Source organism: Gammaproteobacteria bacterium, from assembly GCA_015709635.1.
Taxonomy (GTDB): Bacteria; Pseudomonadota; Gammaproteobacteria; order Burkholderiales; family Nitrosomonadaceae; genus Nitrosomonas.
In genome coordinates this window covers 1,845,485-2,076,170 of sequence record CP054180.1, presented here as the reverse complement: position 1 = coordinate 2,076,170, position 230,686 = coordinate 1,845,485, and the positions used below count along the sequence as shown (strand labels likewise).

The 230,686-nt window shown below is 49.0% G+C and carries 219 protein-coding genes, 5 tRNA genes, 1 other RNA gene, 11 pseudogenes and 1 riboswitch (2 of these 237 cut by a window edge); of the genes and pseudogenes, 107 read left to right on the top strand and 129 right to left on the bottom strand.

The window, feature by feature from the left end:
• Nucleotides 1-90, bottom strand: partial view of a DUF423 domain-containing protein gene (locus HRU78_09875; GenBank protein QOJ23915.1) — the beginning only. It extends 285 nt beyond the left edge of the window; only the first 90 of its 375 coding nucleotides appear in the window; it begins with the start codon at nucleotides 88-90; its stop codon lies off the left edge, out of view.
• Nucleotides 91-283: 193 nt separating this feature from the next.
• On the bottom strand, nucleotides 284-1,651 hold the full coding sequence (locus HRU78_09870) for an exodeoxyribonuclease VII large subunit (protein QOJ23914.1): 1,368 nt from the start codon (nucleotides 1,649-1,651) through the stop codon (nucleotides 284-286).
• Between the two features lie 358 nt (nucleotides 1,652-2,009).
• On the opposite strand from HRU78_09870, the gene HRU78_09865 reads away from it, so the two are divergent.
• The 4 genes from HRU78_09865 (at nucleotide 2,010) to HRU78_09850 (ending at nucleotide 6,621) form a co-directional block, all read left to right on the top strand.
• Complete coding sequence (locus tag HRU78_09865; protein ID QOJ23913.1) at nucleotides 2,010-2,618, top strand: MotA/TolQ/ExbB proton channel family protein; 609 nt, start codon at nucleotides 2,010-2,012, stop codon at nucleotides 2,616-2,618.
• A gap of 274 nt (nucleotides 2,619-2,892) precedes the next feature.
• On the top strand, nucleotides 2,893-3,714 hold the full coding sequence (locus tag HRU78_09860) for a VacJ family lipoprotein (GenBank protein QOJ23912.1): 822 nt from the start codon (nucleotides 2,893-2,895) through the stop codon (nucleotides 3,712-3,714).
• A gap of 139 nt (nucleotides 3,715-3,853) precedes the next feature.
• Nucleotides 3,854-5,851, top strand: a complete 1,998-nt coding sequence (gene shc / locus HRU78_09855; protein ID QOJ23911.1) for a squalene--hopene cyclase — start codon at nucleotides 3,854-3,856, stop codon at nucleotides 5,849-5,851.
• Nucleotides 5,848-6,621, top strand: a complete 774-nt coding sequence (locus HRU78_09850; protein QOJ23910.1) for a phosphorylase — start codon at nucleotides 5,848-5,850, stop codon at nucleotides 6,619-6,621. Before shc ends, HRU78_09850 begins: the two co-directional genes overlap by 4 nt.
• On the opposite strand, the gene HRU78_09845 is transcribed toward HRU78_09850, so the two are convergent.
• From HRU78_09845 to HRU78_09825, 5 genes are all read right to left on the bottom strand, one after another.
• The gene (locus HRU78_09845; protein ID QOJ23909.1) at nucleotides 6,604-8,376 is read right to left on the bottom strand and encodes an ATP-binding cassette domain-containing protein; all 1,773 of its coding nucleotides are present in this window, start codon (nucleotides 8,374-8,376) and stop codon (nucleotides 6,604-6,606) included. The genes HRU78_09850 and HRU78_09845 overlap by 18 nt on opposite strands.
• A 54-nt stretch (nucleotides 8,377-8,430) precedes the next feature.
• Nucleotides 8,431-8,886: a hypothetical protein gene (locus tag HRU78_09840; protein QOJ23908.1), complete on the bottom strand. Its 456-nt coding sequence runs from the start codon at nucleotides 8,884-8,886 to the stop codon at nucleotides 8,431-8,433.
• 13 nt (nucleotides 8,887-8,899) lie between these two features.
• A complete protein-coding gene (locus HRU78_09835) occupies nucleotides 8,900-9,259 on the bottom strand; it encodes a type II toxin-antitoxin system VapC family toxin (protein ID QOJ23907.1) in 360 nt (119 codons plus the stop codon).
• On the bottom strand, nucleotides 9,246-9,470 hold the full coding sequence (locus HRU78_09830) for a hypothetical protein (protein ID QOJ23906.1): 225 nt from the start codon (nucleotides 9,468-9,470) through the stop codon (nucleotides 9,246-9,248). Before HRU78_09830 ends, HRU78_09835 begins: the two co-directional genes overlap by 14 nt.
• 148 nt (nucleotides 9,471-9,618) lie before the next feature.
• The gene (locus HRU78_09825) at nucleotides 9,619-9,900 is read right to left on the bottom strand and encodes a peptidylprolyl isomerase (GenBank protein QOJ23905.1); all 282 of its coding nucleotides are present in this window, start codon (nucleotides 9,898-9,900) and stop codon (nucleotides 9,619-9,621) included.
• A gap of 135 nt (nucleotides 9,901-10,035) precedes the next feature.
• Between HRU78_09825 and HRU78_09820 the strand changes: the two genes are divergently transcribed.
• The 3 genes from HRU78_09820 to HRU78_09810 are packed head-to-tail and all read left to right on the top strand — an operon-like array spanning nucleotide 10,036 to nucleotide 14,338.
• Nucleotides 10,036-10,701 (top strand): ABC transporter ATP-binding protein, encoded by a 666-nt coding sequence (locus HRU78_09820; protein QOJ23904.1) that lies wholly within the window; start codon nucleotides 10,036-10,038, stop codon nucleotides 10,699-10,701.
• Nucleotides 10,698-13,238, top strand: coding sequence for an FtsX-like permease family protein (locus HRU78_09815; GenBank protein ID QOJ23903.1), 2,541 nt, complete (start codon nucleotides 10,698-10,700; stop codon nucleotides 13,236-13,238). Before HRU78_09820 ends, HRU78_09815 begins: the two co-directional genes overlap by 4 nt.
• Nucleotides 13,239-13,270: 32 nt before the next feature.
• Nucleotides 13,271-14,338 carry a carotenoid 1,2-hydratase gene (locus HRU78_09810; GenBank protein QOJ25006.1) on the top strand — a complete coding sequence of 356 codons (1,068 nt, stop codon included), beginning with the start codon at nucleotides 13,271-13,273 and terminating at the stop codon, nucleotides 14,336-14,338.
• 701 nt (nucleotides 14,339-15,039) lie between these two features.
• On the opposite strand, the gene HRU78_09805 is transcribed toward HRU78_09810, so the two are convergent.
• From HRU78_09805 to HRU78_09720, 18 genes are all read right to left on the bottom strand, one after another.
• Nucleotides 15,040-16,758, bottom strand: coding sequence for an EAL domain-containing protein (locus HRU78_09805; protein ID QOJ23902.1), 1,719 nt, complete (start codon nucleotides 16,756-16,758; stop codon nucleotides 15,040-15,042).
• Nucleotides 16,755-16,967, bottom strand: coding sequence for a hypothetical protein (locus HRU78_09800; protein ID QOJ23901.1), 213 nt, complete (start codon nucleotides 16,965-16,967; stop codon nucleotides 16,755-16,757). Before HRU78_09800 ends, HRU78_09805 begins: the two co-directional genes overlap by 4 nt.
• A 157-nt stretch (nucleotides 16,968-17,124) precedes the next feature.
• The gene (locus HRU78_09795; GenBank protein ID QOJ23900.1) at nucleotides 17,125-17,334 is read right to left on the bottom strand and encodes a heavy-metal-associated domain-containing protein; all 210 of its coding nucleotides are present in this window, start codon (nucleotides 17,332-17,334) and stop codon (nucleotides 17,125-17,127) included.
• Between the two features lie 32 nt (nucleotides 17,335-17,366).
• On the bottom strand, nucleotides 17,367-19,766 hold the full coding sequence (locus HRU78_09790) for a copper-translocating P-type ATPase (protein QOJ23899.1): 2,400 nt from the start codon (nucleotides 19,764-19,766) through the stop codon (nucleotides 17,367-17,369).
• A 35-nt stretch (nucleotides 19,767-19,801) separates the two neighbouring features.
• Complete coding sequence (locus tag HRU78_09785; protein QOJ23898.1) at nucleotides 19,802-20,422, bottom strand: hypothetical protein; 621 nt, start codon at nucleotides 20,420-20,422, stop codon at nucleotides 19,802-19,804.
• A 116-nt stretch (nucleotides 20,423-20,538) separates the two neighbouring features.
• Nucleotides 20,539-21,315 (bottom strand): twin-arginine translocase subunit TatC, encoded by a 777-nt coding sequence (gene tatC / locus HRU78_09780; GenBank protein ID QOJ23897.1) that lies wholly within the window; start codon nucleotides 21,313-21,315, stop codon nucleotides 20,539-20,541.
• Nucleotides 21,316-21,386: 71 nt separating this feature from the next.
• Nucleotides 21,387-21,773 carry a twin-arginine translocase subunit TatB gene (tatB, locus tag HRU78_09775; GenBank protein QOJ23896.1) on the bottom strand — a complete coding sequence of 129 codons (387 nt, stop codon included), beginning with the start codon at nucleotides 21,771-21,773 and terminating at the stop codon, nucleotides 21,387-21,389.
• 45 nt (nucleotides 21,774-21,818) lie between these two features.
• On the bottom strand, nucleotides 21,819-22,136 hold the full coding sequence (gene tatA / locus HRU78_09770) for a Sec-independent protein translocase subunit TatA (protein QOJ23895.1): 318 nt from the start codon (nucleotides 22,134-22,136) through the stop codon (nucleotides 21,819-21,821).
• Nucleotides 22,137-22,168: 32 nt separating this feature from the next.
• Nucleotides 22,169-22,519, bottom strand: a complete 351-nt coding sequence (locus HRU78_09765; GenBank protein QOJ23894.1) for a histidine triad nucleotide-binding protein — start codon at nucleotides 22,517-22,519, stop codon at nucleotides 22,169-22,171.
• Nucleotides 22,520-22,522: 3 nt separating this feature from the next.
• A complete protein-coding gene (locus HRU78_09760; protein ID QOJ23893.1) occupies nucleotides 22,523-22,849 on the bottom strand; it encodes a phosphoribosyl-ATP diphosphatase in 327 nt (108 codons plus the stop codon).
• Nucleotides 22,842-23,237, bottom strand: a complete 396-nt coding sequence (gene hisI, locus HRU78_09755) for a phosphoribosyl-AMP cyclohydrolase (GenBank protein QOJ23892.1) — start codon at nucleotides 23,235-23,237, stop codon at nucleotides 22,842-22,844. The genes HRU78_09760 and hisI overlap by 8 nt, the downstream gene beginning before the upstream one ends.
• Before the next feature lie 51 nt (nucleotides 23,238-23,288).
• Nucleotides 23,289-24,065 carry an imidazole glycerol phosphate synthase subunit HisF gene (hisF, locus tag HRU78_09750; GenBank protein ID QOJ23891.1) on the bottom strand — a complete coding sequence of 259 codons (777 nt, stop codon included), beginning with the start codon at nucleotides 24,063-24,065 and terminating at the stop codon, nucleotides 23,289-23,291.
• A 74-nt stretch (nucleotides 24,066-24,139) separates the two neighbouring features.
• Nucleotides 24,140-24,895 carry a 1-(5-phosphoribosyl)-5-[(5-phosphoribosylamino)methylideneamino]imidazole-4-carboxamide isomerase gene (hisA, locus tag HRU78_09745; protein ID QOJ23890.1) on the bottom strand — a complete coding sequence of 252 codons (756 nt, stop codon included), beginning with the start codon at nucleotides 24,893-24,895 and terminating at the stop codon, nucleotides 24,140-24,142.
• Between the two features lie 54 nt (nucleotides 24,896-24,949).
• Nucleotides 24,950-25,594, bottom strand: coding sequence for an imidazole glycerol phosphate synthase subunit HisH (hisH, locus tag HRU78_09740; GenBank protein ID QOJ23889.1), 645 nt, complete (start codon nucleotides 25,592-25,594; stop codon nucleotides 24,950-24,952).
• Between the two features lie 24 nt (nucleotides 25,595-25,618).
• Nucleotides 25,619-26,206 (bottom strand): imidazoleglycerol-phosphate dehydratase HisB, encoded by a 588-nt coding sequence (hisB, locus tag HRU78_09735; GenBank protein QOJ23888.1) that lies wholly within the window; start codon nucleotides 26,204-26,206, stop codon nucleotides 25,619-25,621.
• A gap of 46 nt (nucleotides 26,207-26,252) precedes the next feature.
• Nucleotides 26,253-27,338: a histidinol-phosphate transaminase gene (locus HRU78_09730; GenBank protein ID QOJ23887.1), complete on the bottom strand. Its 1,086-nt coding sequence runs from the start codon at nucleotides 27,336-27,338 to the stop codon at nucleotides 26,253-26,255.
• 98 nt (nucleotides 27,339-27,436) lie between these two features.
• Nucleotides 27,437-28,366, bottom strand: a complete 930-nt coding sequence (locus HRU78_09725) for an HDOD domain-containing protein (GenBank protein QOJ23886.1) — start codon at nucleotides 28,364-28,366, stop codon at nucleotides 27,437-27,439.
• A gap of 132 nt (nucleotides 28,367-28,498) precedes the next feature.
• Nucleotides 28,499-29,665: a class I SAM-dependent methyltransferase gene (locus tag HRU78_09720; protein ID QOJ23885.1), complete on the bottom strand. Its 1,167-nt coding sequence runs from the start codon at nucleotides 29,663-29,665 to the stop codon at nucleotides 28,499-28,501.
• Nucleotides 29,666-29,762: 97 nt separating this feature from the next.
• Here HRU78_09720 and HRU78_09715 point away from each other — a divergent pair, with 97 nt between their 5' ends.
• Complete coding sequence (locus HRU78_09715) at nucleotides 29,763-30,503, top strand: pteridine reductase (GenBank protein ID QOJ23884.1); 741 nt, start codon at nucleotides 29,763-29,765, stop codon at nucleotides 30,501-30,503.
• Nucleotides 30,504-30,527: 24 nt separating this feature from the next.
• Here the strand turns inward: HRU78_09715 and HRU78_09710 are convergent, their stop codons facing one another.
• Both HRU78_09710 and HRU78_09705 read right to left on the bottom strand, forming a co-directional pair.
• The gene (locus HRU78_09710) at nucleotides 30,528-30,866 is read right to left on the bottom strand and encodes a YraN family protein (GenBank protein ID QOJ23883.1); all 339 of its coding nucleotides are present in this window, start codon (nucleotides 30,864-30,866) and stop codon (nucleotides 30,528-30,530) included.
• Nucleotides 30,853-31,971 carry a penicillin-binding protein activator gene (locus HRU78_09705; GenBank protein QOJ23882.1) on the bottom strand — a complete coding sequence of 373 codons (1,119 nt, stop codon included), beginning with the start codon at nucleotides 31,969-31,971 and terminating at the stop codon, nucleotides 30,853-30,855. Before HRU78_09705 ends, HRU78_09710 begins: the two co-directional genes overlap by 14 nt.
• Before the next feature lie 9 nt (nucleotides 31,972-31,980).
• On the opposite strand from HRU78_09705, the gene rsmI reads away from it, so the two are divergent.
• Nucleotides 31,981-32,841, top strand: coding sequence for a 16S rRNA (cytidine(1402)-2'-O)-methyltransferase (rsmI, locus tag HRU78_09700; GenBank protein QOJ25005.1), 861 nt, complete (start codon nucleotides 31,981-31,983; stop codon nucleotides 32,839-32,841).
• Nucleotides 32,842-32,889: 48 nt separating this feature from the next.
• Entirely contained in the window at nucleotides 32,890-33,930 is a 1,041-nt protein-coding gene (gene pyrC / locus HRU78_09695) for a dihydroorotase (GenBank protein QOJ25004.1), read from the top strand.
• A gap of 31 nt (nucleotides 33,931-33,961) precedes the next feature.
• On the opposite strand, the gene HRU78_09690 is transcribed toward pyrC, so the two are convergent.
• From HRU78_09690 to HRU78_09680, 3 genes and pseudogenes are all read right to left on the bottom strand, one after another.
• Nucleotides 33,962-34,330, bottom strand: a complete 369-nt coding sequence (locus HRU78_09690) for a DUF393 domain-containing protein (GenBank protein ID QOJ23881.1) — start codon at nucleotides 34,328-34,330, stop codon at nucleotides 33,962-33,964.
• 92 nt (nucleotides 34,331-34,422) lie between these two features.
• On the bottom strand, nucleotides 34,423-34,770 hold the full coding sequence (locus HRU78_09685; protein QOJ23880.1) for a hypothetical protein: 348 nt from the start codon (nucleotides 34,768-34,770) through the stop codon (nucleotides 34,423-34,425).
• 780 nt (nucleotides 34,771-35,550) lie between these two features.
• Nucleotides 35,551-37,000, bottom strand: a pseudogene (locus HRU78_09680) (IS5 family transposase).
• A gap of 111 nt (nucleotides 37,001-37,111) precedes the next feature.
• On the opposite strand from HRU78_09680, the pseudogene tnpA reads away from it, so the two are divergent.
• Nucleotides 37,112-37,555 (top strand): annotated as a pseudogene (gene tnpA / locus HRU78_09675) (IS200/IS605 family transposase).
• Nucleotides 37,556-37,598: 43 nt separating this feature from the next.
• Here the strand turns inward: tnpA and HRU78_09670 are convergent.
• A pseudogene (locus tag HRU78_09670) lies at nucleotides 37,599-37,871 on the bottom strand (transposase).
• A 77-nt stretch (nucleotides 37,872-37,948) separates the two neighbouring features.
• A complete protein-coding gene (locus HRU78_09665) occupies nucleotides 37,949-38,248 on the bottom strand; it encodes a hypothetical protein (protein QOJ23879.1) in 300 nt (99 codons plus the stop codon).
• A gap of 432 nt (nucleotides 38,249-38,680) precedes the next feature.
• Between HRU78_09665 and HRU78_09660 the strand changes: the two genes are divergently transcribed.
• The gene (locus tag HRU78_09660) at nucleotides 38,681-38,932 is read left to right on the top strand and encodes a DUF1311 domain-containing protein (GenBank protein ID QOJ23878.1); all 252 of its coding nucleotides are present in this window, start codon (nucleotides 38,681-38,683) and stop codon (nucleotides 38,930-38,932) included.
• A 294-nt stretch (nucleotides 38,933-39,226) separates the two neighbouring features.
• Here the strand turns inward: HRU78_09660 and HRU78_09655 are convergent.
• The 10 genes and pseudogenes from HRU78_09655 to HRU78_09610 form a co-directional block, all read right to left on the bottom strand.
• A pseudogene (locus HRU78_09655) lies at nucleotides 39,227-39,983 on the bottom strand (IS5 family transposase).
• A gap of 60 nt (nucleotides 39,984-40,043) precedes the next feature.
• Nucleotides 40,044-41,480 (bottom strand): IS5 family transposase, encoded by a 1,437-nt coding sequence (locus HRU78_09650; protein ID QOJ23877.1) that lies wholly within the window; start codon nucleotides 41,478-41,480, stop codon nucleotides 40,044-40,046.
• A 139-nt stretch (nucleotides 41,481-41,619) separates the two neighbouring features.
• Entirely contained in the window at nucleotides 41,620-42,378 is a 759-nt protein-coding gene (locus tag HRU78_09645; GenBank protein QOJ25003.1) for an IS5 family transposase, read from the bottom strand.
• Nucleotides 42,379-42,481: 103 nt separating this feature from the next.
• Entirely contained in the window at nucleotides 42,482-44,842 is a 2,361-nt protein-coding gene (locus tag HRU78_09640; GenBank protein QOJ23876.1) for a DEAD/DEAH box helicase family protein, read from the bottom strand.
• Between the two features lie 6 nt (nucleotides 44,843-44,848).
• On the bottom strand, nucleotides 44,849-45,919 hold the full coding sequence (locus HRU78_09635) for a virulence RhuM family protein (GenBank protein QOJ23875.1): 1,071 nt from the start codon (nucleotides 45,917-45,919) through the stop codon (nucleotides 44,849-44,851).
• On the bottom strand, nucleotides 45,916-49,017 hold the full coding sequence (locus HRU78_09630; protein ID QOJ23874.1) for a type I restriction endonuclease subunit R: 3,102 nt from the start codon (nucleotides 49,015-49,017) through the stop codon (nucleotides 45,916-45,918). The genes HRU78_09635 and HRU78_09630 overlap by 4 nt, the downstream gene beginning before the upstream one ends.
• Complete coding sequence (locus HRU78_09625; protein ID QOJ23873.1) at nucleotides 49,010-50,131, bottom strand: anticodon nuclease; 1,122 nt, start codon at nucleotides 50,129-50,131, stop codon at nucleotides 49,010-49,012. The genes HRU78_09630 and HRU78_09625 overlap by 8 nt, the downstream gene beginning before the upstream one ends.
• Before the next feature lies 1 nt (nucleotide 50,132).
• A pseudogene (locus HRU78_09620) lies at nucleotides 50,133-51,138 on the bottom strand (restriction endonuclease subunit S).
• Between the two features lie 263 nt (nucleotides 51,139-51,401).
• Nucleotides 51,402-52,967 carry a type I restriction-modification system subunit M gene (locus HRU78_09615; protein QOJ23872.1) on the bottom strand — a complete coding sequence of 522 codons (1,566 nt, stop codon included), beginning with the start codon at nucleotides 52,965-52,967 and terminating at the stop codon, nucleotides 51,402-51,404.
• Nucleotides 52,964-53,176 (bottom strand): helix-turn-helix domain-containing protein, encoded by a 213-nt coding sequence (locus HRU78_09610; protein ID QOJ23871.1) that lies wholly within the window; start codon nucleotides 53,174-53,176, stop codon nucleotides 52,964-52,966. Before HRU78_09610 ends, HRU78_09615 begins: the two co-directional genes overlap by 4 nt.
• Nucleotides 53,177-53,394: 218 nt before the next feature.
• Between HRU78_09610 and HRU78_09605 the strand changes: the two genes are divergently transcribed.
• Together HRU78_09605 and HRU78_09600 are read left to right on the top strand one after the other, a co-directional pair.
• Nucleotides 53,395-53,598, top strand: coding sequence for a hypothetical protein (locus HRU78_09605; protein ID QOJ23870.1), 204 nt, complete (start codon nucleotides 53,395-53,397; stop codon nucleotides 53,596-53,598).
• A gap of 10 nt (nucleotides 53,599-53,608) precedes the next feature.
• Nucleotides 53,609-54,094: a DUF3489 domain-containing protein gene (locus tag HRU78_09600; GenBank protein ID QOJ23869.1), complete on the top strand. Its 486-nt coding sequence runs from the start codon at nucleotides 53,609-53,611 to the stop codon at nucleotides 54,092-54,094.
• 28 nt (nucleotides 54,095-54,122) lie between these two features.
• Here the strand turns inward: HRU78_09600 and HRU78_09595 are convergent, their stop codons facing one another.
• The 4 genes from HRU78_09595 to HRU78_09580 form a co-directional block, all read right to left on the bottom strand.
• A complete protein-coding gene (locus HRU78_09595; GenBank protein ID QOJ23868.1) occupies nucleotides 54,123-54,350 on the bottom strand; it encodes a hypothetical protein in 228 nt (75 codons plus the stop codon).
• Nucleotides 54,351-54,743: 393 nt separating this feature from the next.
• A complete protein-coding gene (locus HRU78_09590; GenBank protein ID QOJ23867.1) occupies nucleotides 54,744-56,891 on the bottom strand; it encodes an AAA family ATPase in 2,148 nt (715 codons plus the stop codon).
• On the bottom strand, nucleotides 56,888-57,133 hold the full coding sequence (locus HRU78_09585) for a hypothetical protein (protein QOJ23866.1): 246 nt from the start codon (nucleotides 57,131-57,133) through the stop codon (nucleotides 56,888-56,890). Before HRU78_09585 ends, HRU78_09590 begins: the two co-directional genes overlap by 4 nt.
• Nucleotides 57,130-57,354 (bottom strand): DNA-binding protein, encoded by a 225-nt coding sequence (locus HRU78_09580; GenBank protein ID QOJ23865.1) that lies wholly within the window; start codon nucleotides 57,352-57,354, stop codon nucleotides 57,130-57,132. The genes HRU78_09585 and HRU78_09580 overlap by 4 nt, the downstream gene beginning before the upstream one ends.
• Before the next feature lie 327 nt (nucleotides 57,355-57,681).
• On the opposite strand from HRU78_09580, the gene HRU78_09575 reads away from it, so the two are divergent.
• The 5 genes from HRU78_09575 to HRU78_09555 all read left to right on the top strand — a co-directional run bounded on the left by HRU78_09575 (nucleotide 57,682) and on the right by HRU78_09555 (nucleotide 61,290).
• Nucleotides 57,682-58,569: a hypothetical protein gene (locus tag HRU78_09575; GenBank protein QOJ23864.1), complete on the top strand. Its 888-nt coding sequence runs from the start codon at nucleotides 57,682-57,684 to the stop codon at nucleotides 58,567-58,569.
• Nucleotides 58,570-58,580: 11 nt separating this feature from the next.
• Nucleotides 58,581-58,955 (top strand): hypothetical protein, encoded by a 375-nt coding sequence (locus HRU78_09570; protein QOJ23863.1) that lies wholly within the window; start codon nucleotides 58,581-58,583, stop codon nucleotides 58,953-58,955.
• A gap of 87 nt (nucleotides 58,956-59,042) precedes the next feature.
• Nucleotides 59,043-59,504, top strand: coding sequence for a DUF2924 domain-containing protein (locus HRU78_09565; protein ID QOJ23862.1), 462 nt, complete (start codon nucleotides 59,043-59,045; stop codon nucleotides 59,502-59,504).
• Nucleotides 59,501-60,841, top strand: coding sequence for a recombinase family protein (locus tag HRU78_09560; protein ID QOJ23861.1), 1,341 nt, complete (start codon nucleotides 59,501-59,503; stop codon nucleotides 60,839-60,841). The genes HRU78_09565 and HRU78_09560 overlap by 4 nt, the downstream gene beginning before the upstream one ends.
• Nucleotides 60,838-61,290 (top strand): hypothetical protein, encoded by a 453-nt coding sequence (locus HRU78_09555; protein ID QOJ23860.1) that lies wholly within the window; start codon nucleotides 60,838-60,840, stop codon nucleotides 61,288-61,290. Before HRU78_09560 ends, HRU78_09555 begins: the two co-directional genes overlap by 4 nt.
• A gap of 233 nt (nucleotides 61,291-61,523) precedes the next feature.
• Here the strand turns inward: HRU78_09555 and ssrA are convergent.
• The 5 genes from ssrA to HRU78_09530 all read right to left on the bottom strand — a co-directional run bounded on the left by ssrA (nucleotide 61,524) and on the right by HRU78_09530 (nucleotide 65,480).
• Nucleotides 61,524-61,883, bottom strand: a transfer-messenger RNA (tmRNA) gene (ssrA, locus tag HRU78_09550).
• Nucleotides 61,884-61,977: 94 nt separating this feature from the next.
• Nucleotides 61,978-62,625: an HAD-IA family hydrolase gene (locus HRU78_09545; GenBank protein ID QOJ23859.1), complete on the bottom strand. Its 648-nt coding sequence runs from the start codon at nucleotides 62,623-62,625 to the stop codon at nucleotides 61,978-61,980.
• Between the two features lie 40 nt (nucleotides 62,626-62,665).
• The gene (ubiG, locus tag HRU78_09540; protein QOJ23858.1) at nucleotides 62,666-63,373 is read right to left on the bottom strand and encodes a bifunctional 2-polyprenyl-6-hydroxyphenol methylase/3-demethylubiquinol 3-O-methyltransferase UbiG; all 708 of its coding nucleotides are present in this window, start codon (nucleotides 63,371-63,373) and stop codon (nucleotides 62,666-62,668) included.
• Nucleotides 63,363-64,724, bottom strand: a complete 1,362-nt coding sequence (locus HRU78_09535) for a TRZ/ATZ family hydrolase (GenBank protein ID QOJ23857.1) — start codon at nucleotides 64,722-64,724, stop codon at nucleotides 63,363-63,365. Before HRU78_09535 ends, ubiG begins: the two co-directional genes overlap by 11 nt.
• A gap of 78 nt (nucleotides 64,725-64,802) precedes the next feature.
• Nucleotides 64,803-65,480 (bottom strand): OmpA family protein, encoded by a 678-nt coding sequence (locus HRU78_09530; protein QOJ23856.1) that lies wholly within the window; start codon nucleotides 65,478-65,480, stop codon nucleotides 64,803-64,805.
• A 430-nt stretch (nucleotides 65,481-65,910) separates the two neighbouring features.
• Here HRU78_09530 and HRU78_09525 point away from each other — a divergent pair, with 430 nt between their 5' ends.
• The 11 genes from HRU78_09525 (at nucleotide 65,911) to HRU78_09475 (ending at nucleotide 74,860) form a co-directional block, all read left to right on the top strand.
• Nucleotides 65,911-66,645, top strand: coding sequence for an ABC transporter ATP-binding protein (locus HRU78_09525; protein ID QOJ23855.1), 735 nt, complete (start codon nucleotides 65,911-65,913; stop codon nucleotides 66,643-66,645).
• A 25-nt stretch (nucleotides 66,646-66,670) separates the two neighbouring features.
• Nucleotides 66,671-67,414, top strand: coding sequence for an ABC transporter permease subunit (locus HRU78_09520; protein QOJ25002.1), 744 nt, complete (start codon nucleotides 66,671-66,673; stop codon nucleotides 67,412-67,414).
• A complete protein-coding gene (locus HRU78_09515) occupies nucleotides 67,407-68,765 on the top strand; it encodes a GldG family protein (protein ID QOJ23854.1) in 1,359 nt (452 codons plus the stop codon). Before HRU78_09520 ends, HRU78_09515 begins: the two co-directional genes overlap by 8 nt.
• A gap of 5 nt (nucleotides 68,766-68,770) precedes the next feature.
• Complete coding sequence (locus HRU78_09510) at nucleotides 68,771-69,637, top strand: DUF4340 domain-containing protein (protein ID QOJ25001.1); 867 nt, start codon at nucleotides 68,771-68,773, stop codon at nucleotides 69,635-69,637.
• Between the two features lie 3 nt (nucleotides 69,638-69,640).
• Complete coding sequence (gene mutM / locus HRU78_09505; GenBank protein QOJ23853.1) at nucleotides 69,641-70,471, top strand: bifunctional DNA-formamidopyrimidine glycosylase/DNA-(apurinic or apyrimidinic site) lyase; 831 nt, start codon at nucleotides 69,641-69,643, stop codon at nucleotides 70,469-70,471.
• A gap of 35 nt (nucleotides 70,472-70,506) precedes the next feature.
• The gene (locus HRU78_09500; GenBank protein QOJ23852.1) at nucleotides 70,507-71,319 is read left to right on the top strand and encodes a pyrroline-5-carboxylate reductase; all 813 of its coding nucleotides are present in this window, start codon (nucleotides 70,507-70,509) and stop codon (nucleotides 71,317-71,319) included.
• 166 nt (nucleotides 71,320-71,485) lie between these two features.
• Nucleotides 71,486-72,061, top strand: coding sequence for a YggT family protein (locus HRU78_09495; GenBank protein QOJ23851.1), 576 nt, complete (start codon nucleotides 71,486-71,488; stop codon nucleotides 72,059-72,061).
• A gap of 15 nt (nucleotides 72,062-72,076) precedes the next feature.
• Complete coding sequence (locus tag HRU78_09490) at nucleotides 72,077-72,373, top strand: YggU family protein (GenBank protein ID QOJ23850.1); 297 nt, start codon at nucleotides 72,077-72,079, stop codon at nucleotides 72,371-72,373.
• A 33-nt stretch (nucleotides 72,374-72,406) separates the two neighbouring features.
• Nucleotides 72,407-72,859 carry a phosphohistidine phosphatase SixA gene (gene sixA, locus HRU78_09485; protein QOJ23849.1) on the top strand — a complete coding sequence of 151 codons (453 nt, stop codon included), beginning with the start codon at nucleotides 72,407-72,409 and terminating at the stop codon, nucleotides 72,857-72,859.
• A gap of 25 nt (nucleotides 72,860-72,884) precedes the next feature.
• Nucleotides 72,885-73,430: an rRNA large subunit pseudouridine synthase E gene (locus tag HRU78_09480; protein ID QOJ23848.1), complete on the top strand. Its 546-nt coding sequence runs from the start codon at nucleotides 72,885-72,887 to the stop codon at nucleotides 73,428-73,430.
• Nucleotides 73,431-73,669: 239 nt separating this feature from the next.
• On the top strand, nucleotides 73,670-74,860 hold the full coding sequence (locus HRU78_09475; GenBank protein ID QOJ23847.1) for a fatty acid desaturase: 1,191 nt from the start codon (nucleotides 73,670-73,672) through the stop codon (nucleotides 74,858-74,860).
• Between the two features lie 66 nt (nucleotides 74,861-74,926).
• Here the strand turns inward: HRU78_09475 and rpmG are convergent, their stop codons facing one another.
• The 3 genes from rpmG to radC are packed head-to-tail and all read right to left on the bottom strand — an operon-like array spanning nucleotide 74,927 to nucleotide 76,087.
• Nucleotides 74,927-75,082, bottom strand: coding sequence for a 50S ribosomal protein L33 (gene rpmG, locus HRU78_09470; protein ID QOJ23846.1), 156 nt, complete (start codon nucleotides 75,080-75,082; stop codon nucleotides 74,927-74,929).
• A 35-nt stretch (nucleotides 75,083-75,117) separates the two neighbouring features.
• Nucleotides 75,118-75,354 carry a 50S ribosomal protein L28 gene (gene rpmB, locus HRU78_09465; GenBank protein ID QOJ23845.1) on the bottom strand — a complete coding sequence of 79 codons (237 nt, stop codon included), beginning with the start codon at nucleotides 75,352-75,354 and terminating at the stop codon, nucleotides 75,118-75,120.
• Nucleotides 75,355-75,412: 58 nt separating this feature from the next.
• Nucleotides 75,413-76,087: a DNA repair protein RadC gene (radC, locus tag HRU78_09460; protein ID QOJ23844.1), complete on the bottom strand. Its 675-nt coding sequence runs from the start codon at nucleotides 76,085-76,087 to the stop codon at nucleotides 75,413-75,415.
• Between the two features lie 185 nt (nucleotides 76,088-76,272).
• Here radC and coaBC point away from each other — a divergent pair, with 185 nt between their 5' ends.
• From coaBC to HRU78_09445, 3 genes are read left to right on the top strand one after another with little or no spacing between them, the layout of a single operon-like run.
• On the top strand, nucleotides 76,273-77,499 hold the full coding sequence (gene coaBC, locus HRU78_09455) for a bifunctional phosphopantothenoylcysteine decarboxylase/phosphopantothenate--cysteine ligase CoaBC (protein ID QOJ25000.1): 1,227 nt from the start codon (nucleotides 76,273-76,275) through the stop codon (nucleotides 77,497-77,499).
• Nucleotides 77,486-77,935 (top strand): dUTP diphosphatase, encoded by a 450-nt coding sequence (gene dut / locus HRU78_09450; protein QOJ23843.1) that lies wholly within the window; start codon nucleotides 77,486-77,488, stop codon nucleotides 77,933-77,935. Before coaBC ends, dut begins: the two co-directional genes overlap by 14 nt.
• Complete coding sequence (locus tag HRU78_09445) at nucleotides 77,935-78,375, top strand: DUF192 domain-containing protein (protein QOJ23842.1); 441 nt, start codon at nucleotides 77,935-77,937, stop codon at nucleotides 78,373-78,375. Before dut ends, HRU78_09445 begins: the two co-directional genes overlap by 1 nt.
• 151 nt (nucleotides 78,376-78,526) lie before the next feature.
• Here the strand turns inward: HRU78_09445 and ffh are convergent, their stop codons facing one another.
• The gene (gene ffh, locus HRU78_09440; protein ID QOJ23841.1) at nucleotides 78,527-79,876 is read right to left on the bottom strand and encodes a signal recognition particle protein; all 1,350 of its coding nucleotides are present in this window, start codon (nucleotides 79,874-79,876) and stop codon (nucleotides 78,527-78,529) included.
• Nucleotides 79,877-80,017: 141 nt separating this feature from the next.
• Here ffh and ccsA point away from each other — a divergent pair, with 141 nt between their 5' ends.
• On the top strand, nucleotides 80,018-80,860 hold the full coding sequence (ccsA, locus tag HRU78_09435) for a cytochrome c biogenesis protein CcsA (protein ID QOJ23840.1): 843 nt from the start codon (nucleotides 80,018-80,020) through the stop codon (nucleotides 80,858-80,860).
• Nucleotides 80,861-80,923: 63 nt separating this feature from the next.
• On the opposite strand, the gene HRU78_09430 is transcribed toward ccsA, so the two are convergent.
• The 9 genes from HRU78_09430 to rnr all read right to left on the bottom strand — a co-directional run bounded on the left by HRU78_09430 (nucleotide 80,924) and on the right by rnr (nucleotide 92,666).
• On the bottom strand, nucleotides 80,924-83,029 hold the full coding sequence (locus HRU78_09430; protein QOJ23839.1) for a bifunctional (p)ppGpp synthetase/guanosine-3',5'-bis(diphosphate) 3'-pyrophosphohydrolase: 2,106 nt from the start codon (nucleotides 83,027-83,029) through the stop codon (nucleotides 80,924-80,926).
• A 169-nt stretch (nucleotides 83,030-83,198) separates the two neighbouring features.
• Complete coding sequence (locus HRU78_09425) at nucleotides 83,199-83,405, bottom strand: DNA-directed RNA polymerase subunit omega (protein ID QOJ23838.1); 207 nt, start codon at nucleotides 83,403-83,405, stop codon at nucleotides 83,199-83,201.
• A gap of 82 nt (nucleotides 83,406-83,487) precedes the next feature.
• A complete protein-coding gene (gmk, locus tag HRU78_09420) occupies nucleotides 83,488-84,105 on the bottom strand; it encodes a guanylate kinase (GenBank protein QOJ23837.1) in 618 nt (205 codons plus the stop codon).
• 30 nt (nucleotides 84,106-84,135) lie between these two features.
• Nucleotides 84,136-85,752, bottom strand: coding sequence for an HDOD domain-containing protein (locus tag HRU78_09415; protein ID QOJ23836.1), 1,617 nt, complete (start codon nucleotides 85,750-85,752; stop codon nucleotides 84,136-84,138).
• 448 nt (nucleotides 85,753-86,200) lie between these two features.
• On the bottom strand, nucleotides 86,201-86,836 hold the full coding sequence (locus HRU78_09410; protein ID QOJ23835.1) for a thiol:disulfide interchange protein DsbA/DsbL: 636 nt from the start codon (nucleotides 86,834-86,836) through the stop codon (nucleotides 86,201-86,203).
• An 80-nt stretch (nucleotides 86,837-86,916) separates the two neighbouring features.
• Nucleotides 86,917-87,729, bottom strand: a complete 813-nt coding sequence (locus tag HRU78_09405; GenBank protein ID QOJ23834.1) for an SPOR domain-containing protein — start codon at nucleotides 87,727-87,729, stop codon at nucleotides 86,917-86,919.
• A 24-nt stretch (nucleotides 87,730-87,753) separates the two neighbouring features.
• Nucleotides 87,754-89,511, bottom strand: coding sequence for an arginine--tRNA ligase (locus tag HRU78_09400; GenBank protein ID QOJ23833.1), 1,758 nt, complete (start codon nucleotides 89,509-89,511; stop codon nucleotides 87,754-87,756).
• Nucleotides 89,512-89,610: 99 nt separating this feature from the next.
• Nucleotides 89,611-90,351, bottom strand: a complete 741-nt coding sequence (rlmB, locus tag HRU78_09395; protein QOJ23832.1) for a 23S rRNA (guanosine(2251)-2'-O)-methyltransferase RlmB — start codon at nucleotides 90,349-90,351, stop codon at nucleotides 89,611-89,613.
• Nucleotides 90,352-90,440: 89 nt separating this feature from the next.
• Nucleotides 90,441-92,666 (bottom strand): ribonuclease R, encoded by a 2,226-nt coding sequence (rnr, locus tag HRU78_09390; GenBank protein QOJ23831.1) that lies wholly within the window; start codon nucleotides 92,664-92,666, stop codon nucleotides 90,441-90,443.
• Between the two features lie 58 nt (nucleotides 92,667-92,724).
• Between rnr and HRU78_09385 the strand changes: the two genes are divergently transcribed.
• Both HRU78_09385 and HRU78_09380 read left to right on the top strand, forming a co-directional pair.
• Nucleotides 92,725-92,809 (top strand) — tRNA-Leu (locus HRU78_09385).
• A 308-nt stretch (nucleotides 92,810-93,117) separates the two neighbouring features.
• A pseudogene (locus HRU78_09380) lies at nucleotides 93,118-93,501 on the top strand (site-specific integrase).
• A 152-nt stretch (nucleotides 93,502-93,653) separates the two neighbouring features.
• On the opposite strand, the gene HRU78_09375 reads toward HRU78_09380, so the two are convergent.
• The 7 genes from HRU78_09375 to HRU78_09345 form a co-directional block, all read right to left on the bottom strand.
• A protein-coding gene (locus HRU78_09375) for an IS5 family transposase (GenBank protein ID QOJ24999.1) occupies nucleotides 93,654-94,417 on the bottom strand; the annotation gives its coding sequence in 2 pieces (ribosomal slippage) (nucleotides 93,654-94,076 and nucleotides 94,079-94,417; 762 coding nt in all).
• A gap of 331 nt (nucleotides 94,418-94,748) precedes the next feature.
• Nucleotides 94,749-94,994 (bottom strand): hypothetical protein, encoded by a 246-nt coding sequence (locus HRU78_09370; protein ID QOJ23830.1) that lies wholly within the window; start codon nucleotides 94,992-94,994, stop codon nucleotides 94,749-94,751.
• A gap of 159 nt (nucleotides 94,995-95,153) precedes the next feature.
• Complete coding sequence (locus HRU78_09365) at nucleotides 95,154-96,230, bottom strand: macro domain-containing protein (protein ID QOJ23829.1); 1,077 nt, start codon at nucleotides 96,228-96,230, stop codon at nucleotides 95,154-95,156.
• On the bottom strand, nucleotides 96,227-96,871 hold the full coding sequence (locus HRU78_09360) for a DUF4433 domain-containing protein (GenBank protein ID QOJ23828.1): 645 nt from the start codon (nucleotides 96,869-96,871) through the stop codon (nucleotides 96,227-96,229). The genes HRU78_09365 and HRU78_09360 overlap by 4 nt, the downstream gene beginning before the upstream one ends.
• Nucleotides 96,872-96,948: 77 nt before the next feature.
• Nucleotides 96,949-98,022 carry an ImmA/IrrE family metallo-endopeptidase gene (locus tag HRU78_09355; GenBank protein ID QOJ23827.1) on the bottom strand — a complete coding sequence of 358 codons (1,074 nt, stop codon included), beginning with the start codon at nucleotides 98,020-98,022 and terminating at the stop codon, nucleotides 96,949-96,951.
• A 6-nt stretch (nucleotides 98,023-98,028) separates the two neighbouring features.
• Entirely contained in the window at nucleotides 98,029-98,655 is a 627-nt protein-coding gene (locus HRU78_09350; protein QOJ23826.1) for a hypothetical protein, read from the bottom strand.
• A 410-nt stretch (nucleotides 98,656-99,065) separates the two neighbouring features.
• Nucleotides 99,066-100,298: a tyrosine-type recombinase/integrase gene (locus tag HRU78_09345; protein QOJ23825.1), complete on the bottom strand. Its 1,233-nt coding sequence runs from the start codon at nucleotides 100,296-100,298 to the stop codon at nucleotides 99,066-99,068.
• Nucleotides 100,299-100,611: 313 nt separating this feature from the next.
• On the opposite strand from HRU78_09345, the gene HRU78_09340 reads away from it, so the two are divergent.
• The 5 genes and pseudogenes from HRU78_09340 (at nucleotide 100,612) to HRU78_09320 (ending at nucleotide 104,075) form a co-directional block, all read left to right on the top strand.
• Nucleotides 100,612-101,862 carry a tyrosine-type recombinase/integrase gene (locus HRU78_09340; GenBank protein QOJ23824.1) on the top strand — a complete coding sequence of 417 codons (1,251 nt, stop codon included), beginning with the start codon at nucleotides 100,612-100,614 and terminating at the stop codon, nucleotides 101,860-101,862.
• 109 nt (nucleotides 101,863-101,971) lie between these two features.
• Nucleotides 101,972-102,838, top strand: coding sequence for a hypothetical protein (locus HRU78_09335; GenBank protein ID QOJ23823.1), 867 nt, complete (start codon nucleotides 101,972-101,974; stop codon nucleotides 102,836-102,838).
• An 82-nt stretch (nucleotides 102,839-102,920) separates the two neighbouring features.
• Nucleotides 102,921-103,175: a type II toxin-antitoxin system ParD family antitoxin gene (locus HRU78_09330; GenBank protein QOJ23822.1), complete on the top strand. Its 255-nt coding sequence runs from the start codon at nucleotides 102,921-102,923 to the stop codon at nucleotides 103,173-103,175.
• Nucleotides 103,168-103,473: a type II toxin-antitoxin system RelE/ParE family toxin gene (locus HRU78_09325; protein QOJ23821.1), complete on the top strand. Its 306-nt coding sequence runs from the start codon at nucleotides 103,168-103,170 to the stop codon at nucleotides 103,471-103,473. Before HRU78_09330 ends, HRU78_09325 begins: the two co-directional genes overlap by 8 nt.
• An 81-nt stretch (nucleotides 103,474-103,554) precedes the next feature.
• Nucleotides 103,555-104,075 (top strand): annotated as a pseudogene (locus HRU78_09320) (aspartate carbamoyltransferase).
• A 110-nt stretch (nucleotides 104,076-104,185) separates the two neighbouring features.
• Here HRU78_09320 and HRU78_09315 read toward each other — a convergent pair.
• The 7 genes from HRU78_09315 to HRU78_09285 form a co-directional block, all read right to left on the bottom strand.
• Nucleotides 104,186-104,434, bottom strand: coding sequence for a hypothetical protein (locus HRU78_09315; GenBank protein ID QOJ23820.1), 249 nt, complete (start codon nucleotides 104,432-104,434; stop codon nucleotides 104,186-104,188).
• A 3-nt stretch (nucleotides 104,435-104,437) separates the two neighbouring features.
• Entirely contained in the window at nucleotides 104,438-106,204 is a 1,767-nt protein-coding gene (arsA, locus tag HRU78_09310; GenBank protein QOJ23819.1) for an arsenical pump-driving ATPase, read from the bottom strand.
• Nucleotides 106,205-106,224: 20 nt separating this feature from the next.
• On the bottom strand, nucleotides 106,225-106,575 hold the full coding sequence (arsD, locus tag HRU78_09305; GenBank protein ID QOJ23818.1) for an arsenite efflux transporter metallochaperone ArsD: 351 nt from the start codon (nucleotides 106,573-106,575) through the stop codon (nucleotides 106,225-106,227).
• A gap of 81 nt (nucleotides 106,576-106,656) precedes the next feature.
• On the bottom strand, nucleotides 106,657-107,940 hold the full coding sequence (locus tag HRU78_09300; GenBank protein QOJ23817.1) for an arsenic transporter: 1,284 nt from the start codon (nucleotides 107,938-107,940) through the stop codon (nucleotides 106,657-106,659).
• 39 nt (nucleotides 107,941-107,979) lie between these two features.
• The gene (locus HRU78_09295; GenBank protein ID QOJ23816.1) at nucleotides 107,980-108,477 is read right to left on the bottom strand and encodes an arsenate reductase ArsC; all 498 of its coding nucleotides are present in this window, start codon (nucleotides 108,475-108,477) and stop codon (nucleotides 107,980-107,982) included.
• A 2-nt stretch (nucleotides 108,478-108,479) separates the two neighbouring features.
• On the bottom strand, nucleotides 108,480-108,899 hold the full coding sequence (locus HRU78_09290) for a glyoxalase/bleomycin resistance/dioxygenase family protein (GenBank protein QOJ24998.1): 420 nt from the start codon (nucleotides 108,897-108,899) through the stop codon (nucleotides 108,480-108,482).
• A 25-nt stretch (nucleotides 108,900-108,924) separates the two neighbouring features.
• Nucleotides 108,925-109,254: a winged helix-turn-helix transcriptional regulator gene (locus tag HRU78_09285; protein ID QOJ23815.1), complete on the bottom strand. Its 330-nt coding sequence runs from the start codon at nucleotides 109,252-109,254 to the stop codon at nucleotides 108,925-108,927.
• 370 nt (nucleotides 109,255-109,624) lie between these two features.
• Between HRU78_09285 and HRU78_09280 the strand changes: the two genes are divergently transcribed.
• The 6 genes and pseudogenes from HRU78_09280 (at nucleotide 109,625) to HRU78_09255 (ending at nucleotide 115,371) form a co-directional block, all read left to right on the top strand.
• Nucleotides 109,625-109,933: a hypothetical protein gene (locus HRU78_09280; GenBank protein QOJ23814.1), complete on the top strand. Its 309-nt coding sequence runs from the start codon at nucleotides 109,625-109,627 to the stop codon at nucleotides 109,931-109,933.
• A gap of 206 nt (nucleotides 109,934-110,139) precedes the next feature.
• The gene (locus tag HRU78_09275) at nucleotides 110,140-110,355 is read left to right on the top strand and encodes a hypothetical protein (protein ID QOJ23813.1); all 216 of its coding nucleotides are present in this window, start codon (nucleotides 110,140-110,142) and stop codon (nucleotides 110,353-110,355) included.
• 9 nt (nucleotides 110,356-110,364) lie between these two features.
• Nucleotides 110,365-111,285 (top strand): tyrosine-type recombinase/integrase, encoded by a 921-nt coding sequence (locus tag HRU78_09270; GenBank protein ID QOJ23812.1) that lies wholly within the window; start codon nucleotides 110,365-110,367, stop codon nucleotides 111,283-111,285.
• A 26-nt stretch (nucleotides 111,286-111,311) separates the two neighbouring features.
• Nucleotides 111,312-111,863, top strand: a complete 552-nt coding sequence (locus HRU78_09265; protein QOJ23811.1) for a hypothetical protein — start codon at nucleotides 111,312-111,314, stop codon at nucleotides 111,861-111,863.
• Between the two features lie 281 nt (nucleotides 111,864-112,144).
• Nucleotides 112,145-115,195, top strand: coding sequence for a DEAD/DEAH box helicase family protein (locus HRU78_09260; protein ID QOJ23810.1), 3,051 nt, complete (start codon nucleotides 112,145-112,147; stop codon nucleotides 115,193-115,195).
• 2 nt (nucleotides 115,196-115,197) lie between these two features.
• Nucleotides 115,198-115,371: pseudogene (locus HRU78_09255) on the top strand (DNA methylase).
• Nucleotides 115,372-115,384: 13 nt separating this feature from the next.
• Here HRU78_09255 and HRU78_09250 read toward each other — a convergent pair.
• A protein-coding gene (locus HRU78_09250; GenBank protein QOJ24997.1) for an IS5 family transposase occupies nucleotides 115,385-116,142 on the bottom strand; the annotation gives its coding sequence in 2 pieces (ribosomal slippage) (nucleotides 115,385-115,827 and nucleotides 115,827-116,142; 759 coding nt in all).
• Nucleotides 116,143-116,302: 160 nt separating this feature from the next.
• Here HRU78_09250 and HRU78_09245 point away from each other — a divergent pair.
• Nucleotides 116,303-117,391: a hypothetical protein gene (locus tag HRU78_09245; GenBank protein QOJ23809.1), complete on the top strand. Its 1,089-nt coding sequence runs from the start codon at nucleotides 116,303-116,305 to the stop codon at nucleotides 117,389-117,391.
• 257 nt (nucleotides 117,392-117,648) lie between these two features.
• Here HRU78_09245 and HRU78_09240 read toward each other — a convergent pair.
• Together HRU78_09240 and HRU78_09235 are read right to left on the bottom strand one after the other, a co-directional pair.
• Nucleotides 117,649-117,967, bottom strand: a pseudogene (locus HRU78_09240) (type II toxin-antitoxin system RelE/ParE family toxin).
• Nucleotides 117,967-118,227: a type II toxin-antitoxin system ParD family antitoxin gene (locus HRU78_09235; GenBank protein ID QOJ23808.1), complete on the bottom strand. Its 261-nt coding sequence runs from the start codon at nucleotides 118,225-118,227 to the stop codon at nucleotides 117,967-117,969. Before HRU78_09235 ends, HRU78_09240 begins: the two are co-directional and overlap by 1 nt.
• Before the next feature lie 201 nt (nucleotides 118,228-118,428).
• Here HRU78_09235 and umuD point away from each other — a divergent pair, with 201 nt between their 5' ends.
• The 5 genes from umuD (at nucleotide 118,429) to HRU78_09210 (ending at nucleotide 124,104) form a co-directional block, all read left to right on the top strand.
• On the top strand, nucleotides 118,429-119,046 hold the full coding sequence (gene umuD / locus HRU78_09230; GenBank protein QOJ23807.1) for a translesion error-prone DNA polymerase V autoproteolytic subunit: 618 nt from the start codon (nucleotides 118,429-118,431) through the stop codon (nucleotides 119,044-119,046).
• A complete protein-coding gene (locus tag HRU78_09225; protein ID QOJ23806.1) occupies nucleotides 119,043-120,434 on the top strand; it encodes a GIY-YIG nuclease family protein in 1,392 nt (463 codons plus the stop codon). Before umuD ends, HRU78_09225 begins: the two co-directional genes overlap by 4 nt.
• Before the next feature lie 255 nt (nucleotides 120,435-120,689).
• Nucleotides 120,690-120,995 carry a hypothetical protein gene (locus tag HRU78_09220; protein ID QOJ23805.1) on the top strand — a complete coding sequence of 102 codons (306 nt, stop codon included), beginning with the start codon at nucleotides 120,690-120,692 and terminating at the stop codon, nucleotides 120,993-120,995.
• 86 nt (nucleotides 120,996-121,081) lie between these two features.
• A complete protein-coding gene (ltrA, locus tag HRU78_09215; protein ID QOJ23804.1) occupies nucleotides 121,082-122,752 on the top strand; it encodes a group II intron reverse transcriptase/maturase in 1,671 nt (556 codons plus the stop codon).
• A 74-nt stretch (nucleotides 122,753-122,826) separates the two neighbouring features.
• On the top strand, nucleotides 122,827-124,104 hold the full coding sequence (locus HRU78_09210; GenBank protein ID QOJ24996.1) for a Y-family DNA polymerase: 1,278 nt from the start codon (nucleotides 122,827-122,829) through the stop codon (nucleotides 124,102-124,104).
• Nucleotides 124,105-124,176: 72 nt separating this feature from the next.
• Here the strand turns inward: HRU78_09210 and HRU78_09205 are convergent, their stop codons facing one another.
• Both HRU78_09205 and HRU78_09200 read right to left on the bottom strand, forming a co-directional pair.
• Nucleotides 124,177-125,106, bottom strand: a complete 930-nt coding sequence (locus tag HRU78_09205; GenBank protein ID QOJ24995.1) for an ABC transporter ATP-binding protein — start codon at nucleotides 125,104-125,106, stop codon at nucleotides 124,177-124,179.
• On the bottom strand, nucleotides 125,103-125,924 hold the full coding sequence (locus HRU78_09200) for an ABC transporter permease subunit (protein ID QOJ23803.1): 822 nt from the start codon (nucleotides 125,922-125,924) through the stop codon (nucleotides 125,103-125,105). The genes HRU78_09205 and HRU78_09200 overlap by 4 nt, the downstream gene beginning before the upstream one ends.
• Nucleotides 125,925-126,160: 236 nt before the next feature.
• Here HRU78_09200 and HRU78_09195 point away from each other — a divergent pair, with 236 nt between their 5' ends.
• Nucleotides 126,161-126,673: a DUF1993 domain-containing protein gene (locus tag HRU78_09195; GenBank protein QOJ23802.1), complete on the top strand. Its 513-nt coding sequence runs from the start codon at nucleotides 126,161-126,163 to the stop codon at nucleotides 126,671-126,673.
• A 107-nt stretch (nucleotides 126,674-126,780) separates the two neighbouring features.
• Here the strand turns inward: HRU78_09195 and HRU78_09190 are convergent.
• A tRNA-Ser gene (locus tag HRU78_09190) sits at nucleotides 126,781-126,870 on the bottom strand.
• 255 nt (nucleotides 126,871-127,125) lie between these two features.
• Here HRU78_09190 and HRU78_09185 point away from each other — a divergent pair.
• The 3 genes from HRU78_09185 (at nucleotide 127,126) to mnmA (ending at nucleotide 130,617) form a co-directional block, all read left to right on the top strand.
• On the top strand, nucleotides 127,126-128,943 hold the full coding sequence (locus HRU78_09185) for a response regulator (protein ID QOJ23801.1): 1,818 nt from the start codon (nucleotides 127,126-127,128) through the stop codon (nucleotides 128,941-128,943).
• 128 nt (nucleotides 128,944-129,071) lie between these two features.
• A complete protein-coding gene (locus HRU78_09180; GenBank protein QOJ23800.1) occupies nucleotides 129,072-129,530 on the top strand; it encodes an NUDIX hydrolase in 459 nt (152 codons plus the stop codon).
• Nucleotides 129,531-129,534: 4 nt separating this feature from the next.
• The gene (gene mnmA / locus HRU78_09175) at nucleotides 129,535-130,617 is read left to right on the top strand and encodes a tRNA 2-thiouridine(34) synthase MnmA (GenBank protein QOJ24994.1); all 1,083 of its coding nucleotides are present in this window, start codon (nucleotides 129,535-129,537) and stop codon (nucleotides 130,615-130,617) included.
• A gap of 112 nt (nucleotides 130,618-130,729) precedes the next feature.
• On the opposite strand, the pseudogene HRU78_09170 reads toward mnmA, so the two are convergent.
• Both HRU78_09170 and HRU78_09165 read right to left on the bottom strand, forming a co-directional pair.
• A pseudogene (locus tag HRU78_09170) lies at nucleotides 130,730-131,565 on the bottom strand (N-6 DNA methylase).
• Between the two features lie 43 nt (nucleotides 131,566-131,608).
• Nucleotides 131,609-132,713 (bottom strand): annotated as a pseudogene (locus tag HRU78_09165) (site-specific integrase).
• 142 nt (nucleotides 132,714-132,855) lie between these two features.
• Here HRU78_09165 and HRU78_09160 point away from each other — a divergent pair.
• Entirely contained in the window at nucleotides 132,856-133,920 is a 1,065-nt protein-coding gene (locus HRU78_09160) for a site-specific integrase (GenBank protein QOJ23799.1), read from the top strand.
• Between the two features lie 79 nt (nucleotides 133,921-133,999).
• Here the strand turns inward: HRU78_09160 and HRU78_09155 are convergent.
• The 4 genes from HRU78_09155 to HRU78_09140 form a co-directional block, all read right to left on the bottom strand.
• A tRNA-Phe gene (locus tag HRU78_09155) sits at nucleotides 134,000-134,075 on the bottom strand.
• 71 nt (nucleotides 134,076-134,146) lie between these two features.
• Nucleotides 134,147-134,223, bottom strand: a tRNA-Arg gene (locus HRU78_09150).
• A 237-nt stretch (nucleotides 134,224-134,460) separates the two neighbouring features.
• A complete protein-coding gene (gene aroC, locus HRU78_09145) occupies nucleotides 134,461-135,630 on the bottom strand; it encodes a chorismate synthase (GenBank protein ID QOJ23798.1) in 1,170 nt (389 codons plus the stop codon).
• A gap of 41 nt (nucleotides 135,631-135,671) precedes the next feature.
• Complete coding sequence (locus tag HRU78_09140; GenBank protein ID QOJ23797.1) at nucleotides 135,672-135,857, bottom strand: hypothetical protein; 186 nt, start codon at nucleotides 135,855-135,857, stop codon at nucleotides 135,672-135,674.
• Between HRU78_09140 and hemF the strand changes: the two genes are divergently transcribed.
• Both hemF and HRU78_09130 read left to right on the top strand, forming a co-directional pair.
• Nucleotides 135,856-136,752 (top strand): oxygen-dependent coproporphyrinogen oxidase, encoded by an 897-nt coding sequence (gene hemF / locus HRU78_09135; protein QOJ23796.1) that lies wholly within the window; start codon nucleotides 135,856-135,858, stop codon nucleotides 136,750-136,752. The two genes, HRU78_09140 and hemF, sit on opposite strands and share 2 nt — an antisense overlap.
• 7 nt (nucleotides 136,753-136,759) lie before the next feature.
• Nucleotides 136,760-137,995 carry a dicarboxylate/amino acid:cation symporter gene (locus HRU78_09130; GenBank protein QOJ23795.1) on the top strand — a complete coding sequence of 412 codons (1,236 nt, stop codon included), beginning with the start codon at nucleotides 136,760-136,762 and terminating at the stop codon, nucleotides 137,993-137,995.
• Nucleotides 137,996-138,172: 177 nt separating this feature from the next.
• Here the strand turns inward: HRU78_09130 and HRU78_09125 are convergent, their stop codons facing one another.
• Nucleotides 138,173-139,321: an HD domain-containing protein gene (locus HRU78_09125; GenBank protein QOJ23794.1), complete on the bottom strand. Its 1,149-nt coding sequence runs from the start codon at nucleotides 139,319-139,321 to the stop codon at nucleotides 138,173-138,175.
• 126 nt (nucleotides 139,322-139,447) lie between these two features.
• On the opposite strand from HRU78_09125, the gene HRU78_09120 reads away from it, so the two are divergent.
• The 3 genes from HRU78_09120 (at nucleotide 139,448) to HRU78_09110 (ending at nucleotide 140,695) form a co-directional block, all read left to right on the top strand.
• Nucleotides 139,448-139,666, top strand: coding sequence for a hypothetical protein (locus HRU78_09120; GenBank protein ID QOJ23793.1), 219 nt, complete (start codon nucleotides 139,448-139,450; stop codon nucleotides 139,664-139,666).
• Nucleotides 139,667-139,671: 5 nt separating this feature from the next.
• On the top strand, nucleotides 139,672-140,532 hold the full coding sequence (locus tag HRU78_09115) for a serine protein kinase RIO (protein QOJ23792.1): 861 nt from the start codon (nucleotides 139,672-139,674) through the stop codon (nucleotides 140,530-140,532).
• 89 nt (nucleotides 140,533-140,621) lie between these two features.
• Nucleotides 140,622-140,695 (top strand) — tRNA-Met (locus tag HRU78_09110).
• Here HRU78_09110 and HRU78_09105 read toward each other — a convergent pair.
• The 8 genes from HRU78_09105 to HRU78_09070 form a co-directional block, all read right to left on the bottom strand.
• The gene (locus HRU78_09105) at nucleotides 140,655-142,472 is read right to left on the bottom strand and encodes a recombinase family protein (GenBank protein QOJ24993.1); all 1,818 of its coding nucleotides are present in this window, start codon (nucleotides 142,470-142,472) and stop codon (nucleotides 140,655-140,657) included. The genes HRU78_09110 and HRU78_09105 overlap by 41 nt on opposite strands.
• Nucleotides 142,473-142,840: 368 nt before the next feature.
• Complete coding sequence (locus HRU78_09100) at nucleotides 142,841-143,107, bottom strand: hypothetical protein (protein QOJ23791.1); 267 nt, start codon at nucleotides 143,105-143,107, stop codon at nucleotides 142,841-142,843.
• Nucleotides 143,104-143,367, bottom strand: a complete 264-nt coding sequence (locus tag HRU78_09095) for a hypothetical protein (GenBank protein QOJ23790.1) — start codon at nucleotides 143,365-143,367, stop codon at nucleotides 143,104-143,106. The genes HRU78_09100 and HRU78_09095 overlap by 4 nt, the downstream gene beginning before the upstream one ends.
• Nucleotides 143,368-143,377: 10 nt before the next feature.
• On the bottom strand, nucleotides 143,378-144,001 hold the full coding sequence (locus tag HRU78_09090) for a hypothetical protein (protein QOJ23789.1): 624 nt from the start codon (nucleotides 143,999-144,001) through the stop codon (nucleotides 143,378-143,380).
• Complete coding sequence (locus HRU78_09085; GenBank protein ID QOJ23788.1) at nucleotides 143,998-144,954, bottom strand: hypothetical protein; 957 nt, start codon at nucleotides 144,952-144,954, stop codon at nucleotides 143,998-144,000. Before HRU78_09085 ends, HRU78_09090 begins: the two co-directional genes overlap by 4 nt.
• Nucleotides 144,947-145,234, bottom strand: coding sequence for a hypothetical protein (locus HRU78_09080; GenBank protein ID QOJ23787.1), 288 nt, complete (start codon nucleotides 145,232-145,234; stop codon nucleotides 144,947-144,949). The genes HRU78_09085 and HRU78_09080 overlap by 8 nt, the downstream gene beginning before the upstream one ends.
• Nucleotides 145,235-145,307: 73 nt before the next feature.
• Nucleotides 145,308-147,032 carry a type IV secretory system conjugative DNA transfer family protein gene (locus tag HRU78_09075; GenBank protein QOJ23786.1) on the bottom strand — a complete coding sequence of 575 codons (1,725 nt, stop codon included), beginning with the start codon at nucleotides 147,030-147,032 and terminating at the stop codon, nucleotides 145,308-145,310.
• Nucleotides 147,029-147,244 (bottom strand): hypothetical protein, encoded by a 216-nt coding sequence (locus tag HRU78_09070; protein ID QOJ23785.1) that lies wholly within the window; start codon nucleotides 147,242-147,244, stop codon nucleotides 147,029-147,031. Before HRU78_09070 ends, HRU78_09075 begins: the two co-directional genes overlap by 4 nt.
• A gap of 138 nt (nucleotides 147,245-147,382) precedes the next feature.
• Between HRU78_09070 and HRU78_09065 the strand changes: the two genes are divergently transcribed.
• Both HRU78_09065 and HRU78_09060 read left to right on the top strand, forming a co-directional pair.
• Nucleotides 147,383-148,273 (top strand): hypothetical protein, encoded by an 891-nt coding sequence (locus HRU78_09065; GenBank protein ID QOJ23784.1) that lies wholly within the window; start codon nucleotides 147,383-147,385, stop codon nucleotides 148,271-148,273.
• A 46-nt stretch (nucleotides 148,274-148,319) separates the two neighbouring features.
• A complete protein-coding gene (locus HRU78_09060) occupies nucleotides 148,320-149,012 on the top strand; it encodes a hypothetical protein (GenBank protein ID QOJ23783.1) in 693 nt (230 codons plus the stop codon).
• Nucleotides 149,013-149,100: 88 nt separating this feature from the next.
• On the opposite strand, the gene HRU78_09055 is transcribed toward HRU78_09060, so the two are convergent.
• Nucleotides 149,101-149,976, bottom strand: coding sequence for a hypothetical protein (locus HRU78_09055; GenBank protein ID QOJ23782.1), 876 nt, complete (start codon nucleotides 149,974-149,976; stop codon nucleotides 149,101-149,103).
• A 368-nt stretch (nucleotides 149,977-150,344) separates the two neighbouring features.
• On the opposite strand from HRU78_09055, the gene HRU78_09050 reads away from it, so the two are divergent.
• A complete protein-coding gene (locus HRU78_09050; GenBank protein ID QOJ23781.1) occupies nucleotides 150,345-150,872 on the top strand; it encodes a hypothetical protein in 528 nt (175 codons plus the stop codon).
• Here the strand turns inward: HRU78_09050 and HRU78_09045 are convergent.
• Complete coding sequence (locus tag HRU78_09045) at nucleotides 150,869-151,702, bottom strand: hypothetical protein (protein ID QOJ23780.1); 834 nt, start codon at nucleotides 151,700-151,702, stop codon at nucleotides 150,869-150,871. The genes HRU78_09050 and HRU78_09045 overlap by 4 nt on opposite strands.
• A 415-nt stretch (nucleotides 151,703-152,117) precedes the next feature.
• Here HRU78_09045 and HRU78_09040 point away from each other — a divergent pair, with 415 nt between their 5' ends.
• Complete coding sequence (locus tag HRU78_09040; protein ID QOJ23779.1) at nucleotides 152,118-152,753, top strand: hypothetical protein; 636 nt, start codon at nucleotides 152,118-152,120, stop codon at nucleotides 152,751-152,753.
• A 39-nt stretch (nucleotides 152,754-152,792) separates the two neighbouring features.
• Here the strand turns inward: HRU78_09040 and HRU78_09035 are convergent, their stop codons facing one another.
• The 6 genes from HRU78_09035 to HRU78_09010 all read right to left on the bottom strand — a co-directional run bounded on the left by HRU78_09035 (nucleotide 152,793) and on the right by HRU78_09010 (nucleotide 166,064).
• Nucleotides 152,793-153,965 carry a Fic family protein gene (locus HRU78_09035; GenBank protein QOJ23778.1) on the bottom strand — a complete coding sequence of 391 codons (1,173 nt, stop codon included), beginning with the start codon at nucleotides 153,963-153,965 and terminating at the stop codon, nucleotides 152,793-152,795.
• A gap of 730 nt (nucleotides 153,966-154,695) precedes the next feature.
• Nucleotides 154,696-157,083: an AAA family ATPase gene (locus tag HRU78_09030; GenBank protein QOJ23777.1), complete on the bottom strand. Its 2,388-nt coding sequence runs from the start codon at nucleotides 157,081-157,083 to the stop codon at nucleotides 154,696-154,698.
• A gap of 24 nt (nucleotides 157,084-157,107) precedes the next feature.
• Complete coding sequence (locus HRU78_09025; protein ID QOJ23776.1) at nucleotides 157,108-160,212, bottom strand: DEAD/DEAH box helicase family protein; 3,105 nt, start codon at nucleotides 160,210-160,212, stop codon at nucleotides 157,108-157,110.
• Nucleotides 160,213-160,223: 11 nt separating this feature from the next.
• A complete protein-coding gene (locus HRU78_09020) occupies nucleotides 160,224-162,107 on the bottom strand; it encodes a site-specific DNA-methyltransferase (GenBank protein QOJ23775.1) in 1,884 nt (627 codons plus the stop codon).
• Between the two features lie 19 nt (nucleotides 162,108-162,126).
• Nucleotides 162,127-162,792 (bottom strand): DUF4391 domain-containing protein, encoded by a 666-nt coding sequence (locus HRU78_09015; protein QOJ24992.1) that lies wholly within the window; start codon nucleotides 162,790-162,792, stop codon nucleotides 162,127-162,129.
• Nucleotides 162,792-166,064: a DEAD/DEAH box helicase family protein gene (locus HRU78_09010; protein QOJ23774.1), complete on the bottom strand. Its 3,273-nt coding sequence runs from the start codon at nucleotides 166,062-166,064 to the stop codon at nucleotides 162,792-162,794. Before HRU78_09010 ends, HRU78_09015 begins: the two co-directional genes overlap by 1 nt.
• Before the next feature lie 637 nt (nucleotides 166,065-166,701).
• Between HRU78_09010 and HRU78_09005 the strand changes: the two genes are divergently transcribed.
• Nucleotides 166,702-167,217 (top strand): antirestriction protein ArdA, encoded by a 516-nt coding sequence (locus HRU78_09005; GenBank protein ID QOJ23773.1) that lies wholly within the window; start codon nucleotides 166,702-166,704, stop codon nucleotides 167,215-167,217.
• A gap of 6 nt (nucleotides 167,218-167,223) precedes the next feature.
• Here the strand turns inward: HRU78_09005 and HRU78_09000 are convergent, their stop codons facing one another.
• Nucleotides 167,224-167,415 carry a hypothetical protein gene (locus HRU78_09000; protein ID QOJ23772.1) on the bottom strand — a complete coding sequence of 64 codons (192 nt, stop codon included), beginning with the start codon at nucleotides 167,413-167,415 and terminating at the stop codon, nucleotides 167,224-167,226.
• 167 nt (nucleotides 167,416-167,582) lie between these two features.
• On the opposite strand from HRU78_09000, the gene HRU78_08995 reads away from it, so the two are divergent.
• Both HRU78_08995 and HRU78_08990 read left to right on the top strand, forming a co-directional pair.
• Nucleotides 167,583-167,921, top strand: a complete 339-nt coding sequence (locus HRU78_08995) for a helix-turn-helix transcriptional regulator (protein ID QOJ24991.1) — start codon at nucleotides 167,583-167,585, stop codon at nucleotides 167,919-167,921.
• Nucleotides 167,908-169,167, top strand: a complete 1,260-nt coding sequence (locus HRU78_08990; GenBank protein QOJ23771.1) for a type II toxin-antitoxin system HipA family toxin — start codon at nucleotides 167,908-167,910, stop codon at nucleotides 169,165-169,167. Before HRU78_08995 ends, HRU78_08990 begins: the two co-directional genes overlap by 14 nt.
• A gap of 152 nt (nucleotides 169,168-169,319) precedes the next feature.
• Here the strand turns inward: HRU78_08990 and HRU78_08985 are convergent, their stop codons facing one another.
• Genes HRU78_08985 through mobC form a run of 3 tightly spaced genes read right to left on the bottom strand, consistent with a single transcriptional unit; the run spans nucleotide 169,320 to nucleotide 171,584 of the window.
• Entirely contained in the window at nucleotides 169,320-169,832 is a 513-nt protein-coding gene (locus HRU78_08985; protein ID QOJ23770.1) for a hypothetical protein, read from the bottom strand.
• A 50-nt stretch (nucleotides 169,833-169,882) separates the two neighbouring features.
• Entirely contained in the window at nucleotides 169,883-171,187 is a 1,305-nt protein-coding gene (locus HRU78_08980) for a relaxase (GenBank protein QOJ23769.1), read from the bottom strand.
• A gap of 7 nt (nucleotides 171,188-171,194) precedes the next feature.
• Nucleotides 171,195-171,584, bottom strand: coding sequence for a plasmid mobilization relaxosome protein MobC (gene mobC, locus HRU78_08975; protein ID QOJ23768.1), 390 nt, complete (start codon nucleotides 171,582-171,584; stop codon nucleotides 171,195-171,197).
• Between the two features lie 462 nt (nucleotides 171,585-172,046).
• Between mobC and HRU78_08970 the strand changes: the two genes are divergently transcribed.
• Both HRU78_08970 and HRU78_08965 read left to right on the top strand, forming a co-directional pair.
• The gene (locus HRU78_08970) at nucleotides 172,047-172,433 is read left to right on the top strand and encodes a hypothetical protein (protein QOJ23767.1); all 387 of its coding nucleotides are present in this window, start codon (nucleotides 172,047-172,049) and stop codon (nucleotides 172,431-172,433) included.
• A gap of 150 nt (nucleotides 172,434-172,583) precedes the next feature.
• Complete coding sequence (locus HRU78_08965; GenBank protein ID QOJ23766.1) at nucleotides 172,584-173,159, top strand: PEP-CTERM sorting domain-containing protein; 576 nt, start codon at nucleotides 172,584-172,586, stop codon at nucleotides 173,157-173,159.
• Between the two features lie 216 nt (nucleotides 173,160-173,375).
• On the opposite strand, the gene HRU78_08960 is transcribed toward HRU78_08965, so the two are convergent.
• The 4 genes from HRU78_08960 to HRU78_08945 form a co-directional block, all read right to left on the bottom strand.
• On the bottom strand, nucleotides 173,376-176,138 hold the full coding sequence (locus HRU78_08960; GenBank protein QOJ23765.1) for a valine--tRNA ligase: 2,763 nt from the start codon (nucleotides 176,136-176,138) through the stop codon (nucleotides 173,376-173,378).
• A gap of 84 nt (nucleotides 176,139-176,222) precedes the next feature.
• Nucleotides 176,223-176,570, bottom strand: a complete 348-nt coding sequence (locus tag HRU78_08955; GenBank protein ID QOJ23764.1) for a hypothetical protein — start codon at nucleotides 176,568-176,570, stop codon at nucleotides 176,223-176,225.
• A gap of 31 nt (nucleotides 176,571-176,601) precedes the next feature.
• Nucleotides 176,602-177,030: a DNA polymerase III subunit chi gene (locus tag HRU78_08950; protein QOJ24990.1), complete on the bottom strand. Its 429-nt coding sequence runs from the start codon at nucleotides 177,028-177,030 to the stop codon at nucleotides 176,602-176,604.
• 121 nt (nucleotides 177,031-177,151) lie between these two features.
• Nucleotides 177,152-178,648: a leucyl aminopeptidase gene (locus HRU78_08945; GenBank protein ID QOJ23763.1), complete on the bottom strand. Its 1,497-nt coding sequence runs from the start codon at nucleotides 178,646-178,648 to the stop codon at nucleotides 177,152-177,154.
• Nucleotides 178,649-178,969: 321 nt separating this feature from the next.
• Between HRU78_08945 and HRU78_08940 the strand changes: the two genes are divergently transcribed.
• Both HRU78_08940 and serB read left to right on the top strand, forming a co-directional pair.
• Nucleotides 178,970-180,436, top strand: a complete 1,467-nt coding sequence (locus HRU78_08940) for a GGDEF domain-containing protein (protein QOJ23762.1) — start codon at nucleotides 178,970-178,972, stop codon at nucleotides 180,434-180,436.
• 192 nt (nucleotides 180,437-180,628) lie between these two features.
• Complete coding sequence (serB, locus tag HRU78_08935; protein ID QOJ23761.1) at nucleotides 180,629-181,459, top strand: phosphoserine phosphatase SerB; 831 nt, start codon at nucleotides 180,629-180,631, stop codon at nucleotides 181,457-181,459.
• A 30-nt stretch (nucleotides 181,460-181,489) separates the two neighbouring features.
• Here serB and HRU78_08930 read toward each other — a convergent pair whose 3' ends face one another.
• Nucleotides 181,490-183,100 carry an NAD-dependent malic enzyme gene (locus HRU78_08930; protein ID QOJ23760.1) on the bottom strand — a complete coding sequence of 537 codons (1,611 nt, stop codon included), beginning with the start codon at nucleotides 183,098-183,100 and terminating at the stop codon, nucleotides 181,490-181,492.
• A gap of 220 nt (nucleotides 183,101-183,320) precedes the next feature.
• Between HRU78_08930 and HRU78_08925 the strand changes: the two genes are divergently transcribed.
• Nucleotides 183,321-183,746, top strand: coding sequence for a group III truncated hemoglobin (locus HRU78_08925; GenBank protein ID QOJ23759.1), 426 nt, complete (start codon nucleotides 183,321-183,323; stop codon nucleotides 183,744-183,746).
• Nucleotides 183,747-183,808: 62 nt separating this feature from the next.
• Nucleotides 183,809-185,446, top strand: coding sequence for a diguanylate cyclase (locus HRU78_08920; GenBank protein ID QOJ24989.1), 1,638 nt, complete (start codon nucleotides 183,809-183,811; stop codon nucleotides 185,444-185,446).
• Between the two features lie 176 nt (nucleotides 185,447-185,622).
• Here HRU78_08920 and HRU78_08915 read toward each other — a convergent pair whose 3' ends face one another.
• Nucleotides 185,623-186,450: an SH3 domain-containing protein gene (locus HRU78_08915; protein ID QOJ23758.1), complete on the bottom strand. Its 828-nt coding sequence runs from the start codon at nucleotides 186,448-186,450 to the stop codon at nucleotides 185,623-185,625.
• 483 nt (nucleotides 186,451-186,933) lie between these two features.
• On the opposite strand from HRU78_08915, the gene HRU78_08910 reads away from it, so the two are divergent.
• From HRU78_08910 to HRU78_08895, 4 genes are all read left to right on the top strand, one after another.
• Nucleotides 186,934-187,374, top strand: a complete 441-nt coding sequence (locus HRU78_08910; GenBank protein QOJ23757.1) for a universal stress protein — start codon at nucleotides 186,934-186,936, stop codon at nucleotides 187,372-187,374.
• 64 nt (nucleotides 187,375-187,438) lie between these two features.
• The gene (locus HRU78_08905) at nucleotides 187,439-188,212 is read left to right on the top strand and encodes a DUF4126 family protein (GenBank protein QOJ23756.1); all 774 of its coding nucleotides are present in this window, start codon (nucleotides 187,439-187,441) and stop codon (nucleotides 188,210-188,212) included.
• A 57-nt stretch (nucleotides 188,213-188,269) separates the two neighbouring features.
• Nucleotides 188,270-189,403 (top strand): elongation factor P maturation arginine rhamnosyltransferase EarP, encoded by a 1,134-nt coding sequence (earP, locus tag HRU78_08900; GenBank protein ID QOJ24988.1) that lies wholly within the window; start codon nucleotides 188,270-188,272, stop codon nucleotides 189,401-189,403.
• An 82-nt stretch (nucleotides 189,404-189,485) separates the two neighbouring features.
• Complete coding sequence (locus tag HRU78_08895) at nucleotides 189,486-190,049, top strand: elongation factor P (protein ID QOJ23755.1); 564 nt, start codon at nucleotides 189,486-189,488, stop codon at nucleotides 190,047-190,049.
• A 62-nt stretch (nucleotides 190,050-190,111) separates the two neighbouring features.
• Here HRU78_08895 and HRU78_08890 read toward each other — a convergent pair whose 3' ends face one another.
• From HRU78_08890 to iscR, 8 genes are all read right to left on the bottom strand, one after another.
• Nucleotides 190,112-190,672: a NifU family protein gene (locus HRU78_08890; protein QOJ23754.1), complete on the bottom strand. Its 561-nt coding sequence runs from the start codon at nucleotides 190,670-190,672 to the stop codon at nucleotides 190,112-190,114.
• 114 nt (nucleotides 190,673-190,786) lie between these two features.
• The gene (locus HRU78_08885; protein ID QOJ24987.1) at nucleotides 190,787-191,266 is read right to left on the bottom strand and encodes an SUF system NifU family Fe-S cluster assembly protein; all 480 of its coding nucleotides are present in this window, start codon (nucleotides 191,264-191,266) and stop codon (nucleotides 190,787-190,789) included.
• Nucleotides 191,266-192,525, bottom strand: coding sequence for a cysteine desulfurase (locus HRU78_08880; GenBank protein QOJ23753.1), 1,260 nt, complete (start codon nucleotides 192,523-192,525; stop codon nucleotides 191,266-191,268). The genes HRU78_08885 and HRU78_08880 overlap by 1 nt, the downstream gene beginning before the upstream one ends.
• Entirely contained in the window at nucleotides 192,522-193,826 is a 1,305-nt protein-coding gene (gene sufD, locus HRU78_08875; protein ID QOJ23752.1) for a Fe-S cluster assembly protein SufD, read from the bottom strand. Before sufD ends, HRU78_08880 begins: the two co-directional genes overlap by 4 nt.
• Nucleotides 193,823-194,620, bottom strand: a complete 798-nt coding sequence (gene sufC / locus HRU78_08870) for a Fe-S cluster assembly ATPase SufC (GenBank protein ID QOJ23751.1) — start codon at nucleotides 194,618-194,620, stop codon at nucleotides 193,823-193,825. Before sufC ends, sufD begins: the two co-directional genes overlap by 4 nt.
• On the bottom strand, nucleotides 194,617-196,053 hold the full coding sequence (gene sufB / locus HRU78_08865; GenBank protein ID QOJ23750.1) for a Fe-S cluster assembly protein SufB: 1,437 nt from the start codon (nucleotides 196,051-196,053) through the stop codon (nucleotides 194,617-194,619). The genes sufC and sufB overlap by 4 nt, the downstream gene beginning before the upstream one ends.
• A gap of 130 nt (nucleotides 196,054-196,183) precedes the next feature.
• A complete protein-coding gene (locus HRU78_08860; protein QOJ23749.1) occupies nucleotides 196,184-196,525 on the bottom strand; it encodes an iron-sulfur cluster assembly accessory protein in 342 nt (113 codons plus the stop codon).
• Between the two features lie 185 nt (nucleotides 196,526-196,710).
• The gene (gene iscR, locus HRU78_08855) at nucleotides 196,711-197,190 is read right to left on the bottom strand and encodes a Fe-S cluster assembly transcriptional regulator IscR (protein QOJ23748.1); all 480 of its coding nucleotides are present in this window, start codon (nucleotides 197,188-197,190) and stop codon (nucleotides 196,711-196,713) included.
• A gap of 377 nt (nucleotides 197,191-197,567) precedes the next feature.
• Between iscR and HRU78_08850 the strand changes: the two genes are divergently transcribed.
• Complete coding sequence (locus tag HRU78_08850; protein QOJ23747.1) at nucleotides 197,568-197,960, top strand: hypothetical protein; 393 nt, start codon at nucleotides 197,568-197,570, stop codon at nucleotides 197,958-197,960.
• A gap of 102 nt (nucleotides 197,961-198,062) precedes the next feature.
• Here the strand turns inward: HRU78_08850 and HRU78_08845 are convergent, their stop codons facing one another.
• Both HRU78_08845 and HRU78_08840 read right to left on the bottom strand, forming a co-directional pair.
• Nucleotides 198,063-199,508: an undecaprenyl-phosphate glucose phosphotransferase gene (locus HRU78_08845; GenBank protein QOJ23746.1), complete on the bottom strand. Its 1,446-nt coding sequence runs from the start codon at nucleotides 199,506-199,508 to the stop codon at nucleotides 198,063-198,065.
• The gene (locus HRU78_08840; GenBank protein QOJ23745.1) at nucleotides 199,505-200,806 is read right to left on the bottom strand and encodes a hypothetical protein; all 1,302 of its coding nucleotides are present in this window, start codon (nucleotides 200,804-200,806) and stop codon (nucleotides 199,505-199,507) included. The genes HRU78_08845 and HRU78_08840 overlap by 4 nt, the downstream gene beginning before the upstream one ends.
• Nucleotides 200,807-201,280: 474 nt before the next feature.
• On the opposite strand from HRU78_08840, the gene HRU78_08835 reads away from it, so the two are divergent.
• The 15 genes from HRU78_08835 to HRU78_08765 all read left to right on the top strand — a co-directional run bounded on the left by HRU78_08835 (nucleotide 201,281) and on the right by HRU78_08765 (nucleotide 218,002).
• On the top strand, nucleotides 201,281-202,444 hold the full coding sequence (locus HRU78_08835) for a methionine adenosyltransferase (protein ID QOJ23744.1): 1,164 nt from the start codon (nucleotides 201,281-201,283) through the stop codon (nucleotides 202,442-202,444).
• Nucleotides 202,445-202,492: 48 nt separating this feature from the next.
• A riboswitch (S-adenosyl-L-homocysteine riboswitch) is annotated at nucleotides 202,493-202,570 on the top strand.
• Nucleotides 202,571-202,584: 14 nt separating this feature from the next.
• Entirely contained in the window at nucleotides 202,585-204,009 is a 1,425-nt protein-coding gene (locus HRU78_08830; GenBank protein QOJ23743.1) for an adenosylhomocysteinase, read from the top strand.
• A gap of 134 nt (nucleotides 204,010-204,143) precedes the next feature.
• Nucleotides 204,144-205,004: a methylenetetrahydrofolate reductase [NAD(P)H] gene (gene metF, locus HRU78_08825; GenBank protein ID QOJ23742.1), complete on the top strand. Its 861-nt coding sequence runs from the start codon at nucleotides 204,144-204,146 to the stop codon at nucleotides 205,002-205,004.
• 181 nt (nucleotides 205,005-205,185) lie between these two features.
• On the top strand, nucleotides 205,186-205,875 hold the full coding sequence (locus HRU78_08820; protein QOJ23741.1) for a hypothetical protein: 690 nt from the start codon (nucleotides 205,186-205,188) through the stop codon (nucleotides 205,873-205,875).
• Nucleotides 205,876-205,961: 86 nt separating this feature from the next.
• Entirely contained in the window at nucleotides 205,962-206,822 is an 861-nt protein-coding gene (folD, locus tag HRU78_08815; protein ID QOJ23740.1) for a bifunctional methylenetetrahydrofolate dehydrogenase/methenyltetrahydrofolate cyclohydrolase FolD, read from the top strand.
• A gap of 32 nt (nucleotides 206,823-206,854) precedes the next feature.
• A complete protein-coding gene (gene aceE / locus HRU78_08810; GenBank protein QOJ24986.1) occupies nucleotides 206,855-209,515 on the top strand; it encodes a pyruvate dehydrogenase (acetyl-transferring), homodimeric type in 2,661 nt (886 codons plus the stop codon).
• Nucleotides 209,516-209,583: 68 nt separating this feature from the next.
• Entirely contained in the window at nucleotides 209,584-210,894 is a 1,311-nt protein-coding gene (gene aceF / locus HRU78_08805; GenBank protein QOJ23739.1) for a dihydrolipoyllysine-residue acetyltransferase, read from the top strand.
• Nucleotides 210,895-210,933: 39 nt separating this feature from the next.
• Nucleotides 210,934-211,602: a nicotinate-nucleotide adenylyltransferase gene (gene nadD / locus HRU78_08800; GenBank protein ID QOJ24985.1), complete on the top strand. Its 669-nt coding sequence runs from the start codon at nucleotides 210,934-210,936 to the stop codon at nucleotides 211,600-211,602.
• Nucleotides 211,599-211,925 carry a ribosome silencing factor gene (gene rsfS, locus HRU78_08795; protein ID QOJ23738.1) on the top strand — a complete coding sequence of 109 codons (327 nt, stop codon included), beginning with the start codon at nucleotides 211,599-211,601 and terminating at the stop codon, nucleotides 211,923-211,925. The genes nadD and rsfS overlap by 4 nt, the downstream gene beginning before the upstream one ends.
• A 34-nt stretch (nucleotides 211,926-211,959) precedes the next feature.
• Nucleotides 211,960-212,430 carry a 23S rRNA (pseudouridine(1915)-N(3))-methyltransferase RlmH gene (rlmH, locus tag HRU78_08790; GenBank protein ID QOJ23737.1) on the top strand — a complete coding sequence of 157 codons (471 nt, stop codon included), beginning with the start codon at nucleotides 211,960-211,962 and terminating at the stop codon, nucleotides 212,428-212,430.
• Nucleotides 212,431-212,530: 100 nt separating this feature from the next.
• Nucleotides 212,531-213,151, top strand: coding sequence for a septum formation inhibitor Maf (gene maf, locus HRU78_08785; GenBank protein ID QOJ24984.1), 621 nt, complete (start codon nucleotides 212,531-212,533; stop codon nucleotides 213,149-213,151).
• Between the two features lie 137 nt (nucleotides 213,152-213,288).
• A complete protein-coding gene (gene rng / locus HRU78_08780; protein ID QOJ23736.1) occupies nucleotides 213,289-214,743 on the top strand; it encodes a ribonuclease G in 1,455 nt (484 codons plus the stop codon).
• Between the two features lie 903 nt (nucleotides 214,744-215,646).
• A complete protein-coding gene (locus HRU78_08775) occupies nucleotides 215,647-216,984 on the top strand; it encodes a SulP family inorganic anion transporter (GenBank protein QOJ23735.1) in 1,338 nt (445 codons plus the stop codon).
• Nucleotides 216,985-217,278: 294 nt separating this feature from the next.
• Complete coding sequence (locus HRU78_08770; protein QOJ23734.1) at nucleotides 217,279-217,674, top strand: universal stress protein; 396 nt, start codon at nucleotides 217,279-217,281, stop codon at nucleotides 217,672-217,674.
• A gap of 106 nt (nucleotides 217,675-217,780) precedes the next feature.
• Complete coding sequence (locus HRU78_08765; protein QOJ23733.1) at nucleotides 217,781-218,002, top strand: hypothetical protein; 222 nt, start codon at nucleotides 217,781-217,783, stop codon at nucleotides 218,000-218,002.
• A gap of 629 nt (nucleotides 218,003-218,631) precedes the next feature.
• On the opposite strand, the gene HRU78_08760 is transcribed toward HRU78_08765, so the two are convergent.
• Complete coding sequence (locus tag HRU78_08760; GenBank protein QOJ23732.1) at nucleotides 218,632-219,288, bottom strand: response regulator transcription factor; 657 nt, start codon at nucleotides 219,286-219,288, stop codon at nucleotides 218,632-218,634.
• Nucleotides 219,251-221,116, bottom strand: coding sequence for a histidine kinase (locus HRU78_08755; GenBank protein QOJ24983.1), 1,866 nt, complete (start codon nucleotides 221,114-221,116; stop codon nucleotides 219,251-219,253). Before HRU78_08755 ends, HRU78_08760 begins: the two co-directional genes overlap by 38 nt.
• 784 nt (nucleotides 221,117-221,900) lie before the next feature.
• On the opposite strand from HRU78_08755, the gene ccmA reads away from it, so the two are divergent.
• The 11 genes from ccmA to HRU78_08700 all read left to right on the top strand — a co-directional run.
• Complete coding sequence (gene ccmA, locus HRU78_08750) at nucleotides 221,901-222,515, top strand: cytochrome c biogenesis heme-transporting ATPase CcmA (protein ID QOJ23731.1); 615 nt, start codon at nucleotides 221,901-221,903, stop codon at nucleotides 222,513-222,515.
• Nucleotides 222,516-222,522: 7 nt separating this feature from the next.
• Nucleotides 222,523-223,176 (top strand): heme exporter protein CcmB, encoded by a 654-nt coding sequence (gene ccmB, locus HRU78_08745; GenBank protein QOJ23730.1) that lies wholly within the window; start codon nucleotides 222,523-222,525, stop codon nucleotides 223,174-223,176.
• A gap of 120 nt (nucleotides 223,177-223,296) precedes the next feature.
• Nucleotides 223,297-224,040 carry a heme ABC transporter permease gene (locus HRU78_08740; GenBank protein ID QOJ23729.1) on the top strand — a complete coding sequence of 248 codons (744 nt, stop codon included), beginning with the start codon at nucleotides 223,297-223,299 and terminating at the stop codon, nucleotides 224,038-224,040.
• On the top strand, nucleotides 224,040-224,237 hold the full coding sequence (ccmD, locus tag HRU78_08735; protein ID QOJ23728.1) for a heme exporter protein CcmD: 198 nt from the start codon (nucleotides 224,040-224,042) through the stop codon (nucleotides 224,235-224,237). Before HRU78_08740 ends, ccmD begins: the two co-directional genes overlap by 1 nt.
• Nucleotides 224,221-224,670 carry a cytochrome c maturation protein CcmE gene (gene ccmE / locus HRU78_08730; protein QOJ23727.1) on the top strand — a complete coding sequence of 150 codons (450 nt, stop codon included), beginning with the start codon at nucleotides 224,221-224,223 and terminating at the stop codon, nucleotides 224,668-224,670. Before ccmD ends, ccmE begins: the two co-directional genes overlap by 17 nt.
• A gap of 73 nt (nucleotides 224,671-224,743) precedes the next feature.
• The gene (locus HRU78_08725) at nucleotides 224,744-226,798 is read left to right on the top strand and encodes a heme lyase CcmF/NrfE family subunit (GenBank protein QOJ23726.1); all 2,055 of its coding nucleotides are present in this window, start codon (nucleotides 224,744-224,746) and stop codon (nucleotides 226,796-226,798) included.
• A complete protein-coding gene (locus tag HRU78_08720) occupies nucleotides 226,795-227,325 on the top strand; it encodes a DsbE family thiol:disulfide interchange protein (protein QOJ23725.1) in 531 nt (176 codons plus the stop codon). The genes HRU78_08725 and HRU78_08720 overlap by 4 nt, the downstream gene beginning before the upstream one ends.
• Nucleotides 227,326-227,361: 36 nt before the next feature.
• The gene (locus tag HRU78_08715; protein QOJ23724.1) at nucleotides 227,362-227,862 is read left to right on the top strand and encodes a cytochrome c-type biogenesis protein CcmH; all 501 of its coding nucleotides are present in this window, start codon (nucleotides 227,362-227,364) and stop codon (nucleotides 227,860-227,862) included.
• On the top strand, nucleotides 227,859-229,187 hold the full coding sequence (gene ccmI / locus HRU78_08710; protein QOJ23723.1) for a c-type cytochrome biogenesis protein CcmI: 1,329 nt from the start codon (nucleotides 227,859-227,861) through the stop codon (nucleotides 229,185-229,187). Before HRU78_08715 ends, ccmI begins: the two co-directional genes overlap by 4 nt.
• A 4-nt stretch (nucleotides 229,188-229,191) precedes the next feature.
• Nucleotides 229,192-229,659 carry a peroxiredoxin gene (locus HRU78_08705; GenBank protein ID QOJ23722.1) on the top strand — a complete coding sequence of 156 codons (468 nt, stop codon included), beginning with the start codon at nucleotides 229,192-229,194 and terminating at the stop codon, nucleotides 229,657-229,659.
• Nucleotides 229,660-229,769: 110 nt separating this feature from the next.
• A protein-coding gene (locus HRU78_08700; GenBank protein QOJ23721.1) for a dihydroxyacetone kinase family protein crosses the window boundary here: on the top strand, nucleotides 229,770-230,686 show its 5' portion. 823 nt of this gene lie beyond the right edge of the window; the window shows 917 of its 1,740 coding nt (coding positions 1-917); it begins with the start codon at nucleotides 229,770-229,772; the stop codon falls past the right edge of the window.

The window sequence follows — 230,686 nt, the reverse complement described above, 5'->3', positions numbered from 1 at the left end:
TACCCGTTTCAGGCCGTGCGCGCCGAAAGCGCCCAATGCGATACATAAAACCGTATTCAGTGTACCTAAGATGAGAAAAGTTTTTGGCATCGGCGATCCAGTCCTTCTGGTTTTTGTGAAATAAAGTAAAGATTGCGTGAGTGTTTGTGCGTTAGGGAAACGTTGAATAATTGTCTGTGCAAGCGGTCTGCTGCGTTGGGTGGCGCCCGGAAACTCGACTATCTCTATGATATGCCTCATTTCCTGCGTTCCATCCGCTTTGCATCTGATCTTGCACGACGAATTATTCAGCGTTTTCTTGGGAGCTACTGATTTTTGTAACATCCGCTTCGCACATTCCGTGCGCGAATTTTACCTGAATTCGATCACCGCAATGAATTTGTTTGCTGTCATGGACGATGGTGTTCTGCAAGGTGTACGTGATGCTGTATCCGCGCTCCAGTACTGATTGCGGATTCAAATGGGATAACTGTGCTTGCATATGCTGAAGCTTGACTGACAAGATCTCGAAATGGCGGATATATGCAGAATGGAAACGAGCGGCCAATTCCTGTTGTTGTTCTCCGATTCTAGCGATATTGGGACTTGCCACTGCCAGACGTCGATTGAATTCGAATAATTTCCACTGCTTTCTTTCCATTTGATGAGTGTAAGTTTTGCTGAGCCGGTCATGCAGATGGTGCAAATGAAGGGATTGCTGTTTGATCCGATCGCCCGGATAAATGAGACGATGCGACAGAATATCGATCCGTTGCATGACATTCTCTACGCGATGCAACATGATGCGAGCCATGCGCTGCTGCAGTGCGTGCAGGCGTTGGCTTAATTCCTTACGATCCTTGCTTGCCATTTCAGCGGCTGCGGTTGGCGTTGGTGCGCGAACATCGGCGGCAAAATCCGCGATGGTAAAATCGGTTTCGTGACCGATACCGCTGATCACCGGAATGGCGCTGGCAGCGATGGCAAGGGCAACGATTTCCTCGTTGAATGCCCATAAATCTTCGATACTGCCGCCGCCACGGCATACGATCAGCACATCGCATTCCGCACGCTGACTGGCCGTTGTTATTGCCGCAGCGATCATACTGGCCGCGGTTTTTCCTTGTACCAAAGCAGGGTAGATGATAACCGGCAGGGATGGCATGCGGCGTTGCAATGTCGATAGAACATCGCGCAATGCCGCTGTATCGGGAGAGGTGACGATACCGATTTGTTTCGGGAATGCAGGCAGTGGTTGTTTCTTCACCGGATCAAACAATCCGGCTGTGTCCAGTTTTGCTTTAAGCTTCTCGAATGCCTCGAATAATTCTCCTAAACCGGCGCGCCGCATCGTTTCAACGTTGAGCTGAAAATCCCCGCGGGGTTCATAGAGAGTGACCAGTGCCAGCACTTCGACTTGCATGCCATCTTTAGGCTGCCAATCCAGGTATTGATGCTTGTGGCTGAACAGCACACAACGGATTTGCGCGCCGGCATCCTTGAGCGAGAAGTACCAGTGACCGGATTGATAGCACTTCAGATTCGAGACTTCACCTTTTACCCACAGCAACGGAATGTTTTGTTCCAGGAATTGCTTGGTGTTGTTATTCAACTCACTGACCGTGAGCACTTTGTGTGTAAGATTCGTTAGGGGAAAAGGAAAGAGGCTCATCGTGAAAATATGTCATTATCCGCATGATTCATCGTGGCAATCAGCATAATGCTGAAGTCCGGGAAAGTGCTATAATTCCATATAAGTTATTGTTTGTTAACCAATATTGTGTGAGATTAAAAAATAATCAAGGTAGAAAAAATGTTTGAATCTGGTCACTTAATTCTCCTATTGGTGACATACTCACATACTTATCCACAGAAATTGTGGATAGAAAACCGATCATTTTTTGCAGCAAATTTCGTATTGCGATACATTGCATGCCGCACCGGTTTCTTAGTTATAAAATATGCCAATCGGGTAATATAGTGGGACACAGAATGATACCCGGATCTAGAATGAGTGAGGAGACTATTACGTGTTATCGTTAATTCAGGCGGCCGGTTGGCCGATTTGGCCTATTATCATTGCTTCCGTCGTGGCCGTGGGAATTATTGGGGAGCGCATGTGGACACTGCGATTGAGCATTATTGCGCCGAAAGAATTACTGCCCAGAGTGCTGAATGAATATAAGCGCAATGGCGTGAATCCCGAAATGCTGACGCGCTTGCAGAAGCACTCTCCTTTGGGACAAATTCTTGCATCCGGACTTAAGAATGTTAAAAGTACGCGCGAAATCATGAAAGAGTCGATCGAAGAGTCCGGCCGTGTGATTGTGCATGATTTGAATCGCTATCTGACAACATTGGGAACGATTGCCGCATTGAGTCCTCTGATGGGGCTATTTGGTACTTTAGTCGGCATGATTGAGATTTTCGGATCGAATTCGCCCGCCGGTAGTAACCCGGTACAGCTTGCCTACGGAATTTCCGTGGCTTTGTATAATTCCGCCTTCGGGATTCTGGTCGCCATACCCAGTATGATTTTCTACCGCCACTTCCGTGCCAAAGTTGATGATATCGTTATAGAAATGGAATTGCAGGCATTGAAGTTGGTCGAAATAGTGCACGGAGAACGCGAAACCTAAGTTTAATTCAATCCCATCAATTTCAAATGAGAAAAAGTGGTTTTTCCGCAAGGCCGGGATGGTAAATGCGATAAAACATGGTCCAAAGTAGTAGTGTATACTTCGGTCTAATCAATTTTGACTGAAAATACATATAGGAACAGGCAGGTAGCTAAAGATGGTTCGCCGTTGCCGTTTGGTTGCGGAATCTGGGGATCACCAGGTCAAGCCGACTACAACGATGATCAATGGTTTTCTTGCTATGAAATTTGCAGGTCGATTGTTTTACACCTAAATGAACGAGAAAAATGGTATTTTGAGAAATACGAATCCGCTAATAAATCATAGTTATCTGATTGTTATTTTGTTGTTTATCTGTACCATTGCTGTACAAGGCTGTGCATCAGTACCGAAAAATGGTGATCCGGAAGTGGATCCGGTTGATCCGCACGAAAAGATTAATCGCGCTTCTTATGATTTTACCGACAAGGTGGATCGGACGGTGTTTGTGCCCATTGTCAACGCCTACATTGACTATGTTCCTAATGCCGCGCAGCGGTCGATCGGCAATTTCTATGATAACTTATCCTATCCCAATGTCATGCTGAATTCTTTTCTGCAGGGCAAAGTGAAGCAAGGTGCTTCCGATACGTTGCGTTTTTTTGTGAACTCAACGGTGGGAATGCTCGGGCTTTTTGATATGGCATCACATATGGGGTTGCAGAAGAATGATGAAGATTTTGGCCAAACGCTGGGTGTTTGGGGTGTGAATCCCGGGTCTTATTTGTTCATCCCCTTTATCGGTCCGAGTAGTGAGCGTGACGTAACCAATATTCCCGTGGGTATTTTTACTAATGTGTTGTTTTATACAGGTATTGTGGTAGGTTCCTATTTTGCGGCGCCCCTGACCATCCTGGGTGCTATTGATAAACGTGCTCGTTTGATGGGGCCGATGAAAATACGTGATGAAGCAGCGATAGATCCTTATTTATTCGTGCGCGAAGCTTCCATGCAGCAACGTGAATTTCTCGTGCACGATGGTAAACTGCCGTTGGATCTTTATTACGAGCCTTTTCAGGACAATCCTTTTGATCAAGACGGGAAAAAGAAAAAATGATGCGCACCGATCATCACGTCAGGTTCATTCCTATCGGCTATTGACAGAAAGGCTTTTGTATGTAGAAACAAAATGAAGTTGAAGGTGGCGGATGCTTTATCCATTGGGAATTTGTAACGTAATGAGTGCTTAGGAATATATGGACGGATTTCAAAGAATAGCGGATGTATCGCAGCAACGGGATGATTTTACTGTGAGCGGCGAAACACCTGAATTGCATACTGCCTCAACCCTGCATCAGGATGGAATCGACGCCGCCGAGCTGGAAACAAAATTTGCCCAAGCGCATGCGGCCATGCTGGCATTACAGAATGCGGACGGACATTGGTGTTTTCCGCTCGAGGCGGACTGCACCATCCCGGCCGAATATATTTTGATGATGCATTTCATGGACGAAATCGACGTCATTCTGGAAAACAAAATTGCCCGCTTTATCCGTGACAAACAAGATATGACGCATGGCGGCTGGCCACTATACTATGGTGGTGCGTTTGATATCAGCTGTACGATTAAATCGTATTATGCGTTGAAGCTGGCGGGTGATTCACCCGATGCGCCGCATATGGCGCGCGCGCGCGAAGCAATTCTGCATTATGGTGGGGCGGCTAAAGCGAATGTCTTTACCCGTTTGCTGCTGGCCATGTACGACCAAATTCCCTGGCACGGCGTGCCGGTGGTGCCGACGGAGCTGGTACTGTTGCCAAGCTGGTTTCCTTTTCATATCAGCAAGGTTTCGTATTGGTCACGCACCGTGATGATACCGCTGTCCATCCTGTGCACGCTGAAGGCGCGTGCGATCAATCCGCGTAAAGTGGATATCCGCGAGTTGTTCATCGTGCCGCCCGAAGAGGAAAAGAATTATTTTCCCAAGGCGGATACGCTGCTGAAGCGCGCTTTTATGCTGGTTGAGCGCGTCTTGTCACGCGTAGAGCCAAAGCTGCCGCAATCAATCCGGCAATACTCGATCCGTAAGGCGGAGCGCTGGACGCTCGAGCGCTTGAACGGTGAATGCGGTATCGGTGCTATTTTCCCAGCCATGGTCAACGCGCATGAAGCATTGACCTTGCTCGGCTATGGCTACGATCACCCGAATCGCGTGCAATGCCGTAACGCGTTGCGCGGATTGCTGGTCGATGAGGGGGAGCGCATGTGGTGTCAACCCTGCACATCGCCGGTCTGGGATACGGTGCTGACGAGCTTGGCATTGCAGGAAGATCCGACGACCGACCAGGAACCGGTGTTGAAAGCACTGGATTGGCTGGTTGAACAGCAAGTTCTGGAGGAACCGGGCGATTGGCGCGATAAGCGCCCCGATCTGCCGGGCGGCGGCTGGGCTTTCCAGTATGCCAATCCGCACTATCCGGATCTCGACGATACTGCTGCGGTGGCTTGGGCATTGGAGCAGGGCGCAGCGGAACGGCATCACAAATCGCTGGAGCGTGCAGCCAATTGGCTCGCGGGTATGCAATCACGCAATGGCGGTTTTGCGGCATTCGATATTGATAATGTCCATCACTATTTGAATGAAATTCCATTCGCCGATCATGGTGCGCTGATCGATCCACCCACCAGTGACGTAACGGCGCGTTGTGTCGGTTTACTGGGAAGATACGGCAAACATCAGCGCGAAGTTTGGCGCGGCATCAGTTTTTTGCTGCTGGAACAGGAAAAAGATGGCTCCTGGTTCGGACGTTGGGGGACGAATTATGTTTATGGCACCTGGTCGGTGCTGGAAGCTTTCCGGCTGGCCAAATTCGATATGCAGCATCATTCGGTGCGCCGTGCCGTGAAGTGGCTGGAATCGGTGCAAAGAGTGGATGGCGGCTGGGGGGAAACCAATGATTCCTATCTGGATACCCAGCTGGCAGGCCGGTTTCCCGAGACCAGTACGGCATTCCAAACGGCCTGGGCTGTGTTGGGTCTGATGGCGGCGGGTGAAGTTCATAGCGAATCGGTACGCAGAGGAATCCAGTATCTGCTGCATAATCAATCCAACGATCATTTGTGGGAAGAACCGTGGTTTACCGCACCGGGCTTTCCGCGGGTTTTCTATCTGCGCTATCACGGTTACTCAAAATTCTTCCCAATATGGGCGTTAGCGCGCTATCGTACTTTGACAAGGGAAATCACTAATTGAAAATTATTGGAGTTGTTTCAGCGCTGAAATCTGAAGCAAGCTGCTTAGTGGAGAAGCAGCGCTTTCCGCTTTATCAGGTAGTCGAGATCGGAGAGAGAACCTCGTTGTGTCTTAGCAGCATCGGAAGCAAGGCGGCACGTGGCGCAGCATTGAAATTGTGTGAACAGGATATCAATGCCCTGGTCAGTTTTGGTGTAGCGGCCGCAGTGAATAACGAGCTGATTCCCGGGGACCTGGTGTTGCCCGAAGCGGTTATGATGAACGGTGAGATCCTGCCGGTGGATTTGGAATGGCGTAACCGGCTGGCAGGTATAATGACAAAACATGTCACTGTCACTGTCGCTGGCGGGATTCTGGCATCTTGCGAAGAACCGCTGACCTCTTCTCAGGAAAAACTTGCACTGGGGGAAGCGACAGGTGCTTGCGCGGCGGATATGGAAACGGCAGCGATAGCAAAAGTGGCAGCCGATGCCGGTATCTCATTTCTCGCGATTCGCGCGATTGTCGATCCGGTCGAGTTTTCTCCGCCGGAAGCATTGATGAGCGCGGTCTATCCGGATGGCAGTGTGGATGCAATGCAGTTGATTAAATTGGTGCTGAACGGGTCCGTATCGATCAAAACACTGATTCATCTTGCGCTTGGCATGCATGTGGCGCGCTCCGCCTTGATCGAGGTCGTGCAAAAAACCGGACTGACTTTTGCCAGTGACTACATGCCTTCTTACCGTGATCTTCAGGAAAATCAGAGCCAGTCAATCAATAACGAGTGAGCGGAATTGCAATGCCGCCAGTTGTGCGTATAGCAGACTGGATTGCAGCAATTGCGCATGCGTTCCGATGGCATCCAGCCGTCCATGATCGAGCACGGCAATCCGGTCGGCGGATTGCACCGTAGCCAAGCGGTGCGCGATGACCAAGGTGGTGCGGTTGCGCATCAGTTGCTGCAATGCTTGCTGCACCCAATACTCGCTTTGCGCGTCCAGCGCACTGGTGGCTTCGTCCAGCAGCAGAATCGGCGCATTCGCCAGAATCGCCCGGGCAATCGCCAAGCGTTGTTTTTGTCCGCCCGATAAACCCAAACCGGCATCTCCCAAATGCGTTTGATAGCCTTGCGGTAATTGGCAGATAAACTCATGCGCGTAAGCAGCTTCAGCCGCCGCTTGCACATCCGCATCGCTGGCATCGGGGCGGGCGTAGCGCAGATTGTCACCGACGGTGCCGTAAAATAGCGCCGGGTTTTGCGATACCAGCGCAAAGCAGCGGCGCAAAGCAAACAGATCGAGATCCCGGATATCGATGCCTTCCAGCTTAATGGAGCCGGATTGGCTGTCAAAAAAGCGCAGCAGCAAATCAAACAACGTCGACTTGCCCGCGCCGGAAGGGCCGACCAGCGCTAGCGTTTCGCCTGCCCGGACCGTCAAGGTCAGATTGTCGATGGCTAGCACATCGGGACGGGAAGAGTAAGCGAAACACAGTTGATCGATGGCGATATTTCCCGATACATTGGGCAGGAGATGGGGATTTTGCGGCGACTGAATCAGATTCGGCGCTTGCAACAATTCCATTGTGCGCTCGGCGGCGCCTGCGGCGCGCTGCAATTCACCGATGACTTCCGAAATCGATGCAACGGCGGAACCGACGATCACGCTGTAGAAAACAAACGCCGCTAGCTCGCCTGCGCTGATCCGGCCTTCGATCACATCGATACCGCCGACCCACAGCATCAATCCGACAGCCCCCATCACCAGCAAAATCACCAGGGTGATCAACAATGAACGTTGCAGCGTGCGTTGCTTGGCGACGGCGAAAGCTTCCTCAACCTGCGTGTAAAAGGTGCGTTGATCGATGGATTGGTGATTGTAGGCCTGCACGGTTTTGATCTGCCCCAGCACTTCGCCGACATAGGCGCCGACCGCGGCAATTTTGTCCTGACTTTGGCGCGACAAATGCCGCACGCGGCGGCCATAAATCAAGATCGGCACTACCACCAGCGGCACGCAAATCGTCACCAGCGCGGTCAACTTGGCGTTGGTGATAAATAACCAGACGATACCGCCGATCATCATGATCAAATTGCGCAACGCGAACGATACCGATGAGCCGATCACGGTTTGCAGCAACGTCATATCGGCAGTCAAGCGCGACTGGATTTCGAGGCTGCGGTTTTCCTCGAAAAAGCCCGGATGCAGATGGATCAGATGGTTGAATACTTTGCTTCGGATATCGGCAATCACCCGCTCGCCCAGCCAGGTAACCCAGTAATAGCGCGTAAACGTGCCGATGGCCAAGGCGATCACCAGCAGTAAAAAGATCATCACATACTGGCTTAGCAATTCCTTGGATTGCGTGGCGAATCCCTGATCGATCATCAACCGGATACCTTGCCCGATCGACAACGTAATCGTGGCGGTAAATAATAGCGCCAGCAAACTATAGACGACCTGGCGCCGGTACGGCGCGATAAATTGCGCTGCTTTTTTGATGCTCTGCCAGCGGGTTTGTGTGTTCTTTGGGGAATCTGTCATGAATGAATCCCGCCGGATAGCGGGCGCTGCTGTAATTGCGATAAGCGGGATGGATTAATCGTGAGAATCGGGTTTTTGCACAAATCCGGCGATGAGCAGTATCCAAGCGACGATCAGCCCGATAATGGCCGGGATATGCGTCAGTTTGACAAACTGTTCCTGCCACACAGCGCCGCCGCTCGTACCGGCCTGCTGCGCGGCGATTGAGAGCGACTCCGCAGTACCCCACCAGGCATTGGCGACTTCGGAAATGACGGTAAGCCACGTCAAACAAACCGCAATCAGCATGACCAAAGCCGAGCGCGCGCTAACCCGATGCGGCAGTGTAAGAAGCAATACCGCCATCAAAATGAACAACATGCCGTTCAGTACAGCTTGAATATGCGCACTTAAAGCCAATCGTGGAAAAGGCGCATGCGGTATCACTAACCCCCAAATGATGCCGACCAACACCAATGCCAGACCGTGGATCAGGATTTGTCTTGCTCGGTTTTGTATATGCTGGTTCATACCATGAATACTTTTACTGTTTTCCCATTAATCTCTTATCCAGTGTCAGCAATTCAAGCTGATGGTGCTGAGCCGTTGCAGAAATGATTGAATCGGGTAATTTCATTTGTTGATTGCGCCTGATTTCGATTGCTCTGTTTTCAATGCCAATAATGATGGACAAGTTCGTCATTCGAGCCAGTAAAGATTCGATGGTTTTAATATCCGCAAGCGTTATCGCGGGATAGCTCAGTAACTCCATGCGGGTTATCGAGCTATAAGCACATTCGCCGATTTTAACTTGCTTGGACTTTAATAAATCCAGAACCATCGGATTGCGTTGATACAGTCCGATAATAATATTGGTGTCAAGCAGATACTTAATGCCACTCATCGCGCAATTGCATTTGCATGTCCAGCGGATTTTGATATTTGAAGCACGCTATTTCAGGCAGATCGTTAATGATATCAAGCAACAATCCAGATGCCTGTTTCCGTTGGATATACTCATCGACCAGCCGGGTAACAATTTCATCCGGCGAACTATGCTCCTGTTTAGCCAGTGTTTTTAATTTTTCTTCCAATTTTGGGTCTATCGTCAGCATAAAATACCTTTCACTTAATTTTTATCACCATCTGTCAATGTTTACGCAAGCTTATGCTCAAGCAAATGCGGAATCATGGGCCAGCGGTGAATATGGCGATAATAATATGGCACTTACGGCGCATTTCGATTCCAACTCGTTGGTATTTTCAATCGTTGCGCTTCGTCACTTCCACCAAATGATAACCAAACTGGGTTTTAACCGGGCCTTGCACTTCGCCGACCGGTGCGCTGAACACGACGGTATCGAATTCTTGCACCATTTGGCCACGGCCGAATTCGCCTAAGTCACCGCCTTGCTTGCCGGATGGGCACAGTGAATGTTGCTGTGCCAATTCGCTGAAACTGGCGCCATTGGCAATTTCGGCTTTCAGGTTGTTACATTGCTCTTCGGTTTTAACCAAAATATGACGTGCGCTGGCTCTGGCCATAGGATTCTCCTGTATTTATCAAAAATAATTTGTCGTACATGGTACATTTAAGCACAGATTGGCGTGCTGGTTGAAGCATTGTGCCATTTTTACGTTGCGAGGGTTGGATGAAAATTTTGTGTGGTGTCGGTGCGAATGCTTGAGTTAATCAATGTCAACAAAGCGTATGCCGGAGGGCGCAGGGTGCTGGTCGATTTGAGTTATACGCTGAATGCTGGTGAGTATGTCGCGATCATGGGCGAATCGGGGGTGGGCAAGTCGACGTTGTTGAATCTGATCGCCGGACTGGATACGCCGGATTCGGGCGAGATTCGCATTAATGGTGTGGCGATTTCATCGCTCGGCGACGATGCCGCGACGCAATTGCGGCGCGAGCAATTCGGCTTTGTTTTTCAGGCGTTTCATGTGCTGCCGCATTTGACGTTGGCACAGAATATTGCACTGCCGTTGCTGTTGAACGGCGCAAGTACGGAACGTGTGGAGCGGATGCTCGAGCAGGTCGGATTGCAGGGACGCAGCGATCATTTTCCGCGCCAATTGTCCGGCGGCGAGTTGCAGCGCGTGGCGATTGCGCGTGCGTTGATTCACCGGCCCAAGCTGGTGCTGGCGGACGAGCCGACCGGCAATCTCGATCCCGATACCGCGCATGAAATCCTGCAATTGATGCGCACCGAAATCAAAAGCAACGGCGCTACCGGCATTCTCGTGACGCATTCGCATACCGCCGCCGCGACAGCGGACCGGGTGCTGAATTTGACCAAGGATGGTTTGTGTCCGGCCAAACCCGGCGAGCACGTATGAACGTGGCTACGTTATCGCGCTGGCTATTGTTTGGTGAATGGCGCGCGCATCTGGTGCAAGTGACCGTGGCACTGATCGCCATTGCGATCGGCGTGGCCATGGCGTTTTCCATTCATCTGATCAATACCGCTGCGTTCAATGAATTTTCCGCCGCCAGCAAAAGTTTGTCCGGGCAATCGGATTTGCAGGTGCGCGGGCGCAAGGCGTTTTTTGACGAATCGCTGTATCCCAAACTGGTCAACCATGACGGTGTCGCAGTCGCGAATCCGGTGCTGGAGTTCGAGGTGGCGATACCCGGCAAACAGCAAAATAGAAACGATCACAAGTTGAAAATCGTCGGTGTCGATATGTTCCGTGCGATGCGGATTTCACCGGATCTGCTCGGATTGGTTGAAGAAGGGAAAACGCTCGACCGGTTGGCGGACGATGCGATTTTTCTGTCTCCAGCAGCGATGGAATGGTTGCAAGTTGAACAAGGCGATACGCTGCAATTGCACGCCGGATTGCAAACCATCACGCTGCGTGTGGCAGGTGGTTTGGTGCGCGCAAGAGCGGGGCAGCGCATTGCGGTGATGGATATCGGTGCGGCGCAGTGGCGCTTTCAGCAGCTTGGCATGTTGTCGCGCATCGAACTGAAACTGCGCGATGGCGTCAATCACGCGGCATTTAAAGCCAGGCTGGCCGAGGAATTGGGTGAAGCGTATTGGGTGACCGAGGCGGTCGATCAGGAAAAGCGCATTGCCAATATGTCGCGCGCTTACCGCATCAATTTGAACATGCTGGCGCTGGTGGCGCTGTTTACCGGCACTTTTCTGGTTTTTTCCACGCAAGCGCTGTCGGTCATCCGGCGGCGTCAGCAATTCGCGTTGCTGCGTGTGCTGGGTTTTACGCGGCAGCAATTGTTGCGGCAGATCATGACCGAGGGCGGGATTCTGGGGGTGAGCGGTTCGTTGCTGGGATTGACGCTGGGTTATGCGGTTGCGGTGCTGGCGATTCGATTGCTGGGCGGCGATTTGGGTACTAATTTCTTTCCGGGTGTCAAACCGGACATTCATTTCGATCCCTGGGATGCCGGGATATTTTTTGCAGTGGGTTTGAGCGTGATGATGCTGGGAAGCATCATTCCGGCATTGGAAGCGGCACGGGCCAAACCGGCATTGGCATTGCGCTCGGGCAGTGAAGATACGGCGATGGCGAAATTGTCGCCGCCGTGGTTTGCGCTGACTTGTTTGTCGGTCGCGGCATTGTTTACACAATTGCCACCGGTTTTCGAGCTGCCCATTTTCGGTTATCTGGCCATAGTATTGCTGCTGATCGGCGGCATTGCGTTAATGCCGCGTCTGACCGCAGGGTTCTTTTCAATAGTGCTGGCCAAATGGCAGCGCCATCGCAGCGGCGCTGTGTCCACGCTGGCATTGGCGCGTCTGGCGAATGCGCCGAATCAGGCTGCGATTGCGCTGGGCGGCATATTGGCGAGTTTCAGCCTGATGGTCGCGATGGCGATCATGGTGACGAGTTTCCGCATCTCGATCGATAACTGGCTGGGGCGTGTGCTGCCGGCTGACTTATATGTGCGCGCCGCAGCCAGCGGCGATCTACAAACGGATGCGCAAAAGGCGATTGCCGGGCTGCCCGGTTTCGACCGGGTGGATTTTTTCCGCACCCAGCAATTGACGCTCAATGTCAACCGGCCGGAGATTACGCTGTTCGCCCGTCCTGTCGATAAAGCGGATGCGCGCAATACATTGCCATTGACGGACGATATGATCGCTTCGGAATCGTTGCCGGAGAATGTGATGCCGGTCTGGGTGTCGGAAGCGATGGTCGATTTATACGGTTATCGGGTAGGGGAACGAGTAACGCTGCCGATCGGCACGGCGTCCAACGAATTTTTGGTTGCCGGGGTATGGCGTGATTACGGGCGACAGTTTGGCGCTATTCAGATGCAATTGGCGGATTATCAGGCATTGACCGGAGACCAGCGGGTGAATACCGTTGCCTTGTGGTTGCAGGCTGGAACGGATCCGGATACTGCGACGGAAAGGTTGCGGCAATTGCCGTTTGGCTCCGCTTTGGAGATATCGCGTTCGAGTGATATGCGTGCGTTAAGCTTGGAAATTTTTGACCGCAGCTTTGCGGTGACCTATTTGCTGGAATTGATTGCCGTGGTGATCGGTCTGCTCGGCGTGGCGGCGAGCTTTTCCGCGCAAACATTGGCGCGCATCAAGGAATTCGGCATGTTGCGGCATATTGGCGTCAAGCGCCGCCAGATTTTTTCAATGCTGGCGGCGGAAGGCGGTTTGCTGACGGCACTGGGGATGGTGCTGGGGTTTCTATTGGGATGGAGTATCAGCCTAATTCTGGTTTTTATCGTCAATCCGCAATCCTTCCATTGGACGATGCAGCTGCATCTGCCGTGGGATTGGCTGGCCATGATCGCCGTGATTATGCTAATTGCAGCGGCATTGACGGCATTACTGGCCGGACGGCGGGCGGTTTCCGGTGAAGTGGTACGTGCGGTAAAGGAGGATTGGTAATGAAGCCCTGCAAACAAGCTAACGCACAACGCATGGTTGTTCTCATGTTGATGCTGCTCGGTTTTCTCGGAATGGAAGTGCTGGCCGAGTCGAACCGGTTGAAGCCAGTCACGCCGGATTACCAGCTCGTGTTCCCGCAAGATTACGGCGCGCATCAGGATTTTCGCATCGAATGGTGGTATATCACCGGCTGGCTGCAGACCGAAAATAACAAGCCGCTGGGTTTTCAGGTGACTTTTTTCCGTTATGCGACCGATCAAAATCACGATAATCCCAGTCAATTTGCCGCGAAATATCTGATTATCGCGCATCTGGCGTTATCCGACCCGGATACGGGTAAATTGATGCATGAAGAAAAAATGTTGCGCGAAGGCTTCGATCTGGCTTATGCCCGATCGGGCAATACCGACGTGAAGCTGGATGATTGGACGCTGATGCGGGAAGCGGATGGGCGCTATCGAGTGGATATGCAGGGCAAAGATTTCGGTTTACAGCTATCGCTGACGCCAACGCAAATGGCGATGCTGCAAGATCAAAGCGGTTTCTCGCGCAAAGGGCCGAAACCGGAACAGGCCAGTTATTATTACAGCGAACCGCATTTGCAAGTAGCCGGCACTGTATTGCGTAATGGCAAGCCGGTGAAGGTTACAGGCAGCGCTTGGCTGGATCATGAGTGGTCGACGGCTTACCTCGATCCCGATGCGGATGGCTGGGATTGGGTCGGTGCCAATTTGAACGACGGTTCGGCATTGATGGCTTTCCAGATTCGCCGCAAGGGTGGCGGTAAAGTTTGGGCATATGCCGCACTGCGCGACGCGAGCGGCACTATCCGCTTTTTTGCGCCGGAACAGGTGGAATTTACCCCTATCCGCACGTGGCGATCGCCGCATACCGAAGCAACTTACCCTGTTGCCATGCATATTCGCACAGCCGAAATCGAATGGCGGCTCACCCCTTTGCTGGACGATCAGGAACTGGATTCCAGTCAATCAACCGGCTCGGTTTACTGGGAAGGAGCCGTCGCTCTGACCCGGGATCATCAGCCGGCCGGATATGGTTATCTTGAATTGACCGGTTACGTAAAGCCTTTAGCACTGTAACCATGACTTTTATTCATTCAATACATGGGAATAGCGTGAAATTGCTTACTTGGTTTACTGAGATAAAGCGAGATGTTTTGCCGGATTAGATAGATTTTTATAGTAAAAAAAGCGCGCGCTCAATTTCAATACTTTCATTGTTGTTAAATGTGAGTTAGAATCACCGGGCGCAATAATCTGAATGGTGCAAGATGATTGCGGATAATGTACTCGGTTCTATAAAGGAAAGATCGCTATTGCAGTGAATCTGGGGAACAGAGAATAAAGTTAAACGGTTATAAGTTTTGTAATCGTATGTGGAGGGACCGGTCACTGATCGGTTTTAATTCTTAATCAAAGGAGATTGTTATGGCCGAAATCAACAGAAGAGAAACAGACGCACAAGTTTTAAGATTGTTCTTTATTTCAACAGCTGCTTTCCTCGTTATCGGAGCAATTGTTTACGGCGTATTCTAGACTGAAAAAAGATCGCTGCCCTTGACTTTGTTAAATACTTTTTTATCAGGGTTCATTGCATCATAGCAAGTGATAGGCGGGGCAGAGTCAGTCAGTAATTCCCAAAACAATGCCCATCTGTTTGCGATATTGTTTATCCGGCAGATGGGCATTGTATTTCTGCAGTAAGAAGTTTGCAGTAATCCTCCCTTTACGCAATAGCGGACCGGATTCAGGTATCAATCATTGCAGGGTTTCGCCCGGTATTAAGGAATGCCGTCATTATTTTTCATTATCTGGCAGTCCATTTGTTTGATGAAACTGTGCTCGTGCATGGGTGAATGAAAGAAATAACCCTGAATGAAATCGCAGTCATGCAATTTCAGTTCTGCCAATTGAGCTTCCGTTTCTATACCTTCCACGATCAGCTTTAACCCTAAAGAATGGCCTAATCGAGTGATCGCATCGATCAGTACTTGTTTCTTCTGCCGATTTTCCATTTCATCGACAGACGATTTACCGATTTTTAACAGACTGACGGGAAGTTGAATCAATTGTGCCAAGGAAGAATATCCTGCACCGAAATTATCAATGGCGATTTGTAGCCCTAAATCCGCCAACTGATGCAGTACCGTCAAATTCGATTCAACAACATCCGGCATTAGTGCGGCTTCCGTCAGCTCTAGCACGATTCCGGCAGGATCGGCACCGGTTTCTTGCAATATGGCTGCAAAATTTGCGGCTAACTGTTTTTGACTCAGTTGCCGTGCCGACAGATTGATTGCGACGTAGGGCGTCTTTTCTTTCCAGCGCTGCTGCCAATCGGCTTGTGCTTTGCAGCCTTGGCGGAATACCCATTCCCCGATGGCGAAGATCATGCCGGTCATTTCCGCAACCGGGATAAAAATTGCCGGCTGTATGGCTTTTCCATCCTGATTCCATCGCAGCAGCAGCTCGGCGCCGACGATTTGCCCGGTATCCGGTGTAATGATCGGCTGAAAAACAGAAGAAAATTCATTGCACTCAAGTGCTCGCCGCAATCCCAGGCTGATTGAATTTTTTTGTTGCGCTTGCGCTTGCAGTTTGTCGTTGAAAAATTGCCAGCCATCGCGGCCGCTTTGTTTCATTTCGTACATGGCGGTATCCGCCAAGCGCATCATTTCATCGGCTGAATACTGTTGGCCGTGACCGATAATGATGCCGATACTCGCGGTGACGAATAGATTCAGTGCCTGATACTGGATACATTCTTTCAGTGCATCGTTGATACGCATCGCCAAATTGGCAATCAATTCTGGCTGTTCAATTTGTTCGCACAGTACAATGAACTCATCCCCGGACAGCCGCCCTACGGTATCGCTGGGCCGGACTTGATCCAGCAACCGGTCGGCGATTATTTTCAGTACTTCATCACCGGTTTCGTGACCATAGTTGTCATTGATCAGTTTGAAGCCATCCAGATCGATAAACAGTAGCGCGACATTCAACTTGTTTCGCAACGAACGTTGCAATGCATTGTTTAGCCGTTCAAGGATCAGTTTGCGGTTGGGTAGATTAGTGAGCGCGTCGTGTGTCGATTGCCGGATCAATTCCTGCTCTTGATGCTTGCGTTGCGTGATGTCGAGCATGGTAACCACCAATACCCATTGATCGCCCGCATGGAATTTGGCGATTCCTGCTTCGAGCTCGACCTGAGTCCCGTCTTTGCAATGCCCGAGCACGGAATTACCTTGACTGATACGGCGCTGTGTTTCATGGCTCAGCACGAATTGTTCGAGCGCTTCAGCATGCTGCTTACGGTAATGCGGCGGCAGTAAAACATGTACCGGCCGGCCGGTTAATTCTTCCGGCGTATAACCGAATAGTTGGCAGGCGCTGCGATTGGCTTCGATGATGATGCCTTTTTCGCTGGTAATGATAATAATCAAGTCGATAACGGACAGGATCTTTTGTGCCGCATCGCTGATGACTTGTTTGCTGATCATGATCGGATTCGGTGCGGCATGATCCGGCGCTGGTAAGGTAACGGAGCGATCCGCGATGCACCTGCCGATTTCCCGGCAAGATTACGGGTACCGCTTGCCGTGCGTGCGTTCGATAAGCGAACCGCAACGTTGCGGCAGTCGTGAGCCGCCGCGGTTTTTACCGCGAATGACATTAAACCAAGCCAAATCGGCTCGATGATTACCTTCATAGAATCCCGTTTTTTATATTTGTTGGGATGAAGCAGTATTAATTTGATGCTTGAGCTATAAGAATTGTCTTACATGAATGAATGCGGATTTTACTATAAGCAAAATTGCTTGGGAAAGATATCTGATAGCCGGAAGGCCGGTGCCGGTGAAATATTTTTAATCGGCTACGTCAAATCCCGCGTCGATGATGGCTTCTTTAAGCTGATCGGGATTGGTGCTGGCGGGATCAAATTGAACGACGGCTTGGGCGGGATCGAGCGTGACTTCCAATTGAGCGATTCCCGGCAAATTCTTGAGGACTGTCTTGATGCTGTTGACACAGCCCATACAGGTCATGCCTTTGATTTTGATCGTAGCGGTTTGCATGATGACGACTCCCTAAAATGATTCTTGTTTTTTTAATGATTAGCCTGCCAGCGCTTTAATAACAATGAATTGCTGACGACCGATACCGAACTCATCGCCATGGCGGCACCGGCGATGACCGGGTTGAGCATGCCGACGGCTGCCAATGGAATACCCAGCGTATTGTAGACGAAAGCAAAGAACAGGTTCTGGCGGATTTTCCTTAGCGTGGCGCGTGACAAGGAAATGGCGTCGGCAACGCTCATCAGGTCATTGCGGATCAAGGTAATATCGGCAGCTTCTATGGCAACATCCGAACCGGCGCCAATGGCGAAACTGACGTCTGCGGCAGCCAAAGCCGGTGCGTCGTTGATGCCGTCGCCAACCATGGCGGTGAACTTGCCGCTGCTTTTCATTTTTGCAACTGCTGCGGCTTTGTCTTGCGGCAAGACTTCGGCGCGATAGTGCGTTATACCGGTTTGTTTAGCGATCGCCGCAGCCGTCATGGCGTTGTCGCCGGTCAGCATCACCACGTCGATACCCATCGATTGCAATTGCTTGACGGCCTTGATCGAAGTGTCGCGTAAACGGTCGGCAATCGCCAAGTGACCTAGCAATTGGGGGGTGTCTCCATTGACGGATGCAACGGCAACGACGGTTTTTCCTTCGCTTTGCAGTGTGGCAACCGGTTTTTCATCCAAAGCAACGCCTAGTTGCGCCAGAAATTTGGGCGAACCCAGCAGGTATTGTGTGCCGTTTATACGTGCCATGATGCCGCTGCCGGCGATGGCGGAAAATTCCTCAATGGCGGTCAGTACTAGCTGCTGTTGCTGTGCGCTATCCAGAACCGCCCGCGCCAGCGGGTGTTCGGATCCTTGTTCGAGTGAAGCTGCAATTTGCAGTAACTCTTGTGCGCTGATTGAATTTGCCGGAAGGATGTCCGTGACCTCCGGTTTGCCTTCCGTCAGGGTGCCGGTTTTGTCGACTATCAGGGTTTGGATTTTCTCTGCATGTTCCAGCGCCGCTGCATTCTTGACCAGCACACCAATTTGCGCGCCGCGTCCGGCGCCGACCATGATCGCGGTCGGTGTGGCCAGTCCCAGTGCACAAGGACAAGCGATCACCAGCACGGCGACAGCGTTGATGAGCGCGGCGACGAACGCGTCAGTCAACCACCAGGTGATAGCCAGGGTCAGGATGCTGATGACCACAACAACCGGAACGAAAATACCCGAAATCGTATCCGCCAGGCGCTGGATGGGCGCTTTCGAGCCTTGCGCTTGCTCGACCAGATGAATGATGGCGGCGAGCTGCGTATGCGCACCGACGCTGGTGGCGCGGCATTTGAGCAAGCCGTTGACATTTTGTGTGGCGGCAAAAACCTTAGCACCGGTCTGTTTGCTGACCGGCAGGCTCTCGCCGGTCAGCATGGATTCGTTGACACTTGAGGTTCCTTCGATAACGACGCCATCGACCGGCAGGTTCTCACCGGGGCGCACGATGAAAACATCGCCGACTTGCAGGCTGTCGGCCGGAACTTCGAGAATTTCACCGTTACGTTCGATGCGGGCGGTTTTGGGCTGCAGCCGGATCAAAGCTTCGATCGCTTCGGAAGTTTTTCCCTTGGCGCGCGCTTCCATTAATTTACCGAGCAGTACCAGCGTAATAATGGCGGCACTGGCTTCAAAATACACATGCTGATCCAGCTTCAAGGCAGTGACAATAGCGCTGAAGCAATACGCCATGCTGGTGCCTAACGCAACCAGTACATCCATGTTCGCGCCACCTGCGCGCAACGAATGCCACGCGCCGGTATAAAAGCGGCGGCCAATCCAGAACTGTACTGGTGTGGCCAGGAGCCATTGCAGCCAGCGTGGCAGCATGTCCATGTCGTGACCGGTGAACATCGCAGCCATTTGCAGCACCAGCGGCAAAGTGAGCAGCGCCGAAATCCGGAATAACCGCAATTCAGCTTGGTAGGCGGCGAGCCGCCGTGCTTTTTCCTCGGCATGACCGGATTCGCTGATTTCAGTGGCATCGTAACCGGCGTCAATGACAGCTTGAATCAAGCGGTCAACGGTCACTGCGCCGGGTGCGAAATTGACTCTTGCCGTTTCAGTGGCCACATTGACAATGGCCGTGACGTCGGGCAATTGGTTGAGCGCTTTTTCGATATGACCGGCGCAAGCGGCGCAGGTCATTTTGTGCAATTGCAATTGCAATTGCACCGTGCGCGGTGTGACGTGAAAACCGGCTTTCTCGATGGCTTTAACTAACGCGCCGGTATCAACTTGGCTTTCATCGTAGTTTACCTGCGCTTTTTCATTGGCGAAATTGACGGCTGCCTCGACACCGGGCAATTTGTTCAAATTCTTTTCGATACGCGCCGCGCAGGCTGCGCAGGTCATGCCTTCAATCGGTAGTTCGAGGTGTTTAAGCAGTTGGGAATTCACGGTTATTTTTCCAGATAATGAGGTGATTCCGGCTGTTACTGGCGATCAATCATCAGTACGCCATCAACCAATCTGACGCGATCACCCTGATGGAAATGGGTTGCATCCGGAAGCGAAATGATGGCCTGGCTGCCATCGCTCATGGTGACACCGACCTGATATTGATCGTGTGGTTGAATGGTTCCTCCCGCCTGGGAGCCTTGAATGGCTCCGGGATTGCTGGCGCCGTGCGGATACGGATTCTGACGCATCACTTCACGTGCGACCGTTCCAGCGATCACGCCACCGACGATGGCATTAAGACCGGGGCCTTGCCCGATTCTGTTGACGAAATCGATAATCCCGCAGTTGCTGCATCCGGCTGCCGGCGGTTGCCGGTGGATGATACCCGCGTCCGTGCTTTTGATGCTGATGCTGTTGCGCGGTGGTGCAATGGCCGTGCCGGTGCGATGAATGATCCGCGGCGGCCGGTTGACGTCAGGTGGGCTTTCAGGCGATGGTTGTGTCGTCGAACGCTGCGATTGCGGCTGCCGCCGCTGGTCTTGATCCGCTCCGGAGGATTGAGCGAAAGCGATGGTGGCCGCACAGGCGTTGAGAATAACGGCGAATACTGTCATCCGGATTGCTGCATCAATGGCAGGGCGGCTATCAAACATCGCGAATCTCCTTACGGACAATGGCTATAACGAATTCTTAGATTGACAGGGATTGTGTTGGTTGCATGATAGCGGTCTTAGCTTATCTTATTCCCTGTGTAAGCCGGATAGCCTGATCAATCGGTTTTGGTCGGAACATCTTTTTGTTTTGACGCATCTGCAGAACCTTCTTCTTCCGGCTGCTGTTTTTTTATCATGAGTGCAGCGATGAAGATGCCGAGTTCATACAGCAGGCATAAAGGTACTGCGAGCATAAACTGCGACACCACATCGGGCGGCGTGAAAACGGCGGCGATGACGAATGCGCCGACAATGACATAAGGGCGAACTTCCTTGAGTTTTTCGATAGTGATGACACCGGTTCTGACCAGCACGATGACAAATACCGGGACTTCGAAAGTCACGCCGAAGGCGATGAACATCGATAAAACAAAGCTCAGGTATTTGCTGATATCGGTCATTACGGCCACGCCTTCGGGCGCGAAATAAGTGATGAACTCGAATACCACCGGCAATGCGGCGAAGTAGGCGAATGCCATGCCGCAGAAGAACAGCAGACTGCTGCCGATGACCAGCGGCAGCGCCAGGCGTTTTTCGTGCGAATAAAGTCCGGGAGCGACGAAAGCCCAGATTTGATACAGCGTATGCGGCAAGGTGAGGACAAATGCCATCATCATCGCGACCTGCATCGGTACGAAAAACGGCGTCGCCACATCGGTGGCGATCATTTGCCCGCCTTGTGGCAGTTTCTCCAGCAGCGGCTGCGCCAGCAGGGTGTACAACTCGCGCGCGTAAAAAGCGCACGGCAGGAATCCGATCAGTAATACACCCACGATGCGGATCATGCGGACACGCAATTCCACTAAATGCGACAGGAATGAGCCTTCAAGCATGATGAATGCGGCAGTGTGGATTAAGCTGCACCGGCGGCATCAGCAAGAATCCTGCAATTTGTATGCAACAACTACTTTTTGCCCTGATCATGGCTGTTTTGCGCCGTTTCGCTGCTTTCTGCAATTGTTTGGGTTTGCTCTATCGGTTGCGAGTGTGAGTCGGTAGGTGGGGTTTCTTCAGTTTTGCCATCCGCTATTGTCGTTTTTAAATGATCAACGCCTTGCTGTACTGAATCTTCGATGGAGTGCACGGTTTCCTGCACGGAAGATTGCATTTTTTTCAGTTCCTCCATGCGCATTTCATTATGAATGTCGGTTCTGATGGCATAGACGAAATTGCGGCAACGTCCGTACAAATGGCCTAGGGTGCGTGCCACCGCGGGCAGGCGCTCAGGTCCGATGACGATCAGGGCGACGATCGAAATCACCAGCAATTCCATGAAACTGATATCAAACATAGTGTCGCGCTGACCGAATCCGGATGAGAGATGCTTGCCGATTATCTAAGTCCGGGTATGAGTTTTTTCCTTAATTTCAGCATCTGCTGCCGGACGATTGACGCCGCCGGCAGGTGCGGCGCTGCCTTCCTTGAAGGTATTCGCACCGGCTTCCTTACTTGCCGTGACTTCGATTACCGCTTCGTTGGGTTGGTTTGAGTGCGATGATGGAGCGGGACTGTTTTCCGATTCTTTCATACCTTCCTTGAATCCTTTCAATGCACCGCCCAAGTCGCTGCCGAGATTGCGCAATTTTTTCGTGCCGAATACCAGAACAACGATGATCAGCACGATAATCCAATGCCAGATGCTAAATGTGCCCATGACTTTCTCCTGTTAGGTGAAACAGCACCGCTCTAGCCGCGGTGAATCATTCCGGGCAAATGCTCCCGGCCACCGATGATATGCAAATGCAGATGAAATACTTCCTGGCCGCCTGCCCGCCCGGTATTGATAATGGTGCGAAAGCCGTTCTCGCAGCCTTGTTCTTTCGCTAATTTCGGGGCTAATAACAGCATCTTTCCCAACAAACCCTGATGATTTTCCCGGACATCCGCGAGCGAATCGATGTGCAGCTTGGGAATCAGCAAGAAATGAACCGGTGCGGCCGGGTTGACATCATGAAAAGCGAGAATGTCTTCATCTTCGTATACTTTATTGGAAGGAATTTCTCCGCGTGCGATTTTACAAAATATACAGTTGTCCATGCGTTAGTCCGTTTTTCGAGAAGCTTTTTCCGCGATGCCGGAAACACCTTCGCGCCTTTCCAGTTCCTGTAGAACGTCGTCCGGCGTCAGTCCGTGGTAAGCGAGTAATACCAGACAATGAAACCATAAATCGGCGGTTTCATAAATCACCTGGTTTGTGTCGCCGTCTTTCGATGCCATCAATGTTTCGGCGGATTCTTCGGCGATTTTTTTGAGTATTTTATCTTGTCCGCCATGCAGCAGTTTTGCGACGTATGAGCTGTTCGCATCGGCTGCTTTGCGTGCTTCGATGGTTTCCGCGAGACGGCGGAGAATCGTTGTGTCAGTCATTTGTATAGATTTCTTCCGGATTTTTGATTACAGGCGCTGCAACAACCCATTCACTGTCTTCCAGTTTCTGGAAGAAACAGCTATGCCGTCCGGTATGACAGGCAATTCCGCCGGTTTGTTCGATCATGAGCAACAGCACATCTTCATCGCAATCCAAGTAAATTTCCTTCACTTTTTGGGTGTGACCGGATTCTTCACCTTTATGCCACAGTTTTTTGCGCGAGCGCGACCAGTAGACGGCTTCGCCTTTTTCCACGGTCAACTTGAGCGCATCGCGATTCATCCAGGCCACCATGAGAATTTTTCCGCTTTCTGCTTCCTGAGCGATGACCGGTATCAATCCATCTTCAGACCAGTTGATTTTACTAAGCCATGTATCGGGAGGCATAAATTAAGTGCTATTTCCGTTCAGTTATCAATTTTGCCTGTCATTTTAGCATTATAAACGCACTTCAATACCATGCTGCGCCATATACTGTTTGGCTTGCTGGACGGTAAATTCGCCGTAGTGAAAGATACTGGCGGCTAATACCGCGTCTGCATGTCCTTGCAAAATGCCGTCGACCAGATGATCCAAATTACCAACGCCGCCGCTGGCGATCACCGGAATATCGATGGCATCGGATATCGCGCGTGTTAACGCGATATCAAAGCCGTTGCGGGTGCCGTCACGGTCCATGCTGGTGAGTAAAATTTCACCAGCACCGAGCGATTGCATTTTGACCGCCCATTCGATGGCATCGATGCCGGTCGCTTTGCGGCCGCCGTGGGTGAAAACTTCCCAGCGCGGTACGCCGCTATCGGGCGAACGGACTTGTTTGGCGTCGATCGCCACGACGATGCACTGCGAGCCGTAATGATCGGATGCATCGGCAACCAATTGCGGATTGAGTATAGCCGATGTATTGATACTGACTTTATCGGCGCCGGCATTGAGTAACCGGCGGACATCGGCGACTTGGCGCACGCCGCCGCCGACGGTCAACGGAATGAATACTTGCGCCGCGACGTCTTCAATGATGTGCAGAATCAGGTCGCGATTGTCCGAGCTGGCGGTGATATCGAGAAAAGTGAGCTCATCCGCACCTTGCTCATCATAGCGGCGCGAAATTTCCACCGGATCTCCGGCATCGCGCAATTCAACGAAGTTGACACCTTTGACAACACGCCCATTGGTTACGTCCAGACATGGAATGATGCGTTTAGCGAGACTCATCGGATTTTAAAGCTGTTGGGGTAATAAGAGGAAAATACTATGGACAGGAATGACAGCGAATCGCGAGATCAATATCAAGAGATGTCGTTATCCTTACTGAGTTTGTCAGCCAAAATCTGTGCTTCCTTGAAGTCCAGCGACCCTTCGTAAATGGCACGCCCGGTAATGGCGCCCATGATGCCTTCCGATTCAATTTCGCACAGTTTGTGAATATCATCGATATTGGTAATGCCGCCGCTGGCAATCACCGGTATGGTGAGTTCCCGCGCCAGTTCGACAGTCGCCTTGATGTTGACGCCGCTGAGCATGCCGTCGCGGCCGATATCCGTGTAGATGACCGCCTCCGCGCCATAGTCTTCAAATTTCTTTGCCAGGTCGATGACATCGTGTCCGGTCACTTTGGACCAGCCATCGACTGCTACCTTGCCTTCCTTGGCATCCAATCCGACCATAATCTGACCCGGAAAAGCATTGCAGGCATCCTGCAGAAAGCCGGGTATTTTGATCGCGGCGGTACCGATAATAACGTACGTGATACCGTCGTCGAGATAGCGTTCGATCGTATCGAGATCGCGAATACCGCCACCCAGTTGAATCGGAATCTGGTCATCCAGGGCCTCGACAATTTCACGAATCACCGCTTCATTTCGCGGTTTTCCGGCAAAGGCGCCATTTAAATCAACCAAATGAAGTCTGCGCGCACCTTGATTCAGCCAGTGCGTCGCCATTTCCCCCGGTTCTTTGGAAAATACCGTGGCATCTTCCATCACGCCTTGTTTAAGCCGGACACAATGCCCATCTTTAAGATCGATTGCAGGAATAATCAGCATAACTTAATCAGAATGGATAGTTGATTAACAGAGTCAGTTTACTATGATTTGGTTTTAGAAATGCGGTGTCCATTTGGCAAAATTACTTAACAGGGTTAATCCTGCGAGTTGACTTTTCTCCGGATGGAACTGTACCGCGAAAATATTATCTTTTGCAACGGCGCAAGTAAATGGGAAAGGATAATGGCTTTGCGCCGCGATGGATGCGGTATCCGGCGTTTCGACATAATAGCTGTGCACAAAATAAAAACGCGCATCCGCTGCGATATCCTCCCATAGAGGGTGTTTGATCGCTTGATACACTTGATTCCAGCCCATATGCGGTACTTTCAGTTTTTGTCCGTTCGCGCTTGTCATAACTGGAGCGGGAAAGCGCACGACTTTTCCGGGCAGGATGTTAAGACCTTTGACATTGCCTTCCTCGCTTTCTTCAAACAGCATTTGCAGACCGAGGCAGATGCCGAGAAAAGGTTTATGAGTAGCCGCTTCCATGACTGCTTCGCGCAATCCGCGTGTTTCGAGTTCATCAATACAATTACGCATGGCGCCTTGGCCGGGGACGACGACACGTTTAGCTTTCCGTACGACAGCCGGATCGCTGGTAACCGCTATCGTGACAGCGGGGGCTACATGTTCAAGTGCTTTATGGACGGAACGTAAGTTTCCCATTCCATAATCAACAATTGCGATATCAGTCATATCGTGATGTTAAAGACAGAGTGCTTATAAAGTACCTTTGGTGGATGGGATAATGCCGCTGGCTGCCGGATCATGCTCTAGCGCTACGCGCAAGGCGCGTCCGAATGCCTTGAAGATGGTTTCCGCCTGATGATGCGCGTTTCTTCCGGACAGATTGTCGATATGCAGGGTTATCAAAGCGTGATTGACCAAGCCTTGGAAGAATTCATGGATCAGATCGACATCGAAATCTCCAATACGCGCCCGCGTGAAATCGACATTGAAGACTAAACCGGGACGGCCGGATAAATCGATGACCACACGCGACAGCGCTTCATCCAATGGCACGTAGGCATGACCGTAGCGGCGCAATCCTTTTTTATCACCTGCAGCTTTGGCAAGCGCTTGACCGAACGTGATACCGATATCTTCAACGGTATGATGGGCATCGATATGCAAGTCGCCTTTTGCGGCGATTTCGAGGTCGATCATGCCGTGGCGCGCGATCTGATCGAGCATGTGATCGAGAAACGGCACACCGGTTTCAAGAACGGATTTGCCCGTTCCATCCAGGTTCAGATGAATACTGATCTGGGTTTCCAGTGTATTTCGTATGACTTGTGCCCGGCGCATAAATTAACTTGGAATTTTTGATGAATGCAAGAAAATTGAGAGAATTCTAAACTGTTTCACTCAGGATGGTACGTAATGTCGCGCAAAATTGTGAATTTTCATCGGGGGTACCCACGGTTACACGTAAGCAATTTTCCAATAAGGGATGAGAGCCGTCCAGGTTTTTGATCAAAATGTTACGTTGTTTAAGTGCTTGAAAGATTTGGCTGGCAGCATTAACACGAAACAAAATAAAGTTAGCATTGGAAGGGTATACCGTAATACCGCGCATTGTACCAAGAAATGTGCTCATTTTTGCACGTTCTGATTTAATCGCTTCCGCCTGTTCCGATAATACCGCGGTATGGTGCAATACCTTTTCTGCAATCAATTGCGTCATTATGCCAATATTGTAAGGCAAACGCACCTTTTCCAATTGCTGTAACCACTCGGAGCGGCCAATTAAAAGCCCCAGCCGTAAACCGGCTAATCCTGATTTGGATAGCGTCCGCATCAGTAGCACGTTCGGGTATTGGCCGAGCTGGTCGATAAAGCTTGCTTCCGCGAAAGCCTGATAAGCTTCGTCGATAACGATAATGCCCGGCGTTGCTTGTATGATGCTTAGAATCGCCGCAGGATCGAATAAATTACCGGTCGGATTATTCGGATACGCCAGGAAGATCACAGCAGGTTGATGTTTTACGATCGCTGCTAACATGGTATCCAGATCCAGAGAGAAATCCTGTTTTAAAGGTACGCCGACATAGCGGATGTTGGCGAACGTGGCGATCATACGGAACATGACGAAAGCCGGTTCAACGCTCATCAGCACTGCGCCGGGCTTGGCAATCGCCATCGCGATGATTTGAATGATCTCATCCGATCCATTTCCCAGCAGAATATCCAGATTATCAGCGATGCCCAGTGCTTGCCGCAGCGCTGCCTTAAGGGAAACCGCACTGGCGTCGGGATAGCGGTTTACCGGTGCATGCGGCACCAATTGCGCGATCTCATCACGTAATGCCGGTGGCAAGGAGTAGGGATTTTCCATGGCATCCAGCTTGATCATACCCGCTGCAGGCGGCACATGATAAGCCGATAAAGCGAGAATTTCCGGGCGGATAATGTGTTCTGGGTTATGTGAATTCGACATAGTCGCCTATTCTAACCCAAGACAAGACGCATAATTCAAGTTGTCGCTCGGAATCGGTACACGAATTAACAGTGTTGTTTAATCCATCGTGATGATTTTTATGCCGCAAGATCCTGTGCCAGCGTATGAAACTCGCTCTGACACCCGCGGATTTTTTCTTGTGCCGCATGAGCCGCATTTTCATCGATTCCCAAGCATTCCATCAGTGCAAGCGTATCGATATAGGGGCAACCGTCAGCTTGTGCTTGATCTTGCAACAGGCGGTTGGCGAGCGCGAGCAATTTGACGCAGGATGCATGTTTACCGGAGTAATCCGGAAAGTTTTGCTCTGCGACGGCAACCGCAATTTCTTCCGGTAAATCCCAAGCTTTAATCAGATACATACCGATCGTATCGTGCGTAATGCCGAAAACCTGCAATTGCAATGCGCGTGCATCCTGTTCCGGGTAGCGGGTAACCAAATCGTTTAGATAGGAAAATTCTTTAGGGTAGAGATGTCCGAACAGGAAATATCCAAAATTATGAAATAAACCACTGAGATAGATCAGTTCACAATCGATGAGATGTTTCTCTGTCATGATGTGACAGAGTTCGCGGCAGAGCGCGGCGCCTTCCAATGCTTGATTCCAAATGCGGATGCGCCCTAATGTGCCGTGATTCGGCAGCTGGAGGCAGCCGGAGGAGATGATGCCCAGGGCTAAATTGAGAGCGGTATTGAAACCTAGTACCAACGATACCGCAAGGTGCACCGAGTTGATCCGGTTACCGTAACCAAAGATAGACATACGGGCGTATTTCATGATGAAAGCGGCCAGAGCGGGATCTTTTTCTATCAACTCTGTGAGCTGTTCCAGATTGGCTTCCGGATGATTGCGTAACTTGAATAATTGGCGCGCAGTTTCCGGCAGCGGGGGAATTTGCCCGGCTTGTTGCAGAATGCTGCGGAAATTCTGGCTGAATTCCAGTTTGTTAATGATCAACATCGATTCGATCTCAAAATTTTGGTTGGTGTTATATGTGATTGCCAAATTCTTACTGCGAGCTTTCTTTATATGACGGGAGGCAACTAGCAGCAGAACGATGAATGCATACGATGAAGGAAAATTTACCCGCTTGGTGAATCGGCAGGTTTTCTGTCTTCTTTACCGGGATCACGATTTTTATAATAAGCGGCTCATGTCACCGGCATTAAATCCGCTCAGCGGCTCTGAAAAGTTTTTTCCAAAAGCAATGACTTTGAACAATTCGCCCATTTCAGCCGGGCTAACCAATTTTTGCAGTTGATTCGATTGCGGTAAGTAGCGATGGATATCTTCCGTGGATGTTTGCGCGAGCATCTCGGTGACGCCGCAGTTGAGCAAAAAATAGGCTTGGGTCGTGTAACCCAGAAGTTCTAATCCGGAATTTTCCGCAACCTGCGTCAGCGCGCTGAAATCCACATGACTGGTGATATCCTGCAAACCGGGAAGGTAAAACGGATCATCGTGCGCATGGTGGCGGTAATGGCACATCAAGGTGCCCTGGTTGCGTTGCGGGTGATAATACTCACTGCGGCCGAAACCGTAGTCGATGAACAACAGGATACCTTGCTGCAGCGCGCTTGCCAGACTTCGCATGAAATGCATGGCGGTCAGATTGATTTCGCTGACATAATCGATGGACTCATGATCCGGATTGATTGTGGCGGTTAATTGACCGGCGGTATCAAATAGCTCTTTATCCGCAATGGTGCGGTCTTGCCATGCGAATCGGTCGTTTTGCCAGGTTACGCCGCGCTCCAGCACGGCATCATGATACCATCGGACAATATGCACCGGCATTGCATCCAGCACTTCGTTGGCGAGCATGATGCCGGTGAATGGATCGGGCAGCTGTTCCAGCCACTCGATGCGATGTATAAGATGGGGCGCTTCGTCAGCCAATAACGTTTGCTGCCGTTGGCGCAAGTCGGGGCTGACTTCGAGAATGTAATATTTTCTGGGTAATGCAGCGGATTTTTCCAGCTCAAGCAAGATATCCCGCACCAATTTACCCGATCCGGCGCCAAATTCCAAAATGTCGGCCTGTGCCATGTGTTGTAAGATTTGCTTGAGTTGCCGCGCCAGTGTGCGGCCGAATAACGGGGAGATCTCCGGAGCGGTGACGAAATCTCCGGCGCTGCCTAATTTTGCCGCACCGCTGCTGTAATAACCCAATCCTGGTGCGTACAATGCAAGATTCATATAATCTTCAAAAGAAATCCAGTGATGGGCTGCAAGAATTTTTTCCCGGATCATTGCCTGTACCGATCGGCTATGTGTTAAAGCAATTTCACTGGGAGGTAACATGTTTTTGATCAATGATATATGAAATAAATTTAGAGTGGATTGTAAAGTTAGTTTATAAAATGGGCCATAGTGTAGCAGTTCTTTGAAGGAGACGCGCGTGCAAGGAAAAGTGATTCTGGTTACCGGCGGTGCCAAACGAGTGGGCGCAGCCATCTGCCGCCGGATGCATGCGCAAGGCGTGCGCTTGATCGTGCACTACCGCTCTTCATTCGATGAAGCCAAAGCACTGCACGACGAGTTGAACCGGAAACGCGCCGATTCGGTGGCTTTTGTGCAAGCCGACTTGCTCGATACCGAATTATTACCCGAGATGGTTGAGAAAGCGGCTAACCGCTTCGGACAACTGGATGTGCTGATCAACAATGCCTCGAGTTTTTTTCCGACATTGCTGCAGCAATGCACGCTGGACGATTGGCGCGACCTGGTTGGCAGCAATCTCCAGGCGCCTTTGTTTCTAGCCCAGGCAGCTGCGCCGTATCTGAAAGAACAACGCGGTTGCATAGTGAATATCGTCGACATCCATACCGAGCGGCCACTGAAAAATTACGTGATCTACAATGCCGCCAAAGGAGGGTTATTGGCACTGACTAAATCGCTGGCAGTGGAAATGGCACCCGAAGTGCGCGTCAACGGTGTTTCACCCGGACCGATCCTGTGGCCGGAAGACGGTGAATGGGCCGACGAAGCCGCTCGTCAGCAGATTATCGCCAGCACCCTGCTCAAACGCTGCGGCGAACCGGACGACATCGCCAGAACCGTGCAATTTCTGATCGCCGATGCGCCGTATATCACCGGGCAGATCATTGCGGTGGATGGCGGGCGGAGTATTTATTTGTGATAGAAATGAATTCAAAATGAGCAATCACTCCCCAAAAGCATCCTTGATCCATTCAATTTCCTGTCCATGATTACCCGATAACAATAGCGCATCAAACCGGCAAGGCGGTTCGCTGGTGAATTGGGATAAATAATGCCGCGCGGTGCGTAGCAGTTTGGCTTGTTTGGCCGGTGTGATGCTGGCAGCGGCACCGCCGAATGTCGCATTTGATCGCATACGGACTTCGATAAAAACCAGGGTTGCGCCGTCGCGCATGATCAAGTCGATTTCACCGAAGCGGCAGCGGTAGTTTTGCGTCACAAGCGCCAGGTTTTGCCGTTGCAGATACGATACGGCGATCTGTTCGGCGTCACTGCCCTTCATTTTCGGGTGTATTTGCGGGTGGTGTCAGCAATCGGACTTTGCCATTGTCGAATTGCGCCGCAATGGGTTCGCGTATAAAGAGGCTGGGGGGGGCGAAGCGAATATTACCGGTGACGCCGTCTAAGGCAATGTCATTGGCGGATTGCTGCTGCAGCAGTTTGGTCATCAAGCGGAAGGCATCAATTCCCAATGCATAAAGGCGCTCCATTTCGGTATTTCTGGTTTTGCCGGTGTGGCGATACGCCATCACCGCGGGGTGGTCCGGTTGCAGCAGCCAGGGCATATCGAGAAATTGGATGCCGTTCAAGTCGCTATTGAGCAGTAAATTATCGATGCCGGTGAAGATCTGTGACGTGGCGTAGACCGGTGCTTCCGGATCGAGATAGGCGCGTACGATGCGCGACTTGGCGGCATCCAGCGCCAGAAATGCCAGCCGCTCGCTACCGGTCGTCATATCGCGCAACTTTTGCAGCACTAGCGGATTTTCACTATAGCGCAGCGCTTCGGCGGTTTTTTCATGTTCGCTTTGCCAGCGTTGTTTGAATGCATTCTGCAAGCGTTTCGATAGGGCGCTGTCGTCGCCGATGATAACCGCATGGTTTCTACCGCTCGCGAGCGCTAATTTCGCAATTTGACCGGCTTCGCTATCGGTTTGTAAACCAAAGAGATACAACTTGGCGGGCAGAGTGTGATGGCTGTCGGTCGTGTTGAGAGTCAGCGTCGGCACCGCAAGTGATTGGCTGGAAGCGATCGCCGATACGCCATCGCGCGTTAACGGGCCAACCACAAATGCCGCGCCGGAAATCACAGCATGGTGATAGTTCATCATGATATCGAGCGGATCGTCGCTGGTTGAGTACAATCGGATTGTCAGCGATAACGATTGTCCGCGTTGCGCAGCGGTTTCAAATCCTTCCTTGACGGCGTTCGCCGCTTCTGCAAACGAGGTGGATTCGAGCGGTAGCAATAGCGCAATATGTGAAACGATTACCGGCCCGGACACAATTTCCGGTTGCGAAGCTTCCTCCATCTCGATGGCTATGGCTGCCGGGTTGCCGTATAGTGCCAGAAGCAATACCGCGAGAATTGTCAATAAACGAGGCATATGAGGATGATGCTGGAAAAAAGTGCATTATATGTGGTTGCCACCCCAATAGGAAATTTAAGCGATATCAGTTCGCGTGCACTGGATATTCTGGCAAAAGTTGACCTGATTGCCGCGGAGCATGTGCAAAATTCTCAACATCTGCTGTCAGCGCATGCCATTACGACGGCAAAATGGGTGACTTTGCATCAACACAATGAGGCGGCAGCCGCTGGCAAAATAGTGGCTCTGCTGGAATCCGGAAAAAGTGTGGCCTTGGTGACCGATGCGGGTACACCGGGCATTTCCGATCCCGGTGCGATTTTGGTTCGGCAGGTGCGTGCACAGGGTTACCGGGTTGTTCCGGTTCCCGGCGCGAATGCAGCTATCTGTGCGATGTCGGCCGCTGGCATCATGAATCCTCATTTTTTATTTTATGGTTTCTTGCCGACCAAAAGCGGATTGCGTAAGCGCGAGCTGACAGCCTTGCAATCGTATCCGTACACGTTGATTTTTTATGAAGCGCCGCACCGCATTCTGGAATGTGTCACGGATATGCTCGCGGTTTTCGGATCGGATCGCGAACTGACCATCGCCCGGGAGTTAACCAAATTATTCGAGACCATTCATTGCGGGGCGCTGCAACAGGTATTGGATTGGCTGCAAGCGGATGCCAATCAGCAAAAAGGGGAGTTTGTTTTATTGCTATCCGGTGCGGAAACTGCGAATAAACCCGGAATTAGCGATCAGGCGCAGCATACTTTAATCTGTTTGCTGGCCGAGCTGCCGCTCAAGCAGGCGGTTAAACTGACCGCAGAGATTAGCGGTGAAAACAAGAAAGTGCTCTATCAACTGGCGCTGGATTTAAAAGCGGCAGGCAACTCCGGATAGCATCCAAGCCTGCGCTATAATAACGGCCACCATCACTATCGGGAAACAATCGTGACCAGTATTACCATTACCCGCCCCGACGATTGGCATTTGCATTTGCGCGACGGCGAACAATTATGTGCTGTACTGCCGCATACGGCGAAACAATTTGCCCGCGCCATCATTATGCCTAACTTGCGGCCACCGGTGACTACAGTCGACATGGCGCTGGCATACCGCGCACGAATTCTGGCTGCTTTGCCAGCAGCGCTGCAATCCGGCTTTGAACCCTTGATGACATTGTATTTGACGGATAATACTTCGCCGGCGGAAATTGTTCGCGCGAAAGCAAGCGGGGTAGTGCACGCTGTGAAGTTATACCCGGCAGGTGCGACGACCAATTCGGATGCCGGTGTGACCGATATCGCCAAATGCTATGCCACATTGGCGGCAATGGAACAAAACAACCTACCCTTGTTGCTGCACGGTGAGGTGACGGATTCCGATGTGGACGTCTTCGACCGCGAGCAAGTTTTTATCGACCGGATACTTGCCCCGCTGGCACAGCGTTTCCCAGGTTTACGTATGGTGTTTGAGCATGTCACTACGCGCGATGCGGTGCAATTTGTAACAGCAGCATCCGACAATATTGCCGCCACGATTACGGCGCATCATCTGCTGTTCAATCGCAATGCGATTTTTCAAGGCGGCATCCGTCCGCATTATTACTGCTTACCAGTATTGAAGCGCGAAATGCACCGCCAGGCTTTGCTGGAGGCGGTCACTTCGGGTAATCCTAAATTTTTTCTCGGTACCGATAGCGCACCACATGGACAGACGAGCAAAGAAAATTCCTGTGGCTGTGCAGGCATTTTTACCGCGCATGCCGCTATCGAGTTGTACGCGACAGCCTTTGAGCAAGCGGGGGCGCTGGATAAATTGGAAGCATTCGCCAGCTTTCATGGTGCGGATTTTTATCGATTACCGCGCAATAAAGGTACGATTACGCTAAAGAGAGAGAGCTGGATTGTCCCGGAACAGTTGGATTTTGCCGGAGATTCGTTGATGCCGCTATATGCCGGTGCCAATCTAAGCTGGAAATTGGTGTGACGTGACGTCGGGAATATTCTTGCAAGGAAAATTACCAGTGTTTCAGCGCCCGGTTCCAGCGATAAAGCAGCCGGGCGAAACCGTTATAGGCATAACGCGCCAGTGATCCGATAACCGGCAATTGCAACAGCTTTGCCAGCCAACGCTGATTTGGCGTTCGCTGCCAAAGATGAATGAAAGCGTCGATGCCAATATGCAATTCACCACTATCGTCCTTGATGTGTAGTCGCTCGCGAACTTGTTCCAGCGGATTGCCTGTCTCTGACACCATATCCGGGTTGTTATGTACATCTACCCATTCAATGTTTTTGATACCGCACAATTGCATGCGTTGGCGTTGATTCTTTATTCCTGCATTGCAAACAGGACAGGCACTGTTGTAATACACTTTAGCAGGCATTCCGGAATTTGTTCTTATTTAAGAATCAATCAAGCATAGCTTGCTGAGAGTAACGTGCGAAGTGCACTGGATTGATTAAGCTTCTGATGTGCTTAATGTAATTCAGGATGTTGATTGATAGTTGTCCGTAAGTCTTTTTGTCTGTCCCCATTTTTCTTATGCCCCAATAACTTATAAGAGCAATATACGCCTAAGCTCAGTGCGATGATAGTTAAAAGAAGCGGAATAGGTGTCGGTATTTCCAGATACCAGCGCCACCATTCCAGACCTGCAAAGATGATAAAAATGGATGGTGCGATGATCAAAGGCAATACATCATTGTCGAGTATCTTGTGGAATTTTTCTTGTGTGAAACGGTTGGCATCGTTAAGAAAATTGTGCGTTTGAGACGGATGCTTGTTTGCTCTTTGTTTGGTGATTTTGAGGCGTAATTTTGGCATAGGAATAATTGTGTCAAAGTATTGTTGTAAATATTGGATTTAATCTAATCAGATCAATCCCTTGGTCTAAAACTTACAGCATTTATCGGTAATGTGAGCGAAAAGTTTATAGTGGACTTTATCCGTTTTATTGGAGGCTTCTCGAGCTTGCAATTCATAGCCTTCCGACTTTCAGGATGTCTCCGGATTTTGCTGATTAAAGCGCGAGTCACAATAAGAACTTATTATTCATTAGTGGTTTAAATTGATATAAATGACTATTTTATGATCAAAGAGCGCTGCTATTTTTTGCTTGACATTTCAAATAATCCACAGTTTTAAAAAATGATGGATATCACTCTGATATCATCCGATTAAAATAAAAAATATCCTACAACTGATTGATAATTCATAAATAACTAAGGTGTTAAATAAATAACCAATCTAAGGAAAATCCTTAGAAATTTGCGGGTTAACTATTCAAACAAGCTATTATTAACAAAGTTATCCACAGAATTTGTGGATAATGAAAAAAACTTTTTATGAAATAAGGTGTAAGTGTTGATACCGGTTTAAAATTGACAGCCATTACGGTTAAAAAATGACCAAGGGGAAACAGAGCGCAGGATACTACGCTTCTGTGGATAAGTGGACCGGACTGAGTTGGTTTTTGCCTCCTGTTGATATTTTAGTTTGGGGCTGTAGTAGATCAGGTTAAATCTTTCCGGGATTTATTCCCCCGCCCCTTGGGGCGTAATATATTCGTGTGAGCGAATATATACATAGTCGCCCCTGCAAAATTCACACAGTCATGCCGACAAACGAACGTTTTGTGTAAAAGGTGTTGATCAGTTGCAGCAGCGCAAGTCGCAATAAAGAATTCTTGATGCCCAAACGGTGTATAGCTCTCATCAGCCAGCGCAGATTGTAGCCAGCCGCACATAACACAGCGTGCAGTGCATCACCCAACTGACCTGGTAACCAGCAGCGATCCATTCGGTGATCCGACTTCAGATGCCCGATTGCAGGTTCCACGGCCTGCCGGCGCTTGAGCCAGCGCCGCTGCGGTTTCGTCAGCGACTTGTACTTGCCGCGATGGATGATTTCCACTGCCGGATTATCAGCATCCACTCCCCGAACCCGAGATCGGCAATAACCTGCTTCGGTATTGATCCGGTATCTTCGAGTAGCCTGTGCGTTTGTTCGAGCTGTTGGTGGAGAATATGACCATCGTAGGGATTGCCAGGAAAGGTTCTGGCACCGACTATCAGGCCGCTTTTGTGCGTAACAGCAATGCCGGCTTTAACTCCGAACTCGTAAGGTTTGCGTGCTTTGCCCTTGCCGATGCATTCGGCTTCCGGTGCGTGCAATGCATAGAGTTTGTTGTTGTCCTTGGGTTGCTGCTTATGAATCCGTCCTGCCCGTTCCAATAGCGTGGTCAATTGCTGCAGCGATGCGGCACAGACCGTCGTCACGGTTGCCAGTTTGCGCTGGATCTCCCGCAGCACGATACCAAGGATCGTGCGTTGGCGTTTAACGGTTTTGTGCAGACGCCGCAATTGCCTGGCGTGGGCATAGCCGCCTGCCCTTCGGCGCAGCGCCTTGCCTTCTTTGGCGTAGGTTTGCTTCAAGGTGATGCCAGCCCGTCTGGCTGCTTGCACAATCTTGCCGCGAGCAATTTCCAGTAACCGGCTATCCACCGGATGCGCAATTGCCTTTTCCTGAATTGTCGTGTCAACAATCACTCGTTTGAATTCAGCCGGTTTGACCGCCTTGGTGTGCACCGCAGTGTCAATCGTTGCCTTCAGCAGCTTCTCAACACCAGCTTCTCAACACCAGCTTCACCAATGGCGGTGCGGAAACGGCCAATCTGGGTGGCATCACACGGCAACTTCGATGTGTAATATTCCTCGCCGCTGAAATACTGCCACACCACATTCTCCGACCAGCGAACCACCAGCTCTTCGTCACTGAGGTTGAACGCATGCTTCAGATACAGCAACGATGCCATCAACCGGATCGGCAAGCGGGGGCGACCCGCAGTGCTCACGCCCCCACTGGCAATCGCCAATGTTGTGCCAAAAAGATCGTTGATCTCCAACACTTCACCCTGACGGTTTTTACGCTCAAAAGCAGGGACAAGTGCTGCTTCAATATCAGCCCACGGCAGTCGATTCGACAGCACTGCCAGGGGATGACGCAGATCAATTATCTGATCGAGACGCGCTCGGAAAAAATCATCGGTCGGCATTTCAGTTCCTCTTGATTCTCTCAGTGTTTTGATGCGAATAGTATAAATTCTCAGGGATCAATGCCGTCTAAAATTTGATGATTCCTGCAGTTCATGCAGGCTCTAAGTGTTTTGCAGGGATGACTACATAAGAGCCATAATGTAACGGTGCTGCTTTATCATCTGGTGTTTCCGGCGAAATATCGCCGCGCCGTATTTGACGAGGCTGTGGATGGGGTGTTGCGGGATGTCTGTTTAGATCTCGAACGGCGTTACCAGTTGAAGTTCATGGAGATCGGTACGGATAAGGATCATGTGCATTTTCTGGTGCAGTCGGTTCCCGCATACAGTGTCACAAAACTGGTAATACTGATCAAGAGCATCACGGCGCGGGAGGTGTTTCGCTTGTGCCCTCATGTGAAGAAACAGTTGTGGGGCGGGGAATTCTGGACTGATGGTTATTTCGTCAGCACAGTTGGCCGTCATGGCGATGAGGACACAATAAGAAATTACGTTAGAAAGCAGGGAGATGTCTATCAGCAGTTATACGAAGACAGACAACTCGCTCTCTTCTGATACCCCGCTGCTTGCGGCGGGGTTGTTCATTCTGAGTCCAAAGTTTGAGTATTTTTAGTTGTTGTTTAGGTGTTCCATAATTGAATCTGAATTCGCATTCTTTGAGAAACAGTGGAAATGATTCTTTAGGAATGCCATTGTATTTTCTTAAGACGCATTTAGCCTGATTCCAAAAGTTCTCAATGCCATTGATGTGATTCTTACCTTGAGCAAAGAGTGTGGAATGATTGATCCGTTCATGGTAAAAATGATTCACATCAAGCGCATTGTAACTGCGATAACAATCTGTATAAACTACGCTGTCAGGTGCTATTTTTCCGGCATTATGTAGCAGCCGCACAAAGCGGAAAATCGCACATTAATTATTCCAACCAACCATTACCATTATCTGAATTAATTTTTGGAATGATTGGTGTCCAATGGATTTTCCAGCGATAGTTGTTCTTGTTTTTCTCTCTCTTGCGCTGATTTTTCTTGTTCGTGAGTTTCTAAGGACTCAGGATGATCCAGATCATGAGGTAAAGCGTCTGAGATTTTTTGTTGCAGTATTTGCTGTGCTTGTGATGTTTCAGGGACTTGGCTTGGTTTTTCTTGGGATTTCTGTGACTTTTGATAAGCTTCCAGAATCTCAATTGCTGTTTTCTCGAACGGATCAAGTCCGTTCCATGATTTCGCCAATGTGCTTAATTGCATTGATATGCAATTCATCCTTATCCATCGCATATTTGCGCCACCGCTGTACTTCTCGTGTTTTCTGCGCTGTAGAACTCCGTGGCGAGTCTTGCAATTTTCAGGGCGTAGTCCGCCGCGCAAGGATAAAGTGCTCTGAGTTGTTCGGTGAGGTGACAGATTTTGGCGGTATTATTTCGTTGCGTCCCGGATATTGTTGTTTTTTTTAAGAGTAACAGGATCTTTGGGAGCTCACCGCGACGGCAACGAGTAGTGATTTAGTTGGAAACTTGCCAAAAGGCACTGATGCCATTGGTTGAGGTAGTGTCGGAACTGGGGAGTGTCAGCTTACTGTTATTTGTAAATTTTTTGTGAAGAATCTATCTCTCATGGCTGGGTTGTGCTTTTACAGAAGACGATTCAAAACTCATTAATTGAAAAGTTGGGAGAATAGTAATGAAAAAATACCTTTTAGGAGATCTGCTTAAGTCAATAATCATTTTAATGGGGTTGTCGGCAGGCTTAACATTTGCTCAAACCAAGAAAGCGGAGGGATACCAGACTTCCCAGCTTGAATTGAAAGAAGTTCAGAAACAATTGATGGAGAAATTGACGAATGAGGATAAAGAGAATCTAAGAATGTCCCAGAAATATTGGAATCGATTTAAAAATGCGGATTGCAGGAGCGAGCGTCAGGATAGGAGATGAAGCATTAAGCTGACTTGAATCGCGAACCTTGGAACGGATTCAGCACCTCAAAGAACGCTTAAGCAAATTGGAAAAGCAATCAACGTGATATGTGTGCAGCTGCATTTATTTACAGCTGCACACATATCACGCTGATTGCTGCTTTTCGATCATAAATACTGACCAAACGATCAATAATACATACTATTTCGTATTGTTTTTGGTCAGTTAATAATGCGAACTATTGATTTGTATAAATGTAATGGTGGCGGACGGTTCCCACCCGAAAAACTGGCTATCTAGGGCCTGTTAACACTACCTAAGTGCTTCGACGATGAGAGCGAAATGGATGAATGAGAGAAAAATGACATCCAGTTTGTCGAATCTGGAGAATATTCGACGGAATCCCTTGAGTCTGCGGAATAATCTTTCGATCTCATTGCGTTTTTTGTACATGGCGCGGTCATATTCCCAGAGCTCCAGCCGATTAGTTTTGGGTGGGACAACCGGGATATAACCGAGCTCCAATGCAAGCTGTCTGGTTTGATCACCCTCATAAGCGCGATCCATCAGCAGATGAGTAGGAGAAGAGACGGGGCCGAGTGCTAACAGGAGTTGTCGTCCTTCCGGTGCGTCATGTGTATGCCCCGGAGATAAGGAAAAGTTATGGCTGTTCTGGTATCTGCGGCAACCAGATGAATTTTAGTGGTCCAGCCACCTCGGGATTTGCCGATGGATTGCGGGCCGTTTTTTTTAATGCACCAGTACCATCAGGGTGCACTTTGATGCTGGTGCTATCCATCGAAACGGCTTCAATCTTGATGCGAATGATTTGTTGATGCTGCAGCTGCTCAAAAACTTTTTGAAGCACGCCGCTTTTCGCCCATCGATTCATTCGAGTGTAGATGGTATGCCAATTACCGAAACGCTTGGGTAGTCCGCGCCACTTGCAACCATGCTCGGTAACATACAGAATAGCATTGAGAATTTGTAGATTGGAATGACTGACATTGCCACGCTGGCGCGGCATGCAGTGTTCGATCTGTTGATATTGAGTTTCGGTGATTTCCATCACCGTATTATATCAAATAGTGTTAACAGGCCCTAGATTAGTTAGTCGCCCCTGCAAAATTCACACAGTCATGCCGACAAACGAACGTTTTGTGTAAAAGGTGTTGATCAGTTGCAGCAGCGCAAGTCGCAATAAAGAATTCTTGATGCCCAAACGGTGTATAGCTCTCATCAGCCAGCGCAGATTGTAGCCAGCCGCACATAACACAGCGTGCAGTGCATCACCCAACTGACCTGGTAACCAGCAGCGATTCATTCGGTGATCCGACTTCAGATGCCCGATTGCAGGTTCCACGGCCTGCCGGCGCTTGAGCCAGCGCCGCTGCGGTTTCGTCAGCGACTTGTACTTGCCGCGATGGATGATTTCCACTGCCGGATTGTCAGCATCCACTCCCCGGAACCCGAGATCGGCAATAACCTGCTTCGGTATTGATCCGGTATCTTCGAGTAGCCTGTGCGTTTGTTCGAGCTGTTGGTGGAGAATATGACCATCGTAGGGATTGCCAGGAAAGGTTCTGGCACCGACTATCAGGCCGCTTTTGTGCGTAACAGCAATGCCGGCTTTAACTCCGAACTCGTAAGGTTTGCGTGCTTTGCCCTTGCCGATGCATTCGGCTTCCGGTGCGTGCAATGCATAGAGTTTGTTGTTGTCCTTGGGTTGCTGCTTATGAATCCGTCCTGCCCGTTCCAATAGCGTGGTCAATTGCTGCAGCGATGCGGCACAGACCGTCGTCACGGTTGCCAGTTTGCGCTGGATCTCCCGCAGCACGATACCAAGGATCGTGCGTTGGCGTTTAACGGTTTTGTGCAGACGCCGCAATTGCCTGGCGTGGGCATAGCCGCCTGCCCTTCGGCGCAGCGCCTTGCCTTCTTTGGCGTAGGTTTGCTTCAAGGTGATGCCAGCCCGTCTGGCTGCTTGCACAATCTTGCCGCGAGCAATTTCCAGTAACCGGCTATCCACCGGATGCGCAATTGCCTTTTCCTGAATTGTCGTGTCAACAATCACTCGTTTGAATTCAGCCGGTTTGACCGCCTTGGTGTGCACCGCAGTGTCAATCGTTGCCTTCAGCAGCTTCTCAACACCAGCTTCACCAATGGCGGTGCGGAAACGGCCAATCTGGGTGGCATCACACGGCAACTTCGATGTGTAATATTCCTCGCCGCTGAAATACTGCCACACCACATTCTCCGGCCAGCGAACCACCAGCTCTTCGTCACTGAGGTTGAACGCATGCTTCAGATACAGCAACGATGCCATCAACCGGATCGGCAAGCGGGGGCGACCCGCAGTGCTCACGCCCCCACTGGCAATCGCCAATGTTGTGCCAAAAAGATCGTTGATCTCCAACACTTCACCCTGACGGTTTTTACGCTCAAAAGCAGGGACAAGTGCTGCTTCAATATCAGCCCACGGCAGTCGATTCGACAGCACTGCCAGGGGATGACGCAGATCAATTATCTGATCGAGACGCGCTCGGAAAAAATCATCGGTCGGCATTTCAGTTCCTCTTGATTCTCTCAGTGTTTTGATGCGAATAGTATAAATTCTCAGGGATCAATGCCGTCTAAAATTTGATGATTCCTGCAGTTCATGCAGGCTCTAAGTGTTTTGCAGGGATGACTAGGGCCTGTTAACACTACCTAAGTGCTTCGACGATGAGAGCGAAATGGATGAATGAGAGAAAAATGACATCCAGTTTGTCGAATCTGGAGAATATTCGACGGAATCCCTTGAGTCTGCGGAATAATCTTTCGATCTCATTGCGTTTTTTGTACATGGCGCGGTCATATTCCCAGAGCTCCAGCCGATTAGTTTTGGGTGGGACAACCGGGATATAACCGAGCTCCAATGCAAGCTGTCTGGTTTGATCACCCTCATAAGCGCGATCCATCAGCAGATGAGTAGGAGAAGAGACGGGGCCGAGTGCTAACAGGAGTTGTCGTCCTTCCGGTGCGTCATGTGTATGCCCCGGAGATAAGGAAAAAGTTATGGCTGTTCTGGTATCTGCGGCAACCAGATGAATTTTAGTGGTCCAGCCACCTCGGGATTTGCCGATGGATTGCGGGCCGTTTTTTTTTAATGCACCAGTACCATCAGGGTGCACTTTGATGCTGGTGCTATCCATCGAAACGGCTTCAATCTTGATGCGAATGATTTGTTGATGCTGCAGCTGCTCAAAAACTTTTTGAAGCACGCCGCTTTTCGCCCATCGATTCATTCGAGTGTAGATGGTATGCCAATTACCGAAACGCTTGGGTAGTCCGCGCCACTTGCAACCATGCTCGGTAACATACAGAATAGCATTGAGAATTTGTAGATTGGAATGACTGACATTGCCACGCTGGCGCGGCATGCAGTGTTCGATCTGTTGATATTGAGTTTCGGTGATTTCCATCACCGTATTATATCAAATAGTGTTAACAGGCCCTAGTTAGCACTTCTGCGGGTTGCTGCGGGCGGGAGAGAAAATTGCAGACAGCGTCTGCATTTTCGCGGGGTCATTCCACGGCTCCGCGGCTATCCAGCCGATATCCCATAGCCCGGTAGCCGCGCTGCCTCTTGTCCCACATCCGAAGCAACGCCGGGTGGCCAGTGTCAACGAAGTCAATGATACGAACGTCGGTTTTGCTGGCGTGTTCCCGGTGCAGGCGTCCTGCGTACTGCTGTAGCGTGCCTTTCCAGGACACAGGCATGGCCAGCACCAGTGTGTCGAGCGGCGGGTGATCGAAGCCCTCGCCAACCAGCTTGCCGGTTGACAGGAGAACACGGGGTGCGTCGGGCGGCAGTGCATCCAAGTCTGCCACCAGCGTCGCTCGCTGCTTTTTTGACATTCGACCGTGCAATACGAACGGTGTTGGTTGCAAACCGTCGAGTTTCACCTTGATGGCATCGAGGTGTTCCGTACGTTCGGTCAATACCAGCACTTTGCGTCCCTGCCCGATGGCATCACGTACCTCGGCGGCGATGGCTTCCGTTCTGGCCTGGTCATTGGCGAGATGCCGAAACACGTCTTGAATGCCTGCATCGGTGGGCAGTTCGATCCGTGCGTGGCGAGATCGAGGCACCACCTCCAGATCGTGAGGTGCACCGGCAGGCTTGGCCGCCGTGTACCGGATCGGTCCGCACTGCATGAAAATGATCGGTTGCTGGCCATCACGACGGATGGGTGTTGCTGTCAGGCCCAGCACGTACTTGGCCTTGGTCCGCTTCAGGATGGCATCGAACGATGCCGCGCCAACGTGGTGGCATTCGTCCACGATCACCTGACCGTAGTCTTCGACCAGTGGATTGACTTCCCCTTGCCGGGATACCGACTGCATAACGGCGATATCGATCTTGCCAGTGGGCTTGGCCTTGCCACCGCCGATGGTGCCAACCACACCTTTTCCTACACCCAGAAACGCTTGCAGACGCTCCTGCCATTGTTTGAGCAATTCGGTTCGATGCACCAGCACCAAAGTGTTCACACCCCGCCGCGCGATCATCGCTGCTGCGGTCACGGTCTTGCCAAAGGCTGTCGGAGCGCACAGCACGCCGTTGTCGTGGCTCAGCATGCCGGCAACTGCAGCCTCTTGGTCAAGACGCAAAGTGCCGACGAAGGAGACATCGATTGGCTCCCCGCTGAAGTGCTCATCGCGCAGGTCACAGGCGATACCGTTTTCCCGCAGTAAATCCAGCGCGGCATCGAGACAGCCCCGGGGCAAGGCAATGTGCTGTGGATAATTTTCGGCATTGCCGATGACGCGCGGCTTGTCCCACACGGACATACGCATGGCCTGAGCCTTGTAGAACTCTGGATTCTGAAATGCCGCCAGCCGAATCAGGCGGTTGGCCAATGCCTGTGGCAATTGAGCCTTCTCGAAATAGATCAGATTGGCCAGCGTGACCGTCAACGACTTCGGCATCGGGACGGACAATTTTTTGGCTGGCGTGGCCTCGCGTTTCCAGGGTGTGGCAAGATCCTCTTCGTCGATGAAGGTGACGTCCAGTGGATGAACACCACCCGTGGCACGCAGAATGGTTGGCTCGATATCGTGTACTACCATGGGCAGGATGGATGCGAGGAAACCCCACTGATCCGGATACGGGCGCAGATCGGCATCCACGAATACGCTGCAACCATTCTCGCGTGGCCATTTCTGTAGCGGCAAGGCGATCAGGTTGCCGAAGCCACCCTTGGGCATCGTGTCCTGGTTCGGAAACAGGCGGTCGTAGGATTCCAGCTTCAGTTGCCGAGTGCGTGAGCACGTATGGCTGATGATCGCCGTGCCCAAACGCCGGGCATCACGGGCCGAAACTCGGCTGGCAAAAAATACCCACACGTGCGCACCTTTGCCGGATCTCGAAATCTCCAACGCAGCTGGCACGCCCAGCTCCTCACAGGACTGCATGAAGGCCCGGGCATCGTCGCGCCAGTCGGCCTCGTCAAAATCGACTGCCAGAAAATAGCAGGTGTCATCCTCCAGTAGCGGATAAACGCCGACCGTGTGCTCGCCAGCCAGATGATCGTAGATCACCGCATCCGACAGAGGTATCAGCAGGCGGTTGCTGCAATCGCCGCACTTGATGCGCGGTTTTTCACAGACACCGGCGCGCCACTCGTTGGCGCAGGCTGGGGCATAGCCTGACTTGCCCGAGGTCTTGCCTTCCCAGCGGATTGGGTACACATCCGTGCGCCCGCGAAACAGACGGCGGAACAGCGCCACCTTTTCAGCCGTGGAAAGGCGGGATGGTTCTGGTTCTTGAGCCGCAATTGCGGCTGGCTGTGGCAACCGCCACTCAATGCCGTGGGTTTCGAGCAGCGCAATCAGGCGGGCATTTTCGGCTTGAATGGCTGCAAGCTCTGACGAGTCGGCCATTGACCGTTAATCCCCATCGATGTCCGGTTGACTGTTGGGCTCAATCTGGTTGAGCAGCCGGTCAAAATCGCTTTCAAACAGGCGGTCCTGCACAATGCGGTACTTTTCAAACTCGCTTTCGGCGTGGGCCTTGGCGATTTCTGCCGTGACCTTGCCTGCGTCCTGCAACACCTCGCGATCGGTGGCCTCGATGAAACGGTTCAGGCGGCTTTCCCAATCCTGCATGGTCATGGGAATCTTGCGCTGTGCCATGTCCTCGGCTACATCCAGATAGGCGTTGACCAAGCGGGAGAGTTGCGCCATCTCAACCTCGGTGAGGTAGTTCTTGGCCACCACCACATCGAATTTCTGAATCTTGCCCGCCGGGGCATCCTTCCGCGTGCTCAGCCCCATGTTGGGCTGATCGGCATCGGCGCGGCAGTAGACCACCTCGGCCGCTGTCTGACCGTGAATGGCCCAGTGCAACTTGTTTTGCACCGTGGCGAAAAAACGCTTGGTGGCCTGCGCCGTCACGTCGTAGTCCATCGCCGTGGCGTAGATGTCTGTGATCTTCTGGTAGAACTTGCGCTCTGAGAGGCGTATTTCGCGGATGCGCTGCAGCTGCTCTTCGAAGTACTGCTCGGTGAGCACGAAACCACCTGCCTTGATGCGCTCATCATCCATCACATAGGCCTTGATGGTGAACTGCTCGATGATGCCCGTGGCCCACTTGCGGAACTGCACCGCACGCTCGGAATTGACCTTGTAGCCCACCGCGATGATGGCAGGCAGGCTGTAGTGCTGGGTGTTGTAGCTCTTGCCGTCGGAGGCAGTTATCCGGAATTTCCGGATAACTGAATCTTCCTGCAGCTCGCTGTCACTAAAGATTTTTTTCAGGTGCTCATTCACCGTGCGCACGTTCACGTCGTACAGCACGCCCATCATTTTTTGGGTGATCCAGACGTTCTCTTCGGCGTACACCGCTTCCACGCCGCCCTGGCCGCTGGCGGCGATGAACGTCAGGTATTCCGCCGCCGAGGAGCGGACGATGGAAACCTCGGATTTCTTGGGCGGCTGGGGTGGTTTGCGCTGGGTCATATCACGCCGCCCACGCCTTTGAACTTCTCAACAAAAGCCGCGATTTTCTGGAACACGCTTTGCTTTTTGGTCAGGTACTGCGGGTTCAGCGGGCTCATCTTGGGCAGAACAGCGTTGAGCTCCGTGCCGCTATCACTGGCGAATTCCCGCTTGAGTGAGGTGGTGATATAGCGCCGAGCCGCTTCGGCATTCAGATTTTCGGCGCTGATCAGCTCTTGCGCCTCACGCTGCTGTTCGGCTTGGGCAAAGGTGAAGAAAGCATCAATCACACTGGCCTTGTCACCAATCTGATCCAGATCGGTCTGATTGATGAAATCGACCAGCAAGCTCTCTTTGGCCCGGTTGCCCAGGCTGGCGCGAATGACCCGGCGCACTTCGTCCACCAACTCCGATTTGCTCTTGATCTTCTTGTTGTGCTCAAAAATCAGCTCCAGGATGTAATCCAGATTGATTTCCTGTGATTTCAGCAGATCCACCTCAAAGACCACGTCATCCCAATCGATGGTGGATTTATCCTTCTCTGCCCCCGCTTTGTCACGACGCAGCCAGTCGCGCACATCGTTGTATGTCGAGCGATAATCCTGAATTTTCCGCTCGGCCGGCAGCGTGATGGTTTGGAGTGCAGTCAAGTCATCGTCACTTAAATAGTGTTTTACCTTGAACGCCTCAACCGCAGCCGGGTCGGTCATGTCGACGGTTTGCAAATCCTTCAGGCTGGCGAATTCGTCGTAGTTTTGCAGCACGTTCTCAACGCGCAAATACTCGCCAAACAGTTTTGCGAAGGCTTTTTTGTCCGCCTCTTTTTCAATAGCAGCGGGGTCAGGAAAACGCTGCTCCAGTTCCTTCACCACTTCTACAAAGCCACGCCGCGCCTCGCCGGTGGTCGCATCGGTGAAGCCTTCCATGTATTCCTTGTAGCTCTTCTCCAGCACCACGTTCTTGGTGTTCTTGTCGCCGAACAGGGTGATGGCGTCGATGGTTGCCTGTTCCAGGTCGCGGAAGGTGACGATATTGCCGAAGGTTTTGGTGGCGTCGAAAATACGGTTGGTGCGCGAGTAGGCCTGCATCAGCCCGTGGTAGCGCAGGTTTTTGTCTACGAACAAGGTATTCAGCGTGGGGGCGTCAAAGCCGGTCAGGAACATGCCGACCACAATCAGCAGGTCGATTTCCTTGGCTTTGACCTGCTTGGCCAAATCGCGGTAATAGTTCTGAAAACCGTTGCTGTCCACGCTGAAATTGGTTTTGAATAGCGCGTTGTAGTCCGCGATGGCTGCGCTCAAAAACTCTTTGGCGCTACTGTTCATGGCCGAGACATCAAAACTTTCGTCCTGAATGTCGCCGACCGCATCCTGCTCTTCGTTGGCGGCGAACGAGAAGATGGTGGCCACCTTCAAAGGCTTCTCGCTGCCTTTCTGCAGCTCCCGGAACGATTCATAGTACAGCTTGGCGGCGTCCACGCTGCTGACTGCGAACATGGCATTGAACCCTTTATTGCCCGCTTGCAGGCGGTGGGTTTTCTGCCGGAAATTGTTCAGGATGTATTGGGCGATCTCGCGGATACGGTCAGGGTGCAATAAGGCCTGCTTGTTTTCCGCCGCGCTGAGTTTTTTCTCGTCCTGCTCGGTTTCGATGGCTTTGAACTGCGGGCGGACATCGTTGTAATCCACCTTGAACTTCAGCACCTTTTCATCACGGATCGCATCGGTGATCACATAAGAATGCAGTTCGCGACCAAACACGCTGGCGGTGGTTTCTGCGCCCAAGGCGTTTTCCGGGAAAATCGGCGTGCCGGTAAAGCCAAACTGATAGAACTTCTTGAATTTCTTCTTCAGGTTCTTCTGCGCTTCGCCAAACTGGCTGCGGTGGCACTCGTCGAAGATGAACACCACCTGCTTACCGTAGATGGGCAAGTCGGCTTCGCTCTTCATCAGATTGTTGAGCTTCTGGATGGTGGTGACGACGATCTTGTTGTCGTCCTTTTCCAGATTGCGTTTCAGGCCCGCCGTGCTGTCTGAGCCATTCACGCTGTCCGGTGAAAAGCGTTGATATTCCTTCATGGTCTGGTAATCCAGATCCTTGCGGTCCACCACGAAAAACACCTTGTCGATGAAGTCCAGCTCCGTGGCCAAACGCGCCGCTTTGAAACTGGTCAGGGTTTTGCCCGAGCCGGTGGTGTGCCAGATGAAGCCACCACCCTCAAGCTGGCTCCAGTTCTTGGCCTGATACGCGCTGTTAACCTTCCACAGAATGCGCTCGGTGGCGGCAATCTGATACGGGCGCATCACCAGTAGCGTGTTGCTGACATCAAATACCGAGTAGTGCAACAGCACATTGAGCAGGGTATGTTTCTGGAAGAAGGTGGCGGTGAAATCCTTCAGATCTTTGATCAGGCTGTTGTCCGCCTTCGCCCAATTCATGGTGAAGTCGAAGCTGTTCTTGTTGCGCGCCGTGGTGTTCGCAAAATAGCGGCTGTCGGTGCCGTTGGAGATCACAAACAGCTGCAGGTACTTGAACAAGGAATGCTCGGTGTTGAAGCTTTCCTTGCTGTAGCGATGCACCTGATTGAAGGCTTCACGAATCGCCACGCCACGCTTTTTTAGCTCCACTTGAACCAGCGGCAGGCCATTGACCAGAATCGTCACATCGTAGCGGTTGGCATGGCTGCCGGTCTGCTCAAACTGTTTGATCACCTGCACCTTGTTGCGAGCAATGTTTTTCTTGTCCAGCAGGTAGATGTTCTGGATGCGCCCGTCGTCGAAGACAAAGTCGTGGATATAGTCGTCGTGAATCTTGCGGGTTTTCTCAACGATGCCATCACTGGGTTTATCCAGCCAGGTTTCGACAAACCGCAGCCACTCGCCATCTGCAAACTGCACGTTGTTGAGCGTTTGCAGTTGCGCGCGCACATTGGCCAGCAAGGCCGCCGGCGTGCTCAAATCGGGCAGGTGTTCATAGCCCTGATTGACCAGATCTTGGATGAACTCGCGCTCCAAGTCATATTCGCTCTGATAGCTTTCTGCGACCTTCCATTCCTGGGTGTATTTATCCAGAACGATGAAGTTTTTGGATTCGGCAATCGTCTTGGCGTAATCAACCATTTTGTTGTTCCTGCTGCCAGAAGCCATAGTTGCTCTTCAAGTGATCGAGCAACAGTTTTACAGTCGCCTTCTCAGCTTGCGTTGGCGCCGCAACGGCTTCATTCGATAGCGTGCTGTGGCTGGTGAAATTGATGATCCGGGCCAAATAGAGCTGCTTGTCATCAGGCAAAAGCTCTGACCACTTCGGGTAGCCCAGAAAACTGGCCGTTTTCTCGTAAAGATTGCGCAGCAAGGTGAAGTGAAATCTTTCCACCTTGTTGTCGGCAATCGCCTGCTCAATGGTGTGCTTCAGGTGCAGGTGATAGGAAAAGCTCTTGTTGGAGTCGCCCTGCTTTTCCGTGAGGGCAAAACTGCCATCATCGAAACGCTCCAGCAGGTAGCACAGCTTGCTGCCCAGCTCATTGAACAACACGTTGTAGAACAGCGGGCTGTGCGTCGTGACGATGAACTTCAGTCCGGATTGGCTGGATTTGATCAGCCCTGCCAAGTTAACCGCCAGTTCGATCAAGTGGTTTTCATCCAGCGAACTCACCGGATCGTCAATGAATACGTATTCGAGCCTATTGAAAGCATCGGTGGAGCGGTTTTCGGCGTCTGCGATGTTCAGCTCGGAAATCAACTGCTCCAGCAGGGCATTGAAAACGCTCCAGATAAAATTGCTTTCCTCGCCTTTCGATATCTTGATATGGGGTTCTGGCTGTTCGTTGCCGCGCTCAAATGAAAATCGAACCGTCGAAAAGTCCGCGCTGAAATGCGGCGTCAGCTTTTCGCTGGTGTAGTTCTGAAAGGTCGTCGTAATGCTCTGATCCTGACCTTGCTCTTCGAGTACCCATTTGGTGAACGCGTTGGGTTGGATTTTCAACTTGGGCTCTGCATCCAGCCCCAGGTCGTTGTCCCAATAGAACAGATCTTCGGTGAAAGCGCTGTAGTAGAGGATTTTCTTGGCTGCCAAATCAGACGCCTGCGCCTCTTCACCCTCCGCTTTGGGTGCAATCAGCGCCTTGAACGCCCGCGACAGACGGGTCTTGCCCGTGCCGTTGAAGGCGTAGATCAGCTGCACCTTTTTATCGGTGTTTTGCAGTTGCTCGGCGATTTCGGTCAGCGTCTTGCCCATGTTATGCCGCAGCCTCATGCTCTGCGAAGCTCAACAGCTTGTTGCGGTAATGCGCGTATTGCTGACGGCGCGCCTTGATTTCAGCGGGCAGGCCGGAAGAGAGGTCGTTTACTAGCGTGTCGAACTTGTCGAGGATGGCGACGATGCGCTCCTGTTCTTCGAGGGAAGGAACAGGGATGCGAATTTTTGAGAAAGCATCGACCAGGAGCGTGTTGACTTTGGTGCGCGCCACATACTTCGCTTTTTCCGCGATGAACGACGTGGTCTGCATGCAGTACGAAACAAACTTCGGGTTCATGCCATGGCGGAAGGCATAGCAGTGGTCGTGAATAGCCACCTCGTCATCGCCGAGCCATGCCACGGCCTTGCCGACATCTTCAACAGTTTCGCCAACGTCGGTGATGACAACATCGCCGGGCTTGGCGTAACGCAAGGTGCCTGCCATATCCGAACGGACTTGTGAGATGGCGTGATCAGCCCACACGCCGTATTGCGTGTAAATCTCTCCGTAGTGGATGACGCTGATGCCATCATCCACGTAGTCCGCTTTCGTAAAGCGACGACCACGAATGAATTGACCTATTTCATTCAGCATCATCCACCTTATGCTTGCTTGCTTGCTTGCTTGCGTCAGCGTCCGTGCGTTCGCCGAAGGTCAAGAGCGCGTCGCGGTAATACTTGTATTGCCGCCGACGCGCCTCCAGCTCCGCCTCCAGCTCCGCCTCCAGCTCCGCCTCCAGCTTGGTGAAAGTGTCAAGCACTTTCACGATTTCGCGCTGCAATTCGAGCGGCGGTACGGGAATCCTGAATTCACGAACTCGACTATCTGGGATTGACGGGTAGTTTCCCGGAACCAGCTTCTCCTCTATGTATTTTCGGAATCTCTCCGTCCCAAGAAGATGTGCAAGGAAGTTTGTAATCACCTGGTTTTGAATTGGTCTTAGAACGCAATATCCAGTGCTGGCAATCTGCCCGTCAAACTCAGCAGGAATTACTGCCCAACGCATCTGCGTTGGTCGGGTGGTTGCGAAAATAACATCACCCTCACGAACGATCTGTTGGGCGCGACTCGGCGCATCGTCGGCGCTGATCGTTGCTGTTTCTCCGATCGTTCCCGTGACTCGATCTACTGAAGTCAAATCAATATATTGAAAATCGGTACCGCCCGCATTTGCCCATCGAATATTTGAGCCACGAATGGTCACATCAGCCAGCGCCTTGAATTCCACCCCATTCGGGCAGTGTTCGGCAATGAGGTCATCAATACGGCTCATGCCTCGCCTCCTTCCAGCTCAGCAACGATGGCATCAATCTGAGTTCGCAACTCTGCCTGTCGCACCACAATGCTGGCGATTTTCGCGTTGAGTGCCTTGATGTCCACCACTTCGCGGGTGTCCTTGGCCTCGATGTAGCTGCTGACCGAGAGGTTGTAGCCGTTGGTGGCCACCTGCTCGAATGGCACGGACAAGGCGAAGTGATCGACATTCGCCTTGCTATCGAACACTGCCATGATCTGTTCGATGTGCGTATCCAGCAGCACGTTGTTGTTGGTTTCTTTCTTGAACAGGCCGCTGGCATCGATGAACTGGGTGGTGGTGTCAGTTTTGTGTTTCGAGAGCACCAGAATATTGACCGCAATCGTGGTGCCATAAAACAGATTGGGCGCGAGTGAGATCACCGTTTCGACGTAATTGTTGTCCACCAGATACTGGCGGATTTTTTGCTCGGCCCCGCCACGATAGAAAATACCGGGGAAACAGACGATGGCAGCGCGGCCTTTGCTGGAGAGGTAACTCAGCGCGTGCAGCACAAAGGCAAAGTCGGCCTTGGATTTGGGTGCCAGCACACCGGCAGGCGCAAAGCGTTCGTCGTTGATCAGGGTGGGATCGTCCGAGCCTATCCACTTCACCGAATATGGCGGGTTGGAGACGATGGCGTCGAAGGGTTTGTCGTCGCCGAAGTGCGGGTCGATGAGGGTGTTGCCCAGTTGAACGTTGAATTTGTCGTAGTTGATGTTGTGCAAGAACATATTCATCCGCGCCAGGTTGTAGGTGGTGTGGTTGATTTCTTGCCCAAAAAAACCTTCCTCAATGACGTGTGCATCGAAGTGCTTTTTGGCTTGCAGTAACAGCGAGCCCGAGCCACAGGCCGGGTCGTAGATCTTGTTCACGCTTTTCTGGCCGTGCATGGCGAGCTGGGCAATCAGCTTGGAGACATGCTGCGGGGTGAAGAATTCGCCACCGGATTTACCCGCGTTGGCTGCGTAGTTGGAAATGAGGAATTCGTAGGCATCGCCAAACAGGTCGATGTGGTTTTCCTCAAAATCCCCGTCGTGCGAATCACCAAAGTCCAGTTCGGCCACGCCCTTGAGCACAGCGGCCAGACGGAGGTTTTTGTCTTTGACGGTGTTGCCGAGGCGGTTGCTGGTGGTATCGAAATCGGCAAACAGGCCTTTGATGTCGTGCTCGGACGGGTAGCCGTTGGCTGAGCTTTCAATGGCGGCAAAGATGGTGGCCAAGTCGGTATTCAGGCTTTCGCGGGTAGCGGCACTGGCAGCGACCTTGGCGAACAGCTGGCTGGGGTAGATGAAGTAGCCCTTGGTCTTGATGGCGTCATCTTTGATGTCTGCGGTGATGACGCTGTCGGGCAACTCGGCATAGTTAACGCTGTCGTCACCGCCTTCGATGTAGGCCGCGAAGTTTTCGCTGATGAAGCGATAGAACAGGGTGCCGAGCACGTATTGCTTGAAGTCCCAGCCGTCGACAGCGCCACGCACATCGTTGGCGATGGCCCAGATCTGGCGTTGCAGGGCGGCGCGTTGTTGGATGCTGGTCATGCTTGGTTTCCTGTCGAATCGTTCATTTTTTCTTCATCCGCGCCGCCCGCGCGCACCCATTCATCTACCTCGGAAAGCTGGAACTTCCACAGCCGCCCCACACGATGCGCGGGCAGGCCCTTGCGCTCCCGCCAGCGGTAAACGGTGTCCTTGGCCACACCCAAGTGCGGGGCGACATCTTCGGCGGTAACCCACGGTTCGGTAGTCATGGCATTGGCGCTCGGGTGGTATGAGTCAAAGTCGATGAAGATCGTTGAAAGTCTACCAGAGGGGCTGGCTGCCGACCACCTTGAAATGCCCGTGATGGCTTGATCAGGGTGAGTAAAGGCGCCATTGCCCCATTTACGATGGCTGTTACGCCGATAGCTTGGCTTCCTGATCGTTCAGCGCGTGAATGGACGTGTGTTCAATCAACCCGGAGCCAGCCATGACCACCCATTCCACCGCCCTCGATACCTACCTGCAGCGCCTGCCGCTGATCCTCGACAAGATTGAAGCCCTGCAGCAACTGGCCGAGGACCGCTTCGGCCACGCCCCTGACGCCATCCACTGGGGCCAAGTCGGTGACCTCGGGCGGGTAGATCAGGCGCTGGACGACCTGCTGGCGATCTTTGACGGCCAGGTCAAGTAAGGGGGTGACCATGGGCGCATTGCACAAGCTCTCCCCAGCCCAAAGCCTGCTGCTGCGCACTGCAGCCCGCCGTGCCGATTGGCGGGTAATTCCGCCCGGCACCCTGCGCGGTGGAGCGCGGGCCAAGGTGCTGGCTGCGCTGTTGGAACGCGGCTGGATCGAGCCTTCCGACGGTGGCCACCGGTTGACCGACGCGGGCTACGCAGCCATCGGCCAGCAGCGACCTATACTGCCGAACGACGTCCAAGCGGTGGACACCATCGACGATCTCCAACTTCTGGAGGGCATCCCAATCCGCCCTGGCACCAAGCTTACCGCACTGGTGGTGGCGTTGCGCCGCCCGCAGGGCGCGACCAGCCTGCAACTGATGCAGGTCACTGGCTGGCAGCCGCACACGGTGCGCGGGGCCATCTCCGGGATGCTGCGCAAAAAGCTCGGCCTGAACGTGGTGCTGACGCACAACAATTCCGGCGAGCGGGTGTATCGCGTAGTCTGATCCGCACTGGCCGTGGCGTGAATTCAATTCACACCCTTGCCGCAAGGGTGTCCAAATTCTGGATACCCTTGGTGGCCGATTTTGCGGCTTCTGGCGGAGAATTACCGGCAAACCCGCACCAGCATTGAGTTCTCGCCCCGGCCGTTTTCGCGCGCACCGGGGTGCAAACCTGCGAACCCGGTACGCACTCAGGTTCGCACCTTACTGCGTTGCCGCCATCCAGCACAGGTCCGCGTTGACCGGGCTTTTGGCCCATCGGGCCGTAACGCCGGGTGCGAACTGCAAACCCTGCAAACCTTGTTTTCTTGGCAGTCGGTGGCGCAATGCTGCGCTGTCGCCCCCCGTATTGGATTTTGGCCAGGAAGGACCCGTCTTGCCTGGGCAGGTCGCCGCTTCCCGGTCCGGTCAGCGCCACAACTCGAGTGAGGTGAGCATTCCCAATGCTCACCCTCTCTTTAGAGAGGAAACACCGGGAAGCCGGGAATGCGTTGATTTCATTGGGTTTTAATCCTTCCCGGCTCGACTGGGAAGAATTTGCCCCGGGAACGATTTAACCTCTTGATTTTGCTGGCGGTAAATCGTTCCCACCCCATGAGCGTTCCCGGTGGGAAAGCGGGAAGCCGGGAATGATTATCGAGGGCGGGAAGCATTACTCGGTGACTGGCCGACCAGCGCTGGAACGAGTCAGGTGGCCGGTGATGAACACCGCTTGGCCTTGGGCGACCGGGCCATCGGGCACGTCGAGCCACTTCACCAGCTTCGAGCCTTCGGCCATGGCCGTGATCAACTGACCCTGCGCCAGCAAGGCATCCACCCAGCCGGAGAGCCGGTGTTTGCCGATGGCGTGGAAGGCTTCAGGCAATTCGTGGCGGCGCTCGTACAGGCCGTTGCCGCCAGTCTTGGTGTAGGGCTGGCCATCCCGCGCGGCACGGGCGATGGCGGATTTCAGCGCAGGCAGCAGGTCATCCGGCTCTGGCAGAGTCTGGCGCAGACGGTCGGTGTAATCGACCAGCAAGCCGCTGGCACCGCGCAAGAAGGTGGTCACGCGCAGGTTGGCGCGGCCATTGGCCTTGACCACGCCGCCCATCACCACGCGGCCACGCTCAAAGGGCTCGCCCAAGGCCTCGCAGAGCTTCCTGGCCTGATCTTCCTTCGGGTGCCACAAGGCATAGACCGCCCGCACTCCATCGACCAGACCGCCAGTGCCCCGGATCGCCTCGCGGGCCTGCTCGGGTGTGGAGGCCTCGCGCTTGGCAAAGTGGTGCGACACGATCACGGCTGCGCCCGTGCTGGCCGCCAACGCAGCCAAACGCGAACAGACGAACTGGGCGTTCTCCGGCACGTTCAAATCCAGCGCGCACAGCGGCTGCAGCGGGTCGAGCACCACCAAGCACAGCTTGGGCATGGCCTTGAGCTGCCGCTCCAGATCCATCCACGCTGCCGTGGTCGCGGGGCCCCGGGTGGCGGGATCGGGCGCAAACAGCGGCACCGCGCCACCGGCATCGGGGAGTGGCAGCACGTACAGCCGGTCTGGGATCGGCCCAAGAGCGTTGAGCCGGTTGTGAACCTCGATGGCATCGTCCTCGGCGGTGATGTAGACCGCCATGCCGTGGCCTGCCAGTGCACCACCGAACAGTGTGGGCGCATTGGTCCAGACGCCATCGAAGGCTGCGACCTCACGCGTGAGGGCCAGCAGCAGGAAGGATTTGCCAACCCCGCCCGCAGCGGCAATCAGCGCAGCTTGCGCCTGGGGGAACACGCCTTCGACCAGCCAGCGGCGTTGCTGGGGCTGCCCGGTAAAACGATCTGCTGCCCGCCAACGGGAGATGTCCAGCACTGGGGCGGCGGTGATGGCAACGTCGGTAACCGACTCGGAGGTGCGCAGCAGCGCTTCGACATCAAAGCCTTCGGCCACTGCGTCGGCAGCATCCCACTTCGCGGGCTTGTCCTGTGGCACACGAACACGGCGGACCGAGGCCCCGATGCTCGTCAGTTTCTGGATAGCGGCAGCGGCATAGCGCGCGCCTGCCTCATCGTGATCAGGCCAGACGGCGACCGTCTTGCCTGTCAGCGGCGTCCAGTCGGTCTTGTCGATGGCTGTGGCTGCACCACCCATGGCGGTGGTGGCGACGATGCCCAATTTCATCAAGGCGTCGGCGCACTTTTCACCTTCGACCAGCACCACGGCATCCGCTGTAGCGATGGCTGGCAGGTTGTAGAGCGGACGCGGCTCCGGCATCCGCATCGCCCGCGTCCGCACATCCCACGGGCGGTACCGCTTGCCGGTGGGGGTGTCGTGCCGATACATACAGACCAGCAGACTGCCATCTGCCGCCAGGTAATCCCATTTGCCCGTGTGCGGGCCGAGATCGTCATAAGCACGGCTGGTGTGCAGCACTGGCGTGGTGGCGATACGCGGCACCATCAGCCAATCGCCCGCGTCTTCCAGCAGATCGCTGAAATCGGCGGGCAAGTGGTAGCCCCGGGTGCTGGCCCACAGCGCCAGCACATCGCCCGATTCGCCGGTCGCGAAGTCGATCCACAGGCCACGCTTGGGGCCTTCGAGTTCGACCACTAGGCTGTCGCCGGGCTCACCTTGCAGGTTGCCGATGTAGAACTGGCTGCCGCGCCGTTTGCCACGCGGAAACAGATAGAGCAGCACCGATTCCAATTGGTCCAGCAATCGAGAGCGGATTTCATCCTTGTCGTGGCGCGGCAGGATGAGGTCGGCGGCATCGTTGAAATCGAAAAAGGAATGGCGGGCCACCGTGGCGGTTTGGGTTGTGGCCGCCATCATTGCGTGTGCTCCGCATCCAGCCGTGCCTTGAACCAGTCGCCATTGGCGCGCACGCAGTAGTAGGCGCGACCGGGACCGGGGTCCTTGGCGTCGGGCACGATCCGCAGCTGTTCGCGGGCATCGTAACGCCAGCTGCCCGGGCCGAACATCTTGTCGAGCATCGCCTCGACGCCATGTTCGGCAATGTAGGCACGCAGTTGTCGGGTGAGGTTGTCGCGCTGGCGGCGTTGGGCGCGGTTCATCGCCAGATTCCTTCGCTGATGGACTGGCCTGCGGTGCAGCGGCGGGTGCGCAGTGCCTCGTGCGCCGACACATCATCCATCCGGTACAGCACGCGGCTGCCCAGCTTGAGAAACGTCGGCCCGTTGCCGGTCATGCGCCAGCGCTCGAGGGTTTTTTCAGAAAGTCCCCAGCGGGCCGCCAGCGTGCGCGGGGTGATCAGTTCTGGCAGCGTGTTTTGCATCGGAATCTCCTGTCGTCGTTGGGGGACGCTGTCCCGTCGAGAGGGATGTGCGCCCGTAATGAGGAGATTCTTCGCCTGCTGATTTCTGAAGGCAAATGGCCAAAATTCGCTTTTATACGAAACGGCCGCCGATAGCCCGATCCATTACTCTAAATTGCTATCCGCTTCAGGGCTTTTTTACAACAGCGGGCCGGATGTCTAGATCATCTACGGCTGAATCGTGCCCGAAAACCCTCATTCGCCCGCTGCGCCCTGATCGACCTGAACTGTCTCCGCGCGGACCATTGCTCCTGTCTGAACCATTCTCTAAATCGACAGGAGCCTACCGTGAATCTGATCCGCCGCAGCAAGAAATCCACCGACGACACAGCAAGTACCGAATCCCCTTTGAATGAAATCGGGGACGTCAGAGCTGTGGCGCAAATATTCGACCGCCTGCGCCAGCAGAACGCGCAGTACGACCAAGCCATTGCGGCACTGGTCGCGGCAAACCGCATCACCTGCGGCTGGGAAAAACCAGCCGAACCGGAGATGACGCTGACCGTCCAGCGAGATGTAATGGCAGCCTTGGGCGACGCGGATGCGCTGGCGAAATTAGATCAAGAACACCAGCAGGCGCTGGCACAGGAACAAGCCGCGCGCGTGAAGGCCACGCAGCAGGTGCTGGAAGCACCCACCCGCGTCAAAGCGCTGGAACAGTACATCAACGATCTGGCCGGGCAGATGGTCGCCGGGCTGGATGAGACGCTGATCGATCAGGAAATTCGCCGCATCTTCCGGCCCAGTGCACGGCGGATGTTGGAGGCCGCCAAGACTTTCGTGCAGGCCTGGCGCGAGATGCAGAGCGTGGAGGCAGTACTGCTGCAGCGCGTGCGCCTGACCCACACCCGCGTGACCGGTGATGCCTGCACTCGCTATGAGCACGAGCTGATTGGACGGCAGCGCGATGGTGAATTGCTGCCCACCCTGATCGAAGGGGTGCCGTTTGAAGAATTGCGCGAGCTGAACGACCTATTTACGAGCACCGACAACGAATTGGTCACGGCACTGGATACAGCCCTGCGCAGTGCAGGCTTCGATGGTTGGGGCCTCAAGGTGTACCACCCCAAGCGCAAGGACGATGAGCGCCGCATCTACGCACCCGATCCCAATCCGCCCAAGAAACACCTCGATCACGGTACCGGCCAATCCAGCGTCGTCCGTGTGGATGTGTGAGGGCGGCAGTCATGGAAATTCAGCCTTCCCGCCAGCATCAGCCGGGGCGCTTCGGGCCGCTGTCGCCACGCATCGCACCCGGGCCGGATGGTCTGGATCGCCTGCCTATCAGGCAGCAGTTCTTGCCGCCAGCTGCACAGGCAGCCATCTCGCGGGATGACGGCGTCGGTGCACAGCCTTCTGCTTCCCAGACATCGTGGGGCGAGACCCCGATCACTGTTTCTGGCAGGGCATCGACGACCATCGTGCGCAGGCCGCGCCGCATGCGGATCAAGCTGCCATGGTGGTGGCGCTGGTTGTGTATGGCCGCGCGCATCGAACGTCGCCTTCAACGTTGGTGGCAACGCCACGTCCAGCGCCCACCGCGTCGGCATCGCCGCCGGTGACCACACCGTATCGAAAGAGCATGGTTTGACTTGGCTTCTGCTCGCCACAGCGCGTTCATGGACCTGTCTCAACCACAGGAGCAAAAAATGACGGACACCCCCAATGGCAGCATCTCGGCCCAACTGGCCGCGTTGCCATCCCTGCCCATGGCTGACCTTTGGGCGCTTTGGGATCAGCATTTCCCCCGGCGACCCAGCCACCGCAACCGCCACTATGTGGAATCGCGTCTGGCCTACCGCATCCAGGAGAAGGCCTACGGCGCGCTGCCCACCAATATCCGCAAGATGCTGGTCGAGGCCGGTGCCAAGCATTCCAAGATCAAAAGCAGTGTCGGACGCAATGCTCAGACCTTGTTGATGCCCGGCACCACGCTGATCCGCGAATGGGATGAGCGCCAGCATCGCGTCACCGTTACGCCGGATGGGCTGTACGAGCTCAACGGTCAGGTGTTCAAAAGCCTGTCGGCGGCGGCGCGCCACATCACCGGCACGCAGTGGAACGGGCCGAAGTTCTTTGGTCTGCGCGACGGCAAGGCAGGTGGTCAATGAACGCGCCATTGCTCGTATCACCCAAACGCTGCGCGGTGTACTGCCGCGTCTCCAGCGATGAACGGCTGGACCAGTCCTTCAATTCCATCGATGCCCAGAAGGAAGCCGGGCACGCCTTCATCAAAAGCCAGAGCCACGAAGGTTGGATTGCGGTGGCTGATGATTACGATGATGGCGGCTTCTCCGGCGGCAATATAGACCGGCCCGCCTTGAAGCGCCTGATGGCTGACATCCAGATGGGCAAGATAGACATCGTGGTGGTCTACAAGATCGACCGGCTGTCGCGCTCGCTGGCGGACTTTGCGCGCATGGTCGATGTGTTCGACCGCCACCGCGTCAGCTTCAGTGCCGTCACGCAGCAGATCAATTCGGCCACTTCGATGGGCAGGCTGATGCTCAATGTGTTGCTGTCCTTCGCGCAGTTCGAACGCGAGGTGACTGGCGAGCGCATCCGCGACAAGATCGCTGCCAGCAAGGCCAAGGGCATGTGGATGGGCGGGCCGCTGCCGCTGGGGTACGACGTGCGGGATCGGCTGCTGATCATCAACGAGGTCGAGGCCAAGCTGGTCCACCGCATCTTCGATGACTTCGTGACCGTGCGTTCGGCCACGCTGATGGCCAAGGCCTACGGCGCGGAAGGCGTGGTCACCAAGGGCGGCAAGGCCTTCACCAAGCAGACCATCTACAAGATGCTGCACAACCGGATGTACCTGGGCGAGATCGTCCACAAGGGGCAGAGCTTCCCCGGCCAGCATCAGGCCATCATCACGCAGGCGCAGTGGGATGCCGTCCATGCGTTGATCGCCACCGATGGCATCGAGCGGCGGCGCGACACCAATGACCGCCAAAGCGAACCGGTGCTGCTACGCGGCCTGCTGTTCACGTCCGATGGCGAACGGCTGGTGCCCAGCTACACGGTCAAAAAGGGCAAGACCTACCGTTACTACAGCCCGATCAAACACCGGCGCTTCGGGGCGTGGGCCAGTCAGCACGGCCCGCTGCCAGCCGTGCCGATTGAGCAACTGGTCACGCAGCAAATCGTGGCGGCACTGTTGGCACCGCACATCGTGCAATCGGTGTGGGAACGGGTACAGCAACTTCGGCCTGACCTGACCGAGCCGCAGGTCGTGCTGCCGATGCGCAACCTCGCCAGCCTGTGGCGGGAATTGTTTCCTGCCGAACAGTGTCGTCTGGCTCAGTTGCTGATCGAGCGGGTCGTGATTGCCGACGGCGGGCTGGAAATCATCTGGCGCAATCAGGGCTGGCAGGAACTGGCCAGGGAATTGATGCCTGGCAGCATCGGCGCAGAACTGCAGGAGTTGGAGGAGGCGATATGAAACCAAAAGTGCAACCCTTGGGCGCAGCCATTGCCCGCGAGCGCCGGGATGGTGGGCAGGTGAAGCTGTCCACCTTCATTCCGCTGAAAATCCGCAAGCGTGGTGGCAGCAAAGTGGTGGTGCGCCCGGACGGCCAGCTTGATGCGCCGGGCACGGTGGCCGCCCAGATCGACCAGCCCCTGCTGGTGGCGCTGACGCGGGCCTTCTACTGGCAGCAACTGCTCGACGATGGGGTGGTGGGCAGTGGCAGCGAGATCGCCCAGCGCGAAGGCCTGCACCACTCGACGGTCAACGAGCTGCTGCGTCTGACTCTGCTGGAGCCTGCCATCATCCAGACCATCCTGGCCGGGCGGCAGCCTCGGTGCATGAGCCTGCTGTGGTTCCAGCGCAATCCGCTACCGACCGACTGGATGGCGCAACGCAAGGTGGTAACGGCGTTTGATGCCTGACCGGTCGCCTTGGTTGACGATGAACCGCTGCGCGTAAGTTGTTGATTTTGCTAGAGCCAAAACAGCGCCTACCCGCAGGCCAAACGGAGAATAGAGACAGATCTGGAGCCAGAAATGCTGAAAACGGCACGTTTCGGCAGGTAGCCACCCGCAACACTGATGGCCGGAACCCCGCGTAGTGCGGGGATTTCAGGCAAGAAAAAGGGCCCGGAGATTATCCGAGCCCTTCAATTTGGTGGAGGCGGCGGGAATTGAACCCGCGTCCGCAAGCCCTCTACAGACAGTTCTACATACTTAGCCAAATTATTTGATTTGACCCGGCAACCGCCAACCGGCAGGCTGATGACAGGCGAGTCACCTATTGTTTAACGTTCTGTAAAGTGACCCTGCAGAACGCGATCCCCGTTAGTGACTCTGCTGTCTGTTGCCAGACCCGGCGTTGAGGCCCACCGGTGCAGAGGCTAGCCGATTAAGCGGCTAAAGCGTAGTTTTCGTCGTTTGCGACTATTGTTTTCAGATGGATTTACGAGGTAATCTGATCCTCGGTATGCCCTGCGCTGCTTTGCAACCCACGTCGAAACCGGATCGCCCCCGGGTATTCGTAAAGGTCATGCATAAGATGATGATGATACAAAAAAGTTCAAATCCTATGTGTCGCGCATTTTAACAGAATTAATCAGGAAAGCTTTAAAGATAGCTTAATAGTTCTCTAGGGTGATCGATCAGATACCGGGCGCCCCAGGTCTCCGGCGGTTGATCATTTCCCAGATAGCCGTAGCGCGCAACGATGGGTTGCATGCCGGCTGCCAGGCTGGCCTGAACGTCGCGGATATCGTCGCCGAGATAGATGCAGTGCGTGGGGGAAATGGCGATTTTGGTGCTGGCGGTTAACAGCGGTTCCGGGTGCGGCTTGGTATTCGCCAATTCATCGCCGCAAACGACGCAGGTAACGCGCTGCGCCAAGCCGAGCATTTCAATCAGCGGATGTGCGAATCGTGCCGGCTTGTTGGTTACAATACCCCAAGGTAAGTTGCGTTTTTCCAATTGGTCGAGCAATTCGCTGACACCCGGAAACAAGCAGGTATCCTGGCATAAGCGTTGGGTGTAGAAATCCAAAAATTCGTCGCGCATCGATTCATAGCCGGTGTCGCCCGGTTTGATGTTGAAGCCGAGTCCCAATAAGCCGCGTGAACCGGCGGAAGCCAGCGGACGGATTTGCGCGATGGGTAATTCGGACAGGCCGCGCGCAGTACGTTGGCGATTCAGTGCATGGCCAAGGTCGGGTGCGGTATCGGCCAGTGTGCCATCGAAATCGAAGAGTACGGCTTTAATCATGAATCAAAGAATTGCAAAAAAGACAAGAGCGGCGATTGGATTAATTACGGTAAGCCATGATGTAGTTGACGTCGGTGTCATTTTCCAAGGCGTAGACTTTGGTAATCGGGTTGTACGTCATGCCGATCAGTTGTTCATCCGTCAATCCGGCATTGCGCGCCATGCGCGCGAGTTCGGATGGTTTGATGAATTTGGCGTATTCATGCGTACCGCGCGGCAACAGCTTCAGGATATATTCCGCGCCGATGATGGCAAACAGATAGGATTTCGGGTTGCGGTTGATCGTTGAGAAGAAAACCCAGCCACCCGGTTTGGCCAATTGCGTGCAAGCACGGATAACGCTCATCGGGTCCGGCACATGTTCGAGCATTTCCATGCACGTGACCACGTCGTAGTGTTGCGGTTGTTCTTTGGCGAGCGATTCCGTCGTGATCTTGCGGTAATCGACGTGATGCCCGCTTTCCAGTAAGTGCAGTTTGGCAACCTTAAGCGCCTTGTCGCTCAGATCGATTCCAGTGACATGCGCACCCATCGACGCCATGCCTTCCGACAAAATGCCGCCGCCGCAACCGACATCCAATACCGTTTTTCCGGTTAGTCCGCCGGTGAGGTCGTTGATGTAATTGAGGCGTAATGGATTGATTTCGTGCAATGGTTTGAATTCGCTATTGGGATCCCACCAGCGGTGCGCGAGTTGGCTGAATTTTTCCAGTTCCAGCGGATCAGCATTAATGCCGTCATTTTCCATATGCATTCCTTTGTGACGAGTGTTGAGATGTTGCTGCGATGCGTTCATGCCAGTATGCGGCGCGGTATTGCAGTTCAACCGGATCGAGCGTCATCAGTTCTTTATCTTGTAGCAGCATTCTACCATTTACCCACACATGACTCACTTGTTCGCGGCTTGCTACGTAGACCAAGTGCGAAACCGGATCGTAGCAAGGCGAGAGGTTAATGCCGGAAAAATCAACAGCCGTGATGTCAGCCACCTTTCCGATGGCTAATGAACCGGTTATTTCTCCCAATCCCAGCGCGTTGGCGCTATTCAAAGTCGCCATTCGCAATGCTTGGTGCGCGGGCAGAGCGTCGGCCTGGCCGCTGGTCGCTTTGGCCAGCAGCGCAGCCAGACGCATTTCTTCAAACATGTCCAAACGATTGTTACTGGCCGCGCCATCGGTGCCGAGACCGACATTGATACCTTGATTCAATAAAGCCGTAACGGGTGCCAGTCCGCTGGCAAGCTTCATATTGGATGACGGGCAGTGGGCGACATGGCAGCCGTATTGATGCACGAGTTTTATTTCATGTTCGGTCAGATGCGCCATGTGTACGGCAATCAGGTTCGGGCCGAGCAGCCCCAGTTGCTGAAAACGTTCAATCGGTCGAATACCGGTAGATTCCAAGCTGAGGCGGATTTCATCCTGTGTTTCGTGCAGATGCGTGTGGATAGGCACGTTCAGTTGTTCCGCATACGTCAGAATGCTGCGGAACGTGCTGTCACTGACGGTGTAAGGCGCGTGCGGCGCAAAACAAAAGGAAAGCAGCGGATGCTGATGATATTGGTCGCGTAATCCCAATCCCTTGGCCAGATAATCGTCCGCATCACTGGCATAAGCGGTGGGAAAGTCGATCACGACCATACCGATGACTGCGCGCATGCCGGAACTGATGGCAGCTTCTGCACAAGACTCCGGGAAAAAGTACATATCGTTGAAACAGGTAATGCCGCCTTTGATCATCTCGGCACAAGCCAGTTGCGAGCCATCCAATACAAACTGAGCATTGATATGCCGGTTTTCTGTCGGCCAGATATGCTGATTGAGCCACTCCATTAACGATAAATCATCGGCCAGCCCGCGCATCAGGGTCATGGCGGCGTGGGTATGCAGGTTTATCAGGCCAGGAATTAAAACGTGATTGTTCAGTGTGATCGTTTGTTGCGATTGATAGTGGAGTCTTGCTTCAGCTATCGGTAAAATATCTTTGATGATTCCATCAGCAATTGCGATGGCATGTTGATTCAATGCCACTTCAGCGGGTTCAATGGGAATAATCCAGTTTGCTTCTATCAATGTGTCGATTGGCAACGAATTATTCATATGTGCTGGAGTATGGAAAGAAAAAAGCCCTGCACTTAGAGGCAGGGCTTTTTGAGTAAAAATGATAACCGGTTTCGCTTATCGGGTACCCGCTACTTCGATTTCAACACGGCGATCCGGTGCCAGGCACTCAATCAATGCCTTGGTTTTTTTGTCGCCGACACAACTATTTCCAGTTACGGGATTTGCTTCGCCTTTTCCATCGACAAAGACGCGGCTGGGCTCTACGCCTCGTGAAACCAAATGAGCTTTGACAGATTCAGCACGGCGTATCGACAACTTCTTGTTATAGTCATCAGATCCGATACGATCGGCATAACCGACTGCGATGATGGTATCGTACTTAATACCTTTTATACCATTAACAAATTCATTCAAAGATTGAATGCCATTGGGTTTAAGTTTGGCACTGTCAAAGTCAAATAACGCATCAGCAGAAAATGTAATTTTCTCCGGTGCTGTTTTAGCGGCTGCTGCACCTGCGGCTGGGGCGGCGACTGCTGCATCTTCCGGTTTTTTGACCAGATCCGGATCGCATTCGTGAATCGCCATAGCCGGTGTCCAGTAACCGGTGCGCCAGCAAAGACCCGTTGTGTTTCTTGCAACTACACCGCGATCATCAACACCATAAGCTTCTGGTTTTTTTACCGTTTTATCCTTATCGATAACGGTTTCTTGTGCCAGAACAGCACCAGAAAACATTACTGGTATAAGAATCATTCCCATGAGAGTATTTTTAGCTGATATTTTCTTCATGCTGTTGTCCTTTTTAATGAAAACTGCGGGATTTATATTGGTTATGCAAAAAACTATTTTGCATTTGAAAACTTTCTAGCATTCTACTACTTCAAGCTTTTGAGTGTGCAATTATCAGTTTGTTTGTTTATTTTATCAAATCAATATGTTGTAAAATTGCAACAAGTCTGTGATATTCCGAGCCGGAATGAAATGAATAATTTTGTTCGATTGAGTGATCGATTGTGGATATTTTGGGCAACAAAATTAATAGCATATCGATCGAGCATTGTTTCTTGTATGCGATGCCGCGCATGCGTCGCACGAAAGCCGGTGAATTATCGGCTTATCGGACGTATACTGTCAGGCCGCCAAGATGATGGGTTTTTGCCTATTAAATTGGGTGAAGTAATATTGATTGATGGAACCTTAAATCCCGGGACATTGTTGTATGACTGATGAAGCAGCAGCTTTAACCTTGTCGGCGCAGAATCTGTGGCGCAATTATGATCAGCTTGTCGCGGTGCATGAGGTTAATCTGCAATTAAAACGTGGCGAGGTGCTGGGATTGCTCGGACCCAACGGTGCGGGTAAATCCACCACGTTGCGCATGTTGACAGGTAATTTGGCACCGAGTAACGGCTGCATTGAGATTTGCGGTATCGATTTATTGGCGAAACCGCAGGAAGCCAGAGCGCATTTGGGTTTCTTGCCTGAGATTCCACCGCTTTACTTGGATATGACGGTGGATGAATATCTGCGGTTTGCCGCGCGGCTGCACCGAGTTAACAAAGAATCAATGAAGATGGCATTGGATAATGTGAAACAACGGTGCGGCCTGGAGCATCGCGGTAAGGATTTGATCGGTACCTTATCGAAAGGCTATCAGCAACGTGCCGGCATTGCGCAAGCCATCATTCATCATCCGGATGTGATTATTCTCGACGAACCGACAGTAGGTCTTGATCCCAATCAGATGCGCGAGATCCGTCAGTTGATCAGAGAACTGGGTACTGACAGCAGTGTGATTTTATCAACGCATATTCTATCCGAAGTTGAGAATGTCTGTGACCGGGTGCAGGTCATGCATAGAGGGGGCGTGGTATTCGACCAAACAATGGCGGAATTGCGCCAGCAGGGCGACAATCTCGAGATGGTTTTTACACAACTGACTCAGCTCGTTTAGCAATAGACAAAGCGGAATTTTTATGATGATTGCGACCATTATCCGTAAAGAGCTGCATATGTTGTTTATTTCGCCGCTCGCCTGGTTGTTGCTGGCGTTGATTCAACTTGTGCTGGCTTGGGTTTTTCTGGTGCGGCTGGATGCATTTCTCGAGATTCAATCGCAGTTGCTGCAAATTGCCAACCCGCCGGGGATTACCGAAATCATTGTGTCGCCGGTGTTTATGATCGCGGCGGTGCTGTTGTTGATGATTACGCCATTATTATCGATGCGTCTGTTGGCTGAGGAACGCCGCAACCATACGTTGACATTGCTGATTTCAGCACCCGTTTCGATCGCGGATATCGTGTTGGGCAAGTTTCTTGGCCTCATGCTGTTTTTTTTCGCTGCCATTATGCTCATTGTGATGTTGTGTTTTTCACTGCGCATCGGGGGTGCGCTGGATTTTGGCTTGTTGCTCAGCAACACGTTCGGTTTGTTATTGCTTGCGGCGTGTTTTGCTGCGCTCGGGCTCTATATTTCAAGTCTGACGGCGCAACCGGTCATTGCTGCGGTAGGTTCGCTGGGTGTGTTATTGGGATTGTGGTTGACCGATCTGGCTAGTAATTCAGCGGCTGGCTGGTTGCACTATTTTTCTCTATTGAAGCATTTCAGCCAGTTTAATCAAGGTCTGATCGATACCTTCAGTATCGCCTATTTTATTCTGTTCACGACTACGTTCCTGGCGCTGACAATCCGTCGGCTGGATGGGGAGCGGTTGTATGGCTGAACTGGATAAAAAACTGCAGCGGCATTACCGGGCGCACAGTTGGCTCTTTGCCGTTTTGCTCCTGGCGCTGGTTTTTTTGCTGGGTTATCTTGCGCAGCAGACACGGCAGCAATGGGATGTCAGCCAGAACGGGCGTAATAGCTTGAGTGAAGCGAGCATCGAAATCCTGCAGAAACTGCAGGGACCGGTGCAAGTAACCGCATATGCTTCCGAGCAGGATGCGCAACTGGGCGATATCCGCCAGATCATCACCGACTTTATCGCACTGTATCAGCGCCTAAAACCGGATCTTTCCTTGACATTTATCGATCCGGTGGAACAGCCCGTTCTGGCGCAGGAAGCGGATATTCAAGTCAATGGTGAACTGGTCATCCGCTTCAATCAGAAGATCGAGCATTTGACGGCGATCAACGAGCAAGCATTCTCCAATGTTTTGATGCGACTGGCGCGCGGAGAAGATAAGTGGGTTGTCGAGTTGAGCGGTCATGGCGAACGCAGGCTTGACGGCAGCGCCAATTACGATCTTGGGGAATTCGGCCGTCATCTGCGCACCAATGGCTTTAGCAGTCAACAGCTCAATCTTGCCATTCAGCCGGATATTCCCGCTGCACATGCCAGCACGTTGCTGATTGCTTCGCCGCAAACCGATTTGCTGCCGGGAGAGGTGGAGAAATTGCTGGATTATATCGATCGCGGCGGTAATTTGCTGTGGTTAGTCGATCAGGAATCGTTGCGCGGCTTGCTGCCTTTGACAGAAAAATTGCGGCTGACGCTGACGCCCGGTGTCGTTGCCGATCCGCAAGCGGCACAGCTCAAAGCGCCGATCACTTTCGCGCTCGGTGCAATTTACGGGCCGCATGCGATAACCAGCGATTTTAATTACATCACCGTATTTCCCTTTGCCCGCCAGCTCATGCTGGATGAGAATGAAGAATGGCATAGCGTTATTCTGGTTGAGGCGGCACCGCAAGGGTGGATTGAAACCGGGGATTTGAACGGAGAAATTGTTTTTGATCAGGATGCGGATGTGCCGGGGCCGGCCAGTATTGCGGTGGCGATGTCGCGCAATATTCAGGATCGCGAGCAGCGCATCGTTGTTGTCGGTAGCGGGCATTTTCTGGCGAATACGTATCTCGGCAACGGCAGTAATCTGGATTTCGGCATTAACTTGATCAATTGGCTGACCGGCGATGAAGAGTTGATCATGATTCAGCCGCGCGCAACGCTGGATAGCAGCCTGGTTTTAAGTGAACTCGAACTCACACTGATTGCGGTGGGTTTTCTGATTGTGCTGCCGCTGCTGTTCCTGGCCAGCGGGATCGTGATCTGGTGGCGCCGCCGGAGAAAATAATGATCATGACGCACCACACGCGGCTCAATCTAGTCATGACGGTTACGATTATCGGTTTGATCGTGTTTCTCTATTTCAAACCGCAATCCTCAGGCAACACGGAATATCCGCTGACGAGCGGCTCCGTCGAGGCTGCGCAACACGTGCGCATCGTCAAACAGCAGCAAGAAACGGTGCTCAAGCGGCGAGACGGCCATTGGTATTTGGTAAAACCGGTACAAGCCTGGGCTGACGATGAAAAGATTGGAAAGATTCTGGAAATTCTCCGGGCGCGGAGCCAGCAGCGCTTTCCACTGGCCGATTTGGGGCGTTTTGGCTTGGAGCGCCCGCATGTGCAATTATCGATAGACAATGCGCGCTTTGATTTTGGCGGATTTGCCCCGACCACTCACCAGCAATATGTAGCAACCGGCGATTATGTATATTTGCTGGCGCCGCGCTATGCACTAGCATTGCCGCGCAACACCAGCGATTTGATTAACCCCGGATTGCTCGCGCCCGATGAAATTCCGGTTAAATTTGAGTTGCCGCATGGCGAGGTGGAATTTTACGATGCGCATTGGCGCGTGACACCGCAGCATGCGGACGATGCATTGAATGCGGAAACGCTGCACCATTGGGTTCGATTGTGGCAAAGTGCGCGTGCTGTTGAACTGAAAACGGCAGCCGAGTTGACTGCCAATTTTGCCGAAAACGGCTTGATAACAATCGATCTGCGAGATGAACGGAAAATCAGGCTGAAAATTCTGCAAAATCAGTTTTCAATCGTCTTGTTGCGCATCGAAGAAGGGATCGGCTATCAATTTCCGCTCGAAGCAGGGCGGCAACTGCTCGATCCTTCTGTGTTTTCTGCCGCAAATAGCGCTCGGTAGCCGATGCCGGAATTGCCGGAAGTCGAAACAACGCGGCGCGGAATCGCACCTCATTTGACCGGAAAAACGATTGCACAAGCCGTTATCCGCAATCACCGGTTGCGCTGGCCGGTGCCGGGTGAATTGCCGGCACTATTGCCGGGATTGACCATCCGGACGGTAACGCGGCGTGCCAAGTACCTGTTGCTGGATTGCGCTGCGGGAACGTTGCTCGTTCATTTGGGAATGTCGGGAAGTTTACGTATACTTTCAGCAAAATCAGAGCATGATAGTCAGTATCCGCAAAAGCATGACCATTTTGATCTGATTCTACATGATCAAACGATTTTGCGATTGCGCGATCCGCGTCGTTTTGGCGCAGTGTTATGGCATGTAGGCGATGTTTGGCAGCATCCGCTGTTGCTGAATCTCGGACCGGAGCCTTTGACCGCGGATTTCAGCGCAGCGCAATTGTTTGAGAAAACCAGGGGTAGCCGTACCGGCATTAAACAGACCTTGATGAATCATCACGTCGTGGTGGGTGTCGGTAATATTTATGCCAACGAAGCTTTGTTTCTGGCTGGTATCAATCCTAAAACCGCCGCTGGCAGAATTGCCTTGGCGCGTTATGAAATACTGGTGCAGGCGGTGAAGCAAACGCTGCAGCGGGCGATTGAGGCGGGAGGCAGCACGCTGCGCGATTTTGTCCACAGCGACGGAAGTTCGGGTTATTTTCAGCAGCAATATTGGGTTTATGGACGGGCAGGCCAATCGTGCAAAAAATGCGGAGGTGTCATCAAACATATCAGGCAAGGCCAGCGCTCCAGCTTTTATTGCCCGGCATGCCAGCACTGATGGAATGCGGTTTATAACATATCAAGAAAGATCATATGAACATTACATTTATTGGCGGTGGTAACATGGCATCCGCTTTAATCAACGGATTACTACAGCAAGGCTATGGTACGGAGCAATTGCGCGTGGTCGAGATCAATGCGGAAAACCGCGACAAGCTAAAGCAATCATTCGGTATTTCGGCGGTGGCCGATCTTGCCGGTGGTATAGTCAATAGCGATGCCATTGTATTATCCGTCAAACCGCAACAGTTATTCGAATTGGCGCAGAAACTGGCGCCGCTATTGAATAATCAATTGATCATATCGATTGCCGCGGGAATTTGTGCAGCCGACCTGATGCGCTGGCTGGGCGGCTACCGGCGGGTGGTGCGCGCGATGCCCAATACGCCGTCGCTGGTACGTTCCGGTGTTACCGGTCTGTATGCAGCCGCTGGTAATAGTGAATCGGATAAAGAAAATGCTGAATCGATTCTTGCCGCGGTGGGGTCGACACTTTGGGTCGACGATGAGGAAATGCTGCATGCCGTGACAGCGATTTCCGGTAGCGGACCGGCTTATGTTTTCTACTTTATCGAAGCGATGCAACAGGCGGCGATAGAATTGGGCTTAACGCCGTCTCAGGCCCGGCAGCTCAGTTTGCAGACATTCGCCGGCGCCAGCAAGCTGGCTAGTGCGAGCGATGAAGATGCGGCGACATTGCGTGCCCGGGTGACCTCGAAAGGCGGCACGACCGAACAAGCAATACTCGCTATGGAAAAAAATGATATTAAGTGTAAGATCATAGCTGCCATTCATGCTGCCAGCAGACGCTCGCGGGAATTAAGCGATGAGTTCAGCAAAATATAGAGTGCACAAATAACTTGTCAGCGATTTTTTAATCTCTGCGGGTTCAATTCCCCGCCCCTTGGGGCGAAAGCTGGTTGAAAAACCAGCAGATTGAAGAACGCAGTTAATACCCCGCTGCTTGCGGCGGGGTGCTTTATTTATCAATTCTAGTTTTTGGGAAATTGTCATGTCCAGTCAGATCTTGGTTTTTCTTGTCGATACTATTCTGGGGTTGCTTTCCTTAGCGTTGTTGTTGCGTTTTTATTTTCAACTATTACGCGTTCCTTTCTACAACTCGGTCTCCCAGTTTCTCATTGCCGTGACTGATTTTATGGTACGCCCGGCGCGCCGGTTTATTCCGGGGTGGGCTGGAATCGATTTGTCGACGTTGATGCTGGCTTGGTTATTGGAAAGTATTATCGTAACCAGTACATTTATGGCACAGGGCTATGATTTTGAAGCGAACATTGTGACCTCGCTGGGAGTGATGGGGTTGCTGGGCATCGTCGAGATTATTGAAACGACGCTCTATATCGTGTTGCTGGCGATCATCATGCAAGCCGTTTTATCATGGGTTAATCCGCATAGCCCGTTAGCACCGCTGCTGGATAGCTTTACCAGTCCGTTCCTGGCTGTTTTCCGCAGATGGATTCCGCCGATCGCCAATGTCGATTTGTCTCCCTTGTTCGTGCTGATTTTAATTCAGGTGTTGTTGATGATCGTGGCCGGGATACATAAGGAAATCACCCTGATGCTTTTTTAAGCGGCTGCTACGGTCATGGGATGGCATCGGTATGATGAAGCGAAAAATCTTGTTTTGACGCTGCATATACAACCGGGGGCAAAAAATACCGCAGCGGACGGCTTGCATGGTGAAGCGCTGAAGATAAAACTCGCGGCACCGCCGGTTGAAGGCAAAGCAAATGCTGCATTGATAAAGTTTCTTGCTGAGCGGTTTGATGTGCCGCTTTCTCGCGTGATATTAAAGCAGGGGGATAGATCACGTCATAAAGTGATCATGATTCAGCAACCTGCATATGGTCCGGAGGTGCTATTTAGTGAGGCGCCAGACTGATTGCCGCTGTGTTTTTTTATTGGAAGAATGGTAATGGAATTGATTTTGTGGCGTCATGCCGAGGCTGAAGATGGTTTTCCGGATATGGCCCGGCAGTTGACAGAAAGGGGGCGCGATCAGGCAAAACGCATGGCGGATTGGCTCAAACCAAAATTGCCGGAAAATACACGGATAATCGTCAGTCCGGCACGCCGGACTCAGCAGACGGCAATGGCACTGGATTCCGATTTTGCAACCGAAGATGCGATAGGTCCGGGCGCCAGCGCCCATGCTGTTCTGGCCGTGGCTGGCTGGCCTGACACGCGCGGTGCGGTCGTGATAGTCGGTCATCAACCAACATTAGGTGAAATCGCCAGCTATCTGATTCCGGTTATTCCTGCCGGCTTGCGTGTTAAAAGAGGCTCAGTCTGGTGGATTCGAGGTAAAGAAAAAGACGGCGCAGTTGAGCCTCAATTGCATGCCGTGATTTATCCTGAAATGTTATGAGTTTTCCGTTGCCGATCCGGATGTCATGCCGCGGTTAATTCTGTTCAACAAACCCTATGGTGTGATTTGTCAATTTACACCGGAAAGCGAGCACCAATCACTCAAAGATTTTATTCCATTACCGGACTTTTACCCGGCGGGCAGATTGGATGCGGACAGCGAAGGCTTGGTATTGTTAACGGACAATGGAAAGCTGCAACAGCAATTGAGCGATCCGAAATTTAAACTACCCAAAACCTATTGGGTTCAGGTCGAAGGTAAGCCGGATGAAGCGGCACTCAACCAGCTTCGTCAGGGCGTGATTCTGAAAGATTTTAGAACCCAACCGGCTCAAGCTGATCTAATCGATGAACCTAGCGGTTTGTGGCAGCGTATTCCACCCATCCGTTACCGGAAAAATATTGCTACGACTTGGATTTCCCTGATTGTTACTGAAGGTAAAAATCGCCAAGTAAGGCGAATGACGGCGGCAGTGCTGTTTCCTACACTGCGGTTGATTCGTTATGCCATCGGCAAATATACGCTGCAAGGTCTTGCACCGGGAGAGTGGCGTTTATTGCGCGATGTCTGATTATTGATAAGGCCGCAGATTTAAAGCAAATAATCATTGCTGATTGATATTTCATTTCTGTTGGGTGTAGTATAAAATTTAAAATGAGGGAAAGAGTGAAAAATGAGTATTAAGAGACTGTAGAGAAACAGTCGAAGTGAACGATGTTGCCATTAAGTTGATCGAAATAGGCAGTGTGCAGGGAGTTGTTTTTATATATCGGCTTGCGTCTGAGTAAGCCTCTAAAGGATGATATTTATATGATTTCTGATTTTTTAACATTGATATCGGGTGTGATTGATATGCCATGGTGGGGGTACGTTGTCGTCACCTTGGTTTTAACACATATCACCATTGCATCCATCACAATTTATCTTCATCGCCATTCAGCGCACAGAGCGTTGGAATTGCATCCGATACCCAGCCATTTTTTTCGCTTCTGGCTGTGGTTAACGACTGGAATGGTTACCAAACAATGGACGGCAGTTCATCGCAAGCACCATGCGAAATGTGAAACGAAAGACGATCCGCATAGCCCGGTCATTTATGGTATTAAGAAAGTTTTAACCGAAGGCTCGGAGCTGTACAGAATGGAAGCGAAGAATCAGGAGACTTTAAAAAGATACGGTTACGGTACACCTGATGATTGGATCGAGCGCAATGTTTATACCAAGCACAGTGCCAAAGGTGTTGCGCTGATGTTGATTATTAATGTGATTTTGTTTGGTCCCATTGGATTAACGATATGGGCGGTGCAAATGATGTGGGCGCCAATTTTTGCAGCAGGTGTTATCAATGGCGTTGGTCATTATTTTGGCTATCGTAATTTCCGTGCAGAAGATGCCAGTACCAATATTGTTCCATGGGGTATTTTAATCGGCGGTGAGGAGCTGCATAACAATCATCATGCTTATGCGACGTCCGCACGATTATCGAACAAATGGTATGAGTTCGATATCGGCTGGTTATATATTCGTACCCTGGAAATACTGGGGCTTGCGAAAGTTAAGAAAATTGCGCCGAAGCTGCGTCTTAATAAAGCAAAAACGCAGTGTGATTCGGATACATTGCAAGCTGTTATTTCTCATCGCTATGAGGTTCTAGCTAAGTATACGAAATCGTTGAAGATGACTTTTGCAAATGAAATGGTTCATTTGAAAGAAGTAGCGGCGCAATACGGCGTGGATAACACCACTTTGAAGCGCTGGATTTTAGCGGATTCTAAAACACTGCAGGAACATGAGCGTGAAAAGCTCAGTCACGTGTTGAGCAATGCCAAAACGCTGGACAAGGTTTATACCATGCGCGAAGAGCTGGCCGAAATCTGGCAGCGTTCTACGGCATCAACGGAAGAATTGGTTAAACAATTGGAAGACTGGTGCCGTCGTGCTGAAGAGAGCGGAATCGAAGTGTTAAGAATTTTTTCACAGCGATTACGCTGTTATGCGTAGCCAAAAAGTGTCAATAAAAAACCCGCCGCGGCGGGTTTTTTATTGACGTTATAAATAGTAGGTAATTTATTTAAGCTTTGTTTCTTTGTACTTAACGTGCTTTCTTGCAACAGGATCAAATTTCATTATTTCTAGTTTCTCAGGCTTTGCACGTTTATTTTTAGTGGTTGTATAAAAATGCCCTGTACCTGCTGAGGATTCAAGTTTTATTTTTTCACGCATAATGCTAACTCCTTAACTAACCTTTGGTGAGTTTCTTAGATATCTTTACCTTCAGCACGCAATTTTGCCAATACCGCATCGATACCATTTTTATCAATAGTGCGCAATGCGGCATTCGTTAATCGTAAGCTAATCCAGCGATTCTCGCTCTCAACCCAAAACCGGCGGCGTTGCAGATTTGGTAGGAAACGTCTTTTGGTTTTGTTGTTTGCGTGAGAAACATTATGACCTGACATTGGTTTTTTGCCAGTTACTTCACATACTCGTGCCATGTTAGCGCACTCCAAAATTCTTAAAAGCGGCGATTATATCCTGATTTGGGCTGTTTACTCAAATTAAATCATTCTCAGCAAATGAGAAAGCAGTACCATTACCCACAATAAAGTGATCCAGCACTTTGACATCGATTATAGTCAATGCCTGTTTTAAGGATTGCGTCAATACTTTGTCGGCATGACTGGGTTCTGCGACACCGGAGGGATGATTATGCGCGAAGATAATTGCAGCGGCATTATGATATAACGCACGTTTAACAACTTCACGAGGGTAAACACTGGTTTGTGTCAGCGTGCCGCTGAATAATTCTTCAGTAGCGATGGTGTGATTCTTGGTGTCTAGAAAAATACCGATAAATACTTCATGCTGCTTGTTTGTCAGAGTTAAACGCAGAAAATCCCGGACCAGATCGGGAGAATTCATTGCGTTACCGCTTTTCAGTTCTTCGCTCAGTGTGCGGCGTGCCATTTCCAGAACGGCTTGCAGTTGCGCATATTTTGCACTGCCCATTCCCGGTATTTGGCAGAAACTGGTTTGACTGGCTGCAAATATATTGGCCAAGCTGCCAAAATGTGAAAGTAGCTCCCGCGCTAAATCGACAGCACTTTTTCCTGTAATTCCGGTACGCAGAAAAATAGCCAGAAGCTCGGTGTCTGAAAGAGCATTCACGCCTTTTTGTAATAATTTTTCACGCGGCCGTTCGGATACCGGCCAATTTGTAATTGCCATAAACGCTAGAAGAATGCTGGGTGATGTAAAATGAAATGCATTGTCGCTATGCTAACGACTGATAGCGGCACGTCGTGTGATTGTGTTAAGTAGAATCGGTAAGTAAGTTACACACGTGCATTATTGAATCTTAGGTACAGTACGTCGATTGGATTGGGTTTATTTGGAATTCTTCTTATCTTATGATGATTTCTCGGGTATCGGCTGAATCTAAAAAGCGCTTGCTGCTGGGTGTAACCGGCGGTGTGGCTGCTTATAAAGCTGCGGAATTGGCGCGTCTATTAGTGCAGGATGGCATGGATGTGCATACGGTGATGACGCAAGCCGCCTGTCGCTTTGTGGGACCGGTGACTTTTCAATCGTTGACCGGTCATGCTGTTTATACCGATTTGTGGGGTGCCAACGCCATTCAAAACATGGCGCATATCAATCTGTCCCGCAGCGCCGACATGATTCTGGTAGCGCCAGCCAGTGCCGATTTTATCGCTAAGCTGGCGCATGGTAGCGCGGATGATTTGCTGACGACGGTGTGCTTGGCGCGCGATTGCCCGCTGATGATAGCGCCCGCGATGAACCGGCAAATGTGGGAGAATCCGGCGACGCAGCGCAATATATCCTTGTTGCGGCAAGACGGCATAAAAATAATCGGCCCGGATAGTGGTGAACAAGCGTGCGGTGAAGTCGGGATGGGGCGCATGCTGGAAGCTGCCGAATTGGCGCAAGCGGTACAAGCTGCTGTCCATGCCACTGCGCTACTACAGGATAAAAATGTGTTAATAACCGCGGGACCCACGTTCGAGGCGATTGATGCGGTGCGTGGCATCACCAACCGCAGTTCCGGGAAAATGGGCTATGCCGTTGCCCGGGCGGCGGCAGAAGCGGGAGCGGTGGTAACGCTCATTTCCGGCCCGGTTTGTTTGGCACCGCCTGCCGTTGATAAATTTATCCCGGTGGTAAGTGCAGAAGATATGTTGCGTGCCGTGCAGGCTGAGATAGCGCAAACCGATATTTTTATCAGTGTCGCTGCCGTTGCGGATTATCGTGTGGAAAATGCCAGTCAGCAAAAGATCAAGAAATCTGCCAGCAACCTAGTACTCGAATTAGTTCCTAATCCAGATATTTTAAAGACAGTATCAAACCTGTCCAAGCCGCCTTTCTGTGTCGGTTTCGCGGCGGAAACGGAGAATCTCGAAAAGAATGCAGCCATGAAACGGCGCAAAAAGAACATCCCGCTGCTGGTTGCCAATTTAGCGCAGGATACAATCGGTTTTGATAAAAGCGAGTTGATATTGTTCGATGATACCGGCCAGCATATTCTTCCTAAAGCTTCTAAAATGGAGCAAGCGCGGCACTTGATAAAACACATCGATTTACTCTACCGAAAACAAAGCAAAAAGAATGAAAAAAATTGATATTAAAATTCTTGATGAGCGCTTGCGCGAGCAGCTTCCTGCTTATGCCACGCCGGGATCGGCCGGTTTGGATTTACGCGCTTGTATCGAACAGCCGCTGACGATCAATCCGGGGGAAACTCATCTTATTCCTTCCGGTATTGCGGTGCATCTTGCCGATACCGGATTGGCCGCATTGGTGTTGCCGCGTTCGGGGCTTGGCCATAAGCATGGGATTGTATTGGGCAATCTGGTCGGATTGATCGATTCGGATTATCAAGGCCAGATTCTCGTTTCCTGCTGGAACCGGGGGCAGACAGTGTTTCATTTGAACCCGCTGGAGCGCATTGCGCAGTTGGTCATTGTTCCCGTGATTCAGGTTGAGTTCAATCCGGTGGATAATTTTGACCAGAGTCACCGCGGCGAGGATGGCTTTGGCAGCACCGGCAAGCATTGATGCACAGGTTTGCGCTCATAGTAGCGGTATTGCTAGCGGCGCATGCCGATGCACATGCAACGGAAATCCCTATGATTCCGTTGGAAATATCCGGTCATACGATGAGCGTTGAAGTTGCGCACACGCAATTATCCCGCTCGCAAGGGCTGATGTATCGGGAGTCACTGGAAGAAAATAGTGGCATGCTGTTCGTTTTTCCCAGCAGTGGCTACTACAGTATGTGGATGAAAAATACCTATATTCCGCTCAGTGTGGCTTTTATCGATGTGCGTGGTGTCATTCTGAATATTGCCGACATGCAACCAGAGACCCTGACGTCGCACGATGCTGCGGGAGTGGCGAAATATGCGCTGGAAATGAACAAGGGGTGGTTTGCGGCAAGAAAGATAACGGCAGGCGCCCAAGTTACCGGATTGGAACGAGCACCCGCTGCTGATTGATAAGCTAAGGAAATGCTGATTAATTGACTATACGAGCGAATCACTTCGTTGCGCGGTACTCGCTTCCTCGCCTATCTTATTGATATGTCTAGGTTGCTGTGTTCCGTGCGCCTCGTGCTTCATCTCGTCCGCCGAATTAATCAGCGTTTCCCTAATGCATGCGCGGCATCATACCTTTGAGTCCGCGCATCATTTTGGCCATCCCACCCTTATTCATCATCTTCATCATTTTTTGGGCTTGCTCAAATTGTGACAGCAGGCGATTGACCTCTTGCACGGTAACACCTGCACCCGCCGCGATACGGCGCTTGCGCGAAGCCTTGAGAATTTCCGGTTTGGCGCGTTCCTGTTGAGTCATGGAATTGATAATGCCGACAGTGCGGTGAATTATTTTGTCATCCACTTTAACATTTTGCGCTGCCTGGCTGAATTGCGCCGGCAGTTTATCCATCAATGCGCTCATGCCACCCATCTTGTGCATTTGCTGAAATTGCGCTTTGAAATCATTCAAGTCAAATGACTTGCCTGACTTCATTTTCTTCATCAGTTTTTCAGCTTCTTCCTGATCGGCATTGCGTTGCGCTTCTTCAATCAACCCCAGCACGTCACCCATACCGAGAATACGCGACGCCATCCGGTCCGGATGGAAGATCTCGAGTCCGGTTAATTTTTCCGCCACACCGGCGAATTTGATCGGTTTGCCGGTGATATGCTTGACCGATAACGCAGCACCGCCGCGTGCATCGCCGTCGAGCTTGGTAAGGATGACGCCTGTCAGCGGCAATGCATCGGAAAACGCCTTGGCGGTATTGACGGCATCCTGCCCTTGCATCGCATCCACGACAAACAGGGTTTCGATCGGTTTCAACAGCGCTTCGAGCTCGCTGATTTCCTGCATCATGGCTTCGTCGATACCCAATCGTCCGGCGGTGTCGACGATCATGACTTCGTGATGATGCCTGCGCGCAAAGTCCAATGCGGCTGCGCCGATTTCACCGGGTTTCTGACCATCCTGGACGGGGAAGAAATCAGCACCGGTTTGCTGGGCCAGCAGTTCCAGCTGGTGAATCGCGGCCGGGCGGTAGATATCGCAAGATACCAACAGCACTTTCTTTTTCTTGTTCTCCATAAGCCACTTGGCCAGCTTACCGCTGCTCGTGGTTTTACCGGCACCCTGCAATCCCGCCATGAGAATGACGGCAGGCGGCACGGTTGCGAGATTGATCTCAGCTTTATCGCCGCCCATAATGGCGATCAATTCCTGGTAAACTACGCCAACCAAGGCTTGTCCCGGGGTAAGGCTGCCCAATACTTCGTGGCCTATGGCTTTTTCTTTGATGCGGGCAATGAAATCCTTGACGACCGGTAAGGCGACATCAGCCTCCAGCAGCGCCAGGCGAATTTCACGCAAAGCATCCTGAATGTTGCTTTCGGTAAGCCTGGCTTCGCCGCGCAATGTTTTAATGACACCGCTCAGCCGGCTGGTCAGATTATCGAACATACTTAAAACCTCATAGAAATAAATGGATCGCGAACAGTGCGAGTATTCATGTTTAACAAATTCCGGGAGAATGCTTTGAATTTATTAACGTGCCATGTAGACTTAACAGTTATTTCAGTCTTCTAAAAATTTGCACTGTCAATGATCAGCATTTTAACTTATTCAGCGGCTTTTTTGCTTTATATACTGATTGGTTGGTATTTCTGGCGCAATACCTGGAATCAATCGGCATTGCAGGAGAGCCAGCGCAGCCAGGTCATGATGATTTGGATGCATTATGCGATGCTCATCCCTTTGTCATTACATGCCATGACACTGTATCAATCGATGTTTGCCGGCGCTGGATTGAGTTTCGGGTTGAGCAATGCAATCTCGGTTATTGTTTGGCTGACCGCTTTTATTTACTGGTTTTCCGGTTTCTTCAAACGCTTGCAAGGACTGCAAACGCTGGTTGCGCCGGTGGCCGCCGCGTCCGCGATTGCAGTATTATTGCCGCTATTTTTTCCCTCGCTGCGCGTGCTGGAAAATACCGAACTGCCTGCATTTAAAGCGCATTTGCTGGTTGCCATGATGGCCTACAGTTTACTGACAATCGCGGCGTTACACGCCTTGCTGATGACCGTAGTGGAACGCCAATTGCATCATCCGGCGACACGTTCGGTGTTGACGAACTTGCCGCCGTTGCTGGCGATGGAGAAACTGCTGTTTCATATCATCTGGGTGGGATTTATTTTACTGACGCTGACGCTCTTAAGCGGTGTGGTGTTTTCAAAAGAGGTTTTCGGTCAGCCTGTGACTTTTTCTCACAAAACGTTGTTTGGTTTTATCTCCTGGGGTGTATTCGCGGCACTGCTTGCCGGAAGGCAGTTTTATGGCTGGCGCGGGCGGATTGCAATCCGCTGGACGCTGGCGGGATTTGTTGCTTTGTTGCTGGCCTATATCGGCAGCAAGTTTGTGCTGGAGATTGTATTGAATCGTTATTAACGAAGCTATTGTGCGAGAAGGGTTGGAGCTCGTCTACTTAGTAGGTGAACACCGAAAATAGTATCAACCTTTTGTCCGGCTGATTTTTGCGACTTCCCGAAGGTGTCTCAGGCTGCGCATGACGTGTGCCAGATGATGCCGGTTGTTGACTTGCAGAATGAAGCGCATGTGCATGAAGTCATCTTCGCTTTGCATCGCGATATCGTCAATATTGGATTCGGCTTTGGCTATTTCAGCGGCAACGCGTGCCAGTACGCCTTGTTTGTTCGCTGTCGTTACCTTGATACCGGCTTCGAATGTGCGCGTAATGTCTTTACCCCAGGTGACATCCAGGTAATTTTCCGGATTTTTCTGGTTGCCGGTGACGTTGGCACAATCGTGCGTATGAATGATCAATCCGGAATCTTTCTTGATCACGCCAATAATGGCATCGCCGGGAATAGGGCGGCAGCATTTGGCAAACTGCACGGTAATTCCTTCAGTACCCAATATGGTAATCGGCCCCGCTTTTTGTTCCTGAGTGACAGATTCGGAAGGCGAAGCTAGGCGTTTGGCCACGACCGCCGGCAGCTGTTTACCGAGTGCCATTTCGGCAAGCAATTCTTCTTTGGATTTGACGCCGCTGTCACGCACTAATTTTTCCCACTGCGCTTCGGTGATCGCGTCCGGATTCATGTTAAAAGACAGCAGCGACTGATTCAACATGCGTTCGCCCAATTTAACCGATTCGTCGTATTGAATGGTTTTGAGGAAGTGACGGATATGCGAGCGCGCTCTTCCGGTTGCAACATAACTGAGCCAAGCCGGATTGGGCTTGGCGTACGGTGCAGTGACGATCTCAACCCGGTCGCCGCTTTTCAATTTGGTACGCAACGGCGCATTTTCACTGTTAATTTTTGCGGCGACACAGCAATTGCCGACATCGGAATGCACGGCATAAGCAAAATCGACCGCGGTTGAACCTCTTGGCAATGTGAGAATTTTTCCTTGCGGCGTGAAAACGAAAACATCGCCTGGAAACAAATCAATTTTAAGATGCTCCAGAAATTCCAGGGAGTCGGTCGAGTCGCTCAGGGTTTCCAGTAAGCTCTGCAGCCATTGGCTGGTTTTCAAGCGTAAATCATTAAAGTCGCCATCTGAGCTTTTATAAAGCCAATGCGACGCGACGCCGTTCTCGGCGATCCGGTGCATGCTGGCGGTGCGGATTTGTATTTCGATCGGTATGCCGAAAGGACCCAGCAAAGTGCTGTGCAGCGATTGATAACCGTTGGTTTTCGGGATTGCTATGTAGTCCTTGAATTTGCCGGGAATGGGTTTGTACAGGCTATGTAGCATGCCCAATGCGATATAACAGGAAGGGATATCCTTGACAATCACGCGAAAACCGTAAATATCAAGAACCTCGGAAAATGACAGATGCTTTTCCACCATTTTCGTATAAATGCTGTATAAATGCTTTTCCCGTCCGGTGACATCAGCTTCCAGTCCCGCTTCCTTTAATTTCAGGTTGATGGCTTCAAGAATCTTTCCCACCACTTCGCGCCGGTTGCCACGCGCCGCTTTTGTGGCTTTTTGTAGAACCCGGTAGCGCAAGGGATAAGAATACCGGAAACCCAGTTCTTGCAGTTCCTGATAAATATTGTTGAGGCCCAGCCGATGGGCGATCGGCGCATAAATTTCCAGGGTCTCCCGGGCAATGCGGCGCTGTTTTTCCGGCAGCATAGCTTCGAGTGTTTGCATATTATGCAATCGATCCGCCAGCTTGATGAGGATAACGCGCACATCGCGCGCCATGGCCAATAGCATCTTGCGAAAATTCTCAGCCTGCGCTTCTTCTTGCGTCTGGAATTCGATTTTGGTCAGCTTGGAAACACCGTCGACCAATTCCGCCACAGGCTCACCGAATCGCTCGCTGATTTCCGCTTTGGAGATATCCGTGTCTTCGACGACATCATGCAATAAGGCGGCCATCAACGTGGGAGCATCGAGATGGAGCTTACTGAGAATTCTGGCTACCGCGACCGGATGCGAAATATAGGGTTCGCCGGATTTGCGGAACTGGCCGGAATGCGCGCCCTGGCCGAAAGAATAAGCAATTCTCAGTTGCGCGAGGTCTTCCGGCTTAAGGTATTGCGATGTTTCGGAGAATAGAAGTTCTGTTTCTGGCATGGCATTCGATAAGTCTTATCTTTGCCAGCCAAATCATATATTGCTTATTTTTATGTTTTAGCTTGGGTCGGCAACCGGTTACGGAAGTATCCGCAATCATGGCCTTGGCTGGCGGCGTATATCTCGATAAAGAGATGGTGGTTCAAGACAATCTGGTGCAGACGTTGTATCACATGTTTTTAGGATTCAGGATATCCACGCCCACTTTACCTTGTGAGATTTCACGCAGCGCAATGACAGTTGCTTTGTCGCGTCCGGGGTCTACCAACGGAGCGGACCCAATCGCCAGCTGTCTGGCGCGTGTCGTTGCAGCCAATGTCATGTCGAATCGATTAGGTATTCTTTTTAAACAATCGTCAACGGTAATTCGTGCCATCGTATTTATTCCTGTTGTGAATTATGGGCAGATTTTACAACAAAAAGATAAAAAATGATGCCGCTATCTGGATAGAGATCCACTATGACAATTCAGTGATGAGCGCATGATGCTTTATTATTTGGCGTTCTTTTTTTAAGCGTTCGGCTTTAATGATGCAAATTAAATCATTCAGTGCTTCATCGAGCTGATTATTGATAATAATATAGTCGAACTCCGCAATATGACTGATTTCTTCCCGTGCCGCCGCAAGCCTCTTTTGGATAACGTCAAGGTCGTCCTGCGCGCGTGTTTTTAAGCGTGTCGCCAGTATATCGGCAGAGGGAGGCAGGATAAAAATACTGACTGCCTGAGGAAAAATTTGTTGTATTTGCTTCGCACCCTGACAGTCGATTTCAAGCAGAATATCCTGCCCTGATGACATGGCTTGATTGATCCATTGTTGCGAGGTGCCGTAAAAGTTTCCATAAACTTCGGCGCTTTCCACGAATTCGCCGTTCAGCAGCATGCGCTGGAATGTTTCTTTATCCACAAAATGGTAATCACAGCCATGGGCTTCTCCCGTACGCGGTGGACGTGTCGTATGTGAGATCGATAAGCTGAGATTTAAATCCGATTGTAGTAATGCCCTGACCAGGCTGGTTTTTCCCGCTCCGGATGGTGCGCTGATGATAAATAAGCAGCCTGTCGTTTGCGTCATGCTTTACCTGTTATGTATGCCATCATTATTTTATCGTGAGTTGAAAGCTGTCAATGCTTGACCTTTTAACGTCCGAATCAAGCGGATTTCTTCCGGAGTTATGCCTTCCGGTGCTTCCGATTGACGATCCGCATAGAATAAGCCGATAGGCTTATCGTTTGTCACCAGGGGTAACACCATAAAGCTGCATACATCAGGAAACAGGCTTTTATGCCATTGCGGTATTAGTTTGCGGATTTTCGGTGTGCTAGCATCGGAAATCAGCAGGTCCACATTTTTCTCCATGGCAAGATGAAAGACATCGGTGGACGATGCCATCGGGAAATTAAGAATTTTTTTATATTCCATATTGTTTTCTCCCAGGGAGCCTCGTGCACGGTATTGATTCATTTTGGAATCCCTGAGAAAGAGTGTAATGAAACGAAAACCCAGGCTATTATAATAAGTTTCCAGGATCAGCATGATTAAACTATCCAATTTATAATTACCCGGCGCCATAATTTCGCTGACATCCTGCACACCGGCTAATAGTAATGCCGGTGCATTAAATGGCTTGCCGCTGGGATAGCGCTGTATGATCTGCGTATCTTCGATTTCATCGTCATCGATAATCAATTCACTCAATAAGTTTTCATCAATGGGAATAGTGAATTCCGTATGTGCCGAATCCATGCTGATTCTTTTGCTGTTATCGGCGTCCAGCAAGTTTGCATTGATCAGCAGGGAGCGCGTTTCCGTCTTGGCATCCATGATTAGCTGATCCAATTTGGATTTATCCAGATTGAGTGCTTTGCCGAAGCGTGTGAGCAGCTTGTTCTTAAGCTCCGGGTCTTCCAGTGTGTCAGCCTCTACGATCAGGGGTGCAGCCTTCTCGCTAAATTCCGCTACTTGCTGCATCCACTCCTGCCGGCTTCTGGCAATACCTAAATTCCCGAAAGGCCTGCTTCTAAGCCCTTGAATGATGCTGCTCGGGATACTCCATTTCTCCAATACAGTCTCAGTCAAGGTATCGAGATTAAAGCCCAGTACTTGCAGGGATGCCTGTACCGGCGTATGCGTGCCTTGCGCAATGAGCGCAATCATTTCCTGATAAAGATCATGATCGTAAGCCGCGAGCAATAAGCGTCCAAGATTCTTGAACAAAGCTGCAATTGCAGTTTCTTCCGCATCGATAAAATTGCTGATTTTAACGAGTTCCCGGCTGATCGTACTGGCTGCAAACGCGTGAATTAATTCGGTACGCACAAGCTCGGCGCGCTTTCCGGACATGCCGTCCACCAGCAGCATGGCTAATGCGCATGTTTTGACGGAGTTAAAGCCCAGCAGAAAAATAGCCTTGGTGATATTGGCGTTGATTTTGTTGGATGTAGTTTTGCAGGCAACAGAATTGGATAAGCGCAGAATTTTTTGTGTGAGTGAAACATCCGACAGCACGTAGTATGCCAATTGCTGAATGGATTGATCGTCTGACGACGATAATTGAATGATGCGCGCAATGGAACTGCCGAGAGCGGGAAGATCGGGATCATGAGCAGCGGCTTCGATCAAACGGTCTTTGATCGTTTTTGTGCAGTGGCTTTTTACGATCGTGGAGTTTGAAGAGCTGGATGAGTTTTTCGGAGTATGGTTTTGCTGAATTGATCCCATCTTAAGTTTCTTTCATGAAAAATGGCCACGTGATTGGCGCAAAATAATTTCAGTATGTAGCTTGGTTTTTTCTTCTGAATGCCAGAGGCTCAGCAGAAATAATGTTTTTTATTAGCGGCATAATTAAAGGTCAGTTAATGACAGGGTTAAAGAATGTTGTGCTTTCTTGAAACAATCTGAACGATTCTTTCTGTCGAGCGAAAAAAGTAACCGGGTTGGGTTGTTGCGTAACGATATTGAAGGCCCGGCGACTTGTGCGTGCGGATGATGGCAATTCCAACAGCGATTCAGCAGTGTTTCGAGTGTTTCAGAAATGTTCCAGAATGCAACTTGTTGACGATATGCTTGCCGGAGATTCGCGAGGTGGTGTATGAATTTTCAGTTCCGGCACAAGGTTGTTTCGGTCTTTTGATACAACCTTGTGCCGGATGGCAAGAGAAACACGCTGCTATTTTTCCTTGCGGATTTTTTCCAGCAATGCATCCAAGGTCTTGATGGTATCCTGCGGCGTGCCGCCCATTCTGCCGCTGGTTAGATACTTACCGTTGATTATCAGGGTGGGGACGCCATTGAGCTGATATTGGCGCGACATTTGCGTCGATCGCGATACCTGATTTTGCACCGCGAAAGACTGATAGGCATTTTCAAATTTCTTCTTATCGATGCCTTGTTTCTCGACCCAATCGAACAACACGGATTCATTATTCAGATCAATCTTGTCGCGATGGATGGCATCGTACACTTTATCGTGCAGCGTGCCGGTCAATCCGAGCGCTTCGACGGCATAAAATATTTTCGCAGCCGGTACCCAATTGGGGCGAAGAATCGCCGGTACATAATGAAAATTGACATCGCCGGGAATATTCGCGAGCCAGGTTTTTAGAAGCGGGTGCAGGCTGTAGCAGTGCGGGCAACCGTACCAGAAAAATTCCAGCACCTCGATTTTATTGCTGTCTTCCATCGGCTGCGGCTTTGCCAGAACCGAATAGTCCTTGCCTTCGACGATATCAGCGTGCGCCGTGGATAAATTGATTAAACCAAAACTTAATACTAAGAAGAAAACTGCAAGGGTTTGACGATTCATGCTGACTCCTTAAAAAGTATCGAACTGGTTGCGGTTGGTTAGGGTTGAGAAAGCGAAAGCACAAGCGGCGCAGCGCTGCTTCATTGTATTTTGACAAACTGCGTTTCGATACCGTTTTCCCTCAGCGAAGCGCTGGTTTGATCGCTATCTGTTTTGTTGCTGAAAGGACCGATACGTACACGGTACCATGTACCTTTCTCGGCCAGATCAATCGCTTGTACCGATGCAAATACGCCGAGCAGCGCCAGTCTTGCTTTCATATTTTCCGCTTCGTCATTTTTTCTGAATGATCCAGCCTGGAGAAAAATTTTCTCTTTTGCCGGGGTGGGCGTTTTGACTTGAGGAGTGACCGGCTGTTGCGGTTGCTGCTGTTGCGGCGGTTGCTTCGGTTCCGCTGGAAGCGCGCGCGGTTGTATCACGGCGACTTGTGGCGGAGGAGCGGCCGGAGTAACCGTGGGCCGGGGCGGAGCGGGTTGTGGCACGATTTCAGCCGGTTTATGGTTGTTTTCCGGTGCTTTCGCGGTTACTGGCGGTTGCGCAGGCTTTTCAGCAGCGCGCCTGAACTCATGATCGACTTCAGGTTCTTCGATACCCGGTAGTATTTTGTAAAAATCGAACCGCGGCTTTTCTTCCGCGACAGCTACCGGCTCTTCCGGTGCGGTTTTTTCCGCTGTTTTGGGTTTTTCTGCTGCAGGCTGCGCGTTATTTTTCTCCGTCGAGCTGGCTACTTTTTCTGCCGGTAAAAACGGACTGGGCGCATAGTTGAGATAGAGCCATATGCCAATCGCACTCGCAATACCTAAGGCGTAGCCGACAAATCCGCCAAAAAAAGCGGAGCCGCCCTTTTCGGATGAGGATTTTGCGGGTTTGCGGGTCTTATAATCTCGGCTCATAGCTATCCTTCTACAGTAATTCGGTTACATTTTATCAGGTGCGCTGACACCGAGTAAGGTCAATCCATTATGCAATACCTGGCGGATAGCGGTGATCAATGCCAGCCGGGCGTGCTGCAGGGGAATTTCGGGCACCAGAAAACGTGTTGAATTGTAGTAACTATGGAATTCGCTGGCCAGTTCTCTGAGGTAGAAGGCGATCAGATGCGGGGAAAATTCCTTCGCGGCCATTTCCACAGTATCGGGAAAGTCGATCAATTTTTGCAGCAAAGCCAGCTCGGTGGGACCGGATAGTGCTGCCGTATCGGCTTCAACCAGATCGGCGGCATCGCCGTCCCATTGCGCTAGCACGCTGCACACACGTGCATGCGCGTACTGCACGTAATAAACCGGATTTTCATTGCTTTGCGACTTTGCCAGATCCAAATCGAAATCCAAATGCTGATCGCTTTTGCGCATTACATAAAAGAACCGTGCGGCATCCTTGCCGACTTCCTCGCGTAACTCTCGCAGCGTGACGAATTCACCGGAGCGGGTGGACATCGGCGATTTTTTTCCGTCGCGGTAGAGCACGGCAAACTGCACCAGAGCAATTTCCAGTTTTGCCGGATCCAGACCGAACGCTTGCAATGCGCCTTTGACGCGCGGAATATAGCCATGATGATCCGCGCCCCAAATATTGATCACTTGATCGAAGCCGCGCTCGAATTTATTCAGATGATAAGCAATGTCCGATGCGAAATAAGTGAATTGGCCGTTTTCCCGCTGTACGACACGATCCTTTTCATCGCCGAAGTCGGTGGAACGGAACCAGGTTGCGCCATCCTGTTCGTACAAATATTTTTTTTCCTTGAGCAATTCGATGGTGCGCGCGACCGAGCCATTATCGTATAACGATTGCTCGGAAAACCACACGTCGAACTCGACGCCGAATTCCATCAAATCGTTGCGGCAATCGCCGAGTTGCTCGGTCAGTACAAGATTGTGGAAATACGCATAATCCTGGCCGAGTATTTTTTTCGCGTTGGCGATTAACTGATCCAGATGTTCGTCGGTACTCACGGCTGTTTCCATGACACTCACGGGCAAGCCGTCCAACACTAATTCCGGGTGATGAACATAACGTTCTCTATGCGCTTGGTGGATCAGCTGCGCCATCGATTTAACGTAGTCACCCTGGTACGCGTTTTGCGGGAACGGAATGTGGATATCGTTGAGTTCGAGATACCGTAACCAAGTTGAGAGCGTCAAAATATCCATCTGCCGTCCCGCATCGTTGACGTAAAATTCGCGCGATACATGGAAACCAGCGGCTGTCAGCACATTCGACAAGCTCGCGCCGATAGCTGCGCCACGTCCATGACCGACATGCAGGGGGCCGGTGGGGTTGGCTGAAACGAATTCCACCTGGATTTTTTTTTCCTGACTGGAATCGCTATGGCCGAAAACTTCTTTGCTGCGCAGCACGTGCTGCACGTATTGCTGCTTGGCGGAATTCTTCAGAAACAGATTGATAAATCCGGCGCCCGCGATTTCCACTTTTTCCAGATAAGGCGAGGAGGGCAGGGCATCGATCAATAAATTCGCTACTTCGCGCGGGTTTTTGTGCAACGGCTTGGCCAGTTGCATCGCCAGATTGCACGAATAATCGCCGTGACTGGCTTGTTTGGTGCGTGTCAATTCGATGCGGAAATTGCTATCCGGCGTCGCGATGGCACTGGCCGCCGCGTGGAAAAGTCCGGCAAAATGGGTTTTGAAGTTTGGGCAAACGGATGAATTCATGATCGGGGATCGGCGGTATCGTAATTTTTACGCAATGCTGCTGCGCAAGATGAGAATCACGGTTGTTAAAAATAAGCGGTATTTTATCAGGTGCGCAGCTCAGACCAAAGATTGCTGGCGATGCGTTTCAAATAGACAAATGCCGGCGCTGACTGCGACATTCAAGCTTTCGATACTGCCTTGCATCGGAATCCGCACCAATTGGTCGCAGTTCTCGCGCGTCAGACGGCGCAATCCTTTTTCTTCCGAACCCAACACCCAGGCGACAGCGCCTTGGATCGGAAAATGCGTCAAATCGTATTCCGCATCTTCCGCAGTGCCGAAAATCCAAATCTGCCGCTCTTTAAGTTGCTCTAACGTACGCGCCAAATTGGTAACGGCAATATACGGAACGGTATCCGCCGCACCGCTGGATACTTTGTAAACCGTCGGCGTCAAACCAACCGCCCGGTCTTTCGGTGCGATCACGGCATGCACGCCGAAGGCATCGGCGACACGTAAGCAGGCACCCAGATTGTGCGGATCCTGAATGCCGTCCAGCACCAGCAGCCGTGCCGGTTCGGTCAATGTATCCAAAATATCATCGATATCGGCATGACTGCGCGCACTGTCGATACCGGCCGCAACGCCTTGATGGCGCTCGCTGCCGGTCATGCTGGCGAGCTTGGCACTTTCGCATGGAATCAGGCGAACGTTCCGGCTCTCGGCCAACTGGATGAGATTGCGCGCACGCTGATCGTTGCGCGCGGCATCGATCAGAATTTCCTTGATACTATCCGGATTTTGCCGCAGGCGGCTGGTGACAGCATGAAAACCGAAGATAAAGCGGGTGTTGGACACGTTTTAACCTGAGCTTGATTGGAAAATAATCGGCTGGTTTTGCCGGATGATTGATTTTGGCGCGTATTTTAGAGCAATTTATCAGTTACTCATGTGATTTCTTGTTTTTTTGCGGGCGTTTTGGTTTTTACGCGAGCCGGTTTCTCATCCGGCTCGGCTAACGCAAAATCGATTTTACTGGTTTCCAGATCCACGCGAACCAATTTGACGCGCAACCGGTCACCGAGCCGGTATTGCTTGCCGCTGCGCTCGCCGAGCAAGCTGTGCTTGGTGGCATCGAAATGGAAATAATCGCTCGGCAGCTCGGAAATATGCACCAGCCCTTCCACGTACACACCATCCAGCGCCACGAACAGGCCGAATCCGGTCACGCTGCTGATGACACCGTCAAAGCACTCACCGATTTTATTCTGCATATAAAAACATTTGAGCCAGGATTCGACATCGCGTGTGGCATCGTCCGCGCGCCGCTCGGTCATCGAGCAACGCAGGCCCAATTCGTTCCAATCGCCGGGATTGTAGGTTTCGCCCTGCAATACCGCTTTGATCGCGCGGTGTACCAGCAAATCGGGATAGCGCCGGATCGGCGACGTGAAATGCGTGTAGGCATCGTACGCCAGTCCGAAATGGCCGGCGAGATCCGGGCTGTAGATGGCTTGCTGCAGCGATCTGAGCATCACGGTTTGCAGCAGCTGCGCATCCGGCCGGTCTTGAATTTTAAGCAGCGTTTGCGCGTAATCCTTGGCGCCCGGTTTGTTCTTGCCGCCCAATTGAATGCCGAATTCCTTCAGAAAATTGCGCAATGCCTCGATTTTTTCCGCGGCCGGGCTTTCGTGGATGCGATACAGCGTGGTCTGGCCATTTCTTTGCAGAAAATCCGCAGCGCAAACATTCGCCGCCAGCATGCATTCTTCAATCAAACGGTGCGCTTCGGTACGCTGCACCGGTACAATCTTTTCGATTTTTCCTTGGTCGTTAAAGAACATCTGAGTTTCGGTGGTTTCAAAATCGATGGCGCCGCGCTTTTTGCGTGCTTTCAGCAGCGCCTTGAACAGCTTGTAGATCAACTGCAAGTGCGGCAGCAGCCCGGCATTTTCCTTGGCTTCGGCGCCTTTGGGTTTTTCCAGGATTGCCGCTACCGTGGTGTAAGTCAGACGTGCGTGCGAGCGCATCACCGCGGGATAAAAAACATAATCCAAGATTTCGCCGTTTTTTTGGAATTGTATTTCGCATACCATGCACAAGCGGTTCTTGCCGGGATTGAGCGAGCACAATTCATTTGACAGCGCTTCGGGCAGCATCGGAATGACACGGCGCGGAAAATACACGGAATTGCCGCGGTTCAGCGCTTCCTGATCCAACGCATCGTGCGGCTTGACATAGTGACTGACGTCCGCAATTGCCACGTATAACCGGTATCCGTCGCCGTCTTTCTCGCAATAAACGGCATCGTCAAAATCGCGTGCGGTTTCACCATCGATCGTGACCAGCGGCAAATGCGTGATGTCTTTACGTTCCTTACATTCTTTCTTCAGGACGTTCTTGGGGAATTTTGCTGCGAGCGTTTCAACCTCGGCAGGGAACACGTAAGGCAAATCGTGTTTGCGTAAAGCGATTTCAATTTCCATTCCCGGCGCGGTGTAATCGCCCAGAATCTCGATGATCTTACCGATCGGCTGTGTTTGTTTATTCGGCTGCTGGATGATTTCGGCAATAACGATCTGGCCAGCTTTGGCTTTTAACGAGTGTTCCTTGGCGATCAGAATATCCTGGCTGATGCGCTTGTTTTCAGCGACGACGAATAAAATACCGTGATCGATGTGCAGCCGACCCACCAGCTGCGTATTGGTATGTTCCAGGATTTCGACAATGGCGGCTTCGCGGCGTCCGCGCCGGTCCAGTCCGATTTCGCGCACCACGACCCGGTCACCGTGTAGTGCTTTATTCATTTCTTTTGCACTCAGAAATAAATCCGGACTGCCGTCATCGGGAAGCAAAAAACCGAATCCGTCGGCATGACCCTGTATCCGGCCTTTGATCAGATCCAGTTTCTCCATCACGCAAATATCGCCTTTGCGGTTGCGGAAAATCTGACCCTCGCGCATCATCGCCGTCAAACGGCGGTTGAACAGCTCTACTTCTTTTTTTGTAATATCCAGTAATTTCCGCAACATCGGTTCGGCAAGGGGGATTCCCTGCTGCTGCAAAATCTGGAGAATATACTCCCGGCTTGGTAATGGGTGTTGATAGCGTTCTTTCTCGCGTTTGAGAAACGGATCCAGATTACGCAGTTTTTGATTCTTCTTAATTGACAAAACAATGGTTTCCTATAGAATTACGCGTTCTTCGGCAGCCGGACCCCGACTGCCCTTGGCCCAGATGGCGGAATTGGTAGACGCGCATGGTTCAGGTCCATGTGCCTTCGGGTGTGGAGGTTCGAGTCCTCTTCTGGGCACCACTGATACTTTTTCTGTTTTTCACTTTTTCTAGTTTTATCCTTATTTAAAGCGGGTTTAGGGTGGTTTTTAACTCGCTTTAATTATCGTTTTCATCTGTCTCTATCTGTTTTTCATGTACCATCTACGGAAAATTTACGGATATTTTTACGGAAATGGCAACGATACGGAAAAAGGGTAAGCGCTGGGAAGCCGCTGTCGCAAGAAAGGGTATCAGGAAATCAAGCACATTTGCAACAAAGGCAGCGTTTATTCTGAAACGGTGACATCAAGAGTAGGTGCGGCGCTTTTATTCGCAATTGAAACGGCGATGCACGCCGGTGAGATTGTTTCTCTCACTTGGGCAAACATCGACACTTAAAAACGAGTGGTGCATCTGCCAAAAACAAAAAATGGGTTCCCGCGTGATGTGCCGTTGTCTGCAGAAGCGCTCAGGATATTGGATCAGGTTAGGCAGGAAACGGAATCCGTATTTAATTTACGGACGGATCAGGTTGACGCGCTATTTAGGAAAGCCAAGAAACGCGCCATGATCGATGATCTACATTTCCACGATTCTAGGTATGAGGCTATCACACGCTTAGCCGGGAAACTGCACATCATGGAATTGGCCAGAGTTACCGGGCATTGTGATCTAAGGCAGTTGCAAATTTATTTCAATACTTCGGCCGAGGATATGGCGAAGAAATTATGAGCGCGATCTTGTTTGCTTCTCGAATTCAGATCGAACCCAAGCAATAACTTCACCGGCCATCCATCTCGGGTGGCCGCTTGCCAGCTTGAACGATTTTGGGAATGATGGATTCGTAGCGATTACTTGTTGGAATCTTGATTTAAGGCGTGTGGTCAATTAAGCCAAATGATAGCTGCAGCGAGGTGGATGCCGCCGAGGAAAGTTGAAGCACGTTTATCGTACCGAGTTGCAATGGCACGGTATTGTTTGAGTTTTGCAAAGAAATTCTCGATCAAATGCCGTGCTTTATACATTTCCTCATCGTATTCGCGTGGTTCCTTACGGTTTGACTTTGGTGGTATGACGGCCCGAACCCCGGCGTTCTTTAACAGATCAAGAACCCGTTCCGCCGCATCATACGCTTTATCGGCCAGAAAAGATTCTATACACGTCAGAATGTCCGGCAATAAAACATCCGCACCTTGAAGATCATGGGCTTGCCCCGGTGTAAGATGAAAACCGGTCGGGTTGCCAAGAGCATCACAGGTTACATGTATTTTTGTGCTCAGTCCGCCTTTGCTGCGCCCAATGCACTCCGCTTCCCTATTCCCCCTTTTGTCCCCGCAGCATGCTGATGAGCACGGATAATTGTACTATCGATCATCGCATACTCATTATCAGAATCTTCGGCCAAATACGTGAAAACCCTTTCCCATACGCCGCTTTCCGACCAGCGGCGATGACGGCGGGCTATGTTGTTCCAATCTCCAAAACGCTCCGGCAGATCACGCCATGGTATCCCAGCACGGTAGCGGTACAAAACAGCTTCAACAAATAGCCTGTTATCCTTGGCTGTTACACCAACTGTTTGCTTGCGGCCCGATAACAAGTGCTCAATCCGTTGCCATTGATCGTCCCGTAATCCATAGCGCTTCACCATTTATAACCTCCTCCAACTGTTTATAAACAGTAAATCACAATCTGATTCTCTGGGAAACTATATACAATTTAATTGTCCACACGCCCTATGGAGTGATTAGAAATATTCTACAGGGCAATTCAATTTTCTGAGTCAAAAAATTTTCTTGAATTCTTGGCAGTTGAGACATGGAATTTACTGCCCAAATATTAGGCAATCGACATGAAAAACAGGGGGGTACTTTTCAAAAAGTGAGTAACTTTGTGAGTAATTTTGAATGCATAAAAATACAGAATTGCTTCAATAAATGGTTTCAAGGAATGATATGAATCCCTTTATGGCACGGTGATCACTTTATTGAATCGATGATTTTATCCAAGTATAGGCGCGTCTTTTTGGCGGATTGCTCTTCGTTTCGCGTCAATTCTTTCTGTACCAGGTTTGCAAAATTAATCAGGCTTTGTGATGGGTACGCATCCTGCAAGCCATAGTCTTGAAAGAATTCAGCAATCCAGTGAGCATTCAACTCACTGCTTCCCGTTTCTTCAAAATAGGTATCCGCCGCTAACAAGATATAATCTGATAATTTATGCATTGCGTGTGCGCCTGGTCTTTGTGTGGAATTCTTCAGAAACCGAACCAATAAAACGGCAATATTTAAGAATTTCTATTCACAGGGAAGACACTTTTGCGGTGTGTAAGACATGCTTTTCAGCCAGTTCACTTTGAGCATTGTAGTTGTTTAGGCATGGGACTACTTGTCATGTTCGATTAAAGGAGTCAGGCGATCTAGTGCAATTTTAATCGCTCGATCATCAAACAGCCGATTTTTGCGCTCCGCTGCTCCTTCGGCTGGCCAGTGCTGCAATCCTCTACGAACAGATTGAACCGTAGGCTGAATGCCTTCTTTGTTTAGCAACCAATCCACGGTTGCTAATAATTCCATACCAAATGGTGATTCGAATCCATCAATCAACTTAGTTGTGTATTCCAGTGCTGGCTCATACGACTTCACTTCAGTCTTAAGATATGTCTGCACCAAGGTTTTGCGTTCATCGTCAAACCAAATCACATTGAGTGGATTGGCGTCGCTAATACGTTTTTCGCAATGCAGATAACTACCATCCAGACTATTGAGTAAATGGCTAAGTCGGTTAGCATAAGGGCCATATTTGTGTGCAATAAACTGTAGATTTAGCGGATTGTCTTGCGGTGAAAAGTGCTCTATGGAACGCTCCAAAAACCATGCCAATTTTTGAACTTCTAGCAGACTGCATTCCATGCCAAGCACCCAGTATCGACGTACTAGTTCGGCAATTAATGCGCGCGCCGGTGTCAACTTTTCCACACCTGCGCGTTTAGCTACGTTTTGGTATTGCTTTGTTGGTTCGAATACTACAATTTCAATATCCGGTAAATCCCCCAAGGCGGTCTCGATTTGCTTGCGTACCTTTTCCCACTCTAGGCCACCATTACCCGCGCCTAAAGGTGGAATAGCAATCGACTTAACCTGCTTTTCAATGATAAACCGACGTAAATCTTGCAAACCTTCTACTATCCATGGCAATTGTGAAGGTTTGCTCCAATGTTGTTTAGTGGGGAAATTCACAATCCAACGCGGGTCATTAAATTCATGCACCTCAGTGACAAATATCTTGCCAATTTGAACTCGACCAGCTTTACAGGCAGCAACATATAAGCGATAGTTTTCGGTAAAGCGTTCCTTGAACATCAAAGCAATGCCCTTACCCATTACTCCAACCGTGTTTACTGTATTTACCAGTGCCTCTGCACGCGCTTCCAGTAAATTACCTTGAGTGAATTTGATCATTGAAAATACCACTCTGGTATAACTTTAATATCTAGTGTCAAGCCTCTGTTTTGTATCTCAACATCAAGCATCAACTTTACGTCCTTAGTATAACAAACTATACCCAATAATGCCCCGATAGGCAGATACCCATAAACTAAAGCTTCTGCTTGATAACGTTCGATTTGTTCCGGATCGTCAGGGTTCCGTTTAAAATTTCTGGCCTGTAGCAATGGCCAGTCTATTTCATTTAACTGCGCAATATTATTGAAATATCTTGCTAGATATGTATATGCATGGCGATCCGTGAATATAAACTGCAATGCGGCAGATTGCACATGATATAGACTTGAAACTAATATACATATGTCTTCATTTCTACGTTTGGGCACTTCACCTCGACCCGTATAAATGTTATACATCATTGGTGAGAAAGGTGTGAAGTAAAATGGTACATAATCTGCCAAAGTACCATTAGGGGCAATCGGTACATCTCGGTATTTACGCCGATTAATCAGGTCTTGGTTCCCAATTGCTACATAGGAAGGTGCTTGTACTGATGAGTTCGCGCAATGCAGTCCATTGTCAAAAATCCACGGCAGATTGTCACGATGAACAATACGCCAAATTAGCGCCTTTGTTGGATTTAGATTTGTGTACATGCGACTAACAATCCTTATTTTCCGTAACCTTACACTTGATCTTATTTAATTTAAGCTGTTGATAATATTTCGTTTATCTAAACTAACCTTAGCTTGAATTGTTCCTTGTTTTTAATGATTTCATTTATGGATTTAAATGAACCGACCAACCCAAATACCAAACTTTCTATTTCCTCAATTGGTATAGCCAGTTCCTCAGCAATATCTTTTTTTGTAATTCCTTCATTCCATAATTCACGGAATACCTTTTCCCATACAACAGACTTTTCTCGATCTAATCCATTGGGTTCAGATGTTCCAAATTTCTTATTTATTTGGATGCAGAATGCCCGATACTGCCAATCTGAAATAAGCTCGGTTTTGTGCAAGCGATAAGTCAAAGCGGCAACGGAAACCCCCCATCTTCTTTTGGCTTTAATCAGTTGATCTAAAGATGAAACGAATTGAATGTGTGATATGAGATCAGCAGAAGGCATTAGAAAAAAAGACGCAAATTGGTTTGCTTCTCTTTCAATTTCTCTACCTTTTGCTTCTCCATGCTTATGTAATACTAAGTGACCAAGTTCGTGAAGAGCATCAAATCTGCTATGTTCAGCAGTTTTAAAAGTATTCAAAAATATATATGGAATGCCGTTTCTCCAACAAGAAAATGCATCGACATTTTTAGTATCTTCTGACAAGGAAAATATTCTTATTCCCTTAGATTCAAGCAGCTTTATTACATTGCTGATGGGTTGTTCGCCAAGCCCCCAATGCTGTCTTAAAGTTTGTGCCGCATATTCTGGTTCGCGTTCCCGAGAAAAATCTATTAAATCTACGTTAGGCAAGTTAAAACGAGAGGTAACCCAATCTGATGTGAGATAAGCCAGAGAACCGGCCGCAAGAGCCGATTCTCGCTCTTTCGCTGTCATAGCAGTCAAACTTCTGAAGCTAGCAGAATTCCTAGTTAGCATGTCAACATCATTGCCGAAAAAGAATTCATTGGAAAACCCAAGTACTTTTGAAAGAGCATCTATAGTTGATGGCTCTGGATTACCAGATTTTTCAAGGCGTGTTATCGTTATTGGAGACAAACCGACAAGCTCAGCAAGTTCTTTGCTTGTCAGTCCCCGACGTTTTCGCGCGATAATTAATCTGTGTGGATTAAACATCGCAGCTTATTTTCTGGTCACTTGTATATCGAATTCCTGATTATTCAGATTTGAAGTATCTTCAATATGATTAATAGGATTCCAGTTGTTATCGGTAAGAATGAAAATTCTTTCGATAAACTCCCCAAACTGGTTACCTTCAATGGAATGCGGACGAGATAACTCAGCTCTAATTTCATCATTTTTCGTAGATACACATAAGAACCACACGCTTGTGTTTTCCTGTGCGTTAAACTCATGCTCCATTTCTGGCCATAAATAAAGGGAATTATTTGCTACTAATCTTTTTGTTGCGTCACCTTTTGATGATATTGCTTTTGGAGGCTGCTTTGAGCATGCAGATTCAACATTCTGGAATATAATTTTAATATTCAATTCCTTATTGAAGGTTGCCTCTATGTTGTCAGTACGATCTAATACCCACCCCTTGGGCAGTAGTGCAAGCCTAATCGCTCTGGTTCCAAAAATATAACTTAATTGCCCAGGTGCATTAATCGGATCAATCGATACCGCGTCATTTCTGGCTGTTGCCGCACTGATGGCTATAGTGACCAACTCCTGTTTCGTAATACCTAGAGTTTCCAGTCTTAAATTTACATCCAATGAGTCTGCTAGAATGCGTGTTTGGAACATTAATTAATATCCATGTTAATTTTTGAAGGCTCAATTGTGACATAAAAAATTAACATGAACAAATATAAATCTGAATAAAATAATTTATCTTATTGTTTTATAATATCTTAAAGTATAGTTTTACAAAACTAATCTATTTTCTCGCATTAAAGGTGGCAACAGGATCATTTCCGCGCCGGATTTTCGCATTAAAACTTGCTGTAAACCTTAAAATATCCGGTATCAATTGAAGCATAAAACCTCCGGATTATCCAAAATTGTCGGAACAAAACGGGGATTGTCGGAACGGAGAATGCAGAATGTCGGAACAGAGAAAGCAAGCATTCATACGGTTATGCAGAATTTGTTCCGACTGTTCCGACACAAAATGAAGGGGGTAGGATAAAAACTCAAAAAAGATACTGAGAAAATCAAGCCGGTTTTCCGAATAATGGAATAACTTCCGCTCCCTTTTCCAATGCTTCGATATGGTTACTCCACCATATCATCATCCTTTTCCTTTCTGGTAAGTATTCCGCCCGGTTGTATGCGCCTCTGATCTCATTCCTTTCGCCGTGTGCCAATTGCCGCTCAATAGCATCGGGATTGAATAGGCCGGATTCATTCAATGCAGTGGAAGCAACAGCCCGGAAGCCGTGCCCTGTCATCTTGCCTTTATAGCCAAGACGGTACAGGGCAAAGAGCAAAGTATTGTTGCTTATCGGCTTGTTAGGGTTTCTTCCAGGCAGCAGGTAGCGGCTATCCCCGGCAATAGTTTTCAATTCAGTCAGTATGTTCAATGCTTGATGGGTAAGGGGTACAACGTGTTCATTTTTCATTTTCATGCGTGTAGCTGGCACAATCCATAGCGCGTTGCTCAGGTCGATTTCTTCCCATAGCGCGCCTATCAGTTCATTAGTACGAACGAAGGTTAAAGCCAGCAATCGCAAGGCAAGCTGCGTTTGCCGGTCACCTATGCTTTCATAGGTGGCGATTGCTCGCAGCAGTTCCGGCAGTTCTTCCGGTTTGACGGCGGCCTGGTTTTTCTTTTTGTGCGGCGTGAGTGCGCCGCGAAGATCGCCGGAAGGATCGCGATTGCAGCGGCTTGTCGATACCCCATAGCGGAATACTTGCCCGCATACTCCCAGCACTCTATGCGCCAGATCATAAGAACCACGCTGTTCAATGATGCGGATCATATTGAGCAATTGCGGGGCTTCGATCGTGCTGATAGGGTACATTCCGATATAGGGAAAAACATTGCTTTCAAGCCGTCTCAGTACATCTTTTGCATGGCTTTTTGCCCAGGTGTGCGTTTGCTTGGTAGACCATTCACGGGCTACAGCTTCAAAGCTATTGGCGGCGGCTTCCTTGGCTTTCTGCTTATTGATCTGGCGATCAATGGACGGATCGATATTGCCGGACAGCTTGACACGCTCAATCTGTGCAAGCTGCCTTGCTTGCTTTAACCCCACAACAGGATAAACGCCAAGGGATAAAGATTTTTCCGTGTCATGAATCTTATAGCGCAGCCGCCAATACTTGCGGCCGTCTTCATAAACCCAAAGATAAAGCCCTTGGCCATCGTGCAGCTTGCGTACCTTGCCACCTTCAGCGGTGGCATTCTTGCAAGCCAAGTCAGTTAGTGCCTCTTTTATAGCCATAATGTGGTAACTCAGAATGTGGTAAATAAAGTTACCACACTTTTTACCACATTTTTTTACTGGCTTCTAGCGGATTATTCTGGATTGATACGGAATAGAATTTTTAGTAAAGTGTCGTTATTACTTGGTTTTGTGGATTGGCTTGGACTTACACGGAAGAGAATGTGGCGGAGGCGGTGTCTTATTATTCAATGTTTCACCATGTTTCATATGCAACCATAACTGGTTGTTGATTAAGTAAATTAAATTTTTTGTTGTTCCAAATTGCTTCATAAGTTATCATCAAATCCCAATCGTTTTGATGGGATAATTGATGGGAAAAATCAAGTCTGCCATATCGGCTTTAGGTGTTAAAAAACTATCCAAAACGCCCGGCATGCACGCTGTTGGAGGTGTTTCAGGTCTATACCTTTGCGTCAATGTGAGTCCTGCTTTATCCGCGAATATGAATCCCACTTTCGCAGCTTCCTGGATCTATCGCTACTCATTTTCTGGTCGCCGCCGTGATATGGGATTAGGCAGTTATTCCGATTTCTCATTGGAAGAAGCCCGCCATAAAGCCAGCAACTATCGTAAGCAGGTTTTAGAGGGTATTGATCCCCTGGAAGACAAACAAAAGCAAGCTGATATTCACAAGAAATCGCATATCAAGCGTGTCACCTTCCAGCATTGTATCAATAGCTATCTGGATGCACATGGCGATGCCTGGAAAAATGCAAAACATAGAGCCCAATGGCGAAGTACACTTGAAACTTATGCTTGCCCAGTTATTGGCAATCTTAATGTTGCTCATATTGATGCCGGTTTAGTATTGAAAGTGTTAGAGCCAATATGGAAAACCAAAACAGAAACCGCAACCCGGCTGCGAGGACGCATTGAAAGCATTCTGGATTGGGCAACGGTGAGAGGCTTTCGGGAAGGGGAAAATCCCGCTAGATGGAAAGGACATCTCGATAAGCTGCTGCCATCACCGGCTAAGATTGCCAAGGTAAAACACTTTACCGCTTTACCGTACAAAGAAATTTTCCAATTTATGCAGCAATTACGTAACCAACCCGGCATTGGTGCAGCCGCTCTTGAATTTGCCATTTTAACCGCAGCTCGCTCCGGTGAAGTCAGGGGTGCGTTATGGTCAGAGATCAATTTATCTGAACGGTTATGGTTAATTCCAGGCGACCGAATGAAAGCTGGCCGAGAACATCGAATTCCGTTATCCGATGCTGCTATTGCCGTACTCAAGCGGATGCAAGAAAACCATTTATCTGACTATGTGTTTCCTGGGTTAAAGCAGGATAAACCATTATCGGATATGAGTCTGACTGCAACACTAAAACGCATGGGTCGAACGGATTTGACGGCGCATGGATTCAGATCAACATTCCGTGACTGGGCAAGCGAAACTACGGCTTATCCTCAAGAAGTTTGTGAAATGGCATTAGCCCACACGATTGCCAATAAAGTGGAAGCAGCTTATCGCAGAGGCGATTTATTCGATAAACGGATTCACCTCATGAATGACTGGGCTAATTATTGCAATGATTTGTCGGTAGATACTCAATCCTGAATGACACCGTAAAAACAAATCCCGATTCCACTAATTTTAGAAAAAGCGTTGTTTTTTCTTAAAACTCAAATAGGTGGTTGATATGTGTGGATATTGTTACGAAGGCATCATGCTGCATGTTGTGGAAACTGGCCATAGAGGTACTAAAGGTTACCAGTTTAGCTATCTCCAGGAATCGGAGGATATTAAAACTGAAATACAACAACTGGAAGATCCCAACAATCCGGAACCACTGATTGATCTGGCATTTTGCCGTTTATACGATCATTGCTTTGCTCACGGCTTTGATGTTGAGCTATTCGATATCCTGCAAACCAAATTTGGGTATGAAGCAGTCCAATCCTATCTAACCAGAAGACAAACCAGTTCCAGTGAAATATTCAAAGCAGAACTCAGCAATATAAACCTGTTAAGCGATGCAAAATGCTGGAATCAGTTCATTGCGGATGAAGAGAGGGTTCTCAAAAACTCCCTGGGTTTGCTGAATTTCTACTACGACTGGTGGTTGCTTGGTATTGGTAAAGAAAAAAGTGAGCCACTTCAGAGAATGGAACAAACTGGGATCATGGATCGCATTGACAATACCACCCTTACTGAATGGTGCAGATTCGATGCATTTTATCCAGCCATATCTTTTGCCCTGTCATTTATCATCTACCATCACAGCGATGCTGAGATCATCCAGAAAATTGCATTAACAAACCTGGAAGACGCGCCCGATATGTGGGGCAAGGATTTATGGCTGCAACGGCGAGCCATGACTGCCTGTGTACAGCGTAACGGGCTTAAGTTTATTATAGAAAACTTAGGCCAGATCAGATATGAATTGATCTACTATGTTTTGTTAAAGACTGATACCACTCCCACTGAATTGAAAAAGTTAAAGGAAGCAATTCTGGCTGAGGATGAACATCCAATTCAAGGGATGATGGAATCCGAGCACATCATTGAGCTGATGGAAAAGCTGGTTGCATAAAATAACCAACAAATTTCCGATAGTGTTAATATGCAATGCTGCACCAATAGTATGATTAACTCACTCAGTTTTGGAAATCAACATGGCAACAATACGAAAAACCATTACGTTAACGGACAAGCAAGATCAATGGATTAAAACGCAAATAGCCGCTGGGGGCTTTACTAATGACAGCGAATATATCCGTGATCTCGTACGCCGTGATCAGGAACAAAATGCTCAATATACGGCTTTGAAACAGGCCATTCAGGAAGGATTAGACAGCGGCGTAAGCAATAAAACTGTAGAGGAGATTTGGGAAGAAGCCGAGCAACGCTCTAAAAATAAACGTGAGTAAATTCCACTTAACGAATCGTGCGGTTGCTGATCTGTCCGATATTGCCGATTTCACTATTCAATCATTCGGTATCGAACAGGCCCGTTTTTATCGCGATGGATTAAATAATTGCTTTGAAATTCTAGCCGATAATCCTCACCTAGGACGAAGTGCAGCAGAGCTCGCGCCAAACCTGAAGCGATTTGAATATCACTCCCATGTCGTGTTTTATGTACCCAGGGATACGGGTATATTGATCGTTCGCATTTTGCATCAGCGTATGGATTTTATACGACACATACCATCTTCCAAAAAATAACCATGACATAATATATGACATAGTCTTTAACTGATCCCATAGCCACGAGCCACTTCATAAATTGAGTAAGAAAGAAATAAAATGAACAAGCTGTTTATTGCGCTTTTCTTGCTGGCTTTATGTATTGCGGTACCTATTCATGCGGTAGAAAAAGCGGATGAACAGCGTCTCGATGAAGTTGCCGAACGTGGTTCGCATGTCATGCCGTTTGATTTGGAGAAAACCACGCATATTTTTTAAAAACGGACACCGGAGGAATTGTGCAAGTTATTGCGAAGGATAAATCTGATACTGAACAAATCAACTTGATACGATCACATTTATCTGCCATTACTAAAGAATTCAAACAAGGCAATTTTTTTAATCCCGAAAAAATTCATGGTGCAAGCATGCCTGGATTGGCTGAATTGAGAACAGCGAAAACTGGTCAGATCAAAATCGAGTATAAAGAATTGCCTGGGGGAGCGGAAATTACTTATGCCACCCATATCGAAAAGCTCAAGCTAGCTATTCACCAATGGTTTGATTCCCAATTAAGCGATCACGCCCGCCACGCCGTACCGGACCATCCTCATGATTCCAGTCATCATCACCATAATTAATCAAGTATCTTCTTTCCGAAGTGTGCTGCACCATTACTTGTTCAATGTGGTATCTGTCAAAATCTTTGAAAAATAAATTCTTAATGAATTCAGTTATTCTTGAATCCACGTTAACTTGCCCAGTTTGCGGCTACGCCAAGACGGAAACCATGCCCACGGATGCGTGTCAGTGGTTCTACGAATGCGAGCAATGTCATACCATTCTTAAGCCGGAACCCGGTGACTGCTGTGTCTATTGTTCTTATGGCACGGTTCCGTGCCCGTCCATCCAGGCGCAAGATAAAAGCAACGATGATCATTGTTGCGGCTAGGCGTGACGCGGTACAGCGCTTTTGCCTGGATTTCTCAATGCCTGTCAATGACTAATTACTTTGGAATAATTCCAATAACTTCTCGATGCCTACCGGCTCTTCTTGGAGCAAAGGCACGACGGCATAGCGCTTTGCGTGAGTGGTGGATACTGTCTTTATATCAGCAAGTTCGTTACTAGCGCGCTGACACAATAAGGGTGAGCGGACAGTTGTTGCAGCAACGCTGTTATTGATGATCCATGCCCATGGTTCAATACCAGCGCGGCGCAAATCGGCTTGAAGATTAGCAGCTTCCAGTACGGGTGTCGTTTCCGCCAATGTAACAAGCATTATCTTGGTTTGCTTAGGATTTTGCAGTTGCATCATCGGTGTTGAGTAGTGCACGATGGAAGGGTCCATTTGTTTGATAACTTCGCGATGATAAGCGCCGGTGGCATCCAGCAACAATAATGTATGCCCGGTGGGTGCGGTATCCATCACCACGAATTTCTTTCCCGCTTCGCGGATAATGCGCGAGAATGCCTGAAATACTGCAATTTCTTCGGTGCAAGGCGAACGTAAATCTTCTTCCAGCAATGCTCTGCCGTGTGCATCCAGATGCGCGCCCTTGGTTTCCAGAACACGCTGCCGGTAGCGCTCGGTTTCAATGTGCGGATCAATCCGGTCAACCAGTAGATTATCCATAGCACCGCTGAGTGTTTCGCTTAAATGTGCCGCGGGGTCTGAAGTGGTTAAATGGACGGGTAAGCCCCGATGCGCAAGATTGACCGCGATGGCTGCGGCCAGCGTGGTTTTGCCAACACCGCCTTTTCCCATCAGCATGATCAAACCGCAGCCATCCTTGGCAATCTCATCGGTTAGCTTGGATAAGCTGGGAAATGGGATGGTAGGATGATTTGATTTATTTTCACCATCGACAGGCAGATCATCAACCAATAGTTTCCGCAAGGCTGTCAATCCGACCAGGTTAAACGGTTTCAGTGCAATATGATCGCAAGGCAATTGGCTGAGGACTTCCGGTATGGCTGCCAAAGCGTTTTGCTCATGCTGGAAGATTGCAGTTGCCAGTGGATCCTGTGCTGTTTCTGCCTGTGGAAACAATCCATTGATGACTAAAAATTGTTTCGTCAATCCAATGGCTGCCAATTCTTCATGTGTCCGCGCTACTTCGCGTAACGTGGCTTGCTGCGCTCGGGCCACCAATATCAGCCGAGTGCGTTGCGAATCGGCGAGCGCATCTACCGCCGCTTTGTATTGTGCGCGTTGTTTTTCCAAGCCGGCCAGCGGGCCAAGACAGGACGCATCGCCTTTACCTTCCGCAAGAAAATCACTCCATGCGCCGGGCAGTTGCAGCAACCGTATGGTGTGGCCGGTCGGGGCGGTGTCAAAAATAATATGATCGTAATCCGCTGTCAGCGCCGAATCGACCAACAAAGCGGTAAATTCATCAAAAGCGGCAATTTCAGTCGTGCATGCACCGGATAGTTGCTCTTCGATACCTTTGACCACCGTGTCCGGCAATACCCCGCGTACCGGATTGACAATGTGATCACGATAGACTTGCGCTGCTGCTTGCGGGTCGATTTCCAGAGCGGCTAAACGAGGCACTGCGGTAATCGCTGCAATCTTATTGCCAATCGTCATACCGAACACCTGGCCTACGTTGGAAGCCGGATCGGTGCTGACCAACAATACCCGCTGACCGGCATCGGCCAGCGTTATCGCCGTAGCGCAAGCCAACGAAGTTTTGCCGACGCCGCCCTTGCCAGTAAAGAACAGAAATCGCGGTGGTTGATCGAGGAATTTGAGTTGCGTCATGCAATTGACTCAGGTTTGCGTTAGCAACAGCCGCCGCAGCAACTGGATTCTTCAGTTTTTTCCTCCACAGCAGCCCCAGTCCAGCGTGCAAGTTCGTTGCGGTTCGGATAGCGGCCTGCCAATGCCACTTCTCCATCCACAAGTATCAATGGCAACGCTTCAGCACCGGAGCGCTCCAAGAATGCTTTCACTGTGGAATTATCTGCAAAGGCCATCGGCTGTTGTGCCAGATTAAAGCGCTCAATGGCAGCACCTTGTTGTTTGGCCCAGTCAACATCAGCCGAAAAGTTGATGAGTTCACGATCAGCATCGGCACCGCAAACGCCTGAGCTACAACATAAGGCAGGGTCAAATATCTGTATGGTTGTCATTTTGATTCTCCATGAGTAAAGTTAACAAAATTGATGCAATTTATTTTGTACGGTTGTTGTGATTTTTCGATGGTAATTTCACTAAATATTAAGCCACATAGCGAGAGTAGCCAGCGTGACGAGCAATACCGGAACCGTCAACACAATCCCTACCTGGAAGTAGTATCCCCATGTGATAACCGTATTCTTCCGCGCCAGAACATGCAGCCATAACAAGGTTGCCAGGCTGCCAATCGGCGTGATTTTCGGCCCCAGATCACAACCGATCACGTTAGCGTAAATCATCGCTTCCTTTACCACGCCGGTCGCGCTGGTTGTGTCGATCGACAACGCGCCGATCAGTACCGTGGGCATATTGTTCATGATAGACGATAAGAAAGCAGCCAGAAAACCGGTGCCAAGCGTTGCTCCCCACACGCCATAACTGGCGAAGAGATCAAGCAGGCTGGTAATGTACCCGGTCAAGCCTCCGTTACGCAAACCATACACCACTAAATACATTCCCAGTGAAAAAATAACGATTTGCCACGGCGCTTCGCGCACCACTTTACGCGTGTTAATCACATGACCATGCGCTGCCACCGCTAGCAGTATGAGTGAGCCAGTGGCAGCCACAAGGCTGATGGGCACCCCCAAAGATTCGAGAGCAAAAAAGCCGATAAGCAGCAATGCCAACACCACCCAGCCAGCACGGAACGTTGCTGGATCGCGTATTGCCTCATTGGGCATCTTGAGTTGACTGACATCATAGCTAGCCGGAATACTGCGGCGAAAATAAAAAGTGAGTACTCCCAAGCTACCCGCTATTGAAGCAATATTGACCGGAATCATCACTGAAGCATATTCGGCAAACCCAATCTTGAAATAATCAGCCGAGACGATGTTCACCAAATTAGATACCACTAACGGCAAGCTGGCCGTATCGGCAATAAAACCCGCTGCCATGACGAAAGCGAGCGTAGCAGCCGGACTAAACCCAAGCGCCAGCAGCATCGCCATCACAATCGGCGTTAGAATCAAAGCTGCACCATCGTTGGCGAACAATGCTGCAACCGCCGCGCCCAGTAATACAATGTAGGTAAATAATAAATACCCATTGCCGCGACCCCAACGCGCCACATGCAACGCAGCCCACTCAAAGAATCCCGCTTCGTCGAGCACTAGGCTGATTATGATGATAGCAATGAAAGCCGCTGTCGCATTCCAGACAACATTCCACACCACCGGAATGTCACTGAACTGAATCACCCCAAGCAGCAGTGCTGCGGTAGCGCCAAGTAGAGCACTCCAGCCGATACCAAAACCACGTGGCTGCCAGATGACCAGCACGAGCGTTACGATGAAAATCAGTGAAGCAATCAGCATGTCAATGACTCACGGTGTTTGAATTTCTGCTTGTTGCTGTCACTTTGATTGTGGCGGCTTGAATTTCAAAATGCCGATGTAGTCCAGTTTCGTCCGGAAGGCGGAAGGATTTTGCTGTAAATCATCGAGCGGCAGCGATAAAAAAGTTTCGATGCCCTCGCGCAAGGTTTGATACGCCTGCGCAAATGCTGTGTTGATTTCTTCTTCGGTTCCCGTCGCTTCGGCGGGATCATCGACACCCCAATGCGAGCGTAGCGCGGGCCCGAGATACGCCGGGCAGGTTTCACCGGCGGCGTTGCCGCAGACAGTAATTACAATATCCGGTGTAGCCGGCAAGTTGTCCCATGATTTACTACAAAGCCCTTCGGTTGCAATACCTTCGCGTTCAAGTAGAGCGAGTGAACGCGGATGAACTTTTCCGGTGGGTTTGCTGCCCGCGCTCATCGCTTGCCAGCCTTTGGGTGCCAGATGATTGAAAGTGGCTTCCGCGAGAATAGAGCGGCAAGAATTTCCAGTGCACAGAAATAATACATTCATGATCAGGCCGCGCAACAGGTTTCGGTTTTAGTGGGAATGGCGGTATCCTGTCCGAATACCGGGACGGTGGCCAGTGAATGAAACGCTTCCCAGGCAATGCCTTGCGGATCAATTGTCCAGTATTTATTTGACGAAGCATAACAGCATTGTGCATTTTGTTGTTCCGCAGCAGGCAAACCGGCTTGCATCAAGCGCTGGTTTACTTCGGTTAAGGCATCGTCAGAATCAACTTGGATTCCTACATGATCCAAACCCGGCTTTGCACCTCGCGCCGATATGGCGAAATTAATATACGGATCTTCCAGCATCCATTTGGCGTAATCCAGCTTGCTGACGGATGGTTCGACACCGAAAAGCGCCGAGTAAAAGCGGATATTATCCTGCAGATTATCGACGGCAATATGGACATGAAAACGTTTCATCATTATCTCCTTCGTTAAGTTATATTTAGCTGTCTCTTTCATCGCAACACACTTCAACAATGCCGCAGGGTGTACCGGCGCAACAGTTCTCGGTGAGATAACCTATTAATGCATTCATGGTTGTAAAATTTGCCGAATAATAAATGAAGCGGCTTTCCTGCCGGGCAATCACCAGTTCTGCGTGAGTCAATTCTTTCAGATGAAAAGACAGCGTTGCATTGGGAATGCCCAATTCCCTGGCAAGCTGGCCCGCTTGAAACCCGGATTCACCGGCCTGAACCAGCATTCGGAATATCGTGAGGCGGGTTTCATGGGCCAGGGCGGCAAGCGCTTTAATTGCAATATTCATTTCCATCTTTCCAATATATTAGAAATATAGGCCATCGTCAACCCTGGTTGATCTTTCATTTACCTTTTCATCTTGGTAGATAGCAGTATAGGTTCATAAGTAGTTGATAAAAATATCATTGCCATTTTGAGCGCATAAAACAACCTATTAAAATAGAGCTGTATTGCAATTGTTTGTGCAGATCGCTCATTTGTATTGTCTGCACTGCATAACGAAAGTAGTTTCAATCTAGCAGGCTTTCTCGCAATACCAATCCGTACCAAAGTAACTGGTAGCACCTCAGTAATACTCCAGAAGAATCCCATTTAATCGCAGCAATCAGGACAGGCGATATGTTCCCGTCTGCTTTTGCTCGTCCTGAGAAAGGAGAAATAATATGTGTAATCCCAAATCCACAAGGGAGCAGCGGCCTATTGCCCTGTTTCCATTAGGTCAGATCGTTGCAACACCCGGCGCACTCGAAGCATTAGATCGGTATGCCATCAATGCGGCTGATCTAATTAAACGTCATCAATCCGGTGATTGGGGCAATGTACCGCCCGGCGATGCAGAAGAAAATCTGCGCTCGGTTGAAAATGGCTGGCGCATCTTATCGAGTTACACCATCAGTGAAGATCAGAATCTCTGGATCATCACCGAAGCAGATCGCAGCGTCACCACTTTGCTGTTACCCGAGGAGTATTGAAGCAGTTTCTATGTTTTAACTTTTGAGTCAATCCAAAACAACAAGCTCTTTTCGGGTGTTATGGGAGCAAAATAAATGAAAACACCCAATTACTCGCCTGCCCGCAAACCCAATGCTGGCAGGCTTTTTTATTAGTATTCAACTTACGATAACTGATCATTATGACGACCGTGATGAATCTGTTATCAATTGCTTAGGAGTTATTTATGAAATTGATTGAGAAACCGGTTACGCCGTTAACCGATGCCGTAGTGGAATTAACCGGCAAAGACGGCAACGCTTTCTTTATTCTGGGGCAAGTTCGTCGCGGAATCCTGAATAGCAATCGCCCGGAATTGGCTGAAGAATTCATGCGTGAAGCCACAGCTAGCGATTACGAGCATTTATTGAGCGTGTGTATGCGCTACGTCGATGTTCGCTAGGAGTGTACAGTGAAAAGCAAACTAATGCTCTCAAGCAGCCATACCCGTAAAAAGATAAACGAATATCTGTCGGCCACGCAAGCCAAGAATACACAACTGGCTTACCAATACGATATTGCCCACTTTCTGAAAAGCGGCGGCAAGATTCCGGCAACACCGCGATGCATCGCATCCTATCTGGCAGTTCATGCCAATACATTATCACTGGCTACATTGAACCGGCGCGTGGTGGCCATCAACCATGCTCACAAAGATAAAGGACTGAAATCACCGACTCGATCCGCATTGGTAACTGATACCTTGCGCGGTATCCGGCGTATCAATGGCAGCAAGCAACGGCAAGTCATGCCGTTGCTAAAATCTGATCTGATGAAGATTACGAAAAGACTCACTGGATTGATTGGTATCCGTGACAAAGCATTACTGCTGATCGGTTTTGCCGGTGCATTCCGCCGCTCTGAATTGGTGGCGTTACAGGTGGAAGATGTGCGATTTGTGATGGAAGGCGTACTGATCCAAGTCCGGCGCAGCAAGACCGATCAAAATGGGGTCGGGCGAAAAGTGGCGATTCCGTTTATCAAAGGCCATCATTGCCCTGGGCGTGCATTAAAAATGTGGCTGGAAAAATCAGGCGTCAAAACCGGCGCATTGTTTCGCCGCATGAACCGCTTTGATCAAGTCACTGATTATGGAATATGTGCAGCATCGGTAGCATTGATCGTCAAACAACGCGTGCGTGATGCTGGTTTGAATCCGGAACAGTATTCAGGTCATAGTCTACGGGCTGGATTAGTAACCAGTGCAGCGCAAGCCGGAGTCAGTTCCTGGAAAATCCGTCAACAAACTGCGCATAAGTCCGATCTGATGTTGCAACGCTATATCCGTGATAGTCAGTTGTTTGTGAATAATGCGGTCAGCCAAATTTGGTAGCCGGTATGGATGATGAGGAGCATATCATGCCTATCCGGCAAGGCAGTATTGATGGATTGTGTGGCGTATATTCAGTGATGAATGCAACCGAGATTGTCATTGGTAAATTTCACTATGACCCCAAACTAAAACATAAAGCCAGTCAGCGAAGAGTTTTATATAAAAACCTGATCGGATATTTGGCCAAGCATGATCTGTTGGAAGATGCGCTGATTTGGGGCTTTAGTGATATTGACGCCAAGGGTGGTTTCATTGATATCGCCATCAAATCGGTAAAGAAGTACCAGAATCGCAAACTACGCAAACAAAGCGCGTTCGATACCGATGATGTGACACTGGATCAATACTGGGAAAAGCTGACCGAACACCTGAGCCAACCGGATTCGGCGGTCATTATCAGTCTGAGCGGCCGCATTAAACACTGGACTTGTGTCAGAAAGATTACACCCAATGCGCTGATTCTATCGGACTCATCGGGGATCAGGCAGATTGCCCGGGATCGTTGCACCATAGAAACGGAAAACCGTGAGCTGTATACCTTGTGGCCGACGATGACTTATTTGTTGTTAGTTATATAGAAAAATAACGGGAGCAGAGATGACCCTGAGGGATTTTCCTATATTCTCCTTATAGCTAATCTATGATTTACGCTTTTTTGTGTTCAAAATTTAACCAACATGATTATATTATCTTAGGGGTAATTAAGAAAAAGTACCTTAGCTTAATGTTGGGGTATCTCGGCGTAATGCGTGATACAGTCACGAATGGCGTGACCAGGGCGTAGTGGTGCAGAACACTGGAGCGCGGCGAGTGAGAGAAAACTAGAATTAACAGCCCCTGTAGGAAATAACTAATAACCATGTCTGATGCGTTTTTTAAGAAACCAATCCTGAATTCGCCCTACGAATACCCAGCAGCTCACTGGGAAATGGTGGAAGGTCTTCCGACCCAAAATATTGTAAATTCTCGCCGCCGCGCAGAGTTCATCACTCCCATTCCCAAGCCTAAGAAACACAAAGAAACCAAGTCCCAAGAACTATTTGATGAAAGCATGGGGCTGGGGGGAGAAGGACGCCAAAAATACGATCCGATTTCCATTATCAATGAACTGAGAAGCCATATTGATGCTTGGCGTTTGCTACCTAGCGAACGTGACTGGATGGTGACGCCCGATACCGCGCGACTATTGAAGCATTGGCGACATCATGAATTCAATGGTATTCGCCCCTTCTTTTGTCAGGTCGAAGCAGTTGAGGTTGCAATTTGGTTGACGGAAGTAGCGCCAAAGCTTGGTGCCAGAGGAAAAAAATTTCTTGATTACCTCGACAATGTCAATGCTGACGCCAACCCCGGTCTGATGCGCTTAGCACTCAAACTTGCGACGGGAGCAGGAAAAACCACCGTTATGTCCATGCTCATTGCATGGCAAACGATCAATGCGGTTCGCCAGCCCAGCAGCAAGAGATTTACCAGAGGTTTTTTGATTGTTGCTCCAGGTCTGACAATCAAAGACCGCCTACGGGTGTTGCAGCCCAATGACCCGGACAGCTACTACAAAAACCGTGAGATCGTTCCAAACGATATGCTTGCCGATTTGGAGCGGGCAAAGATTGTCATCACCAACTATCACGCGTTCAAGCTGCGCGAGCGCGTTGAAATATCTGCCGGGGGTAGAGCTTTACTGAAGGGTAAACGCGGCGAAGATTTGAACACTCTTGAAACAGAAGGCCAGATGATCCAGCGCGTCATGCCTGAGTTGATGGGCATAAAAAATATCATGGTGCTCAATGACGAAGCGCACCACTGTTACCGTGAAAAGTCAGGTGATGATGAAGAAGGTGATTTAACTTCCGACGAGAAGAAGGAAGCAGAAAGCAATCTGGAGGCAGCCCGCCTTTGGATTAACGGACTGGAAATCGTTGCCAAAAATCTCGGCATCAATCGCATCACTGATTTGTCTGCGACGCCATTTTTCCTGCGCGGTTCAGGTTATGCCGAAGGAACACTGTTTCCTTGGACAATGAGCGACTTCTCCCTGATGGATGCTATTGAATGCGGCATTGTGAAATTGCCCCGTGTTCCTGTGGCTGACAATATCCCCGGCGCTGAAATGCCCAAATTCAGGGAGCTGTGGAAACATATCGGCCCAAAAATGCCAAAGAAAGGCCGGGGCAAAGGCGCACAACTTGATCCATTAAGCATTCCGGTCGAATTGCAAACGGCGCTCGAAGCTTTATATGGACATTACGAAAAAACGTTCACGCTCTGGGATAAGGAAGGTATCAAAGTTCCGCCGTGCTTCATTGTTGTTTGCAACAACACGGCAACGTCCAAGCTGGTCTATGACTATATTTCAGGATTCCGCCCAATAAACGAAGATGGTTCAACGGGATTTGAAAACGGACGTCTGAAATTATTCCGAAATTTTGATGAGCACGGCGAACCTTTAGCTCGACCAAACACGCTCTTGATAGACAGCGAACAACTCGAATCCGGCGAAGCACTGGATACCAGTTTCCGCGAAATGGCATCTGATGAAATCGACCGTTTTCGCCGTGAAATCATCGAGCGGACAGGCGATCAACGTGCTGCTGATAATCTGACCGACCAGGATTTGCTCCGCGAGGTCATGAACACCGTCGGTAAATATGGGGCACTGGGAGGCAATATCCGTTGTGTGGTATCCGTGTCCATGCTCACCGAAGGCTGGGACGCGAACACAGTAACCCACGTTCTCGGCGTTCGGGCATTTGGAACGCAGTTGCTTTGTGAGCAGGTGATTGGTCGCGCCCTGCGTCGGCAATCCTATGAGCTCAATGAAGAAAACCGGTTCAACGTCGAATATGCCGATGTGCTGGGTATTCCATTCGACTTTACGGCCAAACCAGTCGTTGCGCCGCCCCTACCACCGCGAAAAACCATTCACGTTAAGGCCGTGCGTCCACAGCGCGATCACTTGGAAATCCGTTTCCCTCGCGTAACGGGCTACCGGGTAGAGCTGCCAGACGAAAGGCTCACAGCAGAATTCAATAATGATTCCGTTCTTGTGCTGACACCGGATTTGGTCGGCCCGTCTGTTACGCAAAATTCAGGGATTATTGGCGAAGCAGTTGACCTGAATCTTGTACATACTGGCGATTTGCGCCATTCCACGCTTCTTTTTCATTTGACACAGCGCTTGCTGTATACCAAGTGGCGTGATCCAGGTGAAGAGCCAAAAATGCATTTATTCGGCCAGCTCAAACGTATTACGAAGCAGTGGCTTGATACTTGTCTTGTTTGCAAAGGCGGCACATATCCTGCGCAGCTCATGTACCAAGAACTGGCTGACATGGCTAGTAACAGGATTACCGCAGCGATCACGCTATCTGAACAGAACAAGAATCGCCCAATAAAAGCCTTGCTCGATCCCTATAATCCTACGGGTTCGACGACAAACGTTAACTTCAATACCTCCAAGACGGATCGCTGGGAAACCAGTCCGCTGAAATCGCACATTAACTGGGTGATATTGGATAGCGATTGGGAAGGCGAATTCTGCCGCGTGGCGGAATCGCACCCGCAGGTTATTTCCTATGTTAAGAACCACAGCCTGGGGCTGGAAGTTCCATATCGTTATGGATCGGAAACTCGAAAATACAGACCGGATTTCATTGTTCAGATTAACGATGGTAAAGACGATCCCTTGAATATGATCGTCGAAATTAAAGGTTATCGCCGCGAAGATGCCAAGGAAAAGAAACTCACGATGGATACCTATTGGGTCCCAGGCGTGAATAACCTGAAAAGCTTTGGACGCTGGGCATTTGTCGAATTCGCGGACGTATTTGAAATGGAGCACGACTTCAAGAAAAAGGTCGAGGAGCATTTTGAAAAAATGATTGTAGAGGCAATGGGGAAAGGACAATAACAATGGCAAAAGCAGATAAACCACAGGCCAAGAAAAAGGTTGAAACCCTGACCCATGATGAAGCCTCACGCAAGAATATCCCCACGGCGGAATATGAAGCGGTACTGCATGAGAAAGACAAAAGCTCAATCCGTGTGGCTTACGAGCGCCGTAATCGTGACCTTGACCCGCAATTAGGGCCTGTTAACACTACCTAAGTGCTTCGACGATGAGAGCGAAATGGATGAATGAGAGAAAAATGACATCCAGTTTGTCGAATCTGGAGAATATTCGACGGAATCCCTTGAGTCTGCGGAATAATCTTTCGATCTCATTGCGTTTTTTGTACATGGCGCGGTCATATTCCCAGAGCTCCAGCCGATTAGTTTTGGGTGGGACAACCGGGATATAACCGAGCTCCAATGCAAGCTGTCTGGTTTGATCACCCTCATAAGCGCGATCCATCAGCAGATGAGTAGGAGAAGAGACGGGGCCGAGTGCTAACAGGAGTTGTCGTCCTTCCGGTGCGTCATGTGTATGCCCCGGAGATAAGGAAAAAGTTATGGCTGTTCTGGTATCTGCGGCAACCAGATGAATTTTAGTGGTCCAGCCACCTCGGGATTTGCCGATGGATTGCGGGCCGTTTTTTTTAATGCACCAGTACCATCAGGGTGCACTTTGATGCTGGTGCTATCCATCGAAACGGCTTCAATCTTGATGCGAATGATTTGTTGATGCTGCAGCTGCTCAAAAACTTTTTGAAGCACGCCGCTTTTCGCCCATCGATTCATTCGAGTGTAGATGGTATGCCAATTACCGAAACGCTTGGGTAGTCCGCGCCACTTGCAACCATGCTCGGTAACATACAGAATAGCATTGAGAATTTGTAGATTGGAATGACTGACATTGCCACGCTGGCGCGGCATGCAGTGTTCGATCTGTTGATATTGAGTTTCGGTGATTTCCATCACCATATTATATCAAATAGTGTTAACAGGCCCTAGAACAGTCAAATCAGGTCAATCTGATAGGGATACCCAAACAACTCGGCCAAATAAGTCTATAGGGTCAAATAGGCAAGATAAACAGGTTAGGCCAAATAGACCGCATAAGACAAATGGGCAAAATATGTCAATTAAGCCGGTTAGGCCAAATAAACGTAATTTGTTAATCAATATTGATACGGTTAAATTTTTCGTTAAGGACGACCATGAAAATACGTTCACTCTTCCTAAAACAACTACGGCCAGGTTGACTAGCGAAGATGGGGAAATCCTAGAAACTTATCAGAATCGAGTCCCTTTGCCAGGAGAACATGGCACTCATTTTCTGCATGTTAGAACAATGAAATTTGGCAAAAAGTTATCCATTAGTGGGTCTCCGTATGCGTTTATGCATGGCCAAAATGTCTATACTTCATCAGATATGCAAGCCGCTGCTCTTGATGCTTTAAGACGAGTATGTAAGGCATTTAAAATAAAAACAACGGAAGAACAGCGCCAGCGATGGATAAATGGTGATATCACCCTTGAACGCGTCGATTTGGCCGTCAATATCAAGGTCGAAAGTGAAGCGAAGGCTGTAGATATTCTGCGGCAAATTCGCCGCCAGCTGGGTGAGCATGGATCAACAAAAACAAATGGCACAACAGTGTATTGGTCACCCAGGGACGGTAAGGAATTTTCGATTTGCTTCTATGCAAAAGGACCGCAAATGCGCAAGCAGAAACGTTATATTGGTCAACCATTTAGAGAAAGATTGCTTAAGGATAGTGAATGTATTATCCGAATCGAACTCAGGTTAAAGGCGAGAGAATTACGAAAACTTCAGTTAGACAAAGTTAGCGCATGGGATGATCAAACTGCTGTGAGAATATTCGATAAGTATATGGGTAAATTAAAGTTTCTTAATATTACATCGGGCCCCGTGACAAAAGAGGAGTTATCGCGATTACCATCCCGCTTGCGGCCAGTATGGGCATTACATAAAGGTGGTCAAGATTTATCCCTAATTTATCTGCCACGTACACTTAGGCGCCATAAAAGTGATTTCAGAAAATTAGGTTTCGATCTGAATTGCCCAAATCAGGCTGAAGGTACCGTAATTCCACTGACAAAAGTGTTAGCGCCCAGTAAAGTGATTAATTCGGCACCCGAATGGATGATAGAAGAGGAGCTGGCGCTACCTAGGCAGAAAGTTGCGGCTAAAAAGAGCTAAATTGACTGCCTAAGTAGTATTTTGATGGATTGAGTCATGATTTTAATGTCAATTAGGTCATGACCCGATTTGCCAGAATGACTCGCATCGTAGGCATTGGTTGGGTTTATGCTGGAAATTGTTGTTTCTAATTTTGCTGGGGGAATTTTTGCTGACTAGCGATAATTTATTTTATCGCTAGTTGAAGGAAATGAGCTGCCGCCGGTCATTTGCGGATTTTTTTCAAGGGCCTGGCAATCTTTGTTCTCCCGTTTGAATTAAGTTTTGATCCCCAGTAAACCCCACCAGTCACGGGCGGCGTGCAGTACTCGCACGACTGATATGCCGTTAGGATGTGGAAGGTAGAAGATTAGGTGATTTTCAAAGCCCCCAACTGGCCATTTGCGCATGCCTGCTAACACGGGGTCTTGCAGTGATAATGGTGCGCCGATCAGAGGTTGCTCAGCTAGAACATTGAAACTGGCCTCTGCTTGTGCCAGAAAGCGTTCTGCTGTTTCTAGGTTGGCATTTTCGACGAGATACGAAATGCTCTACCAAGTCGCGCCGGGCTGCTGCGCGTTGATAGATTTTAGGCATCAGCGTTGCTTTTGTCTGGCTTCGAGCTTAGCTAAGGCTTCTTTGCGAATATCGCTCCAATCTTCCGCCGTTAATTCACTTTCCTGACTACTCAATCCTTCCAGCAACTTGGCTTCAAGTTGTTCTTCCGCTTTGCGTTTTTCATCAGCACGGATCAATTCGCGAATATACTCGCTGGCGCTGCTATAGCGACCTTGGGCGATCTGTCCATCCACAAATTGTTTCAGAGGGTCGGGCAGAGAAATATTCATACTTTGCATGGGTAAATCCTCTTTATCTTGCTGTGTAATTTGCCATTAATAGCATAAAATGGCAATTGTTGCCATATTGAACACTTCGATTACAAATTTAGAAGTTGTTATCACTATCAGATCTTCTGGGTCATTATCTTGCAATTTGACATCGTCACAATTGGTGTGTTTGAATACTGATACATATATCAAATATGGGAGCATTCAAACATGTCCAATCGTGGCGGGAAAAGAGAAAATGCAGGCAGGCCAGCTGGCCAGGGTAAATATGGCGAATCGACAGTAACAATGCGCATACCGCAAAGCCAGACGGCAACGATCAAAAGCTTTCTGGAAGCTTTGCAACGCAAAAGAGCGAAAGCTGTGGAAGAGAATGTTATCGCAGAAATCCAATTGGATGAGTTTTTTACACCTGCGATCAGTGAACAACCTACGCTATTGCCATTGTTTTCCACCAAGGTGGCGGCGGGCTTTCCCAGTCCAGCCGATGATCATGTCGAGAAGCGCCTGGATATCAGCGAATTCATGATCGACCATGCAGCGTCGACGTTCTTCGTCACGATCAAGGGAGATTCGATGATCGACGTTGGTCTGTTGCCGGGCGATAAAGTGGTGGTGGATCGCTCTAAAACGCCCGGTATCGGCGATATTGTACTGGCTGTGGTGGATCGGGAATTTACCATTAAAATCCTTGATCACGGCGCGAACAAAATGCCAAGGCTGATGCCAGCCAATTCTTCAGGTGCTTACAAACCCATTTACATTCGCCCGGATACGCAGTTTGAGATTTTTGGCGTCGTGATAGGATCGTTCCGCCGTTTTAAATGAGTACACTGTTGCCGTGTTATGTATTGCTGGATCTGGAAACGACAGGAGCCACGCCAACCCAGGATCGCATCACTGAAATCGGTTTGATCCGTTACGAAAACGGCATCGAAGTCGGTCGCTGGAATACACTCATCAATCCGGAAGTCAGTATCTCACCCTTCATTCAGCGGCTGACGGGAATCACCCAGGACATGGTCGACCATGCGCCTACTTTTGCTCAAGTGTGCGAAACACTGTTGCAATGGCTCGATCAGGCGGTATTGTGCGCGCACAATGTGCGTTTCGATTATGGTTTTCTCAAAAACGAATTCAAGCGCATCGGCATTACTTTCCAAAAGAAACTGCTATGCACGGTCAAACTCTCCAGAAAACTCTATCCGCAGCATCATTCACATAGCCTCAACGCCATTATTGAGCGGTTTCAGTTAGTCTGTACCCAGCGTCACCGCGCCATGGGCGATACGGAAATGATGGCGGCATTCATTGATGTTGCGATCCGCGAATTCGGCGAATCAACCGTACAGGAAACCGTCAAAACACTGCTGAAGCAGCAAGCGACCCCAACGGGACTCGATCACCTGGATATCCATACCATTCCAGAAACCTGTGGTGTTTATTTATTCCACGGCGATAGCGCATTGCTGTATGTCGGCAAAAGCGTTTCATTGCGCTCCCGTGTATTCAACCATTTCCAGGGCGATCATAGCTCAGCCAAGGAAATGCGCATTGCACAGGAAATCAAACGGGTTGAATACCGCATCACCAGCGGAGAACTGGGCGCACTGCTACTGGAATCGCGCCTGATCAAGGAAAATCAACCCATCCATAACCGGCAGCTTAGACGCGAGCGGCAACTCTGTGCCTGGCAAGTATCGAGCGACCCCAATGCCAAACCACTGATGACCTTGATCAATGACAGCGACATCGACTGGCGTGCCGCAGAAAATGTCTATGGCACTTTCAAAACCAAGCGGCAGGCCGTGGAGGTTTTAAACAAGCTGGCTGACGAATACGGACTATGCGATAAGACATTGGGATTGGAAAAAGGCTCCGGTGTGTGTTTTGCGCATCAGTTAAAACACTGCAAAGGCTTATGTGCTGGAAAAGAATCCGCCGAATCACACTGGCTGCGCCTGCTCACGGCATTAAGTCATCACAAGCTACTGACTTGGCCGTATGCTGGCCGTATCGGCATCAAGGAGCATAACCCGCACTACGACATCACAGAAATACACGTCTTTGACCAGTGGTGCCATCTGGGGAGCGTCAAGGATCATCGGGAATTAGAGGAATTATCAGCACAGCCGTGTTTTGACCGGGATACTTACCGTTATCTGCTTAAATTCCTGAATCGCAAAGATGTTGAAGTAATCGCATTGCATGGATAAGCATAACCGCTCTATCGCGTTAATCGACGTCAACAATTTTGTGCGACGTGGAAAGTCGCTTGCTTGAATGTTCTGACGTGAGAAGACGGACAGAACCGGTTGTCCCATCAGCCGTACCCTAAGAGGAAGCGCGAGAAGGTAACGACTCGTGTTAAGCACTCTGACAACGTATCCTGAACCGAAAGGTTTTCCTGATCCTGTGAAGGTAAGGAGTTCTGCCAGCATCGAGGTAGATAAGGGCTAGGGTCGGATAGTATGGCTAACGTATGTGAATCTTTGATAAACGCTGTTATAAACGAACAAGCCAAAGGTGCTGAAAGGCTTGAGCCAAAAGGCAACGTGGTGGGTACGGGAGTTGAAGTTTCTCCCGTCATGGGCATTCACACCACCGGCGGAAAGAAGGAGCCTAAGCTATCTATTGCGGTCAAGCAAGTGGAACACGGTAAGCCCGTAACTTTCCTCTTTGAGGATGGCGCGGCCGCAAGGCTCGCTACCGGGTTGCGGGTAGAGGAAGGTGGAAAAAGCGAACGCCGATCTGTAATCGATTGGATAGGGATTTAAACGTTATCCCCTGCGAAAGCAGGCAGACTTCCACCAGGTCTTTGATCACGAGAAAGCATGACTAACCGTTTCAGGAAATAAAGCAGATGACAGCTTCGACATTACAGGCTGGTGCGATTTCCCGCAATACGACGCAATGGCACGCCATCGATTGGCGCGCCGTTCATCGCAATGTGCAACGGCTTCAGGCGCGTATCGTGAAAGCAACACAGGAAGGACGATGGGGCGGGGTCAAAGCCTTGCAACATCTACTGACTCGCTCGTTTAGCGGTCGCGTCATGGCCGTGAAGCGGGTGACGGAAAATACGGGTAGACGAACCTCAGGGGTAGATCGGCGACTTTGGGATACCCCTGAAAGTAAAATGACGGCAGTACTGACACTCAAGCAAAGGGGATATAGACCAGCTCCGCTAAGACGCCTCTATATCAAAAAAAGCAATGGCAAATTGCGTCCGCTCGGTATTCCGACGATGAAAGACCGGGCTATGCAGGCACTTTACCTGCTGGCCCTCGATCCCATCGCGGAAACCACGAGTGATCCCAATTCCTACGGATTCAGAAAAGAGCGCTCGGCAGCCGATGCCATTGAACAATGTTTCACTGTATTGGGGCGAAAATTCTGTGCTCAATGGATACTGGAAGGCGACATTCAAGCCTGCTTTGACCGGATTAGTCATGACTGGTTACTGAAACATGTACCCATGGACAAAACCATCTTAGGGAAATGGCTGAAAGCGGGATATGTGGAGCATGGCAGACTGTACCCCATCGAAGCAGGTACACCGCAAGGTGGGATTTGCTCACCGGTGCTCGCCAATTTGACACTCGATGGATTGGAACGCGCATTGAAAACCGCTTTTCCTAAACCGAGTCATGGTCAAGCACCGTTGGTCAATCTGGTGCGTTATGCGGACGACTTCATTATTACCGGCAGAACCAAGGAACTGTTGGAACTGGAAGTCAAACCCTTTGTTGAGCGATTCCTCGCCGAAAGAGGATTGGTGTTGTCCGAGGAAAAGACACACATCACCTCAATTGACGAGGGATTTGATTTTCTCGGGTACAATATTCGCAAATACCGTGGCAAGCTGCTTATCAAACCAGCCAAACGGAATGTGCGGACATTCCTGAACAAAGTCAGAGCGCTCATCAAGGCGAACAAAGCTACATCGGCGGGCGATTTGATCGCCTATCTCAACCCGCTTATTCGCGGTTGGGCCAATTATTATCACCATGTGGTGAGTTCGCGTATCTTTTCCAGAGTGGATAGCGCCGTCTTTCGTTGTTTGTGGTGCTGGGCGCTAAGACGACATCCCCATCGATCCAAACGTTGGATCAGAAGGAAGTATTTTGGCATCCGGCAAAATGATCATTGGGTATTTCAAGGGTACAGTATCCGCGAGGATGGCACCGTCCGCCTTAATCAACTGGAAAAAGCGGCACGCATACCGATCCGTCGCCATATCAAAATCAAGGGGCAAGCCAATCCGTATGATCCTGCATGGGAAACCTACTTCGAACAGCGTATTGCTCAATCGATGCAGGCAAACCTGAAGGGGAAACGGCAACTGCTTTATCTGTGGAATCGGCAGGCCGGTATCTGCCCTGTTTGCGGTCAGAAAATCACCAAAGAAACGGGGTGGCACAGCCATCACACTGTTTGGCGGTCCTTGGGTGGTTCCGATGGATTGGATAATCGGGTACTGTTGCATCCCAATTGCCACAGGCAAGTTCATTGGCAAGCCCGTATCGTGTGAAACTGCGTCCTCACTGGGCGTTACAAAGGCTTGAGCGGTATGATGGGAAACTATCACGTACCGTTCTTAGAGGGGTGGACGCCGGTAACGGCGTCTGCCTACTCGACTATGTCAGTTGTGAACGGGTATTCAATCCCAAGCTGGAAGACAAGCCGGTTGTCGTACTATCCAATAATGACGGCTGCGCGGTCGCGAGAAGCAATGAAGTCAAAGCATTGGGTATCAAAATGGGGCAACCGTGGTTCCAGTTGAAAGATTTAACCAGAAAACACGGCATTATCGCCTATTCATCGAACTATGCGCTGTATGCGGATATGAGCAATCGCGTCATGAGCATTTTAGGCATGTTCAGCCCCGAGCAGGAAATCTACTCGATTGATGAATGCTTTCTCGATCTTACCGGATTTAAAAGACACAACCATACCGGTTATGGGCAGAAAATCCGGAAACGCATCAAGCAATGGACGGGATTGCCGGTGTGTGTTGGCATAGGGTCGACCAAGACACTGGCTAAACTTGCTAACCACATGGCCAAAAAGAATCCTGAGCTCAATGGTGTGTGCGATCTCAATAGCTTATCGCCTCAGCAACAAGAAGATTGGTTCAGCAAAATAGAAGTAGGGGAGATCTGGGGTATTGGCAGGCGGCTTGCACCCAAACTCCATGAAATCGGCATCAAAACCGTGCTGGATCTCAAAACAGCGCAGCCATCGCAAATGCGTACCCGTTTCTCGGTCGTGATGGAGAAAACCATTCGCGAAATCAATGGTACTGCCTGTATCGAACTGGAAGAAATCAATCCACCGAAAAAGCAAATCGTCAGTTCCCGCTCGTTTGGCATTCCGGTATCCGATCTGGCCAGCCTGGAAGAGTCAGTATCGCTCTACATCAATCGCGCAGCAGAAAAGCTAAGGCGGCAACAATCCTATGCCGGATCGGTGCACATTAGCATCCGCACCAGTCCGTTCAATGAAAAGGAACCGTATTATGCCAACGGTATGACGATTGCACTGCCAAGACAAACGGACGATACAAGATTACTGACTAAGATTGCAATTTGGGGATTACGCAAGATTTACCGCCGTGGTTACAAATATCAAAAAGCAAGCGTGATGCTATCTGAACTGGTACCTCGACAATACCGGCAACTGGATCTCTTTGGTTCAATATCGGCAGCAGATACTCAATCTGGCAAATTGATGAGCGTCATGGATCATATCAATGCTCGTATGGGCCGGGGTACGATTAAACTCGCATCCGAGGGATTCAAGCAGCCCTGGAAGATGAAACAGGGAAATAAAAGCCCCAACTATACGACGAACTGGGATGAGTTGATCTGTGTTATGAATTGATTAACGCTTGTCGTGAATACATCATTCGGGAAAGAGTGCTCATCAATATGCAATATTTTCAATGCGGCTTAACTATGGATGCTGTGAATCGCTAGGAAAAAGTTTTTCTTCTAATGTTTTGCCGTGATTTAGCTGACGATATTGCCAGCGATTGGCACGGATACATTGCATGAGTTGTAAATCCATGCTGGGTTGTAGATCAGGATTATATTCCACGATAAACTCATTTTTTTGTGGATTGGTGACCTGTAAGACACCTTCAAGAGCGCTGAATTTAGCCATTGCCTCCGATGATGGACAGTTTTCCATTTGTAGAGTGATAAATCGCGAGGTAACTTGTTTCTCGTTGATTCTTAATTTCTCGGTTTGCAGAATGCCGTTTTCCAATAACAAAATTTCTTGGCACAACCGGTCAAGTTCGATCAAATTGTGGGAACTGATGATGAAGGTTGTTTCTGACGATTGTTCTGCAATAATTGATCGCACGGTTCGGGCATTGACAGGATCAAGTCCGGCAGTCGGTTCATCCAATAAGATCAATGCGGGTTTGCCGATTAGCGCTTGCGCGATCGCCGCCCGTTTAGCCATGCCATGACTGAGCGCCTGAGGTTTTTCATGTGCGGCATCTTTGAGTGCAAATATCTCTAAAACCCGACTGGCTTCCAGGTTTGCTTGTTGAGAAGAGAATCCTTGTAGGCGCGCATAAAAAACCAACTGCTCTATTAACGTGAAGCTCGGGTCTAGTCGGGCGTCCTGGGGCAATGCCGAGATTTTGCCAATGAGGTGCGTTGCACCAGGTGGGTGACCAAAGACCCGAACAGTTCCGGAAGTGGGATGTAAGAAACCAGCTAAGATATTCAGTAAAGTGGTTTTTCCGGCTCCATTAGGGCCTACCAAGCCGATAGGCTCGCCCGCATTCAGCTCAAAACTGACATCGGTGAGCGCAGCTTTGCCTGAATAAACATGGTTTAGCTGTTTGCATTGAATAATCCGTGAATTCACAATGCCTGCCTCAGCATTATCCAGCGCCCAATGGTTAACAAAAATAGGCTCTGCAGGAGAGGGATGTAAATCAATGACAGGGTTTGCCATCCTGGCAGCTGTGCCATATCAGATAACTGATAGCCAGGGATCAAACATCTTAGAAAAGCCAATGCAGGCAAATAGTAAGCCAAACTGTTGATAATTCCAGCCAGAAACATCCAGATCAGAATTGCCCACAGGATTGCTTGCCGGGCAGATTTAACTTGCGCGGATAGGGCAGCCATCATGGTTGTAAAAGGTAGAACGATCAAGATTAAGTTAAGAATTAGGATTGGAAAATCCGGCAATGCAAAAGTAAGAAGCGAAGCATCACGGGTCAAAGCAAGGATAAAGGTACTGAATGTGGCTGCACTGATCCATACTGCTTGAATCAGCATAGTGCCTATAAACCGGCCAAAGAATACACGGTCGCGGCTACTACGTATGACAATAAAGCGTAGCGTGCCACGTTCTCGATCAGAGCAGGTTTGATCGGCTGCGAGCAAGATGCTCAACATCGGGAATATCATTAGCGCAAAATGCCAAAATACACCGAATTCAGGGATGGGCCAATGCTGTATTGAACCAAAGCCAATCAAGTCAAAGAAACTGAATTCTGCCTGTAATTCTTTTTCCTGAACCAACAGCTCAGCAGCAAATCGTATTGGATACAGTAAAATGAAATACCAAACGACTACAAAGGTTACCAACGGCAATATACTTTTACGGGTAGCAAAACCTCTTTTGAGTTCAAATGCGCTGATGAGTATCAGATGATTGAAGAAATTTGGTTGCATTATTTTTTATATATTCCACTTGTAATCCAGTGCTTACCTTGATCGGGAATTCTAGCCATTTTACCTTGCTCACACCTATCAGCCGTAAATTTACCAAGACAAAACGCATTCCAGAATAAATTTAACTCCCCACTACGGCAGGCGGTGAGTATGGTTCGCACAAATCATAAATAATCATGTGAGATACTTGTACCGGTATCTATCAATTACAACCATCAACCAATTGAGAACGACTTATGACCACGTCTTATATGTACCAAACATCTGTACCGGTTTTCAAACAGCTATTGAACAGTTTAAGCGCTATTCTATCCAAAGCTGAAGCCTACGCAACCGAGAAAAAATTTGAGCCAGCCGTATTGTTAAATGCCAGACTATATCCTGATATGTTTCCCTTAATCCGCCAGGTGCAGGTCGCTGCTGATTTTGCCAAGAGCGTGTCGGCAAGGCTGGCAGGGATTGAAGTACCGGTGTATGAGGACAACGAACAAACTTTCGCCGATCTGCAAGCGCGAATAAGTAAGACTCGGTTATTTATCGAGAGCCTGACGCCTGCACAATTTGAAGGCAGCGAAACGCGTGAAATCGTGTTACGCCCGGGAACACCGAAAGAGAAAAAGCTGCTTGGCCACAATTATCTGACCAACTATGGTTTGCCGCAATTTTTCTTCCATGTCACCACCGTCTATGCAATTTTGCGGCACAATGGCTTGGAAGTTGGCAAGGGCGATTTTATGGGTACTTTTTAAGCCCGCTATTATCTTTGAAAAGAGTCAGTAAGCGAAATTTTTTTGATGGTACTATTGATGGGAATATAAGTCTTCTGTGCTTGAAAGTAGCGTGGATACTGGATCCGTGGCGGAGGCGGTGAGATTCGAACTCACGGTAGAGTCACCCCTACGGCAGTTTTCAAGACTGCTGCCTTAAACCGCTCGGCCACACCTCCCTTGCTTCAGGTGCGCATCATACCTTTTAGTGCCCTTTTTGGCTAGTTAATATGTGCTTATTTGCTGCTTCAATAAGTGATCGATGGAAGTAAGTTAGTTTATTCTTTATGATAGCCATTTCAGATTTACCTTACTTAAGGTGTGTGATTTTATGAGTTGGTATTGAGTTTTAGTTATTCAATTCATATCGGTTCATATCGGCATCGATAGGCATATTGATCGGGCTAATCCAACCTGCTGGGAATAAATGTATTTTGAAGAGCAACAAAAGTTTATGGTCAGATCCCGAAGTAGCCAATCTTGAGCGGGTACGTATCAGTACTAATCAAGATATGGTAGGGCGTATGCGCTGGGGGGGCATGTTTTATGTTCTTTGTTGTGGCGCTATCATTTTGACATCGCCCGTGTTGCGTACACAACCAACTGTTGTTATCTTCTTTGCGGCGTTTCTTACCTTAGCAATCATACGGTTAATAATTTATAAGCGAGCCGTCAATGCACAGTTAAGCAACCAATCACAGCTCGAGCGCACCATTGCAGCAGTCTATACTGCAACTTCCTTCATTTGGGGTGTTTTCCTGAGTTGGATTTTCTTATCGATTAGTGCAATCGATAATGGCGCAATCCTGGCGGTGATTTCTACAGTTGGCTTTATTGCGGGCGGTATTGCGGCAACTTCACCGCGTATCCGTCTCATGTTGGTTTTTGCGCTATTGGTTTATTTGCCGAGTGTGATCAGTCTTGTGTTATTCATTCCCGATGATAGCAGTTGGGTTATGCTGGTCATCGGGCTCGCTTATTTTGTATTTTCCGTGCATAACGGTAAGCTGCAACATGAAAATTATTGGATGGTAAGGCAGCAAGCGGTGTTGTTGGAAAAACAGGCAGTTGATTTGGAACAAGCGCGACTACAAGCGGAAAATGCCAATAAGGCAAAATCGGCTTTCCTGGCGGCAATGAGTCATGAAATTCGCACGCCGATGAACGGTGTACTCGGCATTACCGAGATCCTCGCGATGACCCCCCTGAATTCCGAACAAACCAATTATCTGGATGTCATTCGCAATTCCGGGCGGACCTTGCTGCGGATTATCGACGACATACTTGATTTCGCCAAAATAGAAGCGCACAAGTTGAATGTCGTCAATCGTGTATTCGATTTGCCCGGTTTGATTGATGAAGTGCATTCGCTGTTTCGCACCAAGGCAAAGGAAACCGCGGTAAATTTTGCCGTGCGTTTCGATTGCAGCTTACCGTGCAGACTGATCGGCGATCCTGATCGGATCAAGCAGATTTTATTTAATTTGCTTGGCAATGCTTTCAAATTTACCCAGCAGGGAGAAATTAAGTTATCGATAAATTGCACCGAGATTCCCGATCACAGCGGCATTGAACTGGAACTGACCGTGACGGATACCGGCATCGGGATTTCCACTGAGAATCAGGCGCGCTTATTTCAGGAGTTTTCACAAGTCGGCGAATCAACGCAGCATATACGCGGTACCGGTCTGGGTTTGGTCATTACCCGTAATTTGCTGGCGCTGATGGGCGGCTCGATTACCGTTTCCAGCGAAATCGGCAGAGGATCCACGTTCTGTGCGCGTATTCCGCTGCAATACGAAATGATCGATGCGGCAGCGAAACCAATCGAATTGGCTCAAATACAACCGCACACTCACGTAAACCGTCGTCCTCGCATTCTGGTGGTCGAAGACAATGACGTCAATCAATTAGTCAGCAAGGCAATGCTGGAACATTTGCATTGTGATGTGACGATGGCCGGTAACGGTGCGGAAGCAATCGATGCATTCATTTCACACGCTTTTGACCTGATTTTGATGGACTGCAACATGCCGGTCATGGATGGATTCGCGGCGACCCGGCGAATACGTGCGCTTGAACAACAGAAAAATTTAACACCCATTCCCATTGTGGCGCTGACAGCGCACGCGCTAGATCATATCAAACAGGAGTGTTTTGCTGCCGGCATGGATGGACATCTCAGTAAACCCTTTGATGTTGCGCAACTGGATAAGGTATTGCGGCAATTTTCTTCCATTCGTCTGACTTGAACAACGAGCACTGCGAGAATTCTTTCTGGATCGCAACAGAATTAGGGCTGACAGTGCGATAATACGCAAAGCTTAAACCAAGGTGGATAAGCCGGTAGCACCTAATAACTCATATTTTTGCGCAATAAATGACAATCTGGAAACCCAATGTGACGGTTGCAGCCGTTATTGAACAAAATGGCAAGTTTTTGCTGGTCGAAGAAGAACCGGAAGCGGGTTCCGGTTTGTTTATCAATCAACCGGCCGGGCATCTGGATCCGGGCGAATCGATTATTCAGGGAGCAATCAGGGAAACGCTGGAAGAAACTGCATATACTTTTGTACCCGAATTTCTGGTGGGAATTTATCACTGGCATTCGCAGCGCGTTGATACCACGTATATCCGCTTTGCATTCGGCGGGCGCGTAACGCACCACGATCCCGAGCGCGTGCTGGATACCGGTATCGTGCGGGCGGCCTGGTTTGGCTTGGATGAAGTGAATCAAATGAAGGATCGTCACCGCAGCCCGCTGGTTATGCAGTGTATTCGTGATCATTTGGCTGGGAAACGCTATCCGTTAGAATTGCTGACACACTATGAGTCGTGATGGAATGAAGAAATGCCGGGTAGTGGTCGGTATGTCGGGTGGGGTTGATTCGTCCGTGGCGGCTTACTTACTGAAGCAGCAGGGACATGACGTGACCGGCTTGTTCATGAAAAATTGGGAAGGCGACGATACCGACGAATATTGCTCTTCCCGGCAGGATTTTCTCGATGCGGTATCGGTTGCGGATGTCATCGATATTCCGCTTGAAGTGGTTAATTTTTCCGCTGAATACAAAGACCGGGTTTTTTCACATTTTCTTGCTGAATACCAAGTGGGACGAACGCCGAACCCTGACGTGCTCTGCAACGCCGAAATCAAGTTCAAGGCTTTTCTCGATCATGCACATAAACTGGGTGCGGACTATATCGCGACAGGGCATTACGCTCAGGTGCGCGAAGTGGATGGCGTGTTTCAGTTACTGAAGGGCGAAGACGGCACCAAAGATCAAAGTTATTTTTTGTATCGCCTGAATCAAACACAGCTGGCCAACACCTTATTTCCGGTCGGGCATCTTTATAAGCGTGAAGTGCGCCAGATTGCCCGTGAATTGAAACTGCCCAATTGCGCAAAAAAAGACAGTACGGGCATATGTTTCATCGGCGAACGTCCTTTCCGGGAGTTTCTCAACCGCTACCTGCCGCACGAACCGGGTGAAATTCAAACGCCGGATGGCAAAGTAGTCGGCCATCACGTGGGGTTGATGTATTACACCATCGGACAGCGGCAAGGATTGGGCATCGGCGGTACACGCAACGGCGGCGATGAGCCGTGGTTCGTATCCGCCAAGGATAGGGCACGGAATGTATTGATTGCCGTGCAAGGCCATGATCACCCCGATCTGCTCCGCCCATCACTAAAAGCCGCCGATCTGACATGGATCAGCGGGAAACAGCCGCATTGCAATTGGGTTTACGCCGCCAAAACGCGCTATCGCCAAGCAGACGCGCCTTGCGCCATCTCGCAATTAACCCGGAATCACTGTCAAGTAGACTTTGCACAGAATCAATGGGCGGTAACACCGGGGCAATCCGTTGTGATTTATGAAAGCAAAGTGTGTTTGGGTGGAGGAATTATCATTGCTGAGTGAACATATATGACTGCAATGCTTAGTTGCACTTAATAATTCTCACTGAGTTAAAATTTCATGAATTGCGAATTGTTCATAAGGCAAACATGCCGCAAAAACGCCGTAACATACGTTAAATTTCGATCAAAATGGAATTGCGCGGAAGATATTTAACGCGATGCGGATAGTTTGAATGGTTTTTAACGCAAGCTTCGCGCTTGACACGCAACAATAGTGAACCGCTGCCGCAGGTTGGATCGTACAGTTTGCGGATATTCTTGTTCTCACAAGCCACCAGCCTGACCAGCAGGGTGGAAACCGGTTGCGGGGTGTAGAATTCACCGGCTTTTTTACCCGCGCCGCTAGCAAATTCGCCGATCAGATATTCATACGCATCGCCCAGCACGTCCGCCGTGCCATCGGCCAGGTTGAAGTCGATCTTGTCCAAATCACCAGTACCTTGGCCACCAGCGCGTTTTTGGCTTTCTCGGTGGCGCCCAGCTTGGAAGAAGTTAAATCCAAATCTTCAAACAGATTGCTGAAATCATCCGCGCTATCGGTGCCCAGCGTGCTTTGCTCGATGTTTTTGAGGATGCGGGCAAGATCGGCCAGAATGAAGTTGTGGCTATCCCCCAGGTTTTCGCTATCCAGTTGGTTGTTGCCTTTCATCGCCACAGCATGAAAAAGCTCGGAAGGTTTCAGGAAGTAGCCCAGCTCATTGACCGCGGCATCGTGCACCGCTTGAACGATTTCGGCGCCGTCTTCGGTATGCTCATCCAGCTCGGCGTATTTGAGATGGTCGTCAGCCAGCAGGGAATCAGCATAACGCTCAACTTTCTCGGACAGATATTTGTAAAAAATGAATCCCAGAATGTAATCGCGGAATTCGTCGGCATTCATCTTGCCGCGCAGGGTGTTGGCGATGTTCCAAAGCTGTTGCTGAAGCTGGCGGCGCTGTTCTTCGGTCATTGCGTGGTTGTTTTGATGGTTTATCCGGTTGTGTAGCGTGCCATTATACGTTTATCTCCACATCACGGAACTGCTGCATCATGGTCCGGGCAAGTTGATGGATATCGGTTCCGTTATTCTGTTGCGGTTTCGCCAATTGTTTAATGATTTCACCTTGGCGGTGTTCTGCTACCTGGCCATAACTCAGGAAAGTGGTCATCACGCCTTCATGCCCCAGATTCTGGCTCCACGCTTTGAAATCTTCCGGCGATTTGCAAATCTTTTCGCCCAAATTGACCAAGGTAGCGTGGAAACTGTGCGGATTAAAGTAGGGCAGTCCGGCATTTTTGAATGCCTCCCGGAAAATATTGCGGATCGGCGCAGTTGTGCTCCAATGCTTCCGCTTCAGTCCGGTAACGCCAAACTGTTTATTTTCATTGACACCTACTTCCGTCATCGGAAACAACGGATCGTCATTTCCCCACAGTTTTTGCTCTTTCAGGTAATTCACCCAATCCGCCACGATCTGACGGATATCGTCGCCCACCGGGAAGAAATACGTGATAAAAGTTTTGCTGAATTTGGTGCTGACATCGCGCGCATCCTGAAACACACTGCCATCGATTAGATTGACATGCTTTAGCTTGATAGAAATCAATGCGCCATCCCGAGCGCCGGTCAGCAACGTGAATGCGATGAGTGCTTTGTTGCGGCGCTCGATGTCTGTTTGATCCGGCATCGATTGAATGACATGCTTGATTTGCTCAATGGTTGGAATGGACTTACCGCGTTTTGCAGTAGCAATGCGCATGTCTTTATTGGAGATATTGAAATACTCTGCATCGGAATATTGCAGGCGCGATTTATAACCCGGTTCCCTGGCTAACCATTCAAAAAACTTTTTCAGGTTTGCGCAAGTATGAATGCAACGTGGCTTTGCTCAGTTTCTTGCCGGTTTGCTGGTTGGTTTGCTCGGTCAAGTGCTTCTTGAAAGCGACGGCTTGCTGATGATGAAATGACCTGAAATCCTGGTATCTGTTGTATTCCTCGAAGCGGGCAATAGCCTTTGCTACACCGTCAATTGTTTGCTCGCTCTGGCGCAGCGCTTCTTTCAGAAAAGCAAAATATTTGTGTTTGATTCTTTCATTATCGGGATGGTGTCTGTGCATGGCTTTCAGTTCCTGTAAAGAAATCACAATTCACGGTAGGACTAGAACACGTTGTTAACTTGCTCCTAGTGAAAAGCTCAGTGAACATGGCATAACTTTTGAACGCCAAGCCAATGGTGATGGTGTTTATACGGTTAATATCATGGTTGATGGACAACGTATTCATCGTGCTATCGGGCGCGAATCTGATGGAACCACACGAACGCAGGCAGAGGAATTTATAGAGAAAGCTCGGCAAGATGCAAAACATAATCGCTTGTCGCTGCCCAAGGGTCGCAAGGTGGCCTTGTCTTTTCGTTCTGCAGCTGAAAAGTATCTCATAAAACTTGATGAGGAGGATGGTAAAGACTTAATCATGAAACGCCGTCGCTTTTCTTTGCATTTAGTGCCATTTTTTGGCGATATGCCTTTGTCAAAAATTAGCGGTTACGATATTGAGCGCTATAAGAAGAAACGGCTTCAGGAAATTGCCATTCGCGGCGGTGCTGCCAGAAAATCGCATAATAATTCCCAGGAGAAAACTACCAGTCCAGGTACTGTAAATCGCGAACTTGCGGCACTTTCTCATTTATTCAACAAAGCGATAGAGTGGAGCTGGATTGATCGCCGTCCAGCAACAATCAAACGCTTTAAAGAAGAGCAAGGGCGGATTACGTATTTATCAATTGATCAAATCAAGCATCTTATCGAATTCGCAAAACAAGATCAGAATGCGCAAATTTATCCATTTATTATCATTGGTCTTGAAACCTCGATGCGTCGCATGGAAATCTTGAGCATCCGACGTGAGCACATAAACTTGCAACAATGCACCATCTACATTCCAAAAGCGAAAGGCGGCTCCCGCTTGCAGCCGATAACCCAACATTTGGTTGAGTTTCTCGAAGGATATATGGCTGCGCTGCCGATAGGTAGCGAGTGGCTATTTCCTTCGGTTGCCGCAAAAGAAGGCCACACAGCGGATATTCGCAAACCATTCAGGCGTGTCGTAATTGCCGCAGGTTTGAATCCCGACGAAGTGGTGCGACATACCTTAAGGCATACCGCTATCACTCATTTGGTTCAGGCTGGTGTTGATTTGCCGACCGTCAAACGTATTTCGGGCCACAAGACTTTGATCATGGTAGAACGGTATGCACACCAGAACGGTGAGCATATCAAAGCTGCAATGGATAAGTTAGAAAACCGCTATAAAAAAATCGGATAAATCTCTGACAGAATTACACAGGAATTACACAAAGAAAATTAAATCAAGTTTCTTATCTATGATAATTACTTGATTTAATTGGTGGCCAAGGGCGGAATCGAACCACCGACACAAGGATTTTCAGTCCTCTGCTCTACCGACTGAGCTACTTGGCCATTTGGAAAGCAACAGTAATAACGGATCAATCCATTTACTGGCAGCTGTAATAGATATTCGATGAAATGAATGGCGCGCCCGGCAGGATTCGAACCCACGACCCCTTGGTTCGTAGCCAAGTACTCTATCCAACTGAGCTACGGGCGCTTGGTGCAATCTAATTACTTCCAGCTTGTTGTGTTTACGCAACCGGGAGATTATATCAGATTGAAGCAACTGCGGGATTCGAACTTATGCTTTTGCTGCTGTATTCGATACCTTCAAACTGTAATCGGCTAGGGCCGATTGTTTTTTTGCAAATCATCACAATCTCTTTGCGGGGGCGATGATCGTGTATTTGCTCAGTCTTGTCAAGATTAAACTGCATTCGCACTATCTCTTGCGTTATACATCTTCTTCCGGTTCCGGGTCTTCTTTGAATGGCACGTGTGTTGTCGCTGCAGAACTTGCTACGCTATTCACGCTGCCGGGGATTTTCGGTGTTTTACAATTCACATCGGCATTTTGCGCGCGATGGCGCAGGGCGTGATCCATCAATACCAGCGCCAGCATGGCTTCGACAATCGGCGTGGCGCGGATGCCGACGCAAGGATCATGGCGGCCATGGGTTTCGACGATAGCCGGATTGCCGTCTTTGTCGATCGAACGCCGCCCGAGGCGGATGCTGGAGGTCGGTTTGATGGCGACATGAGCGACGATATCTTGTCCGGTCGATATGCCGCCTAAAATGCCGCCTGCGTTGTTACTCAAGAAACCATCCGGTGTCATTTCATCGGAATGCTCGGTGCCCTTTTGTGTCACGCTGGCAAATCCGGTGCCGATTTCGACACCTTTTACCGCATTGATATTCATCATGGCGTAAGCAATTTCGGCATCAAGCCGGTCGTAGACCGGTTCACCCCAGCCCACCGGCACGCCTTGTGCGATTACACTAATTTTGGCACCGACCGAATCGCCAGATTTGCGCAACTGATCCATGAATTTTTCCAATTGTTCGGTATAGCTAGTGTCGGCAACGAAAAACGGATTCTGATCGATGTCTTCCCAGTGCTTGAAAGGAATTTGGATCGGACCGAGTTGCGCCATATAGCCGCGAATCACGATGCCGTATTTTTCCTGCAGCCATTTCTTTGCAATGGCGCCGGCGGCAACCCGGACGGCCGTTTCCCGTGCCGATGCGCGCCCGCCACCGCGGTAATCGCGGATGCCGTACTTTTGCCAGTAGGTATAGTCGGCGTGACCGGGACGGAATACATCCATGATTTTGCTGTAATCCTTACTGCGCTGATCCTCGTTGCGAATCAGCAAAGCGATCGGCGTGCCGGTGGTCCGGCCTTCGAACACACCTGATAGGATTTCCACGGTATCGGATTCGCGCCGCTGTGTGACATGCCGCGAGGTGCCCGGTTTGCGGCGGTCTAGTTCAAGCTGAATATCTTCGGTGCTGATGACCAAGCCCGGTGGGCAGCCATCGACAATACAGCCGATCGCAGGACCGTGCGATTCGCCGAATGAAGTGACGGTAAAAAGTGTGCCAAGTGTATTGCCAGACATACGATTGCTGTTTTTATATTAAAAAAGATTGTGCGAGTCTATCATACGTGCCCTTGTTTTTTGGCGATTTGCTGAGCACTCCGCAGTTGTGGCAATCCGGCACAAATTTGAGACGCATCAACAAGGAAATGCAATCGGCATGCTATACCTGCGTTAAAATGCGCTTTATTGCCCGGCGCATGCGAGTTTTCAATTATTGTCATAAAATTAACAGCAGGAGTTTGCATGAACACACCTCAAGTCAAGGAATTTCTTATCAATTTGCAGAACAGCATCGTCTCGGGGCTGGAACAGGTCGATGGCAAGATATTCAAGCGCGATCAATGGGATCGCCCGGAAGGCGGTGGCGGCATGAGCAGCGTTATTGAGGAAGGCAATGTGCTGGAGCGCGGCGGTGTCAATTTCTCGCATGTGTATGGTGCGGGATTACCGGCATCGGCAACCGCTGCGCGTCCCGAATTGGCAAGCCGGTCATTTGAAGCGATGGGGGTGTCGCTGGTGCTGCATCCGCGCAATCCGTACGCGCCGACCGTGCATATGAACGTGCGTTTCTTCGAGGCGCGCAAGGAGGGTGCGGAACCGGTGTGGTGGTTTGGCGGTGGCATGGATCTGACGCCGTATTACGGCTACGCGGAAGATGCGGTTCATTTTCATCAAACCTGCAAGAACGCATTGCAACCATTTGGCGATGATACTTATCCGCGTCTGAAGAAATGGTGCGACGACTATTTTTACTTAAAGCACCGCAAGGAACCGCGTGGTATCGGCGGCGTATTCTTCGACGATCTGAATCAACCCGATTTCGATACCTGCTTCAAACTCACACGCAATGTCGGCGAAAACTTTCTCAACGCGTACTGTCCGATTCTGGAACGCCGCAAGGATACGCCGTACGGTGAGCGCGAACGCGATTTTCAGGCGTACCGGCGCGGGCGCTACGTGGAATTCAATCTGGTGTGGGATCGCGGCACCTTGTTCGGATTGCAAACCGGCGGACGCACCGAATCGATCCTGATGTCGTTACCGCCCATCGTAAAATGGCGCTACGACTGGAAACCGGCGGCTGGCAGCGCGGAGGACAAACTGTACACGGATTTTCTGATCGGCAAGGATTGGGTGTAGTTTGCCGGTGAGCCAATTGTCGCTGAACAATCAAATTTTGCTGGGAGCGGTAACGGGCGCGCTGATCGGTTTCTGGTTCGCGCAACTCGGAGAGGAATCCGCGATCAGTCAGAACGGCTTGTACGTTGCAAAACTGGCCGGGACGTTGTTCACCGATCTGTTAAAGATGGTGCTGATACCGCTGGTTTTCACATCGATCGTCGCCGGTGTCGCAAATCTGCGTGCGCATCAGCAAATGAATCGTGTCTGGCAAGTTACGCTGATTTTCTTTATATCCACGATGGCGCTCGCCGTTGCGTTGGGGCTGGCAGCAGCCAATCTGTTCCAGCCGGGGCGTGAATTGCAGATCGCGATGTTTCAGGATGCCATGCAGAATTTTCAGGCAGCCCAGATGTCACTGCCCGAGTTTTTTGCACATTTCCTGCATTCATTGTTTCAGAATCCGGTCGCGGCACTGGCACAAGGAAATGTGCTGGCGGTGGTGATTTTTGCTTTATTGCTCGGCATCGCGCTGGTCGTGGGCGGCGAACGTTACCGCAATATCCTGACCTTGATGCAGGAATTTCTCGAATTGATTTTGATGCTGGTCGGTTGGATTATGCGCCTGGCACCGCTCGGTATCATGGCGCTGGTATTGCAGCTGGTGGCGACACAGGATACCGGCTTGTTGACCGTCATGATCAAATTTGTCGTGGTGGTATTAAGCACCACACTGCTGCATGGTGTGGTGGTGTTGCCCTTGATCCTGTATCTGATGACCGGTGTCACACCGTATAAATTCTGGCAAGGCGGGCGCGAAGCGCTGATTACCGCCATGGCCACCAGTTCGAGCGCCGCAACATTGCCCGTCACGCTGCGCTGTGCCGAACAGCATTTGCATGTCAAACGCGATGTCGCCGGATTTGTCATTCCCTTGGGCGCGACCATAAACATGGATGGTACGGCGCTCTACGAAGCGGTGGCGGCTCTGTTCGTCGCCAATTTGGTCGGTGTCGAACTCACCATACTGCAACAAATGATCGTATTCGTAACCGCGATGCTGGCGGCCATCGGTGCGCCGGGAATTCCCAGTGCCGGCATGGTTACGATGGTGATGGTGCTGCAATCGGTCGGCTTGCCGGCTGAAGCCATCGCGGTATTACTGCCGATCGACCGCATCCTCGATACGGTTCGCACCATGGTGAATGTGGAAGGTGATTTGGTGGGAAGCCTAGTAGTGCAGCATTGGATCAGGCGCAACTGATTCAATACGTGTGTTTGTCCCGATTTAGGGAAACGCTGATTAATTGACTGTACGAGCGAATCGATTCGTTGCGCGGTACTCACTCCCTCGCCTATCTTGTTGATATGTCTCGGTCGCTGCGCTCCGTGCGCCTATCGCTTCATCTCGTTCGCCGAATTAATCAGCGCTTCCTTAGGTTTAAATCAGATCGATATCGCGGAAACGCTGCTGTATTTCCAGCACCTTGTCGCCATTGCTGATCAACGCCTCGACACAATCACGATCCAATTTGGAATTGGACATTTGCCGCAGCATGGCAAACGCTTGCTCGTTGCTCCACGGCGCTTTGTACGAGCGGCGCGAGGTGAGTGCATCGAAGACATCGGCTACCGCGCTGATACGCGCTTCGATGGGGATTTCATCACCTTTCAAGCCATTCGGATAACCACTGCCATCGACCGCTTCATGGTGGAATTCGGCGATGTTGCGCAGGATATTGGTGTGACCGAATGCACCCAAACCGAAATCTTCCAGCACGGAATCGATAATTTCCCGGCCTTTCACCGGATGCGTCTTCATGACGTCGAATTCTGCCGAATCGAGCTTGCTCGGTTTGCGCAGGATAGTGTCCGGAATACCGATTTTTCCGACATCATGCATCGGTGAAAAGAGAAAAATATGCTCAATCTGCTCGTCGCTGATGGCGTAGCTTGGCGCAAGCTCGCGCGCGATCAGGCGGGCGTAGTGCGCAGTCCGGTCGATATGCGAACCGGTTTCGAGATCGCGGTAATGCGTCATGTTGCGTGCCGCGCGCACTGCGGCAAGCAAGGTGCGAATGGAGGTAAGCTCGTTGATCACCATCAGCGCGATCAGATGACCGTAGATATCGACTTGGCGCAGTGCTTGCGTATCGAAGGGATGTTCTTGCTGCGAATTGAAAAACAAAAAACCGACGAAAGTGCCACTTTGATACAGCGGCATGGTATAGCTGGATTTGTAACCTTTCGCGGCTATCCGTTTGGTGTGCTCGTGTGTGCCTTTGGCAAAAATATTCAGATCCTGCACCAGACGCGGGCGGCGATGCTCGATAATGGCGCGTAACGAGGGAGCAGCGCTGAGCGGCGCTTCGTACGTAGTCACCGGATTATTGCTACCTTCCATGCTGTGCGTGTACGTTTTGAGCATCTCGGTTTTTTCATCGTATAACGCAATCGCCAGACGATCGATGAAAGGAAAATCCTGCCGGATGATCTGATGCAGGAAACGCAGCTTCTCGGTCAACGGTAAATTTTCATGCAATTTTGCCAGAGTATCCTGGTGGGTAAAAAAATCTTCTTCCGATTGCATAAAATTCCTTCCGGCGAATGATGATGAAGGTAGCAACTGCCAATCCTGTGACGGATATTGCGGTTGAATAATAAATTCTCGCAGTATTTTAAACGATTTATCGTGAATCCGTGGTGTTGGTTTTTCATGAATATACCGATTGTTGCGCATTGCAAAAACGCGCTACGTGGCAAATTGCCGCGCGGCAATATGCCACATTCCAAAAACAAATCTTTCTTCCTACAATTTGTTCAGCGTGGTTATCCGAATCCGATTGGTATCGATGATCACGGTAAGAACAACCGATTATTTACTTTACCCGGCAGGAGGATGACAAGCGTGTTGCAACAGCGCGCGCTGACATAAACCCTATGAAAATACCGAAACGACTGGAGCCATTAATTGAAGAAGGTTTGATCGATAGCGTGATTTGCCAGCTCATGAGTGGCAAGGAAGCGATGATTTATATGGTGCGCAGCGGCGAACAAGTCCGTTGTGCGAAAGTGTACAAAGAAAGCAATAAATGTAATTTCCATCAGCGCGCCTGCTATACCGAAGGGCGCAGAATAAAAAACAGCCGCCGTGCCCGCGCAATGGAAAGCGGCAGCCATTATGGCCGCAGTGCGCGCGAAGAGGCTTGGCAGAGCACGGAGGTCAATATGCTGTGCCGCTTAGGAATGGCCGGTGTCCGGGTGCCGAAATTCTATAATTTTTTTGCCGGTGTGCTTCTAATGGAATTAATTACCGATGTGGAAGGCAATGTGGCGCCACGGTTGAGTGATTTGATTCTGACAGCGAAACAAGCGCGCACTTACCACAAGATCTTGATTCGACAAATAGTGAATATGTTGTGTACCGGCATCGTGCATGGCGATTTATCACCTTATAACGTGCTGGTTGACAGTCAAGGCCCGGTGATTATAGACCTGCCTCAGGCCGTAGATGCAGCAAGCAATTATCAAGCGCGCTCTATAATCAAACGGGACATCGATAATCTGACAGCATATTTAAGCCGTTTTGCACCAGAGTTAGCGCAATCGGATTACGCGAATGAAATATGGTCTTATTATCAGCATGGAAAGCTGCCACAGGCACGTTTAACTGGAACTGTTAAGCAACAAAGCAAACCCGTAAATGTCGGTAATGTCCTGCAAGTTATTAATACGGTTATTAAAAAAGAGATGGCTTGGCAACGACACAAGCAAACGCGATGGAACAATTATTTGTCGTAGTGCTAAATAAAATAGCTCCAGCCTGAAAGTTGCATCAGATGTTCATTGACCTACATATGCCAGCTTGTGCTATAATCCCCTACTTCTGACGCGGGGTGGAGCAGTCTGGCAGCTCGTCGGGCTCATAACCCGAAGGTCGTAGGTTCAAATCCTGCCCCCGCAACCCGCTTATCCTTGCTGAGAATCGCCGTTTCATGCGGCTTTTCAGCAAGCTCAGCTTTACGGGATGAACGTGCATTTAGGTTAACCATCTCGTTCTTGTCTGACAAATCCTCTTTCGAGGAAATTTCGTCAGCATTAGAATCTTCCTGCCAACCATGTTTTTGATCACCTGATTCGGTCATCATTTTGACTTGCTGCAACAAAGGATCGTTATCGCTAATCTTTTGGTGCTTTCCTGCCGCAACTGTCAAAATTCCGGCAAGGTCGCCATGCAGGTCGATGGCGTATTCTGTTCCTGACGCTTTGGGCGTTAGTACAATCTTATCAATAAGTCCTCTGAGCAGGTCTGCTGCTTCCGTTCTGGTTTCTTCCCTATTGAGAGAAACTCGTAGCGCTTCCACTTCTTTCTGATAGCGCTGAGACATGTTCGGATGCAGAAGCACTGGCGCTTCCTCTTTGCCTTCGAGATAGCTTTCCAGCTCTTCCCGGCGTTCAATGATCTTATTGAGCGCGTCTTTCACTTCCGATGCAGGTATCCCATTTTTAATGGCTTCTATAATTTTTTCCTTATCAGCAGCCAGCTTTTGCAGCTCTTTTTTATAACGATTTATCGCCGCATTTCGAGTCTGCCGCAGTTCATTGATATGCTTTGTGTATTCCTCACAAAATATTTTTACTAATTCTGGATTCATCAAGTGGTGCTGTAGCGCTTCCAAAATAGTGTGCTCCAGGCATTCCTGTTTGATGGTGAGCCGGTTGCTGCAAATACCTTTATTTCTGGCAGCAGAGCATCCATAGCGGTCAGCCGACACTTTGCTCATGCCGCTGCCGCAGCAGCCACATGTGAGAAGGTAAGAAAACAGGTTTCTGGGGCGTTGCTTGGCCCAGAACTGAGGTTTTTCATCCAGTGCTTTCTGGCGTATCTTGGCTTGCTCCCAAAGCTCCTGATCAATGATGCGTAAGTGAGGAACTTCGGTAATGATCCAATCCTCTTCTGAGTTTAGTCGGGCGACACGCTTACCTGTATCTGGATCTTTTAAGAATCTCTGCCGGTTCCATATTAATCGGCCTATATAGAGCTCATTATTAATTATTCCGGTGCCACGTCGTCTGTTCCCGTAAATTGTCGTTGCGCCCCAAGCTTTGCCAGAAGGGCATGGAATACCGCTTTTGTTAAGGTTTAACGCAATTTTCTTAGGCGAAACGCCAGCAGCGTAATCGCGGAATATTTGCTGCACAATTTCTGCTTCTTCCCTATTGATTTCCCGGTCTCCCCTGATCGCTTCGCCATGGGAGTCAAATTGTTTCACTACATTGTAGCCATAGCACAAGCCTCCGCCAGACTTGCCTTTTTCTACCCGTCCACTCAGCCCGCGATGGGTTTTGGCTGCCAAGTCTTTTAAAAACAAGGCATTCATCGTTCCCTTCAGTCCGATATGAATGTCGCTTACCTCACCGCCATCAGACAAGGTATGAATAGGAATTCCGACAAATTGAAGACGCTTGTATATGCCTGCAATGTCCTGCTGGTCTCTGCTTAAGCGATCCAACCCTTCAGCCAGAACAATATCAAACTTGCCAGCCATGGCATCTTGCATAAGCATCTGGACTCCAGGGCGCATCAGGCTCGCACCGCTAATACCATGATCGGTATAGGTATTAATTATCTTCCAGTTTTCATGCTTGGCCCGTTCACTGCAAATCCGGATTTGATCTTCAATCGAGGCATCGCTTTGAAGATCACTGCTATATCTGGCATAAATGGCAACTTTTTTCATATCAAGACTCCAAATCAGGCTTTTGTGTCAAAGACGTTGTGCATCTGAGATGGCGCTCGTAGTCTTGCTCGGCTGAACGCCGAGCAAGAAAGCGAACAACGTCAACAATCCGCGAGTCAATATTATGACTCGGTTTTCGGGTGGAACTCCACCCTTTACCATGCTTGGATTGTTGCTTGTTAGTCAATTTAAAAATCCTCTAGGAGATAGTGATTGAACGCACGTGCCTGCTGTTTTCATAAATATCAACTTTTAAGTAAATTGCTGCTATCAAGCACGGTTGATAAACAGAACAACAGGGCTATATTTTCATAATAAAACTTTAGTATTAACAAAATCTTAAGTTGTTCTATTGTCGGTTACTTATGTCACTGCGTGTAGTTTATGTCCTGTGCTTGATTTTGTTTCGGGGCTTGCTGGCGTTCAGCTCTCATGCGCTCCAATTCTTCCCTGGAACGCAGCGCGATTCTTCCGTTAATGGGTAACGCATTGAGCTGAAGCGATAATCCTCCTTCCTTGGTCGGCCACGCTGCGCCGATCTTGTGCCAGTGATTTTTATCATTGCTGCCTTCTTCAACGCTGTAGGCAATATGGCTGGGCAGCCTGGATTTATTTTCATCAGAACTATCACTCATGGTTCGATCTCCTGTTTAGAATGGTTGAAATGCACCTTCGCCAGCCCTTCATGGCTGGATAAGGCCTGTTCGCGCTCCATGTCATGCAGCGCGTTTTGCAGGATGTGTTCACCCTGCTTGATCTTTTTTTCTCGCTCGATTTCGATAGTGGACACCACGCAGGCCTGAATAGGCCCGCTAATGGTGTAATCCAACTGGGCATTTTTCCGCACACGCTCAGCACGAAGCTGGTCGAGCATAGCCTTGGTAATCACATTCATTACCCCCGCTTCAGGGAATAATGGCCGTAAATGCTGCTCCGGCCTGTTCTGACCAACGCTCCCACTCTTTACGAACGATCTTGACTTGTTGAGGCATCCATCCGGCCCCAAGTCCGTAGAATGTCAGTGCGCATCCCTTCAAATTAACTTCCGCTTTTGGCAAACTCTTTTTGCCTTGAAGCAATTGGTTTCCATCAACGTAAGATGAGGATTCCAGACCGTCCGTAATGACAAGAATCTGGCTGTTTTGAGTGCAATTGAACTCAGAGGTAAATTCCAGCCAGGCAATAAGGTTGGTGCTGGATTGAGAAGCCTCTTTTTGTTCAGGCAACGATTGAATATATTGCGCTACAATTCCCGCTATCTTGCTTGGCTTCAATCTCCTGGAAATTTCAAAGGTGGGATTGAGCAGATTCAGTGCGTCTTTACGAGAACCGAATGTCTTCACATGTACAACATCGCCGTCTTTTAATTTGTTGATTTCAGAAGACACATGTTGGCTCGCTATATGCGCAAAATTCTTATGCGATAGCAGCGGATTCGAAGCTGACAAATCAATGCCGATAGTCAATGTTTTTGCGTCTGCCGTGGACACAGCACAGATAAATAGGGTGCATATAAGAAGTTTTTTCATTTTCCTTTCTCCAAAAATTTTGGGTTCATTGCATTCATGATGTCTTGAGGACGAATGGCTTCGATTTTTGCTATATCTTTAGCCACTTGCTTGGGGTCGATTTTTCGATGAGATTCCTCGAAACGAAATTCAGATGAATATTGAGAATCCTGAAACCATTTCTTATGAGGAAGCAGAGCATCGGAAATGACGCTGATTACTTCATTAGTAATGATTGTGCGGATGTAATTGTCATCCCAGATGAGAAGATCGTTAATATCCGAATTTAGAGTGGAGTATTCTTTCTGCGCGTTTAAAATAGCCTGGTGATCTTTGATGGCGGTGCGGGCACGAGATAACCTGCCGAAAATGTCATGGATATTAATGGCAATCGTCGTCAGCAATTTATGTGCAATGAAAATATTGACTATGGCCAGCCCGCCAATACCAACTGAAAATGCCAAAACAGCTAGCGGATTCGTGACATGAACAAAGAGAGCATCAACCCATCCTTGCTCAATGGCCTCAGGCAGACTTCCGATCATGGCAGGTATATCACTATTCTGGATCATGCTGCCCAAGCCATCGGCAAAGAGGATGCAGGCAATCAAGAATCCCATTCCAAACAGGTAGGTCGGAATCAGAATTTCAACGCTCCGGTCGACGATTCTTACCGCCAAGTTATGTGGCTTGGCTTTGGCGAGAATGTGGAAGCCGATAATCATGGTGGCCGCTGTAAACCCCATCAGTGTGGGCGACCAATATTCGCTGTTTTCACCAGCCAGATAATCGAACACACGGTAAACAATTTCGTACTCGCTATAACCTACAACCGCTAAAGCGAGTCCTGCCAATAAGGTCACCAATATGAGAAGAGGCACTTTTGCAGCGGGTTCGATACGTCTTTCCCGTTCGGCTTCAATTCGCATCATCTCTTCTGGGGTAAATAATTTATCTTCATCTAATTCATTCATCTTTGCTCCTTTGTTTATTGATGAGTTCAAGATAGGGAAGGTCTATCGTCTGTGACTGTTCCGTATGCGGTGTCATGAGTCGCGTTGCAGCCGCATAGCCATCATTCCGAACGTTTTCTCGTTTTCTGATCAGCTCAGCTCGCTTTTCATTGACTCCGGCTTTTTGTTCGATAAAAGCCTGGTGCAGCGGAGCAAGAGAGGGATAGATCAAGTTTGAAACAGCCGCAGCGATACGTTCAATAGCCTGCGGTCTCTTTTGTGTTGGTGACATTTTTTGCATAATTACCTCCTGTTTTTGGGTGATTGATTGTTAAGAAATGGAATAATGTTTTCATCTTTGATTTCATGAGCTTTTAATCGATTGATCTATGTTTGCGATCAAAAGCCTTGCGGGTAATCTTGCGCCAGAAGATTTCTTTATGATCGGGATCGGCGGCATATTTCCAAACCGGCAATGCCTTGAAATAAGGCTCATTCTTAAGCTTGAGCGCTCGCATTCCTGCTCTGGTGACAATGAGGTTGCCACTGTCCGGGCTCAAGAAACGTTTGATCTGATCGGCATCCATGACAGCGACTTCTCGGTAGTTTTTTCGACCTGAATATGGGTCAGTGGTGACATGAGATTTTCTGCCAAGCGTCTGCGCCAGATAATCAGCTGTGTCGTTATGATTGGTTGCCATCCAAAACACGGCATCTGCTTCACCGGAAAATGTCGCCCAGGATTTCGGATAAACTTTTTTCATGAGCTCAATATTCTGCGAAATACCGAGTACGGTTTGCCCGTAACTTCTCGCAACAGCCAGCATGACCTCGAATGTTTCGTTGTAACCCTGACTAGGCAATTCATCTACAATAGTCAGGCATTGACCGTTCTTTTCCCGTATATATTCGAAGGTATAAGCTGTCATGTTTGTGAGCAGGCGGCACAGCGGAGCGAGTTCTTCGCGGATGGATAGAACAGGAGCTGTCAGGGAAAATACGACATCATTCCGGGTTTTCAGGTCGCTGAGTGGGAGGCTTGTGCTGCGAAGCACATCACGAACGGCTGGAATGTCCAGCCACTTGGTTTGCTCCAGCAACGTTGAACGGATATTTCCTCCAGTTTCTCCGCTCGCGTTTGCCAGTGCGGCTGCGGCTCCAGCAATAGCACCATCAAAAGCAGGGTTATTAAGCATAGCGCGAAGCAGGAGCTGCTGAGCTTCTCCAGGTGTCGTTTCTTCTTTTCCAGTTTTTGGATCGAAAACACGATAACCATTGACCTGTAAGCTTCGTATGTAAGGCAGGTTGTGCTCTTCATCCGGATGGTAGCTGATTACATGAAGAATGACACCGACAAGAAAACCGCGTGCGGTATCAGAAAAATACGGTGTTCTGGAACCGCTTGGCGTGATGACCAATGCCTGGGCAATGCGCATGGCCCAGAGAACTGCAGCTTGGTCGCCATCACGTTCCATTGCTGTCTTAATGCAATCAATGGTATTAAAGCAGGCGCTGCTGGTTGCATTTGAAATACCGTATGGATCGAGTACATACCAAGTTCGCCAGTCATGTTCAAAAAGGGCGTTGGTGATTTGCGCCTTCGGGTCTATGACAAAAACGCTATTGCACCATGTGGAAAGTATCGTTATAAGCGCCGTTGTCTTACCAGCAGCGGTCATGGCATACATGAAAATGTGCCGTACAACTTCAATCCCAACAGGCTGAAGTAATCCAAATCCCCAAGCAAAGGCTCTGCCAAGCAGGATATGGCCGGGTTTATAAAGAAGCGTAAGCGTATTGAGTGCGTTGGAAAACCCGCCCGTAGCCCGATTTCCCATCTGAAAGGTACGCTCGATCCAGATTCGAATGTCATTCCAGATGATCATGAGTGACCGCCATGGAAGTCTGGGCCAAAGACGGTAATAATCCGGATGGTAGATACCAATCTTCCTGGAGAAAAGTATTAAAACCGTGCGAGTAGCAAATAACGCTACTAAACAAAATCCTACATAAGAAATTAAAATAGAAATGGCTTCTTCATTCGTTAGAAAGCCAATTGCATACAATATATATAGAGCATAAAGCTCGCTAAAACTCATCGGTAATGACCTCTACTGCTACCGAAACCAAAGGCTCTTTTTGTGATTTCAAAGCAAATTCTGAATGCCCATGACCAAATGACAGTTGCGATCATGCCTGACAGGACTGTATGCAGAGCCGGATCAAGCATTTCAATTTGATACTCGAATAGACTGAGCAGAAAATTCAGCGCAATTTGTCCAGGCTCTAAAAATATTTCAGCGTTATTCATTCTCTAGTTTCTCCGTAATGATTTGCGTGAATTCATTCTCTGGAAATTATAGGTTTCAGATAAAATCACCCTCCTCGTGACAACCTCGCATGAGTGCTTTCAGTGAGTTGTTCTTGAAGAAAAGGAGATAAAGAACGAATGAAAAGAGATACTTATACCCCTCGCCAGATTGCTTTATTACGCGCCGAAATTCTCGCTGTTTATAACAGAGCAAAAAGCGAACTTGGAGGTAACGTGTCCTGGAGCACTCTTGCTACATGGATTGAGGAGGCATATGAGAACCTGGCAGATGAGGAGCGCAATTCGATTGAGGCACCTTACAGAGATATAAAAACCATTGATTTCGGGGAACACGATAACTTTCGGAAATTTTGTGTAGGTGACCACAAAGAAATGAAGCCAGAGAGATTAATCGCTTTAGATATTTGGCTAACAGAAAAAGATAATCGTTGGTCGTTGTTAACTACTGAAAAACTATGGGGAGTTAATGATTATTCCAAAGTGGCGTCTTGTCTCGAAGGCTTTCTATTTGAAAATAACTCAGAATGTCCGGCTTTAAATTCTGATAATTTATATGGCGAATACACGGGGAGTTATTGTGGTTGTGAGATAAATCAGAAGCTTTCAGAAATCAGCCTAAAAATTGATAGCTCATCAAATCCTCATGTTGCGATTGCTACAGTTTTTACAAAAGGCAATCTGAAAGAAGGTAAGTTGATCGATAGAAAAAGCTATAAATTTACTCTTGAACGTGATGACAGTTTATCTGGATGGATTGTAATGTCACCAGAAGACAATTTGATTTGTTATCTGAAAGATATGAAAAGCGGTAGCAACCATATTTATTATCTTATCGCAATCAACGACACTGTTTTTGACGGAGCAAAAGCCAATTGCCTTCTTTTTTTGGATAGACAGATTCCTTCGGAAATTAATGAGAAAGTTATGTCATCAGATTTGCCCGATTATCTGGTTGATTGGGCGAAGAAAAATGAGTGCAACCTGCTGAAATTCATTAGAAATAATTGATATTGTTGACTTGAGTATCGTGAATCTGTTAGAGGCTGGAAAGGATTTGAATACCAAAATATGGAATACACATGCTAAACAGATAATTGAAGGATCATCTGTTTCATTAGCAACCTTGGTTAAAAAAGGTGGCTCATATCTTATTGAGAGAAGACCTAGACGAGGCTTTATTTCAATGAATGAGCCCTTAGATAATTTTTCTCTATATATGAGGAATCTTGTCAGCGAACTGAAGAATGTACGGTACCAGAAGGGCGAAGAGATTCATAAAGCCATGAAAGATGTTCTTGACGAAACCATCGATTCACTGATCAGGCGGACAAGAGGTTTGGCTGAGAAATATGCTGCCGCTCAAGAGGAAAATGTATCGCCATTAGTACAAAGGGAACAGAAGCTTCTCGATTTGGGGCTCGCCTTTTTTGAAGCTGCTGGATATAACGATGTTCCCTTTGGGGAGGCATATATCGAAGCTGGCTTGCCAGTAAACTTCCAGCATCCTGTCAGTGGAAAAACAGCTTTGCATGAGACTTGTGCGCATGCTGTCCATCCTGATTTTGGCTATATGTTATTAGAAGCTGAAGACTGTGATTTTTTAATACGTGATAAGAGAGGCCGTCTGCCTTATCAAGACGCGTATATGTTTTGTCGCAGTGTTGATTTGGCTGATAAGATTAGGCAGAAAACACTTGAACAAGCAGCCGAGAGAAACGTCAAGGTAAGTTTTGATTTTGAGGTGTGAGATCATCGGGACAGATTATCTCAGGATTGATTTATTACTCTTGCAAGACAAAAAATTGGAATTTAAAAATATATCAAGATACAGATACTTAACAGCTGGCATTTTTCATCTTACTCATTTCGTCGATGAATTCCACGCAGCTTAGCCGAAGACCATTATATAAATATCGTGCTTCTTTATCAGCAGCCTTATTAAATTGCTCGTAAAGACTCTGAGTTCTCTGGGGTACAGAAGGGTGTGTGTCCCCAGAGGTAGAAATGATTCCAACTGCTTCAAGTGCTTGCAAATAGATCATTGCAATTACCGGAGCGCCCAGCATATTTGGTGGGATTTTCAAAAATTCCAGCTGTTCAAACTGATGACTTACACGTTTTAAATATTGAAATCCTTGAGTGTCTGCATCGAGCTCCTGCTGCTTATGCGAAGCTTCATAAATATGTCCAAGATTATGATGAGCCAGTTCGTGGCAAAGTATAAAGCCAAACATGCACATTGTTAGTAAATTGGCAATCGGCAGAATTTCAACGTACTTCACTATGAATGGCTTCATTTTTTCACGTATTGTTTCATGTGACAGCGGATTTCTAAAAGTTTCTAAATTCTCCATAAAAATAATGGCATTCTGATGTGCTTCTTCTTCTGCTAAAACGTGAAAAGTTCTGATGCACGTTAGAATATTTGCGTCCAGGAAAAACATTGACCATTGTTGATCGATATTAATGAGAGGTATGTTTTTTTCTTGATCGGCAAAGGCTACAAAACTGCCTGAGGCAAAATTATCAAACCGGCAGTTGTGTGTTTCTTCAGGAAGAACCAGAGATATATCTTTGTAGTAGAGATCATATAATTTGTAAGCATTTTCTTTTGTTTGGTTTTTGTCAAAGGGGATGCCAAGAGCATTGGCCACTATTTCAGAAAAATCTAAAGAATCTTCTGTGGCGACATACTTTTTTTTATTTTTCACTATGTTATGGTAATTTAGGTAGAAATTATCCCGTTAATTTCTACTATCTTTAAGAAATAGTTATTATGGCAATGATTCTGCACCTTTACCTTCTGGTGATCACAGCACCTACACCACAATCGTATCGAAATACCGTATCGAAATGTTTATTTTATGCATAAAACAGCATAAATCTTGACGCGCATCTTTAATGCCGTCTTTCCGCGTCGTTTTTTAACGATATTTCTTAAAGAGCGCCTTGCTCGACTCAATATTTTAAGACTATAGAAAATATCATTCGCGGAGGACTTGATTTTTCCATCGAATAATGATACGTATCGTAGCACTAATCATTTTCTAGAGGGAATTTCGCAAGGGGGAATTTCGTTATGAGCGCGCCGAATGTAAAAGGGAGCTTTGCAAAACAGGCAGGTGTTGGCCTCCTTATGCTGACCATGGCAGCCATACCCTTCGCCGCCTCCAACGATGTACAGGCCCAGCAGCCCGTGCAGATCGCTCAATCCGTGCAGTTTGTCTCCAATCCCGCTCGCGGCGACAATTTTCTGAGCCGGGCAGGCGATTATTCTAAAGGACGCGAAGTGGTTAGTATCGCCATTACCGCCGGTGCCGATATTCCCAAGCATGTCACGCTCCAGCAGGTAGGAGAAAGAGCCCAGCAAGAGCTGAGAAAATTCGGCGTGAATGCAGAGTACTTCGTAGAAAAAAATCCGAAATCTGGCGCGGGAACTTCGATGATGTATTTTATCGATGGCGAACCCTGGTCTAACGCCATGAGCTATAGAGAAGGTGTCAATAAGGCAAAAAACGTCGCAACAGACGCCTTATTTACATTTTCGCACAATAAAACAAAAACTCTAGCAGCCACCCCTGGCCCTCAAGCCGCTCTACAGTATTAACTGAACGGTTTATTAGCATTGGGTTTTGGTTGAGAGCTATCGCCAGAAGCAAACATATCATCCAAATTCTGATCTCCCGAATTAGCTTCTCGAATAGAATTCGAGGAAGCATCTAAGAATGTATTTGCCAAACCATTATCTTTAGCCAAATCTTTTGCTTTATATGCAACTTGCTCGCTAACTTCGACCTTTTCTCCCGCCTTCACATCGGCAATCGCTTCCTGCGCTTGGGCTTCCAGAACGCTCCGTTTTTCCTCATGCGTCTCCAGCCACTCTTTATATTCAGGTGCTGAAAGCTCCGGCGCATCGATTTCACCTTTGTCAACGCGCCGCTTGATAGCCAAAGCGATCTGGTGCTTGCGCTCTTCTTCATCCTGGATCGCCAGCAGACGATCCGCTTCCTCTTTCTTGAGATAGCGCTTGGCCAGATCTTCCGCAAAGTTTTTGCCGTATTTCGCCGCCAGTCCTGCCTCGATCCCGCGCAGGCGATCCTGAATATCCTGAAGCATTCGCACGAACCGCAGGTTTTCATCCTGCTTGCGCCGCTCTTCTTTTTGCTTCTCGGCCATGACCCGCGCCGCATCGGCCGCCGGGCCAAGCTGAACGCTGGACTTTTCGAGAGTGCCGTCTTTCACGGCCAGCGCAAAATTATGACGCAGCCGGTCGCCTTGTCTGCTTCCCAGGGCAAAAACGGAAGAATCCGGGCTGGCCGTCTCCACCGCCTCCGGAACGATTTCGATCCCTTTAAGGGAATCCGCTTCCGGCCAGTGCGCCGTAAGGCTACCCTTGCGTGAAAGATCCTGCGATCCTGTTCCCGGCCCGAGAGCCATGACGTCTCCCCTCTTTAATCCCGTGGGCCGACCCCCTCCGCTGTGCGGAACGATGGTCGGCTTCGGCTTCAATCCCCTGTTTGGTCAGGTTGAATTATTTTGCTATGCGCTTTTATATTGTTATCGCGCACCAATCCTGATCCAGTTCGAGTGTAGGGGATTATCGTGAAGAAAAGGTAAATATGTAAATAGTTAAAATTTGAATAAAGCTTTATATAAATTAGGGGTAATTCAACGATTATGAAATTTATGGTAAGGCCAACAATTCCAATATCCCGAATTCATTTCGTCACTGGGTTTTTGGTGTCTCGTATATGCGCCATATTCTCCGCACAACTTATGTTACTTGCATGAGTCCAGCGATTGCGTGAATATTCTTTAGGGGAGTAGGATTTGAAATTGGCAGGTCATAGACATGGAATTGATTACAATATCTGATGAGCTGCGGCAGTATCTTCAGGAATTGAAAATCTCAAGCGGTGCTGGTGCTTCAGCCATGTTGCGTGGCGCAAATGACCGCCCAAAAGGTCTTGATGCCGCGATGGTCAATCGCTGGCTCAATGGCAAAACGAGAACGGCGCATCCTGATCATTGGAATTATGTGCTCAAGCGCTGGTCGGAGATGCCAAAATGGATCAAGATTATTCCTGAGCTCCGAAAAGAGCTTCAACTTGAACATGAACGAACGGGTATCGGCGCAATCGCTCTTCTCAATATTGCAGGATCACTGAATGGCGCAATCAAGCCCAGTGCAATCGATCATTGGTTGGCTGGTGTTCGTGACAAAGCGCCGAAGGAACATGTTCACTTTGTCTTGAACGCTTGGCGTGTGCTTCCCCCGATGGAATGGATCAAACTTACGCCGCAACATCTCTCCGATTTGGCCGATTTGCGCAATCGCTTGCACCTCAATCCCCGCATATTGATACGACACGCAAGTGACTACCCTGGTAATCTTAGTGAGAACAAAATTCATGACATTCTAGGTGGACGTTATAAACAAATTCGCAAAACTCATTTTGATTTTTTAATGGGTTTGTTATCGGGGTAGAAAGCTCCAGTCAATTTCTGTTGTCTCTAAGAATCGTGATTACGCCAATGGTTCGGTGCCTTCTCCCAGAATAGTGAGATAGGCTTTATACGCAAATAACCGGTCACGCTGGCGACCGGTTATTTCCTGTACGATTCTGGCTTTCTCCAGATGCTGGAGGGCTGTATTGATGGTCGGCATGGTAAGTCCCAGTGGAGTGACCAAATCCTTTGGAGCAATAACCGGTTTTTTTCGCATGTGGGCAAGTATCTTCAGAGACGATGGCGCAGCCTTGCCGAGAGCTGTTTCGACCCTGCGCTGGTCTGCATCGAACAGGTCAAGAATGCGCTTGGCAGTAGCCACGCCCTGATCGGCGGTTTCAATGACACCGCGCAGGAAAAAGCTCACCCATTCTTCCCAGTCACCGGTATCGCGGATGTATTGCAGCTGATCGTAATATTCATCCCGCCGAGTCTTGAACCAAAGCGAGAGATAAAGAATTGGCTCTTTCAGAACGCCATCGGCGCAGAGAAGCAACGTAATGAGCAAACGCCCGACACGGCCATTACCATCCAGAAATGGATGGATGGTTTCAAACTGCACATGGGCCAGCGCGGCGCGGATGAGAACCGGCAGACCGTCATCATCCGCATGAAAGAACTTTTCTAAAGCGCCGAGGCATTCTTCCAGCCGCTCCGGAGGAGGTGGAACAAACCGGGCTTTTGAGGGACGTGGGCCGCCGATCCAGTTTTGCGACCGGCGAAACTCACCTGGCATTTTGGTGGAACCGCGTCCTTTTGAAAGCAGGGTTTCATGAATTTCCCGGATCAGGCGCAAGGATAGTGGGAATCCGCCACGCATACGTTCCAGGCCATGATTCAGCGCTGCTATGTAATTGGAGACATCCTGAACATCCTCTTCATAAGGTGCGCCGGGAGCTGCTTCGCTTTCATGAATCAGAAGATCGGAAAAGCTCGATTGTGTCCCTTCAATCTGGGAAGACAACAGTGCTTCTTTCCGGACATACATGTAAATGAACAACCCAATATCCGGCAAAAAACCGGCCAGACCATCCAGACGACCAAGAGCGGAACTGGCGGAGGCCAGCAAATTGCCAAGCTGCCCCATATCCAGCGGTGGTTTGGGAGGCAGAGTGACCGGAACAAAGGCCTGATATTTTTCATCTGCTACCGAGCAAGATACAAGTTCACCTGTTTCTCTGACCTTCTTCATAGGTTGTTTCTATCTTTAATTAGCGAGCGGCGTTAATTAGATTTGATCGGCCATGTTTAATTAAACTCTTTCCTTAGTTAAACATCTTTCGCAGCCAAAAACAACTAATTAAAGATATGGCATTAAAATTAATTAGCCTATGCGAGTTTGGTTTGGCTCATTTGAAAGTCAATGCAATTGTCGAGACAGTTTAATAAATTCCAAATTTGCGGTGATGATTGCCGGTGTTAATTGGAAATTCTAACCAAGTAACTAGGATCAGTTTATATCGAGGGCAAAATTTACTATGCATGTGAGAACTAAAGGATGCCGTCATCCGGAATATGCTGTGAGATTCAAAAAGAGCGAAAGACAGAAACTAGTGCACGATACGTGTCTCAGGGAGGGCTTTAGGATGACCGCAAGATGTGCGTTGTACTACGAAATGTGCCATTTTTTCGTCCAACGCCATCTTGGCAAGGGAGACGCTGCCGCTCTCCCGTTGCATCCCTCTCGGGTGCGCTAGGCTTCAAATATTGCGATGCAAAATTCTCAGGCAAGCGCGTTAGTGGTGCATCTTCGGCATCAAGCCTTCATGCACCAGGAAACGTGTGGCCGTTCCATCTCCATTTAGGGGAGCCTCCAAGCTGCCCCCAAAACCCCCATGGTCAAAGGGAGACTTCGCTCTCCCCTTGAATCCCCATCGACCAAGGGGCATTTCATAGCCCCCTACCTGGCAGCCCGTATGACGTTATTCAAGCAGATATTTTTTCTCTACTTTATTGTCATTAATTATGACCGCTTTAGGAGTTGGTACGTTCTTAATTCCTATTGCACGTAATAGACCAGAATAGTGAGTAGCATCTGCTTGTTCGATAAAATTCAGAACATATTCAATTATTTTTGGTGTTTCCGAAAGATTGAACATATTGATAGAAGCCATGGCTTCCTCGCTTCCGTGCGAAACGCGGTTTAGAAGGCGATCAAGGATGCTGATCTTTTCAACAGGAACTTCTACTCCTAAAGGTTTGATGACGTTGTAAAGGTTAATAACAGAACCATGAGCTACATCGGGGAATTTGAACAGAATAAATGTTTCTAGTACACGACGCGCAACATTTGGCAAGAGCATCAGCTTTGCAAGCATATCGGGACTTGCGCTGTCAGTGAATGTCACCTGGTCGTGAGAATCGTAAAGTTGCTTGAACAGGAACAGGTACTCGGAGTCATATTTTCTTAGCGTGTTGTCTAGCTTATATGCTGTTGTTACTCTCTTTCCTTTTTCTCCAACTTCGCATTTCAACATGACTTCACATTTATACGGAAGGTCAGTAGACCATGTTTTCGGCTTTTCTAGCCTATTCATCCAGCCAAAAATCTCCCGAAAGAAATGATAGTTGTGCGTCAGTATGAAAACTTGGCTTGCTCTCTCAAGATGACAACGAATGAATGACCCCGCAGCGTATAGGGCGTTGGTATCAAGGCTGGATATAGGATCATCGACCACGATCACGCTATTCTCGATGTTGAATTCCTTTTCCTCCATTTTGGAAATGAAGTAGCTGAACGCAACCGCCGTTTTCTCACCTTCGCTCAGGTGCTTCGCTCTTTCGCCTTCACGTTCGATATAATAACCCTTTTCGTGAGTAACCAACTTGATGTCGCTTCGACCAAGGAATGAAGCCAGCAGTTCATTGATCCGGTCAACGGCAATGTTATGTTCGCGTAACTGCGCGTCCAGTATAGCCTCTCCCCCTTCTAGTTTTTCGATGAATTCCTTGAGGGGTGCGATTTTCTTGTCGATTTCATCCAACGTATCGAGCGAGGCCTTATAATTTGCATAGTGGGACGCGCTATAATGATTGACAATCTTATCCCGCGCTTCCTGTACCGCAGCCTGAAAGTTGTCGAATTTTTCATTATGACTGATGATCGTTTGGTTCAGCTTGTTGACTGCATCGGCAAATCCCTTTGCTTTTTCCTGCAAGGCTTCAAGGGCTGTCACAGCAACTATTTCGGTAAATTTACCCTTCTTATCCGTGAGTGCCATATTCATTCCTTTGCAGACCGCCACGAAAGCCGTGGCGGCATCCGTGACTACCTTGGCATCGGCTTCGTATTGCTGCCTTATGTCCTGATACACGCGGCTACTGTCAGTTGGCTTGACCGCTTCAATTTCATCAGTCAGAGTTTTGATGCTGTCCTGCTCCGCAGAGATGCAGTTCATGAGGTTATTGTAGGCATCGTTGAAATACTGATCTAGGAGCGCAAGCCTCTCATCTTCAATGTTGGACGCACAAAAAGCGCAGGTGTCCCTGCTCTTGTGCAATATAACGCCTTTCTCGACCCACTTGCGAAGTTCCGCATTGGCATCCAGTTCTTTAATCGCAGCCTTTGTAACACTGGTATCGCAAGTCTTCTTCACGGCAGCATGAATGGTATCTGCTATCTTTTTTGGACTAAAAGACAGAACATCTATGTGGTTCTTGTCGTTGTCACCGGTAGCCATATTTAACATGGTCTTGATCTCCGTTTCGTTCAGCACGAGCAAAGCCGTATCTGTCTCGTCCTCCTTAAACTTATCCAGTACCTTGCGAAGTTTCGCCTTGTCGAATTTGCGGTCACTAATGGCTTCACTGATAATCCGTGCACAGTCCGTCAATGCACCTTCTTTGGAATTCTCAGTAATTTTACGGAGGTTTTCCTGTACCTTGACCCTTTCATTTTTCTTCCCGAGAATCCTTCGTACTTTTTTAAGTCTTTCTAGCGCTTCGCCCTGTCCCTTACCGAGATGATAGACAGGTTGTGCCTCTGCTTCATCCGCATTGATGTTCTCGCGTACAAAGTCGGAATTGAAGGCGCGAATTTTGTCATGCCAACCGGAAAGATTTTTGCTGTCAACCATGCTGCCATCGAACAACTGCAACTGAAATGACGGGCTTGCACCGCTTTTTGTCAGTGCAGGATCAATTGCTCCTTTTTCTAGGCTACGTATTACGCGGGACAGTGTGGTCTTGCCAGAACCGTTCCAGCCATAAATGAGATTGTACCGTCCAAATGCTATATTCCCTTTAGGCCATCCGTTGAAAACGCCGCAATTTTTCAACTCTGAAATACACTTAATAAAAAACTCTGGCATTATTGTCCCCGCATTTTTCTCTAATTATGCTAACCTCACTCCAACCACGTCCATCAAGCGCCCATAGCTATCAATCACATCGTATTTAACTTTATCGGTCGCAATACGCTGATTGATTTTGTCAAAGAATTTACGGGCGCATTCGATTTTGGTTTTCTCTATCTCGCGCAGCTCCATTGAGGACATACTACCTTTGGTTTCTGCCACGAAATAAATGTACTTCACGCTACCTTCCTTGCAGGAAATTGCCCAGTCCGGGTTATAATCTCCCACAGGAGTAGGTATCAAGAATCCTCTGGGCAGCTTCGCATAGACGGTAACTTCGGCGCTGGTATCCAGCTCTTTTACAAAGTCACGCTCAATTTTTGAATCCGTAATCACATAGTCGTAAATGTGATTTTTAAGTTTGTCGGTGGCTTTGGTGAAGTCTTGCTTGCTCTGGCCAGCTGTAAAGATACTTACGTCATGGCTTCCCGCCACTTCGTCATAGTTCAGGCGCTCGATGATAATCGTGGCTTTTTGTTCCTTAATCAGGCGTGAGGCTTCCGCAATAAAATGTTCAGGGTTTTGCTTGAATTGGCCGAAGATAGCCGCCTCCATGCCTTTGAAAATCTCGGCAACGGTCTTACGCGTAAGCTGCACGTTTTCGGCAATTTTGCCCAGCAGGTCATATTTGACGGAGGAATGAATAGAGGCGTTATGCGCTTCCGTAACCGTGCTTTGCACTTGGAATCCTTCACCTGCTTTAAGCTGTCCGTCTGTAATCTGATCTCCCTGAATGCCTGTTTGAATGGTGTATTGCAGGGGAGAAACGCGCAGCTCCTTGTTGAGGGTCTTTATGCAGTTGGCAATCAGCTCCGCTGAATCGAATTCCACACGGTAAACCGCTTTGCGGTTGATCCTGCCCCAAAGCTCCTGAAATTCCTTTTTCTCGAAATTGGAATTCAGGGGGTTGGTTTTCGGTTTGCGGTCATCGCCAATCTGCGGCAGTTGGCTTGTGCTAAAGACGCTATCTATCAGCAGGAAGACTTGCTCAGCGTGAGGGGCAAGCTCTTCCGGCAATCCGGCCAGCTTTCCTTCTGCTTTCGCCGTGTGATAGGCGGCGGCAATCTGGTCTGCTTCATCCGTATAATCGTTTTTCAGCAGGTATTTGTATATCTGCTTTGCCATTGCTGGCATTACCTGCAACGTGCCTGTTTCGGTTTTAATGACTTTGCCCGTAAAATAAGCCTCATCCGCTTTGCGCGGACGAGCAGACAGGGCATCGCTAATTTCTTCCTGAAGGTTCGCCACGAAGTTTTTGTAGCTCTCGCTGGCAACCACGGTCAGGACATTGATCTCATGCACAGTGGCGGGATGATCCATCCGGTCGCCATTCTGATTGACGGACAGGCGCAAGCCACGGCCAACTTCTTGGCGGCGGGAAATGGTGTTGTCGCTGTGTTTCAGCATACACATGACAAAGACGTTCGGATTATCCCAGCCCTCGCGCAAAGCCGAATGCGAGAAGATAAACCGGACAGGCTCCGCAAAAGACAAAAGCCGTTCCTTGTTCTTCAAAATCAGGTCATACGCATCCACATCGTCTGAATCCAAGGCCTTTGCGCCCATTTCCGGGTCTTTCAGGCGCTTGGTTTTTTTATCAATCGAGAAATAGCCCTCATGGGTTCGCTTGGTGTCTATCCCCCTCAGATGCTGGCGATAGGCTTCATTGCCCTCAAGGTCAAGTGTGCCCAGATACTCCGCTTTTAGCGTTTCGTATTCTTCTTCAAAGATACGGGCATAATCGCCTTGCTCATCCGACTGGCTGTAATCGCGGTATTTCACCACCTCATCAATGAAGAACAGGGATAGCACCTTGATCCCTTGGGAAAACAGCTTTTGCTCTTTCTCCAAATGCGCCTTGATCGTTTCCCTGATCTGTATACGGCGGATTGTCGCCTCGGTCACATCGCCTGTGGCTTCACCAGCCGTAAGGACATGGCCATTGGTGAATTCCACTGTGTCTTGATTGGCATCAATCTGGGAGATAACGAAGCCCTGATACTGATCCAGCTTGTTGGACAGGTCATAAAGGTTCTGGCCTTTGGAAAGGCGCATAACCTTGCGCTTAATTTCTCCACCAGTCTGCTTGATTTCCATCTCAATCCGCGCCACGGGCGCTTGTTTGGAAATTTCGATAGATTCCAGATAAAGATAAGCGCTACTGCCCGCCAGTCCCTTCATGGAAATGCCGCGTACAGCAATTTTCTTTACCAGCTTTTGGTTATAGGCATCCAGCGCATCAAGGCGGTGGATTTTATTGTGCTGGGTTTTGTGCGTGGCTGAATAGCGGAAAATAGCCAGAGGCTTAAACTTTGGCAAAGCTTCCAACGTAGCCTTGCCCTCCATTTTCTGTGGTTCATCCAGAATAATGATCGGACGGTTGCTGCTAATCACGTCAATCGGGCGGCGGGATTGGAAGTCATCCAGTTCGTCATAGATGCGGCGGTTGTCCGCACCCTTTGCGGCAAAGGCCTGTATGTTTATCACCATGACGTTAATACCAGCGTCCGATGAAAAGCTTTCCAGATGGTGAAGCTGCTTGGAATTGTAGATAAAGAACCGCGCCTTCTTGCCGTAGCTTTCCGTGAAGTGATCTGCGGTTATTTCCAGCGATTTATAAACACCCTCGCGGATAGCAATGCTGGGAACCATGATAATGAATTTGTTCCAGCCATAGCGCTTGTTCAGCTCAAAGATGGTTTTGATATAGCAGTAGGTTTTCCCCGTTCCTGTTTCCATCTCAATATCAAGATGAATGCGCGAAGCGGCCAGAGCATCGCGCTTGTAGGTCACAGGAACGGCAATGCTTTCCTTTCTGCTGTTCAGAGCCGTAAAATCAGCAAGACCGAAAGAAAGCGGTAAATTCTGGCGCTTTTGCACCTCATGGATATTGGCCAGAATTTGGCTATCCGTCAGCATCAGATCGGCATTCTTAAAGCCTGTTTCATCCAGCTGGGCTTGTTTCTTTTTGCCAGGGTCTATGCGATAGGCCGTGCCAGTGCTATAGGGCTGGCCAGCGAAGCAGTCCCCCACCGACTCTACAGCATTGGTCTGGTAAGGCTGGACTTTGAATTTCAGTTTCATACGCCAGCCTCTTAAATTGATTTCATATCAGTGCCGGGGGACATCTGTTTAAAGATTTGTTCGGCATTGATCTTCACGGAATCAGATGCAAAGCCATTATCACGGAATACCACGCGCAGGGGCTTATCGACGGCGAGTTCCTTGACCAGTTCTTCGGTAATGCCGGTATCAAAGCAAGCGACAAGGGCATTGCCATCCGCGAAGAATACGGTTTTACCCTGCAAGGTTTTCTTGGCAATCGACAGGGTTAAATCCACGCCCCAGTCCAGCAGCACTTGGAAGAGCAAGTCTTCAGGGGTGCGATCTGGCCGGATATTGTCCACGGCGGCCAGCAGGTCTTCCTGCTTCACGCCATCCGGCGTGTAATACACCTCTGTCATATTAGATGTGTCTATTTTTAAGACGCGGAAACCAATATCTTTGTTCCAGCTTTCATGCGACTGTCCTTCCAGAATTTTCTTTCCAGCTCGGCGTAATCTTTCCTTAGAAATCTCTGCGATATTTTCAAAATCAGAAGTCTGCACAGTTCCACCCATTTTGCATGGTTCTGGCAGTTGAACCGAAATTGATTTTCTTCTTCCCCCATCTTCTGCATTTGCTTGCAGTACGGCAACAGCAGTGCTACAGGAGCCTGCGAAAAAATCCAAAACAACATCATCGGAATTAGCTAATGTGGCAATGCCAAGCATTCTTCGGATTAATTTTGTTGGTTTTGGCGTATCGAAAACAAACCGACCAAACAGTTCCTTTATTTCATTTCCACCTTCATCAGTAGTGCCTGAGGTTTTGTAATCCCACACATCAACAGGCACCATGCCATCAGTTTGTTCAGAAAGATAAAGTTTTAAGCGTGGATACTCAGCATTACCATCTGCTCCCCACCACAATCTTTTATTTTCAATATGTGACTTGTTTTCATCCTTGCTGAATTTCCAAGCATGAGTCGGATGATTGACTACTTTACCGCTAAAAGGATTAGTAATCCCATATACTAAATTAGGGCGAGCTTCTTTTGTTGCTGGATTCACATAGGAGGAAGTTGCCCATGGCCCTTTAGGATCATTATCTGGATTGCTATAGTTAGAGTCTGCTTTCTCTGTTCTCTTTTCTTTTATTACATCCAATGCTTTGGATTTTCTGAAAACAAGGATTGTGTCTTTAAGTGAGTAAAAGCGTTTTGCATTATTTGATCGTGTATATCGTTTTTCCCACGCGATTTGTGCGACAAAATTATCTTCTCCAAAAATTTCATCACAGCAACGCCGTAAATTTGCAACCTCGCCATCGTCTATGCTAATAAATATTAGTCCCAAATCAGATAATAGGTTTCTCGACAATTTTAGCCGAGAATACATCATTGAAAGCCAATCTGAATGGAATCTTCCATTTGCTTCTGTATTAGCAACAAGCCTATTGCCATCGTAATCTTTTTGATTGGATTTACGAAAAAATTCTTCTGTTTCTCCTGCAAAATCATCTTCATAAATGAAATCGTTACCTGTGTTATACGGCGGATCGATGTAGATCATCTTGACCTTACCGAGATAGGTTTCCTGAAGCAGTTTCAGGGCTTCGAGGTTATCGCCCTCGATGAAGAGGTTTTTGGTTGTATCAAAATCCACGCTCTCTTCACGTACAGGGCGCAATGTTTTAGCAATCGGCGCATTGGCGGTGAGTAAGGCTTCGCGCTTACCCGGCCAATTCAGGTGATAACGCTCTTGCGGCCCTTCCACAATGGAATCGCTCAGCTCTTGCTTGAGCTGGTCAAAATCCACAGCCAGTTTCAGCTTGCCGCTTTCATCCCGCGCTTCGGTCACACAATTCGGGAATAGCTCGCGGATACGATTGATGTGATCCTGCGTGAGGTCTGGCGTGTGCATCTTTAGTTTTTCCATTTTTTGCTACCTTACTCACTTATCCTGCCGCCGTGGTCATGCCCTCAATCTCCTGCTTTATAGCACGGATTTCGGCATTGATTTCGACTTTGCGGTTGAATTGCTTTTCATTGTTTAAACGTGCTTCTGACTTTTCCAGCTCCCGCTCTTTAGCGCGGATTTTCTCGATCCGTGCTATGCGTTCCGGCATGGTTTCTTTGCCTATGGCGGGGTATGGCATTAGGGTCGATAACAGGTTTTCGTAGAGAACGCCCAAATCCAGCACCACAGGTAGGCTCGAACGCTTGGCGTTATCCGCCAGCCAGCCTGTTTCAAAATAATCGCTTACCACCCATTTTGCGCTATCGGCCTCATTCGGGCGTTTGTAACAGGCAATCGCCTTGCACTTACCTTCATAATGCAGCTCAAAGATAATTGGAAACGAGATAGCCTTATCAATGCAGCGAAGGACATCTTCTTTCAGCTCTCCATTTTTTAAGGACACATGAAAGACCTGGATTTCCGGCACGGCCTTTGTGCTGGGCAGATTGATGGTTTCCGGCGCGAGTTTGTATTTCCAGACAATCTGATCCACCTGCCGCACGAATAGCTCCTTCAGCCCCGAAGTCGGGCTGGCGTGTTCGTAAATCTTGTTCTTGGGCAGGACGCGGCCAAAAGCGGCTTGGACAGGGTAATCAAACAGCATCAATTTTTGCTCTCCTGCACCACAAGGAAGGCAATCAGCTCAAAATCATCCAGCCCCGATATGGTGTTCATCAAGGCGGTGGTCTTGCCGCCGGAGAAGAGGCTATCAAGGTCTTTTTCCTCTTTCACGTCGATCATCGAGCGTATGGCTTTGCTGAGCAATTCGGATTGCGCGGCCATGTTGCGGCCATCGTCCGTATCTTCATTGAACAGGCGGCAAAGCGTGGTAATCGGCTCATGGTGGCCTTTGCAGCTTGTCCGCACCAGATCGAGAAGCTTTTTCGCCTCGGTATGGTTGGCTATAACTTCGCCATCCTTGGCGATATAAATCAGGTAATAGGGATGCAGACGGTTTTGCTGGTTGATATTCACGCCATCATTGCGGTTACGCAGGGCGAAGATAGCGCCCGGTTTCAGGCCTAATTCCGGCTGCGCGAGAACAACAGCGTGCATTCCCTTAGGCGCATCGTCCATATCGCCATGTTCCTTGACGTAGTTCAGCAAGTCCATGCGGAAATCATTCAGCCCAAGGTCAGTGATGGATACGCCTGTTTTGACATCTTCCAGCTCAATCACTTCATCCTGAAGGCGGCGCAGTTGTTCCTTGCGATAGGAAACTTCGCTGCTCTTGGCGGTCAGTACGTTGTCATCGCCCGTGGCGGTCACGTCCGCAATCATCATGCGGTTCTCGACGCGCTCTTTCAGGTTGATATATTCATCCAGCGTAATATCCGGCCAGTAGTTCACAAGCTGGATGGTGGAATTAGGGGAGCCGATACGATCCACGCGTCCGAAACGCTGGATAATCCGAACGGGGTTCCAGTGAATGTCATAGTTAATCAGGTAATCGCAATCCTGAAGGTTTTGGCCTTCGGAGATGCAATCCGTGCCAATCAGAATATCAATCTCGCCTTTTACTTCCAGCATCACCAAGGCCTTTTCCTTGGAGCGCGGCGAGAAGAGCGTCAGAATCGACTGGAAATCATAGCCTTTGCCAAGGGTGGATTTAGGCGTGTCTTTGCCCGTAACCTTGGCGGTATGCAGTTTCCGGTGTTCCAAAATGGTTTTGGAAAGGTTCTCATACAGATAGTTTGCCGTATCGGCATAGGCCGTAAAAATCAGGATTTTTTTGTTTCCTGTGTTAATCGGGTTATCAATCTTCCCGAAAACATGGCCTCGCAAGTGCTGCAACTTGGCATCATCTTCCGGCGTTATCTTGACCATTGAAGCCATGAGAGCCTCAATCAACGCCAAGTCTCCGCTGAGGTCATTCTTCCATAAATCCACGTCCATATCGCTCAAGCTGATCTGGACTTTACCGCCAACAGATTCACCAAAATCGGAGAAATCGTCTTCTTCAGCTTCAAGGTTTTCAAGGCCGTCGGTAAAATCGGATACTTGAATCGCTTGGCCGTTCTTCTGGAAGCGTTCAATCGTTTCAAGCGTATTGGTGATATTGGATTGCAAAGCGCCTAGCGTTAATCTGAAAGCCTCGACAGAGCTTTCAAGGCGCTTGAGCAGGTTGGTTGTCATCAGCGCTTGCAAGCTGCGTTCACGGTCAACCTGCCGGAAGCGGCTTCTCCCACCTTCAACTTCCGTATCGTACATCTCTTCGTACTTACGAATACGGCTGGGCAGGATATAGCTGACAGGCGCATAGACGGCCAATTTCAGCAGCGATAGCTGTCCAAAAATCTCGTTAAAACCCATGACATCGCCCCGGTGTGTCAGTGGGCAATGGAAAGATAATGGCTTTCTACGCTCAGGGAATTTTCCAATATCCTTTGTATCGTAGAATGTCTCGATATGCTTGCGTGAGCGAGCTATCGTAACGCTATCCAGCAATTCAAAGAAATCAAAGTCTAGGTTTTCAAGAATGGCGCGAGCAGTTCTTTCTTCAGGGGGAAGTCTTGTCCAGTTGTTAAATGCTGTCTGGGCCCTACGGAATATCTCTTCGATGCTACGTTTTGTTTTCAGCTTTTTATTCAGGTTTTCAGAGTCACCCTCATAAGCCAAGGCTAACTGATTTCTTAAATCGCTGAAACGATTATTGACGGGTGTAGCAGAAAGCATCAAAACTTTTGTTTTTACGCCCTCGCGTATGACCTTGTTCATAAGCTTTTGGTAACGGGTTTCCTTTTCCTTGAAAGCCTCGTTGTTACGGAAGTTATGAGATTCATCAATCACGACCAGATCGTAATTACCCCAGTTGATCCTATTCAGGGCAATGCCATAGGAATCTCCAGAGGTGCGGGATAAATCGGTATGACACAAAACGTCATAGCCGAAACGATCCTTAGCGAAGATATTAGTCTTAAGGTTTTTGTTATAGTTAAGCCAGTTATCAGCCAGCTTTTTCGGGCAGAGAACCAGCACAGACTTGTTTCTTAGCTCATAGTATTTAATCACGGCCAGCGCCGTAAAGGTTTTCCCAAGGCCAACGCTATCGGCAAGAATGCAGCCGTTATAGGTTTCCAGCTTATTGATGATGCCTACGGCAGCGTCACGCTGATAATTGAACAATTTTTGCCAGACAAGGCTATCCTGATAGCCTGTGCGATCATTGGGCAAAACATCTTCGTCTATCTCTGCCAAAAATTCATTGAAGATATTGTAGAGAATTTGGAAATAAATCCGCTCAGGTGAATTCTCCTGATAGACGGATTCAATATGTTCACAGATAGCCTCTGTGACATCCTCCAGCTTTGTCGGATCATTCCAGATTTGCTCAAAGAGCTGCAAATATCTGCCTGTATGGGTTTGGTCATCAAGGCGATTAACAAAATTGGATACCGCATCACCTTGCTGATACCCCAAATCAACGGCAGTAAAGCCATGCAGGGGGGCATAGGCTACATTATTTTCTTTACCCTCAATGCAGATAAACTGCTGCATCTGGGCTTTAAGCTTGTTGGACTTGAATATGGCCTTTTTACGAATCCATGCAGCGCATTCCCTAGCAATAGCTCTCTGGGTTAGCTTATTTCTGAGATGAATTTCAAAGTCTGATCCATAAAGCGCACTTTCGCGACTGGCCTTAGGGATAAAAAACTCTCTACGCTCTTTACGAATTTTGTCAGTGACTTCATTCGGGATGAAGGTCGGAGCTGTAAAAATAAATTCCAAGGATTCAATCTTAGAAAACTCGGACTTCAGGGCTTCATACGCATAAATGGAGAAGCAGGACGCAGCAATCTTTAGCTTTGCGTTTGAGTGAATGAATGCCTTAAGATCATCACCAAGCAAAGAGTTAATATTATCAATGATGTTCATAGTCCGAATTCTTCTTTTATTTTCTACTACGCCACCAGCATTTGGCCATACATCCACATCATCCTTCTTGAGTTTCCAAAGTCAGTGCGTGCGGTGAGCGGGCATATCATGTTTTCCACTCCACTTATATACGGTGTCTTGGTTAATACCAAGTCGTCGTAAATTACATTAATAAACAATCACATATAATATATTTTTGTCGCTTTCTCTAGCTCTTTATGGACGATTCTGTTTTGAGCCACGGCACTAGCCGGAGGAAAAACGAGGGAGATTATATGCTTGTAAGCACCAGATGTAATACGCATATCGTTTGTACCTTTAATCAATTTTACAGAAGATTGATATGAGACTGCTTCTTATAAAGCAGAACAAAAGGTTGATTATTCTAATTCTTGTTGAGGAAAGAGGATGTCAGCACCACACATGGTGCGCTTTAACAATAAAAATAGAAGGGATCTTGTCCCCTCAAAAGTCAAGAAAAATGACGGTTTCCGCCTGATCCACTGCGTGGGGCAGACCCTCCGCAATTTTTCTGGACTTTTTCACCACCGCCTTAGTCGCCCTAGTCGGCAGAGGTTCTGAGCGAGGCAAAGCGCTTCGCTTAGAACCTCAACACCGAATTTTAGGAGATAAGACTATGAACACCGAAATCAGAATTTATGTTGCAGATTTGGCCGCATACAATAATGGCAGGCTTCACGGCGTTTGGATTGATGCCTGTGACGAATTGGAAGAAATTCAAGAGCAAATTAATAAAATGCTTGCGAGCAGCCCCGAAGGGTTCGCGGAGGAATACGCAATTCATGACTATGAAGGGTTTGACGGTTATGCGTTGGGTGAATATGAAGGGATAGAAGCCGCGCACGAAATCGCCTGCTTTATAGATGAGTATCCAGATTTTGGCGGTGAATTATTAAACAACTTCGGCGGAGATTTAGGCGAAGCCAGAAAAGCTGCAGAAGAAAATTATTGCGGCTGTTATAAATCGCTGGCCGATTATGCCCAGGAATTGACAGAGGAAACAACGCAGATTCCTGAAAATCTTTCTTTCTATATCGATTATGAAAGAATGGGCCGCGATATGGAATTGAACGGCGATGTGTTCACCATAGAAGCAGGATATGAGGAAGTTCATATTTTCTGGAACCACTAAAGCAAATTATGCGCTGCTGGCCGAGACCGGCAGCGCTTTTTTCTTGGGGTGAAAAAAATCGCCGCCGCCGAAACCTTGCAGATTTCGGCGGCGATCACCTACCAGCTTTTGCCGGTAGGTACAAACGAGACCGACAGTTTGTCGGTTCAGCTTAAAGGAGTGTGCTGCGCACTTGGCACTCTCAGTTGTGAGAATCATTAGGGTTATCTCCCGCACAAAAATGATCTTTATATAGGTCGTTAGAATATCTTATGATCTATATATAGATCAATATTCTCTTGACTTAGAGCTCAATACCTATTATGGTGATTCACAGAATGATCATAAAGGCATTCTACGGTCTATATATGAACCAAATTAAAGCGATGCCAAAATCAATTACACGAACTTACTCACGTTATAGTCGTGAAGCGTCTCTCCTCCTGGGAGAGTTAATTAGCGTTGCGCGAAAAGAACGGAAGTTTACCGCTCAGGAGGTTGCAGATCGCGCTGGTATTTCGAGAGGATTGCTACAACGTATCGAGAAAGGCGATCTTAAATGCGAGATCGGAGCCGTATTCGAAGTGGCGATCATCGTCGGTGTAAAGCTGTTTGATGCCGATGAAACCACACTGACCAGGCATATCCGCCAAACAGAAGATAAGCTGTCGTTATTGCCGAAATCCGTGCGCAAAAAATCTAAGGTGGTGCATGATGATTTCTAGTCATGACAAAGAGGCTTATGTCTGGATATGGTTGCCGGATGAGACTGAACCTGTCGTTGCAGGCAGGCTGGAAGCTGATAACGGCAATATCCTATTCAACTACGGTAAGAGCTACCTGGAGCGTGCCCGTGACAAAAAACCAGCCATTGCAATTTACGAGCCGGAATTACCTTTAAAAGCAGGCGTATTGCCCCTACACGAAGGCTTGAGTATGCCAGGCTGTATTCGGGATGCAGCACCCGATGCGTGGGGACGGCGCGTCATTATCAACAAAAAACTGGGACGCAAAGGTGCAAGCACGGATACGGGTGAACTGGATGAATTGACCTATTTATTGGAATCTGGCTCTGATCGTATCGGTGCGCTCGATTTTCAGCGCTCGCCAACCGAATATATTCCACGCTCAGCAAACAATGTGAGCATGGAAGAGCTCATTGAATCTGTTGAACGGGTTGAAAAAGGCATTCCGCTTACATCTGAGTTGGATCAAGCGCTCTTCCATGGCAGCTCCATCGGCGGAGCACGTCCAAAGGCATTAATCCAGGATCAAGGCAAAAAATACGTCGCCAAATTTTCTTCTAGTGCTGACTTGTATAGTGTTGTCAAAGCTGAATTTGTTGCTATGCGGCTCGCTTCGCTCTCTGGCTTGAATGTTGCGCCTGTAAAGCTTATCAAGGCTGCAAATAAAGATGTGCTTTTGATAGAGCGCTTTGACCGCACAAAAAAAGATCAAGGCTGGTCGCGTAAAGCGATGGTTTCGGTACTGACACTGCTTGGCCTTGATGACATGATGGCGCGTTACGCAAGCTATGAAACCTTTGCAGAAATTATCCGTCATCGTTTTACTGATCCGAAAGCGACACTTGAGGAAGTGTTTTCGCGCCTCGTCTTTAATATTCTTTGTGGTAACACTGATGATCATGCGCGAAATCATGCCGCATTCTGGAATGGCAAAGAACTGACCCTTACACCGGCTTATGATATTTGTCCGCAAGGCCGCACTGGTAATGAAGCCTCACAGGCTATGCTCATATCCGGCAATAATAATCTTAGCCAGCTAAAATCCTGCCTTGAGACCGCTCATAACTTTCTGCTTTCCGAAGTGCAAGCACGCGCCATTTTTGAAAAGATGATTTCTGCAATCAAACGGCATTGGGATGGCGTGTGTGAAGAAGCTGAACTCAGCGAAGTTGACAAGAAACTGCTATGGGGCAGGCAATTTTTGAATTCTTTCTCAACAGAGTAATTTTCCAAACGAAGTCGCGGAAACCTAGGTGGTTTCAAGCGAACGTTCAAATGACCAATCATGCACCATCTCCTTCATCCGGCTGGATGGCGCTTTTTATCTCCTTCACCATGAAGAAGAGCGCGGATAGCGTGGCGAAGTTGTGCAGGATTCTATGAATTCACAGCTGACAAAAAATCAGCGCGTAATTTCTTTTTGAGGTTTGTGAAGAGCAGTTTTTCCAACTCGTGAATGTCTTCATGGCATTTGCCATGGACTGGGAAAATTTTCTTTATACATCCCTGATAGTATTCTGGATTTTCTGCTTTGCAGCGTCGGCAGTCTGGAACCAGTGGAAACTCGCTATCTTTGGCTGGTCTGTAAATGTCATCAGAATCTGAAGGCAGAAGGTTTCCGATGCACAGTCGCAGATAACAATGATGGTGCTTTTCAATTTTGGAAGATATGGCAGCGTTTTCGCCATTGAAGTGACGATCACAGGTCAGGCATTTTGATCCTCGTTTCATTATCTCTTCATGAAAAAATCGGTTCCTGAGCGCACCTTCAGCGAACAGCTTCCAGGGTATTTCAAATGCTTGAAAAATTAGTAGAACATGGCGTTTGCGCACTTTGGGAACAAGAAACAAAGGAATAAAATTTTTTCTTTTTGATTTTGGCTTTTTCACAATGCTTTCTCCATACTCAGTCAAAATTTTTTTAAAGTCTGAATGCTGGTCTAAATTTCAGGATCGTAATCGGTTGTTTCCTTATTTTTAATTGTGCGCTGTATTCTGATTTTTTCTTGTTCATAAAGCTTTCTGATTTCATCCTGGCGCTCAATATTTTTGTAATGTTTGTTCATGCCAGTGAAGAGGTCAGCACGCTCGGCAATCTGTTTCTGGCGTAAATCCTTGAATTGTGATTGGAGTTTCCTGCGTTCGGTAAGCTGCTTGGCGATCAGGGTTTCTTTTTCTTCTTTATCCCGCAGGGAAGATTTTTGAGTTTCTTTTTCGTTTTTGGCGCAGGTTCTCTGATATGTGCCGGTTAATTTATCCCATAGACCCTGGAATCCTTTTCGCAATCTGGCTGCACGTTCTTGTTCTTCAGCTTGCCAGCGATTTTCGTGCATCTGCTTTTGGTCTGTGCGGGTTTTGCGATGCTGCTGCGTCATTGTCTGCTTGGCGTGAAAAAGCGGCTGTAGCTCTTGCTTGTGCTTGAGGTTCAATTCATCGCTGTAGCCCTTGAATTGCTGAGTCAACCGACCGGAGATCGTGGTTTTAGCTTCTTCAACCGAAGGTAAATGCTGAGCATCGCCCAGTTTTTTTGTGAGGTCAGTTTTTTTGACCCCTATCTGGCGAGATAGTGAATAAACTTCGCCATAAAGGTCTACTGCGACATATCCGCGTTTATCGCCTTTTGCCAGGTAATAACCTTTATCTTGCAAGGCATGCTCAAAAGCTTTGCGACTATCGGAAATCAGCCAGCTTTCTTGTAAGGCAGCTTTGATGGTTTTGGGGTTCTGATTGGTGCGCAGGGCTTGCTGCCATTCTTGCCTTGTGTAGTTGAGTGGGTTTTTTTGATTTTTATCGATAAACCCTTTGGGCATATCCCAGTTGTTTTCAAGATAAAGCTGCTTGGAAACATCCATCAGCTTGTTTTTGTAATGGGACAAATGAACGGCTTTCATTTCGTCGGCGTTGATGCGTGACCAAACGCAATGAGCATGGCGTCTGCCTTCCTTCTCGTGAAAAACGACAACGCGAGGTTGATTATCCAGACCTAATTTATTTTCAATCCGGCCCAGCGCATCTTCAAATTTGTCGATGGGTACATTTTCGGCCTCAGGCGGGTTTAGACTCACTGAGAATAGGAATTTGGTACAGCGTGTCCCCCGACTCATGGCGTAGGCTTCGTGGAGAGCCCCCTCAACATCATCAGCCATGAAGCCACGAATTTCATGCAGCTCCACATGCTCATTTTCTTCTGTTTTGTTGAGGTGGGCGGCTAATTGCCGCGAACCACCTCGTTGTGATGCCTTCAAGATCATTTTAGTCAGCTTTCAAACCGAGTGCCTGTATCAATTGGCGTCGAATCCAGGTGACGGAATAGCAGGCCTCATGGAGTTGCTTTTCGGTATCGGGCGTGACAGGTAACGTTCCAGAATTTGCTGCTTTCGCTAGTTGATTAATATTATTGGGAATTCTGGACTGGCCCAACATCCCTAAAATTTGTGAAAGAACCTGTTCATCTTTAACCGGAAAACGCCCCTTGGTTCTACGAATCGGAGCGTTTTCGTCAAATATGCGTGAGCGTATGTATTCGGCCAGAGAAGTGCCCTGGGCCAGCTGATCTAATTTCTGCCGCTCCTCTTTGGTTAAGCGAATTGAGAACGGAGAGAGGGGTTTTCTCCCATTAAATTTATCCTTAATGCTTGCCATCTTACACACCATCTAAAAATGGCCGTCAGAACATAGTTAAAGCAAAACCTCCTACTTTCTGTAGGTTATATGGTAATATTTTGTTCTGAAAGGCCGATTGCGGAAAATAGCAGGTTAAGATGGTTGTGCACTCCCGCAACCATTTTGCCCTTGCAAAAGGAAATATTGTTACCAAGGGCAAGGTCAGAGCGAGCCCCCGCAACCAGTATCCTTGTTTAGAATGGCCGTTTCATGCAGCTTTTCGCTAAACTCAGCTTTAGGGTAAATATGTGTTTAGATTCCCATCCTCGTATTTCTAAAAGAAATCTTCTGAAGTGATTTCATCAGTGCAATAATCATCCTGTCAACCGTGGTTACAATGACTCGGTTCGGTCGTCATTTCAGTTGGGCGATTTATTATTACAAAAATGAAGAGCCCAGCAGGGTAAAATCTGTCATAGATAAATCAATGATCAGGTAGTTATGAATACTTTTCTTAAGATTAAGAATAAAAGATCAATTGTTGCAGTGGTGGCAGCCATTTTTTTGCTTAGTGGTTGCGGTGCGGTTAGAGAAAACAAAATCAGGCAGGAAGTTTTATCTGATGCCGCTTTGCCGGAAGAGATACGCAGAGCAATCGATCAGAAAGAACTTACGGTTGGTATGACAAAAGAACAAGTCATCGCTTCCTGGGGATTGCCGTGCAAGTGGTGTTATGGAACTCGTAAGAACCCAGGCGGAGATATGTGGGAATACCATTTTCCCGGAGCGGATTCCGTCATTGTCGGATCAGATTTCGTCGGTATTGGAACCGGAACTTATCTGTATTTTGATAAGGATGGGATACTTAAGCACTGGTCCAATCAATAAAGAGTCAATAGTACATGTGTACTAGAAAAAAAGTGCGTACATACTATTTATTGTTGAATATAGTTTAACTATATTCCAACAAGATTAGATGGCACTACAGCTTCCTAATCGAATTGTTTTAATTAAAAATATATTAATTAGGGGGTAAAAATGAATAAAATAAAACGTAGCACGGTAAATACGTTCGCAACCATTGTTTCAGCAAGTTTAATACTAGCTTCAACCAGTGTGTCGGCAGATACGCTTGATTTCAGTGGACTTCCAATTGGCCCTCAAGGGACTACCGTATTGGTGTTGCCCAATGCGACTATCACTTCTTTTGGTAGTAATCTTTATGTAGGCGCCGCAGGTATCGATCATGAGATCTGCGCACTAACGGGTGGTGGTAACTGTGAAGCAGACTTGAAAGTTGATTTCTCTTCTGCAGTTAATAGTCTGAGTTTTGTCGCATCCGGGTATGATTCAGGCGATCATGTTGATGTTAATATTTTCGACGGTGCGACATTACTTGGTACAGTAGGATTGTCTTCAAACGGTCTTGTCGATCTGAGCGCATTTTCACACGTAACAAGCCTCTATATGGATGATTCTTCCACGGGAGCTGGATTTGCATATGATCACTTTATCTTTGCACCGGTTCCAGAACCTGAAACCTATGCCATGCTCTTAGCGGGTCTGGGTTTGCTTGGTTTTGCGTCGCGTCGTAGAAAAGAATCGGCACTGTAATTTAAACTTTAACTCAGTCCGTAACGGGAGCAGAAGCTCCCGTTTTTTGTGGCTATGGATTTTAGATTTAAATTCAGCGCTCATTAAACAACCACGCTTACGTTTTCAGCCAACGCAAACCTTACGTTTTCAGCCAACGCAAACGATATTCCGGACACAGACAGTGCTGCAATTCAGCGTGTTGCCACCAGCGTTTTTTCATCAATTCTTCCTTAGTTAATTCAATTTCTTCAACTGTTCATTCAAGCTATTCAATTTAACGTTAAACGCCATCAAGCGGTCTTTTTCTTGCACTACAACATTGGCAGGCGCGCGTTCGACAAAGCTTGGATTGGATAATTTCGTTTGCGCTTTGGTGATTTCCGCTTCAATGCGTGCAATTTCCTTGGATAGGCGTTCCCGTTCGGCGGCAACGTCAACCTCGATTTTAAGCATCAGCTTGAAATCTCCGACGATGGACACCGGCGCATCGGCATCGGGCAATCCACCCGGCAGAATCTCCATGCCGGATAATTTTGCCAGCGCCAGCAGATATGGTTGATGTTTCTCCAGCGTTTGCACGTCCCCGGTTGCAAGCAGCGGCACTTTCAACGCGGGCGATAGATTCATTTCGCCGCGCAAGGTGCGGCAAGCATTGACCAATTCTTTCAGCAATACAATATTGTTCATCGCTTGCTGATCGATTCTGGCAGAATCCGCAGCCGGATAGGGTTGGCACATGATGCTGGCACCGGATTTTCCGGCCAGCGGCGCAACCGTTTGCCACAATTCCTCGGTGATGAACGGAATCACCGGATGCGCCAGCCGTAACATGGTTTCCAGCACGCGTACCAGGGTGCGGCGGGTGGCCCGCTGCGCCGCGTCCTGATCCGAGTTTAACTGCACTTTGGCAAGCTCGACGTACCAATCGCAATACTCATCCCACACCAGCTCGTAAATTTCGCGCGCCACCAGATCGAAGCGGTAATTGGTAAACGCTTGTTCAACGGCTTGCTCGGCCTGCTGCAACCGGCTGATGATCCAGCGGTCCGCAGCGGAGTAGGCGAGGGGGAGCGTTTCATCCAGTCCGGTATCTTTGCCTTCGCAATTCATCAGCACATAGCGCGTCGCATTCCACAACTTATTACAAAAATTACGGTAGCCTTCGCAGCGCTGCATGTCGAATTTGATATCGCGGCCGTGCGACGCCAGACTGGCGAACGTGAAGCGCAGGGCATCGGTGCCGAACGCCGGAATGCCATCGGAGAAATGTTTGCGGGTATTTTTTTCGATCGATTCGGCCTGCTTCGGGTTCATCAAACCGGTGGTACGCTTGGCGATCAGATCGGGCAGCGCGATGCCGTCGATCAGATCGAGCGGATCGAGCACGTTGCCTTTGGATTTGCTCATCTTCTGCCCTTCGGCATCGCGGATCAGGCCGGTGATGTAAACTTCACGGAACGGTACTTTGCCGGTGAAATGCAGTGACATCATGACCATGCGCGCGACCCAGAAGAAAATGATGTCGAATCCGGTGATCAACACCGAGGTCGGCAGAAAAGTTTTCAATTCCGCTGTGTCATCCGGCCAGCCCAGGGTGGAAAACGGCCACAACGCGGATGAGAACCAGGTATCCAATACATCGTCATCCTGTCGCAGATTGCTTTTACCCGACAGTTGTTGCGCTTCTTCCAGATTATGCGCCACCGTGACGTTGCCGTCTTCGTCGTACCAAGCCGGGATGCGGTGTCCCCACCATAATTGCCGCGAAATACACCAATCCTGAATATTTTCCAGCCATTGGTTGTACACATGCGTCCAGTTGTCCGGCGTGAATTTGATGCCGCCGCTGGCAACCGCTTCCAAACCGCGCTTGGCCAAGCCTTCCATGGCGACATACCACTGATCGGTCAGCATCGGCTCGATGATCGTGTTGGTACGATCGCCGCGTGGCGCCATCAATTTATGCGGCTTGGTTTCAACCAGGAAACCTTGCGCTTCGAGATCGGCAACGATTTTCTTTCGCGCATCGAAACGGTCCATGCCTTGATAGTCAACCGGAGCCAGATCGCTGATTTTTCCATCCAGCGTGAGAATATTGACCGGCACCAGATGATGCCGCTGGCCGACTTGGTAATCGTTGAAATCGTGCGCCGGGGTGATTTTTACGCAGCCCGTGCCGAATTCCTTATCGACGTAGGTATCGGCGATGATCGGGATGGTCCGCTCGCACAGTGGCAAGCGCACATGGCGTCCGATCAGATGCTGATAGCGCGGATCGTCGGGGTGCACAGCGACGGCAACGTCACCGAGCATGGTTTCCGGGCGGGTGGTAGCGACGATCAAAGCTTCGGTCGGTTCCGTCGAATGGCCATCCTTCTGCTCCAGCGGGTAGCGGATATGCCACAGCGAACCGTTTTCCTCGGTCGAGACGACTTCCAGATCGGAAACTGCGGTCTGCAACACCGGATCCCAATTCACCAGCCGTTTGCCGCGATAAATGAGTCCTTCCCGGTACAAGCGTACAAACACTTCGGTCACGGCGCGTGATAATTCGGCATCCATGGTAAAGCGCTCGCGCGTCCAGTCGCACGAAGTACCCAGACGACGCATTTGCCGTGTGATGGTGGAGCCGGATTCTTCTTTCCACTGCCACACCCGCTGTAAAAACGCTTCGCGTCCCATGGTGCGGCGATCGAGATTTTGCTGATCCAGCTGGCGCTCGACAACAATCTGCGTGGCGATGCCGGCGTGATCGGTACCCGGTTGCCACAACGTATTATCGCCCAGCATGCGGTGATAGCGCGTCAACGCATCCATCAGCGTATGTTGAAATGCATGCCCCATATGCAGCGTGCCGGTGACATTGGGCGGCGGCAGCATGATGCAATAGGCGGCTTGATCATTTGCCGCACCCGGTTTGAAATACCCGGCCGACTCCCAGGCGGAATACCAGCGATCTTCGATGCGTTTCGGGTCAAAGCTTTTTTCGAGTTCCATGGAATTTGGTTGTAGTTGTATTGAATAGCGGAAAAGCCGCCATTATAGCGGATGGGGTATGGCTGCGGATAACAAGAAAAACGGCTATTTGATTTGCTTTGCCAGGCGGTTTTCCAGCGCGCACGCCAATGCTTTCCGGCTTGTTGCATCCATTTCGATCTGCGCTTCTTCCAATGCGGCATCGAGAATCTGCCGCATCGGCGTCAAGCGGGCGGGTTGCCGCTGTATCACGGCGGGATGGAGAGTCACCACTTCCGTCAGCAACGGTATCGGGTCGGTTTCATTGGACGATGTTTTGCCGGTTTCAGACACCTTGCCAATCAGCATCGTGCCGGTGATTTTGCCTTGATTCTGGTATTTTCCGAGCAGGTTGTTGAATTTGCTTAAGATCTCGGCATCATCGGAATTTGCTGCGGTTTTATCGTCGCTCATGATAAAAAATCAGTGGTTATTCGGGGGGTGCTTAATCATCCAGATTGAAATGCTGTATCGGATAATCGGCTTCCTTATAAAAACGGTAGCGTGCACGTGCCGCTTGCTTGCCTTCCGGCGAAGTATCCGCAATTTCGATCAGCCGGTCGAACTGATCGAAAGAGGGCGGCTGTTGCAGATCCAAGTTCAGCAACACGTCAAACGGCAAATCGGCTGGTATACGGTCGCTCAGAATGACGGGCGTGGCACGGATCAGTTTACTATCCGCACGGATAGTGCAATGCGGGATAAAACTGGTGGGTGAAAAAGTCCATAACAGTTCATCCAATTGCTCCAGCATGGCTGTATCGGGTGCATAAATCAGTACCTTCATGCTTTTTTGCTGCACGGCCTTGGCGCAAAGGCGACAAGCCGTTTGCAACTTGTTGCTCGCGCCCGAGTAGAAATAAACCTGCGTCATCGGCTCCTTGTCCAGCTTGGATTGCGGTCTGTGCATTGCTGTGGCTGATTAACTCACGACTGCGGTTTGAGATGCGGTCCACATTTCGTGCCGTCAATTAATCAGCAGGCTGACAATCCGCTCAGTTCGTCGCTTTGGCCTGCGCAATCAGAAATTGCGTCAGGAGTGGCACCGGGCGGCCGGTTGATCCTTTATCCTTGCCGGATTTCCACGCTGTGCCTGCGATATCCAAGTGGGCCCAGCGGTATTTCTTGGCGAAGCGCGACAAAAAGCAGGCGGCGGTGATGGTCCCGGCAGCCCGTCCGCCGATATTGGCGATGTCGGCAAAATTGCTTTTCAGCAAGTCCTGGTATTCGTCCCACAACGGCAACTGCCAAGCGCGGTCGGCGGCGAGTTCACCGGCAGCCAAGAGCTCTTGCGCCAATTTGTCGTCGTTGCTCATCAAACCGGTGGTGAAGTTTCCTAGTGCAATGACGCAAGCGCCGGTCAATGTGGCGATGTCGATCACCGCTTTCGGATCATAGCGTTCGGCATAGGTGAGCGCATCGCAGAGAATCAAACGGCCTTCCGCATCGGTATTGAGAATCTCGATGGTTTGCCCGGACAGGCTGGTAACGACATCGCCCGGTTTCGTCGCTTTGCCGCTGGGCATATTTTCCGTGGCTGGAATGATACCGACGACGTTGATCGGCAGTTTCATTTCGGCAACCGCCAGCAATGTGCCCAATACGCTACCGGCACCGCTCATGTCGAATTTCATCTCGTCCATTTCGGCTGCAGGCTTGAGCGAAATGCCGCCGGTATCGAAAGTAACGCCTTTACCGACCAGAACCACCGGATGGTCTTTTTTCGCCGCGCCATGGTATTCCAGCACGATCAATTTCGCCGGTTGCTCGCTGCCTTGTGCGACGGATAACAACGATCCCATGCCGAGTTTTTCCATATCCTTTTCTTCCAGCACGGATACTTTGAGTTTATGGGATTTGCCCAAGTCTTTAGCCTGTTTGGCGAGATACGTCGGGGTGCATATGTTGGGTGCGAGATTGCCCAAATCCTTGGCCAGATTCATGCCATGCGCGATGGCCAGGCTTTGCTGCAGCGCCTCTTCGCCTGCAGCCAGTTCGTCGCGGTTGTCGATGCACAATACCAGTTTGCGTAAACTGCTTTGATTGTTGTCCGGTTTGCTTTTCAGTTGATCGAAGTGGTAATTGCTGCCGGTTGCGGTAATGACGGTTTGGTTAACTTTCCATGCGGATGTTCGATCGGCAACGGGGAAATCGGACAGGAACAGCGCGGCATCGGTAACCGCTGTTTTTTGCAGCGCACTGAAGGCGGCGCCGAGTGCTGACAAGAACGATTTTTCCTTGAATTCCTGCTCTTTGCCCAATCCGACCAGCAAGATCCGCTTGAACAGCGTATCCGGTACATTGTGCAATAACAGCGTGGTATTCGCTTTGCCGTCCATATCGCCCGACGCAAGGATGTTTTTGATGTAACCGTGCGTGATTTTGTCGAGAACTTTGGCTGAATCCGTCAGCTTTCTTGATTCAAAAATACCGATCACTGCACAGGCGCCGCGTTGTTTTTCCGGTGTTCCTATTTTTATTCCAAATTCCACATTGAACTCCTTCGTTCAGAATGCTCTGCCGAGCCATCATTTATATAAATTTAATCGATTGTTACTGCAGGCTATCGTGCAATTGCCTGGCACAAAACAGGCAAAATAATGCGTTGCGAATCACGCGACATCATAGCATCAGCCCGGTTGAAAAAATGAATAGTTATGTTGATATACCGGAAATAGGCGGGAATTGCCGGTGAATTATTGTAAATGACGCTAATAAAATAAGTTAATATACTGCATCTCTTTTATAAAAAAATGAACAATCAGCATATTATTCAATAATATATGGATATTATCTAACATGAAGGGTAATAAGTGATTGATGATGCATTGAAAAGACGGCTGTATCAGTGCACGGCACTGCCCAGCTTACCGGCGGTGGCTGTCAAGATAATTGAAATGGCCAATGATCCGGATGCCGATATCGGCACCGTTTGCCAATATATTTCTTTGGATCCGGTGCTGTCGGCGAAATTGCTGCGGACGGCAAACACGCCGCTATACAAATCGCGCCGGGTTGCGACCAATATCCGGCAAGCGGTCAGTATTCTCGGTACGCATACCGTTCTTGTCATCGCCTTATCCTTTTCGCTGACGCATTCCTTAATGAAAAGCACGTTGCCGAATTCCGCTGCGGTTTTTGATAATACGATTTTTTGGCGCCGCTCGATCGCATCGGCACTTGCCGCACGTGCGTTAGGGGAAAAACTCGAACTGAATTACCTGGATGATTTATTCCTGGCCGGATTGATCCAGGAAATCGGCATTTTGGCTTTCTGGGTCATCATGCCGGAAGAATACGGCAAGGTGTTCGCATCGACTTCGGATCACGATGCCTTGCTCCACGCCGAACGTGAAGCATTCGGCGCAGGGCACGATGAGTTGGGCTACATGCTGCTGAAGAAATGGCATATTCCGGATTACATCGCGTTATCCTGCATCAATAGCCATGCGCAGCCGGAACCCAAGAACCTGGGACCGACGCTACAATCGTGTCTGGCTGTTTCGCGCTATCTGGCCGATTATTTTCTTTTTCCGCACGAGACGGAAAAAATGGCCGCATTGAACGAAGCGGCGCAAAAATGGCTCGGGTTTGATGCGAATGTTCTCATCGACGTGATCAAAATCATGGAAGTCGGCTTGAAAGCGGTTGAAGATTTGTTCGAAATGAGCATTCACGATTCGTCGGAAGTCAGCGGAATTCTGGCTGAAGCCAAAGAGTTGCTGATGATTCACGATCTTTCCAGAATGCGCGATCTGGAAGATAAATCGCAGCGCGACGGCTTGACCGGCGCCTATAATCGCACCTATTTTGATGAAACGCTTCGGCGCGAATTCAATCTGGCGCTGCAATACGATTTGCCGCTGACCATTGCGATTATCGATCTCGATCATTTCAAGAACGTCAATGATACTTACGGTCATGTCGCGGGTGATTCATTATTGGCCACGGTGGTGAAAACAGTGTTCGACCAAATTCGCCAGGACGATACCTTGAGCCGTTACGGAGGTGAGGAGTTTGCCTTGATTCTTCCAGGTACTTCGCTAGCGGCGTCGAGAAATCTGATCGCCCGTTTAAAAGATTCGATAGCGGATATCGCCTATAAATTCGATGGCCGGAGCACCATTCGCATTACCGCCTCCATCGGTGTCGCCGGTTATTATGAAAATACGGCGCATTTCCGCGAACCCCGGGATCTGATTAAAGCGGCCGATGCCGCACTCTATGCCGCCAAACATGCGGGACGGAACCGCATCATGGAATGGAACGGAAACGACTGATAACCTTTAGGAAGCTCTGAAAAAGGTAGCGAGTAACGGTCAGGCAAGGCGAAATCAGATGAAAAAGCGCAGTTTACAAGGTGTAAATGAGCATTTTGAGTCTGATTTCAACACAGCATGATCGGGCGCAGTAGTTTTTCAGAGCTTCCTTTACAGCCCGGAAACACTGCCTTTAATAGACTTAATAACCGTATGAATTTGATTATCCAAGGATTGGACGTAAACAACAGCGACCTGCGCGAGCTGGCGAAATTATCCCACGCCGATGGCATCGAGCGGATTACCGGTCAAGCCTTCCGCTTGACTAACGCTGTTCATTGCGATGCCGTGCCGGATTATTGCGCGCAAGCCGAGTTGGATTTCGCTTTTGTCGACACCGGCAGAAAACTTGCCGATTTCAGACTGATTGCGATGGATATGGATTCGACGCTGCTGGCGATCGAATCGATCGACGAGATTGCCGACATGCAGCAGATCAAGCCGCAAGTGGCGGCCATCACTTTGCAAACCATGCGTGGCGAAATCAGTTTTGAAGAAAGCCTGACGCGGCGCACGGCCTTATTGCGCGGCTTGCATCAAGATGCCTTGCAGCAAGTGTATGACGAACGCGTCCGGCTGAGTCCTGGTGCCGAGAGAATGCTGCAGCTGGCAAAACGATCGGGTTTGAAGACGATGGTGATTTCCGGCGGTTTTACTTTTTTCACCGAGCGCATCAAAACGAAGCTCGATTTCGATTATGCCGCTGCTAATGTGCTCGAGATTGAGGATGGCCGGCTCACCGGCAAAGTCGTCGGAGACATTATCGGCCGGCAAGGCAAAGCACAACTATTGAAGCAAGTGTGCGGCGAATTGGGATTGCAGCGCGAGCAAGTCATCGCCATCGGCGACGGCGCCAATGATCTGGATATGCTGGTCGAGGCGGGTGTCGGTATTGCGTATCATGCCAAACCCATCGTCAAGCAACAGGCGACGTATTCGATCGATTTTGTCGGGCTGGATGGCGTCACCAATTTGTTCGCATGAACCGGGGAAATGGATGGGCGCAATGCCAGGTTAATAATCCGGTTCGTACATCAGTGACTTGATATAGCCGCTTGGATCTTCCGGCAGTTCTTTTTCCGCCAACCCTTCCTTGACCGCCACGCGGCAAACGGCAACCGCGATTGCCTGCGATACGTCGCGCACCCGGGTTAACACCGGATAAACCGAGCCCCTGGCAGTTTCCTGTTCCGTAACAGTGCTTGCCAGTACTTCGGCGGCTGCCAGAAACATGCTTTGCGTTACCAGCCGTGCAGCGCTGGCGTACACACCCAAGCCGATTCCCGGAAAAATATAAGCATTGTTACCCTGTGCCGGTTTGAATACCGTATCGCCGTAGCGCACCGGGTCAAACGGGCTGCCGCTGGCGAAAATCACCCGCCCGTCGCTCCACTGATAAGCTTGCTCCGCGGTGCATTCGGTATGCGAGGTCGGGTTCGATAGCGCGATGATCACCGGGCGTTCATTGACCGTGGCCATCTTGCGTACAATCGCTTCGGTAAAGGTGCCGGCGACGCCGGTTGCGCCGATCAGCACATCGGGTTTGATTGCGCCGATTGCATCAACAAAGCTGCACGCCGCATGTTCCTGCGCAAAAGGTTTGATGCGCGCTTTGACATTGTCACTGGCTGCGGTGACCAACCCGTTCCGGCCGATAAACCATAACCGTTTACGAGCTTGCTGCTCGCTCAATCCTGCCTGACAGAAGGCTTCCGCTACCAATTTCGCTGTTCCGCTGGCTGCCGATCCGGTACCGAGGAACATGATATTGAGATCGGCGAAATTTTTTCCACTGATGCGGCATGAGGTGTAGATACCCGCCAGTGTCACCGCGGCGGTGCCCTGGATATCGTCGTTGAAGCAGCGTACCCGCTGACCGTAGCATTCCAGGAATTCAAAGGCATGCGGTGTCAGGAAGTCTTCAAACTGAATCACGGCGTTAGGGAAACGCACTTGTACCGCTTGCACGAATTCGTCGACCAGGGCGCGATAGGCGTCGCCGTCGATGCGTGGATAAGGGTAACCCAGATACAGCGGGTCTTCCCGCAGCGGCACGTTATTCGTGCCGACATCGAGCATGATCGGCATGCAGTGCGCCGGATGAATTCCGGCGCAGGCGACATACAAAGCGACCTTGCCAATCGGGATTCCCATGCCGTTGGCGCCCAAATCGCCTAAACCCAGGATGCGTTCGCCATCGGTTACGACGATGACGCGAATATCCTGTTCCGGCCAGTTTTTCAGAATCGTGGCGATTTCCCCGTGATCTTCGGGGGTGATGTAGAAACCTTGGGGTTTTCTGAAGATATGCGCGAATTCCTTGCAAGCTTCCCCGACCGTCGGGGTATAAACCAGCGGCATGATCTCTTCGATATGATCGATCATGGTGCGGTAAAAAAGCCGTTGATTGCGCTCGAGCAGGGCATTCAGAAAGATATATTTTTCTATCGCACTGCTTTTGCAGCGCATGTTGTCCAGCACACGTACTATCTGTTTTTGCATCGTGGCGACTTCGTAAGGCAGTAATCCGCGCAGGCCGTAGCGTTCCCGTTCTTCGCGTGTAAACGCCGTCGATTTGGTGCAGACCGGATCAACCAGTAATGCTTTGCCGTACAAGTTTTTCATTTTGTTTCCTCCTTCCGCACTATTATCTTGCGGACTTTGCTGTGGTCAGTTCGATATCAAGCCGCTTAATTTGCTGCAAAGTTGGACAATCCAGAAGACCGAAGATAAACTAGTTTCCATCATAAGGTAACGTTTTTCAGCTTTATCGGTGAAACATCGTTATAGTCTGTTTTGTTATCATAAAGATCATTTTTAACCAGCACTGAGAGGTTTTCAATCTATGAGTCAATCACACTTTCCAATGCCCGATCCCAGTTTATATAGCGAAGAAGAAATCGCAACCCTGGTTCATACATTTTACGCAAAAGCCCGGAAAGATCCCGGGCTTGGGCCTATTTTTGAAGCGCATGTCATCGACTGGGATGCGCATTTCGTGCAAATGATCAATTTCTGGTCGGCACAGTTGCGCGGCACCAGCCGGTTCCGCGGTGCGCCGATGCCGAAGCATATTGCCTTACCCGATCTTTCAGCAGCGTTGTTTGAACGCTGGCTGCAGCTTTTCCGGGAAACGACCGAAGAATTGGGTAACCCGGACTTGCAGCAGCAGGCCAATGCCATTGCCACGTTTATCGCCGGCCGGTTGTGGCAAGGTTATCAAATGAGCAATTACCCAGATAAACAGCCGGTTGTGCTTCATACTGCGTAGTTTTTCATGACTTCACGGGATCGATATTGAGAAGCATCAAAAGCAGGATTATCGTTTTCTCCATTCTAGCCACGCTGATTCCTTCGTTGGCGCTTGGCATCCTGTCGTTTCAGCAAAACGAAACGATGATCAACGAGAATGTCGCTCGTGAGTTGCGTGCTTTGGCTAATTATGCCAGCCGGGAATTGGATTTATGGATCAAGGAGCAAATCCTCGCGGTTCGCGAATTGGCGACTTCCAAGATTCTGATTGAAGGGCTATCGCTGGAAAGTCAATCGACAAAGAATAAGTTCATCACACAACGAAAGGCATTGGAGCTGTACCTGAAATCCGTGCATAAACGGTTGGAGACCGTGCTGGAATTAACCGTCGTCGATGTCGACGGAAAAGTGGTCGCCAGCAACATGGAAACGCCTTTTCCGGTCAAGCTCTCGCAGAATTGGCCGCAAGACGCATCAACGCAAGGCGAGGTGGTGGCGCCGCCGCAGTGGAATGCCGGTTATGCAACAGCCATACTGAGTATCGCGGTTCCCATCTTGTCGGTGGATGACTTTATTTTGGGTGCATTGATCGTGACGTTCGATTTGCATGACATCCAGCCGAATTTGAAGGATAAGGTCAAATCACCGCCGGGCGATGTTCTGTTGCTGGATAAGGACGGCTACATCATGCTGGCCAGCGATGTCGCCATTGTCAATCCGGATAGCCCGGTATCGCTTGATTCCGATGCACTAAAGCGGCTGCGCGATCACCCGGGGGAATATGAAATATTTCAGGGGCCACGGCAGGAAAAAGTTGCGGGGCTGGCTTACGTATCGGAAAAGCCGCTGATCACTATCATTGCAACCAGAAGCCATCGATTGATCTATGCCTTTTGGGAGCAGCAGCGCAATTTATTTGTTGGTCTGATCAGTATCATTATCTTGGTGGTCGCCGTCATTGCTTTCCAAATGAGTCATACGATTGTCGTGCCTTTGAGAAAATTGATCGATGCCACCGGAAAAATTGTGCAAGGCGATCTTAACGTTGAATTGATAAGCACACAGCGTAACGAGCTGGGTCAGTTGACGCAAATGTTCAATCAGATGACCGATCAGTTGCGCCAGGATCAGGCTAAGATCGAGGAAGCCAGCGCCGCCATGCAGCAAAAGAACGCGCTATTGGAAACGCTATCGGTCACCGACAGCCTGACGGGATTGTTTAACCGCAATAAGCTGAACGCCATCATCAATGATCAGCTGGCGCGGTATGAGCGGAACAAACGTCCATTTTCCGTGCTGATGATCGATGTCGATCATTTCAAAACGCTGAATGATAGCCTGGGCCATGTCGCTGGCGATGAAATCATTGCAGGGGTTGCGAAAAAGATCGCACAATCGATCCGCAACGTTGATTTTGCCGCGCGTTACGGCGGCGATGAATTCATTATTATCCTGGCCGACACCGCGATCAATGAGGCGCTGAAGACTGCGGAGCGCATCCGGGCGCATGCGGCCAACGTGCATTGCAGCACGATCGATAAAACACTCAAGGTGACGCTCAGTATCGGAGTCATTCAAAGCGAGCCGGAAGACATTTCGCTGACCATCTTGTTATCCAGAGTCGACGGTGCTCTTTATGAGGCCAAGCGATCCGGACGCGATCAAGTTTACAGCGTGCAGCCGGAATCCGGGGCGATAGCCAAGGAAAGTACTGAATGATTGTCTACACAAACGATCTGCAACATTAGGGGAATTCCGAGAAAGGTAGCGAGAACGGCCAGACAAGGCGAAATCAGGTGAGAAAGTGCAGTTTGAGTGATGAATGAGCATTTGAACCTGATTCCAACGCGGTATGGTCAAACGCAGTAGTTTTTCAGAGCTTCCCCTGGCCTGTGCTAGTGGTTGTGATTCTTACCCGCTTCAAGACCGGTATTGAGAACCCAGCCTTGCTTTTCATCAACCTGTACGCGCAACCAAGAGCCTTGACTGGCATTCGCCATGACCGGTGTATTTTTTTTCAGGGTGACTAATAATTGCGCCTGAGCGCCCGGCATTTTGCGCAAATTGACATTAGTCTTGGTGTATAACTTTATCGGTGTATGAAATTCGAGCAACGCGCTGTTGTCATTGACCGTTCTTTTGTGATTAGGGGTTGTTATCAAGCTGATCAATTGTTTGGCCTGCGCTATATAATTCATGGCAGAGGCGTATTGATCTTTTGCATAGAGCATGGAAGCCGCTTCCACCAAATGCTTCGCTTGAATTTGCAGCACTTGATCCGCTGCAGGAACTTTGGTTTGCTTCAGGTTTGCGAGCGCTACTTCGGTTTCCGCGATGGCAGAGGCCGTGCCGGGTTTGGTTGCAAGCCTGTGCAATTTTACCTGTGTCCGGGTGGCTTCCTTATTGACTTCCTTTAGTGCGAGTGCTTGATTTTGCTGGCGTATTTGCTGATTCTTGATCAGCTCGTCTTTTTCCGCGAGCAGTTTTTTCAAGTGGGCGATTTCCTTTCTCAAATTTTCTTCCTGCGACGATTGTATCGGCATCGTTTCGATAACCGGGGCGGGCACTTGCTCCTGGGCAGCGCATCCGGCAAGAATCAGAGCGATCGTGATGAGGATCAACCGGTGCAATAACAGGCGGGGACCTTTTAACATGCATCGTGATGTCATCCGGAACGGAAATTGCACTGTCTTATTGCTCTGCCACCCTGATTTATTCAGCATATTATTTTCCCGGTAGTTTTTATGGCTGTATCTGTATCGATACCTCTTGCACAAATCTAATATTGCGGTTGTTTTAACTCATCCATGGAGAAAGTAAGATTTTTCGTTAATTTGCCATGACTGGTAAAGCAATCGCTTATTCCTGGAGAGAAATGAGCCAAAATTAAGTGTACCCAAGAATCGGCCGGTTTTCCAGGTATTCGGCAATAGCGGAATAAAGCGATTCGCAGTAGGCATTTTTATCATTTCAAAATACAATGCGGCTATGACAGGATGAGGACAAATGATCACCTGTTTTATTGCGGGAAGCTTCTAAGGAAACTCGGAAAAAGGTGGCGAGTGACGGCCAGGCAAAGCGAAATCAGGTGAAAAAGCGTAGCTTGCAAGTGGACAATGCGCATTTTGAGTCTGATTTCAATGCCGTATGATCGGCGCAGTAGTTTTTCAGAGCTTTACCAAGTTCATTCCTTGTAGGGAGACGACATGTATCAGCGAATAATATTGCCGGTGGACGGTAGTCCGACATCCGAGCGCGCATTGGATGAAGCGATCAAATTTGCGCAGCAGCAGAATGCACAAGTGGAGGTCGTGCATGTTCTCGAGGATATTTGGTATTTTGATAGCGAAAATTATCTGAATTACGCTGAACTGGTCGATGCCATGAAAGGCAGCGGCAAGAAAATACTCGCACAAGCGCAAACGAAACTGCAGCAAGCTGGAGTGACGGTTGAGACAAAATTGCTGGAAGCGCATGGTGGGCGAATTGCCAACGCCATTACGGCCGAAGCGAAGAATAATCAGGCGGATTTGATTATGATCGGTACGCACGGCCGGTCCGGTGTCAGCCATATGTTGCTCGGCAGTGTTGCGGAAGGCGTGGTGCGCACTGCGCATATTCCGGTACTGCTGATTCGTGGCGGTTGATGAGTTACAAAAAGCTACATGCGGAAATTGAATCGTAGCGTCTTTCAGTCAAGAAAATCGGATTATGGAAAATTATGAGACATTGTTAACGACGATCGCTCTGATGATGGGAGTTTCCTGGGCGAGCGGCATCAATCTGTACGCGGTTTTGCTGGTGCTGGGCTGGGGCGGTTCAACCGGTCATATCGATTTGCCCTCGGAGCTGGCGGTTCTGGAGGATCCGCTGGTGATCGGCGCCGCTGCAGTCATGTATTTCATCGAGTTTTTTATCGACAAAATACCGGGAATGGATTCCGTATGGGATTCCATTCAAACGTTTGTTCGCATTCCAGCCGGTGCCATGCTGGCCGCCGGCGCCGTGGGCGATGTGACGCCGGCGCTGGAGATTGCAGCGGGCATTTTGGGCGGCGGCATGGCGGCAACGAGTCATGTGACCAAGACGGGTACGCGACTGCTGATCAATACGTCGCCGGAACCTTTTACCAATTGGTCGGCCTCGCTCACGGGCGATTTCCTGGTATTTTCAGGGATGTGGACTGCGTTAAAACACCCGGAAGTTTTTCTGGTGTTATTGGTTGTTTTTTTGGGGCTGGCCATTTGGTTGCTGCCTAAGTTATGGCGTTTGATAAAAGCACTGTTTGCTAAAATAGGCCGATTTCTCGGTTTGGTAAAAACCGAGCCGGAAGCGCCCAATCAATCGGATATGCCTATACCGGGGATGAATTATAACGGGTTATCGACGCTGGAACGGCTGCAAAAACTGCGCGATCAGGGGACTCTGACGGAACAGGAATTTGAGCGGCAGAAAGAGAGAATCCTGAAAGAAAGCAATCATTGAACCGATCCGGTTGAGCGGTGTGACTCATAGAAAGTATGTTTCCTGATGCAAAACCGTATGCCGCCCCGCTGGGATATTTTTTGCACGGTTGTCGATAATTTCGGCGACATTGGGGTTTGCTGGCGGTTGGCAAAACAGCTGACGCAGGATCACCATCAAATCGTACGGTTGTGGATCGATGATTTGATGTCTTTTTCCCGTATTGCGCCGGATGTGAATTCCGGCATGCAGCGGCAAAGCGTGCTGGGAATTGAAATCTGTCTCTGGCGGCCGGTGTTTCCGGAGGTTGAACCGGCTGACGTGGTGATAGAAACATTTGCCTGCGAATTGCCGGGTGCTTACATTACTGCAATGCTGCGCAGGAAAAAGCAACCGGTTTGGATCAATCTGGAATACCTCAGTGCCGAGCCTTGGGTAGTGCAATACCATGGCCTGCCTTCACCGCATCCGCGCTTTTCTTTAACCAAAACATTTTTCTTTCCGGGATTTGTACCTGGTACCGGTGGATTGTTGCGGGAAAAGCATTTGATGGCACAGCGGGAAGCGTTTGATGCTGCGGCAGAACAGGTATTTTTGCAGCGAAAAGGCATACTGGGGCGCCGCTCCGATGAGATACGCATGTCATTGTTTTGTTACGATACTGCGCCGCTTGAAAAGCTGGTGCAAATATTGTCCGAGTCTTCGGCACCGGTTCTGTTGATCGTGCCGCAAGGCAATGCGGCCGATCGCATTGCAACCTCATTGGGTCATGCAGTGCGGATAAACGGATTGTTTAAACAGCAACAATTAACCGTGCAGATCATTCCATTCCTGGAGCAAACCGATTATGACCGGTTGCTGTGGAGCTGCGATATTAATTTTGTGCGTGGCGAAGATTCCTTCGTACGCGCGCAGTGGGCTATCAATCCGTTTATTTGGAATATTTATCCGCAAGCGGAAGAAGCGCATTGGAAAAAGCTGGATGCTTTTCTTGCGCTCTATACGGCCGGTATGCCGGTGGAAGTCGTGGCCGCAGTGCGAGACCTTTGGGTTTGCTGGAACGGAGGGAATGAAATGAATAATACGGTCTGGCTGAACTTCCTGGGTTTACGCGAGTCTCTGACGCAGTGTAATAAAAAATGGGTTTTACAGCTAACCGGACAAATCGATCTTGCATCCAATCTGGTGCAATATGCTGAAAATCGGCTATAATTCCGCCCTTTTGAATCTGATGCTGGCGACTGTAGAAACAACATCGACTTCGCTTTAACTTAACTTTGGAATTGATAAAGATATGAAAACCGCAATGGAACTCCGCTCAGGTAACGTCGTGATGGTCGGTAATGACCCGATGGTTGTGCAGCGGGCAGAATTCACCAAATCTGGCCGTAACGCATCGGTGGTTAAAATGAAACTGAAAAATTTGTTTTCCAGTACCACGACAGAGACGGTTTACAAGGCGGATGAGAAATTCGATTTGGTCGTTCTCGATAGAAAGGACTGTACCTATAGCTACTTCGCCGATCCGCTCTATGTTTTCATGGATGCTGACTATAATCAGGTGGAAGTGGAAGCGGACAATATGCAGGATGTTCTGAATTACCTAATCGATGGTATGGAGGATGTTTGTCAGGTAACGTTCTATGATGGCAAAGCGATTTCTGTTGAACTACCCAATACGATCGTGCGTGAGGTTGAATATACCGAGCCTGCAGTGCGGGGCGATACGACCGGAAAAATCATGAAACCGGCCAAACTGGTGGGAAGCGGTTTTGAAATCCAGGTGGCGGCCTTCGTGGAAATCGGCGACAAAATTGAAATTGATCCGCACAACAACGAATTCAGAAAACGCGTTTGATCACTGTTTGGATGCGCCAATAAAAAAGGTGGCTCATGCCACCTTTTTTATTGATGTATTTATTAGATCGCGACAACCTGAATGTCGGGTTCAATGGTTTTTAGCATATTCTCGATTCCTCGCAGTGTGCCGGATATCGAACTGGGACACGTGCCGCATGCACCTTGATAGTGGATGTGCAGAATGTTGCCTTCCAATCCCAGGATATGCAGATCGCCGCCATCGTGCTGCAGATAAGGGCGTACTTCTTCATCCAGCAGGACATTGATTTTTTCCAAGCGCACTTGATCTTCCGGACTGAGATTAGCCAGCTCGTTGTTGGCTGCAGCGACCGTTTCAGCGGATTGCGCGGTGGCGGCCGGTGCTGCGCGGATAGGATCGGCGATCTCGCGCGCCAGATCCTGCCAATTGGCTTCTCCGTCTTGCGTGACGGTGATCCATTGGTCGATATAGAAAACATTGGTGACATGATCGATGTCGAATAATGCAGCAGCCAACGGATCATCCTTGGCGGCTTCGGCATTGTCGTACGAGCGTGCAACGCCCCACGTCAGAGGCTCCTTGAGGATGAACTTCAAGGCGTTTTTGTTCGGTGTACCTTCAATATCAGCAATTTTCGGCATTTTGATTTTTCGTAATATTGAATCCTGCGGTTAATCGGTGCAACGATCTCGAGCGGCAATACGGAATCGAGTCAACATGGCTGCGAGTCGGATGCTGAGTGTTAAGCTGTCAAACTATGCGTTATCCGGCATCGGCGGAGCAGATTCGGTGCTTTCGGTCGATGCGCTGGTGATTGAATTCAATGCGGCGTGCAACGTATGCCAGGGCAAAATGGCGCATTTGACGCGTGTCGGCAAATCCCGTATACCGGAAAAAACTGTCAACCGGCCCAGGTGATTCGGTTGGCTGATGTCCAGCTTTCCGGTCGCCAATTCGCGAAACTCATGAATCAATGTTTCCGCATCGGCACGGGATTTTCCCTTGACCGCGGATGTCATCATCGAAGCGGATGCTTTGCAGATGGCACAGGACTCACCCTGGAAAGCAATGTTGTTGATCTGATCATTGTCCAGTTGCAGCGTAATATCCAGGCGATCGCCGCATAACGGATTATGTCCGACGGCATGGTGATTGGCATGATCCAGCTTGCCGTAGTTGCGCGGCTTACGGTTATGGTCAAGGATGACTTCTTGATACAGTGAATTCGTATGCATCATAAAAAAATCTTTTGTACGGTTTTAATGCCGGTAACCAAGGCGTCGACTTCTGTTTTTTTATTGTAAAAAGCAAATGAAGCACGCGAAGTAGCCGGCACATTGAAGCGTTGCATGATGGGCTGCGCGCAATGATGGCCGGTGCGAACGGCAATGCCGTCCTGATTCAGAATGGTACCGACGTCATGCGGGTGGACTCCATCGATGGTAAAAGAGATGACCGCTGTTTTTTTTTCGGCTGTGCCAATGATTCTGACACCCGGCATTTCGCTGAGGCGCTTGGTTGCATATTCAAGCAAGTCGAATTCGTAAGCAGCGATGCGCTCGATTCCAATGGCGGTCAAATACTCGACCGCAGCGCCGAAACCTATCGCAGCCGCAATGGGCGGCGTACCGGCCTCGAATTTATGCGGAATGGTATTGTAAGTCGTCTTTTCAAACGTCACGGAGGAAATCATATCGCCGCCACCTTTAAAAGGCTGCATCGCTTCGAGCAGAGTTGCTTTGCCATAAAGAATGCCGACCCCGGTCGGGCCGCAAAGTTTGTGCGCGGAAAAAGCGTAAAAGTCACAATCGAGCGCTTGCACATCAATGGGAATATGCGGCGCTGCCTGAGCACCGTCGATCAGCACCGGCACACTGTGGCGATGTGCAAAATCGATCATGCCTTTGATCGGATTAATCGTACCGAGCGCATTGGATACGTGGATTAGGCCGACGAATTTGGTACGTTCATTGAATAGTTTTTCGTACTCGTCAACTTCAAGTTCGCCTTTGTCATTGATCGGCACCACACGGATTTTTGCGCCTTTTTCCTCTGCAAGCATTTGCCAAGGGACGATGTTGGAATGGTGTTCCAGCGTCGTCAGGATGATTTCATCGCCTGCCTTGATAAATTTCCGCCCGTAACCGTGCATGACCAGATTGATGGAATCAGTCGTGCCGCTGGTGAAGATGACTTCCCGGTCTTCACGGGCATTGATGAACTGCTGTAACTTGCAGCGTGCGTTGTGATACTCCAGCGTGGCAACTTCGGACAGATAATGAACAGCACGGTTGATATTGGCGTGCTGCGTCGTTTGATACCGCACCAGCCGGTCGATAACCTGCTGCGGCATTTGACTCGAAGCCGCATTATCGAGGTAGATCAGCGGCTTGCCGTCTATTTTGAGTTGCAGAATCGGAAAGTCGGCACGAATCCTTTCCCAATCAAAGCTGGAGGAAATTTCGGGTTTCAAAGAAGTATTGGCTGAATTCATAGTGAGTTGCTTTGCGTTTGATCGAGAACCGCTTGCTCAAGTTGCTGGCGCAGCGATGTTACCGGAATGCGGCTGATGATTTCAGCGCCAAACGCATAAGTTAATAAATTGCGTGCAGCTTTTTCTGACAAACCGCGGCTGCGCAGATAAAAAATTTCTTCCTGATCGAGCTGTCCGACCGTGGCGCCATGCGAACATTTAACGTCGTCGGCAAAAATCTCCAGTTGCGGCTTGGTGTCCACTTGCGCTGTTTTACTCAGCAGCAAGTTACGACTGGACTGCGACGAATTGGTACGCTGCGCATGAGGGCGTACGATGATTTTTCCATTAAATACCGCGTGTGCCGTATCATCGGCAATGCATTTATGCTGCTGATGGCTCGTGCCGTTCGGTTTGCTGTGATCGATGCAAGTATGAGTATCCGCCAGCTGGTGATCCGAAATCACAGCCAGTCCGTCAACAACGCACTCGGCCGCTTCATCGGTTAAACGGACATCCAGGTTATAACGCGATATGCGCGATCCCAGCGCAATGCTGATCGATTGATAATTGCTGGCATGGGCGAGCGATACCGCGCAGTTGGCCAAATGAAAAGCTTGCGTGCTCTCACGTTGTAGCCGGATATGCTGGGCATGAGCATTGGCAGCCAGGCTGATCTCGGTGATCGTGTTGGTAATGTAGGCAGCTTTTCCCAGTGCTGCATAATCTTCAATCAACGTGACCCGACTGCCGCTTTCTCCGATCAACAAACAGCGCGGATAATGAGTAACCTCGCTTTGTGTCGCGATGAACAGTACGTGAATAGGTTCGGCGACGGCGGTGTTTTTAGGTGCAATAATTACCGCGCCATCACGCAAGAAAGCGGTATTCAATGCGGTAAACACGTTGTTGTCAAATCGCGCATACTGGCCCAGATGAGATTCCAGGACTGACGCATGCGTGGATAAGAGCTCGGGCAAGTTGCCTATCGTGAAATCAGGATTGGTGATGACCGATAATTGCCGGGAAAAATGACCATCAACAAATACCAGGCGGTTTTTCACCTCATCCAGAAATAAATGCTGAATGTCCTGAATGTGCAGATTCGGATCCGGTTGCGACGGACGGTAGGGCAGGCGGGCGAGCGGTGAAATGTCCGTGAAACGCCATTCCTCATCGCGCTTGGTCGGTAATTTTTGTGTGCTGACCCGATCAATGGCTTGCGCCCGTAATTGATTCAACCAAGAGAGCGGCTCGGCAGGTTTTGCCTGCCAGGATTTCAGCAGGCACTCGAGGTAATCCGGATGGGTTGCTTCGCTCATGCGCGAACCCCAGCCATCGCTTGCTGCTTATTGGCGCTGATCCAATCATAGCCGCGTGTTTCCAATTCCAGCGCGAGTTCTTTGCCGCCGGTCATGACGATACGGCCTGCCTGCATGACATGCACGAAATCGGGCACGATATAGTCCAACAGGCGTTGATAATGGGTTACCAGAATCGTGGCATTGTCCTTATGGGTGATCCGGTTGACACCGTTGGCGACGATTTTGAGTGCATCGATATCGAGACCCGAATCGGTTTCGTCGAGTATGCTCAGCTTAGGTTCCAGTAATGCCATTTGGAGGATTTCGTTACGTTTTTTCTCACCGCCGGAAAAACCTTCATTGACGCTGCGATCCAGAAAATCAGGCTTCATTTCCAGTAATTTCATTTTCTCGCGCACAAAGTCATCGAACTCGAGCGGATCGAGCTCTTCTTTGCCGCGTTGCGCTTGCACGGTATTGTAAGCAAGGCGTAGAAATTGCGTGTTGGCGACCCCCGGAATTTCGATGGGATACTGGAAAGCGAGAAATAGCCCAGCGCGGGCGCGCTCTTCGGGCGGTAATTCCAGCAAATTTTCACCTTCAAATTGAATGGTTCCACCGGTCACTTCATAGGCAGAATGGCCGGCCAGCACCTTGGCAAAAGTGCTTTTCCCCGAGCCGTTTAAACCCATGATGGCGTGGATTTCCCCACTTTTGACCGTCAGATCGATACCTTTCAGAATCTCTGTGCCATTGATGCTGGCGCGCAATCCCTGAACCGAAAGAATAGTTGGACTGTTTTCAATAATCATCCGACACTTCCCTCCAGTTTGAAGCTTAGGAGCTTGGTGGCTTCAACGGCAAATTCCATCGGCAGTTGCTGGAATACGTCTTTACAAAAACCGTTGATGATCATCGAAACAGCTTCTTCCGCGCCGATGCCGCGTTGCGAGAAATAAAAAAGCTGATCTTCGCCGATCTTGGAGGTGGAAGCTTCGTGCTCAACCGTGGCGCTATTATTGTGCACTTGTATATAGGGAAAAGTATGCGCGCCGCATTGATCGCCGATCAGCATGGAATCGCACTGCGAATAGTTACGAGCGCCTTCCGCCATCGGGGCGATACGCACCAGCCCGCGGTAGCTGCTGTTTGAGTGACCTGCGGTAATGCCTTTGCTGACGATGGTGCTGCGCGTATTTTTTCCGATGTGAATCATTTTGGTGCCGGTATCCGCTTGCTGGTAATTGTTGGTGACAGCTACGGAATAAAACTCACCGACCGAGTTGTCGCCGCGTAAAATGCACGACGGATATTTCCAAGTGATGGCAGAGCCGGTTTCCACTTGTGTCCAGGAGATACGGGAATTGGCGCCTTTTGCCAGTCCCCGCTTGGTGACAAAATTGTAGATGCCGCCGATACCTTTCTCATCACCGGCATACCAGTTTTGCACTGTCGAATATTTGATATCCGCATTGTCCAGTGCAATCAACTCAACAACGGCTGCATGCAATTGATTGGTGTCGAAGCGCGGTGCAGTGCAGCCTTCGAGATAGGAGACGGAAGCGCCTTCTTCGGCGATGATCAGGGTTCTTTCAAATTGCCCGGATCCTTCGGTATTAATGCGGAAATACGTGGACAAATCCATCGGGCATTTGACGCCTTTCGGAATGAAGCAGAAAGAGCCGTCGGTAAATACCGCGGAATTCAAGGCTGCGAAATAGTTATCGCCGATCGGAACGACAGTACCCAAGTATTTTTGCACAAGCTCCGGGTGCGTATGCACCGCCTCGGAAATAGAGCAGAAAATGATGCCTACTTCCGCAAGTTTTTGCTTGTAAGTCGTAGCAACCGAAACGCTATCGAAAATAACATCAACCGCCACTCCGGCCAATGCTGCGCGTTCGTGCATCGGTACCCCGAGCTTTTCAAATGTGCGTAACAATTCGGGATCGACTTCATCCATGCTGGCCAGCTTTTTCTTCGGTTTTGGCGCTGAATAGTAGCTGATGGCCTGAAAATCAATTTTAGGGTAATGAACATTCTGCCATTCAGGTTCGGTCATAGTCAGCCATTTTTGATAGGCTTGCAGACGGAATGACAAAAGCCACTCGGGTTCATCTTTCTTGGCCGATATTAACCGGATGATGTCTTCATTCAGTCCTTTGGGTGCAATATCGGACTCAATATCAGTGACGAAGCCATGCTTATACGGTTGATTAACCAGACTTTGCAATACGGCACTCATTTGGTTTTCTTCCTTCTTTATTAATATCTTTTATTTATGTTTAAACTGGCAACTTAATAAAATCTTGTATTGCCGAGCGTCTGGTTAGGTAAATTTCTTCAACAAAATACACCATTGAAGTCGCTATTGATTAAAGCTTAGCAGCTTCTTTTATACTAAAGCTGTCACCGCAACCGCATGTATTGTCAATATTCGGATTGATAAATTTGAAAGAGCAATTGAGACCATCCTTGGTGAAATCAATTTGAGAACCATCGAGATATGGCAGGCTACTCGTATCTACAACAATTTTTGCCTCATGGGACTCAAATAATTGATCATTTGATGTGATCTCGTCTGCATAATCGAAAGTATAAGAAAATCCCGAACATCCGGACTTCTTGATTCCGACACGCAACGCAAAACCTTTTCCGCGCTTTGAAAGTTGCTGTCGGATATGTCTTGCGGCATTTTCAGTTAAGGTAATGGACATAACAATTCAATCTTCTCAATTTGGATAAAATCAATATGCGCTGCTTTTTTATTTATTCTGTGGTGCTGTCAGGCTTTAAATACAAGCAAAGCAACTAAAAATTCGACACAGATTAAATTAAAATGTTCTATGAATTACTGTGATTTCCTGGCAAATTGAGCCATTTTAACCAACAAATATCCGATTTATGCAACGGTCGATTCACGCATATCGCGCATGTCACGCATATCAAGCAGTGGGACAATGGTTTCATTTTGCCGATCTATCTGATTGTCGACCAGTTCTTTCAAGGTTACCGCGCCAAGATATTCAAAAATAAGTTCGTTAAGCTTCGCCCATAGGTCATGCGTCATACATTTGCTGTCATTATGGCAATTTTCTTTACCGCCACATTGAGTGGCATCAATGGGCTCATCAACAGCAAGAATGATGTCGGCTATTGATACTTTGTCAAGATCTTTTGCAAGACAGTAACCGCCTCCGGGGCCGCGTACACTATCCACTAGTTCGGATTGGCGTAATTTTGCGAATAATTGCTCCAAATATGACAGTGAAATTTTTTGTCGCTGGCTAATATCCGCAAGTGTGACGGGATGGTTGCTTTTTTGTAATGCAAGATCCAACAATGCAGTTACTGCAAATCTTCCTTTCGTTGTTAATCTCATGATTGACTCCTTTTAAGAATCGAGTGGGTTGTTCTTATCAATGTAGTGCTTTTTCAAATAATACCTGATTAATATAGTCAACTATACAATACCCGATTGATTTGGTCAACTATAAATCTTCTAGTTAGCAATTTAAATAAATCATTTTATGATATATCCAAATTAATCAATACTATGGAGAGTATTTTGGAGAATGCTGAATGAATAAATTTGTTATTTGAAAAGACTACAAACAAGACTAATTTGGCTATAATCATCAAGCTTTAAAATGGCTTGAAGAACGTAAGAGAAGGTTTGAGATTTAGATAATCAGTTTTTTAGTATTTGAATAGTTTTGTATTTTTAAATTATTAACATTTGCAGAAGGGGAAAGGAATATGAGTATGGAAAGTGAGTTTAGGATGAGATTCGGGGGCTTTTGGAACTCCCTCATTTTACTCTTTGTAATTATTGTATGTCTCCGCTTTTCGAGTCTTGAATTCGCGGATGAGAACTTAACAAAAAGAGTCTTTTGTGCTCTGCATTTATTTTTGGGATGTATTGCTACAGGTGTATTGCTGGGTATATTAAGAATATTTTTGGCATTTTCCAATCAAACTTATACACGCGCACCGGCATCGGCAAATTTCGCTCGAGGTCTTAAGTATGGGATTGTAGCCGGCGGTTTAATGATACTGATTGTTGGTACCTTGCAACTGAATAATTTCCTGGGGGTATTCCAACCTATGGTAAACGGATTGCTGACAAAATTAACCGCTATTTTTGTATAGACCATAAAAATAGAGGGTCAGGTAAAACGACTGACCCTCATTTGTTTGCTTTTGGCACACCCAGAAGATTTTTTGTCGCAATTGAGCGGCGCGTTCTTGGGGCTAATAAGCATTATTTTTTTTGATGACGACGCTGATGGTTTTGAAGATGATCCAGAGGTCGAGCCAGATGGACCAGTTTTTGAGATAGTAGAGGTCGTGCTCGATGCGCGCTTTCATTTTTTCCAGCACATCGGTTTCACCGCGCCAGCCGTTGACCTGAGCCCAACCAGTGATGCCGGGTTTGGCCATATGACGCAGCATATAGCCCTTGATCAGCTTGCGATAGAGTTCGTTATGCGCCACCGCGTGCGGACGCGGGCCGACGATGCTCATTTTGCCCTCCAGCACATTGAAGAATTGCGGCAGTTCGTCCAATGACGTGCGGCGCAGGAAGCCACCGATTTTGGTCAAGCGTTGATCGTTCTGCTTGGCCTGCTGAATAGTGGCACCATCCTCGGTGACCGTCATGGAGCGGAATTTATACACGATGATCTCCTCGCCGTTGAGGCCGTAGCGGCGCTGCTTGAAGATCACCGGGCCGGGCGATGTAACTTTCACCGCCAAGGCGATGCACGCCATCAAAGGCGATAGCAAAATGATAATCAGCAGAGCCAGTACAAAGTCGCTGACACTTTTCACCACACCATCCACACCGACAAAAGGCGATTCGTTCATAGCCACGACCGGTACATCGCCAATGTACTCGAAGCGCGCCTGCATCAAATCGAAGATATAAATATCGGGCAGGAAATAGATCGATGACGTGGTATCCGGCAACTCATCCATCAGTTTCTGAATGCGCGGCTGAGACGACATCGGCAAACTGATGAAAACCATCTCGGTATTATGCTTCTGGATGTAGGGCACGACATCATCCAGTCCTCCTAAGCGCGAGCCGAAATCATCCGGCCGGGTGATCGCCGCTGCCGCAGCAGGATCAACCGGCTCTTCCGTTTGCGCACCGAAGTTGCCGGCGATGCGCGAACTGCTGCGCTCATCGAAGAAGCCTTGATAACTGACCAATAAAAAGGGCAGCTCGGCAATATGCCGGATGAACGACAAGCTGTTTTCATTGGCGCCGATCACGATCGCCGAGCGTAGCTTGCCTTTGTTATACAGATTGGTGACGATGCTGCGCACCGTGAGATGGCTTGCAATCAGCATGAGCGGTGTGGCGATAAACCAGGTCAGCAGAACTTGTTTGGAAAACTGATTGTAAAATTTAGTGGCATAACCGAGAAATACCAAAATAGCGACAATCACCAGCCAACCCATCACCGTATCGCGCATATAGGCAAGCAAGCGGCCCTTGCGCCAATTGCGGTAAATGAGGATGCGCTCGTAAATATAAGTGGAAATAAAGAAGGTGATGATGACCAGCACCAGATAGTAACTGGTGAAGTCTTCATCGTATAACCAAGCGGTCAGGATCAGCATGCTCCAGATGATGAACGGGTCGAGCAAGTGCTTGAAAAAAGCTACGATAGGTAAATCGTTGACTGTCATCGTTTTCCGTAAGTATATTGCAGATTGATATTGGCACCGTTGGCATTAAATCCGCCCAAAGGGTTATTGGTCTGCAAATCGTTATGATAGGCCGAAGCGATGACCTGTAAACCAGGATAAGGGGCGTATATGAGTTTTACCGTGGCATTGCGAAGCGTATTGTGCGTACCGATCGGTAGAAATGAATCGGTAAAAATTGAAAAACGGTCAAATTTCAGATGCTGATAGGAAAAATCTCCCTCGAGTCTTACTTTTCTGGTGATGTCCCAATGGGGAATAATGCTGACACCGGTATTCAAGCTGAAGCTGGCGGTAAGCATCAGCATAGCCGCAGTTTCACGCCACCCGGTAACCGAGACGCCGACCTTGTCGGTAGGTTGCCACTGATAGACCATACGGGCATTGAATCCGCTAAAGTCACGCGTTTTAAAGCTTGCATTGGTGCGCTCCACCCATCCGCCGGTTCCGTAGAGGCGAGATTTTGCGGTCACCACCCAGTTGACTTTAGCCAACGCTTCCATCTGGTTATAGCTATTGTCCGTGGACGAACCATCCGCCGCCAGAACGCGCACCGGGAAATCGCCGATGGTATCGCGAAAGAGTATCCCCACGGTATTTCTGCCTGACGTTATGAAATCGATGCCGCCTTCAAAGCGGTTTTCGATACGATTCAGGAAGCGCAACGTGGGACTATTCGAACTGAGATCGTAATGGGTATAGCTGCCATTCAAGCGCCAGCTGGGATGAAGACTCCATGTCGCATTTAAAAACTCGGTTTGCTCGGTTCTGACATTTTTAACACCTGGCTGAAACACGAACGGCGCTAGTGATTGTACATAGCTTGCACCCATGTTGCCTTCCAAGCGGTTGCCGAGAAACCACTGCCAACTGCCGTTGAAGCTTTTCAGATTGTTGTTCATTTGGTTGAATTTCTCAAACCGGGTATGAGTCCAGTTTAAATTCGCATTGAACCGTTGCCGCCCGATTTCTTTTTCTAACAGTACTCCGCCGGTAAAACGCTGGGAAATATCAAAAAGATTATTCGTGCCCAGTAGCGGCAGGGGATTCGTTCCATCGCGTATACGCAATATGTTGTCATCGGCGGTCAAGCTGTAACTACCATAAGGCTGTATCAATTTGCCAAACAGCGCAGCAGATGCGGTGTGGCTGAAAAGCAGCAGTAAAACACCCGCGGAAATCAGTATCCGCAACCGGATGAGTCGTGAAAGGCAGTGCGCGATGCGGGTAATAGACTGAGTGATGCGAGTAAATGTAACTTCCATGAATTGATGTTTCATTAACTTGAGATTCTCAGAGTTTCCAGTAGACAAAGATCAAGATATTTGACAGAACCTGTGTTTTCCATAACATGTTCTCATAAAATTATTTTTAACAACACTTTTTCCACCGGAAAACATACTTTTTTTACCCCTTTAATACCCTTAGTCGTTATTTTTAACAAGTAGGATTAGAATTTCCTGCAGCTTAGGGATACCGATTGGCAATACACGTTATAAGGCTGATTATGTATAAGCCTATAAGCTCGACGGAATAGAGAAGCGGAAAGAAAAGGAATTGTTTGTCAGCGCAGCTAATATAAAGGATGTTGTTACTGACGGTGCCATGAAATAGATAAGATATTTACCGTCTATTTCTATGATGCACGGTCTGGTTCTTTCATCACAATAACATTGCCGGAATTGACAGAGTTCTATTTTCAAAGACACAATCCGGTATACTTAAAACTTATCATTATTTTTATTGGTTAAATTATGAGTGAATATCTTTTTACTTCTGAGTCTGTTTCTGAAGGGCATCCTGATAAGGTCGCCGATCAGATTTCTGATGCTGTATTGGATGCGATCCTGAGTCAAGATGCTAATGCACGGGTTGCGTGCGAAACGCTGTGCAGTACTGGGTTGATTGTATTATCGGGTGAAATTACGACCCATGCATCGGTTGATTACAACATTATTGCACGTGAGACGGTCAAGAATATCGGTTACACCAGTTCGAATATCGGTTTTGATTCTACGACTTGTGCTGTTTTGACGGCATTCAATAAGCAATCGCCTGATATTGCACAAGGTGTCAACCGTTCCAAAGAGGAAGAAATGGATCAAGGAGCAGGTGACCAAGGGTTGATGTTCGGTTATGCGTGCGATGAAACGCCGCAGTTAATGCCTATGCCGATCTTTTATGCGCACCGCCTGGTTGAGCGGCAAGCGGAGTTGAGAAAAAAAGGTCAGTTGCCTTGGTTGCGTCCCGATGCCAAATCGCAGGTTTCGGTGCGCTATCAGAATGGTAAACCACAGCAAATCGAGACAGTCGTAATTTCCACACAGCATGATCCTGATATTTCCCATGCTGCATTGACCGAAGCGGTAATTGAAGAAGTCATCAAGCCGGTATTGCCTTCCGCGATGATCAGCAATCGTATTCAATATCTGGTCAATCCAACCGGGCGGTTTGTGGTCGGTGGTCCGATGGGTGATTGCGGTTTGACCGGCCGTAAAATCATCGTCGATAGCTACGGTGGCGCGGCGCATCATGGCGGCGGCGCATTTTCGGGTAAAGATCCTTCCAAGGTGGATCGGTCTGCGACCTATGCCGGACGCTATGTGGCAAAAAATATCGTGGCTGCGGGAATCGCCAGCAGATGTGAAGTGCAAGTTGCTTACGCCATTGGTGTCGCGCGTCCTGTTTCGCTGATGGTCAATACATTTGGCACCGGCAAAATTGCCGATGAAAAGATCGTGCAATTGATCGAGAAACATTTTGATTTACGCCCTCGAGGCATTATTCATGCACTAAACCTGTTGCGTCCTATTTATGCCAAAACAGCAGCATATGGTCATTTTGGACGCGAGCTTCCGGAATTTACCTGGGAAGCGACCGATAAGGCTGCACAATTGCGTGCGGATGCCGGCCTCTAAATTTTTAGAGATCTTTGCCGACATCAAAACCTTTAATTGATTTTCCCCTATGGTGAGGAGCGCTGCAGCGGCTGGTTCCGTGAGGCTCAGCATAGGCGGGTATTGTCACAACGGCGCTCGTTCATACTAAGGAGAAGTTTATGAACGCTGTGCTTAGCCCCAACTTTAACGACTACAAAGTTGCCGATATTTCATTGGCGGAATGGGGACGTAAGGAAATCGCCATCGCGGAAACGGAAATGCCGGGTTTGATGGCATTACGTAAGGAATATGCCAGCCAAAAACCGTTGGCGGGTGCGCGCATTGCCGGTTCTTTGCATATGACGATTCAAACGGCTGTACTGATTGAAACGCTGGTTACCCTTGGCGCCGAAGTTCGCTGGGCTTCCTGCAATATATTTTCCACACAGGATCATGCAGCTGCGGCAATCGCTGCCAGAAACATCCCGGTATTCGCCTATAAAGGTGAATCTCTCGAGGATTACTGGGAATACGCGCATCGGATTTTTGAATGGACGGCTGGCGGACAATCGGTCGGCGCCAATATGATTCTGGACGATGGCGGAGACGCGACATTATTGTTGATTCTGGGCACAAAGGCCGAGAAAAATCCTGCGATTATTGCTAATCCGAGCAATGAGGAAGAAACCGCATTATTTGCCTCCATCAAAAAGAAATTGGCATCCGAGCCCGGCTGGTATTCAAAAAATCTGGCCCGGATACGCGGTGTAACCGAGGAAACTACGACCGGCGTGCATCGTTTGTATGAAATGCAAAAAAATGGCGAGTTGCCGTTCCCCGCTTTCAACGTCAACGATTCCGTCACCAAATCAAAGTTTGATAATCTGTACGGTTGCAGGGAATCGCTGGTCGATGGCATCAAGCGCGCCACGGACGTCATGATTGCCGGAAAAATCGCTGTGGTTTGCGGTTATGGCGATGTCGGTAAGGGCTGTGCGCAGTCATTGCGCGGTCTGGGAGCTACCGTCTGGATCACGGAAATCGATCCCATTTGCGCCTTGCAGGCGGCAATGGAAGGCTATCGCGTGGTCACGATGGACGATGCTTGCAGTCAAGCGGATATTTTCGTTACCGCAACCGGTAATCTGCGTGTCATTACGCATGATCACATGCTGAACATGAAAGACCAGGCGATTGTTTGCAATATCGGCCACTTCGACTCCGAGATCGATATCGCATCGATACAAAAATACTCATGGGAAAATATCAAACCGCAAGTGGATCATGTCATATTCCCGACCGGACGCCGCATCATCGTGCTGGCGCAAGGCCGGTTGGTGAATTTAGGATGTGCTACCGGTCATCCTTCCTTTGTCATGTCCAGTTCGTTTACCAATCAAGTATTGGCGCAAATGGAATTGTGGCAGAACGGCGCAAGCTATCAGAAGAACGTCTATGTATTGCCGAAACATCTGGATGAAAAAGTGGCGCGCTTGCACCTTGGCAAATTGGGTGTGAAACTCACTGAATTGACCGATGAGCAGGCAAACTACCTGGGATTGAGCAAGAACGGTCCGTTTAAACCGCAAATGTATCGCTATTGATCGTCTTTCTTCTTTCCTGGAAGAATCGGTGTGAGTCGTCCACTCTGCCGGTTCTTCCAACAGAAAACACTGATTAATATTGGTGTGGTCACGATGTCAATCCGATCAATTCTGCATCTATAGAACTTGCTACGATGGAATCACAAAAAAAATTTTCCCCTACCTTCAGTTTTGAACTTTTTCCACCGCAAACACCGGAAGGTGTTGAGAAACTGCGGTTAACACGCCAGCAACTGGCGCGATTCAATCCCAAATTTTTTTCAGTGACCTTCGGTGCCGGGGGGTCGACGCGCGAGCGGACGCTTGAGACTGTGCTGGAGATTCAAACGGAAGGTCATGTCGTCGCGCCGCATCTTTCCTGCATCGGTTCAACGCAAGAGAATATTCGCGCCATTCTGGAAAAGTATCATCAGGCCGGGATTCGCCATATCGTTGCATTACGCGGCGATTTGCCTTCCGGGATGGCGCAAGCCGGCGAGTTTCGTTACGCCAGTGAACTGGTGGCTTTTATCCGGCAGGAATATGGAACTTCTTTTCATATCGAGGTGGCGGCTTATCCGGAATATCATCCGCAGGCACGGTCTGCACAATCGGATTTCGAGAATTTCAAACGTAAAATCGAAACCGGTGCGAGTTCGGCGATTACCCAGTATTTCTACAATGCCGATGCTTATTTTCATTTTGTCGAATTGTGCGAAGCAGCCGGTTTGAATATTCCTGTTGTTCCGGGCATCATGCCGATTAATAAATTCTCGCAATTGGTACGGTTTTCGGATACCTGTGGAGCAGAAATTCCGCGCTGGATCCGTAAGAAACTGGAAAGTTTTGGCGACGATAGCCAGTCCATTCAGGCTTTTGGATTGGATATCGTTACCGATTTATGTGAGCGGTTATTACAAGCAGGTGCGCCCGGATTGCATTTTTATACACTGAACTCCGCCAACCTTACTTCTATAATTTGGCAACGGCTCAATCTCCAGAGCAATAGCAATTAATATACATCCTATTGTTTTATTTTCTATTTAAATCGAATAGAACGATACGGTCACGAAATGATCCGGTGCAGGTTTTTGACAGGAGAATCATTAAACCGGAATGATCTTTTTCCTGATTTCCTCAGCCAGTATATAATGCGCATCAATATTCTGATTAAAATAAAAAAGCACGAGGTTGGGGATGACTGAGAAAGAAGCTGTTTCGGATAAATCTGCTCCTGCAGTACCGGCTGCGGAGGCGGCGGGCGCGGATGTTTCAATCATGGATGCCTGTATCGCACATGCCAAAGAAGTCAAAGCTACGCAACTTGAGCTCATCAAGAGCAAGGGCTATGACTTTGCGCCTGAATTCAGAGACATGACGATTCAACTTTATTTGCTGGGTGTCATGTGGAAATTCGCAGAGAACATGGGAAGTGCTGACGATGCACGCGAGCTGGCGTTCGCGGCTTTAGGTCAATTATTCGTTCAAGAGCACATGCCCAAACAAAAAGTGGCCAAGCGTATCGAGTTCCTGAAGAAGATGTCTAAAATCGAAGAGGATCATCATGCTTTAGCTGTTGCAATCGGTTATGAATCAGAACCGGGTGATAACAGTCTGGCGGAAGTATTTGATCACTATGTCGATGATATGCAGGTTTCGGGTGCTTTCTGGCGATTGTATGATCGCGGCAGAAAGATCATGTTGTATGGCGGTTTACTAGTTGCTTTTATCGTCATTTGGTTTGTTACGTTGTTCATGCCGGGAAACAGCACGATCGCGGTACTTGCTGCCGGACTCATTTCCGCCGCGCTTTTTGTCATACCGGTATTCCTGATTGGTATTTTCATTTATCGCACAAAAATAAAAAAGGCCAAACAGGCAGGGTAATTCTGTTCATGTATTCAAGATGCTGGAATCTATCCGGTATATAGTGAAAATTCAAATTGACCGATCAACTGGCTGTTAGTGTAAAAATGAGCGCTCAAATTATTGATGGCAAAAAGTTGGCCGAATCGGTGCGCGCCGAATGGAAAGCGCGCGCGGAAAAACTGACGCAATCGGGTACGAAACCCGGTTTGGCGGTCATTATTGTGGGTGATAATGCGGCGTCCAGTCTGTATGTCAGAAATAAAATCAGAGCTTGCAGCGAGATCGGTATCTACTCTGAAGTGCATAGCTTTCAGCAAAATGCATCACAGCAGGAGGTGTTGGATTGCATTCAGGCGCTCAACGCCAACCCGCATATTCATGGCATTCTGGTGCAATTGCCGTTGCCATCGCACTTTGAGAATAACCGGGTGATCACATCCATCGCCATTGAGAAGGACGTGGATGGTTTTCATCTGTATAACGTCGGTGCATTGGTTACCGGCAATACGATATTTTCTCCATGTACGCCATTTGGTGTCATGACGATACTGGAAAGGAATCAAATCCCAATCGAGGGTCAGCATGCGGTTGTAGTCGGGCGCAGTAACATTGTGGGTAAACCAATGGCATTCATGCTCTTGGAACAAGGCGCGACGGTTACCATTTGCACTTCGAAAACGCGCAATTTGCAGCAATTTACCCGGAATGCGGATATTCTGGTAGTGGCAACAGGAAAGTCGCACATGATCACGGCGGAGATGGTAAAACCCGGCGCAGTTGTCATCGATGTGGGTATTAATCGACTGCCGGATGGAAAGCTCTGCGGTGATGTCGATTACGCGACTGTTAAAGAGGTGGCGGGCTATATCACGCCGGTTCCGGGAGGTGTCGGGCCGATGACCATTACCATGTTGTTATGTAATACTATTCTGGCTGCGGAACGTACCCAAGCCGGTATAAAATAGGGTACCCGTTAATTTGATGAGTGTATGTGCGTATGGAACAGCAACCGGATATTGATCCGCAGGAAACGCAAGAATGGCTGGATGCGCTCGATTCGGTTATTGCCAATGCCGGTGGCGAGCGCGCGCATTTTCTTCTGGAAAAACTGATAGAGAAAGCTCGCCGCTCCGGAGCTTACCTGCCTTATAGCGCCACGACGGCGTATATCAACACCATACCGCCGGGCAAGGAAGAGCATCTGCCGGGCAATACCGCAATCGAACACCGGATTCGTTCGTATGTGCGTTGGAATGCCATGGCCATGGTATTACGTGCCAACAAAAATACCAATGTCGGCGGTCACATCGCCAGCTTTGCGTCAGCCGCAACGCTCTATGATGTGGGTTACAACCATTTCTGGCACGCACCGTGCGAAACACATGGCGGCGATCTGGTTTACCTGCAAGGACATTCTTCACCGGGCGCTTACGCGTATGCTTTTCTATCCGGTGAATTGAGTGAAGCGCAAGTGAATAATTTTCGCCAGGAGGCGGGCGGTAATGGTTTGCCGTCGTATCCGCATCCCTGGTTGATGCCGACTTTCTGGCAATTTCCGACGGTTTCAATGGGGCTTGGGCCGTTGATGGCGATTTATCAGGCGCGCTTCATGAAATATCTGGGCAGCCGTGGCATGGTCAATACCGACGGCCGTAAGATCTGGGCCTTCATGGGCGACGGTGAAATGGATGAACCTGAATCACTCGGTGCCATCTCATTGGCGTCGCGCGAGAAACTCGATAATCTGATTTTTGTGGTGAATTGCAATCTGCAACGCCTGGATGGTCCGGTACGTGGCAACGGCAAAATTATTCAAGAACTGGAAGGCGCGTTTCGCGGTGCCGGCTGGAATGTCGTCAAGGTAATTTGGGGGTCATACTGGGATCCGTTATTGGCGAAGGACACCAAGGGGTTATTGCAGAAACGCATGATGGAGTGTGTGGACGGCGAATACCAGAACTTTAAGGCCCGAGACGGTGCGTATGTGCGCGAACACTTTTTCGGTAAATACCCGGAGCTGCTGGAAATGGTCGCCAATATGTCGGATGACGATATCTGGCGGTTAAACCGCGGCGGACATGATCCTTATAAAGTCTACGCGGCGTATGCTGCGGCGGTAAAGCATACCGGGCAACCGACTGTGATTTTGGCGAAAACGATCAAAGGGTACGGTATGGGCGAAGCGGGCGAAGCGCAGAATATCACCCATCAGCAGAAAAAAATGGGAACGACCTCATTAAAAGCTTTCCGTAATCGTTTCGGCTTGGATGTTCCCGATGACAAAATCGAGGACATTCCCTATCTGACTTTTACCGAAGATTCAGCGGAATTGAAGTATCTGCGGGAACGCCGGACGGCCTTGGGCGGCACTTTTCACCGGCGTAAAACCAGCGCACAAGCACTACAAGTGCCGCCTTTGTCCGCTTTTCAGGCTTTGCTGAAGGTTAGCGGTGAAGGTCACGAATCATCCACCACCATGGCATTTGTGCGGATTTTGAATATCCTGGTGAAAGACAAGCAAATCGGTAAGCATATCGTGCCGATTGTCGCCGACGAATCGCGTACCTTCGGCATGGAAGGGATGTTCCGGCAACTGGGTATCTGGTCATCGGTCGGACAATTGTATACCCCGCAGGATGCGGAGCAGTTGATGTATTACAAGGAAGATAAGCACGGCCAGATTCTGCAGGAGGGCATTTGCGAAGCCGGTGCCATGTCGTCCTGGATCGCGGCGGCGACTTCTTACAGTACGCACGGTATTCAAATGATCCCGTTTTTTATTTTTTACTCCATGTTCGGTTTTCAGCGCATTGGTGATTTGGCGTGGGCGGCCGGCGACATGCGCTGTCGCGGTTTTTTGCTAGGCGGAACGGCGGGGCGCACGACATTGAACGGCGAAGGGTTGCAGCACGAAGACGGGCATAGTCATGTTGTGGCGTCGACAATCCCCAATTGCGTTTCATACGACCCGGCATTTGCCTATGAATTGGCGGTCATTATTCAAGATGGCCTGCGCCGCATGTATCAGGAGCAGGAAGATATCTATTATTACATCACGGTGATGAATGAAAACTACTCACACCCTGAAATGCCGGCCGGTGCCGAAAAGGATATCTTGAAAGGAATGTATTTATTCAGTGAAGCAAGCGCGGGTGAAAATGAGCCGCACGTGCAATTGCTGGGGGCCGGAACCATCCTGCGCGAGGTTATTGCGGCAGCGGCAATACTGAAACAAGAATACGGCGTGAGCGCGGATGTTTGGAGTGTCACCAGTTTCAACGAATTGCGGCGTGAAGCTTTGGCTGTTACCCGCTGGAACATGTTGCATCCGGAGCAGCCGGCAAAAACATCGCATGTGGAGAACTGTTTCAAAGGACGGCAAGGTCCCGTTGTTGCTGCGACCGATTATATGAAGATTTATGCGGATCAGATCCGTGAGTTTGTTCCCGGACGGTATCGTGTGCTCGGTACCGATGGTTTCGGCCGTTCCGATACGCGTCAGAAGTTGCGCCGCTTCTTTGAAGTCGATCGCTACTATATTACCGTGGCGGCACTCAAGACGTTATCGGAGGAAGGGAAAGTCGGCGCGCAACAAGTCGCCCAAGCCATTGAGAAATACGGTATCGATCCGGAAAAACCCAACCCGGCGATCAGTTAAACCGCTGAGGTGCGTTAGAATGAACGATCACATTATTTTTCCCTATCGAAGCACTGCGAGGAAAGCTTGTGGCTGAATTAAAAAAGGTGCTCATTCCGGATATCGGTGATTTCAAAGATGTACCGGTCATCGAAGTGCTGATAAAGGCGGGTGACAAGGTGAAGGCCGAAGACTCGCTGATTACGTTGGAATCCGACAAAGCGACTATCGAAATCCCGTCACCTTATTCCGGTTCGATCAAGGAGGTACTGGTCAAAGCCGGTGACAAAGTATCGGAAGGCACTGCAATTCTGACTCTGGAGATTTCGGGCCATACGCCGCCTGAAACACCTGCGCAGATTCCGCAGACTGCGGTTGCTGCAAAGGAAGTAGCGGCGCAGGAGGTGGCGGCTGAAATCAAGCCGGTTGCGAATCAGCCGACGCCAAATTTGCCCCAGCCAGCATTGCCCGCAAGCAATGCTTCACCCAAAGCGCATGCCAGTCCGTCGATTCGCCGTTTTGCCCGGGAACTCGGTGTCAATCTTGAATTGATTACCGGCAGCGGCCCGAAGCACCGCATTCTCAAAGAAGATGTGCAAGCTTTTGTAAAAGCCGAATTATCAAAGTTAAGCGGTACCGGTACGGGTGCAGCGCTGAATCTGTTGCCGTGGCCGCAAGTGAATTTTGCCAAGTTCGGTCCGGTTGAGTTGAGGTCGTTGACGCGCATCAAGCAAATTTCCGCCGCGAATCTGCATCGCAATTGGGTGATGATTCCGCATGTGACGCAGTTTGACGAAGCCGATATTACCGACTTGGAAGCATTGCGAAAAGAATCCAACGAAGGCGGAAAAGAAAATAAAGTGAAATTGACGCTTTTGGCCTTTTTAATGAAAGCGTTGATTGCATCTTTGAAAAAATTTCCGGAATTCAATGCTTCACTCGACAATAATTCCGGTGGCGAAACGAATCTGGTCATCAAACATTATTACCATATCGGGTTTGCCGTCGATACCGCGAATGGATTGGTTGTGCCCGTCATCCGGGATGTCGATCAGAAGGGGATCATTACCATTGCCGAGGAATTGACAAGGCTGTCTGCATTGGCGCGCGAAAGTAAGCTGAAGCCCACCGATATGCAGGGTGCAAGCTTCACTATTTCCAGTCTGGGGGGAATCGGCGGAACGGCTTTTACACCGATCATCAATGCACCGGAGGTAGCCATTCTGGGTGTTTCAAAAGCCGGTATCAAGCCGGTTTATCGCGATAATCAATTTGTACCGCGTTTAATGCTCCCGCTATCATTGTCGTATGACCATCGTGTTATCGACGGTGCGACGGCAGCCCGCTTTACCACGCATCTGTCGGAAGTGTTGACGGATATGCGCCTTGCGCTGTTATGACTGGTAGTATCAGTTTCCATCTTCGCCAAGGGGGACGTTATCGATAAATTTCCTCTGGTTGGCATCTATGGCGGGACATTCGATCCCATTCATTATGGCCATTTACGCATTGCGGAAGAACTGCTGGATAGCATCGGTTTGAAGCGCATGATTTTTGTACCATCGGGCGCTCCCCGTTTACGGGCGGCTCCTGCGGCGTCGAGAGGCCACCGGGCAGCCATGGTGCGGTTGGCGATTCAGGATAACAACCGGTTTACGCTGGATGAGCGGGAGATCAACCGTCCCGGTATTAGTACAACCGTGCAATCGTTGCGCGAATATCAACATGAGTTGGGCAATAAAGCCGCGCTTTGCTTTGTGTTGGGAATCGACGCATTTGTCAAAATCAATCAATGGTCTGAGTGGCGGGAGTTATTCAATTTATGTCATTTGATCATGGTGGCTCGACCAGGTTTTGTTTCGATTGGCGAAGAGAAAAATCTGCCGGCCGAGATACGCGAGGAATATTCTTCCCGCTGCGTTACGAGTACCAGCGATTTGGTACGGCAATCCAGCGGCTTTATTTATACCGCACATACTTCGTTGCTGGAAATATCCGCTTCACAAATACGATCGCTGATCAGCGCCGGAAAAAGCATACGCTATCTGCTTCCCGAAAGCGTTGCTGAATATATTAAATCCAATCGGTTATACACCGGAAATCTATGAACTCTGAGAAACTGGTACCTGTCACCGTCGATGCATTGGAAGAGATCAAGGCGCATGATATTGATGTCATCAATGTAGCCAAAATCACCTCGATGTTCGAATTCATTATTATCGCCAGCGCCGACTCGACACGTCAGACAAAAGCATTGGCTAATAATGTGCAAGAAAAAGTCAAAGCTGCCGGTGGGAAGGTTTACAGTGTGGAAGGCGAACAGACGGGAGAATGGTTGCTGGTGGATTTGGGCGATGTGGTTGTGCATATCATGCTGCCGGCGGTACGCGAGTATTACAATTTGAAAATGTTGTGGTCGGAGCGGAGTTAATGTGGCAAAGATGGCGCATTAATTTTCCTTGCATATGAAGTTTTTTATACTCGCGGTTGGCAACAAAATGCCGGATTGGATCAGGACGGGCTATCTTGAGTATATCAAGCGCATGCCGCATGAGATAACCGTCAATTTGATTGAAATCAAGCCGGAAAAGCGGAATGGCGGAAAACCCGTGGAGCAGCTCTTGCAGGCCGAATATCAACGGATTCGCGCGGCCTTACCGCCGAACTGCCATATGGTGGTTCTCGACGAGCAAGGGCAGCAATGGACGACGGTAAAATTTGCGGATGTCATTACGGAATGGATGCTCGCCAGCGATGCCGTTGTGTTTATTATTGGCGGTGCTGACGGTTTGCACGGTGATATCAAGCGAGCCGCAAATGCCATGATGGCGTTGTCGAAACTGACTTTGCCGCACGGCCTGGTGCGTGTTTTGTTGGCGGAACAAATTTATCGCGCCGTATCGATCAATAAGAATCACCCTTACCATAGAGCCTGAGTGAGATTGCGGAAAGATGAACACAGCTTTTCCAGTCATTTTCGATAACATGGCCAGGATGATTTAACCGCCCGAACGTATTGCGATTGTATAGACTGTGATGTTTTCTGAAAACCAAATATACCTTGCGTCAAGAAGCCCCAGAAGGCGTGAATTGCTGCGCCAGATCGGTGTGAAATTCAACTTGTTGATGATGCGCGAAACCTTAGGGCGTGCGGTCGATATTGATGAGCAACCGTTTGCTAATGAGATTCCTGCCGATTATATCTACCGTGTTACCCGTGCTAAGGCCGATGCCGGCTGGAAACGGATATTGCAGCGCCATTTGCCGATTCAACCCGTGTTAGCGGCGGATACCATTGTGACGATTGACGGGTGCATCCTCGGCAAACCGAAGGATAATGCACATGCCGAAGAAATGCTGAAAGTATTGTCAGGTCGCTCACATCAGGTTCTGACAGCGATCGGCGTTGGTATCAAGGATACGATACAAATGCGGCTATCGACATCGACCGTCCGGTTTCGTGAAATCAGTGAACGTGAGATTCGCCATTATCTGACCAATAATAATGTTCTGGACAAAGCAGGGGCTTACGCAATTCAAGGTATGGCGGCCGCTTTTATCGTTGAGATCTCGGGCAGTTATAGCGGCGTCATGGGGTTGCCGTTGTACGAAACGGCACAACTGCTGGAGGAGGCCGGTATAGCGGTTTTTCAATAGCGGTTAGTTTTTTATGATTGCGCGTTGTTTTGAAATTGAATCGCTACACCATGTTGTTGCATTACCGCGATGTAATTTTCAGCCGGCTTGATCGCTAACTTCAATACCCGTTTGTTTTAATAATAATTTTCCTGAATATGAATAATGAAATTCTTGTCAATATCACACCGCAAGAAACCCGGGTAGCGATACTGGAGCAAGGTGTGACGCAAGAGTTGCACATTGAACGGACCAGTGGCCGTGGCATTGTCGGGAATATTTATAATGGGCGTGTCAGCCGTGTTTTACCCGGTATGCAATCGGCTTTTGTCGATATCGGTCTTGACCGGGCTGCTTTTTTGCATGTAGCGGATATCCGCGACTCCGGTCAGGAGGGTGATGCTGCCAAGCCCATTGAGAAATTGTTATACGAAGGGAATAGCATCCTGGTGCAAGTGATCAAGGATGCAATAGGTACCAAAGGTGCACGGCTGTCGACACAGATAAGCCTGGCGGGACGCTTGCTGGTGTTTCTGCCGCAGGAGTCGCATATCGGCATTTCCCAGCGGATCGAAGATGACAGCGAACGTGAGCTGTTGCGTGAGAAGTTGCAGCATATTTTGCCCGCGGATGAGAAGGGCGGGTACATTATCCGTACCATGGCTGAGACCGCGAATGAAAGCGATTTGCGTGCCGATCTCGAATATTTGCACCGGCTATGGCGTGACATTCAACAGCAATCGATCACGATTGCAGCACCGGTTTTACTTTATCAAGACCTTGATCTTAGCCATCGTGTGTTACGGGATTTTGTCGACGAAAATACGGCTCGTATTTTCGTCGATTCGCGCGAGAATTATCAAAAATTGGTGCGGTTTGCGCAGAATTATATGACCTTTATTGCGGAACGCATCACACTGTACACCGGTGACCGTCCCTTGTTTGATTTACATGGTGTCGAAGAAGAAATTGAGAAATCTTTGGCGAAACGCGTCAATTTAAAATCCGGCGGCTATTTGATTATCGATCAAACCGAAGCATTGACGACAATGGACGTGAATACCGGGGGATTCATCGGTGTGCGTAATTTCGACGATACTATTTTTAAAACCAATCTTGAAGCAGCTCAGGTCATTGCAAGACAACTGCGTTTACGCAATCTCGGCGGCATTATCATCATTGATTTTATCGACATGGATTCGGAAGAACATAAAAATGCGGTTTTGGCTGAATTCAACAAAGCATTGTTGAAAGACCGTACCCGTATAACCGTCAATGGTTTCAGTGCGCTTGGATTGGTTGAAATGACACGTAAGCGCACGCGGGAAAGCCTGGCGCATGTGCTGTGCGAGACTTGCCCGACATGCCAGGGGCGAGGTGAAATCCGTACCGCACAAACGATTTGTTACGAAATATTGCGCGAATTGCTGCGGGAAGCCAGGCAATTTGAAGCAAATGAATTCCGCATCCTGGCGTCGCAACAAGTGATCGATTTATTTTTGGATGAAGAATCGCAAAGCTTGGCGCAACTAGGTGATTTTATAGCAAAACCCATTAGTCTGCAGGTCGAGGAGTCGTACACGCAAGAGCAGTATGATGTGATCTTGATGTAATAGTGCAGCACATTCCAATCCAATCGCGGCGGATTTTTTTCGGCTACTGAATAGCGGTATCTAATCCAAAGAGAATAAAGTTTGATTTCTGTTATCAGTAATCGGATATCTCTCAGCTTTGCCTTGATACCTCGTATCGATGTAATCAACAGCTTCTTAAAATACTCATCTATTTATATATTTTCAATGACTTATAAATAGATGTGTTCGTCATGTTTACACTTAGAACGACATAAGTAAAAAGTAGTATTACTAAACCGCATAAAGCGTGCGCTGGGTTCTCATAGCAATTTCTATTTCTACTTATCTAAGAAATTAATAAACTGTTCCTTAAAAAATATTAGTTCGTTTTTTTGAGACTAGAAGCAATTGGAGTTTTATCGGAGATTGATTCTTTCTGGTTGTATGCTATTGTATATATTATGCTTAATTGCGTGATGCAGTTTTTCTAGAATTGTTTTTCTCAGCAATTCAGGCAGAAATCATCTAAGTATTTTACTTATTATTTGTAATAAATCTTCCCGGTTGAAGTAAGGTTTTTGTCTTTTCTGATGCAATTCTATTGCCATTGTAATGTAATGGTTATGACTATATTGATTGGCGTTTTTACTCGTTAAATAATAATAGTTTTCCTAATATACATCGCAATAGTGAAGCGATAGGATTATTCCAAGCTTACATTCTTGAAGAATGTCTATCTCGAAAGCTGAAATAGAAAAATTTTGCGATCGTGGGAACAGGAATTACTGAGGGAATAACTGATTGCAGAATCATCATCTCTTTCAATGAGGAAAAGTTCTTCAACAAGCTAGTTGACTCCAAAAACTGAATTTACTTTTGGTTTTAGCAAAGAGAAAAGTTTTTGAAGTTTATCACTAATAGTTTACGAGAGAGAGGTAATTTATGGCGTCACGACTAGATGACGAATCAGCAGTCTCGCAACAGAAAAGTGCAGAGATTGTCAAGAAAGAAGGTTCGGCTGCTTTTCAGTCGCAATATTTTTTCCGTGATACTGCTGCGGGTTTAATAACTGGCGCAATGGCTATTCCATTAACGATTGGTATTGCGATCATGTCAAATTATCCGATCAAAGTTGGTTTGGCTACAGTTGCTTTTGCTTCTTTGATTGGATGGATAAATGCCTGGTTCAAACCGGGCAATTTTATTGGCTCTCCAGGTATTGCTGCGGGATTGGCACCGGTATTGGCGATGGGGGTGGCTGCTTTTGGTATCCAGAACATGGCATTCTGTATTTTTATGACTGCGATCATGCAGGGCATTATTTGGAGGTTTAATTGGCAGCGATACTTACTGGTTGCCGTTCCGGTATATCTGGTTGAAGGATTGTTAGCGGGTGTTGGGTTAAAGATTTTATTGAAATTTTCAGAGTTTACATACGAAATACCTGCAGAATCAGTGACGGAAGAATTCTGGAATGCGGCGCGCATTCAGATGGCTGCGATATCAGCGGGTGGTCTGGCTGTATTTTTGCTCCTGTTTTCTAAATTTAAGGATACACAACCAGCGATTCCTTATTTCGCCATTATTATCGGTGGCGTGATATTGGCGCAGTTTATTTCTGTACCGATGATTTCTGTGGAAGATGTTGAGCTGCAATTGAAATTACCGCTGCCAAGTGAAGATACGACAATCCTGATGCTGGCTTACATGATTTTCTTCTGCGCTATGTTAGCTATTGTGGACGTGATTGAGCAGGTGATGAGTAATGCAGCGATTGAGAAAATTGACCCATTGAAACGTAAGACCAATAGCAATAACAGTTTGCTTGCCATCTGGATTGCTAATATGGGTTCAAGTTTCTTTGGTGGTATGACCAACTTGGATGGCTTGGCAAAAAGTACTACCAATAAGCTGGCGGGTGCAATGACTAAGTTTTCGGTCTTGATTATTGGCACCGTTGTATGTTTCTTTACGTTTAATACACATTATCTGGATTATTTGCCGAAATTCGCTCTGGCGGCAATTATGCTGTTCACGGGTTATAAGATGATTGCTGGCTTAGTACATGTCACCCACTATGGTCCTTATGCATTGATATTGGCAATTTTGACAGCGGGCCTGGTTTATAAAGTTGGTATCTTTGAAGGTTTATTGATTGCAATGGCGATACATGGCCTTGTTCATTATCTGGTTTATACCAAACATGAGAATATGCCAGGAAGGTCAGTAGTTAAACGGTATTTCGATAATTTGAAAAAAGATAACAGTAATTTGCAGTAAGAATAAGTAGGAGCGTTGCTGTGGCATAACCTTTGTGCGCAGTTGTTTGCAAAAGGAAAAGCATCAAAGCATTACTTAAAGCGTACCGAAATTACATTGAGGAGAATTTATCATGTTAAAAAAATTATTAATTTCTGTAATTAGACAATATTTTGTTTATTTGAAGAAAGAACACAGCAACAATCTGCAAGCAAAAATGCCGTCGCATAATTTATCGTGAACTGGTTTGTGCTTTAGACTTTTTTAATAATCAACCAGGAACTCAGTTAGAGAAATTATATGTATAAACAGATAATGGTTGCTGTTGATGGCAGCGAGATAGCGAAGCAGGCGTTAGCAGAAGCGATAAATATTGCCAACACCTACAATGCGGCATTATGCATTGTTCATTGTGTCGGTGATGACAATGAAGCTAACAAAAATAAAGGTCAAGAGATTCTAGAGCAAGCCAAATCCGAAACTGATGTATTGAGTGTCGAAACTCGTCTTCTTAAAGCTGAAGCTGAGTATGGTTTGAATGGCATTGCTGAAGCTATCGCTGCCGCTGTTTATGATTGGAAGGCAGATTTATTGGTTGTAGGAACATCGAATCGTCGCGGATTAGAGCGTTTCTACGTAGGCTCGGTTGCAGAGCAGTTAGTCACTAAAATCGATTCTTCAGTACTGTTGGTTCGCTCAAAACAAAGCTAGATGTTGAATTTGCTTGTTTTAGGTAACAAATAGTTTATTGAATGAAAATAGATTAAGTGTGCATAAGATTTTTAAATAATTAAATTTCACAATCAAGGAGATTGTTATGTCAATAAAACAAATATTTGTTGTTTCAATTGTCGCCATTGGAATGAGTTTGCTATCGATGTTCGAATTAACAAGACATGTTTTTAATTGGATCATTACCGATGGCCAATTAGGATTGGCATTTTTTATAGCTTATATAGTAATTGCTTTAAAATTTGGCAAACCTGCGAACAAAGGAAAATATGCAACTGGATATCAACCATCTCTGAACAGAAACTAACCATTTTCTAATAATTTTTATTATAAGTAACTGTTTCAAAGAGAATTTTTGTTATTTTATATTTTTTTGTCTTACCTGTTAATATTTACAATCCCTATTTATTGTAAATGGACCGCTTAACCCAAGCATTTTTAGAGCAAAAATTTTGTGATAAGAATGTCACAATGATCCTGGAGATCGTGGGCGTGTTGAATTGGGTTCTATGTAAATCTTTGAAATAAGTTTCCTCTATTTCAATTAAGCTTTCATAGGGTGTTTCCTCCACCGAACCTCCGCCGGTTCGGTGGTTTTTTGATCTTTTCGGATTCAATTGAGTAACCTCCAGGATTCGCTCCCTAGCAACTTTGCTCTAGGCATTACTCCGCCTGATCTGCTTTAAGATATAGATCTGAGTTACTCTTTAAGATGATCGGTGTGTAGTTCATTTTTGCAATCTCCAATCTCAGTTGGCTGATCAAAGAAACTGGGTGTTGCTGAATTCCTTCTTTCTTGATCTTCATGATATGCAAGATTGCACTTCATTCCAGAATTCATCGATTATCACAACTATTTCAATCAATTGGGAGGCGGTAGTGAAATGCTGCCTTCTTGCTTGAAAATGTCACGTTGCTAATTGATTGTGGATTACTCTATTGTTGCTGTGAGATCCAGCGTGTTGCATAGCGAATCAGATCAGCACCATCTTTCAGGTTTAATTTCGACCGGATATTAAAACGGTGTGTATCGATTGTTTTAATACTGCGACAAAGCATTTGGGAAATTTCGTGACTATTGTGTCCTTGCCCGATCAGGTGTAATACCTCAAGCTCGCTGGACGTAAGCGTGTTGATCAAATGCTCCGGTTCAGAGCTTTTCATGACCATTCGCTTCAATAGTTTTTTGTGCATTTGCTTGCTGAGATAAACGTTGCCTTTTAGAACCTCACGGATGGCTTCAAGCATGGCTTCGCCGGGTTCGTGCTTCATGACGTATCCCAGCGCTCCAGCACGAAGAGCCCGTTCAGCGTAAACCGATTCATCATGCATGGAGATGAACAGAACCGGCAGATCCGGAATCAACGCATGGATACTTTTGATGACTTCAAGTCCGGATACCGTCTTGAGGGTTACATCTAATAAAATAATATCAATCGGATTATTTTTCTTTATGATTTCCAGCGCCTCAGCCCCATCCCCAGCTTCGGCAAATACTTCCATATCCGGTTCCATATTGATGAGCATGGCAAGGCCATGCCGCAACATGGCATGATCATCTACGAGCATTACTTTTGCTTTCTTTGTCGACATTTTTAGTGATATGTGTTTTTAAACGAACTTCCGTGCCGCCTTCTTTGCGCGCTAAAATTTCCAGCTTTGCACCCAATTCCTTGGCACGGTATTGCATAATTTTAATACCCATTCCCGGTGTTGACGGTTGATTGATATCAATTCCGGTAAAACCGCAACCATCATCACAGATAGACAAACACAGCATTTTCTCATCAGACATTAAGGAAATGGTTAGATGTTTTGCCTTGCCGTGCCGGATTGCATTGTTTGCTGCTTCTTGAGTGATTCGGTACAAGTTCAGTGCCGTACTGTTATCGTTGATAATATTAATATTATTCCAAGAAAAATCACAATCGATATTATACGTTGTAGAGATTCTGGTGGCTAAGGTTTGCAATGCTTGGATCAAACCATTGGCTTCCAGTTCAAACGGCAGTAATCCTTGCGCAAGTTGCTTGATATGAATGACGGCTGTCTGGGTTTGAGTGGCAATGGATGCTGCCAATGTTGCTAAGTTCTCATTGCCATTTACCGAATTGGAAATTTTCTTTTCGAGCACTCTGGCTTGATAGCCGATAGCCGCTATTTGCTGGCCGACATTATCATGCAATTCTTGTCCGATCGTATGTGCTTGTTCCTCAGCAACCGATACCAATGCTTGTTCCAAATGTCTCAGCTCAAGCCAGCTTTCCAAATCATTGGCAATCGCACTGACAAGTTTTTGTTCTTCCGGTAAATAAGAAGGTTTCTCTTCTGAGTAAAAAATACTTAAATGGCCGCACTCTATTCCATTGATAAGGATTTTGGATTGTAAAACCGGCTTGCTTTTGTATATTTCCTGATCGAGTTCAAGTCCAGAAAGATTTGAATCCGTTTTGCTATCGGCGTGCGGCTGATTTACATGATTCTGGTTCTCATTTCCTGAAGTAAAATGTTTGTCGTTAACGTCGATGACCGCAGTGGCAATTTCCGGATATTGCAAGGCAGGTATTAAGTATTTGAATATACTAAAGCAGACATCTTCTAATGAAAGCTCCACTCCCATACTACGCCGTATTTCATACAAACAGGTGATCTCTTTCAGGCGGGCATGCAACAGCTCATCGACTTGTTTGCGTTCCAGCCATAACGCCAGATCACTCGTGATGGCATTGATCAGCCTTTGTTCTTCCATTATTAAAAATGGCTTGTCCTTAGGGTAATAAACACTTAAATGGCCGCAAGCCTTACCATTAATACGGATTTCAGATGTCAATTCGTGAGTAAAATCCCTCGTCTGAGGTACGGAGGAAGTGTGTTTCCCATCGAGATTGATTGTGATCGAGGTGTATTCCGGGTGCTGCATTGCAGGTATTAAAAACTTAATAATATTCTGGCAGGCTACCTCTACCGATAATTCAAGTCCGAGACTGCGGCGAATCTCATAGAGACATGTGATTTCTTTTAAACGTTCTCGTAACTCACTTTCCTTGCGACTTAATTCTATCGAGTATTGTTCAGCCGTCTCTTTAGCTTGCCGGGCTTCTTTTTCTGATTGGATGAGCTTGCGCACAAACCAGTTCAATAACAATATTTCAGCGCTAATCAGTGTCGCCAGATAAACAATGATATCTTTCAGTTTTTCATTAACCGGCTTGAATAATTCCTCCTCATCCAGCTTAAGGATCATGGTAAGACCGATGGAGTGTAATGAAGCATAGGTTTCGATTACTGGAACTTGACGATAATCGAAAGTAGCCACTACGCCACTTTTCTTGTCAAGCGTATAATTTTTTGACGGTATGTTTTCATCAGGAGCTAGATGCTTGAATTTGACGCCATCAATCTGGCTGATCAAGCAAGCCATTTCATGCTTTCCCTTTTCCGGTTTTGCGCATAAGATGAATTCACCCGTTTCACCGATCGATCGCATTCCTCTAAACCGGCGCGTTACTTGCGGTAGTTTGACTTGGGTTGTGATACTGCCAATGTGGCGTTTATCTTGATCAAGCACATCATTGGTGGTGTGAAGAATAAGCTCTTCATCCCATATCAAGAGCGTATCCTTGTTTAACCGGAGCACTTTTTTACTTTTAGAAAATTGACCAACTTGTGACAGTGTTTTACCTTGCTTGTCATGAACGACAGCCGCCGAAAAGCCTGCTTCGGGTAATGAGTTGATATTTCGCACAAGATCGTGCAATGCATTATGGTTGTCCGGTTCGGTGCTGAGTTGTTGCATTGACTGAACGATAAACGGGCGCAGCGACAGCGCACGGGTATCGGCCAATCCCTTTTCAATTTGCGATTCCAATAAATGCGCTTTTCCTTGCAAGGCGACAGCCAGTCCTCTACCCAGCACGGATTCAATTTCTTGTCGCATGGCGGTATACACGGTAATACCGGTGGTCAGCGTTAGTCCCAGCAATAATAAGCCGCCTATAATGCTGATCTTGCGATCATCGCGCGTCAAAGACAAGTTACTCTCCTTGATTGAGGTGAATGAATTCAATTAAGTATATTAGAAATGAAGAATGTTCATTGAAATTTTGGCAAGCGGATCTTGCATATAACTTACAAGCGATCGATCGGTGTCATAGGCTTCCTCATTGCGCTATAATCCCCCGTTTAATCCATCAACTGATCAAAAAATGTTGCAGGGTATTAATCTCGCATGTGTTCGCGGTGATCGCGAGCTGTTTAGAGATGTCAATTTTTCACTAGAGGTGGGCGGTTTAATGCAAGTGCGCGGTCCAAACGGCAGCGGCAAAACCAGTTTGCTGCGCATGCTCTGCGGTTTGTCCAATCCTGCTGCCGGTGAGATTCGATGGAGCGGTACTTCGATTCGTACCTTGGATGGCGAATATTATAGTGCTATGACCTATATAGGACACTTGAACGGTACCAAAGATGATTTAACGGTTATCGAAAACTTGCGCATTTCAAGTGCACTAGCAGGTTTTGAAATTAGCGCTGATCAGGCGAATGAAGCGCTGAATTATATTGGATTGCGCGGCAGAGAGGCGTTACCGGTCAAGGTGTTGTCGCAAGGTCAACGGCGTCGCGTCGCACTGGCACGTTTGCTGGTGTGCAAAACACCTCTATGGATTCTGGATGAACCATTGGTCGCATTGGATGTGGCGGCGGTAAAATTGATTCAAGAGCTGCTGGAACGGCATTTGCAGGAAGGCGGCATGGTGGTGATGACCACGCATCAGGAGATTGATATTACGGCAGTATCAACAACCCAGTTGCACTTGGCTTGATCTATTTATGTGGATAATTAAACGCGATCTTCTGCTGGCAGCGCGGCGTCAATCCGATGTGCTGACCACGCTATTTTTTTTCATCATTGTCGTCAGTCTTTTTCCGCTCAGCGTGGGACCGGAAATGAATATGCTGCGCACCATGGCACCCGGTGTGGTGTGGGTGGCGGCTTTGCTGGCTTCGATGTTATCGCTCGGGCGGATGTTTTCGAATGATTATCTGGATGGCACATTGGAGCAGATGCTGCTATCACCGCAATCGTTATCGCTGTTGGTGCTGGGAAAAGCTTTTGCACACTGGCTGGTAACCGGTGTGCCGCTGGTATTGATGGCACCGGTTTTGGGTATTCAATATGATTTGCCGGCAGAAGCCTTGCTTGTGTTAACCGCGGCTTTATTGCTGGGCACCCCGGTTCTGAGTCTGATAGGCGCTATCGGTGCGGCACTGACATTAGGATTGCGAGGCGGTGGCGTATTGGTTTCGTTACTCGTTCTGCCTTTATATATTCCAGTGCTGATTTTTGGGGCGGGTGCTGTGGAAGCCGACATGTCCGGAGTGGGGTTTGACGCGCACTTGTCATTGATCGGGGCATTTCTGCTGGTTTCTGCTGTTTTCGCACCTTGGGCGGCTGCTTCGGCCTTGCGTGTCTCGCTGGAATAAGGCGGATTTTAACACTGCCTATTTGGCATCGATTTAGTATAAAATTAGCGGCTAAAAATTTTGGACTGAATCGGAACTGAAATTTAACGCGAAGCATTATAAAATTTAATAAAATTTAATATGGCTATTAATTGGTTCAAATATTCTTCTCCAGCCAGTTTTTATTCACTAGCAGGGAAAATGATTCCGCTATTTGTGTTTGTCACAGTGATACTGACAGCGGCGGGGCTTTATGTTGGTTTTTTTGTTGCACCCACGGATTTCCAGCAAGGCGAGGCGTACCGGATTATTTTCATTCATGTGCCTGCGGCATGGATGTCGATGTTTCTTTATGTCGTGATGGCATTCTGGGCGGGTATCGGTTTGGCGTTTAATACGCGACTTTCTTCCATGTTTGCATCGGCAATCGCTCCAACTGGTGCTATGTTCACCTTTATTGCCCTGTGGACGGGGGCATTATGGGGAAAACCGATGTGGGGAACATGGTGGGTTTGGGATGCGCGGTTAACTTCCGAATTGATCTTGTTTTTTCTGTATATCGGCTTTATGTCTTTGCAAGCCGCGATTGACGATCCACGCCGCGCTGATAAGGCGGGCGCCATTATTGCGCTGGTTGGTGTAGTGAATGTTCCGATTATTTATTTCTCCGTACAATGGTGGAATACCCTGCATCAAGGCGCATCGGTCAGTGTCAATCAGGCGCCCGCGATGGCGAGCACCATGTTGACGGGTATGCTAATTATGGTGTTTGCAAGCTGGATGTATTCCATTGCAGTCATACTGAAACGCACGCGCGTAATTATTCTGGAACGCGAGAGCCATACGGCATGGGTAGCAGAGCTGCATAAGAAGGGAGCTATATAATGAACTGGTCAAGCTGGTCAGAGTTTTTTGCGATGGGTGGCTATGGATTGTATGTGTGGGGTTCATATGCCGTGACGGTTATTTGTGTTGCCGGTGAAATTTTATCAATTTCAAAACGTCGCCGAACTTTGGAAAAACAATACAGTCTCATTTACGGCTTAAATAAAGAAGAGATAAAAAATGAAACCACGTCATAAGAAACTTGTAATTATAAGTTCCGGAGTTGTTGCATTAGGTGTCGCTGCTGTTCTGGTATTGAATGCATTTCAAAGTAATCTGGTTTTCTTTTTCAGTCCATCCCAGGTCGTTGCGAAGGAAGCTCCGATTGGAAAGAGCTTTAGAATCGGCGGATTGGTCGAGGAAGGCAGTGTCAAACGCGACGACAAAACCACCACAGTTCACTTTTCGGTAACTGATACGGCGCAAACAATCCCGGTTGTATATACCGGCATTCTTCCGGATTTATTCAGAGAAGGTAAGGGTGTCGTCGCACAGGGCAAAATATCGGCGGCAGGGGTTTTTATGGCCGACGAAGTACTCGCCAAGCACGATGAAAATTATATGCCGCCTGAAGCAGCGGAAGCCTTGGAGCAGGCCGCCAAAGCACAAAAGACATCCTTGGCGCAGTAATCCCGGTTTTTCTCATAAGTCTGAGCGCATCATTCCCAAATTCTTAATAACCATTCATTCGTAAGAAAAAATCATGATCCCAGAAATTGGTAATTTTTCTTTAATTCTCGCCCTGCTATTAGCCATTATCCAAGGAACACTGCCGATCATCGGAGCGGCGCGCGGTATCCCTTCGTGGATAGCGCTTGCCAGGCCGGTTGTGCAAGGGCAGTTCGTATTTGCTTTGATTGCCTTCCTCTGTTTAGCCTATTCCTTTGTCAGCAGTGATTTTTCCGTTATGAACGTGGCAAAGAATTCGAATACCGAATTACCATTTCATTATCGATTGGCGGCTACGTGGGGATCTCATGAAGGATCTTTATTACTGTGGGTTTTTATGCTCGCAGGCTGGTCTGTCGCTGTCAGTGTTTTCAGTAAGCAATTGCCGGACGACATCGTGGCGCGAGTGCTGGGTGTATTAGGGCTTGTTGCCATCGGTTTTTATATATTCATGTTGTTTACTTCAAATCCTTTCGACCGCTTATTGCCGGCTGCGCCGGAAGGAAGCGATCTGAATCCGTTATTGCAAGATGCGGGCATGGTCATGCATCCGCCGATGCTGTATATGGGATATGTGGGGTTTTCCATCGCTTTTGCCTTTGCAATTGCTGCATTGCTGAGCGGAAGACTCGATGCAACCTGGGCGCGCTGGTCCCGTCCCTGGACAATTGTGGCTTGGGTATTTCTGACCTGCGGAATTATGCTGGGGAGCTGGTGGGCGTATTATGAATTAGGATGGGGCGGCTGGTGGTTCTGGGATCCGGTCGAAAATGCTTCATTCATGCCGTGGCTGGTTGGAACCGCTTTAGTTCATTCTTTGGCGGTTACTGAGAAACGCGGCAGTTTCAAAAGCTGGACTGTTTTGCTGGCGATTTGTGCGTTTGCTTTAAGTTTGCTAGGAACATTTTTAGTCCGTTCCGGTGTTTTGACATCGGTTCATGCCTTCGCGACAGATCCTTCACGCGGGGTATTTATCCTGGCTTTCTTGTTTATCGTCATCAGCAGTTCGCTGGTATTGTTCGCATGGCGGGCGCCAAAAGTTGGCCTGGGCGGTAAATTCGATCTGCTGTCGCGCGAATCCATGTTGTTGACGAACAATATCTTATTACTGGTTGCTGCAGCCAGTGTGTTGCTCGGAACGCTTTATCCGTTGATCATCGATGCCCTGGGTCTGGGTAAATTGTCGGTAGGCCCTCCTTATTTCGAGGCTGTTTTTGTTCCTGTCATGACACCGGCAATTTTCCTCATCGGTGTCGGTCCGATTGCCCGCTGGAAACAGATGAGTCTGCCGGTATTGGCAGTGCGCTTGCGCTGGGCGTTTGCGGTGAGTGTAGTGTCAGCATTGGTTGCACCTTATTTCATGGGTGAATGGAAGCCGATGATCAGCTTCGGTCTATTGCTGGCGTTCTGGATCATCGTATGCGTATTGGTCAACTTAAAGCATCGTATAAGCGCTAGCACTGAAGGTAATGTATTTACCAGACTGCTAAAACAATCCAGAAGTTATTACGGGATGCACTGTGCGCATCTCGGTGTGGCCGTATTCATTATCGGCGTTACCTTGGTGAACGGTTACGAGACCGAGAAAGATGTGCGTATGGAAGTTGGCAGCAAAGTGACGGTGGGTGGTTATACTTTCCAGTTTAACGGTACCCGTAATGATGTTGGACCGAATTATAAAGCAGTGATCGGCGATATTGCAGTGAGCAAAGATGGTCAATTTGTCCGTAATATGTATCCGGAAAAACGTACTTATAACGCATCCGGTATGGCGATGACTGAAGCGGCTATCGATACAGGATTTTTCCGCGATTTGTATATTGCTTTGGGTGAACCGCTGACCAATGGCGCTTGGGTGGTTCGTGCTTATCATAAACCTTTTGTCGATTGGATTTGGATGGGATGCTTGCTCATGGCATTCGGTGGTATTACGTCAATTACCGATCGCCGTTATCGCCTGAAGATTACCAAAAAGAGTGTTGTTAAAACTGAAGAAGAGACTAACGTATCAACAGAAACACCAACGCCGGTGGCCGTTGCATCATCCGCAAGCAAAGTTGAATTGGCAACGGAGAGCACCAAAGTATGATGCGCTATTTGGCTCCTTTATTTGCTTTTTTGGTGCTAGCTGCTTTTTTGCTGGTTGGTTTAACGCTGAATCCGAGGCAAGTACCATCACCGCTGATTGATAAACCGGCGCCAAAGTTTCAGCTTAATCAGCTACAAGAATCCGATAAGATAATGTCATCGGACGATAATCTCGGTAAGGTCTGGATGCTGAATGTATGGGCATCATGGTGTGTTGCTTGCCGTGATGAGCATCCCTTGCTGGTGCAATTGGCGAAAACGGGTTTTGTGCCAATCTATGGTCTCAATTACAAAGATGAGCGTACGACCGCCATGCAATGGCTAAAACGCTACGGCGATCCCTATACCATCAGTATCGTGGATTCTGATGGCAAAGTCGGAATCGATTATGGTGTTTATGGTGTTCCGGAAACATATGTGATTGATAAGAAGGGTATCATCAGGCATAAGCAAATCGGACCAGTGACAGTGGATTCACTTGAGAAAACCATCATTCCACTCATCAAAGAACTGCAGCAGCAAGCATAAGCGGTTGTAGTCTCATAAATAAAGGTTAGTCTTGTCATGGTACGTCAATTAAATGGTGTAACGAAAGCCGCAGCGCTTATTTTGCTGCTATTTCTGCTTGTCCCAATGACCGGGTGGTCGAAAGAAGCAATACCGGTCGCGGAAGATCCCGAAGTTGAAAAAAGAATGCTGACGCTGACGGAGAATTTGCGCTGTCTGGTTTGTCAGAATGAAACGATAGCGGATTCGCGCGCGGATTTTTCGAATGATATCCGGCGTGAAATCCGCGAACAAATCAAAGCGAACAAAACAGATCCGGAGATTATTCAGTTTCTGGTCGACCGCTATGGAGATTTCGTCCTTTATAACCCACCGATGAAAGCCACCACCATCTTGCTGTGGTTTGGTCCGGCTGCTTTGTTGTTGTTTGGATTGATTTCATTGATCATGTATTTAAGACGCCGTCGTGTGCAGATAGAAGAAGTGTCGCTTTCGCAAGCAGAGCTTGAAAAAGCGGAAGCGTTACTGAACGAGGATAAAAAAGGTAAAAACGTATGACGGCTTTTTGGGTTATTTCCGGGGTTTTTATTGTTACTGCGCTGCTGTTTGTGGTTCCAACGCTATTACGAAGCAGAAACGATCAACTGAAAAATTTAGAACATGATGCGGTTAACATCACAGTCTATCGCGATCAAATTGCCGAGCTGGATAGAGACTTGGAGAACGATATTCTCAGTCGCGAGCAATACGATAAAAGCAAGCAGGAACTACAACAGCGTATGCTGCAGGATGTGACTGAACGCGATAATATCGTCGTTGATAGAAATAAGAAGATTCGCAATATTGCATTATCTGCAGTCATTATTTTAACGCTGCCACTGGCCGCCGTCAGTTTGTATTTAGCCATTGGTGATACGCGCGGTTTACTGCCGCAAGCGCAACTCGCTAGCGCGACTCAAATGAATCGCGATGGCGGCGGATCACCCGCGGGTCACGACAATTTTTCATCGGTGCTGGAAAATCTGATTAAGCGTCTCAGTGATAATCCGGAAGATATCGAAGGTTGGGTTATGCTGGGGCGTACCTATGCCATCATGGGCCGGTATAACGAAGCCAGCAATACTTATGCCAAGCTGGTCGAATTGATTCCAGACAGCCCGCAGATACTGAGCGATTATGCTGATGTTTTAGCGATGAAGAATCAAGGAAATTTATCGGGTAAACCGGCTGAATTGATATACCAGGCTCTGCGCATTGATCCACAATACCCCAAAGCATTGGCCTTAGCGGGTACAGTAGAATTTGAACAGGGGAAATTTGCACAAGCGGCCGAACATTGGGAAAATTTGCTGCAAGTGATTCCCCCAGATGCCCAGTTGACTCAATCTGTGAAAGAAAGTATTGCTGAAGCCAAGCTACTGGCTTCCGGCGGCAAACCGACAGCATCAGAACAGCCGGTTAAAGTTGCGGAAGCGAAGCAAGAGATCAGCGCGCAGCCGGTGGAAAAAGCTGTGAGTGCTGATGCGCCTGCAGCAACATCACTTTCAGTGTCGGGTCATGTAACGATCAGTGGCGATCTGGCGGCGAAAGTATCGTCGAGCGATACTTTGTTCATTTATGCGCGAGCCAAATCGGGGCCCAAAATGCCATTGGCGATTTTACGGTTGAAAGCGAGCGATCTTCCAGCTTCGTTCACATTGACGGATGATATGGCGATGACGCCGACGATGAAAATGTCGAGCTTTCCGGAAGTCGTGATCGAAGCCAGAGTTTCGAAATCCGGACAAGCTGTCACTGCCAGTGGAGATCTGCAAGGATTTAGCGAACCGGTCAAGCTCGGCCATAATAATATATCGATCGTGATCAATAAACAGGTGCCATAAGCAAATGCCCGCAATCAATCAACCGGTTGAAGATTTTGCGTTACCCTCAACTGACAATAATGAGTTCTCATTGTCGGCTCATGCCGGTAAGCATCTGGTTATTTATTTTTATCCCAAAGACGATACGCCCGGATGTACTCTGGAAGGTCAGGATTTTCGTGATCACCTGCCTGAGTTTACGAAGGGAAATTGCATCGTGGTGGGTATTTCACGCGACAATCTCAAATCACACCAGTGTTTTAAGGAAAAAATGCAGTTTCCTTTTGAATTGCTGAGTGACGAAGACGAAAAAGTCTGCAACCTGTTTGGCGTCATGAAAATGAAAAATATGTACGGCAAGCAAGTTCTCGGCATCGAGCGCAGTACGTTTGTGATCGATGCGCAAGGCATCTTAAGAAAAGAGTGGCGTGGCGTGAAAGTGCCCGGCCACGTTCAGGAAGTTCTGGATTTTGTAACGACACTCAATCAGTAATACTCCTGGTTATGCAAAAAATTGAAGTGTTCTTCACTTGTTTCTTTGCTAGGTCCGCTTCAACTGTCACCCGGTAATCCGGTAATCGAATAGATTGGCAGCCGGATGACATGACCTACTTATTCAATGATCCGGCGCAGTTTGCTGATGAATTAGCCGAAGGTTATGTCGCCGCTCACCGGGATAAAATTCGGCGCGTCGACGGCGGCGTCATCCGTCGCCATAAAGCCAAACCCGGTCAGGTGGTTGTCATCATCGGTGGCGGTTCGGGGCATTATCCCGCGTTCGGCGGCTTTGTCGGGTTAGGATTGGCGCATGGCGCAGCATTAGGTAACGTTTTCGCCGCCCCGTCCGCGCAGCAGATCTGCAATGTGGCGCACGCCGCCGATGCAGGCGGCGGTATTCTGTTTTGTTACGCCAATTACGCCGGTGACGTGCTCAATTTCACTCAAGTGCAGGAACGTCTACGTGCGCAGGGTACCGATGTCCGCTCGGTGGTGGTGACCGACGACATCGCATCCGCTCCGGTGAGTGAGCAACACAAACGCCGCGGTATCGCCGGCACGTTGGCAGTGTTCAAAGCCGCAGCCGTTGCTGCCGATGCCGGAAAACCGCTGGATGAGGTCGTGCATATCGCAACTGCAGCCAATGACCGTGTACGCTCGCTGGGCGTGGCGTTTTCCGGTTGCACATTGCCTGGTGCCGCCAAACCTTTGTTTGAAGTTGCATCCGGAATCATGGAAGTCGGCATGGGCATCCATGGCGAACCCGGTCTGGATCGCGTCAAAGCGCCCAGCGCCGATGAGCTGGCGGAAATGCTGGTCGGTAAACTGCTAGCCGAGATTCCCGTAACCGTGAATACTATTTCCGGCGCACGAATCGGCGTCATCCTGAACGGCCTCGGCGCAGTGAAATACGAAGAATTGTTTGTCGTTTACCGCAAGATCGAGCAATTGCTGACTGCGCGTGGCTTAATTATTGTCGCCCCGGTGGTGGATGAAATGATCACCAGCTTCGATATGGCGGG

Bases quoted from the DNA above. Each gene is read 5' to 3' on its own strand.
- HRU78_09015 (QOJ24992.1), bottom strand. From the start codon at position 162,792: ATGCTGTTTGATTACCCTGTCCAAGCCGCTTTTGGCCGCGTCCTGCCC.
- HRU78_09720 (QOJ23885.1), bottom strand. From the start codon at position 29,665: ATGTTACCTCCCAGTGAAATTGCTTTAACACATAGCCGATCGGTACAG.
- HRU78_09010 (QOJ23774.1), bottom strand. From the start codon at position 166,064: ATGAACATCATTGATAATATTAACTCTTTGCTTGGTGATGATCTTAAG.
- HRU78_09665 (QOJ23879.1), bottom strand. From the start codon at position 38,248: ATGCAATTAAGCACATTGGCGAAATCATGGAACGGACTTGATCCGTTC.
- radC (QOJ23844.1), bottom strand. From the start codon at position 76,087: ATGGCAATTACAAATTGGCCGGTATCCGAACGGCCGCGTGAAAAATTA.
- HRU78_08725 (QOJ23726.1), top strand. From the start codon at position 224,744: ATGATCCCAGAAATTGGTAATTTTTCTTTAATTCTCGCCCTGCTATTA.
- HRU78_08995 (QOJ24991.1), top strand. From the start codon at position 167,583: ATGCCAAAATCAATTACACGAACTTACTCACGTTATAGTCGTGAAGCG.
- tatC (QOJ23897.1), bottom strand. From the start codon at position 21,315: ATGCTTGAAGGCTCATTCCTGTCGCATTTAGTGGAATTGCGTGTCCGC.
- HRU78_08970 (QOJ23767.1), top strand. From the start codon at position 172,047: ATGAATACTTTTCTTAAGATTAAGAATAAAAGATCAATTGTTGCAGTG.
- HRU78_09265 (QOJ23811.1), top strand. From the start codon at position 111,312: ATGCCTATCCGGCAAGGCAGTATTGATGGATTGTGTGGCGTATATTCA.
- HRU78_09600 (QOJ23869.1), top strand. From the start codon at position 53,609: ATGGGCGCATTGCACAAGCTCTCCCCAGCCCAAAGCCTGCTGCTGCGC.
- rng (QOJ23736.1), top strand. From the start codon at position 213,289: ATGAATAATGAAATTCTTGTCAATATCACACCGCAAGAAACCCGGGTA.
- HRU78_09335 (QOJ23823.1), top strand. From the start codon at position 101,972: ATGCTGCATGTTGTGGAAACTGGCCATAGAGGTACTAAAGGTTACCAG.
- coaBC (QOJ25000.1), top strand. From the start codon at position 76,273: ATGATTTCTCGGGTATCGGCTGAATCTAAAAAGCGCTTGCTGCTGGGT.
- sufD (QOJ23752.1), bottom strand. From the start codon at position 193,826: ATGAGCGAAGCAACCCATCCGGATTACCTCGAGTGCCTGCTGAAATCC.
- HRU78_09225 (QOJ23806.1), top strand. From the start codon at position 119,043: ATGAGTACACTGTTGCCGTGTTATGTATTGCTGGATCTGGAAACGACA.
- HRU78_09545 (QOJ23859.1), bottom strand. From the start codon at position 62,625: ATGATTAAAGCCGTACTCTTCGATTTCGATGGCACACTGGCCGATACC.
- hisB (QOJ23888.1), bottom strand. From the start codon at position 26,206: ATGCGCCGGGCACAAGTCATACGAAATACACTGGAAACCCAGATCAGT.
- rpmB (QOJ23845.1), bottom strand. From the start codon at position 75,354: ATGGCACGAGTATGTGAAGTAACTGGCAAAAAACCAATGTCAGGTCAT.
- HRU78_09650 (QOJ23877.1), bottom strand. From the start codon at position 41,480: ATGCCGACCGATGATTTTTTCCGAGCGCGTCTCGATCAGATAATTGAT.
- aroC (QOJ23798.1), bottom strand. From the start codon at position 135,630: ATGTCTGGCAATACACTTGGCACACTTTTTACCGTCACTTCATTCGGC.
- aceE (QOJ24986.1), top strand. From the start codon at position 206,855: ATGGAACAGCAACCGGATATTGATCCGCAGGAAACGCAAGAATGGCTG.
- rpmG (QOJ23846.1), bottom strand. From the start codon at position 75,082: ATGCGTGAAAAAATAAAACTTGAATCCTCAGCAGGTACAGGGCATTTT.
- mutM (QOJ23853.1), top strand. From the start codon at position 69,641: ATGCCGGAATTGCCGGAAGTCGAAACAACGCGGCGCGGAATCGCACCT.
- HRU78_09220 (QOJ23805.1), top strand. From the start codon at position 120,690: ATGGCTAACGTATGTGAATCTTTGATAAACGCTGTTATAAACGAACAA.
- HRU78_08770 (QOJ23734.1), top strand. From the start codon at position 217,279: ATGGTTGCTGTTGATGGCAGCGAGATAGCGAAGCAGGCGTTAGCAGAA.
- HRU78_09560 (QOJ23861.1), top strand. From the start codon at position 59,501: ATGAACGCGCCATTGCTCGTATCACCCAAACGCTGCGCGGTGTACTGC.
- HRU78_09795 (QOJ23900.1), bottom strand. From the start codon at position 17,334: ATGCAAACCGCTACGATCAAAATCAAAGGCATGACCTGTATGGGCTGT.
- HRU78_09860 (QOJ23912.1), top strand. From the start codon at position 2,893: ATGAACGAGAAAAATGGTATTTTGAGAAATACGAATCCGCTAATAAAT.
- HRU78_08715 (QOJ23724.1), top strand. From the start codon at position 227,362: ATGGTACGTCAATTAAATGGTGTAACGAAAGCCGCAGCGCTTATTTTG.
- hisF (QOJ23891.1), bottom strand. From the start codon at position 24,065: ATGAGTCTCGCTAAACGCATCATTCCATGTCTGGACGTAACCAATGGG.
- HRU78_09595 (QOJ23868.1), bottom strand. From the start codon at position 54,350: ATGGGCCAAAAGCCCGGTCAACGCGGACCTGTGCTGGATGGCGGCAAC.
- HRU78_09095 (QOJ23790.1), bottom strand. From the start codon at position 143,367: ATGAATGTGATTACCAAGGCTATGCTCGACCAGCTTCGTGCTGAGCGT.
- ltrA (QOJ23804.1), top strand. From the start codon at position 121,082: ATGACAGCTTCGACATTACAGGCTGGTGCGATTTCCCGCAATACGACG.
- HRU78_09000 (QOJ23772.1), bottom strand. From the start codon at position 167,415: ATGATTCTCACAACTGAGAGTGCCAAGTGCGCAGCACACTCCTTTAAG.
- HRU78_09835 (QOJ23907.1), bottom strand. From the start codon at position 9,259: ATGAGTGGCATTAAGTATCTGCTTGACACCAATATTATTATCGGACTG.
- HRU78_09625 (QOJ23873.1), bottom strand. From the start codon at position 50,131: ATGGGCAAGACGCTGACCGAAATCGCCGAGCAACTGCAAAACACCGAT.
- HRU78_09530 (QOJ23856.1), bottom strand. From the start codon at position 65,480: ATGAAGAAAATATCAGCTAAAAATACTCTCATGGGAATGATTCTTATA.
- HRU78_09355 (QOJ23827.1), bottom strand. From the start codon at position 98,022: ATGTTTAATCCACACAGATTAATTATCGCGCGAAAACGTCGGGGACTG.
- HRU78_09815 (QOJ23903.1), top strand. From the start codon at position 10,698: ATGAACGTGGCTACGTTATCGCGCTGGCTATTGTTTGGTGAATGGCGC.
- gmk (QOJ23837.1), bottom strand. From the start codon at position 84,105: ATGACGCAAACGACAGGCTGCTTATTTATCATCAGCGCACCATCCGGA.
- HRU78_09425 (QOJ23838.1), bottom strand. From the start codon at position 83,405: ATGGCACGAATTACCGTTGACGATTGTTTAAAAAGAATACCTAATCGA.
- HRU78_09710 (QOJ23883.1), bottom strand. From the start codon at position 30,866: ATGAAGGGCAGTGACGCCGAACAGATCGCCGTATCGTATCTGCAACGG.
- ccmE (QOJ23727.1), top strand. From the start codon at position 224,221: ATGAAACCACGTCATAAGAAACTTGTAATTATAAGTTCCGGAGTTGTT.
- hisA (QOJ23890.1), bottom strand. From the start codon at position 24,895: ATGCTGATTATTCCTGCAATCGATCTTAAAGATGGGCATTGTGTCCGG.
- HRU78_09050 (QOJ23781.1), top strand. From the start codon at position 150,345: ATGAGCGCGCCGAATGTAAAAGGGAGCTTTGCAAAACAGGCAGGTGTT.
- HRU78_09040 (QOJ23779.1), top strand. From the start codon at position 152,118: ATGGAATTGATTACAATATCTGATGAGCTGCGGCAGTATCTTCAGGAA.
- HRU78_09690 (QOJ23881.1), bottom strand. From the start codon at position 34,330: ATGCCTGCTAAAGTGTATTACAACAGTGCCTGTCCTGTTTGCAATGCA.
- HRU78_09805 (QOJ23902.1), bottom strand. From the start codon at position 16,758: ATGATCAGCAAACAAGTCATCAGCGATGCGGCACAAAAGATCCTGTCC.
- HRU78_09495 (QOJ23851.1), top strand. From the start codon at position 71,486: ATGTCCAGTCAGATCTTGGTTTTTCTTGTCGATACTATTCTGGGGTTG.
- HRU78_08910 (QOJ23757.1), top strand. From the start codon at position 186,934: ATGTATCAGCGAATAATATTGCCGGTGGACGGTAGTCCGACATCCGAG.
- metF (QOJ23742.1), top strand. From the start codon at position 204,144: ATGGAATCACAAAAAAAATTTTCCCCTACCTTCAGTTTTGAACTTTTT.
- HRU78_08705 (QOJ23722.1), top strand. From the start codon at position 229,192: ATGCCCGCAATCAATCAACCGGTTGAAGATTTTGCGTTACCCTCAACT.
- HRU78_09490 (QOJ23850.1), top strand. From the start codon at position 72,077: ATGGGATGGCATCGGTATGATGAAGCGAAAAATCTTGTTTTGACGCTG.
- HRU78_09290 (QOJ24998.1), bottom strand. From the start codon at position 108,899: ATGAAACGTTTTCATGTCCATATTGCCGTCGATAATCTGCAGGATAAT.
- HRU78_08890 (QOJ23754.1), bottom strand. From the start codon at position 190,672: ATGCCGAAAATTGCTGATATTGAAGGTACACCGAACAAAAACGCCTTG.
- dut (QOJ23843.1), top strand. From the start codon at position 77,486: ATGAAAAAAATTGATATTAAAATTCTTGATGAGCGCTTGCGCGAGCAG.
- HRU78_08775 (QOJ23735.1), top strand. From the start codon at position 215,647: ATGGCGTCACGACTAGATGACGAATCAGCAGTCTCGCAACAGAAAAGT.
- HRU78_09330 (QOJ23822.1), top strand. From the start codon at position 102,921: ATGGCAACAATACGAAAAACCATTACGTTAACGGACAAGCAAGATCAA.
- HRU78_09340 (QOJ23824.1), top strand. From the start codon at position 100,612: ATGGGAAAAATCAAGTCTGCCATATCGGCTTTAGGTGTTAAAAAACTA.
- HRU78_09730 (QOJ23887.1), bottom strand. From the start codon at position 27,338: ATGTCGAATTCACATAACCCAGAACACATTATCCGCCCGGAAATTCTC.
- HRU78_09830 (QOJ23906.1), bottom strand. From the start codon at position 9,470: ATGCTGACGATAGACCCAAAATTGGAAGAAAAATTAAAAACACTGGCT.
- HRU78_08830 (QOJ23743.1), top strand. From the start codon at position 202,585: ATGAACGCTGTGCTTAGCCCCAACTTTAACGACTACAAAGTTGCCGAT.
- shc (QOJ23911.1), top strand. From the start codon at position 3,854: ATGGACGGATTTCAAAGAATAGCGGATGTATCGCAGCAACGGGATGAT.
- mnmA (QOJ24994.1), top strand. From the start codon at position 129,535: ATGAAGAAATGCCGGGTAGTGGTCGGTATGTCGGGTGGGGTTGATTCG.
- HRU78_08930 (QOJ23760.1), bottom strand. From the start codon at position 183,100: ATGAAAAACTTGTACGGCAAAGCATTACTGGTTGATCCGGTCTGCACC.
- HRU78_09075 (QOJ23786.1), bottom strand. From the start codon at position 147,032: ATGAGTTTTAGCGAGCTTTATGCTCTATATATATTGTATGCAATTGGC.
- HRU78_08835 (QOJ23744.1), top strand. From the start codon at position 201,281: ATGAGTGAATATCTTTTTACTTCTGAGTCTGTTTCTGAAGGGCATCCT.
- HRU78_09345 (QOJ23825.1), bottom strand. From the start codon at position 100,298: ATGGCTATAAAAGAGGCACTAACTGACTTGGCTTGCAAGAATGCCACC.
- HRU78_09535 (QOJ23857.1), bottom strand. From the start codon at position 64,724: ATGAATAATTCGTTGCCAATCGACACATTGATAGAAGCAAACTGGATT.
- HRU78_08905 (QOJ23756.1), top strand. From the start codon at position 187,439: ATGGAAAATTATGAGACATTGTTAACGACGATCGCTCTGATGATGGGA.
- HRU78_09870 (QOJ23914.1), bottom strand. From the start codon at position 1,651: ATGAGCCTCTTTCCTTTTCCCCTAACGAATCTTACACACAAAGTGCTC.
- ffh (QOJ23841.1), bottom strand. From the start codon at position 79,876: ATGTTCGATAATCTGACCAGCCGGCTGAGCGGTGTCATTAAAACATTG.
- HRU78_09280 (QOJ23814.1), top strand. From the start codon at position 109,625: ATGTGTAATCCCAAATCCACAAGGGAGCAGCGGCCTATTGCCCTGTTT.
- HRU78_09810 (QOJ25006.1), top strand. From the start codon at position 13,271: ATGGTTGTTCTCATGTTGATGCTGCTCGGTTTTCTCGGAATGGAAGTG.
- HRU78_09525 (QOJ23855.1), top strand. From the start codon at position 65,911: ATGACTGATGAAGCAGCAGCTTTAACCTTGTCGGCGCAGAATCTGTGG.
- HRU78_08880 (QOJ23753.1), bottom strand. From the start codon at position 192,525: ATGAATTCAGCCAATACTTCTTTGAAACCCGAAATTTCCTCCAGCTTT.
- arsA (QOJ23819.1), bottom strand. From the start codon at position 106,204: ATGACGCAACTCAAATTCCTCGATCAACCACCGCGATTTCTGTTCTTT.
- HRU78_09820 (QOJ23904.1), top strand. From the start codon at position 10,036: ATGCTTGAGTTAATCAATGTCAACAAAGCGTATGCCGGAGGGCGCAGG.
- HRU78_09760 (QOJ23893.1), bottom strand. From the start codon at position 22,849: ATGACTGACACAACGATTCTCCGCCGTCTCGCGGAAACCATCGAAGCA.
- earP (QOJ24988.1), top strand. From the start codon at position 188,270: ATGCCGCCCCGCTGGGATATTTTTTGCACGGTTGTCGATAATTTCGGC.
- HRU78_09125 (QOJ23794.1), bottom strand. From the start codon at position 139,321: ATGCAATCGGAAGAAGATTTTTTTACCCACCAGGATACTCTGGCAAAA.
- HRU78_09510 (QOJ25001.1), top strand. From the start codon at position 68,771: ATGACGCACCACACGCGGCTCAATCTAGTCATGACGGTTACGATTATC.
- HRU78_09180 (QOJ23800.1), top strand. From the start codon at position 129,072: ATGACAATCTGGAAACCCAATGTGACGGTTGCAGCCGTTATTGAACAA.
- HRU78_08845 (QOJ23746.1), bottom strand. From the start codon at position 199,508: ATGACAGTCAACGATTTACCTATCGTAGCTTTTTTCAAGCACTTGCTC.
- HRU78_09275 (QOJ23813.1), top strand. From the start codon at position 110,140: ATGAAATTGATTGAGAAACCGGTTACGCCGTTAACCGATGCCGTAGTG.
- HRU78_08720 (QOJ23725.1), top strand. From the start codon at position 226,795: ATGATGCGCTATTTGGCTCCTTTATTTGCTTTTTTGGTGCTAGCTGCT.
- HRU78_09365 (QOJ23829.1), bottom strand. From the start codon at position 96,230: ATGATCAAATTCACTCAAGGTAATTTACTGGAAGCGCGTGCAGAGGCA.
- hisH (QOJ23889.1), bottom strand. From the start codon at position 25,594: ATGACTGATATCGCAATTGTTGATTATGGAATGGGAAACTTACGTTCC.
- HRU78_08740 (QOJ23729.1), top strand. From the start codon at position 223,297: ATGGCTATTAATTGGTTCAAATATTCTTCTCCAGCCAGTTTTTATTCA.
- folD (QOJ23740.1), top strand. From the start codon at position 205,962: ATGAGCGCTCAAATTATTGATGGCAAAAAGTTGGCCGAATCGGTGCGC.
- HRU78_09480 (QOJ23848.1), top strand. From the start codon at position 72,885: ATGCCGCGGTTAATTCTGTTCAACAAACCCTATGGTGTGATTTGTCAA.
- rsmI (QOJ25005.1), top strand. From the start codon at position 31,981: ATGCTGGAAAAAAGTGCATTATATGTGGTTGCCACCCCAATAGGAAAT.
- HRU78_09635 (QOJ23875.1), bottom strand. From the start codon at position 45,919: ATGACCCAGCGCAAACCACCCCAGCCGCCCAAGAAATCCGAGGTTTCC.
- HRU78_09070 (QOJ23785.1), bottom strand. From the start codon at position 147,244: ATGAATAACGCTGAAATATTTTTAGAGCCTGGACAAATTGCGCTGAAT.
- HRU78_09120 (QOJ23793.1), top strand. From the start codon at position 139,448: ATGAATATACCGATTGTTGCGCATTGCAAAAACGCGCTACGTGGCAAA.
- ubiG (QOJ23858.1), bottom strand. From the start codon at position 63,373: ATGGAAAATGACGGCATTAATGCTGATCCGCTGGAACTGGAAAAATTC.
- HRU78_09570 (QOJ23863.1), top strand. From the start codon at position 58,581: ATGGAAATTCAGCCTTCCCGCCAGCATCAGCCGGGGCGCTTCGGGCCG.
- HRU78_09500 (QOJ23852.1), top strand. From the start codon at position 70,507: ATGAACATTACATTTATTGGCGGTGGTAACATGGCATCCGCTTTAATC.
- mobC (QOJ23768.1), bottom strand. From the start codon at position 171,584: ATGGCAAGCATTAAGGATAAATTTAATGGGAGAAAACCCCTCTCTCCG.
- HRU78_09520 (QOJ25002.1), top strand. From the start codon at position 66,671: ATGATTGCGACCATTATCCGTAAAGAGCTGCATATGTTGTTTATTTCG.
- HRU78_08820 (QOJ23741.1), top strand. From the start codon at position 205,186: ATGACTGAGAAAGAAGCTGTTTCGGATAAATCTGCTCCTGCAGTACCG.
- HRU78_09515 (QOJ23854.1), top strand. From the start codon at position 67,407: ATGGCTGAACTGGATAAAAAACTGCAGCGGCATTACCGGGCGCACAGT.
- HRU78_09400 (QOJ23833.1), bottom strand. From the start codon at position 89,511: ATGAATTCATCCGTTTGCCCAAACTTCAAAACCCATTTTGCCGGACTT.
- HRU78_09115 (QOJ23792.1), top strand. From the start codon at position 139,672: ATGAAAATACCGAAACGACTGGAGCCATTAATTGAAGAAGGTTTGATC.
- HRU78_09200 (QOJ23803.1), bottom strand. From the start codon at position 125,924: ATGCAACCAAATTTCTTCAATCATCTGATACTCATCAGCGCATTTGAA.
- HRU78_09825 (QOJ23905.1), bottom strand. From the start codon at position 9,900: ATGGCCAGAGCCAGCGCACGTCATATTTTGGTTAAAACCGAAGAGCAA.
- sufC (QOJ23751.1), bottom strand. From the start codon at position 194,620: ATGATTATTGAAAACAGTCCAACTATTCTTTCGGTTCAGGGATTGCGC.
- HRU78_09430 (QOJ23839.1), bottom strand. From the start codon at position 83,029: ATGCCAGAAACAGAACTTCTATTCTCCGAAACATCGCAATACCTTAAG.
- HRU78_08960 (QOJ23765.1), bottom strand. From the start codon at position 176,138: ATGGAACTCGAAAAAAGCTTTGACCCGAAACGCATCGAAGATCGCTGG.
- HRU78_09195 (QOJ23802.1), top strand. From the start codon at position 126,161: ATGACCACGTCTTATATGTACCAAACATCTGTACCGGTTTTCAAACAG.
- HRU78_08955 (QOJ23764.1), bottom strand. From the start codon at position 176,570: ATGAGCGACGATAAAACCGCAGCAAATTCCGATGATGCCGAGATCTTA.
- serB (QOJ23761.1), top strand. From the start codon at position 180,629: ATGAATTTGATTATCCAAGGATTGGACGTAAACAACAGCGACCTGCGC.
- HRU78_09105 (QOJ24993.1), bottom strand. From the start codon at position 142,472: ATGAAAAAAGTTGCCATTTATGCCAGATATAGCAGTGATCTTCAAAGC.
- HRU78_08965 (QOJ23766.1), top strand. From the start codon at position 172,584: ATGAATAAAATAAAACGTAGCACGGTAAATACGTTCGCAACCATTGTT.
- rsfS (QOJ23738.1), top strand. From the start codon at position 211,599: ATGAACTCTGAGAAACTGGTACCTGTCACCGTCGATGCATTGGAAGAG.
- HRU78_08760 (QOJ23732.1), bottom strand. From the start codon at position 219,288: ATGTCGACAAAGAAAGCAAAAGTAATGCTCGTAGATGATCATGCCATG.
- ccmD (QOJ23728.1), top strand. From the start codon at position 224,040: ATGAACTGGTCAAGCTGGTCAGAGTTTTTTGCGATGGGTGGCTATGGA.
- HRU78_09360 (QOJ23828.1), bottom strand. From the start codon at position 96,871: ATGTACACAAATCTAAATCCAACAAAGGCGCTAATTTGGCGTATTGTT.
- HRU78_09370 (QOJ23830.1), bottom strand. From the start codon at position 94,994: ATGCATAAATTATCAGATTATATCTTGTTAGCGGCGGATACCTATTTT.
- HRU78_09260 (QOJ23810.1), top strand. From the start codon at position 112,145: ATGTCTGATGCGTTTTTTAAGAAACCAATCCTGAATTCGCCCTACGAA.
- HRU78_09845 (QOJ23909.1), bottom strand. From the start codon at position 8,376: ATGACAGATTCCCCAAAGAACACACAAACCCGCTGGCAGAGCATCAAA.
- hisI (QOJ23892.1), bottom strand. From the start codon at position 23,237: ATGCCTCCCGATACATGGCTTAGTAAAATCAACTGGTCTGAAGATGGA.
- HRU78_08860 (QOJ23749.1), bottom strand. From the start codon at position 196,525: ATGTCCATTACCTTAACTGAAAATGCCGCAAGACATATCCGACAGCAA.
- HRU78_08915 (QOJ23758.1), bottom strand. From the start codon at position 186,450: ATGCTGAATAAATCAGGGTGGCAGAGCAATAAGACAGTGCAATTTCCG.
- HRU78_08755 (QOJ24983.1), bottom strand. From the start codon at position 221,116: ATGGCTTGCTTGATCAGCCAGATTGATGGCGTCAAATTCAAGCATCTA.
- ccsA (QOJ23840.1), top strand. From the start codon at position 80,018: ATGATCAGCATTTTAACTTATTCAGCGGCTTTTTTGCTTTATATACTG.
- maf (QOJ24984.1), top strand. From the start codon at position 212,531: ATGTTTTCTGAAAACCAAATATACCTTGCGTCAAGAAGCCCCAGAAGG.
- HRU78_09585 (QOJ23866.1), bottom strand. From the start codon at position 57,133: ATGAACCGCGCCCAACGCCGCCAGCGCGACAACCTCACCCGACAACTG.
- HRU78_09245 (QOJ23809.1), top strand. From the start codon at position 116,303: ATGTCAATTAAGCCGGTTAGGCCAAATAAACGTAATTTGTTAATCAAT.
- HRU78_09555 (QOJ23860.1), top strand. From the start codon at position 60,838: ATGAAACCAAAAGTGCAACCCTTGGGCGCAGCCATTGCCCGCGAGCGC.
- tatA (QOJ23895.1), bottom strand. From the start codon at position 22,136: ATGGGCACATTTAGCATCTGGCATTGGATTATCGTGCTGATCATCGTT.
- HRU78_09640 (QOJ23876.1), bottom strand. From the start codon at position 44,842: ATGGCCGACTCGTCAGAGCTTGCAGCCATTCAAGCCGAAAATGCCCGC.
- HRU78_09350 (QOJ23826.1), bottom strand. From the start codon at position 98,655: ATGTTCCAAACACGCATTCTAGCAGACTCATTGGATGTAAATTTAAGA.
- HRU78_09025 (QOJ23776.1), bottom strand. From the start codon at position 160,212: ATGAAACTGAAATTCAAAGTCCAGCCTTACCAGACCAATGCTGTAGAG.
- HRU78_09080 (QOJ23787.1), bottom strand. From the start codon at position 145,234: ATGCAAAAAATGTCACCAACACAAAAGAGACCGCAGGCTATTGAACGT.
- HRU78_09100 (QOJ23791.1), bottom strand. From the start codon at position 143,107: ATGAGTGATAGTTCTGATGAAAATAAATCCAGGCTGCCCAGCCATATT.
- sixA (QOJ23849.1), top strand. From the start codon at position 72,407: ATGGAATTGATTTTGTGGCGTCATGCCGAGGCTGAAGATGGTTTTCCG.
- HRU78_09475 (QOJ23847.1), top strand. From the start codon at position 73,670: ATGATTTCTGATTTTTTAACATTGATATCGGGTGTGATTGATATGCCA.
- HRU78_09605 (QOJ23870.1), top strand. From the start codon at position 53,395: ATGACCACCCATTCCACCGCCCTCGATACCTACCTGCAGCGCCTGCCG.
- HRU78_09020 (QOJ23775.1), bottom strand. From the start codon at position 162,107: ATGGAAAAACTAAAGATGCACACGCCAGACCTCACGCAGGATCACATC.
- HRU78_09405 (QOJ23834.1), bottom strand. From the start codon at position 87,729: ATGAGCCGAGATTATAAGACCCGCAAACCCGCAAAATCCTCATCCGAA.
- HRU78_09685 (QOJ23880.1), bottom strand. From the start codon at position 34,770: ATGCCAAAATTACGCCTCAAAATCACCAAACAAAGAGCAAACAAGCAT.
- ccmA (QOJ23731.1), top strand. From the start codon at position 221,901: ATGTTGCAGGGTATTAATCTCGCATGTGTTCGCGGTGATCGCGAGCTG.
- HRU78_09565 (QOJ23862.1), top strand. From the start codon at position 59,043: ATGACGGACACCCCCAATGGCAGCATCTCGGCCCAACTGGCCGCGTTG.
- HRU78_09030 (QOJ23777.1), bottom strand. From the start codon at position 157,083: ATGCCAGAGTTTTTTATTAAGTGTATTTCAGAGTTGAAAAATTGCGGC.
- ccmB (QOJ23730.1), top strand. From the start codon at position 222,523: ATGTGGATAATTAAACGCGATCTTCTGCTGGCAGCGCGGCGTCAATCC.
- HRU78_09410 (QOJ23835.1), bottom strand. From the start codon at position 86,836: ATGAATCGTCAAACCCTTGCAGTTTTCTTCTTAGTATTAAGTTTTGGT.
- HRU78_09045 (QOJ23780.1), bottom strand. From the start codon at position 151,702: ATGGCTCTCGGGCCGGGAACAGGATCGCAGGATCTTTCACGCAAGGGT.
- HRU78_09705 (QOJ23882.1), bottom strand. From the start codon at position 31,971: ATGCCTCGTTTATTGACAATTCTCGCGGTATTGCTTCTGGCACTATAC.
- HRU78_09285 (QOJ23815.1), bottom strand. From the start codon at position 109,254: ATGGAAATGAATATTGCAATTAAAGCGCTTGCCGCCCTGGCCCATGAA.
- HRU78_09765 (QOJ23894.1), bottom strand. From the start codon at position 22,519: ATGGACAACTGTATATTTTGTAAAATCGCACGCGGAGAAATTCCTTCC.
- HRU78_09295 (QOJ23816.1), bottom strand. From the start codon at position 108,477: ATGAATGTATTATTTCTGTGCACTGGAAATTCTTGCCGCTCTATTCTC.
- HRU78_09415 (QOJ23836.1), bottom strand. From the start codon at position 85,752: ATGGGATCAATTCAGCAAAACCATACTCCGAAAAACTCATCCAGCTCT.
- HRU78_09840 (QOJ23908.1), bottom strand. From the start codon at position 8,886: ATGAACCAGCATATACAAAACCGAGCAAGACAAATCCTGATCCACGGT.
- tatB (QOJ23896.1), bottom strand. From the start codon at position 21,773: ATGTTTGATATCAGTTTCATGGAATTGCTGGTGATTTCGATCGTCGCC.
- hemF (QOJ23796.1), top strand. From the start codon at position 135,856: ATGAACACACCTCAAGTCAAGGAATTTCTTATCAATTTGCAGAACAGC.
- HRU78_09800 (QOJ23901.1), bottom strand. From the start codon at position 16,967: ATGAAGGTAATCATCGAGCCGATTTGGCTTGGTTTAATGTCATTCGCG.
- HRU78_09300 (QOJ23817.1), bottom strand. From the start codon at position 107,940: ATGCTGATTGCTTCACTGATTTTCATCGTAACGCTCGTGCTGGTCATC.
- HRU78_09160 (QOJ23799.1), top strand. From the start codon at position 132,856: ATGGTTGATGGACAACGTATTCATCGTGCTATCGGGCGCGAATCTGAT.
- ccmI (QOJ23723.1), top strand. From the start codon at position 227,859: ATGACGGCTTTTTGGGTTATTTCCGGGGTTTTTATTGTTACTGCGCTG.
- HRU78_09630 (QOJ23874.1), bottom strand. From the start codon at position 49,017: ATGGTTGATTACGCCAAGACGATTGCCGAATCCAAAAACTTCATCGTT.
- iscR (QOJ23748.1), bottom strand. From the start codon at position 197,190: ATGAGATTAACAACGAAAGGAAGATTTGCAGTAACTGCATTGTTGGAT.
- HRU78_08950 (QOJ24990.1), bottom strand. From the start codon at position 177,030: ATGACGCAGGTTTATTTCTACTCGGGCGCGAGCAACAAGTTGCAAACG.
- HRU78_08850 (QOJ23747.1), top strand. From the start codon at position 197,568: ATGAGTATGGAAAGTGAGTTTAGGATGAGATTCGGGGGCTTTTGGAAC.
- HRU78_09615 (QOJ23872.1), bottom strand. From the start codon at position 52,967: ATGACCAGCATCCAACAACGCGCCGCCCTGCAACGCCAGATCTGGGCC.
- HRU78_09445 (QOJ23842.1), top strand. From the start codon at position 77,935: ATGCACAGGTTTGCGCTCATAGTAGCGGTATTGCTAGCGGCGCATGCC.
- HRU78_09005 (QOJ23773.1), top strand. From the start codon at position 166,702: ATGAACACCGAAATCAGAATTTATGTTGCAGATTTGGCCGCATACAAT.
- HRU78_08925 (QOJ23759.1), top strand. From the start codon at position 183,321: ATGAGTCAATCACACTTTCCAATGCCCGATCCCAGTTTATATAGCGAA.
- HRU78_09590 (QOJ23867.1), bottom strand. From the start codon at position 56,891: ATGATGGCGGCCACAACCCAAACCGCCACGGTGGCCCGCCATTCCTTT.
- sufB (QOJ23750.1), bottom strand. From the start codon at position 196,053: ATGAGTGCCGTATTGCAAAGTCTGGTTAATCAACCGTATAAGCATGGC.
- HRU78_08990 (QOJ23771.1), top strand. From the start codon at position 167,908: ATGATGATTTCTAGTCATGACAAAGAGGCTTATGTCTGGATATGGTTG.
- rlmH (QOJ23737.1), top strand. From the start codon at position 211,960: ATGAAGTTTTTTATACTCGCGGTTGGCAACAAAATGCCGGATTGGATC.
- HRU78_09645 (QOJ25003.1), bottom strand. From the start codon at position 42,378: ATGGAAATCACCGAAACTCAATATCAACAGATCGAACACTGCATGCCG.
- HRU78_08885 (QOJ24987.1), bottom strand. From the start codon at position 191,266: ATGCATACGAATTCACTGTATCAAGAAGTCATCCTTGACCATAACCGT.
- HRU78_09085 (QOJ23788.1), bottom strand. From the start codon at position 144,954: ATGAATGAATTAGATGAAGATAAATTATTTACCCCAGAAGAGATGATG.
- HRU78_09035 (QOJ23778.1), bottom strand. From the start codon at position 153,965: ATGAAGAAGGTCAGAGAAACAGGTGAACTTGTATCTTGCTCGGTAGCA.
- HRU78_09235 (QOJ23808.1), bottom strand. From the start codon at position 118,227: ATGCAAAGTATGAATATTTCTCTGCCCGACCCTCTGAAACAATTTGTG.
- HRU78_09610 (QOJ23871.1), bottom strand. From the start codon at position 53,176: ATGACTACCGAACCGTGGGTTACCGCCGAAGATGTCGCCCCGCACTTG.
- HRU78_09660 (QOJ23878.1), top strand. From the start codon at position 38,681: ATGAAAAAATACCTTTTAGGAGATCTGCTTAAGTCAATAATCATTTTA.
- umuD (QOJ23807.1), top strand. From the start codon at position 118,429: ATGTCCAATCGTGGCGGGAAAAGAGAAAATGCAGGCAGGCCAGCTGGC.
- HRU78_09065 (QOJ23784.1), top strand. From the start codon at position 147,383: ATGAAAAGAGATACTTATACCCCTCGCCAGATTGCTTTATTACGCGCC.
- HRU78_09090 (QOJ23789.1), bottom strand. From the start codon at position 144,001: ATGAAAAAACTTCTTATATGCACCCTATTTATCTGTGCTGTGTCCACG.
- HRU78_09140 (QOJ23797.1), bottom strand. From the start codon at position 135,857: ATGCAAACTCCTGCTGTTAATTTTATGACAATAATTGAAAACTCGCAT.
- HRU78_08840 (QOJ23745.1), bottom strand. From the start codon at position 200,806: ATGAAACATCAATTCATGGAAGTTACATTTACTCGCATCACTCAGTCT.
- HRU78_09785 (QOJ23898.1), bottom strand. From the start codon at position 20,422: ATGTTTGATAGCCGCCCTGCCATTGATGCAGCAATCCGGATGACAGTA.
- HRU78_08765 (QOJ23733.1), top strand. From the start codon at position 217,781: ATGTCAATAAAACAAATATTTGTTGTTTCAATTGTCGCCATTGGAATG.
- HRU78_09580 (QOJ23865.1), bottom strand. From the start codon at position 57,354: ATGCAAAACACGCTGCCAGAACTGATCACCCCGCGCACGCTGGCGGCC.
- arsD (QOJ23818.1), bottom strand. From the start codon at position 106,575: ATGACAACCATACAGATATTTGACCCTGCCTTATGTTGTAGCTCAGGC.
- HRU78_08895 (QOJ23755.1), top strand. From the start codon at position 189,486: ATGAAAACCGCAATGGAACTCCGCTCAGGTAACGTCGTGATGGTCGGT.